Here is a 230,686-nt window from a genome sequence, read left to right as displayed (position 1 = left end):
CCTGCAAACGAGAATGAAGCGCCGCCATCCGTCTTGAGATTATATCTAGCCACTACATCAGGCACGACACCATTACCACTGGTGATGCGTGCACCACCTTGGTTCGGTGTTACCGTTGTTTCAGGGTTTTCTATCGCAAATTGGAAATTACCATGGGTATAACGCAGTAACGATTGGCGCACAAAGGGTGTACCATCTGCGGCACCCACAAAGTCGAGGTTTTCAGGCAAGGCAGCAGGGTTTTGGAATGTGGTCCAGGTTTGACCTACGGTCCAATTATCATAGGACACATAGGCATGGCGGATACGTGGTGAATAGCTGTTAGACACCCGTTCATTGCCATCTGTGTGGGTCATAAAATCCAGCTCAATAAAGCCCGATAGGCTATGACCATCAAGATCCGTTGCCGCCTTAAAATTGAATCGCGTCTCACGGGCTTGGAAATCCACCACTTGGTTACCATTGCCTTCTTTGCCGTAGATGGTACCTGGTACATAAAACTGACGGGATAAATCCCCTGAATCAGGCGCCCCATTGCCATAATCGCTGAACATTACGTCAGCCTTGATATAGCCACCAAATTCAACGTCAGTATTTTTTAAAGAAGCCGCATTGGCAGAGCCCATAAATGCCAATAAGGTTGCAGAGTAAAGCAAGCTAAGTTTTGCTTGTTTCATTTTATGTTTCCCCAGTTGTTATTATTTGTCCGCAGCCAATATGGACAATTTAACAAGCGAGCAACATTGGCAATAAGTCTATGAGACAAAAGTAGAAAATGCTAAAAATAAAGCGAAAATGCTTTGTGATTACAAGCTGAGGAAGAGTTTACTAGGGAATTTAAGAGTGGTGGGTCGTGAAGGATTCGAACCTTCGACCAATTGGTTAAAAGCCAACTGCTCTACCGACTGAGCTAACGACCCATTTAAGGACTCTGAATTTTACACTTCCAGAAAAGTGGTGGGTCGTGAAGGATTCGAACCTTCGACCAATTGGTTAAAAGCCAACTGCTCTACCGACTGAGCTAACGACCCATCTAAGGACTCTGAATTTTACACTTTCAGAAAAGTGGCGAATCGTTAAGGATTTAAACCATTCGACTGATTGGTTAAAAGCCAACTGCCCTAGCTTTATAAAAAAAGCGACTGAGCTAACGACCCATCTATTTGGGCACTGATTTATTCACTTTCAGTAAAGTGGTGGGTCGTGAAGGATTCGAACCTTCGACCAATTGGTTAAAAGCCAACTGCTCTACCGACTGAGCTAACGACCCATATGTTTTGCACTGATTTATACACTTTCAGTAAAGTGGTGAATCGTTAAGGATTGAAACCATTCGACTGATTGGTTAAAAGCCAACTGCCCTAGCTTTATAAAATAAGCGACTGAGCTAACGACTCATCTATTTAACTCTGAGTTTTACACTTTCAGAAAAGTGGTGGGTCGTGAAGGATTCGAACCTTCGACCAATTGGTTAAAAGCCAACTGCTCTACCGACTGAGCTAACGACCCATCTAAGGACTCTGAATTTTACACTTCCAGAAAAGTGGTGGGTCGTGAAGGATTCGAACCTTCGACCAATTGGTTAAAAGCCAACTGCTCTACCGACTGAGCTAACGACCCATCTATTGGACTCTGAGTTTTACACTTCCAGAAAAGTGGTGGGTCGTGAAGGATTCGAACCTTCGACCAATTGGTTAAAAGCCAACTGCTCTACCGACTGAGCTAACGACCCATCTTATTTACAACACTTTAAATACCGCTAACTTATTCTATTTACTAGAGTAAGTGGTGGGTCGTGAAGGATTCGAACCTTCGACCAATTGGTTAAAAGCCAACTGCTCTACCGACTGAGCTAACGACCCATTTACTGGTATTTTGCGCCCCGAACGACCTCGCCGTTCCGAGGGCGCCTATAATACCTTTTTCATTTTCCCATGCAAGCGTAAATTCCCAATTTTTTGTCGTTTGCATGAAAAACAGACTAAGAGTATGTTTTTTAGTTAATTATGCTTTAATTGCAGCCAATTGTTGTTGAGCAATGCGTGCTGCAGCGCTGTTGGCGTAGTCTTTTACTACTTGTTGGTAGTATTGAGTCGCACCGGCTTTATCACCGGTTTTCTCTGCGATCATGCCAAGCTTCACTAGACTGTCACCACGTTTGTTGGAATCACTAAAACGGGTCACGACGGTATTGAAGGCTTGTTTGGCTTCAGCAAATTCACTCTTGTTAAACAGTAACTGTCCTAACCAATAGTTGGCATTGGCAGCATAAACTGAATCCGGATACTGTTTAATGAAGGCGCGAAACGCTGGGATAGCATCGTCATACTTGCGCTCTTTCAGCACTAAGTTCACCGCACCTTCGTAGCTGGCCGTTTCACTTAAGCTACTGGCGGCGGCATTGGCACTTGCTGCGGCAGCAGCGGGCGTTGCAGGAGTAGAAGCTGCTGGCGCGGCAGCGGCTTTGGAGGATAAATTGGCAATTTCATCGTAAAGCTGACGCTGACGTTGTTGCATCTGCTCTATTTGATAATTCTGTTGTTCGGTCAAACCACGTAAGTCGAGAACTTCTTGCTGCAAAGTATCCAGACGGCGCTGCATATCAATTTCGCTTTGTTGTCTCGATTTTACAATGCGCTCTAAACGAGCAAGTCTGTCATCACCTGAACCACCAGCAATATCTTCAACAGGAGCAGGAGCTGCCACTGCAGCTCCTGCTCCGAAGAACATTGCCGTAATTAAGACGGCACGTTTCATCTAGTTACTCTCCGTAATTCAATCTTAGTAAACTAAAACTGCACGACGGTTTTTAGCAAAACCTTCATCGGTACGAGTGAAGTCAAGTGGCTTCTCTTCGCCATAGCTTACGATGCTCATTTGGCTAGGTTGTACACCCATGCCTTGTAAGTATTTAGCAACAGCTTTAGCACGACGCTCACCCAGTGCGATGTTGTATTCTGGTGTGCCACGCTCGTCGGCATGACCTTCAATCAATACGCGTACGCTTGGGTGCTCAACTAAATAAGTACCGTGTGCTTCGAGTACAGCGGCATATTCAGTTTGAACTTCACTGCGGTCGAAGTCGAAGTAAATGATGTGTTCTTTTCTCAACTGCTCGAGTTGCTGACGTTGTTGCTCTTCAGGTGACAACATTCCACCAATACCGCCAGTTTGAACGCCACCACCATTCAGTTCGCTACCAGAACCGTTTGTAGAGCCCATTGCATCAGTTTCTGATTCAGAAGTTGAGCTACACGCACTAATAGCCATAATTGGAAGTGCTACCAACATAGCTTTTAACAACTTGTTCAGATCCATTATCTGTTCCTTATAAAATTAAATGTGAATAAATCTAGCTAATACATTAGAGAAACGGAGACCAAGAAGGTGATTTCACCTCGCCCTGACCTACCGGTAATCTCGCTTTAAAGCGTCCGTCCGTAGAAACAGCTGCTAAAACTTGCTTGCCTTGATACGTAGTGCCATAAATCACCATAGTACCATTAGGGGCCACACTTGGAGATTCGTCCAAACGTGTCGATGTCAGCACCTGCATAAAGCGCGTACTTAAATCCATACGTGCAATATTAAATTTACCGTTTGTGCGATTCACAAAAATCATGCTGCGACCATCAGGGGTAATTGAACCACCTAAATTCCATTCACCTTCAAAGGTTTCACGGGTCACTTTGCCTGAATTTAAATCTACACGATATAACTGTGGTCTACCACCGCGCTCGGAGGTAAACAACAATGACTTGCCATCGGGATACCAAGATGGCTCAGTATCGATGGAATAGTGGTTGGTAATACGTTTTGCTGCTTTAGTGGCGATATCGATAACGTAAATCTCAGGTTGACCATCCTTTGAGAGGGTCACTGCTAAGGATTTACCATCGGGCGAGAATGTCGGTGCACCGTTAATGCCAGGGAAGCTACTCACCTTAGTACGTACTTGGGTGTAAAGATCCTGAACAAAAATCTCAGCCTTTTTGTTTTCAAAGCTCACATAAGCTAAACGACGGCCATCGGGTGACCAAGAAGGAGACATCAGCGGCTCTGGAGAGCGCAGTAACATCTGCTCGTTGTAACCGTCATAGTCGGCGATCATCAGTGAATAAGCCGCTTTCTGGGTATGGTTAACCACCACGTAGGAAATACGGGTTAAGAAAGCACCACGAATACCTGTCAGTTTCTCATAGACGATATCGCTGATACGGTGGCCATATTGACGGAACTGCGCCGCAGAAATCACCGTTTGGCGACTATCCATCAAAAATTCTGTCGCACTGGTAGGCCCTTTTAGCGCTTGGTTTTGCGCCTTAACCAAATCGATAAGGTCAAAGCTCACCAAAAACTGATCTGTGCCATAGGGTTTTACCGAACCCACAACAACGGCTTCAGCACCCACATTGGCCCACGCACTCGCGTCAAACTGGGCTAAAGCACCGATACCACGTTGTGGTAACCCTAATTCATCTAATGGTTTGAAGGTACCGCTACGTATTAAATCAGACATCACCACATCGGCGATCGCCTGAGGTGGCGCACCCGCTCCTTGCCATTGGAATGGCATCACTGCGATTGGACGCGCCGCATCCACACCCTCAGTGATCACAATATCCAGCGCCGCTTTTGCCGGCATAGTGCAAAGCAGAACCGCCAATGCTAACCATTTTGCCAAAATTTTCATGGGACTCCTTTAATTAAACGTTGGTTCAACGATTAAGTTAATTTCTTTCATCAAGTTATAAACCGCAGGGTCCGGAGACACTGGTAACTTGCCCGCTTTTAAAATCGCCGCTTTTGCTGCACGACACACGTTAGGATCGCCACCCTGTGTCTGACTACTGATCACAAAACCATCATTGGCTAAACGCACAGAAACAGTACAGGTTTTACCACGCATCGACTCGTCAACCACCAGGTTGCGTTGAATCGTCGATTTAATCATCGCGGTGTATTTACCCACTTCCGTCTGCATTTGCTTATTCATGGTTTGCGATAATGCAGCCTGTTCGGCGGCTAACGCATCGGCCATTTCCTGCTCTTGCTGGGCGCGCGCTTTAGCTTCTGCATCCGCTTTTGCCTTAGCTTCGGCTTTTGCTTTCGCTTCAGCATCGGCCTTGGCTTTTGCCTCCGCTTTGGCCTTAGCGTCTGCCTCTGCTTTCGCCTTGGCTTCGGCTTCCTTCTGCTTACGGTCTGCCTCGGCTTTCGCGGCTGCGGCCTCTTCTACTTTGCGTTTTTCCGCCGCTTTTTGAGCTGCATCTTCAGCAAGTTTACGTTCTTGCTCCTTCTGCTTGCGGTCGGCTTCAGCTTTCTGCGCTTTTTCCTTTTCCTGTTGCTGCTTCACCTGCGCGGCTTTCGCGGCATCATTGGCCTTTTGGGTCTCAATTTCTTGCTGCTTACGTTCTTCCGCCAGTTTCTTCAACTGTGCTTGTTCACGCTCACGGGCTTGCTTTGCTTCCTGTGCTTTGCGTTCAAGTTCGGCTTGGCGCTCACGTTCGCGGCGCTCAGCATCGCGCTTTTCCTGCTTAAGCTTTTCAACTTGATTAGCCACTTTTTGCTGATCAACCATAACAGCTTTTACTGCAGGGGCGCTAACTTGTTGCACAGGTTCAGGTTTATGGGTGAAATCTATGCCAATGGCCAGAATAATTATCACGCCAATATGAATACCTGCTGAAATTGACAGAGGTAATGCAACATTTGAATTATCCGCCACCTATTTCTCCTTGGGTGAATCCGTCATCAAACCGACTGAGGGAACGCCTGCCTGCTGCAGGGTCACCATCAATTGGATCACGTTATCGTAAGGAATATTTCTATCGGCTTTCACCACCACTGGGCGTTCAGGCTCTGTCACCATGATCGCCGCGACGGCGGTGGCTAACTCATCCAATTCCATCTCTTCGTTATTAGAACCGCCCTGATTGAGGAAATAAGCCCCGTCGGCATCGATAGACGCGACCACTGGCGGCTTACTGTCCGCTGGCAGAACTTCGGCCGCCCCTTGAGGCAGCTCCACTTTCACCCCTTGGGTCACAATCGGCGCTGTTACCATGAAAATAATCAGCAGCACGAGCATGACGTCGATATAAGGCACCACGTTGATTTCGGCAACGGGGCGACGACGTTTACGCTGATAACCGACTTGCATTATACGCCTTCCTTCTCACTGTATGCTTGGCGATGCAGGATGCTAGAAAACTCTTCCATAAAGTTAGCGTAACCGATTTCCAGCTTTTCAACTTGAGTCGCAAAACGGTTATAAGCGATAACTGCTGGAATGGCCGCAAACAGACCCATTGCGGTTGCGATCAGTGCTTCTGCAATACCTGGCGCCACCATGGCAAGCGTCGCGTTTTCCATTGAGCCGATAGCGATAAATGAATTCATAATACCCCATACCGTACCAAACAAACCGATATAAGGGCTAGTCGAACCAATAGTTGCCAATAAAGGTAAGTTGGCTTCTAACTTTTCTAATTCACGGGATAAGGTGACGCGCATGGCACGTGAAGTCCCATCCATCACTGCATCGGGCACTTTGTTATTTAATTTATTTAGACGTGAATATTCTTTAAAACCCGTCACAAATAATGACTCTAAGCCAGTATTATCTGGACGAGCCGATAATTCTTTATACAGACGATTTAAATCAACGCCTGACCAAAATTTATCTTCAAATTTTGCCGATTTACTTTTTGCAGATGTCAATAAGCTACGGCGTTGTAAAATCACCGTCCAAGACATTACAGACAAGCAAAGTAAAGTGAACATCACAAATTTCACTAATAAACTGGCTTGTAAAAATAACCCAACAATCGACATATCAGCTTGCACTGTCAAACTCCTGCACAATATTTAAGGGAATAGCTCGGGGACGCATTCGTGATAAGGCAACACAGGCCACTAGCACTGTACCTTCACAATAACAGTCTCCCTGATGATCAACCAAACGTTGATGAAATACCAACGAGGCCTTTTTCAACTCTATGACCTTAGTTTCTACAATAAGGTTCTGTTCAAAACGCGCGGCTTTTTTAAAATCTAATTCCGCCCGCTTAACCACAAACGCCGTATCATCGGCTAACAGTGCAGTCTGGCTTACGCCTAAGGCTCTTAACCACTCGGTTCGCGCCCGCTCAAAAAAATTGAGATAGTTCGAATGATAGACAACGCCGCCTGCGTCGGTGTCTTCGTAATAGACTGAAATGGGCCAATTAAACGTCATTTGAAATCAGCAAATTTTGGTTGAAAAATTGACGCTTACTATACCTAGGGAAACAAGACTTGTGAATGACCCGACGAAGATATAGATAGGGATAGCGCGGGTTTCAGCGCAATTGAGGGATTTGTAAATAACAATGGGGTCAAACGACCCCATTTCATTAACATAGTTCGCTATTTTGCGAGGGTTTGCGGCAATGTCAGCCCGAAGCTTTGCCACAGGAAGCTGTAAATGTCGGCAAACTCGTCAATCTTCATTGCCGTCGGTTTGCCCGCACCGTGCCCGGCATTGGACTCAATGCGCATAATGACGGGTTTATCGCCCTGCTGCTTCTCTTGCATCATGGCGGCAAACTTAAAGCTGTGTAGCGGAACCACGCGATCATCATGGTCAGCCGTCATCACCATAGTTGCAGGATAGGCCTGCGCTTTAACGTTGTGGTATGGCGAGTAAGCCAATAACGCAGGGAATTGCTCGGCGTTGTCAGCACTGCCGTATTCACTGGTCCAAGCCCAACCAATAGTGAACTTGTGGAAACGCAGCATATCTAGCACCCCCACGGCCGGTAACACTGCGGCGAACAGTTCCGGACGTTGAGTAACCGCAGCGCCCATCAACAAACCACCGTTACTGCGACCATAAGCACCTAACTTAGTGCTGTTGGTGTATTTTTGGTTGATTAGGTATTCGGCCGCCGCAAAATAGTCATCAAACACATTTTGCTTTTTATCGAACATCCCTGCTTGATGCCAGCTTTCACCGTAATCCGCACCGCCACGTAGGCTTGGTACGGCGTAAATACCGCCCATATCTAACCAAGCGATGTTGGCAGGACTAAAACGCGGTGTCATTGAAATCGCAAAGCCGCCATAGGCATACAAAAGCGTTGGGCTTTGACCATTCTTCACCAGCCCTTTCTTGTAGGACACCATCATAGGGACGCGAGTACCGTCCTTACTTGTGTAGAACACTTGCTCAGACACATAGTCATCGGGATTGAACGACACCTTCGGCTTAGCGACCACTGTGGACTCTGCCGTTTTAAAATCGAACTTATAGGTGGTTTCGGGTTGAATATAGCTGTTAAAGACATAGTAGAAATAGTCTTTGCTCGCCTTACCGAAAGGCCCGGCGACATTACCTTTACCAGGTAAAGTGACATCCTGACGCTTTTGTCCGCCCATGCTGAAAATCGATAACTGTCCCAATACATCGTGCAAATAACTCACGACTAAATGGTCATTAATAATGGCCACTTTATTAATAGGATCTTTCGATTCTGGAATAATGGTTTGCCACTGGGATTTATCACTATTACGGGTATCGATGGCAATCACTTTACCGTTTGGCGCATCTAAATCGGTCTTGAAATAAAATACGGCGCCATCATTCCCTAAAAACTCATATTCCGCTTCGAGGTTAAGGATTAATTCAACCACCTGCGCTTTAGGTTCAAACAGTGATTTATAGAAGAAACGATTACGTTTGTCTGTGCCTTGCGAAATTGACAACAGTAAATATTCGCCCTGCTCAGACACATCGATGCCAAAACCCCAATCTTTATTTTGTGGGCGTTCGTAAATCAATAAATCTTGGCGCTGATCTGTGCCTAATTTGTGGTAATACACTTTTTGATTAAAATTGACATCGGCCAGTAAATCACCGCCCGCTGGCGCATCGTAACGGGCATAGAAAACACCTTGGTTTTCCTTATCCCACACTGCGCTGGAGAATTTAATCCAGTTGAGTTCATCTTTCAGCTTTTTACCCGTGGCAATATCGATAAACTGCCACTGCTGCCAGTCAGAGCCTGACTTAGACACACCGTAAGCTAAAATCTTGCCGTCATTACTGACGGAAACGCCAGAAAGTGCCACAGTTCCATCGGCTGAAAAACCATTTGGATCCAGTACAGGTTTCTCAACGCCATCTTTGCCTTTTACATACAGCACCGATTGCGCTTGTAAACCATCGTTACGGTAATAAAACTGGTTATCGCCATTCTCGAAGGGAGCAGAGATTTTCTCGTAGTTCCACAGCTCTGTGATACGGTCAACAACGGCTTGTTTGTTGGGGATCTTCGCCAAGTAAGCTTGACCAAAGGCCTGTTGTTCTTTTACCCAGCTTTCAGTTTCTGGCGTGTTTTCTTCAAGGTGACGGTAAGGGTCCGCCACTGCAACACCGTGAATAGTTTCGACTAAGTTGTCTTTTCGGGTTTCTGGGTAAACCAATTTGTTTGCGCTGACCTGCTGTGCGGCCTCTTCTGGCGTATTGCCACTCTGGCAGGCGGCCAACGCCATGCCCAATGTGGCCACTAATAAACCTTGCTGGGCAAGGCGAAATCTTAATGCCATCTTTTATCGTCCTTTTGGTGATGTCCGGCTTAACGCTCTTTTGCAGCAAGTACTATACAAGCAAAATTTTTCATGGCAATGCCGCAACAAAAGATGAGCTTTTCTAGCGAAGAGGCAAGATTTAACAAAGTGGTAGCAATGATGAGTTTATTGAAGTGTATTTTTATGCATTAATTCTGACTGACAAGCTGTTAATCAAGCTAAATAGTGACTTAAGTGAGCCAGATCACTTAATTAATCATTAGTTTTGCTAATGTGTCAGGGCAATTTTTCTCGTTTGCTTGAGCCCTTGGGACACACTAGAATGTGCTTGTTTTCAGGAGATATCCGCTAGCGGATATGGAAAACAAAGAACTTTTAAACTGGTGTCTTTTTAAGACGTCAGTTCATCCCTGGTTCTTATGCTTGACTTCCTTCCTTCAATTTGTTGATTGCAAATGCATTTTTTGCGGCCCGCTTAGTTTAAGCGGGCTTTTTTTATCTCGATTCAAACACACCGCGAAAATCTTGCGATTTTCAGTCGTCTTTTGTTACATAAAAATCTTATTCCTCTTCCCTAAAAACGCAGCAATGACCTCATGCCTTAGCGTCACTCTTAGCATTGCCGCACTTTTAATACCAATCACACTAAATATCTAATCAGTTCAGAGCCTCACAGGCATTTCAATCCAAGGCGCATTGACGAAGAAATGGTTATTCCCTTTTAAGTCAATGTAACACGGGAGTGAGATGCCTGTGAGGCTCCCGAAGGGCGGGGTTGAACGGGCTTTATACTGCGTTTAAGGCTTTCGACATAGCACCACTATGCCTTCAAGCCTTCGCCTTGTCTAAAGCCCGTTTAACTCCCGCTGAATGAACAGATATTTAATACGATTGGTATAAGATAAAGTCTCCCATCACGGGAGAGTCAAGGGTGTTTTTGTGGCAAGTATCACACTTGTCTGCACGAGTCTTTAGAACAGATAAGAACCGAGGTCAGTATGAAAATTGGTGAAGTCGCGAAGCACACAGGGTTAAGCGTCAAAAGCATACGCTATTACCACGATATCGGCCTTGTCTGCGGTGAGCGTAACGAGGCGGGATACAGGGTGTATCGCCATCGGGATATCGAATCGTTGAAATTTGTCCACCAGTGCCGCGACTTAGGTTTTAGTCTCGAGGATTGCAAACTCCTGCTTGGCCTTCGCAATAACGACAGCCGCAATGCCGAAGAGGTGAAGCAACTCACCCGCAACCATTTGGCCTATGTTGAGGAGCAAATTGGTAAATTGCAGAATCTTCGAAGCCAGTTACAGCAAATGGTCAGCGAGTGCCAAGGTGGCGACCAGCCCCACTGCGCGATTATTGATAGCCTTAACCACCAGCACTAAATGCTTAATCATCTGCATTAACCCAGCCATAAAAAAGCCTGCTTGGATGCAGGCTTTTTTATGGGGTTGTCGCTAAGGCTTAAGCGCCAAGGCGTGAGTGCTTTTGTTTTAGTGCGTTAGCTTTAGTACTTTAGCGCGGCCACATTATCCAGCTGCAAGGCTGGCAACTTACCCGCAGGGGTAAAGTGAAATACTTGGCCATAAAAGGCTAACTCGGTTTCTAAGCCTGCGGCTTTATGCTCAGGCGTTCGCCCCTCATCGGAATCATCACCATAGTCGATATAGGCCGTCGGCACGCCTTTAGCTTTCAGTGCCTCATAAATTTGTCGCGACTGCGCCGTCGGTACAATCTTGTTTCTCAAGCCTTGGAAAATCAGCAAGGGTTCGTTCAAGCCATCTAAGTGATTGAGTGGCGATAACTCACGATAGCGTTGCTTATTCTCGGGATAGGGGCCGATAAGCTGATCTAAATAGCCAGATTCAAACTTATGTGTGCCCTTAGCGAGCTTCTCAAAATCGCTGATGCCCTCGTAGCTCACACCCGCTTGAAACACATCATAAAACGCCAATGAAGACATGACGGTTAAGCCACCAGCGCTGATCCCGCGAATCGCCAACTTATTTGCATCGACCCAGCCCTTAGCCACTAAATACTTGGCCGCATTGACCGCATCTTCCACATCGCTTTCACCCCATTTGCCATACAGGCTCTGACGATAGGCGCGGCCAAAGCCACTGCTGCCACGGAAGTTTAAATCCAACACGGCAAAGCCGCGGCTGGTCCAGAATTGGATCTCACTGCGATAGGCAAGTGATGCGCGCGCCGTCGGCCCGCCATGTAACATCACGATAAGCGGCGGCCTTGTATCATGGGGCGCAATGTAATTGGGATTCACCGGACCATAAAAATAACCATAGGCCTGCTGATTTTTACCCGTCGCGAAGGCAATATTTTTCGCCCGCGACACATAATTAGGGTCAAGATTCGGCAGCGCAGGGGCATAGACTAACTCTGTGCCACGGCCGACAACTCGATATATGCCCTTCTCTGGCGTCGCCTTAGCGCCGACAAAATAAACCCCATCTTCGCCCTTCACCACCTGAGTAATCTCAGCAAAATCAACGGCAAGGGATTCAGTTAATCCCGAATCTAAGTGCATTCGCAGCAATGCCGCTCGATTGCCTTCGACATAGCTGGCAATCAAGGTCGAGGCATTTTCGAAGGCGTAGTTATGATTGCCTAAACGCCAATCGGGCACTGCAAACTCGGCATTTTTACTCAGCACTGGCGCTAAAGTTTGTTGTGGCGTCACGCGGTAAATGTTCCACCAGTTACTGAGATCGGACACCACATATAAGTTACCATCGGGGCCAAATAAGGGCTGAGTCACCGAAGAATCCTTGGGCGTATTCACCTTACGAATATTTTTTAACTGGCCTTTACGGTCAAGATCCCCAAGCCAGAGCACGCTGTTATCCCAAGGCATATAGGGATGTTCCCAAGTAATCCACGCCAATTGCGTGTTGTCGGGGGAAATCGTGGGGGAAGAAATAAAGTCATGGCCAGTGACAAAGGTATCGCCTTCACCGGCAAAGTTAAGATTGATGGTCACTAGGCTGGCTTTAGGTTCGCCGCCCTGACGGTGATCTTCACGCACACAAATAATCCGCGAGCCCTTAGGGTACGCCACGCAATCGGCATGGCGGGTGCCATTGGGGGTTAATGGCAATGGCGGTTGATTCGGGGCGAAACGATAAAACAGCTGATCCTGCAATTTAGTGGCAAACAAGCTCTGGCCTATGCCTAAGAATGCCGCGCCGCCATACTCATGCACGGTAGATCTGACATTAAAATCAGGGGGAACCACTTCGGTCACTTTGCCAAGGTCATCGAGGCGTTTAATGCCAACTTTGCCCTGTGCGCTGCCGCTGGATTCGGCAAAATAAATCGCGTCGCCCACGCTTTGCAGCTCTGCAATATCATCGGCCTGCTCAAACACCGAGGCCGCAGACAAGGGCGATTGCCAACTGCCATAGGGTGCAACTTTAATATCGCCATTTTCCTTGGCGGGTAAATCCTGTGTATCCGTACGCTCACACCCGCCCAGCAGCAAAACTGCACTCAGCAGATATGGTAAATAGCGTCCTAACCCCATTGTATTCCCCAAGTTTGCCAACTGAACAAACCGAAATATGCTACAGCCCTTTTGGGCTTATTTTTTAACTTTTCTGATAAACCACTTGATGACATTGGCCTGCTGCACTTGCGTGAGACCAAAGTAAATACAAATCCAAGGTGACAGCAGAAAAAACCACGGGATCACCGCGACCGAACGACCTGTGAAAAGAAGAAAGAAGAAGCCGCCGTAGATCACTATCACACCCAAGACACCGACTATCAGCATCATCCGCTTAGTGATTTTTTCAAGCCAAAGGGCCTTATCCTGCCATGACATTCAGATAATCAACTCCATCACTATAATGTCAACCCTATTTGTAAAGTTATGTAAAAAAAGTGGAGTGCGATTGTTGAAGGATAGCCAGTAAATGTCAACTCCGATCCACCGTTGTGCGGCGCGAAAATCGTCTGCCACACACAAATCTTTACCCAATAAAAAACCGAGCAAATGCTCGGTTTTGTTTAATATCAATAAGATAGCATATTACAGACGGATACCGCCATCCACTTCAAAGACACGACCATTTACATAATCGTTTTCAATGATAAAGCGTACGGTAGAGGCTATCTCCTCCGCTTGGCCTAAACGGCCAACGGGCACAAGCTTCTCTAATCGCTCAAGCGCTTCTGGCTTCATCGCCGCGGTCATTTCAGTGGCAATCACCCCAGGGGCTACCGCTGCGCTACGAATATTGTAACGGGCTAACTCTTTTGCCCAGCCCACAGACATGGCCGCCACACCCGCTTTAGAGGCCGCGTAGTTAGATTGGCCTACGTTACCCGCTTTGGCGAGGCTAGAAATGTTGACAATCACCCCAGCTTGACCCGATTCGATCATCGCCGCAGCCGCCTCACGGCCACAGAGGAAGGTGCCAGTAAGGTTAACATTGATCACCGATTGGAATTGGTCGAATGACATACGGTCAGTCACTTTGCCGTCTTTAGCTTTAACTAACATGCCATCGCGCAGGATGCCGGCGTTATTCACTAATACGTTGATTTTGCCGAAATCTTCCAATATGTAAGCAAAACCTGCGACCACATCTTCTTCGTCGGTAATATCTAACGCATAACCTTGGACTTCGGTGGCTGAGCCTAAATCGGCACAGGCGCGCTCGAGTTTTTCTTGATCAACATCGATCAGCGCCAACTTAGCGCCCGCCTGCGCAAAATTGTGCGCCATTGCTAAGCCTAAACCACCCGCGCCGCCAGTGATGACGACAACCTTATCTTTTAAATCCATCTGGTTATCCCTTGTTTATCTATTTTTTAAGTGGTGCAAATTGTTCAAAAATACTGGAGAAGTCTCGGCGACCATTGCCTTGTCTTGCATGATTCACATACAAGCTGCGCGCGAGTGAGCCCATGGGTGTACTCGAATTGCTCAATAATGCCGCTTCTTGAGAGAGGCCGAGATCTTTAACCATCAAATCTACCATAAAGCCGCCCTGATAGCCCTTAGAAGAAGGCACATTCTCCATTACGCCCGGGCAAGGATTGTACTTCTCTAAGGTCCAGTTACCGCCGCTGCTGACCTTCATAATGTCCGACAGCACTTTAGGGTCGAGACCATGGTCAATCCCCATTTGTAGCGCCTCAGAAGTGCCGACCATCAACACAGATAACAGCATGTTGTTGCAGATTTTAGCAACCTGACCCGCACCAGCGCCGCCCGCATGGAAGATATTCTTGCCCATAGCGTTAAGTACAGGTTGCGCACGTTCGAAGGCGATGTCCGAGCCTCCACAGATAAAGGTCAAGGTGCCTGCCGCCGCGCCCGCCGTACCACCCGATACTGGCGCATCGATAAATTCGATACCACTCTTAGCCGCTTCGGCCGCCACCAATTGGGCGCTTTGGGCATCAATGGTCGAGCAATCAATCAACAGGGTATCGCCAGCGACTACGTCGAGTAGCCCCTTCTCGCTACCATTGCCTAAGTACAAGTTTCGAACATGCTTACCCGCAGGCAGCATAGTGATCACCACATTGGCTCCCGCCGCTGCGCCGCATGCCGTGCTCGACACTAAAGCGCCTTGGTCGGCCAAGGCTTGCATGGCGGCTGGCACTAAGTCGAAGACACGTACCGTCATGCCCGCTTTTAATAGATTGGCCGCCATTGGGCCGCCCATATTACCTAAACCGATAAATGCTACTGTACTCATGCCATCACTCCTGTGTTCTGGTGTCTTTATTATTCCAGATAGTTGTTATTCCAGACAAAAATGGCAGGCAAAGCGCTCGCTCTGCCTGCCATCGATTGGCTTAGCTTAATTGGCTTAAGGGATGTTCTTCTCCCCAAGGTGAGATCAAAATGTCCTCGATAACGCTGTTTGGCACGGATTGCACATCGGCAAATTGCCATTTGGGCTGTCTGTCTTTATCGATCAGCAGTGCCCGTACGCCTTCACAGAAATCGCCCTTAGCGCAGGTGTTAACACTGACGGTTAATTCCCATTTAAAACATTGTGCTAGGCTGAGTTTGGTGCCGAGTTGCGTTTGGATATACGCCAAATGCCAACTGATAGGACTGCCCGCCAACATGGTCGCACAGGCTTTATTTAACCAAGCTTCTTCGGTGCTTAAGGTTGACATACGGCTGACGATATCCGTCAAGCTGCCCGCCATCAGTCGGTCGATCATCTCTTGGCTCTCGGCCAGTAAACTATCACCCTTAGGGATGTCCACTTGGTTAGACAGTTCGTTGATCATCGAGTCGAGTCTTTGATGGTTCAGCGCTGGCGTATCGCTCCAATCGAGGGTCGCCATGGCATCGAACATCAGCTCTTTATCGTCACGATTCAGATAATGATCGGCAAGGCCAACGTAACAGGCATCGGCGGCGTTCATTTGATAGGCCGTTAGCCCTAAAAACAGCCCCATTTTGCCCGGCATACGGTTGAGGAAATAGCTGCCGCCCACATCGGGATAAAGCCCAATGGTGACTTCGGGCATGGCGATACGGGAGGTTTCAGTCACGACTCTATGACTTGCGCCCGCCATCAGGCCGAGACCGCCGCCCATCACTATGCCATCACCCCATACCAGCACAGGTTTGCCATAGGTATGCAGTAGATAATCGAGACGATATTCTTCTTCGAAGAATACTTTAGCGACCTCAGTCACTTGTCCCTTAGCAGCAACAGACGCGTGGTATAACGCGCGCACATCGCCACCCGCACAGAACGCCTTTTCTCCGCTGCCATCGAGTACCACACAGGCGATTAACGGATCTTTTTTCCACAAATTGAGCTGCACCGTCATGGCCCGAACCATATCGAGATCCAAGGCGTTGAGGGCTTTTTCAACATTGAGCGTCACCACCCCAACTAATTTACCTGAGGCGGTGGCTAAGGTTTGAAAAACCACATTTTGTGTGGTGGACGTGTGTGCAGCCTTATCTACTAAATGTGTCATTAGCGGTTCTTCCAATCAGCTTTACGTTTTTCCAAAAACGCGTTCACGCCTTCGGTCTGATCTTCAGTATCGAACAATCCGACAAACAGTTCACGCTCTATCGGTAAGGCTTGGCTGCGCGGCATTTGACGCCCAGCTTGGATAAGTGTCTTACAGGCAGTTACGCTGCTTGGGCTCTGATTCGCCACTTTGGCGGCCAGTGCAATCGCCGCATTTAAGGCTTCACCCGTTTCAACCACTTCCTCGACTAAACGCAAATTCAGCGCTTGGGTGGCATTCACCCGCTCACCGCAGAGGATCATCCGTTTCGCCCAACCTTCGCCCACTAAAGCGGTCAGGTTTTGGGTACCGCCTGCACAGGGCAACAGGCCAACAGTGGCCTCAGGCAGCGCCATCACGGCTTGGGTTTCGGCGATACGAATATCACAGGCCAGCGCGACTTCTAAGCCGCCGCCCATGGCATAACCGTTAATGGCGGCAATCGACACGCCGCGGAACTGGCTTAAGGTTTCAAATGCTTCGCCAAAGTGTTTTGCCATGCTCGCCGCATTGCCCTTATCACCATCGCTAAACAGTTTTAAATCGGCACCCGCGGAGAAAAACTTGTTGCCCTCGCCAGTTAACACCAGCGCGTAAATGTCCTTGTTGGCATTAAGCTCCAGCACTTTGGCCTTGAGCGCCTGCAAACTCTGGGCGGTCCAAGTGTTGGCCGGCGGATTATTCATCGTCAGAATCGCCGTGTGGCCTTCGATACGCTCAACTAAATATTCCATCTGTTTCGGCTCCCTTATATTTCCAATCGGTTATCGCCAAATCCTACAGTCCCATCTGGGCAGCTTAGAGGATTTGTCCGGCATTTTCGTCGAGTAAACGACGGGCGATAATGAGGCGCATAATCTCGTTAGTGCCCTCTAAAATCTGGTGTACGCGAACATCACGGAAGTGACGCTCTAAGGGGTACTCCCTGATATAGCCATATCCGCCATGAATTTGCAGCGCGGCATCACAAACTTGGAAACCCACATCGGTGGCAAAACGCTTCGCCATCGCGCAATAGGCGGTAGCTTCTGGGTCGCCACTGTCGAGTTTAAAGGCGGCCAGACGCACCATTTGACGCGCAGCCACTAATTCGGTCGCCATATCGGCAAGCTTAAATTGCAATGCTTGGAAGGCTGCCAGCGGTTTACCAAATTGCTGACGCTCATTCATGTACTGAGTTGCACGCTCTAAAGCCGCCTGCGCCGTACCGACAGAGCAAGTAGCGATATTGATACGGCCACCGTCTAAGCCTTTCATCGCAAAGGTAAAGCCTTGGCCTTCTTCACCGAGTAGGTTTGCAACCGGCACACGCACATTATCGAAGGTAACTAAGCGCGTCGGCTGCGCGTTCCAGCCCATCTTATCTTCGGCCTTGCCATAGATAATGCCTTCACTGTCGGCAGGAATGGCAATCGCCGAAATCCCCTTTGGCCCCGCTTGCCCAGTGCGGCACATCACCACCAGCAATTCAGTTGAACCTGCACCCGAGATAAACATCTTAGAGCCAGAGACCACGTATTCATCACCCTCACGCACCGCTTTGGTTTGCAGTGATGCCGCATCCGAGCCCGCACCGGGTTCAGTTAAGCAGTAAGACGCCAGCATTTGGCCTGTGGTCAAAGGCTCTGACCAAGCTTGACGCAGCGTCTCTGTGCCCCAAGTGGTAACCATCCAAGTGGCCATATTGTGAATGGTCAGCATAGCCGTTGTGGCAGTACAGCCTTTCGATAGCTCTTCGAAAATAATCGAGGCATCTAAACGCGACAGACCCATACCGCCTTCCGACTCGGGGGAATAGAGGGAGCAGAAACCCAGCTCACCGGCTTTTTGGATCACATCCTTAGGGAAATGATGTTCTTCGTCCCATTTGGCGGCAAAGGGGGCGAGTTCATCCGCCGCGAACTGGCGGGCCAGATCGGCAAATTGGCGTTGGTCTTCGTTGAAATTAAAATCCATTTGGCTCTCCTATGACTCTTTGGCCATTTCTTTTCGTCAATATCTTTTGCGTAATACACAGTGAATTTATCGGCAGGCTTATCATCAATGGGCACTAACTGGCGCCACGTTTAGACTGAAAAACCTGCCGTTTCACAATGCGTTGAAACTGTTCTTAAAACCGCTTAGCGCAAGTTAATGCTCATATTTGGACCTGCGGCCACGGCAATGTCCGACTCGAACCAGCGGGAAGTAATGGTCTTAGTTTCAGTGTAGAAACGTACCGCTTGCTTACCGTAGGCGTGTTGGTCGCCATAGAAGCTGCCCTTCCAACCCGTGAACGAGAAGAAAGGTAATGGCACTGGGATAGGCACGTTAATACCGACTTGGCCAACTTCGATTTCGTGTTGATATTTACGGGCGGCGGCGCCGCTTGCGGTAAAGATAGAGGTACCATTGCCGTAAGGGCTGGCGTTAACCAGTTCGATGGCATCTTCTAATGAATCGGACTCCATACAGCAAAGCACAGGGCCAAAGATTTCTTCTTTGTAGATGCTCATATCGGTCGTGACCTTAGTGAACATGGTCGGCCCTACCCAGTTGCCTGACTCGAAACCTACCACGCTAAAGTCGCTGCCATCGAGTAAACACTCTGCCCCTTCTGCCTTACCTTGGGCGATAAGTTTGAGCACGCGCGCTTTAGCGGCTGGGCTGATCAGCGGGCCGTAACCGGCTTCTTTATCGTCCCATAAACCTGGGCGAACCTTAGCTAAGGCTTCTTTAAGCTCAGGGATCCACTCTTTAGCCGCGCCGACAAATACCGCGACCGAAATCGCCATACAGCGTTGACCCGCAGCGCCAACCGATGCCCCAACTAGGTTGTTGATCACTTGCTGCTTATTCGCATCAGGCATGATCACGCAGTGGTTTTTTGCCCCAGCAAAGGCTTGCACGCGTTTTAAGTTATCGGTACCGGTTTTGTAGATGTATTGACCTACAGCCACAGAACCGACGAAGGAAATGGCTTTCACCGTAGGGTCTGCCAGCAGGATATCGACCGCCGTTTTATCGCCATGCACCAGTTGTAATACGCCCTTTGGCGCGCCCGCTTCAACAAACAGCTCAACTAAGCGCTGCGGCGTCATTGGGTCTTGCTCGGATGGCTTAAGGATAAAAGTGTTACCGCAGGCAATCGCAAGTGGGAACATCCACAGCGGGATCATCGCAGGGAAGTTAAACGGCGTGATGCCCGCACACACACCCAGAGGCTGAGTGTAGCTGTAGGTATCGATAGAGCGCGCGACGTTCTCAACGGTTTCGCCCATCAATAATGAAGCAATGTTGCAGGCATGTTCTGCCACTTCAATTCCGCGCCACACATCGCCCTTGGCATCTTCAAAGGTTTTGCCCGTTTCTTTGGCAAGGATTGTCGCTAGTTCGTCGTGGTGTTCTTTTAACAAGTGTTGGTAGCGCAACATGACACGGGCACGCTCAGACACTGGCACTTCTTTCCACGTCTTAAAAGCCGCCTTGGCACTGGCAATGGCCGCGTGCACTTCATCGGCCGTAGCGCTGTTGATAAGGGCAATTGGCTCGTTATTAGCGGGATTGGTCACCACGATTTGTGATGTACCAGTGCCTGTGGTGAATTCGCCATCGATATAATGCTTAACTTGTGTGGTCATGTTGCAATCCTTTTCCTTGTTTAGGGTCGAGCTGGCGGTGCGATATTATGTTTATCCTCAGCGGGATGTTTGCCCTTGCCAGCTCAGTCTTGGTCTTGTTGATTGTTTTGCCGTTATTCGCGATTAAGCCTTTGATTAGACCTCAATAGCCATAGCGGTCGCTTCACCGCCACCGATACAGAGTGAGGCTACGCCGCGCTTAAGCCCACGGGCTTTAAGTGCATGAATTAAAGTCACCAGTAAACGTGCGCCCGAGCAGCCGATAGGATGACCTAAGGCGCAGGCGCCGCCATTCACGTTCACTTTTGCCATGTCTAAACCTAATTCAGAAACCGCCAGCATGGTCACCATGGCAAAGGCTTCGTTGATTTCGAATAGGTCAACCTCATCCTTAGACCAGCCCACATTGCTCAGCAGTTTTGCCATAGCGCCAACAGGCGCAGTGGTAAAGAGTGATGGCTCCTGAGCATGGGTTGTGTGGCCCTTAATAGTGGCAAGCACAGTTAAGCCTAACTGCTCGGCATTGACGCGGGTGGTTAGCATCAGCGCCGCCGCACCATCGGAAATTGAGCTTGAGTTTGCCGCAGTAATAGTGCCGTCTTTAGCAAAGGCTGGACGCAGGGTTGGGATTTTTTCAGGACGAGCATTACCTGGCTGCTCATCGGTATCGATAGTCACATCACCACGGCGATCGCTTACTGTGACGGGCACAATCTCCGCCTTAAAGGCGCCAGATTGAATGGCCGCGTTGGCTTTTTCCAGTGAGCTTAGGGCAAAGGCATCCATTTGCTCGCGAGTTAAGCCGTATTCATCGGCGGTTTTCTGGGCGAATGTGCCCATGGCGCCGCCAGTGTAGGCATCTTCTAAACCGTCGAGGAACATATGATCTAATACTTTGCCATGGCCCATACGCATGCCTGAGCGCGCTTTATCTAGCAAGTAAGGAGCTTGGCTCATGCTTTCCATACCGCCAGCAACCACCAACTTAGCACTGCCCGCTTTGAGTAAATCGTGGGCAAGCATTACGGTTTTCATCCCAGAGCCACAAACTTTGTTTACGGTCGTAGCACCCACAGACAGAGGTAAACCAGCCCCTAAGGTCGCCTGACGCGCTGGCGCTTGACCCAGACCCGCTGGCAATACGCAGCCCATTAACACTTCATCGACCTTGTCACCCGCTACTTGGGTGTCAGCTAACAGGGCTTTGATGACGGTGGCCGCTAAGCTCGGAGACGTTACGCCAGACAAACTGCCTTGAAAGCCACCCATTGGGGTGCGCTTAGCGGCAACAATAACGATCTCTTGGTTAAATTGTTCAGTACTCATGGGGACTCCAAGCTAAATGTGCCTTGGCGGTAACACTCGCCAGCGGCGGATAAATAATGACAATGAAACCACTCTGACGTTTACGCGAACGTAAAGCAAGTATTCCTTGGTCTAATGTGTCGAGAAAATCCCACAAAAATTGTCAGTCAGGATTTACAGTCAAGGGAGTGAAAAGCAGCGTTAATGCGGTGAGGCTGAAGTTGCCAAGCCCGAAATCAATTTAGACCGAGTTAAAAGAGGCGGGATAAGAGGGGTTTACAAAACGATATGGCGAACACAGCGTGATAAGCAGAGTGGCCTTAGTTAGCCAAAGCCACTCGATTTAAGAGAGCAATAAAATAAACGCCAAAACAAACACTAAAACAGTGTGACGCCGAAAGTTAAGAGGGAATTATTGCGATTCCCACGGCGTGACGGCCGACATATCGCTTAAGTCATAGGGCGTTAATTGGTAAACGTAATAGTTGAGCCAGTTGCTGACGAGCAAGCTGCCATGACTATGCCAACGGGCAATGGCATCGGCCTTAGGATCGTCATTACGATAATAGTTTTGCGGCACATTGGGATTTAATCCCTGCGCCAAATCCCGATGATATTCATCGTTTAAGGTAGATTTTTGGTATTCGGGATGACCCATGACAAACAGGTTGCGATTGTTACGACTGAGAACTAAGTAAGCCCCTGCCTCATCGGATTCCGCCAACACCTGCAGCTCAGGGTGCAGTTTAAGTTCCTCGACATCCATCTCGGCAAAGCGGGAATGCGGCGCAAAGAACTCATCATCGAACCCGCGCAGTAACGGGAAATGTTGGCAGGTGCGGCGATGCACAAACACCCCTGAACGCTTTTGCTGCAGGATTTTCCGATTTAAACCATAGAGATGGTAAAGCCCCGCATGAGCCGCCCAGCAGAGGAAGAGCACTGAGGTAACATGCTGCTGTGACCAATCGATAATCTCGCGGATATGGTCCCAGTAAGTGACTTCTTCGAAATCGATTTGCCCAAGGGGCGCGCCCGTGATGATCAGGCCGTCATAGTTTTTATGACGCACGTCCTCAAAGTCACGGTAGAAGGTGTTCATATGATCGATTGAGGTGTGCTTCGACTCTTTATCGTGAATACGCAGTAAATCCACATCCACCTGCAATGGCGTGTTACCTAATAGGCGTAGAAGCTGGGTTTCTGTCTCGATTTTATTGGGCATCAGATTCAGGATCAGCACCTTCATCGGTCTGATATCCTGATTGGCAGCCCGGGTCTCGGACATGACGAAAATATTTTCAGATTCTAAAATCCCTGCTGCAGGCAGATGATCTGGAATTTTAACTGGCATACCGCGCCTCTTCTATTCAACAATCAAAGGTTCCGGCGCGCGTATGCCACTCATCAAAGAGCAAACAAATTAGCGACCGACTTTCTCAAGCAGTATCGTCATAGGCTCTGTCGAATTGAGGTCGACATGATAGGCTTGAGTATTAATAAACAATAACTTATCACCGAGCATTATCCTTGCCCCAATGGCATAGGTATGCCCCGCTTGAAACTGATCACGCCCCATCGAAAAACTAAACGGCGTTGGGGTTTTCGCCCCTTGGGAAACGCGCTCTGCCATGACTACGGCGGGCACATCCATCTTAGAGACATCAAGCAACTGCACTATCAACTTGGCATCGGCGGGCAATGCGATACGTTCGCGGTACATGGCCTCACCTTTAATCTCAACAATCGCATTAGGTGTGGCACAACCTGAAATCACCGTGGTGACGGCTAGTAACACCATAGCCGCTAATTTTTGCCATGCAGATGTCAGTCCGCTAATCCTTAACCCTTGTCTCATTTCATTTCTCCTAATCATACATAAAGACTTCTGGATGTCTATACGCCCAAGCTATAAATCTTGTCATGCTGGGCATATCTTCCTATGATAAGCCACCATTTCGTTGCCGAAAAATTTATGACCCAAGCAACTGCGATAATTGTGGGCGCTAGCTCACATTTAAGCCGCGAACTTGCCAAACAATTGGCCGATCAGCAGGTTGAATTAGCCCTTTTTGCCCAAGATGTCGAATCACTCCGCGAATTTGCCTCGACCCTGCCCACTAAAGTTCAGGTCTTTTCACTGCAAATTGAGCAGCCAAGTGCCATCATCAAGCAACTCGAAAGCGTCTGGCACGACTTAGGTGGCGCCCACTTAGTCTTAGTGAATACCGGACTCAATAGCTATGATCCTGAGCTGCCATGGCTACATGAGCAGGACATTATCGATGTCAATGTGCGGGGCTTTGCCGCTATCTGCAATACGGCATTTAGATTATTTCGCGAGCAGGGTTATGGCCAGCTTGCCGCCATCAACTCGATTGCCGGTCTGCGCGGCGGCCCAAGTGTGGCTTACCATGCCTCTAAAGCCTTTGCGCAAAACTATTTGGAAGGCTTAAGCATGCATGCCCAGCGGCTTAAGCTGCCCATTACCATTACCGATATCCAACTCGGTTTACTGGATAAGGCCGCCATGCAGCAAAGTACGCTATGGCTTGCCCCACTCCCGCAAGTGGCGGCGCAAATCATTAAGGCCATGCAGCAGGGTAAACGCCGCGTGTATGTGACCAAGCGTTGGCGCTTAGTGGCTTGGCTAACGAAATTGTTGCCGGAGTTTATCTACAACACTCGCCACTGGAAGCCGAAAAAGGCTAAAAAGTAGTGTTATGCCACGTTTAGCTTTATAAACTGCGAAAAACAAAAAAGGAGCCTCAGGCTCCTTTTTTGTTACTTTAAAATCAGATAATTAGAAAGTGTAACCCACGCTAACCATATAAACCCATGGGTTAATATCGGTATCGATAACCACTGTATCACCCGCTAATTTAAACTTCACATCGCTGCTAATTTGCGCGTACCACACAGAGGCGTTTACTAACCAGTTTTTATTCACTTGGTAGTCTAAACCCACTTGCGCCGCTAAACCCCAAGAGGTGCTCATGCTTAAGTCAGTTAAGGCACCATTTAAATCGTTGGTGAATTCATTGTCGAAGAAGTTAGTGTAGTTCACACCAACGCCCACATATGGACGTAATTTAGATTGAGCATCACCGAAATAATACTGTGCAACTAAGGTTGGTGGTAAGTGCTTAGTTTCTGCAATTTTACCAACGCCTTTTAAAGACACATCGTGGCTAAATGGAGTCGCTGCTAATAACTCTACGCCGAAGTTATCGGTCAACATGTAGCCAAAGTTCAAGCCCAGTTGGGTGTTATTACTGATTTGAAACTCACCATTGCCCGCGACATCATCACTTGATTCATTGGGTGCGACAACCACTGCACCGGCACGAACTATGATATCGCCCGCTTGATGGGCAGAAACAGAAGCAGAGAAACCAGCGGCTAACAGGGTGGCAGCGATCAGTGTAGAAACAGTAGTTTTATTCATCATCATACTCCATATGTACAACATAGGTTTTTGTTTTACATTACATCCTTAACAATTGACGCCTACACTGCCAGATAAATTCGTTTACCTTATTGATCCAAATCAAGATTAAGTGGCGATACTTATTTTGAGGTATGAGTCATGGGATCCGCATCACGCTATCTAAACATTTATTGATAATGCCAGTTCATTTTTTGTGACTTGTCGCGTTCATTAGCCACAACTAAATACCTCCACAAGGAGTAATTGCGTCATCGCGCCGCTTACAAAATGTTTACATCGGTTTTAAGAAAACTCAGCCTATTGAGGTACAAGCGGGCATAAAAATAGGGAGGAATAAACTCGACACAGACTTCAATCAAGCCAGGAGTCATCACACTCAAACTCGTTAATCTGGTGAGCTTGATATGGGCTTGAGTCACTAACGGGTGAAAGAGTCTAACGTTAACGATTGATGCTCTTACTCGGCCAAGGTCAGGTGCGGATATTGCGAAAGCCAACCCTTTGCGGCAAGGCGCTGCTCAAACACCGCCAACGCACGCTTGGGATTATGGGTTAACTGCAAGGCAAATAATGAGGTTAAACCGAAGGGAGCGATAAGCTGTAAGCTATCGATGACGGAAGTGGGTGGGTTAGGTATTTGCGCAAGAAAAACGGCGACGGCAGTTTCCTGTTCTGGCCAATAACACATCGCATCCTGTGTCGATTGATAGGGGGTGTCGTGATTCTTAAGGTGCATGCGCGCCTGATTTTTTACCGACCAAGGTAACTCTGGCGCCAGAGTTTGCAGGTATGCTTCTATCGCCCTATCCCGCTCGGGACGAGTATCCAAGGGGCAATAGTAAATCAGATCGATATCGTTTAACGGACGCTGCTGAATATCATGCAATTTGTCCCACACCAAATTGCGGACAAACCCAGCCGCCAAGCACCACTGCGGCAAACTATGCACTTGGGCGCACTGCTGCGCCAATTCAAGCGCTCTCATCCGATGCTTATCTTGGCTTAGCCATGTGCGTAATACTGCAGCTAATTCCGTTTCAGTCATGCCTAAAATCCGCGGTTATCTTGGCTAGCACATAAGAATGGACAATCACTGGGCGTCGATTTATGCCATTTGTCATCGTTATTGAAATCGCTATTAGAGATCGTTATTAGCAATACTGCACTTAACCACTTGATGACAAAAAAGCCAATAACCTATTAATTTAGTGAAAATCATCTTCCAATAACCACCATATCAACGCCATCGCTATGATAAGACTCATAAAATGAGTCTTATCATCCAGGTTAGTATGGCGATAAGCTTAACCTTATCTTGGACAAACGATACTCACCACAAAATGGCCTAAACCGCGTCGGCTTGACGCTCTGGCGCCGCATCCGCAAAAGCTGGCAACAGATTACACTCAGCCCATACCCGCATGATATTGGGGTACGGTGTTAAATCCACATTAAAACGCTGCGCGTTGTAAACCTGCGGTACTAAGCACAGATCCGCCAGCGTCACTTTGTCACCAAAGCAATAACGACCACTATGGCGCGCAAGTTGAGTTTCGAGCGCCGCAAATCCACTCGCCACCCAATGGTGATACCACGCGGTTTTGGCTTCTTCGTCGACGCTCAGCTTCTGAGTTAAATACTGCAATACCCTCAGGTTATTGAGTGGATGAATTTCACAGGCGATGGTTAACGCCATGGCGCGCACATGGGCACGTTCAAGCGCCGATGCCGGCAGTAGCGGCGTCTTTGGATAAAGCTCATCCAGATACTCGATAATGGCGAGGGATTGGGATAAGGCATCACCATCCTGCTCATCATCGACCACTAAGGTCGGCACCAACTCCTGCGGATTTAGGGCGATATAATCCGCCTTATGCTGCTCGCCACCATCACGCACTAAATGCACCGACAGCTGCTCGGCGCTCACGCCTTTAAGATTGAGGGCAATACGCACACGATAGGCGGCGCTAGAGCGCCAATAACCGTATAGTTTCATCTCACTCTGTCCTTATGTCATCCTGAAAAAAACGGGGCTAAAAGCCCCGTCAATATTATCTGTCACTGTGTAAACACAAAAGCCTTACGCCTTGTACTCAACCACTTTTTGATCGATAGAGCCAAAAATAGAGGCGCCGTTATCATCGAGCATTTCGATGCGCACTGTGTCGCCAAAACGCATAAACGGCGTGCTTGCTTTGCCGTCGGCGATCACTTCGAGCATACGTTTCTCGGCCAAACAGCTTGAGCCGGCACTGCGATCATAGTTAGAAATCGTACCAGAACCGATAATCGCGCCAGCGCCTAATGGACGGGTTTTAGCAACATGAGATACTAACTGACTGAAGTTAAAGGTCATATCCACACCCGCATTAGGGCGACCGAATAGTTCGCCATTCAAATGGGTGATAAGCGGTAAATGCACCTTTGAATCTTCCCAGCGGTGGCCTAATTCATCTGGCGTGATGGCGACAGGAGAGAAGCTGCTCGAGGGTTTGGATTGGAAGAAACCAAAACCTTTGGCCAGCTCTGCGGGGATCAGGTTACGCAGTGAGACATCGTTCACTAACATCAACAGCTTAATATGCGCGGTAGCATTTTCAACGCTCACCCCCATAGGCACATCATCGGTGATCACGGCGATTTCCGATTCGAAATCGATGCCCCAGTCTTCGCTCGCCAGTGGGATATCCGCCTTTGGCGCGATAAAGCTGTCAGAGCCGCCTTGGTAAAACAGCGGATCGGTCCAGAAGGTTTCAGGCATTTCAGCGCCACGCGCCTTACGGACTAATTCCACATGGTTGACATAGGCACTACCATCGGCCCACTGGTACGCACGTGGCAAAGGTGATAAACATTTGGCTTCATCGAAGGCTTGCGCGTTCGGTAATTTGCCTTCGTTCAGCGCATCATACAGTTCTTGCAATTGTGGCTTGAGCAGATCCCAACCATCGAGTAATTGTTGCATCGTGTGGGCAATCGCGGGTACGGCAACCGTTTGAGTAAGATCGCGGCTCACTAACATCAGCTGGCCATCACGGCGACCATTGTTATAACTGGCAAGTTTCATATCTGCTCCTGTGCTTCTACGGCTCGGCGTACTGCGCTTTTTATCTATTTATGGTTAGCCGATACGCTCAGCTAACGGGAATGGGTGACAACGAGTGCGGGCAATCTAGCCTTTTTTGACTCGGCGTTAGGGTTTGCTGCGCGTAGAAATACCCGAAGCGACGGCGGATTCCTATAGCGTGAGCAAAATCACATTTCACCCTATTATTTCACATTTTGTAAACTAATCATTACGTTTCATACCCTGCTGCCGCTTGTCACTATTTCGCAGAACGATATGGTGAAAAAGTCGGCAACAAAGTGGAACGATACTGTTACATCCTAAGCTTAAAGCAAAATTACTTTGGCTTGGCTATCTTGTATTCCCTGAGTTTGTTGGCGATGGCCGTGTGGGACACCCCTAATTTTTTCGCCAATTGGCGAGTACTGGGGTAAGCCGGATATAAGCGGCGCAGCAAGCTGGCCTCAAATTGCTTCATCGCATCATCGAGATTGCCTTCGAAGGCATTATCGAAATAGCCAAAACCTTCGGCGTAGGATGGCAACTTGAGCTGCTCAACAGTCAACTCGCCCGAACCGTCCCACATAGATACCGCCCTAAAGACCGCATTTTTAAGCTGACGCACGTTACCCGGCCAAGCGTAGGTTAAGAGATGATCGCGGCATTGGGCCGAAATTCGTCTCACTGGACTAGAGAGTTGCTGACTGTAGTGCTCGAGGAACATCTCCGTCAGCGGAATGATATCGACTTTGCGCTCACGCAGTGATGGAATATGGTAGCTAAGCACATGGATGCGATAGTACAAATCTTCTCTAAACTCACCAGTTTGGCACAACTCAGCTAAGTTTTTCTGGGTCGAGCAGATGATCCGCACATCGGCGCGAACTTCTTCGTCGCCACCAATGCGTCTAAAGGTGCCATCCTGTAATAACCGCAGCAGTTTAACCTGCGCCGCCTTGGACATTTCGGCCACTTCATCGAGGAACACTGTGCCGCCCTTCGCTTCTTCAAAAAAGCCGCGCTTAATCACTTTGCCCTGGCTGACGTAGCCAAAGAGTTCCTCTTCGGCGGCGCTATCGGGCAGTGCCGCACAGTTAATGGCGATAAAAGGTTTTTCGCGGCGCATGCTGGCATCATGGCTGGCTCGAGCCATTAATTCTTTGCCAGTACCAGTCTCGCCGGTGATTAATAGCGGCGCGTCGAGCTGCGCCATACGGCGAGCTTGTTTCAGCACTTCTTTCATCTTGTCGCTGCTGGCTAATACATTTTCAAAGCCCGCGGTTTGATTTTGCAGTGCATTGAATTGTTTACCGACCCGCGCCGGCGATTTAAGCGATACGACTGCGCCCACGAGGATAGTCTTATCATCCTCATCGGGTAAGTAAATCGGTAACATTTCGGCCAGATATTCGTTTTGGCCGATATTGACCCGCGCCGCCTGCGGCAACACTTGGCTCTCACTGAGCCAGCGGCTGAAGTTAAACCCTTGCACCCAATGGTTTAAGGATTCATCGAGCACTTCGTGCTCCCCCATGCCCATATTGAGTAGCGCCGACTCGTTGACGATACGAATGCGCGCCTTCACGTCGATGGAGAACACTGAGTCAGGGAGGGTTTTAAGTAGGGTTTTTAAGGCGTAGTGTTCCTGCTCCGAAGGCATAAACGACACAGTTCGCACATCGTGAACACTCTCCACTTTGCGGATCTGCGGCATCAAGGCACTTAAGGTATCAAAACTGACCTCGGCAAATTGCAGGTAGAGAAAGCCTTGGTTACTGGCATCGATGGCGATGAGATTAATGCCATAACGTTCTAACACGACTAAGATGTCTTTCGCTAAACCCACGCGATCTTGACAGCTAACTTCCAAGCGCATAATGACTGATATTCCCTATTTTGATTCGAATTCTGGGATAAACCGTGCAGAGCTATTATCTCGAGGGTGTTGCCCTTAGGCTTGGCCTCGTAAGACATTCGTTTGATGACGCCTCTATAGTTTACGCAAACGTAAAAGGCAGGATAAATAGCTGGGTGTGTATACGTTAGAAGGTTACGCTCAAAGTGGCAAGTCTAGTTTACAGCGTATTTGTAACAGGAAGAAAAAATCAGCGCCAAAATACAATTAAAGCGCTGATTTTAAAATTGAATTTTTTAATCTAACAACTGGTCGGTCTTGGCTGCCATGATGAAGTCATTCTTATGCAGCCCCTTGATTGAGTGTGACCACCAAGTCACAGTGACTTTGCCCCACTCTGTTAAAATGCCTGGGTGGTGGAATTCTTCTTCGGCCAGATCCGCTAACTTATTGGTAAACGCCATCGCTAACTTAAAGTTTTTAAACTTGTAAACCCGTTCCAGTTGCATGATGCCATCACGCACTTGCACGCCCCAATCGGGGATCATACGGATAAGTTCGGCCAATTCTGCATCGGTCACTTTCGGCGCATCGGCTTGGCAAGCTTCACATTTCATTTGGGTTAACGCTGTCATACATACTCCTCTTGGCAACATTAGGGGATCAATTCGTTGCTCTTATTACGCTTTATTCAATTAGTTTTTTAATGGTCAGCCATTAGCTGGCTTTCTTGGTCTTGGGCGGATACTTAGGAGCAAATAAACCTAACTGACGTGCCTTAGCCACATAGGCCATGATGTCCATCTTGGCAATTTCATCCAACATATCAATATGTTCAATCACATAATAAATCGGCTGCATAATATCGATACGATAAGGCGTACGCAGCACATCTAAGAGATCGAAGGGCTTACGTTCCGGCACTTGGCTTTCCATGGCATACAAGGTTTCGCCGGGAGAGCTTAAAATACCGCCGCCGTAGATACACAATTCGCCGTCTTGAGGTTTGAGTAAGCCAAACTCGACGGTAAACCAATACAGGCGCGCTAAAAAGACGCGGTCTTCCTTGCTGGCATTTAAGCCCAATTGACCATAGATATAGGAGAAATGGGCGAAAGAAGGATTGGTCAGCAAGGGGCAATGGCCAAAGATCTCATGGAAAATATCTGGCTCTTGCAGGTAATCAAACTCTTCCTTGCGACGGATAAAGGTCGCAACCGGAAATTCCTTGTTGGCCAATAGCTCAAAGAAGCGGCCAAAGGAAATCAAGGCCGGCACGGCCGCAGTTTTCCATCCAGTCGTGGCCTGCAATACTTTGTCAATCTCAGCCAATTGTGGAATGCGGTCCTTCGGCATCGCCAAGGCATCGAGCCCTTGGAGATATTCCTTACAAGCACGCCCCGGTAGGTTCACCGCTTGGCGAGCATACAATTGGCTCCAAATATCATGTTCTTCCTGCGGGTAATGGATAAACCCAGAATCATCTGCACTTCGCGCAACATAGGGCGCAGTGTGCGCTATCTCTTTAGTCATAAAATTCACTTCATGGCTGACGCTAATGCCTCCATAGTGATCTAAGCCTCGATTTTTGTTAACTCCCTCACAGTTTATTGTTTACGCGATAATGTGACGCAAACGTAAAGCAAATATTACAAGGCGATTAAATCCTTGGTCATTCCAAACCAGATCTCAGTTAGACCGGTAGCAAACCTTGACACTACCGCTCAAAAATGACGACGATAGACTGATAATATGCAGAAAAACCGACAAATTTCGGTGTTTGCAAATGGCTTTTCTGCGTGGGTCATTTACAATATTGCCCAATAACCGCCTCTCCTTAATCTGAAGGTTCGCAATGAAACAACATCAAATTCGTAAAGCCGTTATTCCCGTCGCTGGACTTGGCACTCGTATGCTTCCTGCGACCAAAGCAATTCCTAAGGAAATGCTACCCGTTGTTGATAAACCATTGATCCAATATGTGGTTAGTGAAGCCATTGATGCGGGAATCAAAGAAATTGTGCTCGTGACCCACGCCAGTAAAAACTCTATCGAAAACCATTTCGACACCAGTTTTGAATTAGAAGCGCAATTAGAGCGCCGCGTGAAGCGTCAATTACTCGAAGCGGTACAATCCATTTGCCCGAAAGACGTGACTGTGATCAGCGTGCGTCAATCCCAAGCTAAAGGCTTAGGTCATGCGATTTTATGTGCGAAATCCGTCGTCGGTGATGCGCCTTTCGCCGTGTTACTGCCGGATGTGATTATCGATGATGCCAGCTGCAACCTGAAAACAGACAACTTGGCCGCCATGGTGAGCCTGTTTGATGAAACCCAAGTGGGCCAAATCATGGTGGAAGGCGTGCCACATCATCTAGTGAACCAATACGGTATTGCGGATGTGAATGGCCACGATCTACAGCCTGGTGAATCAGAGCCATTGGTCGAACTCGTTGAAAAACCACCGGTTGACGAAGCACCGTCTAACTTAGCCGTAGTAGGTCGTTACGTGTTACCCGCTGCCATTTGGCCACTGCTGGCTAAAACCCCTGCTGGCGCGGGTGATGAAATCCAATTAACTGACGCCATTGCAATGTTAATGAAGCAAGAAACCGTAAACGCTTACTACATGCAAGGTAAGAGTCATGATTGCGGTAACAAGCAAGGCTATATGCGCGCTAACGTAGAATACGCCCTGCGCCACAGCGAAATCGGTGAAGATTTTGCTCAATATTTAAAAACAGCAGTAAAAGGAATTAAATAATGACGATTTTAGTGACCGGAGGCGCCGGTTATATAGGCACTCATACCGTAGTGGAATTACTCAATGCGGGGAGCGAAGTGATTGTTTTAGACAACCTGTCTAATTCAAGCATCGAAGCCCTTAACCGTGTCGAGCGCATTACCGGTAAATCGGTCACCTTTTACCAAGGCGATATTCTCAATAAGGCCTTACTTCAGAAAGTCTTTAGCGACCATAACATCGATGCCGTTATCCATTTTGCTGGATTAAAAGCCGTTGGCGAGTCAGTTGCTAAACCACTGAAATACTACGAGAATAACGTGACTGGCACCTTAATTCTTTGCCAAGTGATGGCTGAGTTTAAGGTGAAAAATCTCGTATTTAGTTCTTCTGCTACTGTGTATGGCGACCCTGCCAGCCTACCGATTACCGAAGATTTTCCAACGGGTGCCACTAACCCATACGGTCAGTCTAAGTTGATGGTGGAGCATATACTGGCGGATTTACACCATAGCGATCCGAGTTGGAATATCGCCCGTTTACGTTACTTCAACCCTGTTGGCGCCCATGCTAGTGGCTTGATTGGCGAAGATCCAAACGATATTCCAAATAACTTGATGCCATTTATCGCGCAGGTGGCAGTCGGTAAACGCGAAACGTTAAGTGTGTTTGGTAATGATTACCCAACCCACGATGGTACTGGCGTTCGCGACTATATCCATGTGGTGGATTTAGCCCTTGGGCACCTCAAAGCCCTTGAAAAGCTAGCCACCAAACCAGGACTTGTCACCTATAACCTAGGCACAGGCCAAGGCTACAGTGTGCTCGATATGGTCAAGGCCTTTGAAAAAGCCTGTGGTAAATCGATTGCCTATCAAATTGCGCCGCGCCGTCCGGGTGACATTGCCGCCTGTTATGCGAACCCAGATCATGCTAAAACCGATCTGGGCTGGCAGGCGACTCACAGCCTAGAGGATATGGCGAACAGCAGTTGGCATTGGCAATCAACCAATCCAAATGGTTATAAAGGCTAATCATCTAAATGGCTTGCGGTAACTCCCAAGCCATTTTTATTATCCCTTATCACAATTAAACTCAGTAATACCTATGACAGAAAGCATCAATCACAGCCGCCGTAATCTCTTTAGCCGCCGGAAATCCTCGGCAATTCGACCGCCTTGGGTGCGTGAAGGCATTGAGTTTACTGACATCTGTACTCGATGCTCAGCCTGTATCAACGCCTGCGAAACTAAGATTATCTACAAGGGAGATGGCGGCTTTCCCGAAGTCTCCTTTAAGGACAATGAGTGCACTTTTTGTCGCCAATGTGCCACCGTCTGTCCGGAAGAAAAGCTCTTTGATCTCAACCAAGCCCCATGGCAACACAAAGCCGTAGTACAAGATAACTGCTTAACATATCAAGGCATTTGGTGCCAAAGCTGTAAAGATACATGTGAGCCTCGCGCCATTAGTTTTACCTTAAGCGTGGGTAATGCCCCGATGCCGAAGATTGATACAGCACTCTGCACGGGCTGTGGAGCCTGTTTCGCCCCCTGCCCGAGCCAAGCCATCGGTATTAAGCCTGCAGAATAACCTTAAGCCGTGAGTGTTACTGGGCTTCACGGCGTATTTAGGTTACTATCTCGCGGTCTAATCCTTCTCCAATTACCTAGGTTTCCTATCACCATGTTTGGCAAAAAATTTACCTTTACCCGAAGCACTTCCCCAGCACTGAGTTTTATCGCCGAAGGGACTAAGCTTACGGGCAATATCGAATTTGCCGGAGATGTATTGATAGGCGGCGACGTACAAGGGCAAATTTTGTCACAGGCCAATGTCATTGTTGAGCGCACAGGAAACCTCCACTGCGAGGTCAAATGCCGCGAACTGATTATCGATGGCTATTTTAAAGGTCGCCTGATTTGCGAGCGTTTAGTCATCCAAGCCCATGGTATTGTCGATGGTGATGTGGCTTGCACCTCGATGCAGATCAGTGAAGGGGGTCAGTTTATTGGATTAAGGATTAAAGAAGACCATCAGACTATCCATGCCCATAGCCTGCCGTCTGCATCCTCAAGCAGCACGCTAATCACACCTGTGCCGACATTGTCGCCCGAGCAGGAATAACGCTCGCCTTCGCTAATGAGTGCTCACAGCCAATCTAGATGATGACCCTTTAACCAAGTAAAGACTTTTACTGGCAAGTCAGCACGGTCAGCACCGCCATCATTGTCCACTTGAGCAAACAATCGTTAAGTAATTGTTAATTTAACGAGTAAGATCACAGTTACGCCGTACGGCAACTGCTAACCTAGCTTATCAGCGATGCATTTCGTGCATGATTTCTGCCGCTTAACAAAGTGTCCCCATGTGTCTTGCAAATAAGATCACTGGGCCATTGCAGACTAAGACTCATACAAGGCGAGACCAAATGAGCAACCCATTACTAAAACAAATCTGCGAACTGGATGTCTTCACCTTATTGGTATTTAAAAGCATTTTTGATAACGGACACGCAAATAGTGCCGCCAAAGCGCTCAATGTGTCGGCGCCTAAAATTAGCCGCTGCCTGAATGCGCTTCGCTTAACCTTTAATGATGAGCTGTTTTATCGCCGTCAACAGGGCTTGAAACCGACGCCCCTCGCCGAAAGTTTGTATGTCGCCATTTGCCAATTTACTGATTCGGTGTACTACCTAGAGCAATCGGCACTGCAAATTCAAAATGCGGCTAACCATGTTGAGCGGCCGCTCCATATCGCCGCGAGTAATGGATTATTAAGCTTTTTAGCGCCGCAGCTCAGTACACCCGAGGCGATAAGTGAACTAGGCCAAGTTAGGTTACATAAATGGCAGGAAAACAGTCCTGAGTTAATCCACGCAGGAGAATTAGACTTTGGCATCACCATAGAGCAGACCGACACCAAGGAGCTCTGTGTCTCCCGCTTAGGGTGTATTTCCAATGTCTATGTTGTGGCCTCAAAGCAGCATCCCCTTTGGGAAAGCCAGCGAGAAATCAGCTTAGAGCAAATCTGTCGTCATTCCTTTTTGTGCCTCGAGCTAAAAGGCTTTAATAGCCGTATTGATCCGCTAGAACTATTTTGCCAACGCCAAGGGCTGCTGCTGCCATCGATTGAAAGGGTGATCGATCGGGAAGAATGGTATGCCCACTTGCTGACCATGCAGAGCGTCGCCTTCTGCTCGAGTATCGATATGCATACGGTCAAGCATATGCCGGGGCTAAAATTGGCGCCGCTTCCGGTATCGGAGCAACACCGTCTTCATGAGACTATTATGCCACCGCAGTATTTTCTCGTTGAAAAGCCACGAAGCCACAGGCGCTATAGTCAAAATCAATGTGAATTAGTGGTCAGTTCATTATTAACCGCACTGACAGCACAGACGCCTCAAACAGCCAACCTACACGCTGCTCAGTAGCGCTTACAAACTAGCAATTCAGATAAAACTCAACACCCTAAAGCATGGACGCTTTTGACTGTTAACCATTCGATGTTAACCAAATGCATCGACTGTTAACTAACGGCATTTCGAGCCGGATTTTACCCCACATGCCCTAATCGCCCAGCTCGAAAAATGCGGTGTTCTTGACTCTTTTGTACCTCTTACCGAGAGCCATAAAAAGCCATACAAACAAGTTTCAACAGTTTCCTCCGTGAAAATTAATCGAAAATTAATCCGATTAAATCACTCAAAATAAAAACAAAATTTTGCTGCGCAGCTCATGTTTTTAGCATCGAATTCTAAATTGAGAAATATTCAATTTCACAATCTAGAATTACCGTTTTGCTGTGTTAAATCATCGTTCACATATCAGATACAAACTTATAAATACCACTTTATAAGTAAGTGAATAGACCTATAGTAGAGTCACTGCACACGCAGTCTTATAGAAAGAAAAAGGGACGCGATGATGAAAAACTACAATAAATCTCTACTGGCACTAGCACTCACTAGTGCCTTGTGTTTAACCGCCTGCGGGGACGGCAAAGACGGGCAAGATGGTGCACCCGGTACACCAGGAACTCCTGGAACGCCAGGTACACCTGGCACACCTGGTTTACCCGCTGGCTCGTTTGCTAAAACCGCTGAATCTATAACCGATCTGAAATTTACCCTCAGCCCTGCAGACATTAAAGTCACTAGCAGCGAAGGCTTTAGTGTCAAATTCACCTTAACCGGAAAAAGCTCTGGCAAAGATGTGCCCTTTATGGGACTCGACAAAATTGCCCTTTATTCATTAACGGCGAATGAAAACACCTCTGGCACGGGCGCTCCCATTCAGTGGCAAAACAATGCCATGGCAAACAATGCGGGCAGCTCATTAACTTGTACACTCAATGGCCTAAACGGCACTAAGAATGCGTGTACATTAACTGAAGATACTGAAAATCCAGGTAGTTACACCGCAACTTGGACCTATGATAGCGCTGCGCCCATCATCAATCCAAACGATAATCCAAATGCGGTGCACAGAGTCTTCGTTCGCGCTTACAACATTGTCAACGCTGCTGGCGTAGCCTTGTCAGATAAAGTGCTCTCAGTACCTGTTGATTTTATCCCTGCCACCGATGAGCTCGCCGCATCAGGCAAAGACACAGTATCGAGCGCTGCATGTAAAAACTGTCACGGTGAAGTGGATGGCCATATCGCTAAGATTGAAGCCCACCATAACTACCAAGACGTTAAAAACTGCGTAACCTGCCATAACCCAGACCAAGTCCCAAGCGATGCGCAACTCGCAGAAGGTTGGGTATTCGATTTCGCGCCGATGATCCACCGTATCCATGCCGGTGAACACAATGCAGACTACCTGTCTGGCGAAGCGAAAGAATACTTCGGTGAAATTGGTTTCCCATCAGACTTGAAAGAATGTAAATCCTGTCACGATGGTGCACCAAGCTATAACACCAATATCTACGCTCAGGCTTGCGTGGGTTGCCATATCAATGTCAACTTCGCAACCGGTGAAAACCACTCAGAATTTGGTTTAGCTCAAGCAGATGACACTCAATGTAAATCCTGCCATGGCAGCGGTAGCTTAACGCCAGAAGCGGTTCACAGTGTCGGTAAACGTGCTGAATACGGCCCATTAATGACGGTCGACTTTACCAGTGCAACGCTGGGCACTTCAGCAACATTAGGTATGCAAACTCTGACATTGAAAGCCAATGTCACACTCAATGGCGCACCTATTGCCGATGGTACTAGCCTAAAAACCTACAATGCCACCAGCAACCCAACAGGTATGTTTGCGGCAAACGGTCTGCTACTGGGTAATGTCGCTACAGATGGTACTGTATACTCATGGCGCGATGTTAAGCCTACAGCCATCAGTCTGAAACTGGAAAACGGTACCCTATCAGGTGGTGTATTAACCTTCGTGAAAGATATTCCAGATGCACAAGCAACTGGCACTATCTACGTTGGTTCTGAAGCCAACTTCTGTGCGAAAGCAGGTAAAGCCGTGAGCTGTAATACCGACGGACTTGAATATGGCCCAACTAGCCCTGTAGGTAACATTTCTGCGGTTAAATTCTTCAACTTAAGCGGTGGCACTCCAGCCGTAGCTCGTATGAAGGATCCAGCGCGGATTACCGTTGAAGAAGCAAAATGTAACGCTTGTCATGGCAGCTTGGACTATGCGAAAGGCTACAGACACGGGGTTTACACCTTCGATCAATGTATGAACTGTCACAACGATACCACTGGCGCTTCTGGCCATGGTGCAACAGGCTACAAAGGCGAAGATGGCAAGTTAGTCGTTAATCCTGATGTAACTTTCAACAACAAAGATCTGTTCACCGTGGCTCACCGTTTCCACAGTGGTAACTTTGGTGTTGTCGAAGGCATCTTCCGCAATGCAGCTGGTGAACTAGAAGGTTATCCATCACCTGAAACCGCATGTTCTGCCTGTCACAAAGATGGTGCAACGCTGTTCGCAGCTGATGGCGGCTTAACTTCTGGCAAACGTTCTATCAAAGTGGGCAGCAACTACATTAGCCCAGTGGCTGAATCATGCCGCACCTGTCACGCTCACTCAGATGCAGCAGCAGTAGCTCACTTTAGAAGTAATGGTGCGATTGTTGAAGCGGATGCAGTAACTGATCCTAACCTACCAGTAGAATCATGCGCGACCTGCCATGCTGAAGGTAAAACCTATGGCATAGATAAGGTACACGCAGAGGTAGCACACTAGTACTAGTACCTCCGGGTTGCCCCCTGCACAACCCGAACTTCCTCTCTGCAACTTATTGGGGCTCCTTCGGAGCCCCTTTTTTATCCATACTTTTAATGAGTTGTGGCATCAATTTGAGTCGCACTTTGTGCGATACGTTGCCTTAAGAGCTTAATAAATTCTCTCGGGTCACGGTCTAAACTGTCGTGGGGAATATAGAGATGGTAGCCAAGGTGAGTATTAAGCATCACGCAGCGATGACCAAACATCGCCAACACGCCGCGGTAACGGTCTCCCTCGATGACGAGCGGGCTAAATTCGGCGCCAAGATAGGTTTCTAAGGTCGCCAAATCTTCCTGCTGTGAAGCTGCAGTCACCAATAACGGCCGCTGCTCAGTCAATAAACCCGCCGCAAGGCGCAATGAAATATTATCGAGGATCGGATTTAGCTGCTTGAGCCTAATGCCAATATAGGAAAGCTCAATAGTATCAACACCCTGAGTGACTCGAGGAATATCTACCCGTTGAATGTTGCTCCAGTTTATTGCGACTTTGCCGCGGCGATGAAAATAGGTCAGTCCCTGTTCATCCATGCTCAAGGTGGTCTCAGGTTCATAGACCTTCGCCAAGCCCAATATCAACGCAATCGCACCTAAGCTGAAAAACACTAAGCCCACGGCAAATAGCTCAGGAAGTAGTACAAATAGGCCAAAGCCTAAGACAAAGGCACTGGCGCCCACAATCGTTAAGGTTACACCATTACGTTTTGAGAGCGGGCGAACCGAGACAACATCGGACTCTAGTGTCATATTTTTATTCCTGCTTAATCCAGAGCCATAAACGGCCTATGTATTCATGTATCGCCCGTTGCGAAGCGAGCAAGTTATCCGCAGTCAAGCGCCAGTAGAAACCGTCTCTAGCCCTAAAATCCGTCGGTGCGGCGCTCGCCGTTAATCCTTGACCGCTAAAAATCGCCATCGACCTTGGCATATGGGAAGCCGAGGTAACTAATCGTACAGCTTGATTACCTAAGTGTTCTTTAAAATAGTGCGCTTCTTCAATCGTGTCGCGCGGCAGGGGCAATTGAACGATACGTGATGCATCGACACCGAGTTCAACCGCAGCCTTGGCCATCACTTCGGCATGGGGATGCTGCGTTAGTTCGCCCTCCCAACCACTGACCACTAAAGTGCAGTCTTGACCTAATTGGAGTTGCCTTAGCCCTTCCGTTAGCCGCGCTAAGGCGACCGTCGATAAAGATTGTACCGCCGTTGCACCTTGGATATCGGCATGCCCAGAGCCCAACACCATAACCACACAGGTACCAGCAATAGGCGTGGAATTAATGGGATATTGAGTCTCGAGCGGTTTAACGAGATAGTCGACACTCAATTGACTGCTGAGTACTAAGAGCAGCGAAAACGCACCGCCAATGGCCAATTTTGCTAACCTAGGTTTGCGCCAAACCAAAAAAGATAGCAGTAATAACAATAGGATAAATGGAATAGGCATGATTGCCTGAGAGACAACTTTCTTAACCCAAAACATGCGTTAGTGCCCAATTATTCAAAGGAGCGCAATCATAACATCAAAAGAAAGCAAAACGCATCGCCAAGGCGATGCGTTGTCACGAGGGAAAACCTAACGTTACTGGGTTATTTTTCCCATAACCAAGCGGCGCCGCGCACACCTGAAGAGCAGCCATAAAGGTTCTGTACGACAGGCGTTCGACACTCTCTTCCCACAACATAACGAGTTAATAATGCAGGTAATCTTGGATAAATCGCCTCAATATTAGACATGCCACCACCGAGGACAATCGCATCCGGGTCGAGCATATTAATCACATGGGCGAGTGAGCGCGCGAGTCTATCCATGTAACGATCAAAGGCCGCGATGGCCATTTCATCCCCCGCATCGACTAAGGCCATGATCTCAGTGCCTGATTTAGCGGGCGCAGCTTGGGCATTCACCGCACGGCTTAGGGCCTCGTTGTAATCGCGAACAAAGCCAGTGCCCGAAATAAAGGTCTCGATACAATCAGGATTACCGCAGAAACAACGGGTAGTATTAAACTCCTCCTTGGTCATCCAAGGCAGCGGATTATGGCCCCACTCACCGCCAATGCCATTACCACCCGCGTGGACTTTACCGTTAATGGCTACACCCGCACCGCAGCCCGTGCCAATGATCACCCCAAACACCACAGATTTTCCCGCAGCAGCGCCATCGACGGCCTCGGATACCGCAAAACAGTTGGCATCGTTAGCAACCCGCACTTCACGGCCGAGCAGCTCCCCTAAATTCACATCGAGGGGATGACCGTTGATCCAGGTCGAGTTGGCATTTTTGACTAATCCTGAATAGGGAGAGATGACTCCTGGGATCCCCACGCCAACCGTGCCCTTTTCACCTAAGGTCGCTTCGGCCTCATTCACTAAATCGACGATGGCATTCAGGGTGCCCTGATAATCCCGAGGGGTATTGATACGCTTACGAAAAAGTTCATTACCTTCCTCACTTAAGGCGACGAGTTCTATTTTTGTGCCACCTAAATCGATGCCCATGCGTATCATGAATGACTTACTCCACTGTTATTCGACCAAGGCGCCAGTACAGACGCCCTTGGCATTGTTCGTTATTCTGCCCAGCCTGGCGCCGTGGCAATAAAATAAGGGTTTAATATGTCAGGTTTTTGATTGTAGGTTAAGGGTAAACCTGAGTCATAACACACAACTTTGCCGCCTGCGCTTTCCAGCACAGCCTGCGCGGCTGCCGTATCCCATTCGCTCGTAGGCCCTAATCTGGGATAGAGATCGGCCTTGCCCTCTGCCAACATACAAAACTTCAGCGAGCTTCCCACGCTTAACATCTCGTGTTGACCGAAATCCTTTAAATATTCCGCCACATCAGGGCTTAGATGCGAACGACTGCCGACAACAATTGGCACTTCTCTTGGCAGGTTACAGCCCTGTAGCTCTCGCTCTTGTTGCCCATCCTGTCGCCAAGCGCCTAAGTGTCTGGCGCCAAAATAGACAGTATTGAGCACGGGCGCATAAACCACACCCGCAATAGCAACCCCTTGATGGATAAGCGCAATATTGACGGTAAACTCACCATTTTGCTTAATAAATTCCTTAGTGCCATCCAAAGGGTCAATCAGCCAATAGGTCTGCCAGTGTTGACGTTCATCCCAGCCAATATCTGCCGCTTCTTCCGACATCACGGGAATGCCCGCAAATTGCTCGGTAAGCTGGGCTAAAATAACGTTGTGAGCCGCCAAATCGGCCGCCGTCACAGGGCTCTCATCACGCTTTTGCGTAACGGCAAAATCCTCTTGGGCATAAATTGCCATGATGGCGTCGCCTGCCGCATGGGCAATCTTCACCACCCGCAGTAAATCGGCCTTCGAAAAATGCGCTGCCATCGCTGTATTATCTGTCACTTAGCCACCTGTATTCGATTTGCTTTTCGGCATTATGCCACTGGCAGCAATTGATAATTAAGAACAAATTCATCATATATCGAGCAAAATCGACTAAGGCACTGACAAATTCACTCAGGCGCAAGGCTTACGCCACGGGCATAAACGCTAAATAAGTCGAGTCTAAGCCAAGCTGAATACGCTGAAAAGAGTCATTGTCTAGGCTGCATTCGTATTCACAGCCTTGAAAACACTGCAAAGATGAGAAAGAAAACGACGGAGTAAGATGAGGCCACTTGAAGCTAACACTTGTCTTAGACCAAGACTAAGGGCTTTATCTGCAACCATTTATTATGAGAGATAACGCTTAATGAACTTGCGCGGCATAATCCTCAAGCATGGCCTTAAGCTGCCACCGCCAGTCACGCCACAGCTCGGAGCTATGGGGTAATGCAATATTTTGTCCAGTTAAGCACTGGCGTACTCTACCGCTATTTAGCCCGCTGTAACTGGGTCTTGGTGCCAGTTTATTGCCTTTCTCAAGCGCTTTTGCCGCATAACTTAGGCTATCTATGGCGCTAATTGGCACGGCTTTATCTAATAACTTCAGTGCCAAGGCTTGGCGCTGGATTTCGAGGGCAAATTCATACCAACTGCATTGCCCCTGCCCGGCATAATGGAATAATCCAGATCCGCAACCGACGTTTAACGGACTCGCTATCAACAGCCAAATAAGATGCGCAAGTGCATCTACCCATGTTGGCGAACCTATTTGGTCGTTTATCACTGTAAGTGGCTGAGCATCTGACGCAGTGGCCATCAACCTCAGCATGGTTTTCACAAAATTATGCCCATCGACACCGTAGAGCCATGCGGTGCGAATAACCACCGCGCGCTCAGCCAAGATGCGCAGTACCGCTTGCTCTCCCGCGAGTTTACTCTGACCATAGACGGACAAGGGCGCAGGCGTGGCGTTTTCGGTTAATCCGCGTTCAATTAAGCCGCTTTCAGTTAAGCCACAATTGGTTATCCCGCACTGATTTAATGCCTGTGCAGCAGCCTCCACTGGCTCGCCACTAAAGACATAATCGCTGGAGAGATGCACCAAACGCGCGCCCGAGAGCGCACATTCGCTTGCCAATAACTCAGGCCCTAGGCTATTGACACGATAAGCCTCATCGGCCGCAGTTTCCGCCCTATCGACCGCATTATAGGCGGCGCAGTTGATCACCCACTCAGGTTTAAAACGGGCAAAGGCAGCTTCAACGCTCTGTCTATCTGCGATATCTAACTGGGCATGGCTTAGCGCGTGCACACGAAAGACGCGACCATCGAATCTATATGCTGCCTTGGAAAGCGTACGTAATAGAGCCTTAGCGAGTTGGCTATCTGCGCCAGTTAACAATACTGTTACTGTCGATTCTGGCTCACCATTAGGCGCATTCATCGCCTTGATATTCTTTTGCATTCTTAACGTCGGCGCCTCAAGCGATATCCTCGTTAAACAGCGGCATTAAATCGGCAACGCTTTTATGTCCCCGCTGAGTTAAAAAGTTAAGCAGCGCCATCGGCGAGCGGTTGAGTAGCTTATCCTTTGGATAATCAACCGCTTCAATAATACTTAAGGCACGATCAAACCCGCCGAGACTAAAAGCTACATGGGAATCCGAGCCCATCACTAAGGTGGCCCCCAATTCTTTTGCCGCTTTGGCAATCGCGGTGCAGTTAGCTTCGCTGCCCTTGCGAGAGACTTCAAAGGAGGAATTATTGATTTCAAGCGCTACACCATATTCGGCGGCAGCTGTGACTACAGCTTCAATATCAATGGGATAAGCAGGATTACCCGGATGGGTAATAATATCGACCTTGCCGCTTTTAATGGCGTTAATCATCGCCTCGGTATGGGCGGCCTTATCCGAGGGCGGAAATACTGGTTCATGGAACCCTGCCAACACAATATCGAGCTGCGACAGATAATCGCCAAAGTAATCGATTTCACCTTCGCGGTTTTTAATATTGGCTTCGATGCCGCGTAAAATCCCCACGCCATCAACCATACGCGGAAGCACACGTAAATTCACAAAATGCCAAAAATGCGGTGCATCCGCCATCGCCGGGCCATGGTCGGTAGTGGCAAACAGCCGGATCCCCTTTTGCTTCGCCACCGCCAAATAATCGTGGATAGTGCTATAGGCGTGGGTTGATGCCACGGTATGAGTATGGGTATCGACTGGGTACTGCATGGGTCACCTCTGTCTTGTACTATTGCGTTCTGACTATTGTGATCTGTATGCGTTAACCATTAGTCGGTTAACGTTCCTTAACTCAGCTAGTGGAATAGCGAGAGCAATTCATCGGCACTGCCTTGCCACGCGCCTTTGCCTTTTCCTTCGAGAATACTATCTGCTAAACCTTGCTTATGCTGCTGCATTTCTTGGATTTTCTCTTCGACCGTGCCTTCGGCAATCAGCTTGTAGACGAACACTGGATTTTCTTGGCCAATCCGGTGCGCCCTGTCTGTCGCTTGCTTTTCTGCCGCCGGATTCCACCAAGGATCGTAATGGATAACCGTATCCGCCGCGGTGAGATTAAGCCCTGTGCCCCCCGCCTTTAAGCTGATTAAAAATACTGGCGTATCGCCTTCTTGGAACTTATCAATTTGCCCCTGACGCAACCGTGTTTGCCCCGTCAGTTTGCTATAGTCGATGTCGAGGGATTGCAGCAATTCCTCAATTAACAGCAACATACTGGTAAATTGGCTGAAGATTAAAATCTTGCGACCTTCCTGCACCATTTCCGGCAGGTTTTGGCTCAGCCAGTTTAGCTTGGCATTATTCTTAACCTTTTGCGCCTGTTCGAGTTTGACTAATCGCGGATCGCAGCAGGCTTGGCGCAATTTGAGTAAGGCATCTAAAAACTCGATATGGCTGCCCGCCACGCCTTGGCTTGCAAATAATTCTCGAATTTTTTTCTCCATACTCAGGCGAATACTTTCGTATAGATTACGCTGATCTTTTTCAAGCTCGAGGGTTTGGTAGATCTCGGTTTTAGGCGGCAGCTCAGTCACCACCTCGGCCTTGGTTCGCCTTAACACAAAGGGGGCGATACGTTGACTCAACACCTTCGCTTGCTCGCCATCGCCATAACGCTCAATCCGATAACGAAACGCCTTATTGAAATAGGCCGTTGTTCCCAAGAGTCCCGGTAAACAAAAATCCATCAATGACTTGAGTTCACCTAAATGATTCTCAAGGGGGGTGCCGGTAAGGCAGAGTCTAAACGGCGCTTGCAACGCCTTAATTTGCTGGCTCACTTTGGCTTGGGCGTTTTTAATCTGCTGCGCCTCATCGAGCACGATATGCTCAAACGGCTGAGTCTGGTAATAATCGTAATCCCGCACCATAAGGGGATAAGTTGTGACGACGACATCAAACTCGCTTAATCGCGATAACAGCGGCCCACGCTGGGCGCCATGGATCACCGCCAAACTTAACGACGGCGCAAACTTGGCCGCCTCCTTCGCCCAGTTCCCCACTAAACTGGTTGGGCAAATAATCAGGCTCGGCAGTCTTGGTTGCCCTGCTAATTTAGCCTCCTGCTGCTTTAACAGAAATGCCAAGGTTTGAATGGTTTTCCCAAGCCCCATGTCGTCGGCTAAGATGCCACCGAGTTGGTATTCCTTTAAAAAACAAAGCCAATTTAGGCCCTGCTGCTGATAAGCCCGCAGCTGTGCATTCAGTCCTGTCGGCGCGCTGACCGCAACCACACCATAAAATTCGGCTAACTTTGTCGCGAGTTGACGCACCCTTTCACCATTGAGCAGGCTTATCTCACTTTCGGCTAATTCATTGAGTAAATGCGCACGGTACTTAGGTAAGGCGATACTGTGGCCGCGATGCTGCTCAAACAACTCTTGAATAATGCTCATTAATGGCTTGATAACACTGGCTTTAATTTTAAGCCATTCGCCAGAGGGGCTAGGTAGCAATAACTCGGCATCATCGGCCGGCTCACCATGTTGTTTTAACCAAGTGGCCACCAGCGGCAACATAGGCAAGCGTTGACCATTGATATCGGCATGCAACGACAGGGAGAACCAGCCCTCTTGGCTGTCATCCAGCTCAACCGTTAACGGCGTATCAACCACCTTAAGGCTAAATTCTGGGACAAATCGCACCTCGATGCCTTGAGTTTGTAATTTTGGGACTTCTTCATCGATAAACGCTAGCCATTCGTGAATCGCATCGGGCAAGTGACCTAAGCTCCAGAGGGAAGCCCCATTTACAGCGCCCTCCAAGGAAAAGCGGCTAAAGCCTAGGGTTTGCAACTTTGATACGGCTTGCAGCTCTTCTTCAAGCGCGCGGTTAATTTGATAGGTAGTGCCGCCTTGAGTCACTAGGGTTAATGCTTCTTTGGCAGCATTGCCACTTAAGACGAGATCCCCGTAGACAAACTCCAGCGCCAGATAAGGCTGGGCGATGCGAGTCTCCGTTGCTGCTGACAGAGTACTGCCAGGTGGCATTGTGGCTGCGGGGACGACCTTAAGCGTCAAACGAAGCTGTAACTCATCTCTTAGCTCGACAAAATCAATCGCACTTGGCGGCGGCACAGTACGCGCCGAAAAATGCTTGATCAGTCGATGGCTCACCAATTCAACCTGAGTGCTCGGCACGGGCGGCATTTGGCTAAGTAGCCGCAGCTTATCGACGCTAATGTCGGTATCGATAGCGCCAATATGAAAATAATCCAGCTCGATATAGTAAGGCGGCTCTGTCGGCACGAGTTCCCAGTTATCCCGCTCGGGTAATACGAGGCGCATTTGCTTGTGTTCGCTGTCGATATCTTGCCAGAGAAATTGCGGTGTAATGGCCTCACCTGCAGTTAATGCGAGGCGGCTCTCCTCCCAGAAACAGCGCTCGGTGGCGAGCATTTTCTCAATCGCTACCGCCCCTAGCTGCGCCTTAAGATACAGGCGCGATGCGCCGTGGCGTCTGGTCGACATGATAAGATTTAAGATCAGCACATCCTCGGCGCCAATCCAAGCGGGCATATAATATTGCACGTCCGAGAGCGCAATCTTAGTGCCCTTGTTGTAACCACCCTTCTTGCCAAGCTTGCCACGCCTAAGCTCGATAAACACCCCGTTATCGTCCTTTGAAAGGATATACAGCACCCTGTCATCGTAGAGGGATTCGACATCATTCACATTGGGGTCATCGGCTTCATCGAGCAGGTGTAACCACTGGGCAATACGTTGGTCCTCAACGGTCTTATCCGTAAGCAGACTGTAGAGCACCGCGGCCATATGCTTGCAGTTACCGCTAGCAGGGCAGGAACAAAAGCCATTCATCACTAGCTTATGATTGACACTGACCAGACGAATATCCTGACGATAGGGCGTGGTTTCCGTGCCCGTGACTGTGCCTTCGATATGGCGAAAATCGGCATTGGCTTTCGCGCTTAACACCCTCCCCTGCATCACATAATCACGGGCGCGCATCAGTGTCGGCGGCGTGAATAAGGACTCAATAGCCGTTTGAGTCAATTGGATTGGCTCTTGGGGGGACAAGCGATTCATCTGCAAAACCTTGAAACTCAAAAATACCTCGACGGACAATAAACCATGATTGTCTAAGGCATTTATCAACGTGTAAGGGAGAATTGTATTGAAACCGAATGGGGAAAGCCAGAATAGGACTCACATACGAGAGCCGGATAACATACCCGCAGGCTCAGCTGCGGGTCGTTAGCTTACGCAAGCTTAGGCTTGGCTGCGTTTTTCGGCGATATAACGGTCCACTAATTTTTCTAGAATATCTAAGGGAACGGCACCATTTTTCAGCACTACATCGTGAAAATCCCGTAAATCGAATTTATCACCTAGGGCTTGTTTGGCTTTTTCCCGCAGCTCGAGAATTTTCATCATGCCCACCTTATAGGCCGTCGCTTGGCCGGGCATAACGATATAACGCTCGATTTCTGCAGTCACGTCGCGGTCGGACATACCAGTGTTTTGTTTCATATAGTCAATGGCTTGCTCACGGGTCCAGCGGCTATGGTGAATTCCCGTATCGACAACCAGGCGCACGGCCCGAAACAGCTCCGCCTGTAAGCGACCGATATTGTCGAAGGGATCTTGCTGAAAACCGAGTTCCCAGGCTAAACGTTCAGAATAGAGTGCCCAACCTTCGATATAGGCCGTAAACGGCGCCATCTTGCGGATCAGCGGTTGTCCTTCTAACTCCATCGCCACCGCGATTTGGAAGTGATGCCCAGGGATGCCCTCATGGTAAGCCAAGGTGCGCATGCCGTATTTAGGGGTCGCTTTGATGTCGAACAGGTTGGCGTAGAAACGTCCCGGACGACTACCGTCAATCGCCGGCTGCTGATAATAAGCGCCCGGTGCAGTTTTCTCTTTAAATTCAGGAATGCGCACCACTTCCATTCCCGCTTTAGGGCGAATACGGAAGGCATTGTCTAAGCCCGCATTCACTTCATCGAGGATTTTTTGGTAATCCACTAAGATCTGCGCTCGGCCTGCATCTGAATCTTCATAATAGAACTTTGGATCGGCGGCCAGCGCTTCGATTGCCACCGAGAATCCTTGGCTGGTGTCGTATCCCTGCGCGGCCAAAATCGTCATGATTTCGTCCTGAATACGGCTCACCTCGGCTAATCCCTTAGCATGGATTTCATCGGCGCTGTAATTTGTGGTGGTAAAAAACTTCAACAACTGCTCGTAGGCCACATCACCATTCGGCAAGGCCCAATAACCATCGTCCGTGCCTGCTTTGGCCTGTAACGCCGTGAAGTAATCGATAAAGAGTCGATATGCCGGTTTAACGTCGGACTCGATATTGGCTTTTGCCTGCGCGAGCAAACGCGCCTGTTCATCGGCACTGATTTGCGTGTCGGCGAGCTTAGTCTTAAAGGAGCTATAGAGAATATTGTCTTCGACGGGCGCGTTGATGAAGTCATTCATCTCGGTTAGCACCCGCTCAATCACAAACTTAGGCGGAATAATGCCCTTAGCCTCTCGAAGCTTCAGTCCTTCTAGGGTTTGGCCAAATTTAGTCTTCATCGCAATTAAGCGTGATAGGTAGTTTTCAGCATCTTCAACCGAGTGAACTTGGTGCTGCGCCTGCATAAAGCTTGGATAACCATTTTGCACACCAAACAACTGATTTACTGGATAATTGTGATAACGATAGGGTTCAGATGCCAAGGCAAAATCCGCCAGATACAGTGCGATGTCCTTCGAAATGCGCTGATTATCATCCAGATCGGTATCTTGGTAGCTGAGTAAGGTATCCCTTAAGGCACGGACTTGGGTAAAGGTTTTATCCATGGCCGCAGGGCTATCATCGTCGAGCAAGGCATTGTGACCAGTGATGCCAACGGATTCTAAAAATCCCAAGGAGGTTAAGGTCTCTGGGCTTTCGAATGCCATTTTGACCATGCTTCTATCTAAAAACGCACGGAAGAAAAAAGGCTTTTTCGCAAACCATTCATGGGCGGCGAGCGCCCCGAGCAACAGCACGATGGCGAGTGTGCCAAGTCCAATTCGTTTTAATACCGTTTTCAATATTCACGCTCCACTGGTCGTTATTATCAGCATCAATGGGACAATATCCCGAGCGAAAACAATACCACTACCAAAAATCAACAACAATTTAATAAAGTAACGAAAGATGACAACAAACCCATTCTCCGCGAGAAGATTAAAAGCGATTTTATTGCCACAATGAGTCTGGCTAATAAATTATTTTCACTTAGGACTTATGGATGCCGAAAACTGCTATCCTCATGAATACGTAAAGTAAAAATATTTATTTTTTCAATAACTTTTCATAAAAACTCAAATATGAAAGCCCTTATTAAAAATAAAGCTATACAAAAAGTCAGCGTATGTTATTCTGCGTCTTGGCCTGTGAGTCAGACCTATTTATAAGCAATATTATGTTTTTGAAAACCTTCGCTGTATCCTGCAATTTGTTTGCTGTCATGAAGCTTTCCACTCATAACTTATCATCGATGTAAATAATTCTATTTCTGGCTAAAGTCCCGCATTGTTGCGAATTATTTTTGATAAAAATTTGGAGACATTCATGTCTAAAACTACTGGTATAGTAAAATGGTTTAACGAAGACAAAGGTTTTGGTTTTATTTCCCCTGATAACGGTGGCGCTGACGCATTCGTTCACTTCCGCGCAATCGTATCTGAAGGCTTTAAAACTTTAGCCGAAGGCCAAAAGGTTTCTTACGAAGTCGAACAAGGTCAAAAAGGTCCTCAAGCTGCGAACGTTGTTGTTCTGTAATTAAACTCCCGTAAGGGATTAATTAACAACAAGTTTACAGACAAAAATGCCGACTCAGTGTCGGCATTTTTTATTGGTGTCTTTTGGGAATTCTCGTTTTTTTACCTAGTCGTAAACTCTACTAGGGCGTGTTGACGTTTCGAGATTAAATTTTGTTCGTTCTGGCAAGCTCGTGCTCGCGAAACGAGGAATGATGTGTAGTTATTCTACTCAAATGACGAGTGACAAAGAGCAAGGGCTTGCCAGACGAACCCTTCGGGCAGCATTTGGCTGGCTTTTTTGCTGCGTTATCGTCCGTTTATGTAGAATAACTACACTGCACGGACTTTGCCTTGCATAAAAGCCAGCCACATTGCTGCAAAAATAACCCTGAAACGTCAACACGCCCTAGCCATGTAATAATTTCGCTTCCGCTTTTTCTAATCTTCTAGGTTTACCCACAATCAGTAAAATATCACCTGCGCGAAATACCCAATCCTGCTCAGGATGTTCAACTTCGGCGCCGCTGCGGCGGATGGCTCTTAACTCTACCCGAAGCAATTCCCAATCGATATCGGCAACTTGCTTGCCCACGGCATCCGCGCCGCGGTGTAACAACACGGCATGCAGCGACTCTAAGGTAAAATCCGTTTCGGTACCCGAAAAGAAACCGTGTAAAAATTGATAATGATTGCGCCGCTCCGACTCCAGTCGCTTGAGGATCCGTGCCAGCGGCACACCACATTGATGCAGCACCTGCGAGACCAACATCAAACTGCCCTCGAGGGATTCGGGGATCACCTGATTCGCCCCCGCCTTTTGCAGCATATCTAATTCACTGTCATCGCGGGTTCTGACCAGTATTTTGGCGTCGGGCGCCAACTGCTTACACAGGGGTAAGGCTTCTTCTAAACTGCGGGTCTCACAGAAGGTGATCACGATCATTTTGGCGTGTTTAATCCCCACTTGCTTAAGGATCGCCCGCTTGCACACATCGCCAAAATAAATCGGCTCCCCCGCACGGCGCGCCTCAGACACCCGAGTGGGATCAAGATCGAGCACTAAATAAGGCACGGCTTCTGTCTTTAAAAACCGGGCTATGGTTTGACCAACCCGGCCGTAACCTAAAATCAGCACCAGATCGTGATCCTCGGTAATAATAGGCACCACTTCATCCACATGCCCAGACTGGCGGATCCCCAACAGCCACTTGGCAATATCCACGCTATGGCGCACCAACCAAGGGGCAATGCTCATAGACAATACCGCGACCATTACCAACATAGTGCTGGTCTCGTTACTCAATAGCCCATAACTTACCGCAAGGGCTAACACTACAAAACTGAATTCACCGACCTGTGCCAGACTCAAGGCCGTGCTGATGGCAATCCGAAAAGGCTCTCCGACCAGTCGCAATAAGCCATGGATAATCAGCGCCTTGCCAACGACTACCGCCAGCAGAATAAGTAAAATCTGCCACCAAAATTGAATAACGAGTGCGAAATCGAGCATCATACCGATGGAGATAAAAAACAGCCCCATGAGTAAATCGCGAAACGGCCGAATATCCGCCTCAAGCTGGCGGCGGTACTGACTCTCGCCAAGTAGCATTCCCGCCATAAATGCCCCTAGTGCCATAGACAAGCCTAACCACTGGGTAAAAGCCCCCGTGACTAAGGCCACTACCAACGTCGAGAGTACAAAGAGTTCATTGGAGCGGGATCTTGCCACCTCATCAAACAGTCGAGGTAAGGCCCATTTGCCTAAGGCCATCAGCAAGAAGAAAGCAAGAATCCCCTTCAGCAGCGCCAAGGCGATTGCCGCTAACATCAAGGGCTCATCATTCTGCCCGAGCAATGGCAGCAAAATAAGCAGAGGAACGACGGCTAAATCCTGAAATAACAACACACTGACCGACAGCTCACCATGGCGACGCCTTAGCCAGCCCTGCTCGTTAAGTAGCTTGAGTACAATCGCGGTGGAAGAAAGTGCAATCGCTGCGCCGATGACCAGAGATTCTACGCCATTCAAGCCGCAAGCTAACGCAATCAACATAGTCAACACTGTGGTCACCACCACCTGCGCGCTACCTAATCCAAATACGGTTCTGCGCATGGCCCACAGCCGAGGGACCGAAAACTCGAGTCCCAGTGTAAACATCAAGAGCACGACCCCAAGCTCGGCGACGGACTGCATTTGCTGCTGGGTAAACCAATGGAACCCACTGGGCCCACTCACCACACCGGTTAATAAATACGCCAAAATCGCCGGCAAGCCGATACGCCGCAGCAAGGCAATCGCAACGATCGCAATCACTAGCATCAGCAGTATCTGGATTAAGAAACCATGCTCCATAGGCGAGATAACTCCTGTCAAATAACTGGCGTGTCAAAAATATGGGAGTGCGCTTTAAGCTTAACTGAGTGACATACAAAGACAAATTTTATTAGCAAACAACACGGCACACATATTGCTTAACCAAGGTAACAGTTTTTATCGCCATTTCATTTGCTGGGGTAATCATAATGGACTTTGGCTTAGCGACAACCTTATATCCTGATGAATATAACTATCAAACAGAGGCATACAGTCCTGCATCTACGCCACTGGATTTAGTGCAAGTGATCCAGCAGCTGCACGCGAGCTTAGATCCGCGGACAGTCTTTGCCTGCTACGGCAAAGTGCTAGGACAACATCTGCCCGTCCAAGGTGTTCGCCTGCAAGCAGAACAACAAAAATTAAGTTGGGGTAAGCGTTATGGGATCAGTCTTAAACGACAGATCATCTGTGGCGGCACCCCACTGACACTGCAGTATCAACTGCTGACGCCGCTCACGCCTTCGCAAACCATTATCCTGCAAGAGATTGAGCCCTTGCTGCTGCAACCATTATTAAATGCCATGCAGTATCAAGAGATGTCGATGCAGGCGATGTTCGATTCCCTAACAGGCCTTGGCAATCGTCATTATTACACTCAAAGTTTAAAAAATGCGGTGGCCAGAGCCCACAGAAAGCAGGGCGCGGTGTCACTTATCGTATTGGATTTGGATAATTTTAAGCAACTTAACGATAGATATGGTCACAAATGCGGTGATTATATTTTGAAAGAGTTTGGAGACATTATCCGCAGCAGTATCCGCAGTACCGATCAGGCTTTCCGTATTGGGGGCGACGAGTTTGTGGTGATAGTGCAAGGTAATATTCATGCAGCGGGCTTACTGTGCGAACGTATTGTCACGGCGACCAATGCCCATGCAAGCTTCCATCAATTTGGCGTGAGCAGTAGCCTCGGGGCGGCTGAGGCGAGCGACACCATGGAAGCTGAACAACTCTATGAGCAAGCGGATAAAACCTTATATCAAGCCAAAGCTTCGGGCCGTAATTGCTACAAGTTAAGCCCAACCCAACTGTCTTAATCGAGCATGGATGCTGCTCACTGGCGATAAAGCATGGCAAATAGACTTTGCTATCCGATAGCCTGCCCATCAAACTTAAGCCCGACGTCATCCCCTTGGGCACAAAATGCCTTTTCGACCCAGAGTCCCAGCGCCATCACTAAACGCTCGTTATAGAACAAGAACCCCACCTCAGCACGTAACCATGGCGGCACAGCGCATTCTTGCCAGAGTTTTTTTAGCTCGCGCCCTTTATCGCGAAAATGCGGCTGACAGCGAAATTGTCCCGGCAGCTGATAACGCAAGCTCACCACCTCATCCGCATTGGGTAATCGCAGCCGAGGCCCCATGGTCGCTAAGGTAAATGGCGCCATTTTATCTTCAACCATTGTTGATGCTTGAGTCAGTAAAGCCAGAATATCTTGATGCAGTTCGCGCGCTGTGATTCGCGGCGCGGTGGATGCGGTGCTTAGCGTATCCAGATAAAGCGTGCCAGCAAAGCGGCGCAGCAGACAGTCACCAATCTGAAGCTGCACTTTGGCATCCTCTTTTGCCCCCATTAACTGCTGCAGAATTTGCTGTAGCTGTACATAGGAAGGCAAAGCAAAACCTTGGGATTCGATAAAGCCCCGCAGCAGTAATCCTTGCCATTCGCTGGTTTGCGTAGAGAGCGCATCAAGCTTAAGCACGGTTTGCTGGGTAAAGGGCGCCTCGGTTAACAGCTTAGGTAAACGCTCACTCACCTCGGCATCCACTATGGCCTGCTGCTCGGCGCAAAGCTGGGCGCTGCGACTTGCGGTGGTGGCGATACTGGGCCAACGTGCTTTTAGGCGTGGGATAATCTCGAGGCGTAAAAAGTTACGATCGTATTTATCGTCTTGATTACTTTCATCTTCGATATGCACTAACTGCTGCGTTTGGGCAAAAGCTTCAATCTGCTCACGGCTAATATCGAGTAAGGGACGCGCTTGCAGGCAAGCCCCCTTCTCGCCGAGTGAGAGCATTTGGATTTGCCCCATGGCGGCTAATCCTTTGGGGCCCTGACCGCGTTTGAGGGCGAGTAGAATCGTCTCGAGTTGGTCATCTTCATGGTGGGCGGTCAGCAGCACATCCTGAGGCTTAAGGTGCTGCAATATCGCCTGATAACGCATTTTTCGTGCCTCGGCTTCAACACTCACTCTCGGCCCTAGGGTCAGTTGCACCCGCTCGACCGTGATTGGCAAACCATAGCTGGCGGCGCGAGTTTGGCAGTGCTCGGCCCAAGCATCGGCATTAGGGCTCAAACCATGGTGCACATAAATCAGTTGATAATATAACTCGGGGTGATGTTTGGCGAATTCGCTCAAACCGTAGGCGAGCACTTCGGAATCGACGCCGCCGCTGTAAGCAAGGACTAACTTGCTCCCCGCTTGCTGCGGTAAGCTCGCTAAAAATCGCGCTATATGGGCACTCAGTTCCATCGCCGCCATTGCACTCACCCTATAAAATCCATCACTCGCTGATGCTCAATTATCCACTACCAACCCCAAGTCTTTGTCAGCTTATCAATTAGGGGAACAAAATCCGCACCTTATTTGGCCCAAGCAGGCTCTCAAGGGCAAACACCAATTCATCGCTGGGGTTCACTCGCCAATGTTCCGCCAACCTAAATTGGCCCTTGGCCTGCGCTTGACTGTAGTTAATCACCACGGGTACGGCACCATTGCGCCACGGGCTTATCGATTGCTCGATACTTTCGAGCACGCTAGGCGTTAGCTGCGAAGCGTCTAGATCGATTTCTAAAGCGCTGGCAAAGTGGCTACGTGCCTCGCTGATATCGATAATGTTGCGCGCCGTCATACGGTTGCCACCGGCAAAATCATCGAAGCTGACTTCGCCTTCGCAGATCAGGATCCTGTCCTTCTCGAGCAGATGGTTAAACTTCTCAAAGGCTTCGGTAAAGAGCATCACTTCGAGGCGCGCACTCTTGTCATCTAGCGTCAGCAGGCCCATTTTTGAACCACGCTTAGTGAGCATCACCCGGGTTGCAACCACAAGGCCTGCCGCCTTCACAGTTTTACCGCGATCGGTTGGATGCACATCCTTTAAGCGCCCAGAAGTGTAATGCTTGAGCTCTTTAAGGTATTGATTAATCGGGTGACCAGTTAAATATAGACCTAAGGTCTCGCGCTCCCCTTCGAGCCAAATTTTATCCGGCCACGGAGTGCATTCGACAAACTGCTGCTTGCTGTCCTCAGGGTCGCTATTGAGCAGACCAAACATATCATGCTGGCCGATGGCCTCGGCCTTCGCATGCTGATCGGCGGCGCTTATCGCCTCAGGCAAGGTGGCCATCATAGAGGCGCGGTGCGGCCCAAGCGCATCTAAGGCACCCGCGCAGATAAGCTTTTCAATCACCCGCTTGTTAAGTTTTTTAAGATCGATACGGGCGCAAAAGTCGAATAAATCTTTAAAGGGGCCGTCCTTACGCGCCTCAAGAATGGACTCAACCGGCCCCTCACCCACACCTTTGATGGCGCCGATGCCGTAGACGATACGCAGATCGTCATCGACGGTAAACTTAAACAGACCTTTGTTCACATCCGGCGGAATAATAGTGAGTCCCATGCGCTCACATTCATCCACTAGGGTGACGATTTTGTCTGTGTTGTCCATATCGGCAGACATTACCGCCGCCATAAACTGCGACGGGAAGTGAGTCTTGAGCCACAGGGTTTGATAGGACACGAGCGCGTACGCAGCGGAGTGGGATTTGTTAAAGCCGTAGCCCGCAAACTTTTCCACTAAGTCGAAGATTTTCATCGCCAACTCGCCGTCGACGCCGTTCTTAATCGCCCCTTCTTTAAAGGTACCGCGCTGTTTGGCCATCTCCTCGGGCTTTTTCTTACCCATAGCACGGCGCAGCATGTCCGCGCCGCCTAAGGTATAACCCGATAGCACCTGCGCAATCTGCATTACCTGCTCTTGGTACAAAATAATGCCGTAGGTGGGCGACAACAGCTCCTTCAAGGATTCATGCTGGTATTGAGAATCAGGGTAAGACACCTCTTCACGACCATGCTTACGCTCGATAAAGTTATCCACCATTCCCGATTGCAGAGGCCCCGGGCGGAACAGTGCCACGAGTGCGATCATATCTTCGAAGCAGTCGGGTTGCAGACGCTTAATCAAATCCTTCATACCACGGGATTCGAGCTGGAATACCGCAGTGGTTTCATAGCGTTGCAACAAGCGGAATGAAGCGGGATCGTCTAGGGGAATCGCCTCAATCCGCACCGGTGGACGGCCGTTTTTAACCTCCACCTTGTTGATCATCTCCAGCGCCCAGTCGACGATGGTGAGGGTTCTTAACCCTAAGAAGTCGAATTTGACTAAGCCAGCGGTTTCCACGTCGTTCTTATCGAACTGGGTAACCGGGTTTTTACCTTCGGCGTCGCAGTAGAGCGGCGAGAAGTCGGTGATCTTGGTGGGCGCAATAACCACGCCCCCCGCGTGCTTACCGGCGTTACGGGTAACACCCTCGAGTTTACGGCACATGTCGATAAGATCTTTCACATCCTCATCGGCATCGTAGGACTCCTGCAGCGCAGGCTCCACCTCAAAGGCCTTGGCAAGTGTCATGCCTGGCTCTGGCGGAATAAGCTTAGAAATGCGGTCCACAAAGCCATAGGGATGGCCGAGCACACGACCCACGTCGCGAATAACCGCCTTGGCCGCCATGGTACCAAAGGTAATAATCTGCGATACCGCCTCACGGCCGTAGAGTTCGGCCACGTGGTCAATCACCTCATCGCGTCTATCCATACAGAAGTCGACGTCGAAGTCGGGCATAGATACCCGCTCTGGGTTCAAGAAACGTTCGAACAGCAGGTCGAATTCGAGGGGGTCTAAGTCGGTAATCTTAAGGGCATAGGCCACAAGCGAGCCCGCGCCCGAACCACGACCAGGCCCCACAGGAATGCCGTTATCCTTACCCCACTGGATAAACTCCATTACGATAAGGAAGTAACCGGGGAAGCCCATCTGGTTGATAACCTTAAGCTCCACATCGAGACGCTCGTCATATTCACCGCGGCGCTCGGCGCGCACTTGTGGATCGGGGAATAAGAACTCTAAACGCTCTTCGAGCCCCTTCTTAGAGCAATCAACTAGAAAATCCTCAATCGACATATCGCCGGTGGGGAAATTCGGTAAGAAGTATTCGTATAAGCGAATGGTAACGTTGCAACGCTTGGCGATTTCAACGGTATTTTCGAGCGCGGCAGGAATGTCAGCAAACAGCTCGCACATTTCCTCTTCACTGCGAAGGTACTGCTGCTCGCTGTATTTTTTAGGCCGGCGGGGATCGGCAAGCGTAAAACCATCGTGGATCGCAACGCGGATCTCATGGGATTCAAAGTCTTCGGGTTTTAAAAACACCACCTGATTGGTGGCGACCACGGGAATGCCCTTTTCCTGCGCCAGTCCCACCGCCATGTGCAAGTAACGCTCTTCATCGGGGCGCCCCGTGCGCAACAATTCGAGGTAATAGCGCCCTTCAAAATGCTGTTGATAAAACTCGCATAAGGACTCAACTTGGGTATTGTTGCCCTTAAGTAGTGCCTTACCTACGTCTCCTTCCCGACCGCCAGATAGCAGTAAAATGCCTTCGTTGTAGGTGACAAGCCATTCTTGGTCAATCACCACACGCCCTTGAACATGGCCACGCAAATAGGCTTGGCTGATGATTTGGGTGAGATTTTGATAGCCATCATTATTCATCGCAATAATGGTTAAGGCACAAAACTCGCCATCAAAACCCGGCACTTGCATCCAAAAGTCCGCGCCGATAATCGGCTTGATCCCCGCCCCATGGCAGCCACCATAAAACTTGACCAGACCACAGAGGTTGTTTTGATCCGTTAAGGCCACTGCAGCCATGCCCTTCGCCTCAACTTGGGCGAGGATGGGTTTGACCTTAGCCACACCGTCGGACATAGAGAAGTCACTGTGGACACGAAGATGCACAAAACGAGGATCGGACATAATTAGAATTATCTTTGGATAGCAGGTTAACAATCACTAAAAAAGCAGACTAACAAAGTCACAGCCCTTGGGCTAGTGACTTCGCTCTCAAGCTGAAGTGAAAACACCCAATCGGTGTTATCGCTCCAGTAATGCCTTGACGGGTTTGAAACTTTTACGATATTGGTCGAACACACCGTGCTCGGCAATGGCGTCAAAATGCGCCTTAGTCGGATAGCCCTTATGCTTGGCAAATCCATACTGGGGATAAGCGGCATCGAGGGCATCCATCTCCCGATCGCGGGTGACTTTGGCAATAATCGACGCCGCACTGATACTCGCAATCAGGCCATCACCTTTGACTATGCTATGACTAGTCAGAGACAGCCCTTGGTGCGTAAACGCCGGACTGCGATTACCATCGACTAAAACTAACTCGGGCGCACGAGCAAGCCCTGCAACCGCGCGCTGCATCGCCAGCATAGTGGCATGCAGGATATTCAGCTCATCGATTTCCGAAGGTGTTGCCCGCCCCACATGATAGCTTAAGGCTTTTTCACAAATCTCATCGAACAAGGCCTCGCGGCGCTTCTCGGTGAGCTTTTTGGAGTCATTTAAACCAACAATGGGGCGATTGGGATCGAGGATCACCGCAGCGGTGACTACATCGCCAACCAGAGGGCCACGGCCGACTTCATCCACGCCCGCCACTAAACCTGTTGAGAAGATGGCCATATCGGCGTCGGTTAACGTCTTAAATACCGCCATTAGTTCACATCCTAGCATCGACCAGTGCTAACACCGCCTCAGCCGCTTTTTGACTGGCATCGCAGCGCAGCATTTGGTGCAAACGCTCAAACTCGGCTTTGATTGGTGCAAAATCGCGGTTCAGCTCAATACCAACCGCTTCGGCAATCTTCTCCGGCGTGCAATCGTGCTGGATAAGCTCTGGCACTACATCTCGCCCCGCTAATAAATTCGGCAAAGAGAAACGATTCACTTGCATCATGGTTTTCGCTATCTGATAGGTCAGCGGACTCACGCGATAGGCGACGACCATAGGACGTTTGATCAGCATGGCCTCAAGCGTTGCCGTGCCCGACGCCAGTAAAATACCATCGGCAGCGGCCATCACCTCACGGGACTTACCTTCTACCATGTGGATTTCCAGATCCGGCGCATGCGCTGTTAACGCTTGCTCAAACTGCTCACGGCGCTTTTGATTCACTAAAGGCGTCACAAAGCGAATATCGGGAAATTGCTGCTTGATAAGTAGCGCTGCCTTCACGAAGGGCTCGGCTAATTGCTTTAATTCGCCGCCACGTGAGCCGGGTAAAATCGCGAGGTATTCGGCCTCAGGATCGAGTTCAAGCAACTGACGGGCGCTCGCCTTATCACTCTCTAACGGAATATCGTCCGCCAAGGTATGGCCGACAAAGGTACAAGGCACCTGATGCTTGTCGTAAAAAGCTTTCTCAAAGGGTAATAACGACAGCACCATATTGGTGGCCTTAGCGATTTTAAAAATACGCTTAGGCCGCCATGCCCATACCGAAGGGCTCACGTAGTGAACAGTTTTAATCCCCTGCGCCTTTAACTTAAGTTCAAGACCGATATTAAAATCCGGTGCATCGATACCGATAAAACAATCGGGCTTAAGTTCGGTGATGGACTTAATCAGGGATGAGCGCACATGGAGTAAGCGTGGCAAGCGTGATAGCACTTCGACTATCCCCATCACGGCTAACTCTTCCATTGCGAACAGGGATTCGAAGCCTAGGGCTTCCATACGAGGTCCACCAATACCGACAAAACGGGCGTTGGGGTGTGTTTTTTGCAGTGCGGCCATTAAACCTGCACCTAAAATATCGCCGGAGAGTTCTCCGGCGACCATTGCAAACACTAATTGAGATTTTTTGCTCATAAACCAATCATATCTGACAAGTAAATGGCACCGCAGCGCATCTCTGCCATGGCATTGTCTAAAGCAGAATATTACGAGCAGTGCCTATGAATGGCATAGTGTAGAGTCTAAGACTCTTAACGAATAATGCCGCGACCCGATGATTTAACAAACTCAATGAACGACTTAACTTGCTCATCGTTCTGCGCATCTTCGGCAAGCGCTTCAATCGCTTCATCAGCAGTTAAACTGCTGCGATATAAGGTTTTATAGGCTCGGCGCACCGCTAATTGGCTCTCCTTAGAGAATCCACGGCGCTTCATACCTTCGCTGTTTAAGCCACGAGGAATGGCAGGTTGTCCCGCCGCCATCACAAAGGGGGGCACATCCTGTAGCAATAACGAGCAACCTGCGGTAAAGGCGTGGGCACCGATATGCACAAACTGGTGAACGCCAGTCATACCTCCGAGAATCGCCCAGTCCCCCACATGCACATGGCCTGCGATAGACGCATTGTTGGCCATAATCACGTTATTACCGACCACACAGTCATGGGCGATATGCACGTAGTTCATAAACAGGTTGTTAGAGCCGATACGGGTTTCGCTATTATCTTGAACCGTACCACGGTGAATGGTCACATGCTCACGGATAATATTGTTATCGCCAATAATGAGTCGAGTTGGCTCGCCTGCGTATTTCTTATCTTGGCATTCTTCACCCACGGAGGCGAATTGGAAAATACGGTTGCCTTTACCGATAATGGTTGGGCCCTTCACCACTACGTGGGAGCTTAACCAACAATCGTCGCCAATCTCGACACCCGCACCCACATAACTCCATGGGCCAATGGTGACGTTTTTACCAATTTTTGCATCGGGATGCACAAACGCTAATGTATCTATCACTGATTAATCTCTCTGCGGGCACACATGATTTCAGCGGAACAAACCACTTCACCATCCACTTTGGCCTCACCATAGAAAACGCCAATCCCGCGGCGCTCTTTAATCATTTTGACTTCAAAATGGATTTGATCGCCGGGCTCAACCACACGTCTAAAACGGGCGTTATCGATACCAGCAAAATAGTACAACACACCAGGAGGCGGTACATCGTCACTCATGGTCTTAAACGCGAGCAGACCAGTAGCCTGTGCCATGGCTTCTAAAATCAGCACGCCGGGCATCACAGGCTGAACAGGGAAATGTCCCTGGAAAAAGGGTTCATTAATCGTCACGTTTTTAATCGCATGGAGACTCTCACCTGGGGTGTAATCCAAAACGCGATCGATTAATAAAAATGGATATCTATGGGGTAGATACTTAAGGATCTCCGTAATATCCATAGTGTTCATTTGATTAGACACGAACCTAGTTCCTCAAAATTGCCTTGGGGCAATTACTCTGGTGTATTTGAATTCTTTTCCAACGTCTTCACGCGTTGGAACAGTTCATCCAATTGACGGAAGCGAACTGTATTTTTACGCCACACTTTGTTTTCCATTGCCACTGTCGCAGAAGAATACAAACCAGGCTCACGCATGTTACCTGTAACGTTTGTCGCGCCAGAAAGATGGACACCATCCGCAATGGTCAAGTGGCCTGCAATCGCGCAGTTACCACCAATAATACAATGTTTACCTATTGTCACACTGCCAGCAATGGTCGTGCTGCCAGCGATCGCGGTATTTTCACCAATAATATCGTTGTGGGCAACCTGTACTTGGTTGTCGATGATCACACCGTTGTGGATCTCGGTATGACCTAAGGCGCCACGGTCAATGGTTGAGTTCGCGCCGATTTCGACGCGATCGCCAATGCGTACACCACCGGTTTGGGGAATTTTAATCCATTGTCCACGCTCGTTGGCGTAACCGAAACCGTCGGAGCCAATAATTGCGCCGGAATGAATAATACAATCTTGGCCTAAATGGACATTATGATAGAGGGTCACATTGGCCCACAGACGAGTGTTAGAGCCTACGATGGAGTCTTGACCAATCACAGAGCCCGCACCAATCTGCACGTTTTCGCCGAGGATCACATTCGCGCCAATCACCACATTGGCACCAATTGCTACGCCTTCGCCTAACTGGGCAGAAGAGTCGATTTGTGCCGATGGATGGATACCTACGGCCGCCTTGGGCGTAGTATCTAAAAACTGAGCCACACGGGCAAACCCCACATAGGGGTCTTTAACGACTAACGCAGTGCCTGAATAGTCCTGCGCGTCTTTAGCCGACAATAACACCGCACTCGCTTGAGTTGACTCAAGCTGAGCACGGTATTTGCTGTTGGCTAAAAAAGAGATTTGACCCGATTGGGCATGTTCAAGTGTCGCAACGCTGTTGATCACTAACGTTTCATCGCCTTGGACAACGCCATCTAATAACAGGCTTAGCTCTTTTAAAGTCACACTTTTCATTAATTACTTGCCTTTGCTTAAGGCTTCAACCACTTTGCCACTGATGTCAGCATTTGGCTTAACATAAATGACGGCACCGCGCTGTAAAACTAAATCGTATTTTTCTTTTTCAGCGATAGTATTAATGGCTTTTTGAACCTTAACTAACAGTTTGTTTTGCTCTTCACCTTGGCGACGACGTAAGTCTTCATCCAAAGCTTTTCCTTTTAGCTGATATTCAGATTTTAACGCTTCCATTTTACGAACCAGCTCAGTTTTTTGCGTGTCATTCATTAACGCGCCGTCACGTTGCTGCTTCTCCATCAGAGAGCGCATTTCTTCTTGCATTTTCTGAACTTCAGCCATGCGATCACCAAACTCTGATTTCAGAGATTGGGAGATTTGCTCACGTTGAGGTAACTGTTCAAACACAGCGCCCATATCAACAACCGCAATATTTTCTGCCTGCGCCGCTAAAGGTGCACCTAATAAAGCCAACGTCACCAGGGCACGGTTTACCATCTTGTTCAAAATAGACTCCTTGTTACCTTTGTTATATTCAGCAAAACCTGCCGAGTGTATGCCTTTTAAAAAGTTTTGCCAATATTGAACGAGAAGATCTCTGTTTGATCGCCTTCGTATTCTTTAATCGGCCATGCCAAGCTGAATACCATTGGGCCCATAGGAGACAGCCACTGTAAGCTTAACCCCCAAGACGCTCTGATACGGCCAGGATCACTGTAGTCCTGTAACTTATCAAATTCTTCCGCTGGCAGCGTTTGATACTTAGCGAAATCGAACTCAGTATCCCATACGTTACCCGCATCGACGAAGAAGCTGGTACGAACAGAGTTAGTGTAGGCCTCATCTAAGAATGGCGTTGGTACAATCAACTCCATACTGGCGGTTGCAATCGCGTTACCACCGATAGAACGACCTGAACTGACCTGAATACTGTTTGGATCACCCGGTAAACTACAACCGTCACCCGATGGATCCGGCGCACAAGGCTCGCTACCACGGAAGAGGTAGAATGAACGTGGGCCGACCGAGTTAGACTTAAAGCCACGCAGTGAGGTACTACCGCCCGAGTAATAGTTTTCCCAGAAAGGCAGGATTTGATCATTATCATTAAATTGACCATAACCGTTGCCATAACCTAAACGACCACGCGCCAAAAGCACAAAACTGTGGCTGCGGTTGATGGGGAAATAATAGTTAGTATCGAAGTCAGTCTTAAAGTACTGCAGATCCGAGCCTGGTACTGTCATCTTACCGCTTAAACGCTGTGACGAACCGTCCGTTGGGAAGGTGCCACGGTTTAAGGTACTGCGGTACCAGCCTAAGCTCAGCTCGAAGTTATCGAAGCTTAGATCGGCATTTGGATCATCGTCACGGTAGATATTGTAGAAACGCAGCGCCTGCTCGTAGGCGGAGATTTCTGAAATCGTGTTATGACGATAGCCAATACCACCATTAATACGGTTGTATTCGTTAATCGGGAAGCCTGAGTTTAATGCCACGCCATAGGAGCTGTTTTTATAACGCTCAAGGTTAGCCTCATTCGCATCGAACTCGTTCCAGTAAACGCTGCCACCTAAGCTCACGCCATCTTTGGTCCAATAAGGATCGGTGTAAGATAAGTTAACGTTCTTAGAATACTTGTTGGTGCTCAAACTCACGCCCGCTTGGTTACCCGTACCGAGGAAGTTATTTTGCTGCACACCAAACTGCAGACTTAAGCCCGATTCAGTACCATAACCGACACCAGCGTTAAATGATCCCGATGGCTGCTCTTTGACCTTCACGGCCACATCGACTAAATCGTCGGTACCTGGCACTTGAATGGTTTCGGTATCAACAGTCTCGAAGAAGCCTAAACGGTTTAGACGGGCTTTAGATTGCTCAACCTGCGCCGAGTTTAACCAAGCCCCTTCCATCTGACGCAGTTCGCGGCGCATCACTTCATCTTTAGTGACAGTGTTACCAGTGAAGTTAACCGAACGCACATACACACGTTTACCCGGTTTGATATTGATGTTTAAAGTCACTTCCTTGGTTTTATCATCAATTTCAGGGTAGGTTTTCACTTCAGGGTAAGCGTAACCGAAACGACCTAAGTATTTGCTGTACATCTCTTCGGTGAAGGTCACATCACCGCCGTTGTACATATCGCCCGCCTTAATTGGCAGAATCGATTTCATTAACTCTTCACGGCCCATTAAGTCGCCGGTGAGGTTAACGTCTTTAACCTTGTACTTCTCACCTTCGTTGACGTTGATGGTGATATACAAACCTTTACGGTCAGGCGTCATCGCCACTTGAGTCGAGGTGACTTCAAAGCGGATATAACCCTTGTTGTGGTAATAGGTTTTAATGGTTTCAAGGTCGGCTTGCAGCTTTTGCTTCTGATAGCGACGCTCACCGAACAGATCCCACCAAGCCACGTAGTCTTTGAGTTCTAACATGCCAATAAGCTCAGCATCGGTAAACTCTTTGTTGCCAACCACGTTAATTTGGCGAATTTCAGCCGCTAAACCTTCGGTGAACTTGAATTTTAGTTCGACACGGTTACGGGGCAAGTTAATCACCTGCGCTTCGACTTTCGCACCGTATTTACCCACACCGTAGTAGAAGTCTTGTAATCCCTTCTCGATGCCCGTCAGCATAGTACGGTCTAAGGACTCACCGACTTTCACGCCTGAGCCGTCCAGACTTTCCTGTAACTGCTCATCTTTAATGTCTTTGTTGCCTTCAAAGGTCACGGCGCTGATCGTTGGTCGCTCAGTGACTTTGACAATCAACACACCGCCATCATGACTGACTGAGATGTTCTCAAAGTTAGTCGATGCATACAGGCTTTTAATGGCTTGTTGAATTTTTAACTGGTCAACAGTGTCACCCACTTTCACTGGTAAGCTTAACAAGGCAGCACCCAGTGCGACTCGCTGCAAACCTTCAACTTGGATGTCGGTCACTTCAAAGGGTTGGAAAGTATCCGCCAACACAGTCCCTGAAAACGACGCACCGACGAATAACATCGAGGCAAAAAGTTTATTCAATCTCATAGAGCACTTCTAATTATTAGTCTGTCCTTGCTCAGAGTCGGGCAAAGTCATTGAAGAGCGCGATGCTCATCAACATCAGCAGCAATGCTGCCCCAAATCTGAATCCTATTTCCTGTACCTTTTCAGACACAGGTTTACCAGTGATTACCTCAACGAAGTAATACAGCAGGTGTCCCCCATCGAGCACAGGCAATGGCAGCAGGTTAATGATGCCTAAATTGACACTGATAAGCGCGAGGAAACCGAGAAAGTAAACCAAGCCATAGTTTGCACTATTGCCCGCACCCTGTGCGATTGAGATAGGTCCACTTAAGTTTTTCACTGACACATCGCCAGTAAATAATTTGCCAATCATCTTAAAGCTCACAGCAACAAGTTGCCATGTTTTATCCACTGCTATAGCGAAAGAATCGATTGGGCCATATTCGAGTTGTAGGCGCATATTCTCTGGCCATTGCGCCTGAGCAGGGCTCACCCCAAGCACGCCTATATCTTTGTCATCGCTATTTTTAACACTCGCAGGTGTCACAGAGATGGCAAACTGCTCGCCATTACGGCGCACAGTTAACTCCACAGGCACATTGGCAGAATGTTGAATAATGTCAACAAAAGCTTGCCAATCGGTGTAATTTTGCCCATTGATGGCAACCAAAGTATCGCCGACTTTCAGATCACTCTTAGCCGCCGCACTGCCTTCGCTGATGAGCGCTATTTGTGGCTCAATCGCAGGGCGATACACTCCCAGACCCAACGCCGTAATCGGCGACTCCTTTTCTGGGTCGAAACGCCACTCGCGGGTATCAAGGGTATAAGTGCGAGCCGTGGTATCTAAACCCTGCAAACCATTTAGCGGCGCGAGGGAGACGGTTAAGCTGTCATCGCCAATATGGCCCACTAGCGCTAAATTGACTTCTTCCCAATTGCGTACAGGCTGGCCTGAAATCGCCGTCACTTGCATCGGCTCATTCACTTGGATTTGCGCCGCCGCAGTGCCAGGTGTGGTTGAGGTAATCACAGGCTTGAGCGATGGCACGCCAATTAAATACATTAAATACAGTGCGATAATTGCAAAGATAAAGTTTGCAATCGGACCTGCGGCCACAATCGCAATCCGTTGCCATACACTTTTACGGTTAAAGGCTTGGTCCTTTAAATCATCGGGTACGTCTTCTACTCGTTCATCGAGCATTTTGACATAGCCGCCTAACGGGATCATGGCGATGACGTACTCAGTGCCATCTTGACCTACTTTGCGCCAAATCGCCTTACCAAAACCAATCGAAAAACGTTCAACCTTCACGCCACAGCGGCGTGCAACATAGAAATGGCCGTATTCGTGGGCGGTGATAAGCAGCCCAAGCGCAACGATAAACGAACCTAAGTTCCACAAAAAATCTAACATTCCACTCCTTATGTCATCGTCAAATTGGCTTATTCCTCATCAAATGAGGATTAAGCCAATTTCGCTAACTGTTCGCGGGCATATATCCGCGTTTGCGCATCGAGGGCGATAATATCATCGATGCTGGTCATCGTCCGTTTAGGCACTGATGATAAACAAGCTTCATTCACCTTAGCGATATGGGTAAAACCAATCTGCCCCTGTAAAAATGCCTCCACGGCGATTTCATTGGCGGCATTGAGTACCGTAGTCGCTTCTTGGCCTTGGGCACAAGCGGCGATCGCTAACGCCAAACAAGGAAAGCGATTAAAGTCCGGCTCACAAAAGCTTAACTGTCCGACTTTGAAAAAATCCAAAGGTTCAACGCCAGAGCTAATTCTTTGTGGATAGGACATACAATGTGCAATCGGTGTACGCATATCCGGGTTACCCATTTGCGCAATGACGCTACCATCGCGGTATTGCACCATCGAATGGATAACGCTCTGTGGATGGATAACCACCTTTAATTGGTCTTTCTGGGTATTAAACAACCAGCGCGCTTCAATAAACTCCAAGCCCTTATTCATCATAGTGGCGGAGTCGACTGAAATTTTCGGCCCCATCGACCAGTTTGGATGTTTACAGGCCTGCGCTGGCGTCATTGACGCAAGGCTGGCAAGCTCAGCGGTCAAGAAGGGGCCGCCCGAGCCGGTCAGCAAAATATGGGAAATTCCCGATGCGGCTAAATCACAGCGGCCTAAATTGGCCTGCACCTCTTCGGGTAAACATTGGAAAATCGCATTGTGCTCACTATCAACTGGCAATAGAGTCGCGCCAGAGGCTTTGGTGGCCTCAATAAAGAGTTCACCTGACATCACCAAGGCTTCTTTATTGGCAAGCAATACCCGCTTACCCGCCTTGACGGCGGCTAAGGTGGGCACAAGCCCCGCTGCGCCGACGATAGCGGCCATCACAGTATCCACTTCAGCGGCTGTGACTAAGGCGATGAGTTCATCCTCACCGCTACTGACTTGGATATTAAGCTCAGGGGGAAGCTTGGCTTGTAGTGCTAATGCGGCCTGACTATCGACCATATGGGCGACTTGGGGGCTATGGGTTACACACAGGGCAAGCATCTTATCGACACTCGCATTCGCCACTAAAGCGTAAACACGATAGGCATCGGGATTAGCCGAAATCACACTTAAAGTGCTGGCACCAATCGACCCAGTTGCGCCCAAAATCACCATATTTTGCATAGCGTTACATCCAAAATGCAATGTAGATTAAGGTAAACACCGGCAAGGCCGCAGTGAGGCTGTCGATGCGATCGAGTACACCACCATGCCCAGGCAGAATCGTGCCAGAGTCTTTGATGCAGGCGGCACGCTTAAACATACTCTCGGATAAATCGCCAAGCGCCGAAATCAGTGCCACGAAAATGGTGACCGCAACCACTAACCCTAATTCCTGCTCAGGCGAAATATACATCACGCCAGCGACAACAATCAGTGTTGTCATCAGGCCGCCCAATAAACCCTCTAGAGTTTTAGCTGGGCTCACCGCCGGCATCAGCTTGGTCTTGCCGACCGCTTTACCGACAAAATACGCGCCCGAATCGGCCGCCCAAACAATCAGCATCACCAGTAACACCAATGATGCGCCGTAGTAAGGCGATATTTGCGAACTAATGGATTTGAGTGCAATCAGCGCCACAAAACACGGCACTAGGGTGAGTTGTCCAAACATGGACTTTAGCATCGGGTTCTTTTGCCAGAGTTTGGCGCTTTTAGGGTAAGTCACCACCAACAGCAGTGACACTATCCACCAGAATGCACCGATGGCAATCACGGCAAGATAGATAGGATGAATTTGTCCCCTAAGCCAAATGGTGTCGGCGGGAACAATTAAATTCAACGCGATAAGTAAAATACCGACGGTGCAAGTAAAACTCCATTGAGTCACATCACATTGACTATCGATGATCCTGCCCCACTCCTTAGCGGCGATCAGAAACACGGCCACTAAGGCCCAAGCAAAGTACTCTACGGGGAGTAAAAAGATCGCTCCCAAAACTAATGGAATTAACCAAATTGCTGTTATTATACGTTGTTTTAGCAAAAAAAATCCCTCATGACGTTTTACAATGCGCGCATCTCATCAATTTGACTTCCGGTCAAACCAAAACGGCGCTGGCGACTGGCAAAAGTAGCAATCGCTTCATGAAAAGCCTGTTCATCGAAATCAGGCCAAAGGGTGTCCATAAACACCAATTCAGCATAGGCAGCCTGCCAGAGCACAAAATTGCTGATCCGGTAATCCCCGCCCGTACGGATCATTAAATCAACTTCACTCTGATTTTGCATGCACAAATGTTCACTCAGGGCTTCTTCGGTGAACTGACTGCTGGTCATTTCGCCATTTTCCACCTTTTCAGCTAACTTTTGCGCAGCTTGCAGTATGTCCCAACGGCCACCGTAATTGGCCGCTACATTCAATATCAATCCACTGTTGCCTGCGGTTTTTTCTTCTGCGGCACGAATTTGTTTTTGTAAACGCGCAGAAAAACGGCTGATATCGCCGATGATATTCAATCGAACTTGGTTTTTATCGAGTAACTTAATTTCCCGTTGTAACACGGTAAAAAACAATTCCATCAGCAAGCTGACTTCCTTATCGGGTCTGCGCCAATTCTCGCTGGAAAACGCAAATAGCGTCAGCGATTGTATCCCTAACTGACTGGCCGCACTCACCGCACGTCTCACCGCCTTTACGCCGGCTTTATGCCCCATCACTCGTGGTTTGCCCTGGGTTTGGGCCCAACGTCCATTACCATCCATAATAATCGCAACATGTTTAGGTAATGACTGTTTAACGAGTTCGGGTAATACCTCCGGTAAGCTTGTCTGAGCACAAGCATCCTGCTCAGTTGACCTAGATTGCGGATCAAATTCCACTGTGGATGACATCTATTACAACCCTTTAAAATAGACAAACGCCGTGTAGTATACCCCTACACGGCGTAGCAACTCTAGCTTATAGCGCCTGAGATTAGACTTCCATCAACTCAATTTCTTTGGCCGCTAAAATCTCATCGACCTTCTTAATGTGAGCATCGGTGAACTTTTGCACTTCGTCTTCAAAGCGGCGAACATCGTCTTCAGTACATTCTTTGGCTTTTTCGAGCTTCTTCACTTCAGAAATCGCGTCACGACGTACGTTACGAATCGCCACACGGCCGCCTTCGGCTTCTGCACGAACCACTTTGATGAAGTCTTTACGACGTTCTTCAGTCAGTGCTGGTAATGGAATACGTAAGGTTGCACCCGCTGACATTGGGTTTAAGCCAAGGTCTGAGCTCATAATCGCTTTCTCAACCGCTTGGATTGCACTACGGTCGAACACAGTCACAGACAGAGTACGCGCATCTTCAATACCCACGTTCGCCACTTGGTTCAGCGGGGTCATAGTGCCGTAGTAAGACACTTGGATAGAGTCCAGTAAGCTTGGGTGTGCACGACCAGTACGTACTTTCGCCATTTGGTTCTTAGTCGCTTCTACGCATTTACCCATGCGCTCTTGAGCATCTTTTTTAATATCTGCAATCACGTTAAATGTCCTTCTTGGTCATTAAATAACTTATTTCGCTCTGATCATTGTGCCTTCTTCTTCACCCATGACCACGCGGCGCAGTGCACCTGGTTTGTTCATGTTGAATACTAGGATTGGCATGTCATGATCACGCGCCATCGTAAAGGCTGCTAAGTCCATTACTTTTAATTCTTTGTCCAGTACTTCAGTGTACGTTAAATCATCGTACTTGACTGCTTCTGGATTTTTCATCGGGTCGTCAGAATAAACGCCGTCAACTTTAGTGCCTTTTAGCACGACTTCTGCTTCGATTTCAATGCCGCGTAAGCAAGCAGCAGAATCGGTAGTGCAGAATGGGTTACCAGTACCCGCAGCAAAAATCACTACACGGCCTGATTTTAATAAGCTGATAGCCTCAGCCCAATTGTAGTCGTCGCATACCCCTTTTAACGGGATTGCCGACATCAGACGAGCATTAACATAGGCACGGTGCAGGGCATCACGCATGGCCAAGCCGTTCATAACCGTTGCCAGCATACCCATGTGATCGCCCACCACACGATTCATGCCCGCTTTTGCTAGGCCTTCACCGCGAAATAGATTACCACCACCAATGACCACCCCCACCTGAATGCCTAACTCTACCAGCTCTTTCACTTCTTGAGCCATGCGATCTAACACTTTAGGGTCGATGCCGAAGCCTTCGTCGCCCATCAGTGCCTCGCCACTTAATTTTAGAAGAATGCGTCTAAATGCAGGTTTTGGATTGGTGCTCATATTTTTTTGTCCTGGTCATAACAAGACCGCAGCCATTGCTGCGGTCTTGGGGGTATTTAGCGTTGGCGATTAAGCCTTTTTAGAAGCAGCGATTTGAGCAGCAACTTCAGCTGCGAAATCTTCTTCTTTCTTCTCAATACCTTCACCCACTTCTAAACGAATGAAGTTAGTGACTTTAGCGCCTTTCTCTTTCAAGAATTCGCCAACAGTTTTCTTTGGTTCCATGATGTAAGCTTGACCAGTCAGAGAGATCTCACCGGTGAACTTCTTCATACGACCAACAACCATTTTCTCTGCGATTTCAGCAGGCTTGCCTTCATTCATAGAGATTTCGATTTGCAGAGCTTGTTCACGAGCAACTACGTCTGCTGGAACGTCTTCTGGGTTAACGTATTCTGGCTTAGAAGCAGCAACGTGCATTGCTAAGTGCTTCAGAGTTTCCTCATCCGCTTCACCAGTGACTACAACACCAATACGCTCACCGTGACGGTAAGAAGCTAATTGAGTGCCGTCGATGTACTCAACGCGACGAACGTTGATGTTTTCACCGATTTTAGCAACCAGAGCAACACGGGCTTCTTCGAATTGGGCTTTTAAGTCTTCTAAAGACACTTTAGACGCTGCAGCAACGTCTAAAACAGCGTTAGCAAAACCTAAGAAGTTCGCATCTTTAGCAACGAAGTCAGTTTGGCAGTTTACTTCTAACAGTACTGCGAAACCTTCACCGTTTTTGATCAGGATAGTACCGTCAGCAGCGATGTTACCTGCTTTCTTAGCAGCTTTAGCAGCACCAGACTTACGCATGTTGTCAATTGCTAACTCCATGTCGCCGTTGGTTTCTTCTAACGCTTTTTTACAATCCATCATGCCTGCGCCAGTACGCTCGCGCAGTTCTTTAACTTGGGCAGCAGAAATTGCCATTGTTAAATCCTCTCTAAAAATTCGACTAATTTGCAGATATAAAACAGGGGCCGAATGGCCCCTGTTAACCAATCAAAATCTTGGTTAATAAGGGTGATGAAACTCATCCCGCCTTATTATTATTCGGCTTCTACGAAACCGTCTTGCTCAGCTTGAACAGCTAAATCTTGACCACGGCCAGCGTTAGCAGCTGCAGCAACAGAAGTAGTGTACAGGCGAATAGCGCGCATTGCGTCGTCGTTACCAGGAACGATGTAGTTAACACCGTCTGGAGCAGAGTTAGTATCAACAACTGCAACAACAGGGATACCCAGGTTGTTAGCTTCTTTAATAGCGATATGCTCGTGGTCAGCGCCGATAACGAATAATACGTCTGGCAGGCCGCCCATGTTCTTAATACCGCCTAAAGATTTTTCCAGCTTTTCAAGCTCACGAGTACGCATCAGCGCTTCTTTCTTGGTCAGCTTGTCGAAAGTACCGTCTACTGATTGGCTTTCCAGTTCTTTCAGACGCTTGATTGACTGACGAACGGTTTTCCAGTTAGTCAGCATACCGCCTAACCAGCGGTGATCAACGTAGTACTGATCGCAAGAAATAGCAGCTTCTTTGATCGCTTCGCCAGCAGCACGTTTAGTACCAACGAATAATACTTTACCTTTCTTTGAAGCAACGTTGCTGATGAAAGCCAGTGCTTCATTGAACATTGGCACAGTATGCTCTAGGTTGATGATGTGAACGCCGTTGCGAGCACCGAAAATGAATGGCTTCATTTTTGGGTTCCAGTAACGGGTTTGGTGACCGAAGTGGACACCGGCCTGGAGCATATCGCGCATTGAAACTGTAGTCATTTCTATTACCTTAAAATTTAGGGGGTTAGACCTCCACGTATCCCATGTCTTCGACCCCGCAGTTAACAGCTGAGGGCACCCCGAAGAATGTGTCGACACGTGTGTGATTTAGTATTTAGATAAATTGCCATGTATAATGGCCGCCATCTTTAGTCTTGCCTTGGGTTAAGATAAGCAAAAGCTGACCTTATACATCCTGCAAGACTTAAACATAACGGCGCGCTTTATACCATAAATAGCCCTAAAGCACAAATTTTTGCATTGGGTAGATGCCGCCAATAGACATCGAAGACACAAGAGAAAACGCAATGAGTATAGTCATTAAGACAGCAGAAGAAATCGAGAAAATGCGCGCAGCGGGTAAGCTGGCCGCACAAGTATTAGAAATGATCGCCCCTTATGTTAAGGCTGGCGTGAGCACTAATGAACTAAACGATATCTGCGCCAAATATACCGAAGAGCAAGGCGCGATTTCTGCCCCGCTCAACTACCATGGTTTTCCTAAGTCGATTTGTACTTCGTTAAACAACGTTATTTGCCATGGTATTCCCAGTGACCGCGTTCTCAAGGATGGCGATATTCTCAATATCGATATCACAGTAATCAAAGACGGTTACCACGGTGACACCTCTAAAATGTTCTTAATCGGTGAAGTCAGCCCTAAGGACAAACGCCTGTGCCGTATCGCGCAAGAGAGTCTATACCTCGCCATTCGTAAGGTTCGCCCTGGGTTAAAACTGGGAGAAATCGGCAATACTATCGAAAAATTCATCAAAGCCAGCAAAACAGGTCTTGAGAAATATTCCATCGTGCAAGATTATTGTGGTCACGGTATTGGTGCCGGTTTCCATGAAGAGCCGCAAGTCATGCACTACCGTAATGGCGATAACACCATTTTACGCCCTGGCATGTGTTTTACCATTGAGCCGATGATCAACGCTGGTCGCCACACCACAGTGTTAGACCGTGACGATAAGTGGACTGTCACCACCTCCGATGGTAAAAACTCTGCCCAATGGGAACACACATTATTAGTGACCGAAACCGGTGTAGAAGTCCTGACTCTGCGTGATGAGGAAGACTTCCCGCGTATCATTAATCACTAAGCGACATACTTAGTACGTTAGGACTCAGAGGATTACTGAACACCTAACTCATCCAAACAAGGGACTCGATGAATACAGCTCTGCTAGCTAAACAATCATTAATCGAACAGAATCAAACGCTTTTAGCAAGATTCAAGGCCAAAACCCCGATTGAAGAGCTAGTGACGCAGCGCTGTCAGTTCGTCGATTTCCTCGTCAAACAGGCCTGGCAACAGCACGGTCTGGACCAACATCCTATCGCCCTGATCGCCGTTGGCGGCTATGGTCGCGGCGAGTTACATCCGCACTCGGATGTCGATTTATTATTCCTGTTCGAAGGTGAGTTATCGCAGGCGGCTGAAACCGCACTGAGCGAATTTATCGCCTTTTTATGGGACGCCAGCCTTGAAATTGGCCACAGTGTTCGCACCCTCAGCGATACCTTAAATCTAGGTCGAGAAGACATTACCATCGCCACTAACCTGCTCGAGGCTCGGCTACTCTCAGGCCCAGAATCCCTGTTTGATCAACTCTATGACGCCATCCGCCAGAGCGACTTTTGGACGTCGAGCCAGTTCTTTATCGCCAAACGTGATGAACAAACGGCCCGCCATGCCAAGGCAAGCGCCTTCGATCTTGAGCCCAACATCAAAAGTTGCCCCGGCGGCCTACGGGACATTCAAACCATCGCCTGGGTTGCTATGCGCCACTTTGGCGCCTCACGCTTAGAGGAACTGGTTCAATACGAATTTTTAGAACCCGCCGAATTAGAAGAGCTGCTCGAGTGTCAGCATTTTCTGTGGAAGCTGCGCTTTGCCCTGCACATGGCGGTCGGGCGCGATGAAAATCGCCTGCTGTTCGATGTCCAGCGCCAAGTGGCCGAACTAATGGGCTATGAAGACGCCACTCAACTCGCCGTTGAGCAGATGATGAAACGCTACTATCGCACGGTACGCCGGGTGATGGAGCTGAACGAAATGCTGCTGCAACTGTTTAAGCGGGCGACACTGGGCCAAACCAAGGCCTTAGAAATTCAAGCGATTGACAATAACTATCAACGACGCGGAGCCTTTATCGAGGCCCTAAGGGACGATTTATTCGATAGCGGCAAAGAAATTGTACGCCTCTTTGTCCATGTCGCTAAAAACTCCAATATTAAAGGCATTTATGCGCCGACGCTGAGATCGCTAAGGCGCGCACGCCGAGCACAGCTGCAACCCTTGCAGGAAAATCCTCAGTGCCGCCAAGCCTTTATGGAAATCTTAAAGCATCCTCGTGGCATCGCGGCCTTATCGCTGATGCATAAACACGGGGTGCTGTCGGCCTATTTACCCGCATGGCGCAATATCGAAGGTCAAATGCAATTTGACCTGTTCCATGCCTATACGGTGGATGAACACACCCACAGATTGCTGCTCAATATCGAGCGCTTCTCACAGCCGGAGCAGAAGGAAGAGTTTCCTTTAGGCTCAGTGCTTATCAATCAGTTACCGAAAAAAGGTTTGTTGGTACTTGGCGCAATTTTCCATGATATCGCCAAGGGACGCGGTGGCGATCACAGCAAGCTTGGCTCAAGCGATGCCCTCGCCTTCTGTAAGCTCCATGGCTTGAACGACCACGATGGCCGCTTAGTCGCTTGGCTGGTCGAAAATCACTTAGTGATGTCGGTAACCGCTCAGCGCCGCGATATTTCCGATCCCGATGTGGTGGCCGACTTTGCCAGCAAGGTGCGCGATGCGGTGCATTTAAGTTATTTATATTGCTTAACCGTCGCCGATATCTGCGCCACCAACGAGAAGACCTGGAACAACTGGAAAGGCTCACTACTGCGTGACTTGTATTTCTCCACCCAAAGGGTGCTAGCACGGGGGAAAGAAAAACCCGTCGATATCCGTGCGCGGGTGCGCGAATACCAAGCCAAGGCCAAGAAAGACCTGCTTCGCCGTGGCGTGAAAGAAAAAGATTTAGATACCCTCTGGCAACGCTTTAAGGCCGACTATTTTTTGCGCCACCAGCCAAATCAGGTTGCTTGGCATGCCGAAGCTATCCTTAAGCATAAACAGTTGGATGAGCCGCTGGTGCTGGTGTCCAAACACACGACACGCGGCGGCACTGAACTTTTTGTCTACTGTCAGGACAGGCCTAAGCTGTTCGCCACCGTGATGGCGGTGCTCGATAATAAAAACATCAACGTCCACGACGCTAATATTATGACGTCGAAGGATAATTACGCTCTCGACACCTTCGTTATCCTCGAGCAAGACGGCGCCCCCGTGAGCCAACTCTCACGCATTCAGAGTATCCGTAAGGCCCTTGAAAAGGCGCTTGCAAGCGATAACCCTAAGCTGCCGCGCTTTAGAAAGCTGTCACGCAAGATGAAACCTTTTAATGTTCCCACTCAGGTGAGTTTCCTTGAGAGTAACCGTCATGGTACAAGTATGATGGAACTTATCGCCTTGGATACGCCGGGATTATTAGCTAAAGTGGGCGATATTTTTTATCGCTGCAACACGACCTTGCTAGCCGCCAAGATCACCACCATTGGCGAGCGAGCCGAAGACTTTTTTATTTTGCAAACCAATGATGGCTTGCAACTCAATGAAACCCAAGAGAACACGCTCAAGGAAGCCTTGATTAGCGCGCTGAGCGCCATCAACACAGAGTCAACCAATTAACCAAAACGGGAGAAGTAAATGGAGGCTTTACGCCAACGTATTGAGGCCGCATTTGAAGCGCGTGCCGACATCACACCAAGCACTGTTGACGCAAGCGTGCGTAACGATGTGCAAAATGTCATCAATATGCTCGATAAAGGTGAACTGCGCGTCGCCGAGAAAATCGATGGCCAATGGCATGTACATCAATGGTTGAAGAAGGCGGTATTACTGTCATTCCGTATTTTCGATAACGCGGTTATCGATGGTGCCGAAACCAAATATTTCGATAAAGTACCGTTAAAGTTCGCCGAGTATGACGAAGCCCGCTTTAAAGCCGAAGCCATCCGTGTGGTGCCATCGGCAACCGTACGTAAAGGCTCTTTTATCGGTAAAAACACTGTGTTAATGCCTTCTTATGTGAACCTTGGCGCCTACGTTGACGAAGGCACTATGGTTGACACTTGGGCAACCGTTGGCTCATGTGCGCAAATCGGTAAGAACGTGCACTTATCTGGCGGTGTTGGCATCGGTGGCGTACTCGAGCCGCTGCAAGCGGGTCCGACCATTATTGAAGACAACTGCTTTATCGGCGCACGCTCTGAGATTGTCGAAGGCGTTGTCGTTGAAGAAGGCTCTGTGATTTCAATGGGCGTTTATATCGGCCAAAGCACCCGTATCTATGACCGTGAAACGGGCGAAATCCACTATGGCCGCGTACCAGCTGGCTCTGTCGTAGTATCGGGTAACCTGCCATCGGCTTGCGGTAAATACAGCCTATACGCTGCGATTATCGTTAAAAAAGTGGATGCGAAAACCCGCGGTAAAGTGGGTATCAACGAACTGTTACGTATCGTCGATTAAGCCATATTCATGCTGTACACCATGCCAAAATGCCAAGCTAATGCTTGGCATTTTTTATGGTAAAAACACACTCCAAAGGCCTCAAAGACACATCAAGTTACACCGAGACACACTCTGTTCCCAACCCCACATTTAGATACACTTCTGCGGCCAAATCCCTCTGCAAGGCTGGTAAAAACAGACTTTACTCAAAGGGTCTACTCACCCGTCAAGGAGCTAAAGATGAAAGCAAGATTGGTAAAATTGGGCGGTGCCGCCCTACTCTACACTATAGGAATAGGCTCAAACGCTTTTGCCGCCATGGATCCACAGTTAGAAAATACTTTAGTGGCGGTTTGTAAGGCTGGGGCCAGTAATAATCTGATCTCATTTAGCAACACTATGCAGGAATACCGCATCAACCAAGCTCGGATATTCCCTCGTTTGGTCTGTAACGGCGAAAGCTTCCATCAGTTCGCCCTCAACCAAGGCGCCGACAAAACCGCCAAACGTATTGGCCGTTACGTACAAGGTACTGTCACCATCAAAGATATCGCCCAAAATTCAATGGATGAGGTGTATGCCGTTAATTTTTAATTTGAACGTCACGGTAAGATTAGGCGTCAATTTGACGCCTTTTTATTGCTATCGATTTAAGGGATGAACGATTAATGACGATTTGGAGTACATGCGGCAGACACCTTGGGTTCAGTTCATGTAGCCAACACAGATAAATCCAAACAAAGTTGTTAAATCAACCGCTCCGCCTCTTGGCGATCTTTATTTGCCATGGCGATGGTTCGCCAGCCAATCACACCTATCGCATGCTGAGCTTTATTCACCACGACCAAAAACTCAGTATCCATTTGGTTAAGCAGCTGCAAGGCATCTTCAGAGGTGGCGACATCGCTAATCAAAGGTACTGAGTGCTCCATAATTTGATGGGCTTTTTTTCGCAGGAATGCCCTGTCGTGTTCCCGCTCCGCCGCTGTGCCAATCAAGGGGCTAAGCCAATAATCCACTAGGCGCTGAGTGATCACACCGATGATTTTATGGCTCTCATCGAGCACCACCGCCACCTTGGCATGGGCCGCAGTTAATAAACGTTTGATATCGGCAAGCTCATGGTCGAGTGTCACAGACACCACAGGATCCAATACCGCAGCGCCGACATGATCACTAATACTCAGTTCGCGATTGATTAAAATCTCTAAGCAAGTATCGACAATTTTCGCGTCAAACAAGCTACCTCGACCCGCTTTTAATACCTCAGTCATTTTAGCCAACCCCATAGAGGGGCGATAAGGGCGATGGGACAAGATAGAGTCGGCCACATCGGCCACGGCAATGATCTTGGCCTCATAAAGGATCGCTTTATCCTTCAAGCCTAAGGGATAACCCGAGCCATCGAGCCGCTCGTGGTGCTGCAAAATCATCTGCTTAATCGGCCAAGGGAATTCCACATCGGCAACAATTTCGGCTCCATGCAACGGATGGGTTTGAATTAATGCGTACTCTTCTTTGGATAATTTAGAGGGTTTAGTCAAAATCTGCGACGGGATCGCAAGCTTACCAATATCGTGTACCAGCGCACCGATTTTAAGCCCTTCTAATCGCTGCGGTTCAAGCCCGAGTTTTTCGCCAATCAAATAGCTTAACTGGGCAACCGATTTTTGGTGTCCTGCGGTATAGGCATCCTTTAATTCAAGCGCCTCCGAAATCGCGCTGATTAGCTGGGTCAAGGATTGGGATAACTGCTCTTTTTGCGCCTTGATGATTTTTGATTGGCGCGACACCGCCCGCAGACTGCGGGGAAGCTCAATCGAATGCCATAAAATACTCGCGAAGGTCAGGAGCGAACGGGCATCATTGCGGCTATAGGGCTCGTCTCGCCCCACGACACACACTATCCCGGCTAAACGGTGATGGAACACCATAGGCACAGCAAGGTAGCGCTCCCCCAGCAGTAAGCGGTCAAACAACAAATTATCCGGCCGATTATCCGCTAACGTATTCTCAATAATGGGTTTGTAATCTTTAACACACTCCTGCCATAACTGACTTTCCAGCTCTGAGGCTTGGGTATTTTCTTCGACAAATTCGGCCTGGTTGACCTTAGGCGCGGGATAGTCCGAACGGGCCGCGAGGGTGAGTGACTTAGATTTATCGTTATGCAGCAAAATGAAGCCGTAGCGGCTGTTCATCAACGCAATCGCCTTTGCGACGGCGACCTTAAACACTTGTTCCTGTGGAGATTGGATCACATCATCAATATGTTGCAGCCAAGCATCGCTCGCTTGAATCGCTTGGCGATAATCGGCATGCAGCCCTTTGAGTGGCCACTCTTCGAAATTGATTTCAGAGAGGATGAGTTGCCAGCCCTGCTCAGGAATAGCGTACAGGGCAAAATGCACCCGCATGCCCTGATTATCCCGCAGCACCAGCCCGATGTAGTTATCGGTACGTTGAAGAATATCACGGCAAAGTTCGGCATTAAATTCAGTAAATAACTGACAAATCGGCTGATTGATGATCTGTGCCGCCGAGCGATGGCAACGCTGATAAAACGCCCGGCTCATGCACTGCACCCGAAACTGACTATCTAGCCGTGCCCAAGACAAAGGTAAATCCTCGGGCAGGTCTTTTATTCCTATAATGAGGCTACGGCTCATAGACATCAAACACCCCTTCCATGATGGATGCACTGGCCGAACAACAATCCCAAATCAAGTGCTTGAGGTTCGGCTCAAGGTGCAGCAACTCGGTGATAACGTCTTAAATATTGCAAGTAACCTTACTGATAGCAAGCCCAAAGCCGCCTGTTAATCCTAAAGTCTTAATCGGCAAGTCCGCAGCTATATTTCAAGTTAGTACAAGCAAGTTAGCCTTAAAAAACAATGGTTTTATTACCGTAAACCACCACTTGCTCATTCAGCACAAGCTGTAACGCTTTACTGAGGACGCTTTTTTCGACATCGCGCCCCGCTTTGGCCATTTCAAGCGCGCTGTAACTGTGATCGACGGGGATCACGTCCTGCTTAATGATTGGTCCTTCATCGAGGCAATTATTCACAAAATGCGCAGTCGCGCCGATGATCTTTACCCCTCGCTCCCAGGCTTGGCGGTAAGGGGCGGCCCCAATAAAGGCAGGTAAGAAAGAGTGATGGATATTGATGATACGGTTTGGGTATTCGGCGACAAAATCCGGCGTCAGCACCCGCATATATTTAGCGAGCACCAGATAATCAGGCGCGTATTGCGACACGGCGGCCAATAACGCCTGCTCATGCTGAATTCTGTCGAGCCCTTCGTGGCTTACTAGATGAAAAGGAATATCAAATTTTTCAACCAATTCCCTTAACACATCATGGTTGCCCACCACGGCTGCTATCTCAACATTCAAGCCGCCATAGTAGGCCTTCATCAGTAGATCGCCCAAACAATGGGCCTCTTTGGTGACTAATACGACGATGCGCTTCTTGCCTGCGCTGACTAAGGTCATATGGTTTTGGGCGGGTAACACCTCACGCAGATCCTGCAGTAATTGCTCGCTGTTAAAGTGCCCCTCAAGCTCAGTACGCATAAAAAATCGCCCCTGAGCATTATCCACAAACTCACTGTTTTTAATGATGTTAAGCTGATGATTAAAACAAACACTGGTAATTTTGGCGATAAGCCCTTGGGCATCGGCGCAATCTGTCATCAGAATTTTACGTGCTAAGGCGGGTTGCGCGTTCGATACTACTTCATGCTGTGACTGCAAAATCTGCTCTCCTCTATGGTCCCTCATTCGAGTGTGCCATAGCCAATCCGCTCATACAGCATGAAAAGCTAACTTTTTGTGATAAAAAGTGAATTTATTGTGAGTTAACTTTATTAAACACAATAAATCAGCGATTAATTTCAATAAGATGTAATATCAACGTCGGGTATCTAAATAGCGCTGTAAGACTTTGCGTAGGGTTTCGGCCTTAGTGCCATACACCACTTGCACACCTTTGCCCATCACAATCACGCCCTTAGCACCGAGCTGGCTGAGCCGCACTTTATTGACAAGTTCTGGGCTGTGCACACTCAAGCGTAACCGGGTGAGACAAGCATTGAGCTCAACAATATTCTCGCGACCGCCCAATGCCGCAATGATGGCCCTTAAACTCTCTTTGGCACCATGGGGTTCATCGGGTTCGAGTCGTCCAGGCGTCTTTAAATTAAATGCCAGAATACTGCCCCTAAACAGCAGATAATAAATCACCGCCGTCAGCGGCCCTAAAAATGCAAACCAGCCCGTATTGCGCGAGAGGGAAAACAGCAGCGTGAAATCCACCAGCCCATGGGAAAACACAATACTGTGGTGAATATCGAGCATGATGCAGACAAAATATGCCAGCCCAGATAGCAACACATGGATAAGAAACAGGATAGGTGCCACAAACATAAAGGCGAACTCAATCGGCTCTGTGACTCCGGTCAACCAACTGGCCGCAGCAGCGGAAAGCATAATACCCGCGACCCGATTACGCTCCGAGGGATCGGCGCAGCGCCAAATGGCCAGCGCCGCCGCGGGGAGTCCCCACATTTTAATCAAATAACCGCCCGCTAAATTCCCTGCCTGCGGATCGCCGGCTAAATAGCGCGCCACTTCACCCCGAACCACTTCAGAGTTCTGTAACTGGTATTGGCCAACTTCTAAATAGAAAGGCGCATTCCAGATATGATGCAAACCGAGGGGAATGAGTAAACGTTCGAGCGCTCCATAGACCCCAAAGGCGATGGCTGGTTTTTGGTAAACCGCCCAGTCGGACACACGCTCGATGAGCAGAGACAACGGCGGCCACACATGGGCAAGGATATAACCTAAGCCCATCGCCAACGGAATGATCAATAAAGAGGCGCTACGTCTCCCCTCAAAAAAGGAGAAAATCGCGGGCAGGCGAATATATTGGCTCCAGCGCACGGCAAAGCAAGTCACGCCACCAATCAACATGCCGCCGGCAATGCCTGTGTCTAAGGTTTCCATGCCGAGTAGCAATTGGGTCGGCAGTTGGTAAAGATCCGCTAGTGCAGCTAAGGTGGCCGTCATCACCCCATAACCAAATACAGCAGTAAAAGCGGCGATGCCTTGATCGCGGCAAAACCCTATTGCCACCGCCACCGCGAACAAAATGGGCATGATGGCGAAAATCAGCTTGCCAACCGCCAGCATTAATACGGTTAGCACCTCGGGCATAAAAGGGATTGGGCTCACAGTTAAGCCCAGCATCACACCCGCTGCGGGCAAAATCGCAATAGGAATTAACAGCGCCTGACTTAAGCGCTGGGCAAATTTAAACCACTGCTGAGTAACGAAATGACCTAAGCGGCGCGTTCGGATTTGACGATTTGATTCCAGCTTTCCAGCCATTTTATCGCTTCGACCTCGGGTTCCATGGTTTCACAGGCATCAATTTCAAGACGCGCCACAACGGGCTTAGCGCCTAGCTCGCTGAGCAATTCATCTACCGATTTACCCGCACCGCAAAAGGTATCGTAACTCGAATCGCCAAGAGCTATCACACTGTATTTCAGCTCAGGCAGATAAGGCGCTGTCTCCTTAAGATGATAGTACCAAGGCTGGATATCGTCGGGTAAATCCCCTTGCCCAGTGGTCGAAGTCACTACGACTAACAACTCATCCTGTGGCGGCGTAAATTGGCTAATTTCATTCGGTTGCCACAATTTGGCGTCATAACCGAGTTCTGTCAGCGCTTTTTCTAAGGTTTCGGCGGTAAATTGTGCGCTACCATACACAGTGCCAAACACCAGATTAACTTTTTTCATGATATACTCCGTGCCACATGCGTAAACGCAACTTAGCTGAAGTTACTTTATTGTGAGGCTTTAGGGCAAGCAACAAGGTAAAAATTTTATAAATCAAGTTATTGAGCATGGGGAAGCGAACTGATGCGACAGAGCAATAGGCAAAAACACCTCAAGCACCAACATAAAACCACCCAAATTAGACGCAAACATTACTTTCACGCCGCCCAGCAAAATCTGCAATTCCCGCTAACCGTTCCGGCGGAGTACTCAACCTTAGCCAGCTTGATATCCAGTCTCAAACCAACCAGTAGTTAAGACCGCAGAAAGTTGCAACGAATTACATGCAACTAAGCAGATAGCCAAGATGCAAGCTTAAGTGAGCACTCGCCTTAGACTAGGAGTCGCCTCAATCGAACACTCGCCTTAAACGCCCAAACAAGTATTGTCTTAAACGGTCGTCGTTTGCTCCGCAATCAACACACTTGGCTCGCAACAAAGCGTGGCATCGTCCCAGCCCAGTCCTGCAAACACGGTTTCCCATTCTGGCTCAAGCTCGGTTTCAATACTTAAGCGCTCAAGTGTCACCGGGTGAGTGAAGGTTAACTTCTTCGCAATCAGCCACAATCTATTGATATCGAAATGCGCGCGGAAAAACGCATTTTGTTTCCCATCGCCGTGAGTGGTATCGCCAATAATCGGATGACGTAAATGCGCCATATGGCGTCTAAGTTGGTGCTTACGCCCCGTTTTGGGACTCAGTTTCACTAACGCGAAGCGGCTAGTTGCATAACGCCCAGACGGATAAGGAATTTCGGTATTTAATAGCGGCTCATATTGAGTCACAGCATCCTGCGCAGCCTTATCTTGATTGGCAAACTTGTCAGCCACCTCATCCAATTCGACTTTAAGCGCATAATCCAAGATGCCACTCTCGTGCATATTGCCACGCGCCAGTGCCAAATATTGTTTTTCAATACTGTGGTTAGCAAATTGCTCGCAAAGGGCGTTAGCCACCTCACTGCTTTTGGCAAATAACAACACACCTGAGGTGGGCCTATCTAAACGGTGAACCGGAAACACATGGCAACCAACCAAGTCACGAGTCAGCTGCATCGCAAAAAAGCGCTCACGCCGCGCTAAGTAGCTGCGATGAACCAATAACCCCGCGGGTTTGTGGATAGCCACTAAGTGCTCGTCTTGATACAAAACACACAGTTCAGGCGCAGGCTCTGACTGTTCGTCGCTCTCGCTTGGGTTGTATTTATCCTCTGGCATATCCAGCCAATCATCTTCTAGGTTCATTTAACAACATATCCAATTCATTCAAGACACCGATTAAAGGCGCTAACGCCGCTTGTTCGGACCACACATGTTCCGCCATCGGGGCTATTGCAATTTTGCTTGGCAAAGGTTGCCCCGCATCGATAAGGGCTTGCATGCGCGGAATAAAGATAAACTGCAACCATTGCTCTAACGACATCAGATCGCAGGCAAAAGGCGCCGTACTGGCCATGGCTTCATCACTGGGCGCACGAGTAGACCAAAGCCCGGCACTTTGTAGCTCGTGGGCAATTTGGGCTAGTTTGGTTTGAGTTTGGCTGTAAAGCATCGATATAAGGTCCATTAAGCTACAGTCATTCGACAATTTAGCGCTGCGACTGAGGCGATAAAACTGTGGCAATCATACCATCGCGGACAACTTCCCCCTATAATGTCGCCAATTTATTGAGCCTTTTTGATTGATATGGCAGCCAAATGACTGAAATTACCACGCTTAGCCAATTTTTAACGACAGCCAAAACCCAATTCCAAGTCTATGAATTAGGACGAAGAGTGCAGCACATCGATATGCTGGCCTTCCATCAAATCGAATCATTAGTCACGCCCTACCCTTACCCCATACAAGGGCATGCCCAATTTGCCATCGTGTTTTGGAATGAGAGCCAACAGCACTTTATTTGGTTCCTAAAGCTACCGTTAGACGAACAAGGACTGCTCTCGCCTGCGCCGCGCTCACAGTTTATTGAAATGGTATTAACGGCACTGGGGCAAGATCCGACTCAGCCATTAACCGATGAACAGCAGGATCGCCTCGCTAACAATCCGTTTAGCTTTAAGCCCAGCCAAGAAAAACTGGCGGTATTTAACGCCTTAGTGCGTAAACAGTTAGGTTTAAGCGCTTCTATTCAATATGAATTTGCAGTGCAATATCTCTCGGGACAAATTGCAACGAGTGAATGGCAGCATATTGGCCTGCAAGGTTTGAGCGATGTGTGTGTTCGCCTTGGCGAGTTAGATCACGAGCAGCAACTCCTTGCCAGTTTTGACAATAGTGCGATTGAAGTACAAATTGCCCTGTGCCAATGTCTCGAACACCTGCATTTAACAGAAGCGCTCGCCAATAAGCTTTACGCTAAGTTTGTGGCGGCTCCTCCCGAGTACCAAGCCTATTACTTGCGCGCACTCGCCTCTCATACCGAATTGAGTCAGCAAGCCCTCGCCCATCTTCAACAAACCGAGCGCTTAGAGGCCAATGAACTCATCAGCATCGCGGGCCGAAACTGGACCGTATTAAAGCAAGAGCTGAGTCGCAGTATTTACCTGGAAGCACTGGCACGACAACCCCAAGCCTTTTTTAATCAGATCTTTGCTGATATTGTGGCGATTCCCAGTTTGCGTAACCACTTATTGGGTGAGTTAAGAAACCCCAATCGGAGTGTTCAACTATCACAGGCCATTGGTGGCTTGTTTAAGGCTACAAGTAAATGATGTCAGATCTGCTGTTAATTATTGCGCTAGTTGTGGTTGCGGCCTTCTTTTGGCAATTACGTCAAATGGCAGAATTGAGCCGTATTTTTGCTGAAAAAGAATGTTGCCGACAAAAAGTACAGCTCTTAGCCATCGCAATGGAAACGGCTCGCCCAAGCCTTGGCGGCACGACAGGGATCTGTTGGAAAGCAAAATATCTATTCGAATTCAGCACCGATGGCATCAATCAATACCGCGGTCATATTTGGATGCTCGGGAAAAAAGTGCAAAAGATTGAATGGCCTATTTTCCCAGAGCCAGAATGGCAAGAAGCACCAATGGCCAAAGGCAAGTTTGGTGGTTGCGGCAGCCAAAGTAGCTGTAGCTCGGGCAAATGCCATTAAGCCACTACAGTGAACCTTTAGATAACGCTGGACTGAATAAATAACGCCGAGCTGTATGGATAACACTAAGCCATAGCTCGGCTCTACATCCGCACTGAATCAGCTTTATCTGTGTGAAAATAAAAAAGAAAGGGCGTGGTCATAAGACCACGCCCTTCTGTTCTCTGTTAAGCTATCCCGCTATTTTCGTGCTCCCTGCACCATCCATGCGTCAACTTGCGTCCTGCATCATCCCTGTTCAATCCGTGATATTTCCCTGTACTCAACGTACTTCCCTATCTCTTGGCGTTCCTTTTACCAAGCTTGCTCTTTCCTGAGCGGTTCCAGCATCATCCGTGAAATAGGTTCAGTAGCATCCTTTCTATTGCACTCCATGTGCCATTGCAATCCTGTGCAATTAGGCTATCTATCCCTGATAGTCTTTCCTTCCGTGGTTCGCATCGCTTTCATCCTGAAAGTCTCTCCTTACCACTCCATCAGTGTTTATTCCTTAAACACTGTCCAGTCATCCTGACTGCTAACTTCCTGTTCGCTGTAGTTCCGTCTACAAATGAATTCTACGACAGCCATGGCAGGGCGGCTTTCGCAAAAGATAAAAATGTAAGCCGCCATATTAAGTTCATAATAGAAAAAATTTCTTAACATATTGATTAGATGTGACTTACCTAAAACTAGGTAGTCATTGTCAGTCAAAAAACTTACAAATCACTTACAGCCTTGTGAGATATATCTCACAAGAAGTCGGGCAATTTATGCCATTGGAAGGCACAAACATTGATTTATCCCGAGACGCTTAAACACTGCAAAGGAAATAGCGACTGCATAAAAGAGTAAAAATCGTCCGCTATATTTTATTTTCTGATATACCGCACGTAAAAGTGGACATTATGACGTGCCGTAAAAAAGACGTAGGAGAATAGAAAAAAGAAAGGGGCGCACTATGTGCACCCCATTTATCCTCTGCAAGCCATCCTGCTTGATTGTGCTCCCTGCACCTTCCTTGCGACCGTTTGCTCCCTGCAAGCGTCCTTCAATCCCTTTATTTCCCTGTGCAGTGAAGTCTCCACCACACTCAATCCTTTGACCCGAATATCCTATTTCGGCTCCTGTCACATCCAGTGACTCATCCCAATCGCGTCCTGCTGAATCCTTTCCTCACCTTAGTACAAGCTGTTCACCCTTATACTTATCCTTTTACTCGATACTTCCTGCATCCAGTAACGCTTAATCCTTAAGCTTGTCCTTTTCATCCTGAAACCTGCTATCCCAGCAGATACAACGTCCTCTATCATCCATGAGAAAGCAGCCTTGCTTTTCCTTAGCCTATCCTAGGCAGATGACCGTTTTCCTACTGTCAGTGGTTCAAATCCAAGAACCTGAATTCGTCGCTTCTTGCGTCCCTCTCGCCTGTATTGCAATCCCTGCTGTCCATTTGCTTTGGCGATGAGTTAATTCTACGTGGTTCTCGCTATTTTTGTTTCGGTTAAAGAACACGCACTAGCGCACTTTTCATACAATCAAGCTTTATTAAAACATAACACAATGATTTTAAATACACTTTAAAAGCTGTGATTACAAAACAGTCAGTAAGAAAACATTTTATCCTACAGGCTTTGTAAGCGATCTCTCACACGGGTGTCAGCTTCTCACTGGTCAGGGACATTTAGCACTTCAACTTACCAGTGAGAATTTGTGCAAACATCACCCAATCACCCATCAAACTGTACAAGGGATATTGGAATGTCGCGGGGCGATTATGCTCAAACACAAAGTGTCCCACCCAAGCAAAACCATATCCCACTAGGGGGATAAACAGTAAAAGCCAACCATTTGCGAAAACCAGCGCAGCGACGAATAACAGGAGTACCAAAAAACTGCCAATAAAGTGCAATCGCCTGCAGCTTAAGTCTTGGTGCTGTGAGAGGTAAAAAGGGTAAAACTCAGCGAAGGAGCGGTAAGGTTCATTCATCTTGTAGGCCCGTGTAAAAAAGTAATTGTCCGGCCACATTGCCTATGCTCAATTCTCCGAAGGAGACAAAATCATGTTGCATAAATAACTGGCTATGGGCTTCTTGAGTAGTAAAGACCCCAATCCCCTCAAGTTCGGGCTGCTCATCGCACCAACTTACTACGGCTTGCACGAGTTGATGGCCTAATCCCTTTCCCTGCTCATTGGGCGCAAGGGCAATAAATTGTAGGATCCCGCAGTGTTCGCTCGGTAGCAGCTCGACGATGCTCGATTCTTTCTTCATCATCGCCTGAGTCGATTGCCAACCCGTACCAAGCAACATCTTGAGTCGCCAGTGCCAATAGCGGCCCTCCCCGAGGGGTACTTCCTGAGTGACCACACAGGCAACACCGACTAAGCGTGTTTGATCAAACAGCCCGATTAAGGCTTGCTTTTCCTGCCAGAGCGCATTCAACTCTTCACGGATTGCGGCACGTAATTTTTGTTCGTAGGCGAATTTGTCTGAAGTGGATAAAGCATCCACAAAGAAAGGGTCGTCATGATAGGCGTTGTAGAGAATCGAAGCGGCGAGGCGTAAATCTTCGGCGGTGAGATAAACTGCACGGCACTCATCCAAGGTATTATTGTCCATTATTAGAATTCCTTGATTTAGATCACACTCTTAGGAGTAATTATCACTGTATCAAGGAAACTAAAAAGTGCAAATTTTAATCATAGATTGCATTTTTCAGTGAGTTGCATACCCTAAATAAAGGCACACAGAGAGGATGCGAGCATGGATACAACGCCAGTCGATTTGAGTCATCTATTTGAACAGTTGGGATTAGCCAATCAAGCTCAAGCCATAGGGCAGTTTATTGCAGCCCATCAACTTCCCCCAGAGACACACTTAACCGAAGCGCCATTTTGGACGCAGGCGCAAAAGAATTTTCTGACCGAAGCATTAGAGGCCGATGCCCAGTGGACCGAACTTATCGAGCAGCTCGATGTGCAGTTAAGAAAGCCCTAATGGCTTAGGGCTAACACTGAATCACTTCATGGCGAGTTGCGTTGAGTCGTTAAATTTTGCTGTAGGCGGTGTCGCCCCAACCGACTAACACACTATTACTTAAGACGATTGGCGTGCATTCATCCTTAGTGGTTTTACCGTCACTGTGGGTATGCTGGGTGCGATAAAAGAGTACCAACACTTCTTTATCGGCTTGGCCGTCTTTCTGCTGCAGATAAGATTCGCTAAAGTCCGAGGCGCCCATCAGGGTCATCACTTGGTCTTTGCTCATACCAAGGCTGAGCTTAGTCAGATTATTGCGGTTTTTGTCCTGTGTTTTTTCCCAAGATTCGTTGCTATCCCACTTAGATTCACTGTCACCGACATTGACCACACAACCGCTAAGACCTAAGCTTGCTAACCCTAAAAACGTGACCGCGATGAGTTTGCGATTAATATTTGCGTTCATATTATGACTTCCTGTGTACTTGTTATAAAAATGCTTAAAAAGCAAAATCAATGCCAAACGGCAATACATTGATTTATAAGAACTAAAATAACCACATCACAGTAAGTTAGTGAAAAACACGATATAGATTAAGGAATTTCACTTATTATGAGTCCGATTGACCAAGTGTTAGCAGCAGCGTGCGCACTCGAAGCCAGCGGTAAAACCCCAAGCCTTGCCTTGATAAAAAGCCGCGTCGGTAACAAAATCCCCATGCCGCTGTTAATCCAAGGATTACAGCAGTTTAAATCGATACCCAAAGCCGAGCGTGAGCGTTTAGCGGCCCAATCACAGCCCGTGGTTGAAGAGACTCATACCGCCGAAGCTTCGCCACTCACAGTCGCCACACTGGCGCAACAGTTAGCCCAGTTACAACAGGGCATTGAGCAAGCTCTCGCGTTAAAAAACAACGAGATCATGCAACTCAAAAATGAACTTATCGAGCTGAAACAACGTGTCACTCAACTCGAATCCCAAGGAAAATCCGCTTAATGTTTGTCACCGAATTGCGCTTTGAATGCTTTGCCGATACCACCATCAGTGCGGCAGAACGTGCCATCAATCAATTACTCGAAGCTTACCGCGCTAATGGCCAAATCCTTGGCCGCGAATTTGCCGTGGCCTTTAATGAGGGCGAATTTCGAGTACGCCTACTCACGCCAGAAAAAAACAGTTTGAATCATCGCTATCACAGCCCTTGGGTGAAAAAAGCGCTGGCGGAATTAACCGAGGCTAAGCTACTGGCGCCACGCGAAAAATTCATCGGTCAGGATATTAATTCTGAGGTGAGTAATACTGAGCCACCCAGCTGGCAGCTGCTCTACACTAGCTATGTGCATATGTGCTCGCCCCTGCGAAGTGGCGATAACCTATTGCCCATTCCGCTGTACCAAATCCCCGCCACCTTTAATGGCGATCATAAACGGGTTATCCGCTGGCAAACCGAGTGGCAAGCCTGTGATGAGTTACAAATGGCGGCTGCCACTAAGGCAGAATTTGCTGCGCTAGAAGAATTATCCAGCCCTAACAGTGATTTATTTAGGAGGGGTTGGGATTTACGCGGCCGAATCGAATACCTGACCAAAATCCCCACTTACTATTATTTGTATCGCGTCGGGGGACAGGATCTGCAATCCGAGTTAGCTCGCCCCTGCCCACGCTGTGGCAGTCACGACTGGAAACTCGACGAGCCACTATTAGATATGTTCCACTTTCGCTGCGAACCTTGCCGCATAGTGTCTAATTTGTCTTGGGACCATCAATAACATCCCGTACTGAAGCGCAAACTCTGCAGGCAAAATAGCCGAGTTTGCGAAACAGGTTTGCAAGAGGCTTTTTCAAGAGACCTTTGCAACATTTCCCCGCGCTTAACGCTTACCTATCAGGTTGTGCCACATACGTTTAAAGCTGGCAAAAATACCCGGATGTTCGAGCGCCGGCATAGGCAATTCTTCATGTTTCACAGGCGGCGCGATACGTGGCGATAAGGCCTCAATAAATTCAGCTACACTCGGCGCCAATTGGGCAGAAGGTAGCTCGCCAGGGATTTCAACCCACACACTACCATCGGCATTATCAACGGTTAGCATCTTATCGCCCTCATCCAGCAAACCAATAAACCAAGTTGCCGGTTGCTTGAGCTTTTGCTTCATCATTAAGTGGCCGATGATATTTTGTTGCAGGGCATCAAAATCCGCCTCATTCCATACCTGCAACAATTCGCCCGTGCCCCATGGTGAATCAAACAACACGGGCGCTGCAAAATATTCCCCATAAAAGTGATTGATATCCGGCCACAATGTTAGCTCAAGCGCATGTTCAACATTCGCAAAACTACCTAGCTGTTCACGCTTAACGGGGAGCCAAGACACCGCCTCATCGGATGATTCATCAAACTCACCTTGAATACACAAAGATGGCTCGCCCTGCGGGTAATATCGCGGTAATTCGCCTAAAGTTGATAGGTAAGACTGATGATAGTTTTGCAAAAATTTATCGAGAGCAGGCAGACAAGACACTTAAGCACAATCCAATTTCGGGTATAATGTGCGCCTATTTTGACATGGAAACAGTATTGATGACACACAATCACGATCCCTATAGTGATGCAAAAGAGCTTGCCGGCCTAACCTTAGGTAAAGCCACGGATTACCAAGCCGAGTATGATGCGTCGCTGCTGCAAGGGGTTCCTCGCTCACTTAACCGTAACGCTATCAACCTCACGGCGGAAAGTTTGCCTTTCCACGGAGCCGATATCTGGACGGCCTATGAGTTGTCATGGCTAAACGCCAAGGGCAAACCTATGGTGGCTATTGCCGACATTCAGCTAAGCCATGAAAGCCAAAATCTGATCGAGTCAAAATCCTTCAAACTGTATTTAAACAGTTTTAACCAAACCAAGTTCGACAATATCGAAGCGGTGCAAAAAACCTTAGTGCAGGATCTGAGTGAATGCGCCCAAGGCCAAGTTACAGTGAAGATTATTGAGCCTAAGAGTTTTGGTATTCAACGCGTCGTCGAGCTGCCTGGCACTTGCATTGACGATCTGGATATCGAAGTCAGCGACTATGACTTTAACCCGGATTATCTTGAAAACAGCACAGATGACAAACAGATTGTTGCCGAGACACTCAATTCTAATCTGTTGAAATCAAACTGCTTAATCACCTCTCAGCCGGACTGGGGCAGTGTGATGATCCGTTATCAAGGGCCTAAAATCGATCGCGAAAAATTACTGCGCTATTTGATTTCGTTCCGCCAGCATAACGAGTTCCACGAGCAGTGTGTCGAGCGGATTTTTGTCGATTTAAAACATTACTGCCACTGCACTAAGTTAACCGTTTATGCCCGCTATACCCGTCGCGGCGGCCTAGACATTAACCCTTACCGCAGTGATTTTGAGCACCCAGGCGAGAGCCACCGCTTAGCAAGACAGTAATCAACTTGCAGCAAAAAGCCCTGAGTAATCAGGGCTTTTTTATTGTCTGTTGTAAGCTATTCAACCAAGCTCACAACTTAAACTGTACCTGCACTTAGCCCAAATTCGCCCTAAAAATCTCTTGCACTTGGCTCAACGTGGCATTGTTTGGCAGGCTGAAATACAAGTAACCATCGCCACGGAATGCGCGGTCAAGCTCAAGCAATACATGGGTTTGCTCGGCATCGCACACCAGAGAAACCTCAATCTCACGCAAACGATTAAAGCCCATATTGCGTGGCTTAAACTCTAGCTCTTGGTAACAACCCGAAGTGGAACGAAAGGCACGCGTATTGAGGAAACCTTGCTCCACATCGGCTTTCACCAACACAAAACCAAGGGCATCCATCGCCTTTAACACATGCTCGGCAATCGCCGTTGGCATAATGACCAGCGCATCGATATCGCTAGGGTCGAGCGCGGTATCTATGTCCACTCCCGTTTGTAACCATACCTGGGATTGATTATTGCGCACTGGGAGCTGAGTAAAAGGGGTTTCGGGGTGCAATTTACCTGAAAACGGGATCTCGCGAATTTCACCCGCTTGAATTTCAAAAGACTGAGTTAAGCGCCAGCTCGCCAAACGATGGTTCTTAAAATAGTCGCCGTTATCGCTACTCACTTTCACCTTAGTCATTAGGGCTAAGTCGAGGCCAGAGATCTGCTGCGGCACATTACCGCCTTTAACGACGATAGTGGCATTAAAGATTTGTCCTGGCAGCAGTCGATTATCAATTAATTGGGTATCGACCGTCGCACCACCGATACCGACAGAGGCCAGCAATTTTTTAAACATGGTATTTCCTTATGTTGCTAAGGCTGACCGGATAAGCAGCCTTAATACAGCGGTTATTCAATTAATGAGCAGATTTGCACTCGAGCAATAATTGCTGGAAATGCGCGCCTAAATCCTGCTGAGCAAATTGTTCACTGGCGAGTGCCATTTGCTTAAGGCTTTGCATGGCTTGCTCGACGCCCTGCTGTTCAACCAAACTTTTGGCATAGGCCGCCGCATCCGCGCCCTTTTGTAACAGGCTTGCGACTTGATCAAAACTGACCTCTTGTTCCATCACCTGCTGTAAATCGCCGAGTAATTCGGCCACCTTTGCCGACTCTACTAGGGCACCTTCGACACTCACTAATTTACCGAGGGGATCTTGGCTAAGTTTTTCGGCCACACAGGCAGACACAGTGCCCGCCGCCGCACTTTGGGCGACCACATCGAGCCCGCGGCTGCGGATTTGCTCAACCACTTGTTGTAGTTGGGGATCTTGAGCAAGCCATGCCTGCTCTAATTGCTGTTTTTCATCGCCACCAAAGTAGCCACAGCCACCGAGCAGTAGCAAAGTGGTGGTCGATAAAAGGCATTTGAATTTCATGATTAACAACCTTGTCAGTGAGTTCTCTGGCGTGACTATAGCGAGCTAGGTTTAATCCAAAATGAAATATGAACGGAGGAATAACAAAGTCAGTGAAGGGACAAGAAACTGAATTAAAAGCAGTAATTCAAAGATTTAATTCCAAGTACTCATTGAAAGTGCTTTGAAAGGTTTGCGTAAAGCAGTTATTCAAGAACGAAGGCGACCTAAGCCTTCGTGCGAAGGCCGCACTAGATGGCAGAGCATGCCGCCAGTAATGCAGTGATACTGGTCAGCTGCATCGAAATAGTCACCTTCGCCAACCTGTCATCCTGCACTAAGCTGTCACCATCAACCAAGCTGAGTCCAAAACGATATTCCTCATTAAGTCGGCCAAAATAACTCCGCCAATGATGTACATGGGAGCTTGTGGCATCCTGTGCAGTTTCAGGTTCAATCCGCAGCTTAATATTGGAATATAGTGGAATACGCGTTGGGAGTTGAAGATAAGAACAGGGCTTAGCTTGGCTTGGTGAAGCAAAGATCTCTTGTAGCTTAAGCTCAACCCAGTTAGGGGAGTCGACAGCTTGCAGCGCGCCACCATCAACCGCCAGCAAACTGTTTGGGGCTAAGTCAAAACCAAAAGATTTCAGCGACTGCGCTAGGCCCAAACCCGTTGCCTTGATGTAGGATTCCTTGAGTGCCCAAAGATCAAAAAAGCGCTGCCGCTGCGCATCCTCGCCCTCAAGGGCTAATAAGCCTTCGGTTTCAATCGCGGAAAAATAATGATTAAGGATCGGGTAAATATGAGTACTGGCGCGGGCACGCTCGATATCTACACCCAAGCCTAAACGGGGTTGCGCTGTGTTAGCGTTTTCTCCCTTGTCATCATCTTGCGCTAAGGCAATCAATAACCAGTCGCCACTGTGGCTCAAGTTAAACTCAATGCCAGTACTCAGAAACTGCTCATGGTTAAGACTGGGTTTGCCCTTTGCCCCATACTCAAAACACCAATCTTGGGGGGCAATCTGTCGTTGGGAGGAGCAAGGTGAGGTTCCACCGCAAGATTGCAGTCCTTGAGACAAGACGCAGCGCAGCGCCGCTCGCACCAATAAGCCGTTCATTTGCGCCTTGGGCGCCCGGTAACGTGCCACTTTGGCGCGCTCATCCTCACTCAAGAGCGCCATACACGCATTCGTACTGGCCGTATTCATTTCGGTTAATGGTATAAAAAAAAGCTCAATATTCATTAACTTATCCCAACAACACTTAAGTTTAACGGCTGCCCTATTCTACTCAGTTCTACTCGCCTGACGAACAGTATCTTAATTTTTTTCTAATTTTATGAATTTAAATGATTATTTAAACATAAACCCAGTACTAAACAGGAGTTGGGCTCCTTTGAACAGAGTCATTTGAACATTAAAAAATCATTTCAAGTCCCATATGATTGTATCGAGCCGAAACCTCAGGTAATCTGCATCACCATTGTGCGTAACAAAACACATAGCTCACGGGTTTTAAGCCTAGATTAAGCATGAGTCTACACTCCGCTTTGGCAGGCAAGTTTAAGCAGTCCCGATAGATTATGTTGGATGAAAATAATAAAGATGGGACAGCACTAATAACATGAGTTCTCGAAAAGTGGGTACTCAAGCCGCGGATCATGCTCAGGCTGATAAGCCAAGCCCGGAGCACAAGTCCGCCCCCAAAACGGCAAGGCACCGCAATGCCACGACCACGCCGGAGATGCGACACTTTATTCAGCAATCTGAATTGAGTGTGAGTCAGCTCGCCAAAATTTTAAATATTACCGAAGCCACGGTGCGTAAATGGCGCAAGCGCGAGTCAGTGAACGACAGCCCGAATACGCCGCATCACCTCAATACCACCCTGACTCCGATGGAAGAATACGTTGTGGTGGGACTGAGATATCAGCTCAAACTGCCGTTAGACAGACTGCTCAAGGCCACTCAAACCTTTATCAACCCCAATGTGTCCCGCTCGGGGTTGGCCCGCTGCCTTAAGCGTTATGGGGTTTCGCGCCTCGATGAGTTTGATCAAGAGCTTGTGCCTAAACAGTATTTTAATCAATTGCCTATCAGCCAAGGCAGCGATGTTCAGACCTACACGGTCAACTCCGAAACCTTGGCCAAGGCGCTTGCCCTGCCAAGCACAGATGGCGATACCGTAGTACAAGTGGTGTCTCTCACCCTGCCGCCGCAATTGACCGAGGCCGAGCCTAAATCGGTACTCCTTGGCATAGATAGCAAGGCGGATTGGATTTATATCGATATTTATCAAGACAGTAACACCCAAGCGGCCAATCGCTACATCGCCTATGTGCTGAAGGATGGGCCGTTTCATCTGCGTAAATTACTGGTACGCAACTACCACACTTTTTTAGCCCGCTTTCCTGGCGTACAAACCCCAAAAGCCATCGCTAAATCCCTTAATAAGGCAACGGCCAAACGCTTTGCCAGTGGAGACTCGTTATGAGCCATACCCCATCACAGCCTCAATTATCAACCGATGAAAAAGCCGATAAGAGACTGAATAAACGCTTAAAAGATATGCCGATTGCCATCGTTGGCATGGCGAGTATCTTTGCTAACTCCCGCTATTTGAATAAATTTTGGGATTTAATTTGCGACAAAATTGATGCAATCACCGACGTGCCCGAATCCCACTGGTCGATTGATGACTATTACGATGCGGATAAGTCCAAGGCCGATAAGAGCTACTGCAAACGCGGTGGTTTTATGCCAGAGGTCGACTTCAATCCGATGGAGTTTGGTCTGCCACCCAATATTTTGGAACTCACCGACAGCTCGCAGTTACTCTCACTGGTCGTCGCCAAGGAAGTCCTGCAAGATGCCAATCTGCCAGACGACTACGACCGTGACCGCATCGGCATCACCCTCGGGATTGGCGGAGGCCAAAAGTTAAGCCATAGCCTCAATGCGCGCCTGCAATACCCAGTGCTGAAAAAAGTATTTAAAAGCAGTGGGCTGAGTGATGAAGATAGCGAGCTGCTGATCAAAAAATTCCAAGATCAATATGTCCACTGGGAAGAAAACTCTTTCCCTGGCTCCCTTGGCAACGTGATTGCCGGACGCATCGCCAACCGTTTCGATTTAGGCGGGATGAACTGCGTCGTCGATGCTGCCTGCGCAGGTTCGCTTGCCGCCATGCGTATGGCGCTGACCGAACTGACCGAGGGTCGCAGCGACATGATGATTACCGGCGGTGTCTGTACCGACAACTCGCCCTACATGTATATGAGTTTCTCAAAAACGCCAGCCTTTACCACCAACGAACAGATTCAACCCTTCGATATCGACTCTAAGGGCATGATGATTGGCGAAGGGATTGGCATGGTCGCCTTAAAACGCCTCGACGATGCCGAGCGCGATGGCGACCGTATCTATGCGGTAATCAAAGGCGTAGGCGCATCATCGGACGGTAAATTTAAGAGCATTTATGCACCGCGCCCCGAAGGCCAAGCCAAAGCATTAGAGCGCGCCTATGATGACGCAGGCTTTGCGCCGCACACCGTTGGCTTGATTGAAGCCCACGGCACAGGCACAGCAGCAGGCGATGTGGCCGAATTTAATGGCTTAACCTCAGTATTCTCGAAGGATAATGATCAGTTACAGCATATCGCCCTAGGCTCAGTCAAATCTCAGGTGGGTCATACTAAATCCACCGCGGGCACGGCGGGTGTGATTAAAGCAGCATTGGCGCTGCACCATAAAGTCTTGCCGCCAACGATTAACGTCAGTCAGCCCAACCCTAAATTAAACATTGCCCGCTCGCCCTTTTATCTCAATACCGAGGCGCGCCCTTGGATCCAACGCAGTGACGATACACCGCGCCGCGCAGGGATCAGCTCCTTCGGTTTTGGGGGCACTAACTTCCATTTAGTGCTCGAAGAATATCACCCCGAACACGCGCGCGATGACGCCTATCGCCAGCGCAGCGTAGCGCAAAGCTGGTTGTTTGCCGCCGCCGACAAAACCGCGCTGCTGGGCGAGTTAAAAACCGCGCTGCAGCAAGCAACTGCGGCCAAAGCAGAGCTTTCTCAGGCGCATTTTGTTGCCTTTGCAAAAGCCTATGCCCTGCGTGAACTAGAGCCAAAATCGGCCCGTCTTGGCTTTATTGCCAAGGACTATGCCCAGTTACAGACTCTGTTAACCCAAGCGATAGCACAGCTAGAATCCAATAGCGCCGAGAGCTGGCAGTTACCTTCTGGGATCAGCTACCGCGCCAAGGCCTTAGTCAATGAGCAAACCAAGATCGCCGCGCTATTTGCAGGCCAAGGCTCGCAATACCTGAATATGGGACTGGAAATTGCCAACAACTTCCCCGAGCTTCGTCGCCATATCCACACCAGCGATAAAGTGTTTAGCGACCGTGGTGAGGCTTCGCTTTCAAGCGTGCTGTACCCGATCCCCGCCTTCGATGACGAATCGAGAAAAGCGCAGGAAAGTGCATTAACCAATACCCTTTATGCCCAAAGCGCCATCGGCGCGATCTCTATGGCGCAGTACACCCTGTTGACTCAAGCGGGTTTCGCCCCAGATATGCTCGCAGGTCATAGCTTTGGTGAGCTTTCGGCCCTGTGCGCCGCAGGCGTTATCTCAATGGATGACTACATCAAGCTGGCCTTTGAGCGTGGTCATGCAATGGCGCAGTCACCTCAGGATGCCGACTCCAGTCGTGATGCTGGCGTCATGTATGCTGTTATTCTTAAGCAAAAACAAGATATTGAGGCAGTCAACGATTGCCTGGCGCAGTTTGACGACGTCAAGATTGCCAACTACAACTCACCGACTCAGCTGGTGATTGCAGGCGCTACCACAGCGACACAACAGGCCGCTAAGGCCATTGGCGAGTTAGGCTTTAAGGCGATAGCCCTGCCCGTTTCTGGCGCCTTCCACACGCCATTGGTTGCCCATGCGCAAAAGCCCTTTAGCGAAGCCATCGATAAGGCTCAGTTCAACGCGCCAAAGATTGCCCTATATGCCAATGGCACAGGCAAGCTACATCCCTCCGATGCCAATGCCATCAAAGCGGCCTTTAAAGATCATATGCTGCAATCGGTGCACTTTAGCGAGCAGCTAGAGGCCATGTATGCCGCTGGCGCACGGGTGTTTGTCGAGTTCGGCCCGAAAAACATTCTGCAGAAGTTGACAGAAAATACTCTCGCCGCGCAGTTAAACGAGCTTTGCCTTATCAGCATTAACCCGAATCCTAAAGCCGACTCCGATAGCCAACTGCGCAGCGCTGCGGTGCAACTGGCGGTCGCTGGGGTAAAACTGGGTGAGATTGACCCTTATCAAGCCGAATTGATTGCACCTGCAATGCCTTCGGCGATGAATATCAAGCTCAATGCGACTAACTACATCAGCCCAGCGACCCGCAACAAAATGGTCGATTCACTGCAATCGGGCAAAATTACCAGCCAAGTGCAGTATGTGGATCGCCTCGTTGAGAAAGTCGTTGAAAAACCAGTGATTGTCGAAAAATTTCTAGAAAAGGTTGTCGAAGTGGAAAAGTCAGTGGCACAAAATAGCAATAATATTCAACAACAAACGTCTGCGCAGCCAACCAGCGTTACCACTGGACAGGCGAATCAAGATGCCCTGAGCGCCTTTTTTGCAGCCCAAACCCAGGCAGCGCAATTACATCAACAATTTTTAGCGATACCGCAGCAATACGGCGATACCGTCAGTGCCCTGATGGCTGAGCAAGCCAAAATGGCAAGCCTTGGCATTGCCATTCCGGAGAGCCTGCAACGCTCTATGGAGCTGTTCCACCAGCATCAGGCACAAACCCTAAAGAGCCATGCTGAATTTATGCAATTGCAGACCAGCAGCAGCCAAGCTGCTTTAGCCCTACTCGGCCAAATGCCTGCGCCTCAGGTTCAAGCCCCCACTCAAGCGGCACCTGTGACGGTTGCACCAGTGGCAGTTACAGCGGCACAACCTGTCGCTCCAGCTCAGTCGTCCGTGGTTCAAGCGTTAGTTACAGAGCCAAAAGCGACTGTTGCGCCTGCGAGTGAGCCCCAAGTTCAGCAACCCCAAGCTCAGCAACCCCAAGCTCAGCAACCCCAAGTAACACAACCACAAGTCGCACAACCACAAATGCAAACTGTGGCGACAGCAACTCGCGCGCTTTCCGATAAGTCAGTCGTGCAACAAATTGAGACCGCCATGCTGGCAGTGGTTGCCGATAAAACGGGTTATCCCGTGGAAATGCTGGAACTCAGTATGGATATGGAAGCCGACCTTGGTATCGATTCTATTAAGCGCGTGGAAATTCTAGGCACAGTACAGGACGAATTACCCAACCTGCCAGAACTGAGCCCTGAGGATTTAGCCGAGTGTCGCACTCTTGGGGAAATTGTGGCGCTATTTAGCCAAGCGACTCCTGTAACAGCTGCAGCCACAGTTAGCCAGGCGACACAAAATGCAGTACTCGCAAGTGCAGTAGCAGCAAGTGCGGTGGTTTCTAATGATGAAATTGAGCGCACTATGATGGCGGTCGTGGCCGACAAGACAGGCTATCCCGTGGAAATGCTGGAACTCAGTATGGATATGGAAGCTGACCTTGGTATCGATTCCATCAAGCGCGTGGAAATTCTAGGCACAGTGCAGGACGAATTACCGAACCTGCCAGAACTCAGCCCTGAGGATTTAGCCGAGTGCCGCACCCTAGGGGAAATTGTGGCGCTGTTTAGCCAAGCGACTCCTGTAACAGCTACTGCCTCAGTTAGCCATGCGACACAAAATGCAGTACTCGCAAGTGCAGTAGCCACAAACGCAGCGGTTTCTAATGATGAAATTGAACGCACTATGATGGCGGTCGTGGCCGACAAGACTGGCTATCCCGTGGAAATGCTGGAACTTAGCATGGATATGGAAGCCGACCTTGGTATCGATTCTATCAAGCGCGTAGAAATTCTAGGTACAGTACAGGACGAATTACCGAACCTGCCAGAACTGAGCCCTGAGGATTTAGCCGAGTGCCGCACTCTAGGGGAAATTGTCGCGCTCTTTAGCCAAGCGGCTCCTGTAACAGCTGCTGCCACAGTGAGCCATGCGACACAAAATGCAGTAGTCGCAAGTGCAGTAGCCACCAGCGCGGCGGTTTCTAATGATGAAATTGAACGCACTATGATGGCGGTCGTGGCAGACAAGACTGGTTATCCCGTGGAAATGCTGGAACTGAGCATGGATATGGAAGCCGACCTTGGTATCGATTCCATCAAGCGCGTGGAAATTCTAGGCACAGTGCAGGACGAGTTACCGAACCTGCCAGAACTGAGCCCAGAAGATCTCGCCGAGTGTCGCACCCTTGGGGAAATTGTCGCGCTCTTTTGCCAAGCGGCTCCTGTAACAGCTGCAGCCTCAGTTAGCCATGCGACACAAAATGCAGCACTCGCAAGTGCAGTAGCAGCAAGTGCAGCGGTTTCTAATGGCGAGATTGAACGCACTATGATGGCGGTCGTGGCCGTCAAGACAGGCTATCCCGTGGAAATGCTGGAACTGAGTATGGATATGGAAGCCGACCTTGGTATCGATTCCATCAAGCGCGTGGAAATTTTAGGCACAGTACAAGATCAACTGCCAAACCTGCCAGAACTCAGCCCTGAAGATTTAGCCGAGTGTCGCACCTTGGGTGAAATTGTCGCCCTCTATGCGGGTTCGCAAGCATCAAGTGAGGCGCCACAGCAAAACCATGCTGCGACAATTCAAGAGATTCAAGAGGCAACTGCAGAAACCGTCGAGGAAACCATCGACCTGCCGCCCCATAGTGAGGTGATGCTAAAAAAGTTGCCAGCGGCGGCTGAGTTAGCGCGCATCATAGCAACTAGCGATGTTCAACTGACGGCAAACAGTTACGTCGTTATCGGCGACGATGGCCACAACGCGGGGGTGATTGCCGAAAAGCTTCACGCCCAAGGCGTTAAGGTCGCGGTTGTACGCTCACCGAAAACGGTTGTAACCAGCGCATCACCACTCGATAGCCATATTGCCAGCTTCACGCTGGAGGCGATTGATGATGAAAGCATTTGTGAGGTCATCAATCAGATTGAAGCGCTTGGCCAAATCGCTGGTTTTATTCATCTGCAGCCACAACATAAGTCCGATGTGGATAAAGGTGCTGGCTTAGTGCTGGCAGACGACGCCAAAGCCTCGGTCGAGCAAGCCTTCTTGTTCGCCAAACACTTACAACCGCTGTTAACTGAGCGCGACCACTGCCGCTTTGTCACCGTCAGCCGTATCGACGGCGGCTTTGGCTATATAGGCATGGACGAGTCGGCTGGCGCTGTTATTAGCCTAAGTGAACTCAACCAAGCGGCGCTCTCTGGGCTCACTAAAACCTTAAATCACGAGTGGCCGGGAGTGGTCTGCCGCGCGCTGGATATCGCGCCAAACTTGGACGCTAAGACGGTCGCTAATGCGGTAGTGCAGGAATACTATCTCCAAGATGCGCCAGTCGAAGTCGGTATTGATAGCGAGCTTGAGCGCACCACCTTAGTCGCGGGCAATGCCGTGCTTCGCCGCAGTGGCGCGTCTCTCTCGTCAGCGGACAAAATCCTCGTCACAGGCGGCGCTAAGGGCGTTACCTTCGAGTGCGCCTTAAGTTTAGCGAAACGCTGCAAGGCCCATTTTATCCTCGCGGGACGCAGCGCCCATCAGGGGATCCCCGCTTGGGCTCAGGGTAAAAATCGCAACGAGCTGAAAGCCGCTGCCATTGCACATCTGCAAAGTATGGGTGATAAACCCACACCAAAACAAGTGGATGCCTTAGTTTGGCCAGTACAAAGCAGCCTTGAAATCAGCCATGCCTTACAGGCCTTTGAAGCCGTGGGCGCCAGCGCCGAATACTTAAGCCTGGATGTTAACGAGCCTACCGCCATTGCCAGCACGATTGCGCCTATCAACGCCCTATCGCCCATCACGGGGATTATCCACGGCGCGGGCGTACTTGCCGACAAACATATTCAAGACAAAACTTTAAGTGAACTTGAACGCGTTTATGGCACTAAGGTGACCGGACTTAACAATCTGCTGTCGGCACTGGATCTTAGCCAGTTAACGCTCATCGCCATGTTCTCTTCGGCGGCGGGTTTTTACGGCAATACCGGCCAGAGCGACTACGCCATGTCTAACGACATTCTCAATAAGGCCGCGCTGCAACTCGCGCAGCAATTGCCTCACGCCAAGGTGATGAGCTTTGACTGGGGTCCTTGGGATGGCGGCATGGTCAATCCTGCGCTGAAAAAGATGTTTATCGACCGTGGGGTCTATGTCATTCCACTCAAAGCCGGTGCCGAGTTATTTGCCAACCAATTATTAAGTGATACGGGAGCGCAGCTGTTGGTCGGAACCGATATGCAGGGCAATACCGCCAATACTGTTGAAGCTGCATCAGCAAAAAAGCCTGAAGCGGATCTAACCACGGCGTTAGATCCGCAGCCTATGGCCCAAACGGTGCCGCAAAGTATTCGCGTCATGCGCAGCCTCGACCCTAAACGCATGAGCTTTATTGAGGATCATTGCATCAACGGTCATGCGGTGTTGCCAACGGTATGCGCCATCGATTGGATGCGTGAGGCCGCCAAGGCCCATTTAGGTAAGGCGGTGAGTGTCAGCGATTATCGACTACTCAAGGGAATTATCTTCGATGAGGCGCTACTTGCCCGCGATGCGCCGATTGAGCTCGAACTAATGCTCACGCCGCTTGCCGACGCTACACAGCAATCGACTGAGGCCTTAACCGCGCTGATAAGCTTTGAAGGTCGCCCGCAGTATCAGGCAGTGTTAGTGGCGCAGACGGATGATATGCCAGACGAACAGCGTTTCGAGGTTGGTGAGTTACATTCTCTGATGCAGGAGATGGCACAGCAACCCGCTATCGCGAACCGTGAGTCGCTCTACAGCGATGGCACACTGTTCCATGGCCCAAGACTGCAAGGCATAAGCGAAGTGCTCGCCTTTGATGATCAGCAGCTTATCGCTAAGGTAGCACTGCCAACGGTGGCATTAGATGACTGCGGCGAGTTTGCGCCAAATCTTGAGGATAAAGGCACACAACCCTTTGCCGAAGATCTGTTATTGCAGGCCATGCTCGTGTGGGCGCGCCTTAAATATCAAGCGGCAAGCTTACCCAGTGCCATTGGCGAGTTTGTGTCCTATTCGCCCTTAGATTTTGGCGAGAAGGCGGTATTAGTGCTGGATGTGCTCAAGCATTCGTCCCGTTCACTTGAAGCCAATATTGCGCTTTATCATCAAGATGGCCGATTAAGCTGCGAGATGAAACGGGCCAAGGTTACTGTCAGTAAGACGCTCAACCAAGCGTTTTTGGCCAATAAACCTCAGCAACAAACGCAAGAGCAGGCAGTCGCCCAAAGCTCGGCCGAGGTAAGTGTTAAGTGACACTCGACCCAAGCGCGCATGCCGCATTAAGCAATGCGGCATTAAACAGTCCGCATCCCAATGCCAAGCCACTGCGAATAGCCGTATGGATTGGTGATGGGTGGATGCAGAGTGTGCTTAACCATGCACCAACCGATGTAAGTAAGCTGCAGCAGTTGATGGCTTGTCGAATTCAGCTCAATGTTGAAGATAAGCCACTGATTAATGAGCCAGCTGATGAGCCTACACTGGTCGCCTTGATCACTGAACAACTCGCCCATATTGCGCAAAAACAACTTGTTGAAATTCGCTTTGAATATCAGCAGCAAGTCCGCAGCCTGTATCTGCTCGATGGGCTGATGGCAGCGCAGTTACACCTGCATGCCGAGGCTTATATTTCAGCATTAGCGCAAATCCAAGCTGAAACAGTCGAAGAAACAAATGCTATCAATACAAATACCGTCGAGCGCTGCTTAAGCAGCGCTTTTAGCTTGGCAAAACGCGATTGTGCTCAAGCGGTTAATGGCTACGCGCAGGCAGGCAATCTTGCCAGTCAGTTGAATGTATTATCTCAAGCGGTTGAGGCGTTAAGTCATCGCAGCCTCAAAGGCATTGAACCAATGCTTGAGGCGACTGATGCAGCGCAACTTGCTGAACAATACGCTGAACAGCGCGCTGAAAAGCCCGTAAAAAACGCGCAGAACGGCTATTGGTTTACCAAGCCCCATCAGGCAAGAGTGTTAAGCCTAAATCTCTTGGGTAATCTCTTGGATAAAGCCCCTCAAGATCAGACAGCCCAGAGCCTTATCTTGACCCAAGGCACTCGACTTATCGCTCAGCCATTACTCAATGCCAACAGGCTGTTTATTCCCATCAGTGGCAACACGCTTGAGTCTTTAACGGTACAGTTATCACAACTGATTGATTCATTAGATTTATCGGCGTGCCTACCTGATACGAACTGGCTCAGCAGCCAAGGCAATGATTGGTTTGAGCGCTATCAAGCAAAGGATAAATTAGCCTTAGTGCTGATAGCTGGCTCAGTTGAAGAGCTAATGCAAGAAGCCAAGGCGATGCGCGCTTATATTGAAAAGACGCAACAGACTCCTGCGCCAGCTCCAGCCCAAACGCCAGCGTCAACGCCATTGGCCAATCTAGCCTTTAAGACCCCAGCGGGCAGTTATTTTACGCCAACACCCCTCGGCGATACGGGCTTAACCTTTGTCTACCCCGGCGTCGGCACGGTTTACCCGAATATGTTCAGCGACTTACACGGCTATTTCCCTGAACTTTATCGCGAGCTTGAACGCGAAGGAGATTTAGCCGCCATGCTGCAGGCCGAGGTGATTTACCAAGGCACAAATAATACGAAAAGCGCAGAAAAAGACGCGGCAGAGATGAGCTTAAGCCAGCTTGCGATTAGCGGTGTTGGCGCCAGTTACCTATTTAGTCGGCTGTTGACTCGAGTCTTTAATATCCGACCGCAACTCGCTCTGGGCTATTCCATGGGTGAAGCGGCCATGTGGGCAAGTTTAGATATCTGGCAAACGCCACATGCCCTGATTCACGCGACTCAAAACAGCGCCATCTTCAATCAGGAGATTTCAGGCCCACTGCTTGCGGTGCGCCGCGATTGGCAGTTGAATGAAGATGCACCGCTAGTATGGAATAGCTTTTTAGTGCGAGCCTCTCGCGCCGAAATTAATGCCCTGCTGAATGATTTTCCACGGGTTTATCTAGCCATCGAACAGGGCGATACCTGTATTCTCGCGGGCTGCGAAGCAAGCTGCTTACAACTCCTTAAAAGGCTGAATAAGCGTGGTATTGCCAGCAATAAAGTCACCGCCATGCATACCCCGCCCTCGCAGTCACAGCACAACGCTATCCAAAGGTTTTATTCCTTGGGCTTAAAGGCGAATGCCTGCGAGACTCAGGTGCGTTTTATTAGCGCAGCGCAGCAAAGCGCCGTCAGTATCGATAGCCAAAGCATTGCCAAGACTATTGCCGACACCTTTTGTGCGCCGCTGAATTTTACCGCGCTGATTAACACCGCGTATCAACAAGGTGCGCGCTTATTTGTCGAGGTGGGCGCCGATCGTCAAACCAGCACACTTATCGATAAAATCGGCCGCCAACTAGAGTTGGGCGCCGATGGCGTTCAAACACAGGAACAACCGATATTAGCCATGGCATGCAATGCCAAGGGCAGCGATACGATCACCAGTTTACTCAAGTGCTTAGCTCAACTTATCAGCCATAGAGTGCCACTCTCCCTTGCGCCGCTTATGCCGCAATCGGCAGCTCAGTCAGCCACTCCTGTTGCAGATAAGATTGCAGATAAGACTGCAGCGAAAACGATAGCACCACATTCAGCCAGCGCATTAGGCCATTATTCAAACGTATTCCAAGAAGGAGAACCCCTTTGAGTTCTCAAATGCATACTCACCCGACTCTGCAAGACAGCGCCGCTGTGCCAAACGACCAGCGCCAAAGCTCAAAGGCGATGCCAAAGATTGCCATCGTCGGCCTTGCCGTTCAGTATCCCGATGCCGACACACCGGAGCAGTTTTGGCAAAATCTGCTGGATAAAAAAGATTCCCGCAGCCAAATCGATGCGGCCAAACTCAATGCCAATCCAGCAGATTACCAAGGCGTTCAAGGCCAAGCCGACCGTTTTTATTGCGACAAGGGCGGCTATATCCGCAACTTTCGTTTTGACCCACAGGGTTATCAGTTGCCGCCGACGGCCTTTGACGGACTCGATGAAAGCTTTTTATGGGCATTAGATTGCAGTAAAAAAGCCCTGCTGGATGCGGGCGTGGATTTAACGGCACCATTACTTGAGCGCACAGGGATTGTAATGGGCACCCTGTCGTTCCCGATCGCAAGCTCTAATGAACTGTTTTTACCGATTTACCATCAAGCGGTTGAAAAGGCATTAAAAACCAAGCTTAATCAACCCGAATTTGCTCTCGCGCCCTTCGCCAATGCGTCGATGGCGGGCACGCAACAGGCCGCCAATGGCGCCATCGCCCACACGGCGTCTAAATTGTTAAGTGATGCCCTCGGCCTTGGCGGCGCGCAGCTCAGCCTCGATGCCGCCTGCGCCAGCTCTGTCTATGCCCTCAAATTGGCCTGCGATTATTTAACCACGGGCAAGGCAGATATGATGCTCGCGGGCGCCGTATCGGGCGCCGATCCCTTCTTTATCAATATGGGATTCTCGATTTTCCACGCCTATCCAGACCATGGGATTTCGGCGCCTTTTGATAGCAATAGCAAAGGCTTATTCGCGGGCGAAGGCGCTGGCGTATTAGTGCTTAAGCGTTTAGAGGATGCCGAGCGCGATGGCGATAATATTTATGCCGTGGTCAGTGGTATTGGCTTATCCAACGATGGCAAAGGCCAATTTGTCTTAAGCCCCAACAGTAAGGGCCAAGTGCAAGCCTTCGAGCGCGCCTATGCCGCCGCCAACACCCACCCGAGCAATATCGAAGTGATTGAATGCCATGCCACCGGCACACCGCTGGGGGATAAGGTTGAACTCACTTCGATGGAGCGTTTTTTCGAAAATAAACTCGGCGGCACTAAAGCGCCGCTGATAGGTTCGGCTAAATCCAACCTTGGGCATTTGCTCACCGCCGCCGGCATGCCTGGGATCATGAAAATGATCTTCGCTATGCGCTCAGGCCAGCTACCGGCGAGTATCAACCTCAAGACGCCGATTTCATCACCTAAGGGATTGTTTAGCGGTGATAATATCCCCACTCAACTGCAGTCTTGGCCCGATAAAACAAGCAACGATCGTCGCCATGCGGGGGTATCTGTATTTGGTTTTGGTGGCTGTAATGCCCATCTGTTGTTGGAATCCTATCAACCAACAACTCACAGCGCCGAGAAGCAAGCCAACAAACCTATTTATCAGCAGCAAGCATTAACCGTTATCGGTATGGCGTCGCACTTTGGGCCTTTGGCCTCGATCAATGCACTGGATAAAGCGCTATTAAACCAAAAAGATGCCTTTATCCCGCTGCCACCTAACCGCTGGAAAGGCTTAGATAAACACCCCGATATCCTTAAGCATTTTGGCCTAAATCGCGCGCCTAAAGGCGCCTATATTGAGCAGTTTGATTTTGACTTTTTACGCTTTAAAGTGCCGCCTAATGAGGATGACAGGCTCATATCCCAGCAATTGTTGCTGATCAAAGTCGCCGACGAAGCGATTCGCGATGCCAAGTTAACCGCGGGCAGCAAGGTCGCGGTGTTAGTGGCGATGGAAACCGAGCTTGAGCTGCACCAATTCCGTGGCCGGGTGAATTTGCACACCCAACTTGCAGATAGCTTAAAGCAGCAAGGCGTTCACCTCTCCAATGATGAATACCTTGCCCTCGAAGCCATCGCCATGGACAGCGTGCTCGATGCCGCCAAGCTCAATCAATACACCAGCTTTATTGGCAATATTATGGCGTCGCGCATCGCCTCGCTGTGGGACTTTAATGGCCCAGCGTTTACCATTTCAGCCGCCGAGCAATCGGTCGCTCGCTGTATCGATGTAGCGCAAAACCTACTGTCCCAAGAGGCCCTCGATGGCATCGTGATTGCCGCCGTGGATTTAAGCGGCAGTGTTGAACAGGTTATATTGAAAAACGCTCAAATCGCCGTTGATCTCGATGCCGACAGCTCGAATCCACAGTGGAAGGTGGGTGAAGGTGCGGGCGCTATCGTGCTGACAAACCAGCAAGCGAGCAACAGTCAACAAGCGAGTAACAGTTCTCAAAAGGGCTACGGCCAAATTCGTGCTCAAGCATTTGGCACACATCATCAGCTGCCCAAGCTGCTTGATTCGCTGATAACCGAAACGGCTATCGCCAATCCTTCAGTGCCCGCTGCCATCCATATGGTTGAGCAATGTATTGCCCCAGAAGAGCAACTGCCAGCGGAGCGGCTATTAACTCAGCTTAATCTTATGGGGACGCCATGCAATCGAGTCGCCAATACCCTTGGGCATAACTTTGCCGCGGCGGGTATGGCCAGTCTTTTGAGTGCCCTGTTAAGCCTAAAAAACGGGTCTGAGGGTTCGGATAAAAACGCCGATAAACAGGCATTAGTGTTTACCCAAAGCCAAGGAGTGAGCTCACTGCTGCTGTTAAGCCAAACGGTAACGCAGGCGGAACAACTAGAACTGCGCCTTGAGCAGGACTTAACCTTAAGTGAGCAAAAACATTTAATCAAACCAGTCACGCTCGGTGGCCGCGATATCTATCAACATATTGTGGATACGCCATTGCCCGCACTTGCCGCCATCCAAGGCAAAATGCGCCAGTTGCAGCCTGTCGCACCACAGGCGACACAAACTGTAGCCACAGTGCGCGCTGCACTTGATACCACGGCTGAAAACGCCACCCCATTTGCCACACCAATAGCAGTAGAGAGCGGTATGTCATCTAACGCACCACACCAATATTCGGCGGCGCCCTTGGCGCAGGATAGGGCGTCGCAGGATAGCGCGGCACTGTTACAAAACCAGCAATTGGCCCGCGAGGCGCACTTAGCCTTTTTACAGAGCCGTGAGCAAGGGCTCAAACTGGCCGATACGCTGTTAAAAGCGCAATTGTCCCAGACGACACAAATGGGGTCTGTTGCCACCAGCGCCAATGCCGCTCCCATTGCGGCGCAGCAAGCTGTATCAGTCCCAGAATTAAAACGAGAGTTAAAACCAGATCACGCGAATGTCGCACCCTATACGCCACCCATTCCTGCGGCTAAGCCCTGCATTTGGAACTATCAAGATCTAGTGGAATATGCCGAGGGCGACATTGCCAAGGTCTTTGGCGCCGATTACGCCATTATCGATAGCTACGCCCGCCGCGTGCGCCTGCCAACCTCGGATTATCTGCTGGTCTCGCGGGTGACTAAGCTCAACGCGCAAATGAACCGCTATCAGCCGAGCACTATGACCACAGAGTACGACATTCCCGTGGATGCGCCCTTCTTGGTCGATGGCCAAATTCCGTGGGCGGTGGCGGTCGAATCGGGTCAGTGCGATTTAATGCTCATCAGCTACTTAGGTATCGATTTTGAAAACAAAGGCGAGCGCGTCTATCGCTTGCTCGACTGCACCCTCACCTTCCTTGGGGATCTGCCCCGCGGCGGTGACACCCTACGCTACGATATCTCCATCAACCACTTTGCCCGTAATGGCGATACCCTGTTGTTTTTCTTCTCCTACGAATGCTTCGTGGGCGATAAGCTGATCCTAAAAATGGACGGCGGCTGCGCGGGATTCTTTACCGATAAAGAACTGGCTGATGGCAAAGGGGTGATCCGCACCGAGGCCGAAATTAAGCTGCGCGAGCAAGCACAAATTGCACTGGCCAATGAATATGCCCGAAACGGCAATAAGCCACGCTTCACGCCGCTACTTAACTGCGCGCAAACGGCCTTTAGCTACGGGCAAATCCACCGTCTACTGAGCGCCGACATTGGTGGCTGTTTCGGCGGCGAACATGCAGCCCATCAAGCAAAGTTTGGTCTCCAGCCTTCACTGTGCTTCGCCTCGGAAAAATTCCTGATGATCGAGCAAGTCAGCAGGCTCGACGTGCATGGCGGCGCATGGGGCTTAGGCTTGATAGAAGGTCACAAACAATTAGCCCCCGACCATTGGTATTTCCCTTGCCATTTCAAGGGCGACCAAGTGATGGCAGGCTCCCTCATGGCCGAAGGGTGTGGTCAGTTACTGCAATTCTTTATGCTTCATATTGGTATGCACCTTGGGGTGACTAACGGTCGTTTCCAACCCCTTGAAAACGCATCGCAAAAAGTGCGCTGCCGCGGTCAAGTATTGCCACAATCTGGCACGCTCACCTATCGCATGGAAGTCACCGAAATTGGCTTGAGCCCTCGCCTCTATGCCAAGGCGAATATCGATATCCTGCTCAATGGCAAAGTGGTGGTGGATTTCCAAAACCTCGGGGTGATGATTAAAGAAGAAGCGGATTGCACTCGCTATTCGCACAGCGGTTTTTCGCAGAGTCATTCTTCACAAGGCAATGATTCGCAAGCTGCAAATATCTACAATCAAGCGGAACAAGCGCCACTGATGGCGCAAATCCCAGATGTTTCAGCTCCCGTGAATAAAGGCGTTGTGCCGCTTAAGCATGTAAGCGCGCCGATTGCGCCAGCAGGCTCTAAGTACGCCAATCGCGTGCCCGACACCCTGCCGTTTACGCCTTATCATTTGTTTGAGTTTGCCACCGGCGATATTGAAAACTGCTTCGGCCCCGATTTTAGTATTTACCGTGGCTTAATCCCGCCGCGCACGCCCTGCGGCGATCTGCAACTCACCACCCGCGTAGTAGCCATTGAGGGCAAACGTGGCGAACTGAAAAAGCCATCCTCCTGTATTGCCGAGTATGAAGTGCCCAGCAACGCGTGGTATTACGCTAAAAACAGCCATCCGAGTGTGATGCCTTACTCTGTGCTGATGGAAATCTCATTGCAGCCCAATGGCTTTATCTCAGGTTATATGGGCACTACCTTAGGCTTCCCGGGGCAGGAATTATTCTTCCGCAACCTCGACGGCAGTGGCAAGTTACTGCGCGAAGTGGATTTACGCGGTAAAACCATAGTCAATGATTCGCGCCTGCTGTCCACTGTGATTGCTGGCAGCAATATCATTCAAAACTTTAGTTTCGAACTGAGCTGCGATGGCGAGCCCTTCTACCGCGGTAATGCGGTTTTCGGTTACTTTAAGGCCGATGTGCTTAAAAACCAGTTGGGTATCGACAACGGTAAAATCACCCAAGCCTGGCACCTTGAACGCGGTATTAAAGCCGACAGCCAAATCAATCTGTTAGATAAAAACGGCCGCAGTTTCGTGGCGCCGCAGGGCAAACCACACTACCGCCTCGCGGGTGGGCAGCTGAACTTTATCGACAAGGCCGAAATTGTAAAAACTGGCGGTAAGAAGGGACTGGGATACTTGTACGCCGAGCGCACTATTGACCCAAGCGATTGGTTCTTCCAGTTCCATTTCCATCAGGATCCTGTGATGCCAGGCTCACTCGGCGTCGAGGCGATTATCGAATTACTGCAAACCTATGCCATAGACCAAGACCTAGGCGCAGGCTTCAATAATCCGAAATTTGGCCAAATTCTGTCAGAAATTAAATGGAAGTATCGCGGTCAAATTAATCCATTAAACAAACAGATGTCGCTGGATGTGCATATCACCAGCATTGAAGATAAAAACGGAAAACGCATCATCAAAGGCGATGCAAACCTGAGTAAGGATGGCCTGCGCATTTATGAGGTAACCGATATCGCAATCTGCATCGAAGAGGCATAGCGCTAGCGCCTAACTTGCGGCATTAGCCAAAGTTAGCTTAAACAGTACACAACAGCCGCAGTGCAAGGGAATAACCCCACTGCGGCAAACAAATTCAGGCCCCAAACACCTAAAAGTGAATAGCCCAAATGACGAATACCACACTCGATAATAATAAGCTCAGTCCTTGGCCATGGCAGGTTGATGAAGCCGCCATCAGTTTCGATATCGATTCCCTTGGCAAAAAACTTAAAGATCTCAATCAAGCCTGTTACTTAGTCAATCATGCCGAAAAAGGCCTAGGCATAGCCCAAAGCGCCGAGGTGGTGGGTCTTGCTGAAGCTCAACCTAGCAATGGCTTACACAAAAGCAATGGTTTGCATCCTGTGAGCGCCTTCGCCCCCGCCCTTGGCATCCAAAGCTTGGGTGACAGTAATTTTCGCCGTGTGCATGGGGTGAAATACGCCTACTACGCGGGCGCCATGGCCAACGGCATCGCCTCGGAAGAGTTAGTTATCGCTCTTGGTCAAGCGGGCATTCTGTGTTCCTTTGGCGCGGCAGGATTAATTCCGTCGCGCGTTGAAGCCGCGATTAAACGCATTCAAACGGCATTGCCCAATGGCCCCTACGCCTTTAACCTCATTCACAGCCCGAGCGAGCCAGCGCTTGAGCGTGGCAGTGTCGAACTCTTCCTCAAGCATCAAGTGCGTACGGTTGAGGCCTCGGCCTTCTTGGGCTTAACGCCGCAAATCGTTTATTACCGCGCCGCAGGCCTGAGCCGTGATGCCAACGGCGAGATTGTGATTAGCAACAAAGTGATTGCTAAAATCAGCCGTACCGAGGTGGCGACCAAGTTTATGGAGCCCGCCCCCGTTAAGATGCTGCAGCAATTAGTGAACGAAGGGCTTATCAGCGAAGATCAAATGCTGATGGCGCAATCTGTCCCAATGGCCGATGACATTACCGCCGAAGCCGACTCAGGCGGCCACACCGACAATCGCCCTCTGGTCACGTTATTACCGACCATTTTGGCGCTAAAAGATACCATTCAAGCCAAGTACCAGTACAAAACGCCGATCCGTGTGGGCGCAGGTGGTGGGATCGGCACGCCCGATGCGGCGCTGGCGACCTTTAATATGGGCGCAGCCTTTATTGTCACTGGCTCAATCAACCAAGCCTGTGTTGAGGCGGGAGCGAGCGAACATACCCGTAAGTTACTCGCCACCACTGAAATGGCCGATGTAACTATGGCGCCCGCCGCCGATATGTTCGAAATGGGCGTTAAGTTACAAGTGGTTAAGCGCGGCACCCTATTCCCGATGCGCGCCAATAAACTCTACGAAATTTACACCCGCTACGACTCGATTGAGGCGATTCCAGCAGAGGAAAGACAAAAGCTGGAAGAGCAAGTGTTTCGCGCCTCATTAGATGAGATTTGGGCAGGCACTGTGGCGCACTTTAATGAGCGCGATCCTAAGCAAATTGAACGCGCGCTGGATAATCCAAAACGTAAAATGGCACTGATTTTCCGCTGGTATTTGGGTCTTTCGAGCCGCTGGTCAAACACAGGTGAAGTTGGCCGCGAAATGGATTACCAAATCTGGGCTGGCCCCGCCCTCGGCGCCTTTAATGCTTGGGCCAAAGGCAGTTATTTAGATGATTATCGCGAGCGCAATGCAGTGGATTTGGCAAAACATTTAATGCAGGGCGCAGCCTACCAAGCACGGATTAACCTGTTGTTATCCCAAGGGGTAAGTATTCCAGTCAGCCTACAACGCTGGAAACCACTGCAACGCTGCTAATTCGCTTTGGGAAACCTTATCGAGCGGGTTAAGTGAACACTTAACCCGCTTTTTTTTGGGGGGTAAATTGGGGGTTTCATTTTTGGCTCTATTACGGGTTTAGTTCCGCTCGGCATTGTCGCTTTCAATCAATCGAATAAATAATGCCAAAAGCCGATTGGAGTTCTGTTTCCGCTCCGCATTGTCACTTCAGTGGCACGCCGTAAACCCATCCTTGGGGGCTCAACGGAAAAATCCATTTTTCCAATGGCCCACTCTTGTCACAGAACGTAGCGCGACAATGCTCGCCTGCAACACTGATCTACAATCAATCCAATACATGAGGCAAGATTTAAAATTGGGTGGGAGACGTTGATAAATGCAATCGTCCCAAAACTTTATATAAAGCATGGTTTGTTAATAAGGATTTTTATCATTCAAAAGTATCGTTTTGCACATTATTTCAAATAATCCTTATTATCGAGCCTTAATATTCAATACATTACAAACAATTCGTTATACAAAACCCGAAGAACTGAACCGATGCACCGGCTCTGATAGAAATGAATCACAACTAAAAATAAACACTAAAATCATAATCTTGAGCTTTACCACTTCAAATTATTGAAGGTGAGATTTGCCGCAATCCATTAGAGTTGAATATCTATGAGCATAGAAGATCAAGATTCAATTGACGCCATTGGAATAGATAATGAAGGTGTCGTCGTGCTAACCATCTCAGATCATTTGGAATGGGATGATAAGCATCTCTTGCTCCTTCAATATCTACTTGGCTTTTCTCGAGTCTGGCGAGGTATTTGAAAGCTATCCAGATTCACGTGGGAGAGGGTTTAAAATTAATATTATGTGCAAGTATGAGCCAACAACATTAGCAACGCGGTTCCTATCACAATGCACAGACATCATTAATCAATTAGGATTTCAGTTTGATTATAAGGTTTTCACTTAGCCAAACAGTATCACCTTAGCCTAGCGCAGAAAACCGCATGTTTTCCCGCTGTTGGCGGCGTAAAACGGCTTGGCGGGTTACTGTCGTAACTTTGACGTAAGGTTGTCATAACTAAAATCATGGGTTCTATATGATGATTCGCCTACTGCAATCATTATTAGGAACTAGAAAATGGAACAAATGATAAACAAAGAATTAGTGAAAAAGCTTCGAAGCGAACGTTCTTGGTCCCAAGATCAACTCGCCACAATCTCAGGACTGAGCATTCGTACTATTCAGAGAGTAGAGAGTGAAGGCTCTGGCTCCTTAGAATCCAAAAGAGCGCTAGCGGCAGCTTTTGATATTAACGTTAGTAATCTGGATATTAATAGCACCGCAGACAGCACCTTAGCATCCAGTCATCGAGGTTGTAAGTTTGGGCTAGCTGGTGCAACTGTGGGGATTTTGAGCGCCTATATTGGAATATCTATGTCTTTTGTATCTGGGAATATTACGTCCGCTGAAGCAGGAATTCATTATGGAAGTCTTAGTGCGCTCTATGGTATTTCCTGTGCAGTTATTATCGTAATGTCTAACAGATATCATTCAAACGCGACTTGATAGGACACATCACAGCTGCATTGCGACTGTTGGCGTTAGCGCAGATGCAAGAGCTAAGAACTTTCCGCAAGGTACTGTCAGTCGTATTCTCAATTTTGCAATCGATACCTTAATCTAAGCCGATACTCAAAAGGTATCGGCTTTTTTATGCTGTTCTCGCAAATATCACACTGCAACTCTTACCGAATCGCAGGTAAAAATTGCCTATCTCGCTTATATCAGCCAATACTCCCGCCAATACAGCATTTAATAATTACGCTAAAAATCAGTAGATTAGCTAAAAATATCAAAGTTGGCATTAAGCTCGCAATATCCCCTTTGTGAGTTTATTGCGGGATTGAGTGATAACGGGATGTAAGAAGTAATCTAGCTAATTCAACTCACCCAGCAACTAGCTCGCTCGACGTAAACATGCAGAGTGAAAGAAGACAGAAAAACCGAAATAAGACAAAGGAGGTGGCTATGTTAGGTTGGACCTTAATGTTTCTGGTTGTGGCCATTATCGCCGGACTGTTTGGATTTACGGGGATCGCTGGCGCCGCAGCGGGGATCGCAAAGATTATTTTCTTCCTATTTATTGTATTACTTGTGATTTCCCTGCTGGTCAACGCCCTTAAGGGCAAGGCACCACGCGCTTAAATTGGATAAAAGGAGAATCGATATGAAACCTATGACCATGATTACCACTGCATTTTTAGCCTTATTATTAACCTTTGGACTGTCAGCCTGTAGCGACAACCACGCCGAGGACGCAGGCGAAAAAATCGATGAAGCCATCACTGATACCGGCAATGCGATTGAAGATGCCTGTGAAGAACTGAAAGAAGGCGTTAAAGCGAAAGATACCCGCTGCTAGAACGGATGACGGCAAGTAGTGAGTCCCGCATACGAGCCCATCAGGGGAACCACAGTTCAATTGAGTACCACCGAACCACTTTATCGTGACAGCTATTGGTCACGATAAAGTGGGTTTCCCTGAGGCTCGCCGCTTATCAATGGAGGAGATGCCAATGCTGAGTAGGATCCACATTAAGTATTTCTACCTGTTCGGAGCGCTGTTATTTGGCTATTTCGCCGTAACGGGGCACTCCCCTATTCTCACCTTTATTTGGGCATGGAGCAGCCTATCCCTCGCCCTTGTCGGCTCGGCCTATTGGTTTAATCTCGCCAGTATTTTTAGAAAACGTCAGGATGGATCCATCCCTTGGTATATCCGTTGGGGCTTTATTCCATTTTTATTAGGATGCCGACTCTATAATCTCTGGGCGCGGCGCCGCGATAGCGTGCCTTCAATGCAAGCCATTGATAAATATCTGTACTTGGGTAGCCGCTTAAGCGCTGCCGATTTACCTAAACTGAATCGTTATGGCATTACCGCTATTTTAGATGTCACCGCCGAATTCGACGGCCTCGATGTGTCCCTGTATGAGGATCATATCGACTATCTGAATATCCCTATTCTTGACCACAGCGTGCCAACTAGCGCCCAATTAAATCAGGCGATTAACTGGTTACACCGTCAAGTACGCGCCCAAAAGCGGGTATTAATCCACTGTGCGCTCGGCCGCGGGCGCTCCGTAATGGTGCTGGCCGCTTATCTTGTATGCCGCCGTCCCGAACTCAGTTTTGCGGAGGTGCTGCAACAGATTAAAAGCATTCGTAAAACCGCTAGGTTAAATCGCTGGCAACTTAAAGCGCTGGAGCAGATGTACACTCAAGGGGAAATCAAACTGCATAAGCGAGCCTGGATTATCGCCAATCCCGTCTCTGGCGCGGGAAAATGGCAGAGCCATGGCGAACAAATTTGCACTGAACTGAAACGCTATTTTGAAGTGCAGTTAGCGCTCACCACGCCAGAGATTAGCGCCCAAACCCAAGCGAAAAAAGCACGGCTTCAGGGCGCCGATATCATCATCGCTTGCGGTGGCGATGGCACAGTCACAGAGGTCGCGGCGGAGATTATCGACACCGATATCACCTTAGGCATTATCCCGTTAGGCACCACCAATGCCCTGTCACACGCCCTCTTTGGTTTAAGCAGTAAGCTCAATGCTGTCTCCCAAGCCCTTGATAATATTATCCAAGGTCAGACTCAGACCATAGACACGGCGCGTTGCAATGAGCGGCTGGTGTTGCTGCTGGTCGGCATTGGGTTTGAGCAGCAAATGATTGAGTCGGCGAGCCGCGAGCGTAAAAATGCTCTCGGCCAACTCGCCTACCTCGATGGTTTGTGGCGCGCAGTGAATACTGACACCAACCTCGAGTTGCAGCTGACTTTAGATGACCAAGCCCCAATGACAGTGCAAACCCACAGCCTAGTGGTTGCCAATGCCGCACCTTTTACCAGCTTACTCGCCCAAGGTAAGGGCGAACCCAATATGACCGACGGCTTGTTGGATATCACTTGGTTAGATTCAAATAATGAGCCGAATGAACAGCTTATCAGTCTGGCTGAACTGGCTTTTACCGGCTGGATTAAAGAGGCCGCCAATAGCGACTCTGCGCCCTCGGCCAACACGGGTAAAGTGAAACATGCCCACGCGAAAAAGGTGAAGATCAGCAGTCAGCCCCCATGCAAGTATGTGATTGATGGCGAGATTTGTGAGCCGGAGCAACTCAATATCGATATCCTGCCCGCCTCTTTGAAGGTGTTTGTGCCCTATCAAGCGCAAAATGCTGAACAGCAATCAGAGCCCAAAATAAGCTAACACTTTTAGAATCAACTCTGAATCAAAAGCTGAATCAATGCATTAGCTTATTTTCGGGCATTTAAAGGTAGATGGCTACTTGGCGACGCTATTGCTAGCGGAATCTTCACTAAGGGTATCAGCAACAACGGTTTGAGCGTCTGACTCCTGCTCATATTTACTGAGCTTGTTATAGAGGGTTTTAACGCTGATCCCAAGCTGCTCGGCGGTGTCGGTCTTATTGCCCTGACTCGTTTCAAGCGCTTGGTAAATGGCGATTTTTTCCAGCTCCTCAAGGCGCATACCTTGGGGGATCACGACATTTTCCTCTGCAGTCGCCTCCTTATCCAAACTGGGCGTAAGCTGTAAATGCTCAGGGGTAATCTCATGGTCCGCCAGAATATAAGCGCGCTCGATAGCATGCTTTAACTCGCGCACATTCCCCGGCCAAGCGTGGGCCGCAATCGCCTCTAAACTTGAGGGCGAGAACACTTTACTCTGTTTTTCCGCCGCATTGCGATAGGCCAGAAAATGCTTCGCAAGTCCGACAATATCTTCCCCACGCTCCCGCAATGGCGGCACTTGAATGGGGAAATGCGCTAAGCGAAAGTACAAATCTTCCCGCAGTTGTCCTTGCTCAATCGCCACTAAAGGATCGCGGTTTGTCGCCGCCACAATACGCACATTGGCCTTGAGCACCTTAGGGCTGCCGACGGGGCGATATTCATTATTTTCCAGCACTCTTAACAGCTTAACTTGATGCTCTAGGGGCATTTCGGTGACTTCATCGAGGAATAAGGTGCCGCCTTCGGCCTGCTCAAATACCCCTTGATGATCACGATTCGCGCCGGTAAAAGAACCTTTTACATGGCCGAAGAGTTCACTATCAACTAATTCTGGGCTCAAGGCGCCGCAGTTAATCGCAATATAGGGCTTATTCACCCGCGGGCTAGCTAAGTGAATGGTATTGGCGACCAGCTCTTTACCCGCGCCACTCTCGCCGATAATCAACACATTGCTCTCGGCGGCCGACACCCGGCGGATAGTGCGATACAAGCGGTGCATAGGTAACGAGGAGCCCACCAGCAGACCATATTGGTCTAATTCGCTGGCAAAGGGGCGAATACGCGTCGAAGTATTCGCAACCAGATGCTGGGCAAAATCCGCTAAGGTTTCGCACAGCAACGACATGTCGATGGGCTTACGGAAATGGTAGCCCGCGTATTTAGACAAGAGTTTATCGAGGTGAGGATTCGGTAGGCCATCGGAGAGGAAAATAAACTCCACATCCGCAATGGCGCTGGACTCGAGTAAGGCTAAGTAATCCTCACGGCTTAGACGGGGCAGCTCAATGATCGCCACATCGATACGATTGGCCTCCAGCTGACTAATCCAAGATAAATCATCGGTACTGCGTAGCTTGTTGTAGGTCTGCGCGCCCTCGAGCTGCACTAATGCCTGCTCGGTCTCGAAGTCCTGTAGATGATAGAAAAGCGTTGGTCGGATCATCTTGTGCCACTCCCTGTGAATGAAGCACCACTGTATGCCAGCCGTGAAATTTTAACAATCTCAACGGTAAGAGTTGCCGATAATAAGCGAGGCACTGGCGACAATGGATAAATATTATCAGTTAAATCAAGTTATTAAATTATCATTAAAAAGTGAACGAAATATGCATAGAAGCTGAATGAAACTGAAATTTCCATAAAATGTTGGGCAATCCGTGTCGGCGGAGCAGCCCAAACTACCACAGGAGGTCTTTATGACGTCTAATGTTGCGCAACATCAGACCGAGTTGAGCGCCGATATTAAGCTGGTTAATGAGTTAATCGAGCTGACCCAAACTGGCGTGGATTTTTATACTCGGGCCAATACCACTGTCGATGACTACAGCCTAAAACGCATTTTTATTGCCCAAATCAAGACGTATCAAGGGATGCTGGCGCGATTTAGGCAACTGCTCGCCCAAACATTACAACAAATGGGCCCGCACATAGGCCCGCACTCAGTGCCGTCGTCGCAGACTCGGCCCTATGCCGATGTCGATGCTTTACTTATTAAACAACAACTCGCCGATGCCCTCGCCGTGCTCTGCGAGCTTGAGCGTCAGCGCCTTAATCACCTCAAACAGTTAATTAAAAAGGCCTATCACCCAAGGTTAATCAGCCAATTGGCCGAGGATATTGCCTGGCTACAAATCCATTTAGATACCCTACACCTGCGTAGCCAAGCCCTGTAAGGCAGCAATGCCAGCCAATAACGCGGCCAACTGAGCCGCGTTTTTGTTGCCTGCGATCTATTTGAGCTTAACGCCTATCCCACTTAAGCCAAACCGCTTAATCACCCTCGGTAATATTTACATTTTGTCGGTAAAAAGCGCCGAGCTTGCTTTTGGATTTAACAGCCGAAACGAGCCAAAAATAAATATAATCAGTTTAAAATCAATCATATAAAAACATTGGCACGATTCGCGCTTTAGTTACTTCGAGATAACAACGGAGGATATCATTATGAAAAACACGACAACTTTAGCTTTAACCACCTTACTTGTCGGTTCTATCAGTTTAAATGTGGCCGCCGCACAGGATTGGAAAGACGATGCCAAAGATGCTTGGCTAGATGGCAAGGCCGAAACGACTTTGTTGCTCAATACTAACCTCAACTCCTTTGACATTATGACCGACGTGAAAAACGGCCATGTCACCTTAACCGGTCAAGTGGAGAGCAGTGTCGATAAGGCGCTCGCCGCTGAGCTCATCAAAAGCTTAGATGGGGTAAAAGGGGTCGATAACAAGTTAACCGTGATGAAACAAGACGAAGGCACCAATGAGGTGGTGAAGACCTTAACCGACTCTAAGGTCGCAACGGTCGTAAAAACCCGTCTGTTGTTCTCGACCGACGTATCGGGCACCCAAATTAACGTCGACGTTGCCGATGGCGTAGTGACCTTACAGGGTGAAGTGGCTAGCGATGCCGAGCGTCAATTAGCCCTGACCATTGCTAAAAATACCGATGATGTGAAAAAGGTCGTCGATAAAATCAAAGTCAAAACCTCATAATGGTCCTGACATTCAGCCCTTGCTAATTCAGCTCTTGATAACTCAGCTGTTGGTAACTCAGCTGTTGGTATTAGTCACTCGGGCAAAAACCACAAAACCAGCTTCGGCTGGTTTTGTTTTATCGGCGCGATGTTATGTTCATCATGCCTTAGGCTTCGGCTTCCTGTTCGAGGCAGAAGCTAAATTCATAAAAATGTTGGCCATTTTCGATGCTTATCGCCATAGTGCCATATAACCCAACGAGTTCACCCGCGCCAGAATGGGGGACAACCTCAAGGTGTAAACGGTTTTGCCCATCGGTCATAATGCCAAAATGTTGCAGCACAAAACTGCCCTGTCTGCCGCACAGCTTACCCACGACTTGCTCTATCGCCACGTAACCTGCCGAGCCTTTTACTGCCGTCATGGCACTGAGCATTTCACCTTGGCTGCGGGCTTCTAGCTCACCATAAAAGCTTTTATCTAAGGTCATTCTGCCCAAGTTCACGCCACCCACACCTGTGGCATAGGCACTCTCGGGATTGAGCTTAACATCAAATTTGCCCGTGACTTTGGTCATTTCCATGACTCGCTCCTTGTTTTAATTTTATGCTTTATGCCAAAACCTAAGCTTTCCCAGCCGCTAGGTGAAATAAATACCTCAGCCGTAGCTGAGGTAAAATTAACTTAGCATAAGCCCAGATATAAACCTAATGCAGTGCTTTGATTTCCGACTCACTTACACCGACTTCAAGGGTGTTCGCCACGTTAGGCTCCTCTGCCATAGGTTGGCCCGCCGCCCTGTCGCGGTAGGTAATGGCGACTTTATATGGCGCCTCAAAGGGATACACAGGCTCGATATTATCGACTTCGATGCGATCGCCAATAAATACACTGCCTAAGTGCACTAATCGATTTTGAGCATAATCTAAGCTAAACAAGCCAAGGTACCAAAATACCCCCGAACCTTGATTCGTGACGATATAAGGTGCCACAAAGGGCATGGTTTGCTGCTTAGGATCGTCCTGTAATGGCGCATCACTTTGGGTATCAGGCTCTAATGCTGGGTCAAAATTAAGCGGCGTAATCCGCATATAATCCAGCAATACCCTGCCCTTTTCATCACCTTGTTGATAATCCCCCAGCGCAAATTCCGTTTGTTTGATTTTAATAAAGTGCGTCAAGACCACTGGCAGTTGGCTATCGGGCAGCTTTACTTCAAAGGGATTGGCCGTATTCAAACTAAAGAGTTTCAGCATCACCTCGGAGGCATTCGCCACCGGTTTGACCTCACTTGGCACCACAGATTCGATGGCATCTTCGCTGGAAGATAATGCCGCCTCTTTGGCTTTTGCCTTCGCATCGGCCTGTGCCATGGCCTCATCGTATTGCAGCACTTGACCATCTTCCATGACCATGTAGATATCATCATTGGTCATGTTAAAACGATAAATGCCCGCGGCAAGAATACTGAGCACAAGGACAGTCGCCGCTATCGTTAATTTAACAAACATACTCATCCGCTCCCCCAATGCGCTTTAAACGCGCTTTTTACCTAACTCAAGCTCTGTGAATGTCGGAGCAGTATTACAGATACTGAGTCAAAGCGGAGCGGGAAAAGTGTAAAAAAATAACACTATTTGGCAATTTGTCAGGTTAAGTTCAGCTAATCTTGCCCGCTCCACTCATAGGCACTGAATTTTGGTCACCTTGCCATCTTCAAGCTTAAAAAAGGCGTCCTGCGGCATCTCCTGCGACCACAGCGCCTGATAATCCAGATTAGCGTAAATCCCGCGGAACACTGCGCCAGACAAGGCATGGGATACGATGATCACTCGCTCGGGCACGGTCGGATCCTGCAACCAATCTTGAATGCGCTCACTGATACTGGCGAACGTCTCCGCATTCGGCGCATAGGTATACCAATCGGCCAGCGCATTTAACTCAGGCTGGTTTTGTTTGATTTGGGGCACGCGCTGCTGCTCCCAATCCCCGAGACCAAGCTCCTTTAAACGCTCATCTTTTTGTAGACGTTCAACGGGAAAGCCGATTTGTTGGCAAATGATTTCGGCGGTTTGCACCGCTCGTCCTAAGGGGCTCACATAAAATGCCCAGTCCTGCGGCTCTTGAACATACTCACTCAATACATAACCCACAGTTTTCGCCTGTAACTCACCGAGTTCGGTGAGCGGCGAATTGCAATGTCCCTGCAAACGTAGCTCTGCATTAAACTGTGTTTGCCCATGGCGTAATAAATAAATCGTTTTACTAGTCAATGTAATAACCTAAAAATCAGATAAATGATGTCAATGCGTATTTTGCCAATGCCGAATGTTACCAATGCCTTAGGCAACACTTTGGCATTGATAGTGGGAGATATCGTTATTGAGGATCAAATGGCATCCCTTGGCATCGGAATGTAAGATGCTCAAACTGGCTGGACGGATGGAATTCCACTTAGTTTCAACGTTTTGCTCGCTTAAGAAATGGTTCGTTAATAACTTCACCATCAGGGGTTCCATCACAATAAGCACATTGCCTTTGTATAAGGCACCGATATTTTCGACAATCTCTAACAGGCGTTTTTCGACTATTTTCAATTGCGCATGGATGGAAGAACAAAAGCCGCGGGATTGCGCCATCATAGTATAAATACACAGGGATAAATCAAAGCATTCGCCGTTAATGTCAAAGTCGGACTTAAAATCGGCTAGGGCTAATCGTTTGATTACAGAGATAGCGCGCTTTCTATTTCTGTTTAAGATTTCAGCCGTCTCCATCGATAAGGGTGAAGAACAGGCATACACCATCTCAAAACGTGTGTCCCTTAAGGAGTGGGCCAGCATATTCACATGCACCTCCCCGAGACTGGACAAGGTTGCCTGAGAAGGTACTGACGGTTGGAATGCTTCTACTGCTGCGTCTCCCTGACTAATTAAATATAGATTGGCCAATTTAATCACCTCTACTGCGCCATTAAGTTGGAAAGTGAGCCGAGTGCCTATTTGCTAACACACTCGGCTTGAGTTGAAACGCTTAAAAAACGTAACGAACACCGACTGTGAAGACCTTATCGTCGCCAATGTCTTGGGTAATGCCAGACATTTGATACTCACCCTCATACATAGCGTAATGGGTGTATACACGGGTCGATTTGGTCAATTTTTTCTCTGCGCCAAGGGTAAATTGGCTAATGTCCACATCTGTTATCTGCTCATTTGGGCCAACGAGTTTAGAAAAATAACCGCCCAAACCCGCGTTGTCTTGGCCAAACTCGGCCTTTAATGTGGTGCCCCAGAGGTCGTAGGTGGCGTTAATGAAATAGGAGTTACCCTCCATATTGGAAAATTTTAAGCTTTCGGTATGTTGAAAAATCCCGCCCAGTTTCATGTCGCCAAGCTTAACTTGGGTCACAAACCGATAGGCATCGATATTGGCGATCCCTTTATTGATGGCGGCGGCAACATAATAAGGCGCCTTTTTAAGATCTTTATCCCCAAGCGTGGTACTTAGGGCATACAGCTCATTATCGGCGCCATAGTTATCCTGTAATAAATAAGTTGCGTTGATATCCATCAGGCCGAATAACTTAGGCGAGTAATACCAAATACCATCGGCGCTACGCGTCTGCCCTGAGACCAATTGATTAATATCCGCATTGGTCGTTCCAAAAATATCGACTTTGCCTTCGGCGGTTTTGAAAACCGTATCATTGCGCCCGACAAGCAAGGTGCCGTAGGCCGTTTCAACGCCAAGGTAAGTATTTCTCGCCGAGAATACCTTGCTGGAATCGTTCGCCCGATTAGAGGTGTTGTTAACGCCAAACTCCATCTTGTAGATGACATTAATGCCATCACTGAGTGCCGATTTGCCCTTAACGCCAATATTGGAAGAATTGTTTTCAAGATAGGTGCCGCTTTCCCCCACATCAACGCCACTGGTACCGCTATAAACGGTTGAACCTAATTCGGAATGGGTCACGGATAAATCCAGACGACCATAGACTGCAGGAGACTCATCGGCCATCACAGGTAATGAAGACACTGCAAGCACTGAAGCGGTTAATATGACTTTTTTCATCGTGTTTCTCTTACTTAGTTTGAGATTAATGATTGAGAAGAAACGCTTTTAAAGAGGTCATGGTGATTAGCCATGACCTCGTCAGGCTAATCAATCAACGACAGTGACTTTTTTCGCGCGCCATACCGAAGCGGCCAGCACAATCGAGAGCACGGAAGTACCAATCCAGAAATATTGCGCATTACCGAAGTCATAATGCTTAACACCAGCCACTTCAGTAACCAGGATTAATTTAGAAGAAACAATCTCTTGTATAGAGGCTGCGAGATAAGAGAACAGTCCGATAAAGCCTTTAACCGCACCAACAGCGTTTTTAGGCATTAAGTCACAGGCCGTTAAACCCGCGAGGAACACCACCAGACCACCGATAGAGAAGCCGATTAAACCTAGGCCGAAGGCATCCATCATGCGGCTATCAGAACCCCAGAATAACAAGCTCATACCTATGATATTGGCTAGACCGTATAAGAAGGTCGGAATGTGACGGTTAGCGTTGAAGATTTTGTCTGAAATCACCCCAGATAGGATGGCACCGAAGAATCCCGCGATGGGGTAAGAAGACATAGCCACACCCGCGTCGATCAGGGAATAGTGCTTCTCTGACTGCAGGTACAACACGGCCCATGAACTCATGGCATAACGTGATGAGTACATCGCCGCACAGGCTAAGGCGATAATCCAAACCACAGGTTGTCTTAATACAAAGAATTGCGCCTTACGAATAGCGACTGGATCATGGCCTTTTACTGATTCGGGTTCTTCGCCATATGCCGTTGCTGGATCGGGTAAACCGTAGGTACGTGGGCGGTCTTTTAACAGGACTAACATACAGGCTGCGGCGGCAAATGCGGCAATACCCGCGCCGACAAAACCTATCTTCCAACCGAAGAAACTGACTAATGATGCCGTTAAAATCCAGCTGATGGCTTCACCAATGTTACGTGAACCGCCCCAAATGGAGTACACACTGCCCCGCTGTTTGGGCGAATACCATTGGAAAATCGATACACATGAGGGCGCAGAGCCCACGGATTGAAACCAGCCGTTCATCCCCCACAGGATCACGAAGAATAAACCGGCAACGCCCATCCCCATGGCCATACAGGTAATGGAGGAGAGCATGAGCGACACAGACATAAAGCGGCCAATGTTGGCATAGTCCGCTAAGAAACCGTTGGAAAACTTACCTATGGCATAGGTAAAGAAGAATGCAGAGCCCATTAAGCCCAATTCTTCAATGGTCACTATACCCGAGTCGAGCATAGGTTTTTTCACCACACTCAACGCCATACGCACTACATAAAACATGGCATAGCCGAACACTAAGCCAATAAAAACTTGCCACTGGTATTTTTTATAAATCGAACGAATTTTTTCGGGCGTTTCGTCCATAATTGGTCGGTCGGCACCGGTTTGGAAGAATTTTTTTATCATAGCTTGCTCCAAAAGTTGGAAGTCTAGTTAGCCAAAAAATAACGATGCACATACCAAAACCCGATGTAACATCATTTTCACAGACACACTAATACCCAGTCAGACTTGCAACAAATTGGTAAAAACGGGTTAGTTTTGACACAAACTCGTCCTTAGAAAGCTAATTCCTATGTGTTAGTACAAAGCGAAATCGATAAAGATGACTTAAGCTATTTCAAACCCCAAAAAATCGAGTCAAATTTGACTCAACCATCGCAAAGTAAGAATTTAAAAATTTAAAAAATATGCGAGTTGAGTCACCAATTAAGGTGTGAAAGGTATGAGTGACATTAAAGTGGCGACAAAAAATCCACGACAGAAAATAAAAATTAACATCTCAAGGTCACTATTATTGCTGTGCGCTAGCCTCTGCTTAAGCGTATTTGTTCATTCCGTCAGAGCGGCCGAACCTATAGTGGTATTAACCACATTTTCTGAAGAACCTATGGGAGCATTGTTTGAAGAATTCAAACAGTTAAATCCCGATATTCCCATTCAAGTGGTATACCGCCGCACCGGCCCTGCCCTAAAGTGGGTACAGCAATCATCAATCAATCCGGTTGATATGATCATTTCCTCCAGTCCAACCTTCTTCCATGACTTAGATAATGAGGGACTGATTGTCGCCCCCTCAGAGCAGTACGAGATGCCAGCTTGGTTAACTGTGCATGATTTAACAAAGAGCAATAAAACCATTGCGTTAGGTTACTCAGGCATCACCATCATGTATAACCAGCGCTACCTGGAGAAAAACAACTTACCCATACCCCACACCTGGAAAGACCTGGCGGCAGCACAATTCTCTGGGCATATCATGATGAGCACCCCTAACAATTCGGGCACCACACACATGATGGTCGAAGGGGTATTGCAGCAAAAAGGTTGGCAACAGGGCTGGGCCTTACTACGTGAAGTGGGCGGCAATTTGGCCTCAGTCTCGGCCAGAAGCTTTGGGGTGAGTGAATCTATCTCCCGCGGACTCGTGGGGGCTGGGGTGGTGATTGATAGCTATGCGATTGATGCTAAAAATAAATTTCCCTTCACCGATTTTAACTATTTACCCAATACGGTGATTTTACCGACCTATATTTCAGTCACTCCCCGCGGCCGAAATAAAGCCAATGTTACGAAGCTAATTCAATATTTTCTCTCTAACAATGGTCAAACCCTGATCAGCTCCAGCGCCATTGCTAAACACTCACTCACGGATGCTAGCCTAGCGCAAAGCTCCCACCCCGTGATTAATGAAGACCTATTATTTAATCGGGCAACCATTATTAATGCCTTATTTGATCAAGTCATTACCTATCAATTACCTAAACTGCAGCTCGCCTGGAAATTGATCCATCAGGCAGAAGCCACAAATAATATTTCGCCAGATGAGCAAAATATCATCAAGCAAGCGCGGCAATTAGCCAGCGCGGTGCCAATTAATGAAGCGGAATCATTACAGTTACAACATCAATTTATTCGGCAGGCGAATGAATATAAACACGCCACCGAAATAGAACAAATAATGTACCAATGGCGTAAAGAAAGTGAATCACAATTAGACCAAGCCATTAGTTTAATGAATAGCCTAGCGTCCCAAAAACGATGAAAACGAATTACTTTAAAATACCCACATCCCTAGGCGGCAAATTAATGCTCGCCTTTGCGAGCATGACGTTCTTAAATCTATTTATTGGTATTACGACAGTGCTCATTTGGGAAGAACTGAGTAATAAAATCAATCATATTGTCGAGCACAGTCTGCCACCGTTAAATGGCGCTTATATGCTCGAACGCTCTAGTGGAAACCTGCAAAGCATTATCTCGAACAGTTATAAAATTAATGATGAACTCGGCTATCAAAATTTTGAGAACGATTTAAAAAATGAAATCGACACGATTAAGCAAGCCTATATCAGCAGCAACCCCGACCGCCAATTACTCCCAGAGCAAAGGCTGGCACTCGAGCACTTTTCCCGTTTAATCGAACAACAGGACACATTGTTAAAGCAAAAAATAGCCTATAGCCAAGAGCTTGATAACCTTCAAAAACGTATCACTTGGTTGCATCAGGATTTGAATGATGAGATGACACCTTTGATGCAGGAAGTCGAGTGGCACGTCACTCGGTTACTCTCGCACCCTGTCGATAACCTATCGCCGAATGCCCTAATGAATGAGTTCTTTATTCTGCAGGAGTTATCGACCAAGGAGACTGAGCTATTTACCCTAGTGAATGAGATTATTGACCAGAGATACACCCGGGAATTAACTAGTGCCTTCTCATATCTGGATCAAAAAATCGCTGAAATCGAAACCTTAGTGGAGAAACTCACTAGCTTCCCTTCGACAATCAGCCATAGACAGATCATGAAGAATCTCATCACCCTGATTAGCTCTAATGGTGAATTGATCCGACTACTTAAATTGGATACCCAGGCGCAATTGGCCTTATCCCAATTAGCCGACCCCTTAACCCAAGTGTTAACCCAATTTCACCTCAAAAACATTGCGACACTCGAACAATCGAGCCAAGCGTTTAACTCCCTCAACACCAACACTAAGTCGATGATCATCAATGGCAAATTGATAATTGTGCTTATCTCTATCATCTCTATTGTGATCAGTGTGTTAGTGCTGACAGTGCTTATCCGCCAACGGGTATTAAAGCGCCTCAATACCCTCGAAATTGACCTGAAAAATGTAGCCGACGGCCATTTAGATTGGCCTATCACCACCCAAGGAAAAGATGAAATTGGCCATATGGGAGACTGTTTACGGCAGTTCTGTGTCGATATGCAGGCCATGGTCAAAAGCAATGCGCTAACGCTGATCAATAACGCGCAAGCCAGCTTGATCACCTGTCATCCCAATGGCGAAATCGAATCTGCTAACCCCCATGCATTGCAATTATTGAGTCTGAACACACTCTCGCCGCAATTGACCCTGTGGCAGGCGTTTCCTGCCGCTTGCCAACCACAATTATTGGCGCAATTCGCCGCCGATAGCGAATTGAGCCGGACAGGACAAAGTGAATGCATCCTTAATTTAGTGAAACATAACGCGCCGCAGTACTTACATTTTCACCTACAGGCTTTCGAACACGCTCGCCAAGCCAAGTATATGGTGACGATTACCGACATCACTAAACAGGAGCTAAACACCCGCGAACTCGAACGCTTAGTGGCGGACAGAACCTTAAACCTCACGGTGAAAAACCAAGAGTTAACCGCAGAAATTGAGCAACGCAAACTGGCGGAAGCGCATTTACATCAAGCGCAGGCAGACCTTATCCAAGCGGCCAAAATGGCGGCGGTCGGCCAAACCATGACCAGCCTTGCCCATGAGTTAAACCAGCCGCTGTCGGCCGTCAGCACCTATTTATACAGTTGCCGCTTGGCGCTTGAGACCAATCAACTCGAGTTACTCACCGAGATGCTCGGTAAGACGGAAAAGATGAACCTTAGGATGGCAAAAATTATTTCGGCTATCCGTAACTTTGCGCGCAAGTCCCCCACGCAGGTGGAGAGCGTCAGTATCGATATCAATCAACTGGTGAATAACGCGCTGGTACTGGTCGAAACCCGCGCGCACAACGAAAACATCATTGTTCACAATGGGTTAACTAAAGAATATCTTATCCAAGTGGATGCGGTTCAAGTCGAGCAAGTGCTGCTCAACATCCTGATTAATGCCATGGATGCCACCGCAAGCCAGACCGATAAACATATCTATGTGACTGTGCTTGAACAAAGCGCAGCCAAACTGACGCTGGCCATTTACGACAATGGCCCGGGATTTGCGCCAAGTATTTTACCGCAAATTTTCACCCCCTTTACCACCACCAAGGCCGTTGGTCTAGGCTTAGGATTGAGCATCTGCCGCTCGATTCTCGAACGTTTTAACGCTGACATTTATCTGGCATCACACTTAGATGGCGGCGCTATGATTATTTTGGAGTTCCGCAATGCCGATTGAAAATTCGACGCCCTTTAGCGTGCTACTCGTCGATGATGATGAGGATGTACTGACGGCATACCGTCATTTGTTGCAGCTTTCGGGCTACAGCGCTAAGGGAACCCACTCGCCGACTAAGGCCCTTGCCCTACTCAATGAACATTGGAATGGGGTTGTCGTCTCAGACATTTATATGCCGGCGATGAATGGCATGGATTTACTCAATGAAGTGAAAAAAATCGATCCCGAAATCCCCGTCATCATGATCACTGGTCATGGTGATATTCCTCTGGCCGTCGAGGCGGTTAAACGGGGGGCATTCGATTTTCTCGAAAAACCCCTCGATTCGGCGCAATTTTTACAGCTGCTCAAGCGCGCACAACAGATCCGCCAAGGGATCATTGAACAGCGGGAAGCGATTTCGAGCACCTTTAAGGAGCACCTCTTTGGCACCAGCGAGCAAATCAACCAGATCCGCCAGCAACTGAGCCAGATTGCCAGAATCGATAAAGATGTGATGATTGAGGGGCAAATCGGCACGGGTCGCCATTTAGTCGCTTCCGTGCTTCATAGCTTAAGTCAGCATAAAAACAACAGCTTAATCATCCATGACTGTAAAGAGTCCCCCAGCTTAACCGAGTTAGAGGCCAGCATTGCCAAAGTCCAAAACGGCACCTTAGTGCTGCGTTCATTAACTCAACTGAGCCACGAGCATCAACGCTGGCTATGCACTCGCCTGCTGGATCAAGAGAGACTCAACACCAAAAGCCATAGAACCATTTGTATCTTCGATACTAATCCCGACGATGAGGTCAAAACCGGCGCTTTGTTGCCCGAACTCTATTACTACTTCTCACAGGCTCGGATCCAATTGCCCACCTTGGCCGAGCGTAAGAGCGATATTATTCCCTTGTTCCGTAACTTCCTGAGCCAAAGCTGTAAGCGCTTTGACATCCCTATCCCTAAAATTGACTTAAATTACATAGAGATCCTCAAGCGCCACCATTGGCCAGGAAACATCCGCGAGCTGCGAAACCTCGCCGAGCTCTATGCGGTTGGCATTATCAAACTCCCCGGCGAAGAAACCCTTAAATTAGTGCAAGCCCCCGAGGCACCGCTCGATGAACTCGTCGACGCCTATGAGAAGCAAGTGATTGAGAACATTCTGTATTTGTGTTCAGGCAGGGTAACAGATGCCGCTAATTACTTAGGGATCCCACGTAAGAAGCTGTACCTAAGAATGAAAAAACTGAACTTGGAGAAAGATAAGTTTAAGCCTAAGTCATAAATCGATGCCCTCGGCTTGCTCATCGCTCAGATGAGTAAGCCGATTTGCGCTTTTCCATCCAGCACCAACTCAGGCTATAATCCCCACTCTGGTGGATAGGCAAGTCCTTGCGTAGCCCCACAGTGAATCGTTAACCCCTGTTGAATCCTTAAGGATCTGATTGCCTATGACCAATGCATCGACTAGCCCTTTTGCCGTGTTAAACCAAAGCACTGCAAACTCGTTTAATGAACAGAAAAACCTGATTAAACGGGTCTTTAAAGGCAAGCCAGTGCAATGTCCAAGCTGCAATCAAACCCTTAAAGTTATCTTGCCGGAGACGGCTAAAGCCGACCAAGCCGCTGGTATTTTCTGCCCAAAGGGCTGTACCGATATCGAGCTAGATATGGAAGCCGTGGCAGGTATCTAAGCCTTCCTTTAGGATGAGCGTAATTGTCCTCGAAAATAGTGGCGGTAATATCCCACGAGATTACTGCCTATAAACAGCAGCTCCATCAATACCGCCACGGGCGAGCCGACTAAAATATTGTGGCACAACCAAAAACTGGTGCCGACTATCATCAATAAGCGCAGATTTTTATCCGTCTGACAAAAAGCGGCGCGGGTTTGAAACAGTGTACCAATACAACTTACCACGCTCACAAGCCCGCTGTAGGTCAAGCCGCTCATTAGCACCGCCGCCCCGCTAAAACCCCACATGGCCTTTTTAGACGTCGTAAAAATGCTGGTGAGGTAACGCACACTGGCAATCCCCATTAGCCCTGCGGCCGTCCATTGTGCCAATAAACAAAAATGGATGGAGATTAAGATGCCCGAGACGAATAAGCAGGCGACGATGCGCTCACGCGCCTTAAATTGAAACGAGATCAAATCGAAAACGATGGCAATCGCCACCAAAAGTTGCGACAGGGTAAAAGCACTCAAGATAGGCTCCTCTAAGGTTCGATATCGGCCTATAACATAAGCCGATACATTCCGCTGTGACTCAGACTGGTAGCCGAAGAGCATGCTGGGGATGACCAAAAAGCGCATTAACTTAAGTTAATTGGATGGCTGTTTATACTGAATCTTGCAAACGTCTACGGATCCGCGACAGGCTAATCGCGGTAATGCCAATATAATTAGCCAGTTGGGCATGGGTTAACCGTTCAACCCAGAGGGGAAAATGCTCGAGTAAATGTAAGTAACGTTGCTCTGGTGTGTTAAGCAGCAAAAAGGCTTCTTTTTGTTCTTTATACAATAATTGCTGTTTGAGTAGCGCAAATTGTACTCGCTGCATCGATGGCTCGTTTAACACGGCAAGTGGCATTTGTACTAGCCTACAAGCACTGACGGTTTCTAGCTGATAGGGCGCAAGATCCTGCTTTAACCAACTGCGATATAAGAAACAAAGCTCACCTTCGAAGTAAAACTCCTTGCAGCGCTCACTGCCCTCTTGGGTATAGTGGCAAGCGCGCACTATGCCTTCCACCACAAAATAGGCAAAGGGCTGAAGCTCGCCTTGGGGTAACAAGCACTCACCAGGCAAACATACGAGCGCCCTTGCTTGAGTGAGTAGCGGCGCTAAGTGCTCAGGCTCGGCCCCTAAGGCGAGCAAATATTGCCAAAGGGGTTGGATTGCCTGCTCAGTTGCCGCCTGATGAGCCGATGCAGAGTGCGCCGTCATTGCATTACTGGCTTTGCCATTCACATTCGACCAAGGGCGTTGGGTGTGACGCATCCTTCAGGCCTAAGGCCACCTTAAATACCCGATTCGGTGGAATGATGCCAACCCCTTTTGGGGTGCCTGTCATCACAATATCGCCATCTTCTAAGGTGGTAAAACTTTGTAATTCTTCTAGAATCGTCTGCGGATTATAGATCATTAACTCAATATGGCCCGCTTGGGTTAACGCCCCGTCAATCGTTAAGCTAAATTCAAATGCCGCGCTGGCATCATCGATAGCAACAAAGGGACTAAAGAGCGCCGCGCCATCGAAGGCTTTCGCTTTTTCCCAGGGTAATCCCTTGGCTTTCAGTTTGCTTTGCAGCTCTCGCTTAGTGAGATCCAGCCCGACCCCAACATGGCTAAAACGCCCCTGCTGATAGATAAAACACAGCTCAGTTTCATAGTGCAGCGCTTCGCCTAAATGCTCAGCATGCAGTACTGTGCTAATCGCCGAGTTGGGCTTGAAAAACACCACCATGTCTTCGGGAATGTCATTACCCAGTTCGTGGATATGGTCGACATAATTACGCCCAATACAAAGAATTTTACTCGGGCAAATCTGTTTATCACCGACGTTAACAGTCTTCATTTGACTCCTCATTGGGCTATTGGCTGTAAAGCTAAGGCACAGTTAATATCAGGCGTATTCCATTAAAAATTCATCGAGTTGTTCGTTGGCGATTTCAATTTCATCCCCCTCGAACTGCGCAATGTGGAACATGCCCTCACCTTCGTTGGTCACAGGTATATTGCTGATCCCTATGATAATGCCATCGGTGGGCGCGCGAATGGCTACGCTATCGCCCCCATGCGGACTCACAATATGGGCGATGATATACCCCTTATTGACCCGCTGCCCGAGTTTAAGCTTCATATTCACTAAACCATCGGACTCACTGCGGACCCAATAACTGCGTATTGCGCTGACACTGGCAACCTTGTTACTGACTCGCCCTTTGAGCATACCTAGGCTGCGCATCACATTGAGTACGCCCTTAAGACCCGACTTAATTGCAAGCTCACTAAAGCGCAGCGCCTCGCCCGCCTCATACAAAATACAGGGAATGCCCTGCTGGTTCGCATAGCCACGCATCGACACGCTGCGCGCCTTGGAGTGCATGATAAGTGGCGCGCCGAAGGCATTGGCCATGGCTAACATGGTTGCATCACCGGTATCGCAGCGGATCTGCGGCAAGTTATCCCTATGAATAGCGCCCGTATGTAAATCAATCACATGGGTTGCATGCACCAGTAATTGGGTGGCAAAAAGGTTGGCTAAACGGCTCGCGAGCGCACCTTTGCTCGAGCCGGGGAAACAACGATTAAGATCGCGTCTATCGGGGAGATAACGGGATTGTTGAATAAAACCAAACACATTGACTATGGGCACCACAATCAGGGTGCCGGCCAAATTCTTAGGATTGACGCGCCCAAGCAAGCGCCGGCAGATCTCTATGCCATTGAGCTCATCACCATGAATGGCGGCGCAGACTAATAGTGTCGGGCCAGGTTTGAGGCCATGGAACACTTCAACATGAATATCGAGTTGGGTATCGGTATAGAGTTTAGCGGCGGGAAGTTTTATCCCCATTTGCGTGCCCGCAACTACTCGCTTGCCTTCAATTTCAAACGCTTCGCGTTTTTTTACCATAGTCACTCCCTGATGCTATCCCTAAGACGCCATACAACACTTTGTCTCTCGTCCCCAAAAACTGGGTCGATTACCGTTCAAAGTGAGCAAGCCACGTCTTTAAAATCTGCTGCAATGTTTCGCGCTCAGCGCTCGGCACCCCTGCCAATAACGCGCTCTGGCATTGAATATGTTTGGGCAGCGCCGCATCAATCAACGCCTTGCCTTCTGCGGTGAGCGACACATGCACGGCGCGGCGGTCTTCCTTACTGTGCTCACGGGCAATCAGCCCTTTATTTTCAAGCCGGTCTAAGCGACTGGTCATGGCGCCCGAGCTTAACATCATGCTCTGATACAGCTGCGAAGGCGATAGCATATAAGGCTCGCCCGAACGTCTGAGGGTCGCGAGCACATCAAACTCCCCCTGACCTAAGCCAAATTCGCCATGACAAAAGGCGATGGCGTTTTCCATATATTTGGTCAGGCGCGCAATGCGCCCTAACACCGCCATTGGCACTAGATCCTCTGTCACCCCCTGAGCCTGCCACTGCCCAAGGATGTTATCTAATCCATCTTTAGCGGAAGTCGACTGTTGCTTTGCGTCGGGTGATTGCGAGTCGTTTACCATAGCTTTATCTCTATATAAAGATTCTTCACATGCCACACATTTTATCGCCTAATTAAACGATTTGTATATGCGCAGGCTTTTCGTGGGCAGATAAGATTGCATTCAGCATAAAAAAACCGCCCAATTAATACAAATTGGGCGGTTCAGTGTTCAAACAAGCTTTAGTGGTAGTGACTTACGACTTTTTCACAAAGCAGGTCAGGATCACGATGCGAGTGCCATTCACACGGCCTTCGATATGCTCTGGATTATTGGTCAACGAGATATTGCGAACCGCGGTGCCGCGTTTTGCCACAAAGCTGGTGCCTTTAACGTTGAGATCTTTAATGATAACAACGGTATCGCCAGCGTTCAGTACCGCACCGTTGCTGTCTAAGGTTGGTGGTGTATCATCGCTCGCGGCAGCCGCTTCGGCATCGCCCCAAGCGCGTAAATCCTCTTCCAGATACAGCATATCCAGTAAATCCTGCGCCCAGCTTTCACTGCTTAGGCGTTTCAGCATGCGATATGACATCACTTGAACCGCCGGGACTTGGCTCCACATGCTGTCGTTCAGACAACGCCAGTGGTTCATGTCCATGGTATCCGGCGCTGCGATTTGGCTGCTGCAATTTTCACAAATCATGATCTCGTTTTCATGACCATCGGAAGCCGGTAAGTCATAAATAGAGAGTTCGACGTCACTTGCGCAGAGTTCACATTTGCCGCCACAGCGAGTTAGCAATTCATTTTCAGTCATTTTTTCTGTCTACATGCGTAATAAAACGCGGATTATGCCATAAATTGGCTTTTCACGGCAGGGGGGAAGGCAAGATAACCCTATTTTTTATATGAGTTATCTGTTTGTCCATCCTTGGAATTGCCATTTAATCCTTAAAATTCATAAGCTAAACTGAGTCTGATATCTCGCCCCGGCGCGGGGATACCATCCGACAGAAACGGCGTCACTTGCTGGTTCGTCAGATTTTTTGCCATTAAGCGCACGCTTAGCCCTTTGAGTGTTTCTTGAGGCTCGTAGGCTAAATATATATTTTGTAAGAAGTAATTCTCACTTGGGGACTCAGCGTTAAAGATATCCCCCTGAGGCACATTATCCTGCGCATCGTACCAAGTACCTTGCCAAGCGACTGAAATGTCATCGGTAATGTACATGCCCACACGCAGGCGAATATCCAGCGGCGCAATATTAGCAAGGTATTCATCCTCGCCTTGGCTGTCTCTGAGCGATCCCCGATGCTCGCCCTGTAACCAAGAAATGGCTAAGTCACTGAATAAATCCTGATAACGGTATTGGGACTCGAGATCGGCGCCGTAGATCTCATAGCCGTCAAGATTGGTGTAACCACTTTGAATCGCTTGATTGGGGTCGGACTTTGCCCCGCGGCGCTGGGCAATATCATCTCGCCCCAAGTTAGCAAAGAGGGTCACTTGGGTTGAAAGCGTATCTTGGGCGGCAAAAAGATGGCTTTGCTGCGTCATCAAGCCCAGTTTAAAGGCGTGCAGACGCTCAACATCGATATCTCGACTCGTGCCGGTAATGCTCGCCTTGGCGTATTGCACCGCATAGATTTCATCGACCACTGGCGCCTGTAAGCTGTAGGCGTAATCGAAATTCACTCGGGTATTAGTTGTTAACTGGTAGTCGATACCCAATCGCGGTGAAAAGCCCGAATGGTGAGTCGAACTGTAGTCGTGCCCTGCCTCGATATCGTTGTAATCGGGGGCAATGTTGGGGCGACCAATGCTATAGATAAAGTCATACCGTAGTGAAGGAGTGATGGTGAGCTCATCCGTCACACTAATCGCATCGCGTAGATACACTGCATAGGTATCCTGACGCCCTTCGGGCTGATAATAAGGCGTGTACCAACCGTAGTTTTTCTCAGGATTTTTATCATAACTTTTATTAAAGACCATTGAATCCCTATCGAGGCTGCGGAACTGCAACCCTGCGGTGATCTCATGCTCCCCAACAATACTTAAGTTGTTGATGTCAATGTAGTCACGCTTGTAATCCAGCCAAGATTCATGGCCGAAGTTACCGACGGAGACAGTCATTTTCTCCCACGCGATTGGCGGCCTGATCCAATGGCGCGCATTCGCCGAATGGGAAATCACAATCTGGGTATCAATTAAAGGATTACTCGGTGAATAGCGATAATTCGCCGACCAAGTATTGTCTTCATAGGTGTTATAAGCCGTGGTGGCATAGAGCGCCTGCTCATAGGAGCCATATTTACGGATGTTGTAGTCAGAAATCGCGGGCATAGGACCACGGCGATTGGCCCAAGGCTTTCGCCCTTCGTCGAGGTAATGGGTCAGGCTCAACATAAATTGATGATCGCCCTGCTCATAATCCAGTTTGCCGAGGTAATTATTTTGCTCATAACCTGAGTATTCAAATTCATCACCATTAGCGAGCGTCACATCCCCCGCATCACGACGAGTGATATGCAACAAGCCTGAAAGTTGTCGATTCGCTCGGCCATAAAGGGTTCCGGTGTAGCTTTGGGCGTCGTTATTGCTGGCGTAACTGGTTTTAACTCTTGCTCCAACACTTTGATTGTAATTTAAAAAATCATCTGCAGATTTTGTGACTACATACATGGAGCCACCAAAACCGCCGTTACCTGAGCGGACATCGTGGGCCCCTTTAATCACTTCGACTCGCTTGATTAAATCGGGATCTAAGAAGAACGAACCATAGCGATACTGCTCAAATCCCACGGGGGCGTTATCGACATAAATGTTAAAATCTTCGGTTTCGCCAAATCCCCATACGTTAATGCGCTCGCCACCACTGCGAGTCCCACCATCAACATGGGCACCGGCCATATCATCGATGACTTCGGCAAATGTGGTCGCTTGCATCTCTTCAATTTGCTCCATCGAGATGATCGCCTCGCCCGGCTTAGTCATAGTGGTCGCTCGGCGATATTGCTGGCCATGTACTTGTAATATCTCGATTGGCTCGACCTTAGGCGCTCCCAATACCTCCTTGGCATTGAGTGGCAACGCAGGCAATATCGTCAAACCCGCACAACCCATCATTATTTTCGCTATCCTGCTCTTAGGTTGATATCCCATCTCCCCATCCCCTGTTACCTAGTGTAAAAAATAGGGCGGCATTATAGGCATCAAAGTTTAAGATGAGAATAATTCTCACCTAGCTTTACATGTAAATCGCAACCTGATAGTCACTACAGAGAAATGCTCGAAGAATTTGCAATATCCACGCGCATTTGTTCAACTCGCACTAGCCTGTTTTGATTAACGATCGGAATTCCAGTCTCAAGTACCTCAAAGGTTTTATGCACATGACTAAGCTAACCGCACAACCCCAAACCGAGTTGGCATTTACGGCCGCCAGCTTAGATTTTCTTAAGCAGCTGGCGCTCAATAACTCCCGCGACTGGTTTAAAGCCCATCAGGAAGAATATGAAAATAAGGTCAGAACCCCCGCACTGCGTTTTATCGAGCAAATTCAGCCTGATATCCTTGCTATTTCCCCAAGATTAACGGCGGTTGCCAAAAAAGTTGGCGGCAGCTTAATGCGTCCACAGCGCGATAGCCGTTTTAGCAATGATAAGACACCCTACAAGACCAATGTGGGGATCCAGTTTCGGCATTTTCAGGGTAAAGATGTGCATGCACCAGGGCTGTATTTACATATTGCCGAGGATGGATGTTTTATTGCCGCTGGTATTTGGCATCCCGAATCCAAGGTACTGAATGCGATTCGGACTTGTATCGATGAAAACCCCAACGGCTATAAAAAGGCGCTGCACACCTTAACCAATCAAGGATTTGTGATGGATGGTGATAGTTTGACGCGCCCGCCAAAGGGATTCGATAAACATCACCCAATGCTGGACGAGCTCAAACGTAAGGACTTTATCGCGCTAAAGCCAATTCCCTTTGAACGACTTTGCCAAGCCGATGCCGCCCGCTACTGCGCCGAACAATTCACCCACTGTAGCCAATTGATGGCCTACTTGTGCTTTGCCCTCGAATTGGACTTTTAGTTTTTGCATAACTTTTTACATTAGTTTTGCATTAGTTTTTACATTGGTTTTGCGGCTAACGAGACCAAGCATTGACTTGGTCTTATGCTTATCGGTTTAGCCTACATCCTATTTCACATCGACGGGCTTTAGGGGCGTCAACGCGAGACTCTTAAGGTATTCACTTAATACCTCAAATGCGTTATCCAACAGTGCGTATTCCTTCGCCTTGCCTAACACTCTAATCCCTTGTAATTGAAGCACTAAAAATGCCGCGAGCGACTCAGGTTGAACCGATTGAGACAACTCTCCCTGTCGCTGGCTGTAGCCTAATACATCGGCGAAATTACTCTGTAACTGGGCAAATAAGCGCTGGCACTCCTGCTGTACGCAGTCATCGTCGAGGCATTTTTCCATCACCGCATTCTGCATAAAGCAGCCATACTCTTGCTCACGCTGCAAGGCCACAAATCGTGCTAAATAGGTCAAGATTTCACTCAGCCCTGCCTGTGCGTGCAGGATTTGCTCCTTCGCGCCAAAGGAATAATGGTCGAGATAAAAGCGCAGGGATTCGCGATACAAACTCTGCTTATCACCAAAACTGTTATACAAGCTGAAGCGATTAATCCCTAAGTGTTCGACCAGATCAGCAATCGAGGTCTCGGCAAATCCCTTTCGCCAAAACAGCTCCATCGCCTGAACGAGCTTTTCTTGTCTATCAAAATTACAACTGCGTGCCATGATCCAAACCTACATTGATGCCTGCATTAAACGGAATATCATAGGGCAAAAACATTCTTGACTGACCGTTTAGATATGGCGTAAATTCTATCCTAACCGATCGTTCCGTTAAAGCCCTATTTAGGCAAACTTACAGATTAACAGAAGGAAAGAGCATGAAGCTTTATGAATTAGCACCAACGCCAAGCGCAAGACGCGTGAGTATTTTCCTCGCAGAAAAAGGCATCGACATTCCACGTGTGAGTGTGGACATTCGCGGCGGTGAAAACCTTAACCCTGAATTCAAAGCCAAAAGTGTCAACGGCCGCATTCCCCTGCTCGAACTCGATGATGGCAACCATATCTGTGAATCCGTCGCTATTTGCCGTTATCTCGACGAGATCTATCCGAGTGACACTTCCTTATTTGGCAACACGCCGCTAGAGCGCGCTAAAGTGGAAATGTGGCAACGTATTATTGAGTTACAAGGTTTTACAGCAGGTTTTCAAGCCTTTAGAAATCTAACGGGTATCTACAAAGACAGGGAAAATTGTGTCGAAGCCTGGGGCGCAGAATCACGCCAACGGGTCATTGACTTCCTACCGACCTTAGACCAACAATTAGCCAAATCAAGTTATGTTGCGGGCGATAACTTTACGATTGCCGACATTTCTGCATACGTTTTTATTAGCTTTATTAAAAACTTAGATATTCTGGTGGATGACACTCTGCCCCATATTCAGGCTTGGTTTGCGACAGTGGCCCAGCGGCCTGCGATAGTGTCGCTTACCCCGAAAAACTGACAGCGATGCCCTGTTGGGCAGCCAAGTTAAGCACTAACCAGTTAAGACTTAAGGGATAACTATGATTGATTTATATACCGCCGCGACCCCGAACGGTTTTAAAATTTCCATCGCGCTCGAAGAAATGGGTCTCGACTATCGAGTGCATAAATTAGATTTCAACACTAACGAACAGAAACAGCCTGAGTTTCTGGCCATTAACCCTAATGGCCGTATTCCAGCCATTATCGACCGAGATAACGATGACTTTGTGGTGTTCGAGTCCGGTGCGATTCTTCTGTATCTGGCTGAAAAAACGGGTAAGTTTTTGCCTGCCGATCCAAAAAAACGCTCACAGGTCATTCAATGGCTGATGTTCCAAATGAGCGGTGTTGGCCCAATGATGGGTCAAGCTAACGTGTTTTACCGTTACTTCCCCGAAAAAATCCCTGCGGCTATTGAACGTTACCAAAAAGAAGGTCGACGTTTGTTTGAGGTAATGAACACCCAGTTAGCCAAGCATCAGTATCTAGCCGGTGATGAGTACACCATTGCCGATATCGCGACTTGGCCTTGGGTGCGCATCCATGAATGGAGCGGCATCAACATGGAAGGACTCACTCACTTACAACGTTGGTTAGATGAGTTAGCCCTAAGACCCGCTTGCCAAAAAGGCATAGTCACACCGCCGCCTTCGGTCTTGAGTGACGAAGAGCGTGCTAAACAAATCCAGAAGATGGTGACTAAGTAGGTCATCCTATCCTCTCGCGCATTCGTTTTCCCCATCAAGCCCCAACTCAGCATTGGGGCTTTTTTACTGCTAGCGATACGTAAAACTGCTACACTCTGCGCCACTTATTGATTTGCTTGGCCATATTCATCCCATCGGATGCACATCACTCGGCCGAGCCCCTTTTCAGGCTAACTTTATGGGCAATCCAAACGGCTTATCATCAGCAATCATGGCATCTACAGTGAATATCGAACCGCAAACCCTCGCGCAAAAACGCGGATTAAGTTATGCCAATACCATTAAGTTATTGTTCGATGAGATTTTAAATACCAAGCAACCCGCCGACCGAGTTCTCGCGAACTACTTTAGGGAACATAAAAAGCACGGTTCTAAGGATCGCAAAGTGATCCGCGAATCCTTATTTAGCCTGTTCCGTTGGTGGGGCTGGTTTAAAGCCACAGGCGATCATCAACAGGCGCCACAATTTTTTGCCATGCTCAGCGCGAGTGCCTTAATCGAAGCCCATCCATGGCAGGATATCGCCAGTGCCTGGCATGAGCTCGCCCAATCGCCGGTTGATTATCAACAACTTCAGTCCCTTAGCGTTAGCAGCTTAACGGATAAATTGGCACTGGTACGGCAGCAATTTCCAGAAGCGTCCTTTGAACTCACAGATTTATTACCCGAATGGTTTTGGCAGGTATGCCCAATTGCCCCAGAGCTGCGTCCAAATCTCATCGAAGCCATGTCTAGCCGCCCACCAATTTGGGGACGCACGCAGGGAATCAACAGCCAAACAGCAGTCAAACAACTGCAAGCACTTGAGATAGATGCAAGCGTCAGCCTCTATTTTGAAGATGCTATCAACCTTGGCACTAAGAGCATGAATCTCAATGAAATATCACTCTATAAAGAAGGCAAAATCGAGATCCAGGATTTAGCCTCGCAAGTGATAGGTCAAATATGCGCACCAGAGCCTTGGCAACACTGGTGGGATACCTGCAGTGGCGCAGGCGGAAAAACCCTGCAATTGCGATCACTGATGCAAACGGCCACGGCTAAGCACAATCCATTCGTGGGCAGCATAGTCTCATCGGATATTCGCGCCCACGCCTTAGAAGAACTCAGCAAACGTGCCCAACGAGCAAAGTTTGATGGTATCAGCATTGCGCGCTGGCGCAGTGATGCACTGCCGGTCGACGCCAACCATTTTGATGGGGTATTAGTCGACGCCCCCTGTAGCTGCACGGGCACATGGCGCCGCAATCCCGATATGCGCTGGCTCGATAGCCTCGATGCCGTCACTGATAAAGCAGCACTCCAACTGGATATTTTAAGCCGCAGCAGCAAGGCGGTAAAACTGGGCGGAAGCTTAGTCTATGCCACTTGCTCATTATCACCCGTTGAAAATGAGCAAGTAGTTTCCGCCTTTTTACAACAACATCCCGAGTTCAGCTTAGTGCCGATCCGCCACCCCTTTACTGGCGAACAAACAGAAATGTTGACCGTGTGGCCCTTCGAAGCCAATACAGATGGAATGTTTGTGGCGCGCATGCAGCGCAATCACTAGCACTAACTCCTTATTTTTTATCAAAACTTGGCACTCATATCCTGAGTGCCATTCTTTTTGCCTTCGCACAATCTCAATGCGCTTTTTATCTTATTCATTTAATAATCATCAAGATAACCCCTAGGATGCGGGGTAAAATCGCCAACCCAATTCCATTGAGACGTATCCCCCCTTCTTGGACAAAACTTTTCACCATCAGTGATGAAATATTTCGCTTTAGCTTAATCTCGCCTTTGGGTAAAAAGATCGAGTGCTGAGAATGGCACAGGTATTTTTGGAATTTTGACCATGTCACACTCCTATGAATTTGACGACGATGATGCGCCATGGGGCGATAACGTCAAAGGTAAGCAAAAAAACAAACGCGTAAAACAACGTCGCAGGGACACTAAGCGCCGTTATTCAGATGATGCAGAGGTGGATTTCTATCAGCATAAATCGAAGTAACCGATAAACTACCCGTTTGCCTTAGCAAATTCGCGCTTTAATAAGCCAGTCAAATCCGAGCAAGTTGGATAACCTCCAACTTGCTAGTTAGTCCAAGCGTTTCCCCTCTTCTCTGTTTTGATTCAATTGTAAAATCAATAGGCTAATGAGCTGATTTACCCTATGCTCTTTAGGGTTTATTTACGCCCTTTATTGACCAAACCACCTGACACATCTTAACGGGTTTAAAGGATGATCCCATGGAAAAACAACGCCCCGATTTTATCTATCCCCCTGGCAGTATGTTGATGCACTCGCCCTTAGTGTTGAATAAAGCCGATATGTACGGCTTTTTTCTCAAGGGAAAACTCGCCAATCTGCAGCGCTCCATTGATAAAACGCTCAATCAAGTCGCCGGAAGCGCCATGTACTTTAAAGTGCTGTCGCCCTATGTACTGACAACCTTTACCCAAATCGAGAAAGCCTATTCAGAGGACCCGACCGACAGAGCCAAAGGTTGGATCCAAGAAACCGACATCATCACTTGGGTCATGGTCGGTCGCCAAGACAATAGCAACAGCGCATCCATCAGCCATGTGTATTTTCAGCCGCTGCACATTTGGGTAAATGATGCGATGGCCCTGATCAATGGCCGCGAGTTGTTCGGTTATCCCAAGTATTTGTGTGAATACACTATGCCCGCGGTCGGTGAGCCATTAACCCGCCTCTCCTTGACAACAAAGAGCTTTTTACACTTTAGTCCTGACACTGAACTTGCCATGCACCCGCTGATTGAAGTGAATTGCAATGCCAAGCCCGAGGCGCAGCTCACCACGTTAGAAGCCATAGCCCAAACCTGGCAACTCTTTAAAGAACAAACGGATTTTATTCCAGAGCTGGATAAACTAGGTGAGGAGCAACTGTTTCACTTGCTGTTTAAGCCCGCTATCGACCAAGTGTTTTTAAAGCAGTTTCCAGATGCGTCAGGCAAAAAAGCAGTTTATCAGGCGATTACGGCGGCGCCCGCACAGGTCAATAAAGTACACAGTGTTGCCCTGTTGGAAAATGACTTTGTCGCCACCATTTTTGATAACGCCAGCTTCCCACTCAAAGAGACCCTAGGCGTCGAGGTTGGCGAGCAACATGTATTACTGCCCTACCATGTGAACTTTGATTTTGAAGTACCGCCTGGCGAAGTGCTGGTCGATAACTCTGAAATCAAAAAACAAAAAATTGCCATTCTCGGCGGAGGTGTCGCCGCCATGACCGCTGCCTGTTATCTCACCGACAGGCCCGGCTGGCAGAATCAATATGAGATTGATGTCTATCAATTAGGCTGGCGAATCGGCGGCAAGGGCGCAAGTGGCCGTAATGCCGCTATGGGACAACGGATTGAAGAGCACGGCCTGCATATCTGGTTTGGTTTTTATCAAAATGCCTGCGCCTTGATGCGTAAAGCCTATGAAGAATTAGACCGCCCGCCCGAAGCGCCGCTAGCGACCTTCTTCGATGCCTTTAAACCCCATAATTTTATTGTGCTGCAGGAAGAAATTAATGGTCGCTCCGTTAGCTGGCCAATCACCTTCCCCACACTCCCAGGGATCCCTGGAGATGGCACCGAAACATTAACCTTCTGGAAGGTAGTTAAGGCCGCCTTTGCTTGGATAAAAGAATGGTTAAAGGACATGGACTCCCTGCTGGAAGCCGATGAAAAAGCCATGGCGACGCCGAAAAACTGGCTCGATATCAGCTGGTTTGAACGGCTGAAGGATAAGTTAGAGGATTCGGTCGATGATGCGATGGAATCCCTAGACGCCCTAGGTGACAAGCTCGAATGCCATTTTAATCAAATGATTGGCCGCGAATGCGATGAGCATGTCCACAGCGAGAGTGACGATGGTTTGGTCGAATCCGCCGTCGATGCCCTGCACCAAAGGTTGGTTAAACGCTTTAGCAACCATTTAGACACTAACGACGAGTTACGCCATCTGTATATCGCCGTCGACTTAGGCTTAACCATCTTAAAAGGGATGTTTGCCGATGATGTGTTTGAAAAGGGTTTCGACGCCATCAACGACTATGATTACCGCGAATGGTTAACCAAACACGGCGCCAGCCAAAAATACACGGTCGACAGTGCGCCAGTACGCGGTTTTTATGATCTGGTGTTTGCCTACGAAAAAGGCAACTTCGATAAACCTAATGTCGAAGCGGGGACTATTATTCGCTCCATGCTGCGTATCGCCCTGTGTTATCAAGGCGGAGTCATGTGGAAAATGCAGGCGGGTATGGGCGATGTGGTCTTTACCCCCTACTATGAAGTGCTGAAACGGCGCGGGGTTAACTTCCACTTCTTCAATCGGGTTGATAATTTAGAATGTCGCGACAACAGCATTCAAGCGATTGAAATCACTGAGCAAGTCGCACTGGCACCGTCGGTTAAAGACTACAATCCACTCGTGGATGTCAAAGGCTTAGCCTGCTGGCCCAGCACGCCCAATTACGACCAGCTAGAGCCTGATCAAGCCGCATTGCTAAAAGCCCATGATATTAATCTTGAGCACTTCTGGAGCGATTGGGACAATCTGTACGAGGCGCAATTTGGTCAGGCACTACCGAAAAAACGTCTGCAAAAAGGCGTGGACTTCGACAAAGTGATTTTTGGTCTGTCATTAGGATCGGTCCCCCATGTAGCGAGTGAGGTCGTTGCGCAGAGTCCGGCGCTCAAAACCTGTGTCGATAAAGTGCAGACAGTCACGACCCAAGCCTATCAACTGTGGATGAATCAAGATCTTAATGGTATAGGTTGGCCCAATTATTCAGAGGATGGCGAGCAGCCCGTCTTATCCGGCTTTACCGAGCCCTTCGATACGTGGGCATCGATGGACCAATTGCTCGATAAAGAAGACTGGCGCGGCCTAGAGCCTAAAAATGCCAGTTATTTCTGCTCGGCGTTGCCAGTGGATGCTTATCCTCCGCGTACGGATATCGGTTTTCAACAGCGCAAAACCGCCGAAGCCAAGGCTGGCGCCATCAATCAACTCAATACGGAAATTCATAAGCTGTGGCAGCAGGTTGGCGATACCTTCCCTTGGGAATGGTTGCACGATGAACAGCAGCGCCAAGGCGAGGCGCGATTCGATAGCCAATATTGGCGCGCCAATGTGGATCCTTCTGAGCGTTATGTTCTGTCAGTGAAAAGCAGCTCTCAATATCGGATCACCACGGATGGTACGGGCATCGACAATCTGTATATGACGGGAGATTGGATTAAAACCGGGCTCAACGCCAGTTGTGTGGAGGCAGCAACGATGGCGGGAATGCATACTGCCAAAGCCATCTGCGGCCATCCGGCCATTATCAAAGGCGAAAAAGACTTCGCCTAAATACCAAGGGGCTGCATTATGCAGCCCCTTTTTATCCAACTATTTGTATGTGTTCAAATTTAAAGAGGCGCTCGATTAAATGGAGGCTCTTTTAAATAGAGACTCTAAATCGAGACAATCTCGCCCGCGCGGGTATCGGCGTATTCCTGACGGCGCTTTTCCATCCGCGACTGATACAAACTGCTATCGGCGCTGCGAAGCCACTCGTGGGGCTCGGCCACATCGGTATTAATGGCGAAACCAAAACTAAACTGGCAATCCTTTAAGCCCTCAGCGGCAAATTGCGTCGTTAACCCCCTCAAGCAGGTCGTTAAGGTTGCCATACCATTTGCGGGCAGGATCAGCACAAACTCATCGCCACTGATCCGATAAATTTTAAGGTGAGCAATATTAGTCGCCTGCAAAACCTGTACTAAGCGTTGCAGTAAACGGTCGCCCTCTTGATGGCCTAAGGTATCGTTCACCATTTTAAGGCTGTCGACATTGAGTAACACCAAAGCCATTGGCTGAACCACTTTATTGCCAAAAGCCAATTGTGAATTCATAAACTCATCAAAGGCATAGCGATTACCCACTCGGGTTAAACCATCGAGCCTGGCCTTTTCCCAAGCGATTCCTAACTCTTCGATATGCGCCTTACGTTCCTCGGATAGCAGTTTAAGCTTGTTCGCTAAGGCGAGGGATAACAACAGAGCATCCACTGTGCCGCCCAGCAGCGTGGCAAACTCGGCATGTTCGATAAAATCGGGGGTGATCCCCATATTGCCCGGAAGAATAATTAACGCTGGCAGCAATAAACAGCTAAAAGCCATAATAAAATAACGGGCAGGCGCAAAACCTTTCATTAAACAGACATTGCCGCAAGTAATGGCCAGTGCAATCCACAGCATGATTAATACCGAAGCAATAATCGCGGTATAGGACAATAACAACACACTGGTTGGCAGGGCTAAAATGCAGGCGATTAACAGGTACTTGCTAAGGCGCCATAATCGCGGCGAATAGCTGGGAAGCTGTAAGAAGTGTTTGTAGAACAGAATGTTAAATATCGGCAAACTGATAAAAAACAGATGATGCAACTCAAGCTGATGAAAGTTGAATAGGTGCGCCGGTAAATGGAAGGTCAAGGCCCAACCACCAAAATAGGTCAACACATACAGGCCGTAATATAGAAAGGCTTTATCAAAAATAGAGATATAAATCAGCAAATTGTACAGCGCAATAAAAAACAATCCACCTAAACAAATCATTATGGCCAAGGCCATGCGGTCCGTGGTCAGTTGGTGTACTTCTTCCGACTCAATAGCCAGCTCAGGGGCTGATGAGAAATATCGGCTGCTCAGCCGAGTCACTAACCAATAATCCGTCCCCATATTGAGCTTAACTTTACGGCCATAATCGAATAAAAACTCATAGGGCGCATAGTAACCACTCTGGGCAAACTGCACTGAACCATCGCTGCCGAGCAACCAATAATCGACCGATTCGACAATGGAATTACTGGCATCCACCACCCAATGGTTTTGGCGACTGTTGACCATCACGGGAGACACCATCCAATAATCGCCCCCCGCAAGGCTCACCGAACTGGCCTCTTCGAGCTGGCTCATCCATTGAGTCACTTGATTAAAATCAGCCGGTGGCTGTTGTTTATTATCGGCGTGGAATAAATAGGGGGAATCCAACGCAATTTCAGCGCTCAAGGCAAACGGACTAAATGTCCAAAGAAGCAGCAAAAAGCACCAGAAATTGTGTAAGTTAGTTTTGCTCATAGGTATCTTGGTTTATATACCAGCGTCTAGTTCCAGGCAGAAAATCATTTTAGAGTGTTAACTTTATGACTACATTTTATTTTTTACAATTGATTAGACTAAATTAGTCGGCAATCGGGTACCTTATGATGATATTTTAGTCGTTCACTTAGTGCGTAAAAGCTTAGCCACCATTTCAGCCGTTAACTTGGATACCTATGGCACCCTTATTGATGATTCTAGCTGCCCAGTTGTTGATTGCCAGCGGTAACCTATTGGTTAAATTGCTTGAAACGAATGCGCCAGTGTTTCAACTGGTGCTGTATCGCCAATTATTCGCCACGCTCTTAGTATTACCCTTTGTTTGGCGACTACAGGGAAACCTTAAGTTAAGCCCCTTTTACAAGGTGCACTTGAGCCGAGCACTGTTAATAGGCTTAGGCAATGCCATCTTTATGCTAGCGGTGCTGCACTTACCGCTGGCGACTGTGACTGCGGTCATTTATACCTCCCCATTGTTACTGTTGCTGATGTCCGCCTTCTTTTTAAACGAACGCATAGGTTATCGCCGCACCGTCGCGGGGATTATTGGTTTTACGGGCATTTTGCTGATAAGTCAGCCGACGGAATTTAACCTCTATATCGGTCTAGCCTTTTTTGGTGCTATGACCTCGGCAACCAACAGCCTCATTTTGAAGGCATATTCAACCCATGAGCATCCCTTTTCAACACTCTTTTGGTCTAATGCCTTTGCCATGGTTTTTCTGATACCGGCAACCTGGTACGAAGGCGCCGACTTTAGCCTGCCAGTCGCCCAAGTTGGTTTGACCTTAGGCCTGTTTTATATCGGCATGACCTACCTCATCATCCACGCCTATCGGCGTGCCGATGCCAGCCAAATGGCGCCCGTGGAATACACAGGCCTTATTTTTGCCGCATTGTTTGGTTGGTGGTTTTTGGATGAGCACTTAAGCATTGTGGTGTGTATTGGCATAGGACTGGTGATCTTCTCCTCCATCCTGCCAAGCTACAGCGAACTGAAAGCCAAATGGAAAAGCCGGCGAAGTTAACCTTGGCCGGCTTTGACATCGAAGTGGCCTCTGTAAAGGCCACTCAAAGGTGAGATTAGAAGCGGAACTTACCGCCGATGTAAACGCCATCTTCGAAGGTAAAATCACGGGCGTGATCATATTCGAAGGCAATCTTACGGTAACCGACATAGAACGCCATATTAGGATTCACACGGTACTGTACCTTTGAATCCAATTCGTATTGACCATCGACATTACCGAAAGACAATACCGATGGCGCATAGTAAGCAGCGGCATGCAAAGAGATGTTTGGCCCTAACGCCAAGGCATAACGACCACCCACTGACACTGTGCTGCCATTTGGCGCATCATCTGCCCATAACTGGCTTAACTTAGCGCCAACTTCAAAATGATGCACACCCGCATCATGGGTCATGTGCATTGCGCCTTGGGCAATATGACCGCTATCGTCTGAATAAATATATCCTAATACTGCATTGACATCTTTATTCACTTGCAGCTCTAACTCGGTAGAAACCACATCGTTGTTTAACCCAAGATTAAATTCTGACGCATTCACCTGCAGCGCGGCTGCACTCAATAATAAGACACTTGCTACTCTGAACTTAGCCATAAAAACACCTCAATAATGACTGTGGGTAATGGCGCGAATCATACCGAATAAAAAAAGAAAATCTGCATATTTAGCAGAGAGTCGCAAAGATTTTTGAATTTGAAACCAAACGAAAACCGGTAAAAAACACAAACAAAACCCCAAACAAACAATTTAGAAACATTTAACTTACTGGAACCCGATCTCCAACGAGGGATTGCATTATGCCATCGATATCCAGCTTATCTTCGAGGGCTAAGTAATACCAACCGACGGTATTCCCCGTTCCTCTAATACTTAAATAATTCCGCCAAAAGTGAAATCCGGCCTTGAGTAAATTCACTCGGCTGGCGTTGTTTTCATCTCTAATGGTGGCAAATAACAGGGTTATCCCCTGCGCTTTAGCCACTTCAATCCGCTTAAGGGTAAGCCCTTGGGCTATCCCACGGCGGCGGTACAAAGGCGAGACCACCAGATAGCCTAGCTCCCCTACGGGGCCAGACCCCGCCTTAATCGCCGCGCAGCCAACCATCTCACCCTCGAGGGTTTTCGCCAATATTACAGCGCGGGACAGAGCAAAGGCCTGATGGTCGAGGGGATGCGCGTTGTCATCCCGTTGATCAATTAATGCCGCCGCAGCCGCTAATTCGGCTGCGTTTTGGCAAAGGACAAATTGAATATCGTTTTGATTCATACAATTGAGTTAAACAACCAACATCCACTTAGAGATACAGTATCGTCGCCATGCCGAGGAAAGTGAAAAAACCCACCACATCGGTCACTGTGGTTAAAATCACTGAGCCAGAGAGCGCCGCATCTTGGTTAAAACGCTGCAAGACCATAGGGACAAACACCCCGGCCAGTGCCGCGACCGCCATATTGATCAAAATTGCGCAACCTATCACTATGCCTATGGTGCTGTCGGCAAACCACCATCCCGCCACGAGTCCAATCACAATTGCCCACAGGGTACCATTGACTAAACCAATACCTAACTCGTTCTTCATTAACGAGAATAAGTTACCCGCAGAGATCTGCCCCATCGCCATACCGCGGATCATCAAGGTGAGCGACTGACTCCCCGCAATCCCGCCCATGGACGCCACTATCGGCATCAACACAGCAAGTGCCACCACTTGAGATAAGACGTTCTCAAATAAGCCAATGGTTGCCGAGGCCAAAAATGCGGTAAGTAAGTTAATCCCTAACCACACTGCGCGGCGCTGCGCACCTTTGATGATCGGGGCGAATAAGTCGTCGGACTCATCCATACCTGCGGTCGCCATTAATTGCGCTTCGTAATGCTCACGCACTAAGGCTGTTGCAGCTCTTAGGGTGACACGGCCAATCAACTCCCCAGCCTCATCGATAACGGGTAACTCAATTTCGCGGCTATGTTCTATCGCCTCGGCAGCATCGAGTAGCGTTGTATCCGCAGCTAAAGCGCGACTGTCTTCCGATAACAGTGAAATCAGCAACTCAGAGGGATCATGCTTGAAAATATCATAACGTCTGACCGTACCTAGGTATTTATCCGCCTCATCGACGATAAATAAGTTGTCGTTACAGTCGAGTTCGATTCGCCTGAAAAACCGCTGCGCTTGGGCCACAGTCGCCTTATCGCTGAGCACTAACATTTGATGATCGGTATAACGACCAATCTCATTTTCAGAGTATTGGTCGTACAACTCGAAGCGCTGCCGCTGGCGTTCACCCATTTGTGCCAAGGCGCGGTCGGTAAAACTTTCAGGGAGATAATCACTCCACTCAATCAAATCCTCAGGACTGAGCTGCGCGAACAGCAGATCCACCTCATTGTCGGGCATCTGCTTTAGGATCCCCATACGCGGATCGGCGCGCATTAAACTCAGCACTGTCACACGGTCACTAAACTCAACCTGTTGCCAACGCTCGTAACGCTCGTCTAGGGGTAAAGACTCTAGCACTAAGGCAACCGTGCCAGGCTCAGCTTCATTTAAGATTTCACTGAACACTTCAGCTTGTTCTTCACCTTCAACTTCAGTGAGTTGCTGAACAACCTGCCCGACATCGGCCTGTGTGTTTGTTTCGTATTCGGCTTCATGTTCAGTCACATAAACGCCCTTCTGCTGAGATAAAAATTAGCGTAACTATATTGATATTGAAGAAGATTAGCAAATCCACAAAATAAATTGCACACAAATCAATTGATAACAATCAAACTATTATTTATGCTAATCACCACACCTAAGGAGGTAATGATGACATCGACTATCTATAGCCACAGCGCAAACGACATTCAAGGTAATCCAACGGCACTGGCGCAATATCAAGGCAAAGTGATCTTAATTGTGAATACCGCCAGTGAGTGCGGTTTTACACCACAGTACAAGGGCTTAGAAGCGCTCTATCAAAAATATAAAGCGCAGGGATTGGTGGTTTTAGGCTTCCCATGCAATCAGTTTGGCGCCCAAGAAAAAGCCGACGAGAAAGGCATTCAAAGTTTTTGTGAACTCAACTTTGGCGTGAGCTTTCCGCTGTTTTCGAAAATCGAGGTAAACGGTGAGCACACTCACCCTTTATACCAGTACCTCAAAAAAGCAGCACCGGGCGTATTAGGCACGGAACGCATTAAGTGGAATTTCACTAAATTCTTAATTAATCGTCAGGGCGAAGTGGTCGCTCGTTTCGCGCCAACCACAAAACCAGAGGCAATTAGTGACAAGATAGAAGCGCTTTTAAAATAATCCGCACGCTATCCCATTGAAATTTTATTATTAAATAAAAAATTTAAGTTATTTTTTATTTTCGATGGAACTTTAATTCTATAAGCCCCTCAAACATATTGAACAGCGAATGTCTTTTTCATGTTCATCATTCTCCCTGGGGCTTCTAGCGCAGCCCCCTTGACCTAGGAATAGGTCACTAGGCAACCAATTGGTTGCCTTTTTTTATGTCTATGTTTTATATGTAAAATAAATGTAGCCACTCACCAACGGCTCAATTTGCTGATGTCAGCAAGCCCAAAAATAAATTTAAAATTTTTTAGCCGCCAACTGAACTTTATCAAAAGGTCTTAGTCTGACTATATGTAAGGATTAACAAATCCGCTTTGATGCAGAATTGATTGCTAAATGAAAAGTTTAGCAAAGGATTAAATGGATAAAACCCGCCGTTTAATTCAATGAAACAGTTTCAAGTTATTGCATAGAGTCGAATTGGTTGGTCGTTCATCATCATCTCCCTTTTGGGAAACAATCGAATACACGCTAGCGCAATGCATTCCTTTGTCTCCTACTTTGATTCTTTTATGGCAACCTTAGGTTGCCATTTTTTTATCTGAATTTTATCCCTTCAGCATTCTATCCAGTTGCACTTGAATCGAAGGATGGTATCCCGCCCGCGCACAAGCATAGATTTGTTGTAACTCCGCGTGGTATCCCGCAACCTGCAATTCAGCATAAAGTGGACGGACAAACTTACCGCGGCCAATGCGCTGTAAATACGCACTTAAAGCGGGCAGCACTGGATCATAATGATTGCGGATAGCGACCCTAAACCAATCACAGGCAATTTCAGCGTTAGTAGACTCGGTGAACTTAAAGGTATCGTCCAAATCCATCAGTTGTACCTGCGACACCACTTCGGGCAATTGGGTCAAAAAGTATTGCCAATGGTGGACTCGCCAGCCCTTAACCTTAAGCTCGCTGGCCGCTTTGCCCTGTAAGAAGTCATCCAAGGCGCTATCGACCTTATCTAAACTTCGTGATGTGGGCCCTACATAACCTTGCGGTAACCCTTCGCCATAAATCCATTCCAGCAGCTCGGCTTCACTAATTTTATCGGGATAGGCTTCGACTAAAGCGACTTTCGCATATTCGACAAACACTTCTGTGGTGATCGCCTTAAAGGCAAAGTGCTGCACATAGGCAAACAGAAACTTATCGAACTCGACGCGACCGAGGCGATGCTCTAGCTCGTGGACGAACATCGATGCCTTATCGTAGGTAAAACGGTTAAAGGCCAAATTAGGATCGGCCTGTTGCACATTCGCGGGCAGCGTTTGCCTGTGGCGCGGTAACATGGCCATTTCTTCGGTTAATCGGCCAAATTCAATGACCCATTCCAGCTCGGCCTGCTCCTTACCATAAACCGCTTCGACAATTCGATTGGTGAAATAGGTTGTAAAGCCTTCATTCAACCAGAGATCGCGCCATGTGGCATTGCTCACCAAATTGCCCGTCCACGAGTGTGCCAACTCATGGGCGACCGTCGACACTAAGCTTTTATCCCCCGCAATCAGGGTTGGGGTTAAAAAGGCTAGACGCGGGTTTTCCATGCCACCAAAGGGAAAGCTCGGTGGCAAGATGATCATGTCATAACGCCCCCAGGCATAAGGGCCTAAGAGCGATTGCGCCACATCCAGCATATGCTCGGTATCAGCAAACTCAGTTGCCGCGGCCTCGAGCATGCAAGGTTCGGTATACACGCCGCTGCGCGGACCTATGGCTTGAAAGGCTAAATCGCCCACCGCTAAAGCCAGCAAATGGGTGGGAATGGGCTTTTCCATCTCGAATTGGAATTGCCCCTCGAGCGGTGTTTCTGGGGCGTTCATCGCACTCATCACGGCACGCATCCCCTTTGGCACCTCAACGTGTGCATCGAAGGTTATTCGCACCTTTGGCGTATCTTGCAGAGGGATCCAACTGCGGGCATTAATCGGCTGAGACTGACTAAAGAGATAAGGTAATGCTTTGCCCGCCGTTTGTTCAGGTGTAAGCCACTGCAGCCCTTCAGCCTCCGGCGAGGTGTGGTAGCGAATGCAAACTTGCTCACACTGATCTTGGGGTAACTGGATGACTAATTTCTGCCCGAGAATCTCATCAGCCGCTTCAAGATGAAATGCCAGCGCCATTTCATCCTCAGTCGTGACCGATAAAATGTGTAAGTCGCGACTATCGAGCCATAGCTCGCCAACCTGTGACTCAAGATAGCGCAGCGACAGCGTTGCATTCCCCTGCAAACGACGAGTCACAAAATCGACTTTAAGCGAGAGGGATAAGTGCGCGACCTGTACTTGGTCGCTATTAGCAAAGGAATGGTAATCTCGGTTGTGATCCCAGGTTTGGGGTTCAATAGGGACTGGTTGGTTTTCTGGCAGCATCTGTTAAGCGACCTGTTATCGGTAAATGAGCTAATCCTATTATCGGTCGCTGATTTGCTCCTGCGCAATCGAATAAACCTTTACCGCATCCGGATTTTGTAACATTGCTTGAGTCGATAACGTGCCAGAATCGACTTTAGTTAAGCTGCAAAAATAAAATTTACATATTTTTCAATACATAAAGGTTCTAAGAAAAAATATTTTCAAAAATTTTCTATTTTTGCTGAACTAATTTCGCGCCCTTGAGTCAGATATTATGAACCGAATCTTTGCAATGAGTTTCTTCGTTCATCATCATTCTCCTTTAGATGGTTTCTAGCGCGACCGTCCCCGGATTCCGAATTGGAATTTACAGCAACCTTATTAGGTTGCTTTTTTTATGTCCATTTATCAGTCGTCAGCGCCAGTCAGCAATCACCCCAAAATGATAACCCCCTACTCAAGTTGTTGATTTATGCCCCAAAACAAAAAGGGCCTCCGAAGAGACCCTTAATGGTTTAGCGATTTAGCATTAGAGGCGGATGCCTAACTGTTCTAAATCTTTAGCAACTACGCTCTTAGGCAGAGTCACATAACCGTCTTTTTCTACCACTTGCTGACCTTGCTTAGACAGCACGTAACGGATGAATTCTTTTTCCATTGGTGCTAAGTCTTTGTTTGGTTGCTTGTTCACGTAAACATATAAGTAACGTGATAATGGGTAAGTACCGTTAGCAGCGTTTTCTGCAGTCGCTTCGATAAACTCGTTACCTTTCTTCGCGATGGCAACGGCTTTCACGCCAGCAGTTTTGTAACCGATACCAGAGTAACCAATAGCGTTCAGTGATTGAGACACTGACTGAACCACAGAAGCAGAACCTGGTTGCTCGTTTACGTTGGCCTTGAAGTCACCTTTACACAGAGCGTGCTCTTTGAAGTAACCGTAAGTACCAGATACTGAGTTACGACCGTACAGTTGTACGTCTTTTGCTGACCAGTTACCGTCAAGACCTAACTCGCCCCAACGTTGGATATCGCTGCTACCACACTTGTGAGTAGAAGAGAAAATGCCGTCAACTTGTTCAACAGTTAACCCTTTGATTGGGTTATCTTTGTGTACGAATACCGCTAAAGCGTCAATCGCAACACGAACTGCTGTTGGCTTATAACCGTAGTGCTTTTCGAAGGCTTCTTCTTCGTTAGGCTTCATCTTGCGGCTCATTGGACCGAATTGTGAAGTACCTTCGGTTAACGCTGGTGGCGCAGTAGAAGAACCAGCAGCTTGAATTTGGATGTTGACGTTAGGATACATCTGTTTAAATTCTTCAGCCCACAGAGTCATCATGTTGGCTAAAGTATCTGAACCTACAGACGAAAGGTTGCCTGATACACCACTTGCTTTCTCGTAAGTTGGCAGAGATTGATCAACAGATGCCATTGCAGTGGCAGAGAATACACCAGCGGCTGTGAGGGTCATCGCGCCGACAAGCTTTTTCAGTTTCATTATGTGCTCCAGTAATAAGCTAACTAATTTCTAACTTAAGTTTCTTCAGACGCAGCCAGTATCAATCGCTACAATGACAATTCTATGTCCAAGATGTGACACTTAGATGACAAAACACATTTTTCGTATTTTTTTGTAAAAAAGGTCATTACCCAGTACTGATAAAAACAAAACAGGCCCTAATGGCCTGTTTTAAATATAAAAATAAATTAAGTCTGCGCAGCCGTTATTTTTTACGGACGATTAAATGGTGTGGGATAACAAAGCTAAAGGTGCTGCCTTTACCCAATTCACTACTGATATTGAGCTCGCTGTGGTGGTGACTCAGGGCATGTTTCACAATAGCTAAACCAAGGCCACTGCCACCAGTTTGCCTTGAGCGCGCACTGTCGACGCGATAAAAGCGCTCGGTTAAGCGACTAATATGCTGTGGCGCAATTCCCTCGCCCGTATCCGTCACACTAAAGAGGCCTCCAGTTGCCACACTGCGCCATTGCACGGTAATTTTGCCGCCGGGTTCTGTGTAGCGAATCGCATTCGAAATCAAATTAGAACAAGCACTTCTAAGCTGTAACTCATTGCCATGGGAGTTGAGTCCCGCCTCGCAATGGAAACTCAGTTCGTACTTGTCCTGCGCCAGTGCCTTGGCCTCTTCCTTCAAGACCTCCATCAACTGCGCCATATTCACCGTATTCTCAAGGTTAATATCGACCGCATCTTCGATACGCGATAACACCAACAGCTGCTCCACCATCGACTGCATTCGCCGTGTCTGTTGCTGCATTAAGGCTAAGGGTTTGGCGTTCATCGAATCGGGTTCGGCCATGCTTTGCATCATCTCTAAATAACCCTGCAATACAGTAAGTGGGGTTTTCAGTTCGTGTGACACATTGGCGACAAATTCTTTACGCATGCCTTCGAGTTGTCTTATCCGCGTAATATCACGGGCGATCAACAGTAGCTGCCTATCACCATAGGACATGATACGAATTTCGAGCAGTCGCCTATCCGAGACGGGTGAGGCCAACTCTAATGGATCTTTATATTTCCCCGCCTTAAGGTAAGCGGAAAAATCTGGGTGACGGATCAAGTTATCAATCCGTTGACCATTATCCTGTGGCCAGACAAAGCCTAAAATCAGCTGCGCTAACTTGTTACACCATAAGATATTGTGCTCTGAGTCAAGCACGACTGCCGCATCGGGCAAGGCCTCGGCGCCTTGGCGAAAACGTCCGAGCAAGGCGGCCAATTGGCCGACTCGACGACGATTTTTACCCTGCAAACGGTATATGCCGTTGAACACCCCTTCCCAACTGCCACTGCCCTGGGGAGGTGTTAATTTTCTATCACGCCATAACCAAAAATTGAGACGAGCTAACTGACGGTAATGCCAGAACACCAGTCCTAGCAATCCAATGATAAGTATCCAGAGGGGTTTCCCTACCAATAAACCAATTAGCAAACAAAGCAGTAAGAACACCGCTAAGCGCGAAAACAACCGGTACCCTGAATAAGAGTCGAACATAAGTAAACCCAGACATCAGGCTAAATAAGAGGAGCACAAGATAGCTTAAAAGCTAACCTGTGCCTATCTCTTATTTGGCACTAAATGCGTGTAGAGAAACGATAACCAGCCCCACGAACCGTTTGAATGAGACGGTCATGACCCGACTCTTCGACCGCTTTACGCAGGCGACGGATGTGCACATCGACGGTTCTGTCTTCTACATACACATTGGTTCCCCAGACGTTATCGAGCAGCTGTTCGCGGCTGTAAACACGTTCAGGGTGTGTCATAAAGAAGTGTAATAAACGGAATTCCGTTGGCCCCATGTCGAGCACGGTATCGCCAACACTCACCCTGTGGCTCACGGGGTCGAGTAACAATCCTTGTACATCGATGGTTTCTTCGAGGCGGGTCGGTGCGCTACGGCGCAACACAGCCTTGATACGCGCCACCAGCTCCTTGGGTGAGAAAGGTTTAGTGATATAGTCATCGGCGCCCACTTCGAGGCCCTTAACCTTATCTTCCTCTTCACCGCGAGCGGTTAACATAATAATGGGGATCTGACGGGTAAACTCATCCTGCTTGAGGCGTTTGGCCAATTGAATACCACTTCCACCAGGAAACATCCAATCCAACAAAATCAGATCGGGGTAAGGCTCCTTTAGCAGCGCAATGGCCGAATCAAAATCTTCCGCCGCAGAGGTTGTAAACCCATGCTGTTCCATTACAAAAGTCAGCATCTCACGGATGGCCAACTCGTCTTCTACTATCAATATCCTTGCAGTCATAAGTGATTTTCTGTCAGTGAATGTCAACACGGCTATTATTAGTCATTTTTATTACAGATTTATGAATTAGCGTGCTACTTAAGCGATATAGTCGCGATAATTGTCATATTAAGTTTATATAACTGTTTGTTTATCGCAATAAAAAAGGAGGCCTAAGCCTCCTTAATTCAACCTTAATGCTGAGATTAGAACTTGTGTTCTAAGCCAACACCGATGTATTTGTCATCGTCGTTAGACGCTTCCATAGAGCGGTTAGTATAGAAAGCAAACACTTTCGTTGGCTTACCTAAGCTGTAGTCCGCACCCACTGACCATGAATCACCTAAGTCTTCCATGTCTTGGTATTGGGCTTTTAATGTCACAGCGTTGATATCATAAGCTGCGCTTAACAGGTAACCGTTCACGCTGTCAGTGTTAACAGGTAAAGCGTTTTTGTAGGTTTGTTCCTGTTGTTGGTACATACCACCTAAGGTTAAATCAGCGATTTTACCTTGTACCGATGCACGCAGGATTTCGTAACCTTTTACGTCAGAATCGTAAGCGATAGCAGCGTAGAAAGGTGATTTTTTCAGTTTAGCGTCACCGTACATAGCGGCTAAGCTGAAACCGTCTTGAGCTTGTTGGTCAGCATCGCCTTCAGCAGCATAAGTTGCACCGAATACGAAACCACCGATAGAAGGTGACAGGTAAGTTGCAGTTTGGCCTAAACGGTTTTCACCTTTGAACAGGCTCTTTAAGTCACCTGATAAATCGTTGAACTGGTCAACGTTACCTTGAGAGATCTTTAACAGAGTGTCGTTACGACCAACAGAGAAAGAACCAAATGCACCTTTTAAACCAACGAATTGGTTACGGGCTTTGAAGTTGTCGCTTGTTGCAGCGCCAGTATCAACTTCGTACTCAACTGTGTAGAACGCTTCCAGCGAGCTAGACAGTTCGAAATCACCCTTCACACCAAAACGAGAAGCATTACTTTGAATAGTTGTTGTAGAATCACCTTTCTCATCATTTGATTGAGCGGTAACGTTCAACTTACCATAAACAGTCAGTGGCTCAGCGGCATAAGCAGAAGCCAGAGTTGCAGAAGCTAGCGCAGAAGCAAGTAGAGTTTTACAAAAAACGTTCATCATTTAATCCTTTCGACGTTATGTTCGTCTTGGTTATTGGTTTGGAACGACCGAAAGTTTGCAATGAATCTGTTTCAGTTTTATTTCAATTGTGACAACTTGGGTCAGCCACCACGAAACCGCACCCCCTTCCAAAGATAAAACCGAGACATACCAAGGGTTACAGGCAGATTTTTTTCAATGTTACATTTTGATGAATTCTGCAACCGGGGCAAAATTTAACGATTTAAGGTAGGTTTACCCCGCTGCAACTATGCCGTAAACTGCGACTTTATTTTTCCAATGAGCGCATCTTATGTGGTTTAAAAATCTTACTCTTTACCGTTTCAATAAACCTTTTTCCATCGAGACAGAAGCACTTGAAACCGCACTCGCCGATTTCACATTTTCCCCGTGCGGCAGCCAAGACGTCAGCAAATTTGGTTTTTCCAATGCCTTAGGTAAACAAGGCAGCACCTTAGTGCACAGCGCCAACAATCGTCACCTTATCTGTGTCACTAAAGAAGAAAAAATTCTGCCAGGCCAAGTGATTAAAGAATCATTAGAAGAAAAAGTGGCGCTAATTGAAGACGAAGAAAATCGTAAGCTCGCCAAAAAAGAAAAAGATGCACTGAAAGATGAAATCATCACTAGCCTATTACCACGCGCCTTTTCACGTCGCAGCCAAACTCGCGCGCTGATTTTACCTGAGCTGGAAATGATCCTCGTTGATAGCTCTAGCGCCACTAAGGCCGAAGAATTATTAGCCTTATTACGTAAGGCCTTAGGCAGCTTGCCTGTGATCCCATTAAGCTTTAAAGCGCCAGTTGAATCGAACCTCACTCAATGGTTAAAAGATGGCAGCGCACCATTACCCTTTGAAATGCAAGATGAAGCCGAGTTGAAATCGGCCGCCGATGAAGGCGGTATCGTGCGCTTTAAGCAGCAAGATCTGAAAGAAGATGAAGTACTTGCCCACCTCGAAACCGGCAAAGAAGTGCATAAGCTCGCCCTGCACTTTGGCCAATCAATTGCGCTACTGCTGCAATCCGATGCCAGCGTAAAACGCTTAAAATTCTCCGAAGAATTTAGAGCGGGTAATGATGAGCTAGGGAATGAAGATCCAATGGCGCGTCTCGATGCCGACTTTGCCTTAATGGGCAGTGAGTTAGTGGCGCTGATGCACGCACTGGTTTCGGTATTAGGTGGCCTTGAAGAGACTCAAGCTTAACGCTTAAGCAAGCTGATAAAACACCGCCATATTTAGCGAAAGCGCCAACCGAGCTTAAGCTAAATCAAACGAAATTAACTAAAAAGGCGCCGCAGTTGAACTTAGTTCACTGCGGCGCCTTTTAGTCTCTATGACTGAAGTAATACATTAGGAGCGATTCGAGGGAGCGATTCAAGTAAGCCAACCTTAATTGCCGCCACTCACTCAAATCGCAAACGAACTAGCTTTTCGTCAGCAGCTCACCCTTATTATCGAACGGCCAATCAATGCCAAGCCAGGCTTTAAAGAAGGCTTTTTGCTGCTTAGTCGCCTTCGCATCGCCTTTTAGCACTAGCTTACCGCTTTGTTTCTCACCTAAGCTTAACGCCACTTGCTTGATTTTGTCGTTGTTAAATAAGGTGATTTCGACTTTATCACCCACTTTAAAGTCTTTGATGCGTTTATCAAAACCTTGTGCCGTGACCTTTAAGCCATTAATCGCGAGGATCTCATCCCCTGCCACGATACCGGCCTGCCACGCGGGGCCATTACGCAAGACTTGAGAAAGTACTAAAGAGCCATGTTCGCTGCTTAAAGTCATGCCCGTAAAAGGTTCAGCTTTAGAGTCTTTACCATAAGACATCACTAAACCTGCCTGAGACAACAGGCCTGAAAACTCAAGACTCAGCGGACTATTCACATGGCTCTGCCACCAGGGACCATAATCCTTACCCGATAAGTCCTTCAGTATTTGCTGCACATCGGCCACAGTGTAACCCTTAGGCACGCGGTAATCCTGATAGAGTTTACGGTGTACATCGCGGTACGAGTGGGCAAGATTCGAGTCCGTCAGCAGGGAGAAATCCAGCGCCAGCGAGGCTAAATAACCTTCAGAGTAAATATTCACACTGTGGTTAATAGCATAATCACCACCCGTGCTGCTCCACTCCCCTAAACTGGCCTCGGCCACAGATTGAATTTCGCGTCCGGGTGTCAGCTCACTCTTCTCAATGCGTTTAGCAAGATCTTCTAAAAACTCCTTAGGCGTCATCACTCCTGCACGCAGCAGTAACTGACCTTGGAAATAACTGGTCGAGCCCTCGGCAATCCACAAAAGTTCGGTCATGTTTTCATGCTGATAATCGTAAGGGACCAAACCTGCTGGGCGATAGGCTTTAACGTTCCAAGTATGAATAAACTCATGGGAGGCGGTGCTGATAAAGCGTAGGTAGTCCTTACGCTCGCGAAAACTAAACCGAGGTAGTTGGATGACCGTCGAGTTCAAATGTTCGGTTGCGCCACTCGCACCGCTAGTGGCGTGCACCATATACACATAACGCTCAAAGGGATAACCATCCCAAATCGCCTTGGCTTGATCACTCAGCGCGGTTAAATCTTTCACCACCTTGTCGGCATCGTAGTTGCCTTCGCCCCACAGTACTAACTCATAGTCTTTACCATTAGTACTGAAGGTTTTGTGGGTGCTCACGCCGGTTTCGATGGGCGAATCAATCAACACATCATAATTAGGCGCCACAAAGGAATGCGCCGCGTTGCCTGACGACATACCCGAATAACTTTGCCAGTTCTCGGGAACCGTTAATTGTACCGCGACAGCATCGGCTCGAAATTGCGGGCTATACATAAATACGCCACTGGCATCTAAATAGGCGTGGGTTGCATCGATATGACGCACACGTTGACCTAATTCATTGGCATAGAGCTGATAATTCACTGTCACGCTGGTGGGCTTATCGAGAGCAATTTGCCATTCTCCGCTGGCGGTGCGCTTCCATGGCAGCGCGTTGCCTCGTGCGTCGGTCGCGCTAAATAAACGCACACCGTCAGATAAAGGTAACACTTGGTATTTGCCCGTACGCCACACGGGAAGATTGACATTGAACTCACCCGCTTTAGCCTCGGGGAAGGTCACACTCACCTTCGCAAGGTGATGTTCTGGTTGGCTTAAATCAATTTTGTAATCCACATCGGCAAATACGTTAGCCGACCCTAATACACTTAATAGCAAAATAGATAATCTACTGGGTTTCACTCTGACTTCCTTCCGTCTTCTGTTATTATGCTTCTTATATTTTTTCCAAGTATAACAAGTCGATGTAGCATCCTCATTAGGCGCTAACAAAAGCTAACAAAATAAGTTCCTTGACTTAGGGAATATAGGGCCACCTACACATGCATAAACTCATTGTTATTTTCGTGACCTTGTTGATGTCTATTTCTTTTCAAACCTTGGCTGCCGATCTTGAGGCCGAAGAAATAGAATTGCGTGAAACGCCGCAGAAGATGTATGACAGACTTAACCAGTCCATCTCTTTTCCTATTGCCTTTAAGAATCGTGAACAATTTGAACGTGCCGCCCAAGAGCAGGGTTACAGCAGTGATGAATTCGAGCATATTCTGCAACTGCTTGCGCGGTTAAATCTCGAGCCAAATGTGAAATCCAAGGTTGGCTTTCAAGACGCCAATAGCCTGATTGAATTACTGGCAAGCATAGCGCAGAGTCCCTTCGAACAAGCCACAGTCGCTATGCTCAAGGGGCGTTATATCGGCCGTACTGAACAAAAATACCAAGAGGCCATCGCATTTTATAATGAGGCGCTAACACGGATTAACGACAGTTATGATGTGGAATCCATGCTGCTAAAGCACACCATTCATGAACATTTAGGCGGTTTGCACCTCGTCATCCGCCAAGATGTGCCCGCATTAATGCATTTTCATACCTACCGTGATATCGCCTACAAGCTTAGAAACGACTACCTTATCGCGGCGGCCGAATCGAAACTTGGGCATTATTACAATAAAAATCAACAACTCACTAAATCATTGCAACACTATAGCGAAGCGATTCGCCTGTCTAATCGCTCCAATTATCCCTCGATGAAAACCCACCTGCAGCTGCAACTGGCGAAGGTGTATCGGGATTTAAAACAATGGGATGAAGCCTTAAAGAATGCCCATGAGGCTGCCGCAGGTTTTAAAAAGCTGGGCAACGACACTTATTTATCAAGCTGTATGACGGTCATCGCCATGGTGTATGGCGAACAAGGTGATTGGAACCGCGCCATCGATTACTACCTAAATGCCCAGCAGCTCGATGCCAAACGCGGTAACTACATCGCGCAAGGGCTAAATTTTCACAATCTCGGCCAAGCCTATTCACACCTACATGATGAGGTAAACGCCCTCAAATACTTATTGATGGCGAATCAGATATTTCAAGAAAAACAAAGCCATCACTATTTAGTCTATAACGAACTGCTTATCGGTGAGATTGCCCAATCGAAGGAAGATTGGCCGCTGATGATGAGCCATGCCGAGAATGCTTTGACTCTCGCCAGTGATTTAAAATTGCAAGATGAGCAAAAATCGGCGCTGACACAAATCGCCCTGTCTGCGGAAAAGCTCAACGACCAAGCTAAAGTGATTAGCACACAAAAGCGCATTATCGAATTGAGCAAAACGCTTGAAAGCACAGCTAAAGATCCATCGGTTTCCGCCTCCGTGCTGGCCGAGCAGCAACTCAAGCTCGAGCTCAGCATGTTGCAAGGCAAGCTGAACGATGCGGTTGAAACCACTAAAAATACTAACAAATTGCTCGCCTTTAGTGGCCTGATTGCGACGGTACTCTTAGTGGGGATCATCATACTGCTCAATCAGCGCCTTAAGCACAAACGCCAAAACGCCATGTTGCAGCAGTTAAGCCTCGAAGAGCCTTTTACTCACCATCAGGGATATGCCGCGCTGTTAAAGGATCTCGCCCAAAGCACAGCGAATGCGCCCACAACCGCCCTCGCCTTAATTGAATTTCGCGAGCATGTCAGTACCGATCTGAATCACGGCCAATATTTTGCCAATGCCATTACACGCCAATTAACTGGCCATATCACTAATGCATTGTCGATGCCCGTGTATGTGATCCGTCAGGGCTTGTTTGCCGTAAGATTTACCGAGGCAGAAGAACCACAGCGGGCGTTACAAACACTGCGGGCACAGCTGGATACCAAAGGCATGGGCTATCATTTTAATTTAGGCTGGATAAGCTTACCGCTGTTAACTAAAGCAGAAATCAAAATAGCCCCTAAATTACTGTTTGAAACCCTGCAAATGGCACTCGCAGGCGCGCGCAGTTTACCAAATGACACTAGCCATTATGTGAGCCTTAGAGCCTTAGATTTTGTGCCACCGACACTCTTTGCCGATCCACTATTTTTACATCTCGAAAAAGGGATTGAACGCGGCCTGATAAGGGTCGACACCAGCGCAACCAAAGACGACATCATTTGGCCCTGCTGGGAAAATAACCAAGATCGACATTTATTAGAAAATATTTGATCAATATCGACAATTAATCATCGTGGCATGGGGAAAGCAATTTGCACTCTACCGCCATTGTTATAACATTAGAAGCATATGAGTTTACCGCTAATCTGGACAGAGGACGTCATGCTTGTTAGCCCTACAGAGTTAGGAAAATACTCCGGATGAAGGATTCCAACGCGACAGTGACACAGCTGGCATTGCTTCAGCAAAAACTTCACTCGGCAAAATTGGCCCTCGATGAAGTAAACGAAGACAGGAATGCTAAGTTACAAACACTACTCCAATTTATTGGCCATTTAAGTCTTGCCTGCAAAGGGCAGAATTTAGAACTGGATAATAAACTTGCCAAACTTCGCCACAATCTAAATACCTTTGAGCGAGTCGATGAAGCATTACCGGAGTTGGTTGATGTTGAACGGCTGTTAAAGGGTCAGTACAACCACGTGATGGTGCAACTGGAAGAGAGTCGCACAGGGCTTGCTCAAGTCATTCGCCAAATCCAACGGGTTAACTCGGCGCCAGAAAAACTCAAAAAAGAAGTTAACTACTTCAAGCAAGATCTCTCTAAACCGTTCCACACTGTGTGGGAATATATTCCTAAAGTTAAACAAATCATTGGTTTCTACGATACCATCCTGCAGCAGCAGTTCAACGAGACTGAAAAGCTCGATGTCTTGCCTAAGCACAGGCAACTCGCCCACGAACTGGCGCAGATGATTTCGGAAATCGAGTTTCGTAAAGATCAACGCGACCAAGTGCTGGTGATTAAAGAGCTGCTGGCATCGGAAGTCGAAATCGATACCTTGCTCGAAGCCTATCAAACCATTTTATCTCTGCTGCTCGATAACATCGCCCGCGAAAAATCGGCCTCGCAAGAGTTTTTATACGCCCTAAACGATGCCTTAGCCGCGGTACGTGAAGTGGTGAGTGAATCCTATAATCACAACCAGCGCAGTTTTCAGCTAAAAACCCAGCTCAACCGTGAAATCAATTCGCGCGTCGATAATGTGGGTGAAGCCATTATCGACACCGACGATATCGTCGATCTTAAAGCCCAGTTGACCGAGCAGCTTAGCTCGATTCGCTCCGCCCTCGCCCGCAAAGAAGCCTTAGAGCAGCGTGAACAAGCCTTGCTGCGCAAGTCGATGGAAACCATGCGCAAAGAGCTTAACGAGCTGAGCAACGAGGCGAACACCTATAAAGAGCGACTCTTCGAGCAACAAAAACTCAATCTATTGGACAGCTTAACCCAGCTCCCCAACCGTGCTGCCCTCGAAGAGCGCATGGAACTTGAGTATCGCAATTATCAGCGCCATAAAAGCCCACTGTGGATTGCGGTGGCCGATATCGACCACTTTAAGAGTATCAATGACAGCTTTGGCCACAGTACAGGCGATAAAACCCTGCAGGTCATCGCCATGGCATTAAAGAACTCCCTACGGGATACCGAGTTTGTCGCCCGCTACGGCGGTGAAGAGTTTGTGCTCATCCTGCCCGATATTGACGGTGGAGATATTGCTCAACTTTTAAACAGAGTCCGTGAGAAAGTAAAAAATATTCCATTTAAATTTAAAAATCAGCGAATTACAGTTACAGTATCTATAGGGGCTGCGCAGGTTATGGGGAACGAGCTCATACATGAAACCTTCGAGCGCGCCGATGCAGCACTCTACAAAGCAAAACATGAAAGCAGAGACAGGGTTGTGATTGACGTATAACAAAGTCCGCCTATACGTCGCCTCTTATCACTCCTGTCGAGACGAAGGAGTGATAAATGATAGTAAAAGTCAGCCCTAAGGGCAGCATGGATCAGCTTTCACAACTCGAAGTTGATCGCCTCAAAAATAGTGCCAAGAGCGCCCTATATCAACTGTATCGTAACTGCTCACTCGCCGTCCTCGCCGCCGGCCTCAAGACCGACAACTCTAAAGCGCTTTTCGAGCAATACCAGAGCTTCGATATCAATGTGTTACAACGTGAACGAGGGGTTAAGCTAGAGCTTATCAATCCCCCCGAGCAAGCCTTTGTCGACGGCCAAATTATCACAGGGATCCAAGAACACTTGTTTTCGGTGCTACGGGATATCCTTTATATCAGCGACAAGTACGACACCCTTAAACATATCAATCTCACCAACGCCAGCCACATTACTAACGTAGTGTTCGATATTTTGCGTAACGCCCGCGCCATCGCACCGATGAAAGACCCCAATGTGGTCGTCTGTTGGGGTGGTCACAGTATTAATGCCGTCGAATACCAATACACCCGCGAGGTGGGCTATCAGCTTGGCCTAAGAGAACTCGATATTTGCACTGGCTGTGGCCCTGGGGCGATGGAAGGCCCGATGAAGGGCGCGGCAATTGGTCATGCGAAACAGCGGATTAAGAATGCGCGTTATATTGGTCTCACTGAGCCCAGCATTATTGCCGCCGAGCCACCTAACCAAATTGTTAACGAGCTGGTGATTTTACCCGATATAGAAAAACGCCTCGAAGCCTTTGTGCGTCTAGGCCACGGCATTATTATCTTCCCCGGCGGTGCGGGTACCGCCGAAGAGCTACTGTATATTTTGGGTATTTTGCTCAATAAAGAAAATCAGGATACCCCCTTCCCACTGGTGCTCACGGGGCCCAGTGAGAGCGCGGATTATTTTATTAAAATTGATGAGTTTATCGCCGCTACCTTAGGGCCACAGGCGCAGCAAAAATATCAAATCATCATTGACAATCCTGCCGAAGTCGCGCGGGTGATGAAGCAAGGCATGGAGCAAGTGAAAACCCATCGCCGCGCTACCGGCGATGCCTATCAATATCAATGGGGACTTAAGATAGAACCCGAGTTCCAATTGCCGTTTATCCCTAGCCATGAGGTGATGGCCAACTTGAATTTACATTATCAGGCCAATAAAGCCGAGCTGGCCGCCAATTTGCGTAAAGCGTTTTCGGGTATCGTGGCGGGTAATGTAAAATCAGACACCATCAAGCAGATTGAACAACTAGGCCCCTTCCACATTAAAGGGGATCCACATTTAATGGAGCTGATGGACAATTTGCTGGGCGCTTTTGTCGCCCAACATAGGATGAAACTGCCGGGAAGCGCGTATGTTCCCTGCTACCAAATAGTGAAGTAAAACAATAACCGCCAATGAATAAGTTTTTAATTATCGATGGTCTCAACTTAGTTCGCCGGATTTATGCGGCGATCCCAGATGAGAACGATATGGACAGTTTAACGGAGCGTGTGAGTGTCGCCTGCACTAAACTGCTGCGCATTCACCACCCGACCCATGTCGCCATCGTCTGGGATGGTGATGAGATCTCCTGGCGTAAACAGCTTTACCCCGATTATAAAAAGGGCCGTAAACCTATGCCCGAGCCTCTGGCTGCGGGCTTACCGGCACTGCAGGAACACCTAAAAAGCTTACCAATCCAATCGATTTATGCCGCAGCCGAGGCCGATGATGTTATCGCTACCCTTGCGATGAAAACCGCCAAAGCTCAAGGTGAGGCCGTTATCGTGTCAACCGATAAAGGCTTTAGCCAACTCAATCACCCTCGTATCAGTCAATGGGATCATTTTAATCAGCAGTACCTCAACATCGCTGAGCTTGAACAAAAATTGGGTGTCGATCGTAGCCAATTTCTTGATTTAATGGCATTGGCTGGTGATAGCGGCAATAAAATCCCCGGCATCGCAGGCATAGGCCCAAAATCGGCGGCAGAATTACTGCGAACCTTCAGGACCCTAGCGGCGTTGTTTTCTTCGCTGCCCAATCTTGGCGCAAAACAAGCCAAGAAACTCGCCGAAGGACGAGACATGGCTCGCCTCAGTTATAAATTAGCCCAGTTACAAATCGATTTACCCTTAAACATCAACCTCAAGGATTTTAGGGTTAACGGCCCCACCAATACGCCGCAGGTCGATTAGCACCTATTGTTAACACTAAGTTGCAATAAAGCCGTTTACCTTAGGCCATCAAAGGCGTATTTTATTGACTTGCCAGATAGTACATTGGATATGCAAAGGAATTAGATTCAATGAAATCAAAAACTTCGGTCATTATTGGTAGTATATTTGCCGCGTATGTCGCCTTCGTCGCTGTTGTGGTGCTGGTATATGAGCCCACCCCGGATGAAATGGATTGGGAAGACAGGCAAGTTTATAACAACCAGAAATTAAACGAGTTAACCCTAGGGCAGGATATTTCCGCCGTCAAAAACCTATTTGGCAAAGCCGACTTTTCAGAGGCGAAATCCATTAAGGATGGCCAGCTACAAGTGCTCTTTTATCGTACTCACCATGAAAAATCCGATGGCGTGACCACCAAAGAAGAATGCACCCCACTGATTTTTAAAGACGATAAACTGGTGGCCTGGGGGGATGATACCTATAAACAGTATCTCGACGCTGGCACCGATATCGTTAACCGCACCGCCAAAGAAGCTGAAAGCTCAAGCAAAAATTGATTTGGCTCTGATATCGCCATCATCTCTAAGCTAAATATCCAAAGCTTATTAAGCTATCTCCCAAAATGGCGATGCAATATTAATTCATTGCCTTTGATGTTCTATAACTGCTTGAAAGCAATATGACTTTATCGTCAGGAGTGTAGGATGCATTGTCATTTTCCCCTGTGAGACCTCTTGTTATTTCACAAGAAGCATTCATGAAGGCCCTACTAAAACCTAGATGTTTTAGAAAGTCACAGTTGCAACAATGACAATCTTTACAACCATTGAACTGTTCATCTGGCTAAAAACTTTTTTGCCCCAAAGCGAGAAAAGTTTGTCGTCAGGTGTGTAGGATGAATTGCCATTGTTTCCCCTGCGACACGCCATAAACTCATCCCTGAGGGCTCGACGGCGGCATCCATGCCGCCAACGGTCACAGTTGCAACAATGACAATCTTTACGACCATTCGACTGTTCATCTGGCTAAAAGCTTTTGCCCCAAAGCGAGATAAGTTCGTCGTCAGGTGTGTAGGATTAATTGTCATAGTTTCCCCAGTGACACGCCGTGAATATGTCCCTATAGGCTCGACGGCGGCATCCATGCCGCCAACGGTCACTGTTGCAACAATGCCAATCTTAACGACCATCGAACTGTTCATTTGGCTAAAAAGCTAATGCCCCTTTTCTTATCAATAATTTCATTCCTCGCAATTTAATTAATTGTTATTTAACCTAGCTTTACTTATTTATGTAATGTGTAGAAAATGAAAAACTGCAATCATCATCAAGGTTAATAATTTGAAAGAACTACATTTTTACATTATGAATGGTCATGTACTTGTAACTCACAGAATCAAGATGAGTGATAATGAGTACAGCGAACTAAGCAATGCTAGGAAGGTTCTATCAAGGATACTCAATCATGAAGAATTATATGATCAGGTTATAGAATCCTACGTTGATGCTAAATCTGTAATGTATGAGATGAGTGTCAGAGTAATTTCTAACAGCGTTACGTGCGATTACGTTAAGAATCATGATTGTCGAAGTAAACTAAATCGACTTTTTTTTAACAGTTTAAATTTGAGTAAGCGATACCTTGACGACCACTATCGCGAGCACAAAAATATAGATGGCAATATTGTAAAAATCACTTGTTTCGTGAATAAAATTACTGATTCAGAAAATGATAAAGAGGAAATAAAATCGCATCGAGACAAGATATACCATGAAAACTCTGAATACGTAGTAGGATGTGAGCTGCGCAATTATGTCCAACATGCTTCGCTTCCTGTCAGAACTTTCACTTCAGGCTTCCGCACTCGACCTGAAGACAATCAAAATTTTGCAGTGTTTCACGTTCCGCTTGATAAGCAGGCACTAATAGATGGTGGTGTTAATAAAAATAAGTTATCAAACTATGGTGATAAAATTGATCTGCACGAAATTATGGATGGCTACATCTATGCAATTTCAGAAATGCATCTGAAAAGCAGAAGCTTAGTAAAAAATAAGATGGATGAAAGCATAGAAGTCATTAATGCAAAGAGACGTCAAGTTGAGCTAGAGTATGACTGTTTACTGAATGACATCGATGTTGTTGATACCGAGAAGGGGGAACGATTGTTCTCGCTGAACTTGGAATGGTTTAGCGTAGTTAAGCATTTACAAAGCAAGAACTCACATCTGTTAAATTTCAAACGCTTTACTCACAGACCGTATCAACAGATATAATACAACATTTGGAAAGGCATTCCTTTTAAAGAACATGTTTTCGCCATAGCTTTTCTAATAAAAAGCTTCCACGTTAGATAAAAAATCTAACTCATTTTTGTCCCAAAGCGTGCTTCGTATTTCTTTAAAACTTACAGACCACGCTAATGCTAAACAGGTGAGCCATGGTGATTAGCGAGACGACCGTCCGCCCCATGGACGGGGCGGTCGAGCATCCAAGGAAGGACTTGCTGCGTGTCGTTGAGCAAATACCATGGTTCGCCCTTAAATATGGTCTGCATTCAATAACCAAGCAATGATATTCGTCTTCCAATATTTAACGCTCTTCTTGTCCCAAAGCATGCTTTGTATTTCTTTAAAACTTACAGACTACGCTAATGCTAAACAGGTGAGCCATGGTAATTCCAAGAGTACAAAAGGACTATTTCAATGAGCTAGCTCGCGCCCTTATTGTCATAAAAAAACGCCACCTTTCGGTGGCGTTTTTATAGATAAACCTAAAACAGAAGATTACTCATCATCGGCTTTATATTCGACATAGGCTTCGCCTTGGCTTAACCAAGTTGGCGCGGGTTTACCTTTAAGATAATGGTCGAAGTATTCCATCATGCGAATGCTGTAATCGAGCTTATTAGGGTATTTCTTCAGATGATGGGGTTCATCTTCATATTGTAAAAACACCACATCCTTACCCGCACGGCGCATCGCTAAGTACATTTCAACACCTTGCTCCCAAGGCACCGCATCGTCTTTATCACCAAACATGATCATCAACGGCGTTTGAATGCGATCGGCATAGAAGACCGGCGAGTTCTCAATATACTTTTGCGGCGCAGCAAAGAGGCTTTCACCTATGCGGCTTTGGCCGGTTTCGTATTGGAATTGGCGCGCAAGCCCTGTGCCATGGCGAATACCGCTGTAGGCGCTGGTCATGTTGGCCACTGGTGCACCCGCCACCGCAGCTTTAAACATCTTGGTTTGAGTGATGGCAAATGCCGTTTGATAACCGCTCCAAGAGTGTCCTTGTAAACCAATGGCGTTAGCATCGGCAACGCCCATATCGATAAGCTTTTGCACGCCCGAGGTCAGGGCTTGAACCGAACTGGCACCGGGATAACCGATATCGAAACGAATATCCGGCAAGAATACCGCATAACCATTATTCACATACCAAGCAAAGTTTGGTCTGTGGTTGACCTTCATTTGCGGGAAGGCATGCAGTCTGTCGGTCATAAAGCGATAGTAGTAAACCAGCACAGGATAACGCTCGCCCGCTTGATAGTTCGTCGGCTTAATCAACACGCCATCGAGCGGCTTGCCATCACCATTGGTCCAATGCACTAATTCGGCTTGGCTCCAATGAAAGGCTTGGCGCTGCTTATCTAAATCGGTTTGCTTCACGGCATTTTGCGGGGCCTGATAACTTGCGGTATACAAGTCAGGGAACAGATCGAAGCGCTCCTTAGAAAACACTAAGGTATCCGCATCTTTACTGCGACCAAGCACAGTTAATTTATACTCGCCTTCCATCAAAGTCTTAACGCCCGCTTCGCCTAAGGTCGCTTGATAAAAACCATCGGCCTTAGTCTTGTCGCTGTAACCATGCAGCAGCACAGTGGCATTGTAGGCCAGTGTGGTTGGCTCATCGGGATTATCGACTAAACCTTCAACACGATATTGGATTTTTTGGGCGCGGCCCTGCCCTGCGGTTAAGGCAAATCCGCTTTTCGATGCGGTATTAAACTGCCACACATCGTATTTGTCGTAGACGAGGAAACCTGCATCGTCCTTAAGCCAAGGGCCAAAACCATAACCCGGCGCATTGGAGGGATAATCATGGTCTTCATCGGCAAAACTCACTTTTAAAGACTTGGTCAGATTAGTACGGCGCCCTTCGGCAATATCGTATAAGTACACATTACCTTGCTGATAATAAGCCACATATTTACCGTCGCCCGATAAGCTCGGTTCAGCATCGCTGGGTTGTTGGGTTAACAGCGGCAATTTGCGACCCGTGTTGATATCCACCAAGTAATAATCTTGATAAAACCCCGCCCAAGTGATCATCTTGCGATAGGGTAAGTCAGAGCTTGCCAGCATATAACGCTTATGCTGCGACAGAGTCACATCCGGCACCGTTTTATCGCCAAGCTGCACCACATTGTTTGAACCTAAATGCAGCACTGCTAAGTAAGTGCGCTTTTGCTCTTTATCATATTGTTTGATTTCATGGGGTTTAATCCGTGGATCGTCCCCATGCCAAACTTTAAGCCCGCGCTGCCCTGTAACTATCTCTTTGTCGTAAAGATCTTTTTCTTCAGCAATTTTCTTCAGGCTGAGCTGCTGGCTCACTTCAGGCACGCGGCCAAAGAAGAGTCGCTCATTGTCTAGCGAGAAGTTTAAACTGGCGTAACGGTTTAACGTCCACTCTTTGGTGTTTGGCACGGGGCGAATTTTGCCCGAAGCGATATCGACTAGGCTTAACTGATAGCTGCGGCCATAGGGTAATTCACTCGCATCCCCTTGAGTAAAGGCCAGCCAGCGACCATTTTTCGACAGTGAAACCGCACCGATTTGCTGAGTTTGAGATTCAAATGCCGTTGATTTTTTGTAGTCTTTCAAATCAATCAGTTGCAGTTGATGTTGTTTCGCCTCGATATCATTGACAGCGATAGCCAAGCGGCGACTGTCTTTATCAAACTGATAGGCGGTCACATGCTCCAGATCCACCCGCTGCGATGGCGAAGACAAATTCACTAAACTCAAACGACGGCCTTGGTCGAACTTATCGACCTTCACCTTCTCGGCTTTGGGCTTATCATCAATGCCTTCGGTTTTCTCTTTGGCGTCTTTCTTGGCCTCTTCGTCGGCTTCAAACCAAATGGCTAAATGTGCGCCATCGTCGCTAAAGACAAATTCTTTTACCCGTTCAAATTTGGTTTGCGTACCCGTTTCAGTGTCGAGCAGCACCATATCGGCCTTAAGCTTTTTCTTCGCTTTAGCATCGCTGGTTTCAACGGTGAGTAAACTGGGTTTAACCGCCATCGCTACGTAACGGCCTGTGTGACTCACGATAGGATCCGAGCCACCTTCAATCTGAAACGCGTTACCTGTTTGTAGATTCTTAATCAAACCATGGCTATCGCCACGATCTGGCGCCACCTCCACCGCGAGCACTTGACCATTGTCAGCGATAACGGGTTTTTCGAGGGACTCAAAATGCATAATGTCGGTCAGGGTAAGCGGTTTAGTGCTGGTTTCTGCATGGGCATTGGGCAGTATTCCGAGGGATAAAAGCACTAGCGATGTGATAGGTAATAACTTCAATGTCTTCCTCTTTTATGTAGTTGTTAGACTAAAGTAGACTTTTTTAACCATTGGCTCTCCATCATCGTTATAACCCAGTATTTTTACAAGTTTTACCCAATAAAAAATCGTGATATTGCTCACTATTTCCTGTGAAGTTTGACCAAAGACGGTTAAAATAATGGGGAGAAAAAACACCAAATTCATAGTCATGTTACCCGGCTAATCCCGGGTCGGACAATTGCAGTAACGACGAACCGTGGAAGGACTTCTCCATGTCAAAAAGAACGATAACCGTAATTCCAGGTGATGGAATTGGCCCAAGTATTATTGATTCAGCCTTAAAAATTCTTGATAAAGCAGGTTGTGATTTTGAATATGAATTTGCCGATGCCGGCTTAACTGCTCTCGAGAAGCAGGGCGAACTACTTCCGCAGCGTACTTTAGAACTGATCGAAAAAAACCGTATCACCCTGAAAGGCCCGCTGACGACACCAGTAGGCGAAGGCTTCACCTCTATCAACGTGACATTACGTAAGAAATTCGGCCTGTACGCTAACGTGCGTCCAGTGTTGTCTTTCAAAGGCACTCAAGCCCGTTATGAAAACATTGATATCATCACAGTGCGTGAAAACACCGAAGGCATGTACTCAGGCCACGGTCAAAAAGTGTCTGAAGACGGCACCACCGCAGAAGCGACCAGTATCGTCACTCGCCAAGGTGCTGAGCAAATCGCGACATTCGCCTACGAACTGGCTCGCAAAGAAAACCGTAAGAAAGTCACTATCGTGCACAAAGCAAACATCATGAAGTCAACTTCAGGTCTGTTCCTGAAAGTGGCCCGTGAAGTGAGCCAACGCTACCCAGACATCAAAACCGAAGAAATGATCGTCGATGCGACTTGCATGAAGTTAGTGATGAACCCAGAAAACTTCGACGTTATCGTGACCACCAACCTGTTCGGTGACATTCTGTCAGATCTGTGTGCTGGTTTAGTCGGTGGTTTAGGTATGGCACCCGGCGCCAACATTGGCCGTGATGCAGCGATTTTTGAAGCGGTTCACGGCAGTGCGCCAGATATCGCAGGTAAAAACCTCGCGAACCCAACATCAGTGATCTTAGCCTCTATCCAAATGCTGGAATACTTAGGCATGGCTGATAAAGCCGATTTGATCCGTAAAGCCGTATCGGCAGTGATTGAAGAAGGGGACCGTACGACTCGCGATTTAGGCGGCACCCACGGCACGACAGACTTCACTCAAGCGGTGCTTGACCGTCTGTCATAATCGCTTTGCGCGAAACAAAAAACGCACCTTGGGTGCGTTTTTTTATGGCCGCTATATAGTGGGACAGCCAAACAAAAAGCCCCAAACATCACTTGGGGCTTCAGTCACGAAAAGAACGGTGAAAAACCGCAGATTAGTTCCAAGCCTGGCTCGGTCTAATCCACAGGTGAACAGTCACTTCATCACGGTCATGGTATAAGTGCTTACACTGCAACTGGAACTCGTTGATGCCGTTTTCCTTGAGGATTTCCTGCATGGTATTCAAAATCGCCATCACTTCTTTATAACGACTCTTCATCGGCAGCTTGAGGTTGAAAATCGCTTCTTTAAACCAGCCATTGATGGCCCAAGCTTCAATCAACTCAGCCACGCGCGCAGGTTTTTCAACCATGTCACACACTAACCAATAAATGTTTTTACGCTGTGGCTCGAAGCGGAAACCATCCTCACGGAAATGTTTCACTTGTCCGGTCTCCATCAGCTTTTCGTTCATTGGGCCATTATCGACCGCGGAGACCATCATGCCACGACGCACTAACTGATAGGTCCAGCCGCCAGGGCAAGCGCCTAAGTCCACCGCATTCATGCCGCTGCGAACCCGTTCTTCCTGTTCTTCTTTAGGCACAAACTGCGCGAACGCTTCATCGAGTTTCAAGCTTGAGCGACTTGGCGCATCGGCAGCCATTTTCAGGCGCGGGATCCCCATAAAATAGGGTGAGCTGTTGTTGCTGAAGGAATAACCTGCGTAGGCGCGACCTGGGCCGATAAAACAGACGTGAATAATCGGACGCTTAGGATTCTCTTGCGCCAGTAAACTGCCGGATTTTTTCAAATGCTGGCGCAAAGGCACGGTAAACTTACGGCAAAATGCAGACAGTTCTTTCGCTTCGTTGGTGTCAGGGGTTTCAACCCTCAGCTCACCCGCTTTACTCACGTCACTGAGCGCCGCCACAATCGGGCTGACACGATCAGACTCGGGTAAATCCGCCAACAACTCGCTTGCGGCAAACATCTGACGGGCAAAAATCAGTGAATCCAACGGCAGTTGCTTCACTAAGGTATCGCCGCCGTCTTCTTCAAAACATTGATATACCACGTAGGCATCGTTGTTGTTGGCCTTAACAAAGCCACCCACATTGAGCTCGGCGGCTCGCTGTTGGATTTCTGCTGCGCATTCTTTCTCATAGCCTGCACGGCAAAATAAAAATAGGTTTTTCATGGAGATCCTTAAGAAATCCAAGCCATAAACATGGCCGACTATCGATTTGGGCGCCAGTATAGCAATTTCAATACACAAAAGCCCGATTTGCTATCGGGCTTTTGTGTGATTGGCTGGATGCCCCCATGGCGCAGTGGCTACGCCATACGAGCATTATGACTCGTTACCATCCACCACTTTATGGCGCCATACGGCTGCGGCCAGCAATAACCAACCTAAGAGGAAACAGCCACCGCCCATCGGGGTGATAGGGCCAAACCATTTGCTACCGACCAGCGCCAAACCGTAAAGCGAGCCAGAAAACAGCACTATGCCCGCCATAAACAGGTACGCCGCCCAGTCCAGCAAACGCGAGGTTAACCACTGTCCGGCAAAGGCCACGGCAATCAGCGCAAAGGTATGGTAGAAGTGATATTGCACCCCCAGATTAAACACCTCAATCAGCTCAGGCGGCGCGACAGCCTTGAGTCCATGGGCGCCAAAGGCGCCTAGCGCGACCGCAAAAAATCCGCTTACTGCGGCGAGTAACAACAATCCTTTACGCATTTTTACCTCCAAAAACCAATAGGCTTTACGACAGACGACGCTCTAGCAGTCATGCCTGAACGCTTTAGGTCACATTAAGAATAAGCACTAACCAATAAATTTTTCTGATAAATCAACAGCCAATGCAAGGTTAGCCGCTTCGGTCGTGCCTGACGACTTTCTTGGGACAAAACTATGATCCCCATCGGCTAAGTATTCAATTTGAATATCACTGTTAAGTGGCCAGCTAGGGATTTGCATCTTACCGCCAAACTTATCCCGCTCCCCTTGGAGCACTAACACCGGCACTTGACAGTCGTTTAGGGATTCTAACCTAGGTTCACCGCCCTTAAGCGGAATAAAGGGATAACCTAAACAAATGACGCTGTCGATACGGCTCGCTTGCACACTATCGCAGGCCAATAAAGCCGCCATGCGTCCGCCCATGGATTTGCCCATCAAGACCACACGCTTAACCTTAGGTTGAGCGTGCGCCACATCGAGCATCTCGCTAAAACAGGCAAGCAACTTTGGCGCTCTATCTGGGGGGCGCTTTTTACCATCCACGGCATTGGCCTGCATATAGGGAAAGTTAAAACGCATCACTTGAAAACCCTTGGCGACAAGACCTGCGGCCATTTGGCACATAAAGTCGGAGTCTCGATTCGCTCCTGCGCCGTGGGCAAATAAAATCAAGGTTTCTGATGGCTCGCCTGCTAACACATAGGCGCTTGAAGCAACATCCTCGTTGGTCAAGGGATTATCCGGGCAACAACTCACTGCGTGACTCCTCGGCAAACATATCTAACATCCACTCACGAAACGCGACCACTTTCCCCAGCTCGGCATGATTCTGTTGGCAGACGAGGTAATAAGCATCTTTACTCACTAACACCTCTTGGAATGGGCACACCAGTCGCCCCGCCTTGATATCGGGGCGAGCCAACACGCTATAACCTAAGGCCACACCTTGGCCGTGGGCCGCCGCCTGTAAGACGAGGGAAGAATGACTGAAAATCGGCCCTTGGTTGACGTTGATATCACTTATCCCACATTGTCTAAACCAAGCCTGCCAATCGTGGCGGCTCATATCGTGCAGCAGGGTGTGGTATTTTAAATCTTCCGGCTTTGATAACGGCTTAGGGCCATTTAACAGCATGGGCGAACATACGGGGATCAACACTTCATTGCGGAGTTTATCGGCGCGCAGTCCCGGCCAATTGCCTAAACCATAATAAATGGCGACGTCGACATCGTCGGTTAAGGAGCTGGCCTCTGTGTCTACCGCTTTAATTCGTACGTCAATGTCGGGATTTTTTTCACTAAACTTCGACAGGCGCGGCACCAGCCACTGAATCGCAAAACTGGGCGACATACTCACGGTCAACGAACCAATGGCGCTACGTGCGAGCAGCCTGTCGGTCGCATCCGCCAGTTGAGTGAAGATATCTTTAATATCGAGAAAATAGCTCTGACCTTCTTCGGTCAGCAGCAGCGAACGATTCTTTCGGCGAAATAATTTTAATCCGAGAAAATCTTCCAGCGCCTTAATTTGGTGACTCACCGCAGCCTGAGTCACAAACAATTCTTCAGCAGCTCGAGTAAAGCTCAAATGCCGTGCGGCGGCCTCAAATGCTTTAACCGCATTCAGTGGTGGTAAGCGTCTTGACATAGTGATCTCTATCTCAATTTTTAATTAGTTTTTCTAATCCGTATTGTTACATTTAATCGTTTGTAAAGGCCAGCGTTTTTGATTAAATTTTGCGCCAACGAAACACATGAGTTGGACAATCTCGAACGGGTGATGGGAATGTCTGACAGCAATACTTTGTCAGCCCGGAGGCGACTATGTTCAATTTAAAATCTGCTTTTGCGTTAGTGTTAGTCAGCGCACTCAGTGCCAATGTCAGCGCAAATGTTATCGATGCAGAAATTATCATCGACACCAGTGATTTACAGGCAAGCATCAATGCCGAACTGACTGCGATGATGGAAGAAATGCATCAAGAAGCGCTGCAGGATCCTACCTTATTGCTTGCCGATGAAGTGTTACCGGCCCAGCAAGTGGTGAAGACCGAATAAATTGCACTGCTGAACAGTAAAACAAAAGCCGCATTCCAATGCGGCTTTTTTGTATTCGTTTACCTGCTTATTGGCGCATTAAGGCCCCAATTCATGCGCATTAAGGCCAAAATTGACGTTTGGCCTTCGCACGTGCATTACTGCTTATCGCTTAAGGGCGGTAAACCTTAACATTGTGATAACCTTGCTCAATCAGGTATAGCGCCTGTAATTTACTCATCACACCACGCTCACAGTACAACAGGTAAGTCTTCTGCTTATCGAGATCGGCAAACTGAGTCGCTAATTTGAAGAAAGGAATGCGCTTGATTTCCACGCCTTCAATCTCCAGCGGCTTGTTCTCTTCTTCCTCTGGGGCGCGAATATCAATCACCACTTCATTGGTGTCGATAGCAACAACGGTTTCAGTTTCAGTGATACGCGTATTCATTTGTTCTGCTATCTCCCTGATATCAATGGCCACGGCCTGCTCAACGATACGGTCAATCAAGTCCTCAGAGAATTTAGTCTCCTCGGCCTCAACCTTGGCCAGTACCGCCTTAACGGTTGGCTTTTGCGAAATCACGCCGCAATATTCAGGCATAGATTTAGCAAAATCTTCGGTGCCAATACGGCGACATTCGTTGATGATGTCCTGCTTGTCCATGGCGATCAGCGGGCGCAGTATCAGCATATCGGTGCAGCGGTCAATCACGTTTAAGTTGGTTAAGGTTTGGCTCGATACTTGGCCTAAACTCTCGCCTGTCACAATCGCCTGAATACCCATACGCTCGGCAATACGCGCCGCGGTGCGCATCATCATACGCTTGAGCACCACGCCCATTTGACCGTTGTCGATTTTCTCTAAAATCTCGGCCACTACAGGCTCGAACGGCACAGACACAAACTTCACCTTGTGGGATTCACCATAGGTTTTCCACAAATGGTAAGCGACTTGTTTCACGCCAATTTCATGCTGCGCGCCACCGAGGTTGAAGAAACAGTAATGGGTACGTGCGCCCTTCTTAATAAATTGGTAGCTCGACACGCCTGAGTCAAAACCGCCCGAAATCAAGGACAACACATCTTCCTGTGTCGCCATTGGGAAGCCGCCTAAGCCTTCGATACGCTTGGTCACCATATACAGTTTATCGCCCTCGATTTCGAGGTTAACTGTCACTTCTGGGTTCTTCAAACGCACGCCAATCGCATCGGTAAACTGGTTTAAACCACCACCGACATAACGCTCGACTTCGATAGAGTTAAAATCGTGGGAGCCAGTACGTTTGACGCGCACACAGAAGGTTTTACCGGCAATTTGGTCGCGATATACGGGTAAGACTTGTTGGTAGATATCGTCAACAGAGGTAAAACTGTATTCATCCACTTGCACCACATGGGCGATCCCAGGAATACAGGCTAAACGCTCACCAAAGGCCAGAGCTAATTCAGGTTTATCATTTGGCACCTTTACCCAAATACGGTCCCATTGACGTTGCACTTTAGCATCTTCATCAACTTTTTTGAGCACGTTACGGATGTTGGTTTCGAGCATTTTGGTGAAGCGCATGCGCACGGGCTTGCTCTTCATCATGATTTCTGGGTACAGCTTTACAATAAACTTCATGGGATTTCCGCGGGCAATTTTGTAAACAGCAAAATTGGTTAAAAGAATAATCGCCGGATTATAACAAACTCACGGCGATTGACGCACCTGTTTCCACACTCGGGCTGCTCGTGGCGTGCGCTTATGCACAGTTGAACTTATAGTCAAAAAATCACAAATAAAAAAGCCGTGAGCAAGTCACGGCGTTTTTATCGAATCACAGGTTTGGATTAAAAGCTATTTACCTACTTGAATTTCTTCGGATTCTTTGGCTTTACCCTGTTCAATGGCAATCTCAACACGACGATTTCGTGCACGGTTTTCAGGTGAGTCATTGGGCACGATTGGATTATTCGACGCCATACCGACCACTTTCATCCGCTTAGGATCGAAGCCCTTCACTTGCAGCAGCACATCGGCCACTGCCACAGCGCGTTTACTGGAGAGATCCCAGTTCGAGCTATAGAGCTCATCACTTATCTGCATATCATCGGTGTAACCCGATACCGTGATGATCCCCGGCACATCTTTTAGCAATTCGCCGACCGAGCGCACCACGGGTTTAAATCGCGGCTGCAGGAAGCCAGATCCTGAGGCAAATGAGCCCTTCTCACGGATACGGATAATGATTTGCTGCCCAAGTGACTCAATTTCGATCGCCCCATCGGTGATCTCATTATTGAGTTCCTGTGCCATTTTCTTCACTTGCTGATTGATTTTATCCTGCGCCGCCGCGGCTTCGGCCTTCACCGCATCCGCCGTTTCTTGGGCCGTCGCCGAGGCTTCACCGCCCCGCTGCGAACCATTTTGCTGCTGCACACCTCCCGCGCTATCGTCTTCGCCCGCTTGATAATCCAATACGGGTTCGGTCATTTCGTTGGTTTGTTGGTTAATGATTTCAATCGGCGTGGGATCGGGACGACCAGGACGAAACTCCAATGCAATCACAGACGTCCCCTTAGGAATGTCTTTGACTTCGACCTTGTTTTGCACCCCGAAGGCATACTTCATCGAGCCTGCGATCTGCTTAAACTTCATCACGTCCATTTCGGAGAATGACAGCAGCAGCACGAAGAAACACATCAAGAGGGACATCAAATCGGCAAATGTTGCCAACCAGAGCGGTGCTCCGGGCGGTGGACAGTTGCACTTAGCCATGGGCTACTCTCCGTCCGTTGTATCGATTTTCCGCTGTTTTTCAGCAAGATAATTCTTCAAGAAACCTTCAATCACCCGTGGGTTTTGGCCATCTTGAATGGCTAATACCGCATCCATAATCAGGTTGCGGTTAAGCATTTCTTCACCCATGCGTAGGGTGAGTTTATCGGCAATGGGAATACACACCATGTTGGCGACCACGGCGCCGTACAGCGTCGTTAACAAGGCCACCGCCATCGATGGACCAATCGATTTGGGATCCGACATGTTGGATAACATGGCCACCAAGCCCACTAAGGTACCAATCATCCCCATCGCGGGGCCAACGTCACCAAAGGCCCTAAAAATCGCAATGCCGTTGCGATGGCGCTCTTCTGTAAGGGCAATGTCTTTTTCAAGTGCGGCGCGCACCACTTCACCATCGTGACCATCGACCAACATATCGACGGCTTTTTGCATAAAACTGTTGGAAATTTGCGCTTCTTCGAGGGCAAGGAATCCGCCTTTACGGGCGGCGTCCGCCATAGTCACGGATTGCTCGATAAGATCTTCAGGCTTATCAATCTTAAACATAAAGGCTTTGACGGCGATTTTTACCGCCCCCAAAAACTGTTTGAGATTGAATTTCATCATTACGACGAAGAATGAACCACCGAACACGATAAACACTGAGGGGACGTCGATAAAGATTGCCAGGCCGCCGCTGGTCATCATAGCCCAAAGGATAAAACCAAAGCCCCCGACTAGTCCTATAACTGTAGCTAAATCCACAACGGCTCCTCAATATTCGGTATAAACGACATGATACTGACTCTATTCGCAAAATAATACAAAATGTCATCCGCATAGGGATTACACTTTGGTTTTAACCTGAGCCTTACTCTATGATGTCAAAGGATGATTATAAGCATAATGCTATTATTGTCATTTATCGGACAAGCACTAAGCAAGTTTAGCGACAATTTCAATTTTCTGAAAAAAATTCAGCAACAAAGCGTGCTATTGAGCAAATATCCGTCGACTGAATTTGACCCTTGAGTCGCCCTGATATACCTTGTGTCCGCTCTTTCAAAGGAATTATTAACGTGGCGAAGAAACCCGAAAATCTCAGTTTTGAAGAATCCCTTGGTGAACTCGAGCGCATCGTTGCCGAATTAGAACAGGGCGATGTCTCTCTGGATGATGCGTTAAAACAATTTGAACGTGGCATCAATCTGGTGCGTAACAGCCAAGCAAAACTCGAGCAAGCTCAGCAAAAAGTGGCCATTTTACTCAAGCAGGATGAAAATGCGCCCCTCTCTCCCTATGCCGTTGAGGGCGAATAAGCGTGTTAGTCAATGCAATAAAAGAATATCAACTACGGGTTGATGACCAATTAAAACAACGTTTCAGCACTCTCGAAGACACTGCGCCACAATTAAAGGCCGCCATGACCCACGGCGCGCTATTAGGCGGTAAGCGTATTCGTCCCTTCTTGGTTTACAGTGTGGGGCAAATGTTTGGCGTGTCGCTTGAAAAGCTCGACGCCTGCGCCGCCGCCATTGAGTGTATTCATGCTTATTCGTTAATCCATGACGATTTACCCGCCATGGACGATGACGACCTTCGTCGTGGTCAACCCACAGTGCATATCGCCTTCGATGAGGCGACCGCCATCCTTGCTGGGGATGCTCTGCAAACCTTAGCCTTTGAAATTGTTACCGAAGCAGTACCAGGGATCAGCAGCGAGCAACATATCGCCATGGTGAGAGCGCTGGCGAAAGCCTCGGGCTACCGTGGTATGTGTGGCGGCCAAGCGATTGACTTAGCCTCAACCGATAAGCTCATCAACCTTAAGGCCCTAACTCAACTCCACAATATGAAAACGGGCGCCCTTATCAGCTGCGCCGTTGAGTTAGCCTTGATTGCCGCTAATGCGCCAAAAGATGAATATCAGACTATGATGGAATTTGCCCATGCGGTAGGACTTGCCTTCCAAGTGCAAGACGATATTCTGGACATCATTGCCACCACGGAAGAACTCGGCAAACCCCAAGGCTCAGACGCCGAGTCCAATAAGAGTACTTTTCCGCAACTACTTGGACTGCAAGGCGCCAAAGATACCGCCGCGCAACTGATCCAAGAGGCACTATCAGCGCTGGCTAAATTGCCATACAATAGCCAGTTAATCGCAGACTTCGCCCGCTATATCATTGAGCGAAGAATATAATAAGAGACGAAGTATCTCGCTATGAGTTTGGACATTTCACAGTTTCCCGTGTTGGCTCAGGCCAACACTCCTAATGAACTCCGCCAGCTTCCTCAGGCCCTGTTACCTCAATTGGCCGATGAGTTGCGGGAGTTTCTTCTTAAGTCCGTTGGCATGTCCAGCGGACATTTTGCCTCAGGACTCGGCACAGTCGAACTGACTGTTGCCCTGCATTATGTCTATAACACCCCGTTTGATCGTTTGATTTGGGACGTTGGCCACCAAGCCTATCCCCATAAAATCCTCACCGGCCGCCGCGACAGAATGCACACCATTAGGCAGAAGAACGGTTTACACCCTTTCCCTTGGCGGGAAGAAAGTGAATACGACACCTTCAGCGTCGGACACTCCGGCACATCCGTCAGTGCCGCATTAGCCATGGCCGTTGCCGCCGAAAAAGAACAGGCAGGCCGTAAAGTGGTCGCCGTTATTGGCGATGGTGCCATGACGGGCGGTATGGTGTTCGAGGCCATGAATCACGCGGGTGATTTGCACAACGATATGCTGATGGTGCTGAACGATAACGAAATGTCGATTTCAGAAAACGTCGGCGCGCTCAACAATCACTTAGCGCAATTGATGTCGGGCCGCCTCTACACCACGATTCGAGAAAGCAGCAAGAAAGTGCTCAAGGGCATGCCGGTCATCAAAGAGATGGCCAAGCGCACCGAAGAACACCTTAAGGGTATGGTCGTACCTGGCACTCTGTTTGAAGAGTTAGGCTTTAACTATATCGGCCCAATTGATGGCCACGATGTCGACGCCCTAGTGGAAACCCTGCGCAATATGCGCTCTCTAAAGGGGCCACAAGTGCTGCACATCATGACCAAAAAAGGTCGTGGTTATGAACCGGCCGAGAAAGATCCTATCGGTTGGCACGCGGTACCTAAATTTGATCCTTCACAGTTTAAGAAGCCAGCCACTAAGCCGGGACTGCCGACCTTCTCCCAAGTGTTTGGCAAATGGTTATGTGATATTGCCGAGCAGGACGAAAAAGTCTTAGGCATTACCCCTGCCATGCGTGAAGGTTCGGGCATGGTGGAATTTTCACAGCGCTTCCCGAAACAATATTTCGATGCCGCTATTGCCGAGCAACATGCGGTGACTTTAGGTGCCGGATTTGCCTGTGAAGGCTTTAAGCCTGTGGTCGCCATTTACTCGACCTTCCTGCAACGGGGTTATGATCAACTGATCCACGATGTGGCACTGCAGCGCTTGCCTGTATTGTTCGCCATTGACCGTGGCGGTATCGTCGGTGCCGACGGCCCAACCCACCAAGGGGCATTCGATTTAAGCTTTATGCGCTGCATCCCGAATATGGTGATCATGGCGCCATCGGATGAAAATGAATGTCGCCAAATGCTCTATACCGGTTATTGCTATGATGCTGGCCCGAGTGCGGTACGTTATCCAAGGGGCAGCGCCACCGGCGCGACTCAGGTAGAAGCCATGACAGCATTGCCAATAGGTAAAGGCGTGATTAAGCGTTTAGGCAAACGTATCGCCATGCTGAACTTTGGCACCACCTTAGCCGCCGCCTTAACCGCCGCAGAAAGCTTAGACGCCACCGTCGTCGATATGCGTTTTGTGAAGCCACTCGATGTGGATTTGGTTAAAGAGATGGCGCAAACCCACGATGTGCTTGTCACAGTGGAAGAAAACGCCATTATGGGCGGCGCAGGCTCTGGCGTTTTAGAGCTGCTGCAAAAGCTTAAAATGCCCAAACCTGTGCTGCAAATCGGCCTACCCGATGAGTTTATTAAACATGGCTCTCCAGAAGAAGTGACCCATGATTTACAACTCGATGCCGAAGGTATGTTAGCGCAAATTAATGCCTTTCTTGCCGATTGAATATTGATGGGAGCTTAGCCCCATCAATCGTGGTGAATCACGATTAACGGCAAATAAAAAGTAACAGACAAATAAAAAGGACTGCATCGGCAGTCCTTTTTATTAGTTAACGCTAAGCGTTAGCTTAGGCTTCAATGTTGATTTCTTGGCTTGGGCCGCCCTGTGACACCATCACCATGGCTGGACGCAGTAAACGGCTGTTTAGCTCATAACCCTTTTGCATCACTAACATCACAGTATTGGCTGGATACTCAGCACTTGGCTGCATACCAATGGCTTGATGTTGGTCAGGATTGAAAGCTTGACCCTGTGGATCGATAGGTTTTACCCCAAACTTAGCCACGGCAGTTAAGAAGCTCTTTTGCGTGAGCTCAACACCTTCGAACAATGCTTTGGTAGTTTCATCCTGTGGATTAGTACCTTGCAGTGCACGTTCCATATTGTCTAACACTGGCAGTAATTCGTTGGCGAATTTTTCCAATGCAAATTTGTTAGCCTTTTCCACATCCATCGCCGCGCGGCGACGAATGTTATCTACTTCGGCAGCAGCACGGATAACTGAATCTTTTTGCTCTTCAACTTTCGCCAAAGCGTCAGCGAGTAACTGTTCCAGCTCTTCAATACGGAAATTGGCTTGGGTAAGCTCGTCAATCAGACTCGCTTCTTCGGTAGAAACTTCAGACTCTACACCCTCTTGGATCAGATCCTGTTCTGCTTTAATCGACTCGTTGCTCATTTTCACTCCAGCTAAAAATGCTTTGTTTCTAAATACTCTGGGCATATTATGGGGATCAATTTTGACGTTTCAAGGCCTAAGGCCAGATCTAGCATAAATATGACCACAAAGTTCCACACCATTGGCCTGATTGGCAAGCCACACCACCCAGGGACAAATCAAACCCTCAAACGTCTGCACCACTGGCTGACGGTGCAAGGGTATGAAGTCCTCGTGGAAGAGCGTGTTGCCAGCGAGTTAGGGACAAATATCGTCGCGGTCGATTTATTAGAGATTGGCGCACGCTGCGATTTAGCCATAGTCGTGGGTGGTGATGGCAATATGCTCGGTGCCGCCAGAGTACTGGCGCGCTTCGATGTAGGTGTGATTGGTGTTAACCGTGGCAATTTGGGCTTTTTAACGGATTTACCGCCCGATGCCTTTGAAGAAGCCCTCGCCAAAGTGCTCGATGGGGAATTTGATACCGAGCACCGCTTTTTACTCGAGGCCGAGGTCTATCGCCATGGCATGTTAAAAGCGAGCAATACCGCCGTTAATGAAGCGGTACTCCATCCGGGTAAAATCGCCCATATGATTGAATTTGAAGTCTATATAGACAACCAATTCATGTACAGCCAACGCGCCGATGGCATGATAGTCTCAACCCCGACGGGATCTACCGCCTATGCCCTGTCTGCAGGAGGCGCCATTCTGACCCCTAATTTACAGGCATTAATCTTAGTGCCTATGTTTCCACATACACTGTCGTGTCGCCCCATAGTAGTCGATGCCTGCAGCACCATTAAGATGGTCGTCTCCCCTGAAAATGGCGAAAATCTTGAAGTAAGTTGTGATGGCCACGTGCATTTAGCCGTCTTACCAGGCGATGAAATCATAGTGCGCCGAAGCTCTGAGCAGCTCAGGCTTATCCACCCTAAAGGCCATAATTACTTCCATGTGTTACGCAGTAAGCTCGGCTGGGGCAGTAAGCTGTTTTAAGCCCACATTAGGCGAGGCATAATGGCCGCAACGGCTCGCCATCATTAGTCACTCAGGTAAATCTCCACACCAATTGTTAACAGAATGGTGTGTTGCGGCTGCGCGGCTGTAAACAGCTTTATTAACCGTTATTAAATTTCAGATTAAAACAAAATTCATTGAGTGATATTCATCACGCGAAATTTAGTCATCACTAAAATTTGATCTTGCTCTCACTATTCCATGCGGTGCAACACTCAATAAATACCTATTTATTCAACAGCTTACCAAACTCAATTTAGCGGAGTGATTTTTACTGCTACATAAAAACGAGACATGAGTCACGCCTTAATATTGTCTTAAAAATCCATTAAGTACTCATTAATGAAATAAATGGATCAGTTAATTGCAATACTGATAGCTAATTTAGCGGATATCTCGATTTTTATAACCTTAAGGAATAGAAATTAATGAAAAATCCCATTATCGAAATATAAAAAACCACCTTCGAGTGACATGGATCACAGTTAGGAAAATCCTATGAGAGAAGCCTCCCGCAGCACTGTAAATTAGCATTTTATACAGCAGCCAAAATGATCTAGATCATATTAGTTAAGCCCCGAATAGCGTCTAGTACACACCACAGAATGTTGTGACTCTTGGCATTGGCAGTTGAAACTGCTGATTTATCCGCCGAGGGTTAAACAGGAAAACACTAGCAAGATCCAAATATAAATAATAAGACAGACCACTTTATGTAGAGGCAAGCATGACAATACTTCAACTCCTCGCCAGCTTGACGCCAGTGATCAGTGTAATGATCTTTCTCGTATTACTCAGAATGCCAGCGTCCAAAGCTATGCCCATCTCCATGATAGTTACGGCGCTTGCCGCCGTGTTTATTTGGCAAATGGATACCACACTGTTAGCCGCATCGGTTCTCGAAGGACTGCTGTCAGCCATCACCCCCTTAACCATCATCTTCGGCGCGGTATTCCTGCTTAACACCCTGAAATACTCTGGGGCCATGGATACCATTCGCGCGGGTTTCACTAACATCAGTGCCGATGCCCGTGTGCAAGTGATTATTATCTGTTGGTTATTCGGTGCCTTTATCGAAGGGAGCGCGGGCTTTGGTACACCTGCCGCGATTGGTGCGCCGCTGCTGGTATTGCTGGGGGTTCCGCCCGTTGCCGCCGCCGTTGTGGCGCTGATTGCCGACTCGGCCTGCGTATCCTTCGGTGCGATTGGTTTACCCGTGCTGTTTGGTATGGAACAAGGCTTAACCCAAGGTGGTGTGAGCATGGCTGCGGCGCAAATTGCCGAGCACGGTGGCACTTATCCTGACTTTGCCCAGTTCATTGCAATGCATATGATCACTATCGACTTAATTACAGGTACCTTAATTCCACTGGTGATGGTGTCGATTCTGACGGGCTTCTTCGGCCGTAATAAGTCATTTAAAGAAGGCTTAGCCATTTGGAAGTTTGCGATTTTCGCGGGTCTTGCCTTTACCGTTCCCGCTTGGATCATCAACTATATTGCGGGCCCTGAGTTCCCATCCGTGATTGGTTCTCTCATCGGTATGGCGATGGTTATCCCAGTTGCACGTAAGGGTTACTTATTGCCAAAAACGCCTTGGAATGATTTTGCCGAAAATGATAACCAAGAAGAAAGCGCCAAAATTGAGACCACCACTAAGTTCTCACAAATCGCTGCTTGGACACCTTATATCATCATGGCAGCGCTATTAGTGCTATCACGTACTGTTGCACCACTCAAAGCCTGGTTATCAGGTTTCAACATCAGCTGGACTGGTTTATTGGGGACTGAACTTAAAGCCAGCTTTGCGACCCTGTACGCACCAGGCGCCTTCTTCGTGGCTGTGTGTATCTTAGGTTTCTTCCTGTTCAAGATGAAAAGCCCTGCGATTAAGCAATCCATCGGCGTGTCATGCAAGTCGATGTTACCGACTATCATCTCATTAGGCGCATCCGTGCCTATGGTGAAAATCTTCTTAAACTCTGGTGCTAACGGTGCGGGCCTCGCGTCTATGCCTGTTGCCTTAGCCGACATGCTGGCCCATTCGATGGGCGCTGTGTGGGCATGGATGGCACCGATTGTGGGGATCTTCGGCGCCTTCCTTTCAGGCTCGGCCACTTTCTCCAACATGATGTTCTCCGGTCTGCAATACAGTGTGGCCGACAACATTGGCATGAACCACGCGCTAGTATTAGCACTACAAGGTATCGGTGCGAACGCTGGTAACATGATGTGTGTGATGAACGTAGTAGCCGCCGCGACCGTTGTAGGTATGGCGGGTAGAGAATCAGAAATTATTCGTAAAACTATGCCTGTGGCGATTGGTTATGCGCTACTTGCAGGCACCATCGCAACTCTTTGGGGTGGCTTCTAAGCCAATCGAAACCTAAGGCCGCTTGGCGGCCTTAGTCATTTTTAGCGTTGAGAGAGTAACTTATGTCTATTAATTATGACGCTGTTTATAAAGAGCTTATTCAACAACTCGGCGAGTCAGCCGTCTCAAATGACCCTGTGCGCCGCTTTGCGTGGTCAACCGACGCCAGTTATTTCCGTATCGTGCCTGAAATTGTGGTCCACGCGGATAACCTCGAACAGGCCAAGCAGACCTTAGCCATCGCCCGTGCCCATAAAGTGCCAGTAACCTTCCGTGCGGCGGGTACCAGTTTATCGGGCCAAGCCATTGGCGAAGGGATTTTATTGATCTTGGGCCACGACGGTTTTAGAACCATTGAAATCAGTTCCGACAGCAATAAGATCACCTTAGGCGCGGCGGTGATTGGTGCCGATGCCAACGCGGCGCTCAAGCCTCTCAATAAGAAAATCGGTCCCGATCCGGCGACCCTTGCCTCGGCCATGGTCGGCGGTATTGTGTCTAACAACGCCTCGGGCATGTGCTGTGGTACGGCGCAAAACAGTTACCAAACCATCGCCTCGGCTAAACTGCTGTTTGCCGATGGTACCGAGCTCAACACAGGTTGCGATAAGTCTAAAGCCGCCTTCACCCAAAGCCACGGCGAGCTGCTCGACTCACTGGCCTCACTGGCTAAATTGACCCGCAGTAATGACGTGCTCGCGCAGCGTATTCGCAAAAAATACTCCATCAAAAACACTACGGGTTATAGCATCAACGCCCTAGTGGATTTTGAAGACCCGTTCGATTTGATTAACCACTTGATCGTCGGCGCCGAAGGCACCTTAGCCTTTGTCGAAGAAGTCACTTACCACACGGTCGATGAAGCCAAATTTAAAGCCTCGGCCATGGCGGTATTTTTCAACATGGTGGATGCGGCAAGTGCCATTCCACCGATTATTGGCGATAGCGTTGCCGCCGCCGAATTACTCGACTGGGCATCCATCAAGGCCGTCACAGGCAAAAAAGGCATGCCAGACTGGCTCAATGAACTGCCTGAAGGCGCGGCTATTCTATTGATTGAGTCCCGCGCTAACGATGCCCAAACCTTAGAAAGCTATACCCAAGATGTGATTGCTAAACTCGCGCACATCAAAACCGAGCGTCCGATTAGCTTTAGTAGCGACGCCAACGTGTACAGCAAATACTGGGCAATGCGCTCTGGCCTGTTCCCGATTATTGGTGGCGAGCGACCAAAGGGCAGCTCAGTCATCATCGAAGACGTGGCCTTTAACGTCGAACATTTAGCCGCGGCCGCCGCCGATTTAACCGAGCTATTCCATAAGCACGGCTATCCCGAAGGCGTGATTTACGGCCATGCGCTGGCGGGTAACTTCCACTTTATTATCACCCCGACCTTCGCCTCCCAAGCCGACATCGAGCGCTTCCAAGGCTTTATGCAGGATGTGGCCGAGATGGTGATCCATAAATACGATGGTTCGATGAAGGCCGAGCACGGCACAGGCCGCGCCGTTGCACCTTTCGTTGAAATGGAATGGGGCGCCGATGCTTACACCCTCATGAAACGCATCAAGCATATCTTCGACCCAGAAGGCCTGCTCAACCCTGGCGTTATCTTAAACGACGACAGCACAGTGCACGTGAAAAACATCAAGCCTTGCCCTGTAGTCGATGATTTTGTCGATAAATGTATCGAATGTGGTTTCTGCGAAAAGACCTGCCCGACTTCGGCGCTGAACTTCTCGCCACGTCAGCGGATCGCCACCCTACGTGAAATCGAGCGCTTAGAGCAATCAGGCGATAAAGCCGCCGCCGATAAAATGCGTGCCGATGCCAAGTATGATGTGATTGATACCTGCGCGGCTTGTCAGCTCTGTACAATTGCCTGCCCCGTCGATAACAGCATGGGTCAGTTAGTCCGTAAGCTGCGCACGCCCTATATCAGCACCACTGAGCAAAAAGTGTTGGATTTCCAAGCCAAACACTTTGGCGCCGTCAACCAAGTGATCAGCACTGGCTTTGACGTGTTGGGAGTCATCCATAAAATCACCGGCGATGGTATCACCAACGCGCTGATGAAAACTGGCCGCTTACTCTCCAAAGAAGTGCCCTATTGGAATCCAGACTTCCCTAAAGGTGGCAAACTGCCTAAACCGTCCCCAGCCAAAGCGGGCCAAGAAACCGTGGTTTACTTCCCAGCCTGCGGCGGCCGTACCTTTGGTCCAACACCTAAGGATCCCGATAATCGCACCTTGCCAGAGGTGGTTGTAACTCTGCTCGAGCGTGCGGGCTATAACGTTATTACCCCAGAGAAAACCCGCGATTTATGCTGCGGCCAGATGTGGGAATCTAAGGGCGACTTTAAAAACGCCGACGCCAAACGCCAAGAGCTTATCGATGTGGTCAGCAAGATGAGTAATGGCGGAAAAATCCCAGTATTAGTCGATGCCCTGTCTTGTACCTATCGTACCCTCACGGGTAACCCTCAGGTGCAAATCACCGACTTAGTTGAGTTTATGCACGACAAGCTGCTGGATAAGCTGAGCATCAACAAAAAGGTCAATGTGGCTCTGCACTTAGGTTGTAGCGCTCGTAAGATGAAGTTAGAGCCTAAGATGCAAGCCATTGCCGATGCTTGTTCGAGCCAAGTGCTCAAACCTGCGGGCATTGACTGCTGTGGTTACGCCGGCGAAAAAGGCCTGTATAAGCCAGAAATCAACGCCAGCGCCCTGCGTAATATCAAAAAGCTCATTCCCGTCGAGATTAAGGAAGGCTATTACGCCAACCGTATGTGTGAGGTCGGCTTAACGCAGCACAGTGGCATTTCCTACCGCCACTTAGCGTATCTGCTCGAAGAGTGCAGCCGCTAAAAAGTACTCAACGGGGCTAGAAATGGCCCCGTTTTTTTATCAGAAGAAAACTATTCTCATTTATCGTTAAACACTATTGAGAGGAGAGGTAAATCACAAAACAAAAATCATATTTAACAGATTAAAATCAACACATTAAAATATTCTCATTTTTGCAAAAATCAACAAGATCATTTACTAAATTAGCGCTACTTATTTACTTAAGATAAGCCTATATTTGATCAACTACCTTAGCATTTGTGTGGACTTTGGGGTCACAGTGCAAGGCAATGTCGTTCACTAACAAGAAAGAGAAAAACACAATGAAAATCGCTCTTTTCATCCCGTGTCTCGTTAACCAAATGATGCCAGACGTGGCGATTGCCACCCTGGAATTACTGGAAAAACTCGGACACCAAGTGATTCTACCCGCAGGCCAAACATGCTGTGGCCAACCTATGACCAACTCGGGTTGCTTCGATGCAGCACGCAGTACTACCTTGAAATTACTCAATGCTTTCAAGGGTGTGGAATGTGATGCCATTGTTTGCCCTGCCGCGTCTTGTTTAGTGGCCGCCAAAGAAAACTTCCACGAGTTTGACAGCAGCCCAGAAGCCCAAGCCGTTATCGACAAACTCTATGAGCTGACCGAGTTCCTCCACGATGTCGCCCCAATCCCAGCGTTCAACAAGCCTTTTGCCCATAAGATCAGCCTGCAGTTGAGCTGCCACGGCATTCGTATGTTGAGCCTTGCCACGCCAAGCGAGCAAATGGGCCCACGATTCAACAAAGTTGAAGCCGTGCTCGCCAATATCGCCGGAATCGACATTGTCTATCCAGACCGTCGCGATGAATGCTGTGGCTTTGGTGGTACTTTTGCCGTTGATGAAGGCGCTGTATCGGCCAAGATGGGTAAAGACAAGGCCCAAGCCCACGCGGCAACGGGCGCGCAATATGTGGTTGGCTTCGACCCTTCATGCCTATTACACCTCGATGGCATGATCCGCAGACAACAATTGCCAATTGAAATTCGCCACATAGCGCAAGTACTTAACGCCGCGCTCTAGGAGACCCACTATGGCATATCAACATAATCACGAGGCAACGGGTTCACAGGTTCACGCCCACAAGGCCGATATTTTCTGCCGTGATGAAACCCGTGTTGACTGGCACTCTAAGGCCCTTTGGGTACTGCGGGAAAAACGTGACCGCGCCGCAGGCAGCTTACCCGAGTGGGAACAACTGCGTCAGTTAGGCTCCGAAATCAAACTGCATACCTTAACCAACCTTGCACAATACCTTGAAACCTTTGAGCAAAATTGCCTAGCAAACGGTATCAAAGTCCACTGGGCAAAAGATGGTGCCGAGCACAACCGTATTGTTCACGACATCTTATCTAGCCATAAAGTGAAGAAGTTAGTTAAGTCTAAATCCATGCTCACCGAGGAATGTCACCTCAATCCTTACTTAGAGCAACGTGGGATTGAAGTTATCGACACCGACTTGGGCGAGCGTATTATTCAGCTCGCGAAAATGCCGCCTTCGCACATTGTGGTGCCCGCTATCCACATGAAAAAAGAAGAAGTCGGTGACCTCTTCCATGAGAAACTCGGCACTAAAGCGGGGGCAGCAGATCCCTTGTATTTAACCCGTGCAGCCCGTGCTCACCTGCGTGAGCAGTTCCTCAGCGCCGATGCCGCGATGACAGGGGTAAACATGGCGATTGCCGATAAGGGCGCCGTGGTCGTTTGTACCAACGAAGGTAACGCCGATATGGGTGCTAACCTGCCCAAGTTGCAGTTGCATTCAATGGGTATCGACAAAATTGTCCCCGATATCGACAGCGCCGCCGTGTTACTACGCACCCTAGCGCGTAACGCAACCGGCCAACCCGTTACCACCTATAGCGCTTTCTACCGTGGACCACAGGTCGATGGTGAGATGCACGTGATCATCGTCGATAACGGCCGCACTGAGATGCTCAAGGATAAAATCCTTGCCGAATCATTGAAATGTATTCGCTGCGGCGGTTGTCTAAACACTTGCCCTGTGTATCGCCGCTCCGGTGGTTACAGCTACAACTACACCATCCCAGGCCCGATTGGGATTGCCGTGGGTGCCAAGAGCGATGACACTAACTCCATCGCTTGGGCTTGTACCCTGTGTGGTAGCTGTACCTATGTCTGCCCGACTAAGGTGCCGCTCGATAAGATTATTTTCCACCACAGACGCCTTAAGGCCGAAGCCGGAAAACTCCCTTACGGCAAAAACAGTTATATGCCATTAGTGGGTAAATTTATGGCAAGCCCTACTATGCTCAATTGCTCAATGGGCGCGGCTCGTACCGCACTGCGCATTCTGCCGGGCAGTCTGCTCAAGCCATTTAGCGGCGCTTGGGGTAAATACCGTGAACTACCCGTTGCCCCCAACTCCAGCTTCGAAGCTTGGTTTAAGAAACACAGGAGCCTATAAGATGTCTAGTAAGCACGAAATTCTCAATGCGCTCAAACTGTCGGCTTTAACAAACCATCCTATGCCAAGCATCGATGTCGCCCCGCGGGTGGAAGATCTGGTTGGCCAGTTTGAAACCAATCTTAAAACCGTGGCGGGCACACTGCACCGCGAAGGCGGCCTCGCGGCACTGCAAGCCAAAGTAGATGAGCTTCTCGCCCAAGGCTTACAGGTTATCTCACTGGTTGAGGGCGTCACAGCAAACCGTGATGTGCCAGCAACGGCTCACGAGCTCAGGGATATCGATTATGCGGTCATTCCTGGGGATGTTGGCGTTGCCGAAAATGGTGCCATTTGGGTCAACAACAAAAACCTCGGCCACAGGGTAACGCCTTTTATCTGTGAAAACCTCATCTTAGCGCTACCTAGCACTAAGATTGTGCCGAACATGCATCAAGCAGCAAAAGAAATCACGCTAGCCTCAGGTGAGTTTGGTGTATTTATCGCGGGCCCTTCAAAAACCGCCGATATCGAGCAAGCCTTAGTCGTCGGTGCCCACGGTGCCTGTAGCTTGAACGTGTATTTGCTGTAATGCCTCAAGATTTAATGTAACCAAGAAAACGCAAAGGTTACGGGTCAATCGAAAAAAGAAAGCCGACCTTCATTGGCGGCTTTCTTATTAAAATTTAGCATATCGATATTTTAGATATTTGATTTATAAGGGTTAATAGCCTACAGGTACAGGCTTACCATGGCATTCGCTCGCCGACTAGGTGAATAGAGCAATCTAGGATTTCTAAGCTTATGAACGAGAGCCATGGTCGTTATCACGTATCCCTGCATTGTACGACATTCAGGCGTCCTGCTCTTTGATAAGTGCCGCAGCCAAAGCAATAGCTAGTGATAAGTAAGGGATCTTTATCAAGTCGCTTTAACCAAGTGCGATAGCGCAATACTGAGGATGCCTTGCGAGTAACCTCTACGCGGCTGGTCGTATTCTCGACTATATCTATTAGGCATTTATAGTAAAGGTGAGTAAATGAACGAGGTATTACTACAAATAAAGGCGCTCACCAATAGTGATCCTTTGTTGACGGCTGTCATTGTTGGAGTATTAACATTTACGTTAATTGGACTCATAGGCTACATACTAAAAGATGTTCCCGCGAAACTGTTAAGTTGGCTCAGTAGCCTGCTATTTGTGCGGCTCACTATAGACGATAGCCATCAGGCACGCACAGAGATATTCAATAAGCTGTCCTTTTTGATCAGTAATACTACCATTCCGTTTTTTTCACGCTCTATCTCTGAGGCTGTGTACTTTGACTATGGTGTGAATTACGACGGGCGTGTCAGTGTTAAATCTATCGGCTACGGTACGCACCTGTTTAAATACGATAATTGTTTTATGTTGGCAACCCGCACTAAGGTCGATAGTACGATGGCATACGATTCTATTACTGTAAGAGCACCATGGTGGGCAAAAGATAAACTACATAGTTTTTTAGAAGACACTCGTGGAGACATCTCTACTGAGCCGAAAGTGAATATTTTCGAAGAAACCGAATGGTGTCGCTATGGCACATTAAAATCATCGGGGTTTAGTGACTTAGTGCTAGATGAAGGGTTTAAGCAGGAGTTGATGAGGGAAGTTGATAACTTCGCAAGTCGGGGAAAATCGGTTGTCAGTAAGCTAACCATTCTGCTACATGGAAAAACGGGCACGGGTAAGACGGGTATCGCGAGGGCCTTAGCGGTTGAGTATCATCGCGATCTGTACATATTAAATCTATCGACTGTCAATGATGCCACTATTCATAAGGCGATTAGAAAGGTAGCGCCCGGAGCTATGTTGTTAATAGAGGACTGTGATTGTGTAAAGGCAACGGTATCACGTGCAGCGGAAAGCAATGTAGACAACCCACCACTCACTTTAGGTGGCGTACTAAACGCGTTAGACGGGATCATTCCTCTTGATGACTGCCTAGTCATAATGACCACAAATCATCTTGATCATCTTGACCCAGCGTTGATACGTAAAGGTCGTGTAGATGTCAGTATGGAAGTACCACTGATCAGTACAAAGCAAGTTAATGAGGACTACTTTGAGCGTTTTGGCGCAGTGCTGAATAGAACTGAGCCATTGTTAGGTTGTGAAGTCTATGAACTCCATCGCAGAGCGAAGTTAAGATATGGCCGTGTTCATCATTCTATGTGATTTCAGTAAAAATCTGGCCATCCATTTTAGATCAACAACATATGCACTTTGGGTTTGTCTACACTTGTACGCGTTAAATGAGAGTAATCAAAAGTTAAAGGGCCGAGAATAAATCCGGCCACCCATTTTAGATCAACAACATAATGCACTTTCCGTTTACCTACAACTTGTAAAAGTTAATATTGTTTACACAAGAACCATCAAAGTCACAGGGACAGTATCTGAGGCAATAAATTACGCTAATTCCTTCAAAAATGGGGTATTTCAGACGAGGTAAGTCATCCATTAAAGCTTGGGATGTGTTCTGGATGGGGCTTTTGAAGTGATATAAGCAGTTGCTAGTTACTGTTAAAGTGCTGACAGCTTGACGCAAAATGCCGTCGTCACTTTTCGAGATGTTCGCAGTAATCGGTCAGTGCTTGCAATGTGCCTACAGGGCCATGAAATAGCTTGCCAAAATCTGTAGTCAGCTTGAGCCAATTTTCATGGGGGATATTTAATTTTGTCAGCATCTTGGCGCTATTTTCGCTGATGCATCCACGTTTATCATTACGAATAATTCGACCAGTATCATCCACCAATAGAAGGTAATCAGTTAATGAAAACGCAATGCCATTGGGTTGGTCGTTGCACTCGTTACCGATAAAAGGTAGGAGATTGCTTGGCTGCTCACCTTTTAATGCGGCCCGAATACGTAGTTGAATACTGGTATGGTCGGATTGTTCTGGTGTATCAGCGAGTTGCGCTCTAATGGGACTTTCTTTTAATAAAGAGTAATCAACGTAAGCCATACAGGCTAATACCGCAGCTTCATCGAGTAGGGCTTGATTCTCTATAAAATAAATGGGTAAACCGACCTTCCCAGAACCTGCCAGTGCAGTTATCCTCTTGATTTGCTTGCCTTGCTATTGGTTCATTCAAACAGCGCATAAACCATGAAATATCACACAAACGACTGCGATAAATGGCAATTGAATGCTTTAATCTGCTGACCTCATAGGCTTCAACTAACTCACCTTTAGCGAATTTGTGCGTTAATTCATCGCCTTTAAACAACTTATGTCATTGCTCAAGCACTTCGCGGTCAGTCCAACGATTTGCCGTCTCGATGTCCACCCGCAGCACCACATGCAGATGATTCGACATCACAGCAAAGGCTGCCACATCAATAGCAAAAACCGCTTCAAGTGCAAACAGTAGCGATTCTACCCAAGCGCGGCGATGGTCATAGTTTTTACCCGAATAAGCATCATCGCCACATAAAAATGCCCGCCGAACAACGCGGCTACAGCAATGGTAATAGGGCGTGTCTTCAAGACTTATCTGGGTTCGGCGAGGGCGCGGCATACAAACCTCCTTGTTCAATGCTTAACCAAAGCATAGTCGAAGGTTAACTACCGCACGATTAAAGCTGGGTGTCCATGTTTTCTTATTTTGTTATGCATTTGCTGGCACCCACGTTAAACCAACCTCATATTCACTAGTTGAACAGCAAAAAAGCAAAGCCTTGCCATGCGAACTTTTACTTTGTATTTGCGAAGAACAACTCTCTATAGAATTCACCAATGACAAATAAAAGTCATCACCAGTATATTCCCCTTCTATATCGAACTCGGCAATATTTACGAATTTGAAATCACCGAGACTCAGACTTCGACCAATATTTGCCTGCCAAAGCTTCGCTTGCTTTATATCACCATCAGAAATGTATTTGCGAAAATATTTCATACTATATTCATTTAACTTAGCCAAACTGATATTCGAACTTTCAATTGTATCGATGCATACAGTAACCAATTCTGATTCGTGATCATGATAAAGCGCAAATGTGTATATATCAGCATCACCAATTTTTGAAAGCGCTTCTTTAATCAAGCCATTAAACGTACCCATATAATTTCCTAATGCATAACATTTTATTCGTGCGCATGCGCGTTTACCTCATTGGACCAGTGTAAACGCGCACGGTTAACTATCTGTATGCAAAGAACTTATCAGCTTTCTGTCAAATACACCATCTGGAAAAACGCGCATGCGCGTTTTCCAAACCTATTAACTAAAATTTAGTTACTATATTCATCTGATTTTATAGGGTTTTATTTATTGCGAATGGAATTAGAGCGCACTGCTATTGTCTGAAAATCATTCAAAAGTACCTAAATTTAAATACGACTGTATACCCATACATTCTTAGCCGATTTCTGGTAAGGCCAAACATTGGCAAATAGATAAGAATAAGTATCGCAGCAGGTATGGAAATTTTCGATTGAGCTAACGAACCGAAACACGGAATTGGGCAAAAGCTTTTTAGTTGCACGAACAGTTATAGGGATACTTAGAATTGGCAATGTTGTACCAGTGACCTTCTACAACAAGGATGTTTTAGTAGAGCCTCAGGGACGGTTTTTATTAAATTAAAGGATGGTGTGTCACTGGGGAAACAATGACAATTCATCCTACACTCTTGACGACTAGTAAATTGAGCCACTCATGTTAAATCAAGTAGATAATACACTTTCGGTTTGCATAAAACACAGTCAGATTAACATGGCTGATTAAACGATCACTTCAGTAAATTACGCATATAAAAATGGCAGAGAAAAATTCTTTCTCCGCCATTTATATGAAAAAGCTCAATCTATGTCTCTACAACAAGCCGCTACATAAAGGCTTTCGTAAAGGCTTCTTTCGATTGGCGAATATAGTTGCGTGCACTTTGGGCATGTTGTTCCCATACCGCCCTATCGCTGGGGTCGGTGAAGGGGTTTTGCTCGGCGGCAATCGAGCGCTCGAAGCGATCGTAGAAGGTTAACATCGCCGAAGTAATTTGATTGAAACGCTCTTTAAACTCCTGAAACTCATCCATTTTTTCAGTAGTTTTAATCATGTACTGCACCAGCTCGGCATTGCTATTAGCGGCTAATAAGGCATCGGCCTTGGCGCTGATATTGGCATTCACGTCGGCCATAATCTGCGCCCGCGTTTGCTCATCTTTACTCATCACCTTACTGTAATTTTCGGGTGTTCGGGCAATGCTGGCATGTTGCAGGTAGCTACGCAGATGCTTATCTAAATCCTTACGGAACGTATCTAAGTTCTTCTGCATATTGACTAAATCGTTATCGAGCGCCGTAACCTGTTGTAGCTCTTTCTCGATTTCAGCCATAAAACGCTCGGCCTGCTGATAAATCTTAAGGCCATTTTCCTCGGCAAACTTTTTATCACTGCGGCTTAAGTCGCTGTTGTCATAGTTTGAGCGGTCAAAGGTGGCCGCGAGGAAGGATTTAAAGGGTTCGGCAAATGCCGAATAAGCGCCCGCACTCACCACATTTAAAGTGGCGGTGGCTAAGTCACCAAAGGGTTTGACCATAGAGCCTAAACGCGCCTGTTGGATCGGCGATGCCACCCGCTTAGCATCGGTTAAGACCGACCTAAAGGTGTTATAACCCAATGGGTTAGACATTTTATTACGTTCAGAGGTCGCTAACACAAAGGTGATACTCGAGTAAATCGCATTGGAATATTCGAGGTACTGTCTTTGGCTTTCGAGCTGGGCGGCGTAGTTTTTACCTAGGGTTCTAAAGGATTCAGCCTGAACCTCGTAGTTTTTGTCTTCTTTAAGCTTATCTAAAATACCACCAATGATTTTTTGCTCGTTCTTTTGCAGCGCAATATCGAGGCGAATTTTATCTAGGGTTAAGTCATCCAAACTAATGGGGCCATTAATGGCTTCGATATCGAGGCGAATGTATTGGCGGCTCGGATCGTCAATCGACACCCTGTGGGCCAAATATTCGGTAGTTGCTGGGGTGATATCAATCAGCGCCACATGCTGCCATTGGGCATCCAGCTTTAATACCGGCGATGTGAGTACATTAATCCGATATTGGGTTTGGATATTTTGGGTCTTGACCCAGAACTCCAATAGGCCCGCTTCGGAGACAGGGAATTTACTGACGATACTGCTATTGCCTTCGGCACATAACAATGCGCTCTCACCACTGTGGGGCTCTGCGCCCTCAAATTGGCAGCCCATGATCCAAGACCAAGGTTGGGATAAGCGGTTACCCTCAAAATCGCTAGCAAACACTAGCTCATTATCCTTGGCACTGGCATTAACACTGGTTAACACGCCAAACAACAGCATAGAGATGACTGCAGCGGTGCGCATAAGAGCCTCATAAAACATAAATAACAAACGACGAGCCTGAAAAAAGGCCCAGAATTCTATCTTATCCGCACGCTTTTACCGTCAGTCGGCAGCCGTATTTTAGTATAAAAAACATACTAAAAACTGCGCTAAATTTAAGCTGGGATTAAACCAGCGAAATGTAACAGAGCGCATGCCGACACGCCAGTACTAAGTCGGTTTCAAAGGTAAAGATAATGCGTAACCAACATCAGACTTTAGCGTTTACTTGAAGCCGCCCCATTGCGATAAACATCCAAATCACCAGCATAGTGCTACAGGTCGCGAGCGACACCCACACGCCAATCACGCCAAAGGCCCAAGCAAAACAATAGATAATGGCGGTGATAAGCAGCAGTTTCGCCCCTGTGAGTATCGATGCCTGCTTAGAACAATTTATCGCTTGGAAGAAACTGGCGCCCACAAGAATCAAGCCTTCCATAGGTAAGCCCCAGAAATACCAACGCATTCCTTCAATAGCGACCGGCGTTAAGCTTGGGTTGTCACCGGCAAACAGGTACACCAACCATTCGGGGCGGGAATAAATCAACACTAAGCCGAGTGCGGCGGTGAGTAGGGTCATGCCAAAGGCGATATTGCGAGCCTGTTTAACCCTATCGAAGCGCCCTGCCCCCGCATTAAAGCTATAAATCGGTTGAGTACCGAGGGCAATGCCTTCAAAAATCAGATAGAAAAACGCTTCGGTGTAACTCACAACCCCGTATGCCGCCACATGCAGAGGACCACCGACCCATAAAAATGCGGTGTTATGCAGGGTCAATACAATCGACAAATACAGGTTCATCAAAAAGCTTGGCAGGCCAACACGGGCAATATTGAGGCAGTTGTCGAGCTTTAGCTTCATCTGCTCAAGATTGATTTTAAGCTGTGTGCGCGCCCCAAAGAAATGCTGCAGGCAGAGTAAACCAGTCACGGCCTGGGACAACATGGTAGCAATCGCCGCCCCAGCCAAGCCGAAGGGAAACACCACAATAAACAGCCAATCTAAAAAGGTGTTCAGCACACCACCTAAAATCAGCACAAAGGTCACCATAGATGGGCGACCGTCGTTACGCAGCAAGGTGGTGAATGCCATTGAAATAATAGGGAAATGACATAAGGCAAAATACCAGAACAGGTATTCGTTAGCGTTTTCGAGTATCTCCCCCTCGGCGCCGAGGGCAATTAAAATATCCCGAGAAAAGATCCCGCCCACTAAGGCAAAAAATGCCCCTGCCAGTAAACACAAGCTAAAGGCATTGCCGAGCAACTTGCGCGCCTTGGCAATATTACCTTGCCCTAAGTTAATCGAGACTAACGCCGCGCTACCCATGCCTATCATGGCGCCAACTGCATAGAGAATCGCGCCCACGGGATAGGCCAACATCATGCCCGCTAATCCGGTTTCACCGAGATAATGACCGACGAAGATACCATCAATGGTGACATACACCCCAGTCACCAGCATGGAGGCGATCGTTGGAATGGTATAGCGCCAGAAAAGCTTAGCAATCGGCTCTTGCAGCAGGCGTTGGTCCGTTTCGGCAGCGGAAATAGCAGTCATAACCTAATCTCACAAAATAAAGGCAGAGTGCGCACTCAGATTGTTCTGGCGGTATTCACTTAGATAAATAGAACGATGAACAAAAATGCGGCAGTGGATTGTACCTAAATTTTACCTTAATACCAATCGCGTTTAACGGGATAAACTTGTAACAAAAACTAATAAGCACAATACCTTACCGCTAGCACATATTTACTCCGCGATTGCAACAAGCAAGCATCACTTAATAACAGATGTGGTGAAAGTCATCATTTTTCACTACTTTTTTGGTATTTAACCCTTAATTAGGTAAAGTGTAGGCTTAAATTGCCCGAAATCGGTTAATTATTACGGCGTTATTTGCCCAAGCAATTGCGTTAACCATTTAATTAATAATGAATTAGTGGAATTAAATTCAATAACAATAATAAAGGGAAGGACATGAGTCACAGCAGTCCAAATGCAGAGAATGATCTGCGCGAAGTCAAGCAGTTAGGCATGTGGGCCTCGATCACTAGCCTAAGTTATATTTTTTGGTTAGTGGGCGGGATGGAGCTGGTCGAGCGTATCGCCTATTACGGTGTCAAAGCCAGTGCGGGCTTATACGCCAAAGCCCCCGAGTCGGCGGGCGGTCTGGGGATCAGCCTCAGCGACTATGGCATCATTATCTCGCTCTGGGCCATTATGCAAACCTTTGTGCCCGTATTTACTGGCGGGATTTCAGATAGGGTTGGTTACAAGGAAACAATTTTCGGCTCAACCGTGATTAAAATCATGGGCTACCTGACCATGGCGTTTTTCCCCACCTTTTGGGGCTTCTTATCGGGGGCGCTGTTACTCGCCATCGGCACTGGGATATTTAAACCCGGTATTCAAGGCACCTTAGTGCTCTCCACCAATCGCAATAACACCTCCATGGCCTGGGGGATATTTTATCAAGTCGTGAATATCGGTGGTTTCTTAGGGCCATTGGTTGCCGTGCATATGCGCCAGCTTTCTTGGGACAATGTGTTTTATGCCTGCGCCGCGATTATCTCGCTAAACTTCTTATTCTTATTGACGTATACCGAGCCGGGTAAGGCCGAGCGCATTGCGCGCAATCAGCAAATTAAATCCGGCGAAATTAAGCAAGAAGCGCTCTGGCGCGACGCTTGGCATGAGCTTAAAAAGCCTATCGTGATTTATTACATGCTAGTTTTTGCAGGTTTTTGGTTCCTCTTTAACGCCCTGTTCGACGTACTGCCGATCCACATCTCCGAGTGGGTCGATACCAGCGTGATTGTCACCAGCCTGTTTGGTAGCGAAGGCACCAGCAACGGCATTTTACAGTTCTGGCTCGGGTTAAATAACGAAGGCACTAAGGTGATGCCAGAAGGTATGCTGAACCTCAACGCCGGCCTGATTATGACCAGCTGCTTTTTAATTGCCGCACTGACCGCCAAATACCGCATCACCACGGCGATGCTGATTGGCTGTTTACTCAGTATCTTAGCTTTTGTGTTTATCGGCGCCTTCCATGCCGCTTGGTTTATTGTGCTCGCGATTGCCATGTTCTCTATCGGCGAGATGATGATAAGCCCAAAGAAGAACGAGTTTATGGGTAACATTGCCCCCGAAGGTAAAAAAGCCATGTACCTTGGCTTTGTGATGCTACCGCAAGGGATTGGTTGGGGCTTAGAAGGTTATTTTGGCCCTAAACTCTATGAGATTTTTGCCTCTAAAGAGTTGTTCTCACGCGAGTTATTACTCGATCGCGGCATGAGTTCAACGGATGTGAATGCCATCCCGCAAGGGGAAGCCTTTACCACCTTAGTCAGCTTTACTGGCGAAAACGCCCATGATCTGACTCAGCTGCTCTACCACAGCCACAATATCGGTATGGCTTGGTATATTATCGCCGCGATCGGCACCATTTCGGCTGTAGGGATTTATATCTATGGTAAGTGGTTACTGTCGCTACAACGGGCGCAGCAAGCGGCGCACTAATGGATTGAGGTCTTTAGGGGCGCATGTTCTGCCCCCAATAGACTTATATAAAAAGTAAGTTCTAAAAAGTAAGTTCTAAAAAAGTGAGTGTGTAGGCACTCACTTTTTTATTGGATGTGACAATGCTTGGCACAAACTCCACTAAAAGCCCGCTAACAGCGCTACTTCAAATTGCTCGGCCGACAGGGTTAATCCCAGGTTGTTGCACTGCTCTTGCAGTTGATTTAATTCTTTATCGACGCTGGATAAGGTCAAGGTATTATCATCGAGCAGATAGACTTGGCGTAAACTGGTGAAGTAGAACAGCAATGTAATCAACGCATTTACATCATTAGTCGCCGCCACTGCTCGGATCTTATTCAACTTACGATAAATGCGATTTTGCAGCTGCTTTAACTGCCACACGTAATAGATTTCTTTAAAAAAGGGCTGAGTCTTAAGCTGATACACTATCGCGCTACAGAGCAACACCGCCAGAATCACCCCGAGTAGATTCCAATGGAAATTCCCCGTCGGCTCACCGGGCAGAGCCTCGACACCAAAAAGCGCAATCAATCCCGCCCCAAAACTTAAGGATAAAACAATCAGCCCCAGCACTAAGGCCACCATAAACAGGTTCATATTGCTGCGGTAAATCGTTTTATCGACTTGCTGTAACTTCATCGGCTCACTTCTTATCGAAAAATACCCATTGGCGGCGCAGCATACCTCAGATTGCTTGAATCTGCCTGAATATCCGCGCCTTTCATCTATAGCCAACTCAGTGCGATACAAATTGAAACAGGTATAACCAGATAAGCAAAATAAGTAAAATAAGTAAAATACCAATTAATTTATCCGCTTATCTTCCATTTAAAGAAACACTCTTATCCCGTATAGTCATTTTGCAAACTGCGAGTAAGCATAAAAATCGGTGTACAATTTGCCAATATTGAGGAAAAAGAACATTTACCTAATAACTACCTCAAAATTGAACTAAATTCCTATAGTCGTCATAAAGGAACCGTCAATGGCATGTAAAAGAGTGCTTATCGCTTGCAGCCTTTTTATTCTCTCGAGCCTGTGCCCACCCGCACTGGCGGAGGAGCTGCTTGCCGTAGGTACCTCGTTTAGCCAGATTTTTGAACAAAATGCCAAGGGCGAATACAACGGCTTAGCTGTAGATATTCTGAATCGCTTTGCCGAACGCCAAAAAGTGACGATTCACTATCAACTTGCGCCCTGGCGCCGCGCCCAAGCTATGGTAGAGCGAGGGCAAGCGGATATCCTAATTGGCCCCTACATTTCAGAAGCTCGTCAGAAAGTCTTAGCCTTTTCGTCCCTCGCCTTTTACCGTGACGACATCGTCTTTTACGCCAGAACCCATCATCCCACGCCTTGGGATGGCAATTACGCCAGTATCCGTGGCCTAAGAATTGGTAAAATGCAGGGTTGGAGTTACGGCTATCTGTTTAATGAGCGCACTAAGTCGCTCACCATCAATGAATTTGCCGATCTTAAGAGTGGTATAGAGCGCTTATCCCGTGGCGATCTCGACCTACTTGCGAGCAATGTCCGTAATACTGAGTCGCTACTGGCGCAAATCAAGATCCCACAGGCCATCATGCCACTTTCGCCCACGATTGATACTCAAGATGGCTTTATGGCTTTCCCGAAATATGCTCAATTTCAACCGCTTCTGGAGAGTTTCGATCTGTTTCTGCAGGACATGGTACAAAGTGGTGAATTAGCAAACCTCGCTAAGGCGAGGGGCGTGTCTATCCCAGATACTATGCTGACCGAGTAGCACGACGCCCCACTGCAGATAAAATGGCGCACTTAGCCTAGCGCGCTAAACAGCCCAACAAACCTTGCTCAATCTCATCCCAATTGAGCGCTTGGGTCGCGATCATTTCTAAGCGTGAATCTAGGCTATCGTCCAGCTCAGTCACCGCCATATCGCCATCACTCCAATTGATCCCGGCAATGCCATCGCTGGTGATCATCACAGCTTTTAGCCGTAAAAGTGCAGAATGGCCTTGAGTCTGCGCCGAGATAAACTGCATGAGTTTATCAAAATCAAACTCTTGCATTGGCTCAACGACCCAGCCGCAGCTAAAGCAGCCTTCACCCTGATTGTGCTTACGCACTAGGCCGCGCGCATCGAATTGAAAGGTTTGCTCGCTAACGTCTTCGGCAAAAACACCCTGCAACCCTAAGCTGTCGCGAGTATTTCGCAAGAGACTTGCGGATGTTGTAACTGCTGTAAAAGCTGAGGATTTGCCATTCGAGGCTTTTTGACGCCGTGGCTGTATAAGGCCGTCGAGCAAGGCTTCGGATAATCCCTTTGTCGCACAGTGTTCAATCACACAGGTATCACTCAGCTTTAACTCATTCAGATATTGGCTTAAGTCGTCCGCCAAGTGCCCGCCCTCTGCCGCTTCAAACTCGGGGTATAAATCGGTTTTCGTGGTGACTATCATATCGGCGACGTGCAACTGCTGGATAAAATTGTCGTGCCCACGGTAGCGTTCATCCCGTAATTTGCGGGCATCGATAAGGCATAAAGTGCTCTGCAAACTGATGACATTTTGATAATGGGGCGCGCTAAGCACTTTGATAATCTCGTTGGGATGCCCAAGCCCCGTCGGCTCAATCAGCAATCTGTCGGGCTTAGCACGGGCGATCAGTTGATTAATGGCGACTTGAGTCGGTACCCCTGCGGCGCAGCACATGCAGCCACCCGCCACCTCACGTATTTGTACGCCGCTGTCGCTGGCATCCATCAACCCAGCATCAATCCCGACTTCACCAAATTCATTCACTAATACCGCCCAGGTTTCGCCTTCGGGTTTGGTCTTAAGGAGCTGTTTAATAAGGCTAGTTTTACCTACACCTAAAAAGCCTGTGATGATATTGGTGGGAATGGCTTTGACTATCATGGACGACACTCTCATGGCAACGAACAGAATTGAGGGCACTCGAGTGTAGGGATTATCCCTTTAAAGCTCAACAAAAAGCGCGCCAATGGCGCGCTGATAAATGGATAAACCGATACAGAGGGATTATTTACCCTTTTGAGTATTCGGCTTATTTTTGGCGTATTTACCTTCACGGGCAGGCGATTTACGCGCCCGTGCTTGGCTTTCGCTCGATTGACCAAATCCGGCGTTGCCGCCAAAGCCGCCCTTGCCCCGCGCACCATTAGCTTTAGTGCCATTGCCGCCTGCGCCTTTGGCCCCCGTATTGCGACTGCTCTTGTAATTCCACTTAGCGGTCTTAGTGGTTGCCGTCGGCGCCTCACGGTAACGCGCAGGCAACGGTGTGCCTTCCTCGTAACCGGGCTGTACCGTCACAGGTAAGGTTTGGCCAATCAGGGCCTCAATCTCAGCTAGCATCTCATCATCTGCTGGAGACACAAATGATATCGCGCGGCCCGAGAACCCCGCACGGCCAGTGCGACCAATACGGTGAACATAGTCTTCCGCAAGGAATGGCAATTCGAGGTTAATCACTAAGGGCAGCGCCTGAATATCTAAGCCGCGCGCCGCCACATCGGTCGCCACCAGCACCCGCAGTTTGCCCGCTTTGAAATCATCGAGCACACGATTACGCGCGCCTTGGGTTTTATCGCCGTGGAATACGCCCGCGCTGATCCCATCGAGGGTGAGTTCCTGCAATAAATGTTCGGCGCATTCCTTAGTGCTGGCAAACACCAACACCTGACGCCAATTGTTGCGCCCGACAAGCTCTGATAATAACTCGGCCTTGCGGCGTTTATCGACTCGATAGATCAGCTGCTCAACCGTGGATGCCGTGGTATTTTCGGCCACATTGACCCACTCGGGTTGATTGAGCATCTTATGGGAAAGCTGCTTGACCGCATCGCTGTAGGTGGCTGAAAACAACATGGTTTGATGCTCAGTCGCGATAAGGCGTTTTACCTTTTCAATGTCACGCACAAAGCCTAAATCGAGCATGCGATCCGCTTCGTCGATCACTAAGGTGGTCACACTCGAGAGATCTAAATGGAACTGGCCAATAATGTCGAAGAGTCGCCCCGGCGTCGCCACCAGAATATCCACGCCCTGCTCCACCCCTTTACGCTGGGGATTCATGTTCGCGCCGCCATAAACGGCTAAGGTTTTCAGGGGTAAAAACTGACTGTATTTCTGAATGTTAGCGCAAACTTGAATCGCCAATTCCCGGGTCGGCGTCATCACCAACGCCCTAAGTAAAGGCTTATCATTTGGCTGCTTTGACAGTTGCTCAAGCACGGGTAAGGCAAAGGATGCGGTTTTGCCCGTGCCCGTTTGGGCGCAGGCCATAATGTCTTTTCCTTCGAGCGCGAGGGGGATCACCTGCTGCTGCACTTGCGTGAGCTGCTGATAGCCACACTCAGCTATCGCATTCAAAATAGGGGAAGATAAGCCGAGTGTGTCAAATTTCATAAAAGCTCTTTTTGTGAGTGCGAAGTGTTAATGCAAAACCGATAAATGCTGCTTGGTTCCATAAAGTGCGACGTCGTTAGCGGCTTTATCAACTGCTATTCGAATCAGACGCTATATGCCCTTTACGGGGCCGCGGAGTCTAGCAAAATTTGCGGCGCATTTATAGGCAAAAGATAGGCATCAACTCAAGGCAGCGTTCACGCTATGCTCGCCTATGCCTCTTTCACCAAATGCTGACGCGCAAATTCGGTAGCACTCACAGGCTTAGAAAATAAATAGCCTTGGCCATAGTCGCAGCCCGCATTGAGCAGCACTTGGCGCTGCGCCTCGGTTTCGACCCCTTCGGCGATCACTTTCATCCCGAGTTTATGGGCCATAACGATAATCGCCTCGCACAGGGTTTGGTCGCTTTCATCCGTGTCGATATTGCGGGTAAAAGATTGATCGATTTTTAAATAATCGATATCGAACTTCTTCAAATACGCCAAGGAGGAATAGCCCGTACCAAAGTCGTCCAAGGAGACTTGTACACCCGCGTCCCGATAGGCCAAGAGTTTTTCGGTCACGCCCATACTGGCATCGAGGAGTAACCCTTCGGTGATCTCGACGCACACCCCTGTACCTGTCACATCCAATTCCTGCAGTAACTCGAGCCAATTGTGCAGCAGCGTGCCTTCATCGCGGAACTGGATGGGTGATTTGTTGACACTGATTTGAATTTCAACCCCAAGGTTTTTACGCCACTGAGCGCTTTGACGCGCCGCCTGCTCAAAGACCCAGTTGCCAATCTCGACAATCAGCCCGGTATCTTCAGCGACGGGAATAAATTCCGCAGGGGATACATAACCCCGCTCAGGGTGAAACCAACGCAATAGCGCTTCGGCCTTAAGCACCTCGCCCGTGGTCATGGTCACTATCGGCTGGTAGTGCAGTTCAAATTCTTTATTCAACACGGCTTGGCGCAAATCTTGGATTAAGCGCATCCGATATTTGGCATATTCCTGCATCGAAGGGGTGAAGTAATTGAAACGATTGCGGCCCTGATCTTTCGCCGCATACATGGCCTGATCCGCATGTTTGAGCAAACCTTCTATGCTAGTCGCATCATCGGGATAAAGGGTGATCCCAATACTGGCGCTGATATAGGCGGTTTCCTCACCCAGCACATAGGGATCGGCAATACGGCGTAAAATGTGTTCGGCGACCCGCTCAATGCCCTTGTGATCCTCCATGCCGCTGAGTACCACAGTAAACTCATCCCCTCCGAGGCGAGCCACCACATCGGTATCCCGCACGCAGGATTTTAAGCGACTGGCGGTTTCAATCAGCAATAGATCCCCCATGGCATGGCCAAGGGTGTCGTTCACTTCTTTAAAGTAATCCAGATCGAGGAACATCAAGGCAAAGTGATTGCGATTGCGATCGGCACTCTTGATTTCGGCGCCCAAATATTCGAGCAACATGCGCCGATTCGGCAAGCCCGTGAGCGTGTCGTAGTTAGCCTGTTTCCAGATCAAATGCTCGCTCTGTTTTTTATCTGTGATATCGGAAAACAGCGCCACACGGCGATAGGGTTGACCATCTTTATCGTTAATGGTGTTGATGGTCAGCCAAATAACGTACTCTTCATTGTTCTTACGTCGTTGGCGCATTTCCCCCTGCCACTCGCCTTTTTCGCGAATTTCATTATTCATCTCGGTATAAAAACCATGGCCGTTGAGATCGCAATAAAGCATGCGAATATGCTGGCCGCGAATTTCCGATTCACTATAGCCAGTGATCTCGGTAAAGGCGGCGTTGACTGTGATAATAACGCCCGTTTCATCAAGCACACTCATGGCTTCAGAACTGTTGTCATAGACCAATGCTGAGAGCTTTAAAGATTCTTCAATAAGCTTGGCCTCGGTGATGTCCGTATAGGTACCACACATTCTTAAGGCATTGTTATTGGCATCGCGGCTCACCACTTTGCCCGTATCCAAAATCCAGCGAATATCGCGGTTGAGGGTTTTCAAGCGATATTCCATCTTATGCTGCGGCGTTTCTCCGCGAATATGGGCCTCGATGGAGTGCAGCACCTTGGGCCTGTCTTCGGCGACAATCGAGTCCATCCATTGGCGGCTATTGGCATTGAGCATGTCGATATCGCAACCTAGGATATCGGCGCTGCGGGCGTTACGCTCGATATGGTCATTACGGATATCCCAGTCCCAAACGCCCAAATCGCTACTGCTTAACACCAATTCAAGTTGCTCACGACTGGCGAGCACTTCCCTATCGGCTAGAGTCTGTGCGGTGACATCTAAGTAGCCCGCAATCACCAATAACACCTGATGGTTCGCGCGCTTACAGGCGACCGTCATATGGGTATACACAATCGAATTATCTTTGGCGATAAAGCGTTTATCCATCTCATAGTTATCAATCTTGCCCGCGAGCATGAGTTCAAACTTGACGATATCAGCCTCGACATCATCGGGATGGGTGAGCTGTTTCCAGGTCATATGCAGCAGCTCATCCTCTGAGTATTTCAGCATCTGGCACAGCCTTGGATTCACCTTGATCCACTTTTGGTCAACGCCGGTAATAGCAATCCCTATGTTGCCGACGTTAAATTGGCTGCGGAATAAAAAATCATCCTGCAAACGGATCTGCTCGTCACGTTCCAGCTCAAAACGGCGGGACAGCAAACGGCTCAGTAGCCAAGTCGCGAGGGGATAAATGGTTAGCACAGGCAGCATGATTTTTTGCAGCACGGGAATGGCAACCTTGTCCGGCAGCAAAAAGAACCACAACAACATAACGATGTGGACAACAAAGGCAAAACTGAAGATTTCTCTGCCCGAAATATTGGCAAGATAGGACTTACGGTATTGGCGCCATATCACCCCAATCAAGCCCGAGGACATAATCACACCTAACCCCACCCACATGGCGGCGCCGCCAATACTGTAACGATAAATTCCGGTGATAATCACCGCCACCACAGTAGGCAAACCACCAAAAAAGAGGCCGGTAACACATAAGAGTACTGAGCGAGTATCGAAGATAATGCCGGGTTCGTACATCCATGGGGTACTCATAATCGTGACGCCTATGCCACCTATGAGTAATCCGATCCCCAGACGCCACAGCAGAAAATACTGCCGCTGATGCTTTTTAGGAATCGCATCGTACAAAAATACCAAGGCGAGCAGTAACGCCGCATTTTGTACTAAGGGTAAGAAAATGCTTTTATCCATGGATGTGGAAGCAACTCCAAAATGAGGGAACGGATTATCTTACGAAAACTCTCCCTCACAAGTGTAGCAGAATTGCTTACAAATCATGATCTAATTACAGGGGCTTGCCGACAAAATCTTGCCTTGGTACGCGGCCAAAATACCGTGCTGGCAAGTTTAAGCGTAGAGCCGAGTCTGGTATTCGAGGGCAATGCCGTGCCAGTCGAAGCGTCGTGCTTTCGCCTGACGTTTGAGTTGCATCCAATCATTACCGCCAAATGTCTCCAGCGCGTCGCCAAGCTTTGCTAGCAAAGCCTCCCCCTGTGCCTTGATATCATCGCCATAAAACACAAAGCCATCGACATTATCCTCGACCGTATCCCGCAATCCGCCAACCCCATGCACTAAACAAGGCTGACCGCTACGCATGGCGAGCATTTGGCTAATACCACAGGGTTCGAAGGAGCTTGGCATCAAGAACAAATCACCCACTTGATAAAGACACTGGGAGAGCTCCTCATGGTATCCCTGCAGAAATACAAAATGGGCATACTTAGCCGCAAGAATTTGAAAAAATTGCCCTATCTCAGGGTCTCCACTGCCTAATAGTACAAACAGAGTCTTAGGCTGCGTTTGCTGCAACTGTTGCAGCAATGTCTCTAATACCGATAAGCCAGAAGGCAAAATATGGCGCAGGATCAGCACTTTTTGATCGGTAAGTCGACCAACCGAGGTCAACAGAAAGTCCGGAAACTCCCCCGCAGAGGCCAGACGCCACAAGGCTTGCAGCCGCGTAAAGGCAATCATATCGACGCCACTGACCAGACTTCGCCCGCCCTGCCACTGTACTAAGGCCGACTCGATGCAACTCAGTAAGGCCCTAAACTCAGTTAATCCCATACGTTCTAGGGAGGTTTGCGCTAAAGCCTCTGGGTATTCACAACCGTTTAAAATGCCAAGTACTCGCCCCTGCTCGGCTTTACGTTGTAAATCCGCCTCCAAGCCTTCACCACCGAAGAACCCCAACTCGGGGCGAGAAGGAAGCAACACCTCCTTGGCGTAGGTGGGTGAGACGAGATGTACCTTATCCGCCAGCGTAATCCCCATCCGCATCGGATTGATGCAATGGGGATAACGGGGGTCAATAATCTGGTCGCGTTGGCCCTCATCCAACTGGGCGAATAAGTGAGGGAACCAAGCCGCAAAGCTTGAGGTATCATGGCTCAGCGGCCTAATCCCCTGCAGCGCAAGATTATGAATCGAAAACACACATTCTATGCTTTGCAATGCTTGATACTCGGGCGCCAGCGCCCGCAGCATGGCTAAACATCCCGTGTGCCAGTCGTGTAAATGTAAAAGCTGAGGCATAGGCACAAGCCCCGCCACTAAGGCTTTGGCTACGCTTGCACACAACAGCGCAAACTTAGTCGCATCATCGGCGAAGGGGCGGTCACTCGTGCCTTGGCTATAAATCTGCCCGGGGCTGGATTGCCACAGCCCATGCTCGAGCAAGTAAATATTGGCGCCCTGCACCTTGGGGTGCGCCAGCCAATACAACTTAATCGGCTCCTGTCGCCCGGCAAAACTCACCTCAAACTCATGGATAAGTTTGGCCCCAAGGCCCGTTAAAAATCCGTAGCTTGGCATAATTACATCGGCTTGGATCTCAACACCCGCGAGGGCTTGGGGCAAGTCACGGATCACATCCGCCATCCCGCCCACTTTCGCCCCTTTCAGCGCCCCATTTTCCGCCGCGACCATTAATATGCGTTTCACCTAACTTCATACTCCAACAGGGTTAATATTCAAGAAAATTAATGGCTTGGCCTTACTCATAGCCCACGGGCAGCCCTAACATATCGCGGGTGACTAAGGTGATGCCTTTCTCGGACACCCTAAAGCCCTTTGCCCTGTCATGGTCGTGGTTGTAACCAATCACTGTACCTTCGGGGATGATGCAGCCCCTGTCGATGATGGCATTTTTAATCTTACAGTGGCGCAGCACTACCACATCGGGCAGCACGACTGAATCCTCAACCACTGAGTAGGAACAAACCCGTACCTCGTTAAACAACACGCTGCGGCGCACGGTCGCCCCCGAGATAATACAGCCGCCGGATATAATCGAATCCACCGCCATGCCGCGTCTATCGTCATCGTCGAACACAAACTTGGCGGGAGGCAATTGCTCCTGATAGGTCCAAATCGGCCATTTGGCATCGTAGAGGTTTAAGGCGGGCGTGGGCGATAACAATTCCATATTAGCCTGCCAGAAGGAATCCAAGGTGCCCACATCGCGCCAGTAGGCTTGCTCGTTGGGGAAGGCACTCTTAAAGGGATAGGCAAACACTTTATGTTTTTCGATGATCGAGGGAATAATGTCTTTGCCAAAATCCCGATCGGAATTGGCATTTTGCGCGTCTTTCTTTAACTGTTCGAACAAAAACTCAGTGTTAAACACATAGTTGCCCATCGAGGCGAGGCACTTCTCAGGATTGCCTGGGGAGTGTTTAGGATGCTTAGGTTTTTCTTCAAATCCTAAAATACGCATCTCGTCATCGACTTCCATCACCCCAAATGCGCCCGCCGCTTCAGCCACGGGCACCTCGAGGCAGGAGACTGTCATATCTGCGCCGGATTCGGCATGGGCGGCCAGTAAGCCAGCGTAATCCATGCGATACACATGGTCACCCGAGAGCACCATCACATACTTGGGCAGCTCATGGCGGATGATATCGATATTTTGGAATACCGCGTCGGCTGTGCCCTGATACCAATTCTCCGAGTAACGTTGTGAGGCAGGCAGAATTTCCACCGACTCACCTAATTCCTTTTTAAAGTGGCCCCAACCACGCATCACGTGGCGAATTAACGAGTGCGACTTATATTGGGTCACTACCCCAACGCGGCGGATCCCCGAGTTGATGCAATTCGACAGCGGAAAATCGATAATCCTAAACTTACCCCCGAAATACAGCGCGGGTTTAGCGCGCCAGTCGGTGAGTTCATGTAAACGCGAGCCTCGGCCACCAGCCAGAATCAATGCATAGGTTTCACGAGTTAAATTACTGATATAACGTACATTAGACATAGGCTCTACTCCCCAAATAGCACATCAGTGCCGATTGCTTCACAACGACTCTTCCCTGCCGCCCTAAGCCGCAGGATTGCATACAACAGCGCATTCCTTTGCTCATCAACCTCTCCGTTACAGTTTCCAAATATCATCTCGATAGCCAGCAATCGTCACATCACTGGAAAAGCGACCACTGGCCGCCGTGTTGCGAATACTCATTTGTGTCCACTTTTTCGGATCTTTATAGGCCTTAGCCACAGTCTCTTGGGCGAGGCGATAACTGTCGAAATCTGCCGCCGTCATCCACTGATCATCCGGGCTTTCAATCGAGGCGATAATGGGGTCGAAAATCCCCGGTTCCAGCAGGTTGAAATGGCCGCTCTTGAGTAAGGCCATAACTTCGGATAAGGCGTGGGACTCGGCGATAATCCGCTGCGGTTGGTAATCACAGCGCATTTGGACCACTTGCTCGGCGTTGAGGCCAAAGAGGAAAAAGTTATCCTCGCCCACCTCTTCGAGCATCTCGATATTGGCGCCATCCAAGGTACCTATGGTGAGTGCGCCGTTCATCATGAACTTCATATTGCCCGTGCCAGAGGCCTCCTTACCCGCGGTGGAGATTTGTTCGGAGACGTCGGTGCCGGGGCAGATTTTTTCCATGGCACTGACGTTGTAATTGGGCAGAAACGCAAAGCGCAGATAAGGCGCCACCACAGGATCGCAGTTGACCATATGGGCAACATTGCTGGCGAGTTTGATGATGAGCTTCGCCATAAAGTAACCGGGCGCCGCCTTACCACCGATCAGCACGCAGCGTGGCACTAGGTGCTCTGTGTGTCCCTGCTGGATTTGATGGTAAAGATGGATCACATGCAGAATATTGAGTAGCTGACGCTTGTACTCGTGGATCCGTTTGACCTGCACATCAAACAACATTGCAGGGTCAAACTCGACGGCACATTCCTTGGCGATCATCTTAGCGAGTTGCACCTTGTTGGCTTGTTTCACCTCACGCCACTTTTGAATAAAGCTGGCGTCTTGGGTTAAGGCATTGAGCGCCGTCAGCTGGCTTAAGTCCGTCACCCAGCCCTTGCCTAAATGGCTGGTTAACAGTTTGGCGAGCGCGGGATTGCAGTGGGCTAACCAACGTCTTGGCGTCACGCCATTGGTGCGATTGTTAAACTTCTCCGGCCACAGGCTATAAAAATCCTTAAACAGGCCCGACTTTAATAACTGGGTATGTAGCGCTGCCACACCGTTTACCGAAAAGCTCGCCACTATGGCTAGGTACGCCATGCGCACATGGGGATCGGGGCCATCTTGAATGATCGACATGCTGGCCAGTTTGGCGCCATCTCCCGGCCAGTGGTGGGCAACTAAATCGAGGTATCTGGCGTTGATTTCATAGATGATTTCTAAAATTCGCGGCAACATCAGCGCCATCATACGCACGGGCCAGCGCTCTAACGCCTCGGGCAACAATGTGTGATTGGTATAGGCCATAGTCTGGCTGGTAATCGCCCACGCGGCGTCCCATTCGAGGCCATATTCATCCACCAGCAGCCGCATTAATTCGGGGACGGCAATACTGGGGTGAGTGTCATTCAGTTGGATCACATTTTTCGCGGCAAAATCGCTGAAATCATGGCCGTGGTGATGCACCCAACGCTTCAAAATCGCCTGCAGGCTGGCGGAGGACAAAAAGTACTGCTGACGCAACCGCAGCTCTTTACCGTTTTCACTGGCATCGTTGGGGTACAACACCATAGTGATTTGTTCAGCGAGGTTCTTGCACGCCACCGCCTCTGTGTAATCCCCTTGGTTAAACTCTGCTAAATCAAAGTCATCCGTCGCTTCTGCCTTCCAGAGTCTGAGGCTATTCACCCGACCATTGCGATAACCGGGCACGGGCATGTCATAGGCCACGGCGAGCACATCTTGAGTATCGACCCAAATCATGTGCCTGCGCCCTTGTTTATCCACATAGGATTCGGTGTGACCGAAGAACTTTACCGTCACATTATGGTGCGGAACGCGCACCTCCCACGGGTTGCCCTCACGCAACCAGCGATCTGGGCGCTCGACTTGATAACCATCGACTATCTTCTGGGCGAACATGCCGTATTCGTAACGAATGCCATAACCCGTGACGGATAAATCCATGCTGGCGCAGCTATCGAGAAAACACGCGGCGAGTCGCCCAAGGCCACCATTGCCTAAACCTGCGTCGTGTTCGGCCTCTTCAAGCTCCTCAAGAGACACGGAATATTGGCTAAGCGCCTCGCGGCTGTCTTGCTCTAAATCTAGATTTAACAAGGCATTACCTAATGCCCTGCCCATGAGAAACTCCAGCGATAAGTAGGCTACTTGCTTGTTGTCATAGCAGCTATCTTTTATCCGCGTCTCACGCCACTCATCCAACATTTGCTCTTTAACGCTGAGTGCCAGAGATTGAAATAACTCACCGTGAGCCACTTCGCCGCGGCTTAAACCGTAACGCACATGGCGATTAAAGGTCGCGGGCAAGGCATCACAGGGCTCGCAGGGTTCGAGTGTCGCTTTTGGCTTACTCGGCGCGGCCTTAGTGGCACGTTTTTTTGGAGTAACGCCGCTGGTATTTGGGCTCAGCTCACTGTTATGACTCATAGTTAATTCCTTATAAAATCAGCATGAAACAGCATAAGACTGCGATCCTGTAACAAGTACCGCGTCGGTGAGGACTGAGCATCCAGCGGCTCAGTGGGAGTTAAAAATTGTGGGTCTGTTTGGGTATGCAGCAGGCATTGCCACGGCCCTAAACCGTCAAAAACTGGCAGAGTAAAGGCCAAGGGATGCTCATCGGCATTCACCATCAACAGCAGCGCTTGAAGGCTGTCACCCTGAGCCTGCGGCTGAGTGGCGGTTAAATTACCCGATAACACCACGCAGAGGCTGCGGCCCATGGACTCGCTCCACAGGCTTTTGCTCATCGGCTCACCTTGGCGGCTAAACCAATCCAGCCTCGCCCCCGATGGGGTTGAGACAGAGCTTACAGCATGGCTTGAAGATGACTCGGACGACCAATCGAAGGCATTGGCCACTAGTTGCTCATGGATAAAACGTTTGGAACACAAGAGCGGGAAGCGTTTGCGTAAGGCAATCAACTGCGAGGTGAAACTCAGCAATGAGCTATCCATGCCATCCGATGACCAATCAAACCAATTCAAGGGGTTATCTTGGCAATAGGCGTTATTATTCCCGCCTTGGGTGCGGCCCGTCTCATCGCCGCTGAGTAACATGGGCACCCCTTGGGATAAGAATAATGTGGTCAATAGATTGCGTTGCTGGCGGGCGCGCAGCGCGAGAATGGTGGCGTCATCAGTGTCGCCCTCGACCCCATAGTGATGACTGAAGTTCTCATGGTGGCCGTCGCGGTTTTCTTCACCGTTGGCCCAATTGTGCCGCTCGCAATAACTCACTAAATCTTTGAGGGTAAAACCATCGTGACTGGTTAAAAAGTTGATACTGGCGGCGGGAGGCCGGCCGCTATGCTCAAAGAAATCCCCCGAGCCATGAAATCGCCGCGCAAACTCGGGCAACATGCCGTGATCACCGCGCCAGAAACGCCGCATGGTGTCGCGGTATCTGTCATTCCACTCACTAAAAGCCACCGGGAAATTACCCAACTGATACCCACCCGGGCCAATATCCCAAGGCTCGGCAATCAGCTTCACCCGGCACAACACAGGGTCTTGCAGCAGCGCATCAAAAAAACCACTTCCGGGGTCAAATCCATAGGCTTCACGGCCAAGACAGGCGGCTAAATCGAAACGAAAGCCATCGACGCCCATCACTTCGACCCAATAACGCAGCGAATCTAGCACTAACTGCAACATGCGTGGATGATTGAGGTTTAAGGTATTACCGCAGCCGGTATCGTTGATATAAAAGCGTTTATCGTTTGGATGCAGGCGGTAATAGCTCAGATTGTCGATACCGCGAAAGCTAAAGGTCGGCCCGAGGCGACTGCCCTCGGCGCTGTGGTTATAGACCACATCGAGAATGACTTCGATACCCGCGCCGTGTAGCGCATCCACCATGTTACGAAACTCGCCAATATCCTCACTCGAGAGATAACTCGGCTCAGGCGCAAAAAAGCCTATGCTGTTATAACCCCAATAGTTAGAGAGCTGTTTTTCAAGCAGAAAGGGCTCGGAAAAGAATGCCTGTACCGGCAGTAACTCGACGCAATTCACGCCGAGTTTGACTAAGTAATCTATCGCGGCATTCGATGCCAGCCCGGCAAAGGTACCACGCAGCGGCGCATCTATCTCAGGGTGCAGCGCGGTAAATCCCTTTAAGTGCATCTCATAGATAATGCACTGCTCAAGTGGCAATGGCTCACGCTTGCTTGAGAGCGGCCGAATAGCATGCGCCTTAGCAGCATCAAAAAGGGGCCGAGTATCGACCACTTTGCACTTAGGTACAAAATCCGCGTTATCTAAGGTGCTGAAAGATAAGTCCTCGTTGGGGTTATCAATCTCATAACCAAAATTGGCGATATGGTGGTGATAACGCCCCACGAGCTGGCGCGCGTAGGGGTCTAATAGCAACTTATACGGATTAAATCTGTGGCCTAATTGCGGCTCGTAGGGACCATAGACACGGTAGCCATAAAGCTGGCCGGCACTGAGCCCATGCACATACAAATGCCAGATTTGCTGGGTCTGCTCCGTCAAGGCGATGCGCTGAATTTCCACCTCTCCTTGAGCATCAAACAGACATAACTCCACCCCAGTGGCATGGGCCGAAAACAGGGCGAAATTCACCCCGCCATCATCGACCGTCGCCCCCAAGGGAAAGGGCTGTCCCGCACTCAGATTATAGGCGGTTGAGCCACCAGCATTTACAGGCACAGGATTCGTCATAGGCTGGTATCTCTTGGCGCATCCGTCGCAGGCCCGAGGATTAAGCAACCTAGGGGCGGCACAGTGATCAACGCGCTCGATGCCATGCCCTGCCAAGGTAAATCTTCGGCAATTACCTTGCCCGCATTCCCCTGATTGCTGCCACCATAGAGATGGCTGTCGCTATTGAGGTACTCACAGAAATCCCCGCCTTGGGGCAAGCCGATACGAAATCCTTGGTGCAGGGTTGGCGTCATGTTCACCACAAACACTAAAGGCACATCACAGCCCTCGCCATAGCGAACAAAGCTAAAAATACTGTCGCGACCATTGTCACAATCGAGCCAACGAAAACCCTGTGACTCATAGTCGAGCACGGATAAGGCGGGGAATTGGCGATATAGCTGATTCAGATCGCGAAGCCAGCGCTGCACGCCTTGGTGAGGCTCGAAGGCGAGCAAATGCCAATCGAGGCTATGGTTATGGTTCCATTCGTCACGCTGGGCGAACTCGCTGCCCATAAACAGTAGTTTTTTGCCCGGATGTCCCCACATAAAGCCGTAATAGGCCCTGAGGGTGGCGAATTTTTGCCAGTCATCGCCGGGAATTTTATGCAGCAAAGAGCCCTTGCCGTGCACCACTTCATCGTGGCTTATCGACAGCATAAATTGCTCCGAATAGGCATACATCAAACTAAAGGTCAGCTGGTTATGGTGATACTGGCGATAGATGGGATCGCGGCCGAGGTAACTTAGGCTGTCGTTCATCCAGCCCATATTCCATTTAAAACCAAACCCCAGCCCGCCGCAATCCGTCGGCTTAGTCACCCCCGCAAAGGCGGTTGACTCTTCGGCTATCATGCAAATGCCGGGGAAAGCTTGATACAAACGTTGATTCAACATTTGCAGAAAATGAATCGCCTCTAAATTCTCCCGTCCGCCATAGGCATTGGGCAGCCATTGCCCGGGTTCGCGGCTGTAGTCGAGGTACAACATGGATGACACCGCATCGAGCCTGAGCCCATCGAGGTGAAATTCCCGCAGCCAATAACAGGCATTGCTGAGCAGAAAGCTGCGCACCTCACCGCGGTCGTAGTTATAGATCAGCGTATCCCAATCGGGGTGCGTGCCTTTGCGCGGGTCTTCATGTTCGTAGAGACAAGTGCCATCGAAACGCACAAGGCCGTGGGGATCCTTAGGGAAATGCGCTGCGACCCAATCGAGTAACACGCCAATCTCGGCCTGATGGCAGGCATCGATAAAGGCCTTTAAACCATTGGCATCGCCAAAACGATGGGTTGGCGCATACAAGCCAACGGGTTGATACCCCCAAGAGCCGTCGAAGGGATACTCGCTGACTGGCATCAACTCGATATGGGTAAAACCTTGATCCTTCACATAGGGGATCAACTGCTCGATTAAGTCTTGATAATCAAAGTATTGCTCACCAAACTCACCTTTTCGGCGCCAAGAACCTAGCTGCACTTCGTAGATAGACATCGCGGCGCGATGCCAAGCCGTGGTCGCCCGTTTGTCCATCCATTGTGTATCTGCCCACGGGTGTTGGTGTTTTTTCGGCACTATGGAGGCATTGTGCGGTGCACATTCCATTTGGGTCGCCATGGGGTCAGATTTGGCGTGGCGCTCGCCATTTTGATAAACCAAATCAAACTTATAGTGCGCGCCTTCGGCAACATCAGGCAGGAAAATCTCCCATAAGCCGTTGGCCATATGCTGGCGCATCACATGGCGAGTATCGTCCCAGTGATTAAAATCCCCCACCACAGAAACCCGCTTAGCATTGGGTGCCCATACGCAAAAATGCACGCCTTCGACGCTATCTACGTGGCGCCAATTCGCACCTAAAAAGCGATAGGCCTGCTCAGAGCTTCCTTCGCCGAAGAGGTATAAGTCTTGACTATCGAGGAGGGAGCCAAACTGATAAGGATCGATAATATCCAACTCACAGAGGGGATAAGTCACCCGTAGCGCATACAAAAAAGGCTTAACCCGTCTGCCAAGCGTGCCCGCAAATAGTCCCGCCTCATTGACGCGCTCAAGGCTCGCCACCTTACGGCCATCCTTAAGACTTATCACATCAACTTTTTGGGCGTTGCGTAAAAAACAGCGCACCACCAAGGCCTTCCCCTCGTTGATGCTGTGCATACCGAGCAGGGAAAACACATCCGTATATTGACCGTTTAACAGCGCGACATCGCTACCGTCATAGAAGTAAGTCTGGGCTTGAGTCATCATTTGGCTTCCATTTTTAGTCAAAGGGTATCTGTATGCGCAGCCGTTTCTGGCAAATGTCTTGCCGCAGCAATGCGTTGCAAACGCTCAGCCAGCGCAGGCCTAGCTGCAGCTTCGCTTAGGCTGATGGGCAATCGGCGCTGCCAATTGGGGTACTCGAGCCAAGTGCCGGGGATATTCACCGCATGGCGGTCCCCGAGCAGATCGCACCATTGCACGCTGTAAAGTGCGCTGTTGCCCGAGGCGCCAAAGGGCATCCACGCCGTTAATAAATCTTCAATATCAATCTGTTGAATATCCGTCTCCGGCAATAAGCCCTGGGAGATTAAGCACTGCGCGAGCTGGTGTTTTTCCTGCTCACGTCCGGCTAAGGCCTCACCTAATTGTTCATCGGTATTGAACAGTTCGAGTTGTCGCCTCAGGTGCAAATCGCTGCCCGTCCACCAGGCGACTAAGGTCGGCACATCGTGGTTTGCCAGCATCATCAAACTCTGGAACTTATACTGGCTCGGCGACTTAAAGCCTTGATGGTCTTTGCAGAAGTAGAACAACTCGTTGGAGTAAACCCCCGCCTGATACAGGCGATGAATAATATCGGGCGGCACTAGGCCTAAATCCTCACCAATCACCACACAGCGGGCACGTTGACTCTCAAGGCAGAGAATCGCCAACAGGGTTTCGACCGGGTAATACACATAGGCGCCATGGCCGAGGCGCTTATCCAGAGGCCACCACCAGAGTCGCAGCAGCCCCATCACATGGTCGATTCGCAGTGCCCCGCAGTGGGTCATGTTGGCGCGAGTCAGCTCAATAAAATGGCGATATTGATGCTGTTTTAGCTTGACAGGATCGAGGGGCGTAAGTCCCCAGTTTTGCCCCTGCGGCGCAAAGGGATCCGGCGGCGCGCCTATGCTGGCGTTTAAGCAGAACTGCTGCGAATTAGCTTGAACCTCAACGCCTTGCAACGCAGCGCCTACGGCCAAATCACGAATAAGCCCAATGCCCATTCCCGCTTCTTTGGCTTTGAGCTGGCACAATTGCAGTTGATCTTCGGCCACAAACTGTAGGTACAAATAAAAGCCTTCATCCTGCGCTATGGCCCGTGGGCTGCGGAGCGATTCGGCTTGGGCAAATTCCCTAAGCGACGCGCCCTGCTGTGCTACAAAATCCTCAAATCGCTGCGCCCTGGGTGTGTTTGGCTGTAAATGGTGTTCGCAAAAGACAGTGTATAAACGTGCAAAGGCGCGGTACTTAAGCTCGCTCACTTTGGGGTAATCGAGCCAGTTCTCTGCGTTGAGTAGGGCAATGGCTTCTTGCCACTCCTTCGCCGCAAACTCCGTTTTTAATGGCTCAAATTCAGGCACGCTAGGTAAATGAATATACAGCGGATTGAGCCTTCTACGATCGCAGGGACTATAAGGACTCGGATGTTCCGGCGCGGCAATATTTAAGGCATGCAATGGATTAAGCTGAATAAAATCGGCGCCATATTCGGCCACTAAACCGATAAGTTGCTCTAAATCGCCAAAGTCGCCCATGCCCCATTGGCTTTCGCTGCGCAGACTATAGAGCTGAAGACTCACACCCCAAGGTTTATGGCGCTTTCCTTGCCCCACAGCGCTCATCACCCCTTGATAGGCGGTTCTCGGTGCCACCATAAAAGTGCCATGGAACTCAGTCGCCTTACTTGCTGCCGAAATGCTTGCTGATGAGTTGCTTGCCGATGCAAGGCCTTGCTGATCATCTGCCAGCCCAAGCAAACTGACGCTTAGAGTGTGGTACCCCAATCCCAAGCAAGATAAATCACTTAAGTTGTCTTTATTGTTAGATGTGTTTAGCGCGGCGCTGACATTTTCCCATGAACGGCGCGGCTCAGCCTTACTATCTTGCTCAGCGGCATCGCCCGCATCACGGCAATGAAACTCATGACCTAAGAGGTCGAGGCGGTATTGCAGGAACTGACACTCATTGGCAAAGGGGCTATTGCCAAACTGTGCCAACTCCTGCGCCTGAATACGGTAATCCCCAATCGGTTTTAGCGCCGAAAACGGCACCTCGAGGATAACCCTCTCCCCTTGCTCACAGGTAAAGGTGAGCAGCAGATCGCCACGGTAAGATAGAGGTAAATACAGACAGACCCAAGGTTCGTCGATATAGCACCAATGAAACGCTGGCAACACTTGTGTCCAATGCTGTGCATCGAGTTGATACACCTGAGCGTCAAGCTCATCGCCACTGGGTAAACTCGTTAATGGTTCATCCTTTGCCTCGCAGGCCTGAGTATTTTTCTCCTGCAACATACAGGTCAAAATCCCTTGCCTGTCAGCCTCGGGAATGCGGATGTACTGGCCGAAGCAGTCGGTAAAGTCTGCTCCTACGCCCCGCAAATACAGCAACTTCTCCAGCCCCATATTTGTCGCCCCCGCGACTGCTCATCCATAGCCTTAGATAGGCAGTAACCATGCCAGCGCAAAATAACAGCATGAAGACAGATTTATGTCAGCCAAGTGACAACAAAGAAAACTTATAAATCAGCATCTTGAATAAAATGCGTGTCTTTATCGCCCAAGCCTTGGCCCACGGGGCCATCTCGTAAACGCACTAGTTTGAAGCAGGGAGTGATTAAAAAAGGTGCAACGCGCTTAAATGGCGCAAGCAAAACAGCGTCTTATCTTGGAGCAGTATTTCAAGAAGCATCGCAGCGGTTGAATCCCCCGCACAAACCACAAATCCCGTATCAACAACTAGCTGCAACACTTTGTATCAATTGCATTTTTCATCTTGAACTCCTGTTCATCGCTCTGTCACTATGCGCGTTCAAAACAAAAACAACACCTAATCGAAACATTTACCTACAGCTGCTTACATCATTCAAAGTGGCAGGAATAAATGGCGAACGATGCAAAATAAGGAAATTGATATGAAAAGAATCACGGGACTTTTACTCGCCAGCAGTTTGAGTTTGGCCCTTGGCGCCTGCGGCGGCAGTGGCGACGATGAATTAACACCAACGCTCCCGACTCCCGATCCAACCCCACCGAGCTTAAGCGACGATGTCTGTTATTTAATGAGCACCACAAAGGGGGATTTGACCTTAGCTATCGACCTCACCCATATGCCGATCACGGGTAAGAACTTTAAACAATATGTCGATAAGTCATTCTATAACGGCACTTTATTCCACAGAACCATCAATAACTTTGTGATCCAAGGCGGTGGTTTCACCACGGGATTACAAAGCAAGCCGACCAGCGCGCCGATTAAAAACGAGGCCGCCGTCGGCATCAGTAACAAACGTGGCACTATCGCGATGGCACGTACCACAGTGCCAGACTCAGCAACATCACAGTTCTTTATCAATGTGTTAGACAATCCGCAGCTCGATGCTTCGGCGAGCAGCTATGGTTATGCCGTGTTTGGTAAAGTCGTTGAAGGGATGGATGTGGTCGATCAGATAAGCATTGTGCCGACCAAAACCAGCAATGGTTTTAGCGACACACCAGTGAATGAAATTTTGATCAATAGCGTGACGGAAACGAACTGCCCCGCCGCCTAGCAAAAGTAAAGAATCCGCCTTCTTAGAAGGCGGCTTTGATTTGCCCCTGGAAGGGGCTATTTCCTTACACCTACTTCATCTGTTGCGACAATTGAGCATCATGCTCTAGATCTTG

At 48.4% G+C, this 230,686-nt stretch carries 180 protein-coding genes, 9 tRNA genes and 2 pseudogenes (1 of these 191 cut by a window edge); 66 read left to right on the top strand and 125 right to left on the bottom strand.

Annotation, left to right across the window (positions count from 1 at the left end; translation table 11 throughout):
* The 18 genes from L2713_RS03220 to L2713_RS03135 form a co-directional block, all read right to left on the bottom strand.
* Positions 1 to 677, bottom strand: the 5' portion of a protein-coding gene (locus tag L2713_RS03220; RefSeq protein ID WP_248966908.1) for a DcaP family trimeric outer membrane transporter. 487 nt of this gene lie to the left of the window's left edge; the window shows 677 of its 1,164 coding nt (coding positions 1–677); its start codon is at positions 675 to 677; its stop codon lies off the left edge, out of view.
* A 167-nt stretch (positions 678 to 844) separates the two neighbouring features.
* Positions 845 to 920: transfer RNA gene (locus L2713_RS03215), tRNA-Lys, on the bottom strand.
* 35 nt (positions 921 to 955) lie between these two features.
* Positions 956 to 1,031 (bottom strand) — tRNA-Lys (locus L2713_RS03210).
* A gap of 35 nt (positions 1,032 to 1,066) precedes the next feature.
* Positions 1,067 to 1,157 (bottom strand) — tRNA-Lys (locus tag L2713_RS03205).
* A 37-nt stretch (positions 1,158 to 1,194) separates the two neighbouring features.
* Positions 1,195 to 1,270 (bottom strand) — tRNA-Lys (locus L2713_RS03200).
* Between the two features lie 36 nt (positions 1,271 to 1,306).
* Positions 1,307 to 1,397, bottom strand: a tRNA-Lys gene (locus tag L2713_RS03195).
* Between the two features lie 36 nt (positions 1,398 to 1,433).
* Positions 1,434 to 1,509, bottom strand: a tRNA-Lys gene (locus L2713_RS03190).
* Positions 1,510 to 1,544: 35 nt separating this feature from the next.
* Positions 1,545 to 1,620: transfer RNA gene (locus L2713_RS03185), tRNA-Lys, on the bottom strand.
* 36 nt (positions 1,621 to 1,656) lie between these two features.
* Positions 1,657 to 1,732 (bottom strand) — tRNA-Lys (locus L2713_RS03180).
* Positions 1,733 to 1,786: 54 nt separating this feature from the next.
* Positions 1,787 to 1,862 (bottom strand) — tRNA-Lys (locus L2713_RS03175).
* 142 nt (positions 1,863 to 2,004) lie between these two features.
* Positions 2,005 to 2,757: a tol-pal system protein YbgF gene (gene ybgF, locus L2713_RS03170; protein ID WP_089067564.1), complete on the bottom strand. Its 753-nt coding sequence runs from the start codon at positions 2,755 to 2,757 to the stop codon at positions 2,005 to 2,007.
* A 24-nt stretch (positions 2,758 to 2,781) separates the two neighbouring features.
* Positions 2,782 to 3,318, bottom strand: coding sequence for a peptidoglycan-associated lipoprotein Pal (gene pal / locus L2713_RS03165; protein ID WP_055648392.1), 537 nt, complete (start codon positions 3,316 to 3,318; stop codon positions 2,782 to 2,784).
* Positions 3,319 to 3,364: 46 nt separating this feature from the next.
* Complete coding sequence (gene tolB / locus L2713_RS03160; protein WP_011717444.1) at positions 3,365 to 4,693, bottom strand: Tol-Pal system beta propeller repeat protein TolB; 1,329 nt, start codon at positions 4,691 to 4,693, stop codon at positions 3,365 to 3,367.
* A gap of 9 nt (positions 4,694 to 4,702) precedes the next feature.
* Positions 4,703 to 5,725, bottom strand: a complete 1,023-nt coding sequence (tolA, locus tag L2713_RS03155; RefSeq protein ID WP_011717445.1) for a cell envelope integrity protein TolA — start codon at positions 5,723 to 5,725, stop codon at positions 4,703 to 4,705.
* Positions 5,726 to 6,160: a protein TolR gene (gene tolR, locus L2713_RS03150; RefSeq protein ID WP_011623130.1), complete on the bottom strand. Its 435-nt coding sequence runs from the start codon at positions 6,158 to 6,160 to the stop codon at positions 5,726 to 5,728.
* Positions 6,160 to 6,846 carry a protein TolQ gene (gene tolQ, locus L2713_RS03145; protein ID WP_011623131.1) on the bottom strand — a complete coding sequence of 229 codons (687 nt, stop codon included), beginning with the start codon at positions 6,844 to 6,846 and terminating at the stop codon, positions 6,160 to 6,162. Before tolQ ends, tolR begins: the two co-directional genes overlap by 1 nt.
* Positions 6,836 to 7,237 carry a tol-pal system-associated acyl-CoA thioesterase gene (gene ybgC, locus L2713_RS03140; protein WP_011626519.1) on the bottom strand — a complete coding sequence of 134 codons (402 nt, stop codon included), beginning with the start codon at positions 7,235 to 7,237 and terminating at the stop codon, positions 6,836 to 6,838. The genes tolQ and ybgC overlap by 11 nt, the downstream gene beginning before the upstream one ends.
* Before the next feature lie 170 nt (positions 7,238 to 7,407).
* A complete protein-coding gene (locus L2713_RS03135; protein ID WP_248966907.1) occupies positions 7,408 to 9,588 on the bottom strand; it encodes a prolyl oligopeptidase family serine peptidase in 2,181 nt (726 codons plus the stop codon).
* 980 nt (positions 9,589 to 10,568) lie between these two features.
* Here L2713_RS03135 and L2713_RS03130 point away from each other — a divergent pair.
* Positions 10,569 to 10,958, top strand: a complete 390-nt coding sequence (locus L2713_RS03130) for a Cu(I)-responsive transcriptional regulator (RefSeq protein ID WP_086902409.1) — start codon at positions 10,569 to 10,571, stop codon at positions 10,956 to 10,958.
* Between the two features lie 122 nt (positions 10,959 to 11,080).
* Here L2713_RS03130 and L2713_RS03125 read toward each other — a convergent pair whose 3' ends face one another.
* From L2713_RS03125 to L2713_RS03075, 11 genes are all read right to left on the bottom strand, one after another.
* A complete protein-coding gene (locus tag L2713_RS03125; protein WP_248966906.1) occupies positions 11,081 to 13,114 on the bottom strand; it encodes a S9 family peptidase in 2,034 nt (677 codons plus the stop codon).
* Between the two features lie 57 nt (positions 13,115 to 13,171).
* Entirely contained in the window at positions 13,172 to 13,414 is a 243-nt protein-coding gene (locus L2713_RS03120) for a hypothetical protein (RefSeq protein ID WP_086902407.1), read from the bottom strand.
* Positions 13,415 to 13,621: 207 nt separating this feature from the next.
* Positions 13,622 to 14,380, bottom strand: a complete 759-nt coding sequence (locus L2713_RS03115; RefSeq protein ID WP_011717645.1) for an SDR family oxidoreductase — start codon at positions 14,378 to 14,380, stop codon at positions 13,622 to 13,624.
* Positions 14,381 to 14,399: 19 nt separating this feature from the next.
* A complete protein-coding gene (gene mmsB, locus L2713_RS03110) occupies positions 14,400 to 15,302 on the bottom strand; it encodes a 3-hydroxyisobutyrate dehydrogenase (protein WP_047539148.1) in 903 nt (300 codons plus the stop codon).
* A gap of 100 nt (positions 15,303 to 15,402) precedes the next feature.
* Entirely contained in the window at positions 15,403 to 16,554 is a 1,152-nt protein-coding gene (locus tag L2713_RS03105; protein ID WP_248966905.1) for an enoyl-CoA hydratase/isomerase family protein, read from the bottom strand.
* On the bottom strand, positions 16,554 to 17,327 hold the full coding sequence (locus L2713_RS03100; RefSeq protein WP_248966904.1) for an enoyl-CoA hydratase: 774 nt from the start codon (positions 17,325 to 17,327) through the stop codon (positions 16,554 to 16,556). The genes L2713_RS03105 and L2713_RS03100 overlap by 1 nt, the downstream gene beginning before the upstream one ends.
* A 64-nt stretch (positions 17,328 to 17,391) precedes the next feature.
* Positions 17,392 to 18,549 carry an acyl-CoA dehydrogenase family protein gene (locus L2713_RS03095; RefSeq protein WP_086902403.1) on the bottom strand — a complete coding sequence of 386 codons (1,158 nt, stop codon included), beginning with the start codon at positions 18,547 to 18,549 and terminating at the stop codon, positions 17,392 to 17,394.
* Between the two features lie 164 nt (positions 18,550 to 18,713).
* On the bottom strand, positions 18,714 to 20,213 hold the full coding sequence (locus tag L2713_RS03090; protein ID WP_248966903.1) for a CoA-acylating methylmalonate-semialdehyde dehydrogenase: 1,500 nt from the start codon (positions 20,211 to 20,213) through the stop codon (positions 18,714 to 18,716).
* 135 nt (positions 20,214 to 20,348) lie between these two features.
* On the bottom strand, positions 20,349 to 21,539 hold the full coding sequence (locus L2713_RS03085) for a thiolase family protein (protein ID WP_248966902.1): 1,191 nt from the start codon (positions 21,537 to 21,539) through the stop codon (positions 20,349 to 20,351).
* A gap of 391 nt (positions 21,540 to 21,930) precedes the next feature.
* Positions 21,931 to 22,872, bottom strand: a complete 942-nt coding sequence (gene metA, locus L2713_RS03080; protein WP_248966901.1) for a homoserine O-acetyltransferase MetA — start codon at positions 22,870 to 22,872, stop codon at positions 21,931 to 21,933.
* A gap of 69 nt (positions 22,873 to 22,941) precedes the next feature.
* Complete coding sequence (locus L2713_RS03075) at positions 22,942 to 23,376, bottom strand: YbaY family lipoprotein (protein WP_248966900.1); 435 nt, start codon at positions 23,374 to 23,376, stop codon at positions 22,942 to 22,944.
* Between the two features lie 117 nt (positions 23,377 to 23,493).
* Between L2713_RS03075 and L2713_RS03070 the strand changes: the two genes are divergently transcribed.
* Positions 23,494 to 24,237 carry an SDR family NAD(P)-dependent oxidoreductase gene (locus L2713_RS03070; RefSeq protein WP_248966994.1) on the top strand — a complete coding sequence of 248 codons (744 nt, stop codon included), beginning with the start codon at positions 23,494 to 23,496 and terminating at the stop codon, positions 24,235 to 24,237.
* An 84-nt stretch (positions 24,238 to 24,321) separates the two neighbouring features.
* Here the strand turns inward: L2713_RS03070 and ompW are convergent, their stop codons facing one another.
* The 7 genes from ompW to phhA form a co-directional block, all read right to left on the bottom strand.
* The gene (ompW, locus tag L2713_RS03065) at positions 24,322 to 24,969 is read right to left on the bottom strand and encodes an outer membrane protein OmpW (RefSeq protein WP_181382114.1); all 648 of its coding nucleotides are present in this window, start codon (positions 24,967 to 24,969) and stop codon (positions 24,322 to 24,324) included.
* Positions 24,970 to 25,426: 457 nt separating this feature from the next.
* A complete protein-coding gene (locus L2713_RS03060; protein ID WP_248966899.1) occupies positions 25,427 to 26,014 on the bottom strand; it encodes a nucleotidyltransferase family protein in 588 nt (195 codons plus the stop codon).
* Positions 26,015 to 26,314: 300 nt separating this feature from the next.
* Positions 26,315 to 26,965 carry a maleylacetoacetate isomerase gene (gene maiA / locus L2713_RS03055; RefSeq protein ID WP_248966898.1) on the bottom strand — a complete coding sequence of 217 codons (651 nt, stop codon included), beginning with the start codon at positions 26,963 to 26,965 and terminating at the stop codon, positions 26,315 to 26,317.
* Between the two features lie 84 nt (positions 26,966 to 27,049).
* The gene (locus tag L2713_RS03050; protein WP_011717657.1) at positions 27,050 to 28,036 is read right to left on the bottom strand and encodes a fumarylacetoacetate hydrolase family protein; all 987 of its coding nucleotides are present in this window, start codon (positions 28,034 to 28,036) and stop codon (positions 27,050 to 27,052) included.
* Between the two features lie 337 nt (positions 28,037 to 28,373).
* The gene (tyrR, locus tag L2713_RS03045; protein ID WP_011717658.1) at positions 28,374 to 29,912 is read right to left on the bottom strand and encodes a transcriptional regulator TyrR; all 1,539 of its coding nucleotides are present in this window, start codon (positions 29,910 to 29,912) and stop codon (positions 28,374 to 28,376) included.
* Between the two features lie 275 nt (positions 29,913 to 30,187).
* The gene (locus tag L2713_RS03040; protein ID WP_069454624.1) at positions 30,188 to 30,526 is read right to left on the bottom strand and encodes a 4a-hydroxytetrahydrobiopterin dehydratase; all 339 of its coding nucleotides are present in this window, start codon (positions 30,524 to 30,526) and stop codon (positions 30,188 to 30,190) included.
* An 82-nt stretch (positions 30,527 to 30,608) separates the two neighbouring features.
* Positions 30,609 to 31,424 (bottom strand): phenylalanine 4-monooxygenase, encoded by an 816-nt coding sequence (gene phhA / locus L2713_RS03035; RefSeq protein ID WP_248966897.1) that lies wholly within the window; start codon positions 31,422 to 31,424, stop codon positions 30,609 to 30,611.
* Between the two features lie 322 nt (positions 31,425 to 31,746).
* On the opposite strand from phhA, the gene galU reads away from it, so the two are divergent.
* The 6 genes from galU to L2713_RS03005 all read left to right on the top strand — a co-directional run bounded on the left by galU (position 31,747) and on the right by L2713_RS03005 (position 38,849).
* The gene (galU, locus tag L2713_RS03030; RefSeq protein WP_248966896.1) at positions 31,747 to 32,655 is read left to right on the top strand and encodes a UTP--glucose-1-phosphate uridylyltransferase GalU; all 909 of its coding nucleotides are present in this window, start codon (positions 31,747 to 31,749) and stop codon (positions 32,653 to 32,655) included.
* The gene (galE, locus tag L2713_RS03025) at positions 32,655 to 33,668 is read left to right on the top strand and encodes a UDP-glucose 4-epimerase GalE (RefSeq protein WP_248966895.1); all 1,014 of its coding nucleotides are present in this window, start codon (positions 32,655 to 32,657) and stop codon (positions 33,666 to 33,668) included. The genes galU and galE overlap by 1 nt, the downstream gene beginning before the upstream one ends.
* Positions 33,669 to 33,741: 73 nt before the next feature.
* A complete protein-coding gene (gene napF, locus L2713_RS03020; protein WP_248966894.1) occupies positions 33,742 to 34,227 on the top strand; it encodes a ferredoxin-type protein NapF in 486 nt (161 codons plus the stop codon).
* A 93-nt stretch (positions 34,228 to 34,320) separates the two neighbouring features.
* Entirely contained in the window at positions 34,321 to 34,761 is a 441-nt protein-coding gene (locus L2713_RS03015; protein WP_248966893.1) for a bactofilin family protein, read from the top strand.
* A gap of 304 nt (positions 34,762 to 35,065) precedes the next feature.
* Positions 35,066 to 36,070, top strand: coding sequence for a LysR family transcriptional regulator (locus tag L2713_RS03010; RefSeq protein ID WP_248966892.1), 1,005 nt, complete (start codon positions 35,066 to 35,068; stop codon positions 36,068 to 36,070).
* A 490-nt stretch (positions 36,071 to 36,560) separates the two neighbouring features.
* Complete coding sequence (locus L2713_RS03005) at positions 36,561 to 38,849, top strand: OmcA/MtrC family decaheme c-type cytochrome (RefSeq protein ID WP_248966891.1); 2,289 nt, start codon at positions 36,561 to 36,563, stop codon at positions 38,847 to 38,849.
* Between the two features lie 92 nt (positions 38,850 to 38,941).
* Here L2713_RS03005 and L2713_RS03000 read toward each other — a convergent pair whose 3' ends face one another.
* The 8 genes from L2713_RS03000 to L2713_RS02965 form a co-directional block, all read right to left on the bottom strand.
* Complete coding sequence (locus L2713_RS03000) at positions 38,942 to 39,637, bottom strand: DUF2982 domain-containing protein (RefSeq protein WP_248966890.1); 696 nt, start codon at positions 39,635 to 39,637, stop codon at positions 38,942 to 38,944.
* Positions 39,638 to 39,641: 4 nt separating this feature from the next.
* On the bottom strand, positions 39,642 to 40,340 hold the full coding sequence (locus tag L2713_RS02995) for a YdcF family protein (RefSeq protein ID WP_248966889.1): 699 nt from the start codon (positions 40,338 to 40,340) through the stop codon (positions 39,642 to 39,644).
* A gap of 143 nt (positions 40,341 to 40,483) precedes the next feature.
* Entirely contained in the window at positions 40,484 to 41,404 is a 921-nt protein-coding gene (gene mak / locus L2713_RS02990; RefSeq protein WP_248966888.1) for a fructokinase, read from the bottom strand.
* A 62-nt stretch (positions 41,405 to 41,466) separates the two neighbouring features.
* Positions 41,467 to 42,273 (bottom strand): 3'(2'),5'-bisphosphate nucleotidase CysQ, encoded by an 807-nt coding sequence (gene cysQ, locus L2713_RS02985; RefSeq protein WP_248966887.1) that lies wholly within the window; start codon positions 42,271 to 42,273, stop codon positions 41,467 to 41,469.
* Between the two features lie 346 nt (positions 42,274 to 42,619).
* Positions 42,620 to 43,699 carry an SDR family oxidoreductase gene (locus tag L2713_RS02980; RefSeq protein WP_380823541.1) on the bottom strand — a complete coding sequence of 360 codons (1,080 nt, stop codon included), beginning with the start codon at positions 43,697 to 43,699 and terminating at the stop codon, positions 42,620 to 42,622.
* Between the two features lie 37 nt (positions 43,700 to 43,736).
* Positions 43,737 to 44,495, bottom strand: coding sequence for a phosphatase (locus L2713_RS02975; RefSeq protein WP_248966882.1), 759 nt, complete (start codon positions 44,493 to 44,495; stop codon positions 43,737 to 43,739).
* Between the two features lie 86 nt (positions 44,496 to 44,581).
* Entirely contained in the window at positions 44,582 to 47,830 is a 3,249-nt protein-coding gene (locus tag L2713_RS02970; RefSeq protein WP_248966880.1) for a DEAD/DEAH box helicase, read from the bottom strand.
* 183 nt (positions 47,831 to 48,013) lie between these two features.
* A complete protein-coding gene (locus L2713_RS02965) occupies positions 48,014 to 49,837 on the bottom strand; it encodes a DUF885 domain-containing protein (protein WP_248966878.1) in 1,824 nt (607 codons plus the stop codon).
* A 523-nt stretch (positions 49,838 to 50,360) separates the two neighbouring features.
* Between L2713_RS02965 and cspE the strand changes: the two genes are divergently transcribed.
* A complete protein-coding gene (gene cspE / locus L2713_RS02960; RefSeq protein WP_011623374.1) occupies positions 50,361 to 50,570 on the top strand; it encodes a transcription antiterminator/RNA stability regulator CspE in 210 nt (69 codons plus the stop codon).
* Between the two features lie 387 nt (positions 50,571 to 50,957).
* Here the strand turns inward: cspE and L2713_RS02955 are convergent, their stop codons facing one another.
* Positions 50,958 to 52,904, bottom strand: a complete 1,947-nt coding sequence (locus tag L2713_RS02955) for a monovalent cation:proton antiporter family protein (RefSeq protein ID WP_248966876.1) — start codon at positions 52,902 to 52,904, stop codon at positions 50,958 to 50,960.
* Between the two features lie 170 nt (positions 52,905 to 53,074).
* Between L2713_RS02955 and dgcS the strand changes: the two genes are divergently transcribed.
* Positions 53,075 to 53,965, top strand: a complete 891-nt coding sequence (dgcS, locus tag L2713_RS02950; protein ID WP_086902381.1) for a diguanylate cyclase DgcS — start codon at positions 53,075 to 53,077, stop codon at positions 53,963 to 53,965.
* 50 nt (positions 53,966 to 54,015) lie between these two features.
* Here the strand turns inward: dgcS and tilS are convergent, their stop codons facing one another.
* The 17 genes from tilS to rpsB all read right to left on the bottom strand — a co-directional run bounded on the left by tilS (position 54,016) and on the right by rpsB (position 73,846).
* A complete protein-coding gene (tilS, locus tag L2713_RS02945; RefSeq protein ID WP_248966874.1) occupies positions 54,016 to 55,413 on the bottom strand; it encodes a tRNA lysidine(34) synthetase TilS in 1,398 nt (465 codons plus the stop codon).
* Positions 55,414 to 55,492: 79 nt separating this feature from the next.
* Complete coding sequence (gene dnaE, locus L2713_RS02940; protein WP_248966872.1) at positions 55,493 to 58,969, bottom strand: DNA polymerase III subunit alpha; 3,477 nt, start codon at positions 58,967 to 58,969, stop codon at positions 55,493 to 55,495.
* Positions 58,970 to 59,086: 117 nt separating this feature from the next.
* Positions 59,087 to 59,716 (bottom strand): ribonuclease HII, encoded by a 630-nt coding sequence (rnhB, locus tag L2713_RS02935; RefSeq protein ID WP_248966870.1) that lies wholly within the window; start codon positions 59,714 to 59,716, stop codon positions 59,087 to 59,089.
* A 4-nt stretch (positions 59,717 to 59,720) separates the two neighbouring features.
* Positions 59,721 to 60,872, bottom strand: coding sequence for a lipid-A-disaccharide synthase (gene lpxB / locus L2713_RS02930; protein WP_248966868.1), 1,152 nt, complete (start codon positions 60,870 to 60,872; stop codon positions 59,721 to 59,723).
* A 116-nt stretch (positions 60,873 to 60,988) separates the two neighbouring features.
* The gene (lpxA, locus tag L2713_RS02925; RefSeq protein WP_248966866.1) at positions 60,989 to 61,759 is read right to left on the bottom strand and encodes an acyl-ACP--UDP-N-acetylglucosamine O-acyltransferase; all 771 of its coding nucleotides are present in this window, start codon (positions 61,757 to 61,759) and stop codon (positions 60,989 to 60,991) included.
* On the bottom strand, positions 61,756 to 62,220 hold the full coding sequence (gene fabZ / locus L2713_RS02920; RefSeq protein WP_041412686.1) for a 3-hydroxyacyl-ACP dehydratase FabZ: 465 nt from the start codon (positions 62,218 to 62,220) through the stop codon (positions 61,756 to 61,758). Before fabZ ends, lpxA begins: the two co-directional genes overlap by 4 nt.
* 32 nt (positions 62,221 to 62,252) lie before the next feature.
* A complete protein-coding gene (lpxD, locus tag L2713_RS02915; protein WP_109285350.1) occupies positions 62,253 to 63,278 on the bottom strand; it encodes a UDP-3-O-(3-hydroxymyristoyl)glucosamine N-acyltransferase in 1,026 nt (341 codons plus the stop codon).
* Positions 63,279 to 63,281: 3 nt separating this feature from the next.
* Positions 63,282 to 63,779: an OmpH family outer membrane protein gene (locus L2713_RS02910; protein ID WP_011623384.1), complete on the bottom strand. Its 498-nt coding sequence runs from the start codon at positions 63,777 to 63,779 to the stop codon at positions 63,282 to 63,284.
* Positions 63,780 to 63,844: 65 nt separating this feature from the next.
* Positions 63,845 to 66,325, bottom strand: coding sequence for an outer membrane protein assembly factor BamA (gene bamA, locus L2713_RS02905; protein WP_086902375.1), 2,481 nt, complete (start codon positions 66,323 to 66,325; stop codon positions 63,845 to 63,847).
* A 31-nt stretch (positions 66,326 to 66,356) separates the two neighbouring features.
* Positions 66,357 to 67,727 carry a sigma E protease regulator RseP gene (gene rseP, locus L2713_RS02900; protein ID WP_248966864.1) on the bottom strand — a complete coding sequence of 457 codons (1,371 nt, stop codon included), beginning with the start codon at positions 67,725 to 67,727 and terminating at the stop codon, positions 66,357 to 66,359.
* 50 nt (positions 67,728 to 67,777) lie between these two features.
* The gene (gene ispC, locus L2713_RS02895) at positions 67,778 to 68,968 is read right to left on the bottom strand and encodes a 1-deoxy-D-xylulose-5-phosphate reductoisomerase (RefSeq protein WP_248966862.1); all 1,191 of its coding nucleotides are present in this window, start codon (positions 68,966 to 68,968) and stop codon (positions 67,778 to 67,780) included.
* A 4-nt stretch (positions 68,969 to 68,972) separates the two neighbouring features.
* Complete coding sequence (locus L2713_RS02890; protein ID WP_011623388.1) at positions 68,973 to 69,830, bottom strand: phosphatidate cytidylyltransferase; 858 nt, start codon at positions 69,828 to 69,830, stop codon at positions 68,973 to 68,975.
* A gap of 20 nt (positions 69,831 to 69,850) precedes the next feature.
* On the bottom strand, positions 69,851 to 70,678 hold the full coding sequence (gene uppS / locus L2713_RS02885) for a polyprenyl diphosphate synthase (protein WP_011623389.1): 828 nt from the start codon (positions 70,676 to 70,678) through the stop codon (positions 69,851 to 69,853).
* An 82-nt stretch (positions 70,679 to 70,760) separates the two neighbouring features.
* The gene (gene frr, locus L2713_RS02880; protein WP_011717689.1) at positions 70,761 to 71,318 is read right to left on the bottom strand and encodes a ribosome recycling factor; all 558 of its coding nucleotides are present in this window, start codon (positions 71,316 to 71,318) and stop codon (positions 70,761 to 70,763) included.
* Between the two features lie 30 nt (positions 71,319 to 71,348).
* Positions 71,349 to 72,077 carry a UMP kinase gene (gene pyrH, locus L2713_RS02875; RefSeq protein WP_248966860.1) on the bottom strand — a complete coding sequence of 243 codons (729 nt, stop codon included), beginning with the start codon at positions 72,075 to 72,077 and terminating at the stop codon, positions 71,349 to 71,351.
* Positions 72,078 to 72,146: 69 nt separating this feature from the next.
* Positions 72,147 to 72,998, bottom strand: coding sequence for a translation elongation factor Ts (gene tsf, locus L2713_RS02870; protein WP_011623392.1), 852 nt, complete (start codon positions 72,996 to 72,998; stop codon positions 72,147 to 72,149).
* A 119-nt stretch (positions 72,999 to 73,117) separates the two neighbouring features.
* Positions 73,118 to 73,846 carry a 30S ribosomal protein S2 gene (rpsB, locus tag L2713_RS02865; protein ID WP_011071784.1) on the bottom strand — a complete coding sequence of 243 codons (729 nt, stop codon included), beginning with the start codon at positions 73,844 to 73,846 and terminating at the stop codon, positions 73,118 to 73,120.
* A gap of 308 nt (positions 73,847 to 74,154) precedes the next feature.
* Between rpsB and map the strand changes: the two genes are divergently transcribed.
* The 4 genes from map (at position 74,155) to L2713_RS02845 (ending at position 79,025) form a co-directional block, all read left to right on the top strand.
* Entirely contained in the window at positions 74,155 to 74,952 is a 798-nt protein-coding gene (map, locus tag L2713_RS02860) for a type I methionyl aminopeptidase (RefSeq protein ID WP_041408815.1), read from the top strand.
* Between the two features lie 68 nt (positions 74,953 to 75,020).
* Positions 75,021 to 77,606, top strand: coding sequence for a bifunctional uridylyltransferase/uridylyl-removing protein GlnD (gene glnD / locus L2713_RS02855; RefSeq protein ID WP_248966858.1), 2,586 nt, complete (start codon positions 75,021 to 75,023; stop codon positions 77,604 to 77,606).
* Between the two features lie 18 nt (positions 77,607 to 77,624).
* The gene (dapD, locus tag L2713_RS02850) at positions 77,625 to 78,449 is read left to right on the top strand and encodes a 2,3,4,5-tetrahydropyridine-2,6-dicarboxylate N-succinyltransferase (RefSeq protein ID WP_011623395.1); all 825 of its coding nucleotides are present in this window, start codon (positions 77,625 to 77,627) and stop codon (positions 78,447 to 78,449) included.
* Positions 78,450 to 78,671: 222 nt separating this feature from the next.
* Entirely contained in the window at positions 78,672 to 79,025 is a 354-nt protein-coding gene (locus tag L2713_RS02845) for a DUF3718 domain-containing protein (RefSeq protein ID WP_248966856.1), read from the top strand.
* 152 nt (positions 79,026 to 79,177) lie between these two features.
* Here L2713_RS02845 and L2713_RS02840 read toward each other — a convergent pair whose 3' ends face one another.
* The 6 genes from L2713_RS02840 to L2713_RS02815 form a co-directional block, all read right to left on the bottom strand.
* Positions 79,178 to 81,106, bottom strand: a complete 1,929-nt coding sequence (locus L2713_RS02840; protein WP_248966855.1) for an HD domain-containing phosphohydrolase — start codon at positions 81,104 to 81,106, stop codon at positions 79,178 to 79,180.
* A 209-nt stretch (positions 81,107 to 81,315) separates the two neighbouring features.
* On the bottom strand, positions 81,316 to 82,131 hold the full coding sequence (gene purU / locus L2713_RS02835) for a formyltetrahydrofolate deformylase (protein WP_023267379.1): 816 nt from the start codon (positions 82,129 to 82,131) through the stop codon (positions 81,316 to 81,318).
* Between the two features lie 216 nt (positions 82,132 to 82,347).
* A complete protein-coding gene (locus tag L2713_RS02830; protein ID WP_248966853.1) occupies positions 82,348 to 83,829 on the bottom strand; it encodes a PTS transporter subunit EIIC in 1,482 nt (493 codons plus the stop codon).
* A complete protein-coding gene (locus tag L2713_RS02825) occupies positions 83,781 to 84,245 on the bottom strand; it encodes a flavodoxin (protein WP_011623400.1) in 465 nt (154 codons plus the stop codon). Before L2713_RS02825 ends, L2713_RS02830 begins: the two co-directional genes overlap by 49 nt.
* A 429-nt stretch (positions 84,246 to 84,674) precedes the next feature.
* A complete protein-coding gene (truC, locus tag L2713_RS02820; protein ID WP_248966851.1) occupies positions 84,675 to 85,529 on the bottom strand; it encodes a tRNA pseudouridine(65) synthase TruC in 855 nt (284 codons plus the stop codon).
* Positions 85,513 to 85,836 (bottom strand): YqcC family protein, encoded by a 324-nt coding sequence (locus L2713_RS02815; RefSeq protein WP_248966850.1) that lies wholly within the window; start codon positions 85,834 to 85,836, stop codon positions 85,513 to 85,515. Before L2713_RS02815 ends, truC begins: the two co-directional genes overlap by 17 nt.
* 146 nt (positions 85,837 to 85,982) lie before the next feature.
* Here L2713_RS02815 and L2713_RS02810 point away from each other — a divergent pair, with 146 nt between their 5' ends.
* Positions 85,983 to 86,996: a DUF3549 family protein gene (locus tag L2713_RS02810; RefSeq protein WP_109285363.1), complete on the top strand. Its 1,014-nt coding sequence runs from the start codon at positions 85,983 to 85,985 to the stop codon at positions 86,994 to 86,996.
* A complete protein-coding gene (locus L2713_RS02805) occupies positions 86,993 to 87,379 on the top strand; it encodes a DUF3301 domain-containing protein (RefSeq protein WP_011623404.1) in 387 nt (128 codons plus the stop codon). Before L2713_RS02810 ends, L2713_RS02805 begins: the two co-directional genes overlap by 4 nt.
* A gap of 1,663 nt (positions 87,380 to 89,042) precedes the next feature.
* On the opposite strand, the gene L2713_RS02800 is transcribed toward L2713_RS02805, so the two are convergent.
* Positions 89,043 to 89,348, bottom strand: a complete 306-nt coding sequence (locus L2713_RS02800) for an Mpo1-like protein (RefSeq protein WP_248966848.1) — start codon at positions 89,346 to 89,348, stop codon at positions 89,043 to 89,045.
* Positions 89,341 to 89,979 (bottom strand): GNAT family N-acetyltransferase, encoded by a 639-nt coding sequence (locus L2713_RS02795; RefSeq protein WP_248966846.1) that lies wholly within the window; start codon positions 89,977 to 89,979, stop codon positions 89,341 to 89,343. Before L2713_RS02795 ends, L2713_RS02800 begins: the two co-directional genes overlap by 8 nt.
* A gap of 144 nt (positions 89,980 to 90,123) precedes the next feature.
* Between L2713_RS02795 and L2713_RS02790 the strand changes: the two genes are divergently transcribed.
* Positions 90,124 to 90,357 (top strand): DUF2789 domain-containing protein, encoded by a 234-nt coding sequence (locus tag L2713_RS02790; RefSeq protein ID WP_248966845.1) that lies wholly within the window; start codon positions 90,124 to 90,126, stop codon positions 90,355 to 90,357.
* A gap of 49 nt (positions 90,358 to 90,406) precedes the next feature.
* Here the strand turns inward: L2713_RS02790 and L2713_RS02785 are convergent, their stop codons facing one another.
* Positions 90,407 to 90,805, bottom strand: a complete 399-nt coding sequence (locus L2713_RS02785) for a DUF3192 domain-containing protein (protein WP_011623408.1) — start codon at positions 90,803 to 90,805, stop codon at positions 90,407 to 90,409.
* Positions 90,806 to 90,952: 147 nt separating this feature from the next.
* Here L2713_RS02785 and L2713_RS02780 point away from each other — a divergent pair, with 147 nt between their 5' ends.
* A complete protein-coding gene (locus L2713_RS02780) occupies positions 90,953 to 91,336 on the top strand; it encodes a hypothetical protein (protein WP_086902362.1) in 384 nt (127 codons plus the stop codon).
* The gene (locus L2713_RS02775; protein WP_011623410.1) at positions 91,336 to 92,109 is read left to right on the top strand and encodes a Zn-ribbon-containing protein; all 774 of its coding nucleotides are present in this window, start codon (positions 91,336 to 91,338) and stop codon (positions 92,107 to 92,109) included. Before L2713_RS02780 ends, L2713_RS02775 begins: the two co-directional genes overlap by 1 nt.
* Positions 92,110 to 92,211: 102 nt before the next feature.
* Here L2713_RS02775 and syd read toward each other — a convergent pair whose 3' ends face one another.
* Positions 92,212 to 92,862, bottom strand: coding sequence for a SecY-interacting protein (gene syd / locus L2713_RS02770; protein ID WP_248966843.1), 651 nt, complete (start codon positions 92,860 to 92,862; stop codon positions 92,212 to 92,214).
* Between the two features lie 59 nt (positions 92,863 to 92,921).
* Here syd and queF point away from each other — a divergent pair, with 59 nt between their 5' ends.
* On the top strand, positions 92,922 to 93,782 hold the full coding sequence (gene queF / locus L2713_RS02765) for an NADPH-dependent 7-cyano-7-deazaguanine reductase QueF (RefSeq protein WP_089067394.1): 861 nt from the start codon (positions 92,922 to 92,924) through the stop codon (positions 93,780 to 93,782).
* A gap of 94 nt (positions 93,783 to 93,876) precedes the next feature.
* Here the strand turns inward: queF and L2713_RS02760 are convergent, their stop codons facing one another.
* The 3 genes from L2713_RS02760 to L2713_RS02750 all read right to left on the bottom strand — a co-directional run bounded on the left by L2713_RS02760 (position 93,877) and on the right by L2713_RS02750 (position 96,429).
* Complete coding sequence (locus tag L2713_RS02760) at positions 93,877 to 94,617, bottom strand: sporulation protein (protein ID WP_248966842.1); 741 nt, start codon at positions 94,615 to 94,617, stop codon at positions 93,877 to 93,879.
* A 61-nt stretch (positions 94,618 to 94,678) separates the two neighbouring features.
* Positions 94,679 to 95,200 (bottom strand): hypothetical protein, encoded by a 522-nt coding sequence (locus L2713_RS02755; protein ID WP_248966840.1) that lies wholly within the window; start codon positions 95,198 to 95,200, stop codon positions 94,679 to 94,681.
* A 230-nt stretch (positions 95,201 to 95,430) separates the two neighbouring features.
* Positions 95,431 to 96,429, bottom strand: a complete 999-nt coding sequence (locus L2713_RS02750; RefSeq protein ID WP_248966839.1) for a 4'-phosphopantetheinyl transferase family protein — start codon at positions 96,427 to 96,429, stop codon at positions 95,431 to 95,433.
* A gap of 379 nt (positions 96,430 to 96,808) precedes the next feature.
* Between L2713_RS02750 and L2713_RS02745 the strand changes: the two genes are divergently transcribed.
* From L2713_RS02745 to L2713_RS02705, 10 genes and pseudogenes are all read left to right on the top strand, one after another.
* Positions 96,809 to 97,678: a transcriptional regulator gene (locus tag L2713_RS02745; RefSeq protein ID WP_133180750.1), complete on the top strand. Its 870-nt coding sequence runs from the start codon at positions 96,809 to 96,811 to the stop codon at positions 97,676 to 97,678.
* Positions 97,675 to 105,630 (top strand): type I polyketide synthase, encoded by a 7,956-nt coding sequence (locus L2713_RS02740; RefSeq protein WP_248966838.1) that lies wholly within the window; start codon positions 97,675 to 97,677, stop codon positions 105,628 to 105,630. The genes L2713_RS02745 and L2713_RS02740 overlap by 4 nt, the downstream gene beginning before the upstream one ends.
* Before the next feature lie 104 nt (positions 105,631 to 105,734).
* On the top strand, positions 105,735 to 108,035 hold the full coding sequence (locus L2713_RS02735) for a PfaB family protein (RefSeq protein WP_283105194.1): 2,301 nt from the start codon (positions 105,735 to 105,737) through the stop codon (positions 108,033 to 108,035).
* 8 nt (positions 108,036 to 108,043) lie between these two features.
* Positions 108,044 to 113,956, top strand: coding sequence for a hotdog fold thioesterase (locus L2713_RS02730; RefSeq protein ID WP_248966993.1), 5,913 nt, complete (start codon positions 108,044 to 108,046; stop codon positions 113,954 to 113,956).
* Positions 113,957 to 114,084: 128 nt separating this feature from the next.
* The gene (gene pfaD / locus L2713_RS02725; RefSeq protein WP_248966836.1) at positions 114,085 to 115,737 is read left to right on the top strand and encodes an eicosapentaenoate synthase subunit PfaD; all 1,653 of its coding nucleotides are present in this window, start codon (positions 114,085 to 114,087) and stop codon (positions 115,735 to 115,737) included.
* Between the two features lie 645 nt (positions 115,738 to 116,382).
* Positions 116,383 to 116,686, top strand: a pseudogene (locus L2713_RS20570) (DUF6572 domain-containing protein).
* A gap of 171 nt (positions 116,687 to 116,857) precedes the next feature.
* Positions 116,858 to 117,286, top strand: a complete 429-nt coding sequence (locus L2713_RS02720) for a helix-turn-helix transcriptional regulator (RefSeq protein WP_248966835.1) — start codon at positions 116,858 to 116,860, stop codon at positions 117,284 to 117,286.
* A gap of 462 nt (positions 117,287 to 117,748) precedes the next feature.
* Complete coding sequence (locus L2713_RS02715; protein ID WP_011626732.1) at positions 117,749 to 117,925, top strand: DUF1328 domain-containing protein; 177 nt, start codon at positions 117,749 to 117,751, stop codon at positions 117,923 to 117,925.
* A 22-nt stretch (positions 117,926 to 117,947) separates the two neighbouring features.
* Complete coding sequence (locus L2713_RS02710) at positions 117,948 to 118,142, top strand: hypothetical protein (protein WP_011623423.1); 195 nt, start codon at positions 117,948 to 117,950, stop codon at positions 118,140 to 118,142.
* A gap of 154 nt (positions 118,143 to 118,296) precedes the next feature.
* Complete coding sequence (locus L2713_RS02705) at positions 118,297 to 119,994, top strand: diacylglycerol kinase family protein (RefSeq protein ID WP_248966834.1); 1,698 nt, start codon at positions 118,297 to 118,299, stop codon at positions 119,992 to 119,994.
* 75 nt (positions 119,995 to 120,069) lie between these two features.
* Here the strand turns inward: L2713_RS02705 and L2713_RS02700 are convergent, their stop codons facing one another.
* The gene (locus L2713_RS02700; RefSeq protein WP_248966833.1) at positions 120,070 to 121,482 is read right to left on the bottom strand and encodes a sigma-54 interaction domain-containing protein; all 1,413 of its coding nucleotides are present in this window, start codon (positions 121,480 to 121,482) and stop codon (positions 120,070 to 120,072) included.
* A gap of 253 nt (positions 121,483 to 121,735) precedes the next feature.
* On the opposite strand from L2713_RS02700, the gene L2713_RS02695 reads away from it, so the two are divergent.
* Both L2713_RS02695 and L2713_RS02690 read left to right on the top strand, forming a co-directional pair.
* Positions 121,736 to 122,212 carry a PA2169 family four-helix-bundle protein gene (locus L2713_RS02695; protein ID WP_248966831.1) on the top strand — a complete coding sequence of 159 codons (477 nt, stop codon included), beginning with the start codon at positions 121,736 to 121,738 and terminating at the stop codon, positions 122,210 to 122,212.
* A 271-nt stretch (positions 122,213 to 122,483) separates the two neighbouring features.
* On the top strand, positions 122,484 to 123,032 hold the full coding sequence (locus tag L2713_RS02690; protein WP_248966829.1) for a BON domain-containing protein: 549 nt from the start codon (positions 122,484 to 122,486) through the stop codon (positions 123,030 to 123,032).
* Between the two features lie 148 nt (positions 123,033 to 123,180).
* Here the strand turns inward: L2713_RS02690 and L2713_RS02685 are convergent, their stop codons facing one another.
* The 6 genes from L2713_RS02685 to L2713_RS02660 form a co-directional block, all read right to left on the bottom strand.
* Positions 123,181 to 123,597, bottom strand: a complete 417-nt coding sequence (locus L2713_RS02685) for a DUF3224 domain-containing protein (RefSeq protein WP_086902346.1) — start codon at positions 123,595 to 123,597, stop codon at positions 123,181 to 123,183.
* A 124-nt stretch (positions 123,598 to 123,721) separates the two neighbouring features.
* Positions 123,722 to 124,531: a hypothetical protein gene (locus L2713_RS02680; protein ID WP_248966827.1), complete on the bottom strand. Its 810-nt coding sequence runs from the start codon at positions 124,529 to 124,531 to the stop codon at positions 123,722 to 123,724.
* Between the two features lie 165 nt (positions 124,532 to 124,696).
* A complete protein-coding gene (locus L2713_RS02675; protein ID WP_248966826.1) occupies positions 124,697 to 125,287 on the bottom strand; it encodes a histidine phosphatase family protein in 591 nt (196 codons plus the stop codon).
* 69 nt (positions 125,288 to 125,356) lie between these two features.
* The gene (locus L2713_RS02670; RefSeq protein WP_232015306.1) at positions 125,357 to 125,965 is read right to left on the bottom strand and encodes a histidine phosphatase family protein; all 609 of its coding nucleotides are present in this window, start codon (positions 125,963 to 125,965) and stop codon (positions 125,357 to 125,359) included.
* Between the two features lie 82 nt (positions 125,966 to 126,047).
* The gene (locus tag L2713_RS02665) at positions 126,048 to 127,091 is read right to left on the bottom strand and encodes a porin (RefSeq protein WP_248966824.1); all 1,044 of its coding nucleotides are present in this window, start codon (positions 127,089 to 127,091) and stop codon (positions 126,048 to 126,050) included.
* Between the two features lie 90 nt (positions 127,092 to 127,181).
* Entirely contained in the window at positions 127,182 to 128,525 is a 1,344-nt protein-coding gene (locus L2713_RS02660; RefSeq protein WP_248966823.1) for an MFS transporter, read from the bottom strand.
* Between the two features lie 484 nt (positions 128,526 to 129,009).
* Between L2713_RS02660 and L2713_RS02655 the strand changes: the two genes are divergently transcribed.
* From L2713_RS02655 to L2713_RS02640, 4 genes are all read left to right on the top strand, one after another.
* Positions 129,010 to 130,164, top strand: a complete 1,155-nt coding sequence (locus L2713_RS02655) for an ABC transporter substrate-binding protein (protein ID WP_248966821.1) — start codon at positions 129,010 to 129,012, stop codon at positions 130,162 to 130,164.
* A gap of 44 nt (positions 130,165 to 130,208) precedes the next feature.
* On the top strand, positions 130,209 to 132,533 hold the full coding sequence (locus L2713_RS02650; protein WP_248966820.1) for a sensor histidine kinase: 2,325 nt from the start codon (positions 130,209 to 130,211) through the stop codon (positions 132,531 to 132,533).
* Positions 132,523 to 133,800, top strand: coding sequence for a sigma-54-dependent transcriptional regulator (locus tag L2713_RS02645; protein WP_248966819.1), 1,278 nt, complete (start codon positions 132,523 to 132,525; stop codon positions 133,798 to 133,800). Before L2713_RS02650 ends, L2713_RS02645 begins: the two co-directional genes overlap by 11 nt.
* A gap of 166 nt (positions 133,801 to 133,966) precedes the next feature.
* Positions 133,967 to 134,209, top strand: coding sequence for a hypothetical protein (locus tag L2713_RS02640; protein WP_011626746.1), 243 nt, complete (start codon positions 133,967 to 133,969; stop codon positions 134,207 to 134,209).
* An 8-nt stretch (positions 134,210 to 134,217) separates the two neighbouring features.
* Here L2713_RS02640 and L2713_RS02635 read toward each other — a convergent pair whose 3' ends face one another.
* The 7 genes from L2713_RS02635 to L2713_RS02605 form a co-directional block, all read right to left on the bottom strand.
* On the bottom strand, positions 134,218 to 134,724 hold the full coding sequence (locus L2713_RS02635) for a YgjV family protein (protein ID WP_248966818.1): 507 nt from the start codon (positions 134,722 to 134,724) through the stop codon (positions 134,218 to 134,220).
* Between the two features lie 133 nt (positions 134,725 to 134,857).
* Positions 134,858 to 135,466 (bottom strand): Crp/Fnr family transcriptional regulator, encoded by a 609-nt coding sequence (locus L2713_RS02630; RefSeq protein WP_248966992.1) that lies wholly within the window; start codon positions 135,464 to 135,466, stop codon positions 134,858 to 134,860.
* A 4-nt stretch (positions 135,467 to 135,470) separates the two neighbouring features.
* Positions 135,471 to 136,097 (bottom strand): fumarylacetoacetate hydrolase family protein, encoded by a 627-nt coding sequence (locus tag L2713_RS02625; RefSeq protein WP_248966817.1) that lies wholly within the window; start codon positions 136,095 to 136,097, stop codon positions 135,471 to 135,473.
* A gap of 48 nt (positions 136,098 to 136,145) precedes the next feature.
* The gene (locus L2713_RS02620) at positions 136,146 to 137,159 is read right to left on the bottom strand and encodes a succinylglutamate desuccinylase/aspartoacylase family protein (protein WP_208659481.1); all 1,014 of its coding nucleotides are present in this window, start codon (positions 137,157 to 137,159) and stop codon (positions 136,146 to 136,148) included.
* A 70-nt stretch (positions 137,160 to 137,229) separates the two neighbouring features.
* A complete protein-coding gene (locus tag L2713_RS02615; protein ID WP_248966815.1) occupies positions 137,230 to 137,766 on the bottom strand; it encodes a MarR family winged helix-turn-helix transcriptional regulator in 537 nt (178 codons plus the stop codon).
* Between the two features lie 175 nt (positions 137,767 to 137,941).
* Complete coding sequence (locus tag L2713_RS02610) at positions 137,942 to 138,505, bottom strand: PhnA domain-containing protein (RefSeq protein WP_011626751.1); 564 nt, start codon at positions 138,503 to 138,505, stop codon at positions 137,942 to 137,944.
* Between the two features lie 134 nt (positions 138,506 to 138,639).
* The gene (locus L2713_RS02605; RefSeq protein WP_346347592.1) at positions 138,640 to 140,853 is read right to left on the bottom strand and encodes a TonB-dependent receptor domain-containing protein; all 2,214 of its coding nucleotides are present in this window, start codon (positions 140,851 to 140,853) and stop codon (positions 138,640 to 138,642) included.
* A gap of 230 nt (positions 140,854 to 141,083) precedes the next feature.
* Between L2713_RS02605 and L2713_RS02600 the strand changes: the two genes are divergently transcribed.
* Positions 141,084 to 141,791 (top strand): DUF2461 domain-containing protein, encoded by a 708-nt coding sequence (locus tag L2713_RS02600; protein WP_248966811.1) that lies wholly within the window; start codon positions 141,084 to 141,086, stop codon positions 141,789 to 141,791.
* Positions 141,792 to 141,899: 108 nt separating this feature from the next.
* Here L2713_RS02600 and L2713_RS02595 read toward each other — a convergent pair whose 3' ends face one another.
* The gene (locus tag L2713_RS02595) at positions 141,900 to 142,511 is read right to left on the bottom strand and encodes a TetR/AcrR family transcriptional regulator (protein ID WP_089067368.1); all 612 of its coding nucleotides are present in this window, start codon (positions 142,509 to 142,511) and stop codon (positions 141,900 to 141,902) included.
* 155 nt (positions 142,512 to 142,666) lie between these two features.
* On the opposite strand from L2713_RS02595, the gene L2713_RS02590 reads away from it, so the two are divergent.
* The 5 genes from L2713_RS02590 (at position 142,667) to L2713_RS02570 (ending at position 149,387) form a co-directional block, all read left to right on the top strand.
* The gene (locus L2713_RS02590; protein WP_011623446.1) at positions 142,667 to 143,293 is read left to right on the top strand and encodes a glutathione S-transferase; all 627 of its coding nucleotides are present in this window, start codon (positions 142,667 to 142,669) and stop codon (positions 143,291 to 143,293) included.
* Positions 143,294 to 143,354: 61 nt separating this feature from the next.
* Positions 143,355 to 144,023, top strand: coding sequence for a glutathione S-transferase family protein (locus tag L2713_RS02585; protein WP_248966809.1), 669 nt, complete (start codon positions 143,355 to 143,357; stop codon positions 144,021 to 144,023).
* A 178-nt stretch (positions 144,024 to 144,201) separates the two neighbouring features.
* Positions 144,202 to 145,575: an RsmB/NOP family class I SAM-dependent RNA methyltransferase gene (locus L2713_RS02580; protein ID WP_248966807.1), complete on the top strand. Its 1,374-nt coding sequence runs from the start codon at positions 144,202 to 144,204 to the stop codon at positions 145,573 to 145,575.
* Between the two features lie 288 nt (positions 145,576 to 145,863).
* Positions 145,864 to 146,022, top strand: a complete 159-nt coding sequence (locus L2713_RS02575) for a hypothetical protein (RefSeq protein ID WP_011626757.1) — start codon at positions 145,864 to 145,866, stop codon at positions 146,020 to 146,022.
* A 239-nt stretch (positions 146,023 to 146,261) separates the two neighbouring features.
* Positions 146,262 to 149,387: an NAD(P)-binding protein gene (locus L2713_RS02570; protein ID WP_248966805.1), complete on the top strand. Its 3,126-nt coding sequence runs from the start codon at positions 146,262 to 146,264 to the stop codon at positions 149,385 to 149,387.
* 104 nt (positions 149,388 to 149,491) lie between these two features.
* On the opposite strand, the gene L2713_RS02565 is transcribed toward L2713_RS02570, so the two are convergent.
* Complete coding sequence (locus tag L2713_RS02565) at positions 149,492 to 151,159, bottom strand: diguanylate cyclase (RefSeq protein ID WP_248966803.1); 1,668 nt, start codon at positions 151,157 to 151,159, stop codon at positions 149,492 to 149,494.
* Positions 151,160 to 151,356: 197 nt separating this feature from the next.
* On the opposite strand from L2713_RS02565, the gene L2713_RS02560 reads away from it, so the two are divergent.
* A complete protein-coding gene (locus tag L2713_RS02560; RefSeq protein WP_011717739.1) occupies positions 151,357 to 152,208 on the top strand; it encodes a DMT family transporter in 852 nt (283 codons plus the stop codon).
* A gap of 55 nt (positions 152,209 to 152,263) precedes the next feature.
* Here the strand turns inward: L2713_RS02560 and L2713_RS02555 are convergent, their stop codons facing one another.
* The 3 genes from L2713_RS02555 to L2713_RS02545 form a co-directional block, all read right to left on the bottom strand.
* Complete coding sequence (locus tag L2713_RS02555; RefSeq protein ID WP_011626761.1) at positions 152,264 to 152,803, bottom strand: YfaZ family protein; 540 nt, start codon at positions 152,801 to 152,803, stop codon at positions 152,264 to 152,266.
* Positions 152,804 to 152,966: 163 nt separating this feature from the next.
* Positions 152,967 to 153,476 (bottom strand): GNAT family N-acetyltransferase, encoded by a 510-nt coding sequence (locus L2713_RS02550; RefSeq protein ID WP_248966802.1) that lies wholly within the window; start codon positions 153,474 to 153,476, stop codon positions 152,967 to 152,969.
* 28 nt (positions 153,477 to 153,504) lie between these two features.
* The gene (locus tag L2713_RS02545; RefSeq protein WP_089067358.1) at positions 153,505 to 154,875 is read right to left on the bottom strand and encodes a magnesium transporter; all 1,371 of its coding nucleotides are present in this window, start codon (positions 154,873 to 154,875) and stop codon (positions 153,505 to 153,507) included.
* A 147-nt stretch (positions 154,876 to 155,022) separates the two neighbouring features.
* Between L2713_RS02545 and L2713_RS02540 the strand changes: the two genes are divergently transcribed.
* Complete coding sequence (locus L2713_RS02540) at positions 155,023 to 155,508, top strand: glutathione peroxidase (RefSeq protein ID WP_011626764.1); 486 nt, start codon at positions 155,023 to 155,025, stop codon at positions 155,506 to 155,508.
* A 599-nt stretch (positions 155,509 to 156,107) separates the two neighbouring features.
* On the opposite strand, the gene L2713_RS02535 is transcribed toward L2713_RS02540, so the two are convergent.
* The 5 genes from L2713_RS02535 to L2713_RS02515 all read right to left on the bottom strand — a co-directional run bounded on the left by L2713_RS02535 (position 156,108) and on the right by L2713_RS02515 (position 162,833).
* Positions 156,108 to 157,925, bottom strand: a complete 1,818-nt coding sequence (locus tag L2713_RS02535; RefSeq protein ID WP_248966800.1) for a M1 family metallopeptidase — start codon at positions 157,923 to 157,925, stop codon at positions 156,108 to 156,110.
* A 511-nt stretch (positions 157,926 to 158,436) separates the two neighbouring features.
* Positions 158,437 to 159,408 (bottom strand): PstS family phosphate ABC transporter substrate-binding protein, encoded by a 972-nt coding sequence (locus L2713_RS02530; protein ID WP_011626766.1) that lies wholly within the window; start codon positions 159,406 to 159,408, stop codon positions 158,437 to 158,439.
* A 226-nt stretch (positions 159,409 to 159,634) separates the two neighbouring features.
* The gene (gene phoR, locus L2713_RS02525) at positions 159,635 to 160,933 is read right to left on the bottom strand and encodes a phosphate regulon sensor histidine kinase PhoR (protein ID WP_089067354.1); all 1,299 of its coding nucleotides are present in this window, start codon (positions 160,931 to 160,933) and stop codon (positions 159,635 to 159,637) included.
* Positions 160,934 to 161,013: 80 nt separating this feature from the next.
* Complete coding sequence (gene phoB, locus L2713_RS02520) at positions 161,014 to 161,703, bottom strand: phosphate regulon transcriptional regulator PhoB (RefSeq protein ID WP_011623460.1); 690 nt, start codon at positions 161,701 to 161,703, stop codon at positions 161,014 to 161,016.
* 185 nt (positions 161,704 to 161,888) lie between these two features.
* A complete protein-coding gene (locus tag L2713_RS02515) occupies positions 161,889 to 162,833 on the bottom strand; it encodes a porin (protein WP_164717875.1) in 945 nt (314 codons plus the stop codon).
* A 292-nt stretch (positions 162,834 to 163,125) separates the two neighbouring features.
* Here L2713_RS02515 and rdgC point away from each other — a divergent pair, with 292 nt between their 5' ends.
* Complete coding sequence (rdgC, locus tag L2713_RS02510) at positions 163,126 to 164,040, top strand: recombination-associated protein RdgC (RefSeq protein WP_248966799.1); 915 nt, start codon at positions 163,126 to 163,128, stop codon at positions 164,038 to 164,040.
* Positions 164,041 to 164,260: 220 nt separating this feature from the next.
* Here rdgC and L2713_RS02505 read toward each other — a convergent pair whose 3' ends face one another.
* Complete coding sequence (locus L2713_RS02505) at positions 164,261 to 166,072, bottom strand: M61 family metallopeptidase (protein WP_248966798.1); 1,812 nt, start codon at positions 166,070 to 166,072, stop codon at positions 164,261 to 164,263.
* 140 nt (positions 166,073 to 166,212) lie between these two features.
* Between L2713_RS02505 and L2713_RS02500 the strand changes: the two genes are divergently transcribed.
* From L2713_RS02500 to L2713_RS02480, 5 genes are all read left to right on the top strand, one after another.
* Complete coding sequence (locus L2713_RS02500) at positions 166,213 to 168,375, top strand: tetratricopeptide repeat protein (protein WP_248966797.1); 2,163 nt, start codon at positions 166,213 to 166,215, stop codon at positions 168,373 to 168,375.
* Between the two features lie 149 nt (positions 168,376 to 168,524).
* Positions 168,525 to 170,081, top strand: coding sequence for a GGDEF domain-containing protein (locus L2713_RS02495; protein WP_086902319.1), 1,557 nt, complete (start codon positions 168,525 to 168,527; stop codon positions 170,079 to 170,081).
* A 56-nt stretch (positions 170,082 to 170,137) separates the two neighbouring features.
* On the top strand, positions 170,138 to 171,493 hold the full coding sequence (gene ppnN, locus L2713_RS02490) for a nucleotide 5'-monophosphate nucleosidase PpnN (RefSeq protein WP_248966796.1): 1,356 nt from the start codon (positions 170,138 to 170,140) through the stop codon (positions 171,491 to 171,493).
* Positions 171,494 to 171,507: 14 nt separating this feature from the next.
* A complete protein-coding gene (xni, locus tag L2713_RS02485; RefSeq protein WP_248966795.1) occupies positions 171,508 to 172,290 on the top strand; it encodes a flap endonuclease Xni in 783 nt (260 codons plus the stop codon).
* Between the two features lie 110 nt (positions 172,291 to 172,400).
* Positions 172,401 to 172,829, top strand: coding sequence for a DUF3192 domain-containing protein (locus tag L2713_RS02480; RefSeq protein ID WP_248966794.1), 429 nt, complete (start codon positions 172,401 to 172,403; stop codon positions 172,827 to 172,829).
* 278 nt (positions 172,830 to 173,107) lie between these two features.
* Here the strand turns inward: L2713_RS02480 and L2713_RS02475 are convergent, their stop codons facing one another.
* Positions 173,108 to 173,461, bottom strand: a complete 354-nt coding sequence (locus L2713_RS02475; protein ID WP_248966792.1) for a hypothetical protein — start codon at positions 173,459 to 173,461, stop codon at positions 173,108 to 173,110.
* Positions 173,462 to 173,612: 151 nt separating this feature from the next.
* On the opposite strand from L2713_RS02475, the gene L2713_RS02470 reads away from it, so the two are divergent.
* Positions 173,613 to 174,548, top strand: a complete 936-nt coding sequence (locus L2713_RS02470) for a hypothetical protein (protein WP_248966791.1) — start codon at positions 173,613 to 173,615, stop codon at positions 174,546 to 174,548.
* Positions 174,549 to 174,697: 149 nt separating this feature from the next.
* On the opposite strand, the gene L2713_RS20515 is transcribed toward L2713_RS02470, so the two are convergent.
* Together L2713_RS20515 and L2713_RS02465 are read right to left on the bottom strand one after the other, a co-directional pair.
* Positions 174,698 to 174,829: a hypothetical protein gene (locus L2713_RS20515; RefSeq protein WP_262251835.1), complete on the bottom strand. Its 132-nt coding sequence runs from the start codon at positions 174,827 to 174,829 to the stop codon at positions 174,698 to 174,700.
* 229 nt (positions 174,830 to 175,058) lie between these two features.
* A complete protein-coding gene (locus tag L2713_RS02465) occupies positions 175,059 to 177,875 on the bottom strand; it encodes a S9 family peptidase (RefSeq protein ID WP_248966790.1) in 2,817 nt (938 codons plus the stop codon).
* Between the two features lie 254 nt (positions 177,876 to 178,129).
* Here L2713_RS02465 and L2713_RS02460 point away from each other — a divergent pair, with 254 nt between their 5' ends.
* Positions 178,130 to 179,140: an isocitrate dehydrogenase gene (locus L2713_RS02460; RefSeq protein WP_011717756.1), complete on the top strand. Its 1,011-nt coding sequence runs from the start codon at positions 178,130 to 178,132 to the stop codon at positions 179,138 to 179,140.
* A 133-nt stretch (positions 179,141 to 179,273) separates the two neighbouring features.
* Here L2713_RS02460 and rlmM read toward each other — a convergent pair whose 3' ends face one another.
* From rlmM to L2713_RS02440, 4 genes are all read right to left on the bottom strand, one after another.
* Positions 179,274 to 180,359, bottom strand: coding sequence for a 23S rRNA (cytidine(2498)-2'-O)-methyltransferase RlmM (gene rlmM / locus L2713_RS02455; protein WP_011623472.1), 1,086 nt, complete (start codon positions 180,357 to 180,359; stop codon positions 179,274 to 179,276).
* 153 nt (positions 180,360 to 180,512) lie between these two features.
* Positions 180,513 to 180,905, bottom strand: coding sequence for a DUF423 domain-containing protein (locus L2713_RS02450; RefSeq protein WP_011623473.1), 393 nt, complete (start codon positions 180,903 to 180,905; stop codon positions 180,513 to 180,515).
* Between the two features lie 87 nt (positions 180,906 to 180,992).
* Positions 180,993 to 181,664, bottom strand: a complete 672-nt coding sequence (locus L2713_RS02445; protein WP_248966789.1) for an alpha/beta fold hydrolase — start codon at positions 181,662 to 181,664, stop codon at positions 180,993 to 180,995.
* The gene (locus tag L2713_RS02440) at positions 181,645 to 182,556 is read right to left on the bottom strand and encodes a transcriptional regulator GcvA (protein ID WP_011626781.1); all 912 of its coding nucleotides are present in this window, start codon (positions 182,554 to 182,556) and stop codon (positions 181,645 to 181,647) included. Before L2713_RS02440 ends, L2713_RS02445 begins: the two co-directional genes overlap by 20 nt.
* A 176-nt stretch (positions 182,557 to 182,732) precedes the next feature.
* Here L2713_RS02440 and L2713_RS02435 point away from each other — a divergent pair, with 176 nt between their 5' ends.
* Positions 182,733 to 182,966 carry a hypothetical protein gene (locus tag L2713_RS02435; RefSeq protein WP_248966788.1) on the top strand — a complete coding sequence of 78 codons (234 nt, stop codon included), beginning with the start codon at positions 182,733 to 182,735 and terminating at the stop codon, positions 182,964 to 182,966.
* A gap of 151 nt (positions 182,967 to 183,117) precedes the next feature.
* Here L2713_RS02435 and thiI read toward each other — a convergent pair whose 3' ends face one another.
* The 3 genes from thiI to pomA all read right to left on the bottom strand — a co-directional run bounded on the left by thiI (position 183,118) and on the right by pomA (position 186,480).
* The gene (gene thiI / locus L2713_RS02430; RefSeq protein ID WP_248966787.1) at positions 183,118 to 184,572 is read right to left on the bottom strand and encodes a tRNA uracil 4-sulfurtransferase ThiI; all 1,455 of its coding nucleotides are present in this window, start codon (positions 184,570 to 184,572) and stop codon (positions 183,118 to 183,120) included.
* Positions 184,573 to 184,788: 216 nt separating this feature from the next.
* Positions 184,789 to 185,709 carry a flagellar motor protein MotB gene (locus tag L2713_RS02425; protein WP_011623478.1) on the bottom strand — a complete coding sequence of 307 codons (921 nt, stop codon included), beginning with the start codon at positions 185,707 to 185,709 and terminating at the stop codon, positions 184,789 to 184,791.
* Positions 185,710 to 185,712: 3 nt separating this feature from the next.
* Positions 185,713 to 186,480 (bottom strand): flagellar motor protein PomA, encoded by a 768-nt coding sequence (pomA, locus tag L2713_RS02420; protein WP_011717762.1) that lies wholly within the window; start codon positions 186,478 to 186,480, stop codon positions 185,713 to 185,715.
* A 314-nt stretch (positions 186,481 to 186,794) separates the two neighbouring features.
* Between pomA and xseB the strand changes: the two genes are divergently transcribed.
* From xseB to dxs, 3 genes are read left to right on the top strand one after another with little or no spacing between them, the layout of a single operon-like run.
* Entirely contained in the window at positions 186,795 to 187,034 is a 240-nt protein-coding gene (gene xseB, locus L2713_RS02415) for an exodeoxyribonuclease VII small subunit (protein ID WP_011623480.1), read from the top strand.
* 2 nt (positions 187,035 to 187,036) lie between these two features.
* Positions 187,037 to 187,918, top strand: a complete 882-nt coding sequence (gene ispA / locus L2713_RS02410) for a (2E,6E)-farnesyl diphosphate synthase (RefSeq protein WP_248966786.1) — start codon at positions 187,037 to 187,039, stop codon at positions 187,916 to 187,918.
* A 21-nt stretch (positions 187,919 to 187,939) separates the two neighbouring features.
* On the top strand, positions 187,940 to 189,808 hold the full coding sequence (dxs, locus tag L2713_RS02405; protein WP_248966785.1) for a 1-deoxy-D-xylulose-5-phosphate synthase: 1,869 nt from the start codon (positions 187,940 to 187,942) through the stop codon (positions 189,806 to 189,808).
* Between the two features lie 124 nt (positions 189,809 to 189,932).
* Here the strand turns inward: dxs and grpE are convergent, their stop codons facing one another.
* Positions 189,933 to 190,544, bottom strand: a complete 612-nt coding sequence (gene grpE, locus L2713_RS02400; RefSeq protein WP_086902308.1) for a nucleotide exchange factor GrpE — start codon at positions 190,542 to 190,544, stop codon at positions 189,933 to 189,935.
* Positions 190,545 to 190,643: 99 nt separating this feature from the next.
* On the opposite strand from grpE, the gene nadK reads away from it, so the two are divergent.
* From nadK to L2713_RS02365, 7 genes are all read left to right on the top strand, one after another.
* A complete protein-coding gene (gene nadK / locus L2713_RS02395; protein WP_084789193.1) occupies positions 190,644 to 191,522 on the top strand; it encodes an NAD(+) kinase in 879 nt (292 codons plus the stop codon).
* Positions 191,523 to 192,270: 748 nt separating this feature from the next.
* The gene (locus L2713_RS02390) at positions 192,271 to 193,917 is read left to right on the top strand and encodes an L-lactate permease (protein WP_086902307.1); all 1,647 of its coding nucleotides are present in this window, start codon (positions 192,271 to 192,273) and stop codon (positions 193,915 to 193,917) included.
* A gap of 62 nt (positions 193,918 to 193,979) precedes the next feature.
* Positions 193,980 to 196,784 carry an FAD-binding and (Fe-S)-binding domain-containing protein gene (locus L2713_RS02385; RefSeq protein WP_089067340.1) on the top strand — a complete coding sequence of 935 codons (2,805 nt, stop codon included), beginning with the start codon at positions 193,980 to 193,982 and terminating at the stop codon, positions 196,782 to 196,784.
* Positions 196,785 to 197,086: 302 nt separating this feature from the next.
* Complete coding sequence (locus L2713_RS02380) at positions 197,087 to 197,830, top strand: (Fe-S)-binding protein (RefSeq protein ID WP_011623487.1); 744 nt, start codon at positions 197,087 to 197,089, stop codon at positions 197,828 to 197,830.
* Between the two features lie 10 nt (positions 197,831 to 197,840).
* A complete protein-coding gene (locus L2713_RS02375; RefSeq protein ID WP_248966783.1) occupies positions 197,841 to 199,235 on the top strand; it encodes a lactate utilization protein B in 1,395 nt (464 codons plus the stop codon).
* Between the two features lies 1 nt (position 199,236).
* A complete protein-coding gene (locus L2713_RS02370; protein ID WP_248966782.1) occupies positions 199,237 to 199,806 on the top strand; it encodes a LutC/YkgG family protein in 570 nt (189 codons plus the stop codon).
* A 447-nt stretch (positions 199,807 to 200,253) separates the two neighbouring features.
* Positions 200,254 to 201,432 (top strand): AAA family ATPase, encoded by a 1,179-nt coding sequence (locus L2713_RS02365; protein ID WP_248966781.1) that lies wholly within the window; start codon positions 200,254 to 200,256, stop codon positions 201,430 to 201,432.
* 383 nt (positions 201,433 to 201,815) lie between these two features.
* On the opposite strand, the pseudogene L2713_RS02360 reads toward L2713_RS02365, so the two are convergent.
* From L2713_RS02360 to L2713_RS02345, 4 genes and pseudogenes are all read right to left on the bottom strand, one after another.
* A pseudogene (locus L2713_RS02360) lies at positions 201,816 to 202,779 on the bottom strand (transposase).
* A 90-nt stretch (positions 202,780 to 202,869) separates the two neighbouring features.
* Positions 202,870 to 203,325, bottom strand: a complete 456-nt coding sequence (locus tag L2713_RS02355; protein ID WP_248966780.1) for a hypothetical protein — start codon at positions 203,323 to 203,325, stop codon at positions 202,870 to 202,872.
* 766 nt (positions 203,326 to 204,091) lie between these two features.
* Positions 204,092 to 205,603, bottom strand: coding sequence for a BAR domain-like protein A BdpA (gene bdpA, locus L2713_RS02350; RefSeq protein WP_011717784.1), 1,512 nt, complete (start codon positions 205,601 to 205,603; stop codon positions 204,092 to 204,094).
* Between the two features lie 229 nt (positions 205,604 to 205,832).
* On the bottom strand, positions 205,833 to 207,185 hold the full coding sequence (locus L2713_RS02345) for an MATE family efflux transporter (RefSeq protein ID WP_248966778.1): 1,353 nt from the start codon (positions 207,183 to 207,185) through the stop codon (positions 205,833 to 205,835).
* A gap of 420 nt (positions 207,186 to 207,605) precedes the next feature.
* Here L2713_RS02345 and L2713_RS02340 point away from each other — a divergent pair, with 420 nt between their 5' ends.
* On the top strand, positions 207,606 to 209,150 hold the full coding sequence (locus L2713_RS02340) for an MFS transporter (RefSeq protein WP_248966777.1): 1,545 nt from the start codon (positions 207,606 to 207,608) through the stop codon (positions 209,148 to 209,150).
* Positions 209,151 to 209,291: 141 nt separating this feature from the next.
* Here L2713_RS02340 and L2713_RS02335 read toward each other — a convergent pair whose 3' ends face one another.
* Positions 209,292 to 209,813, bottom strand: a complete 522-nt coding sequence (locus L2713_RS02335) for a DUF3087 domain-containing protein (protein WP_248966775.1) — start codon at positions 209,811 to 209,813, stop codon at positions 209,292 to 209,294.
* 346 nt (positions 209,814 to 210,159) lie between these two features.
* Here L2713_RS02335 and L2713_RS02330 point away from each other — a divergent pair, with 346 nt between their 5' ends.
* On the top strand, positions 210,160 to 210,936 hold the full coding sequence (locus L2713_RS02330; RefSeq protein WP_248966774.1) for a substrate-binding periplasmic protein: 777 nt from the start codon (positions 210,160 to 210,162) through the stop codon (positions 210,934 to 210,936).
* 37 nt (positions 210,937 to 210,973) lie between these two features.
* Here the strand turns inward: L2713_RS02330 and L2713_RS02325 are convergent, their stop codons facing one another.
* The 9 genes from L2713_RS02325 to malQ form a co-directional block, all read right to left on the bottom strand.
* Positions 210,974 to 212,071 carry a CobW family GTP-binding protein gene (locus tag L2713_RS02325; protein ID WP_248966773.1) on the bottom strand — a complete coding sequence of 366 codons (1,098 nt, stop codon included), beginning with the start codon at positions 212,069 to 212,071 and terminating at the stop codon, positions 210,974 to 210,976.
* 123 nt (positions 212,072 to 212,194) lie between these two features.
* On the bottom strand, positions 212,195 to 213,580 hold the full coding sequence (locus L2713_RS02320) for a DEAD/DEAH box helicase (RefSeq protein WP_248966772.1): 1,386 nt from the start codon (positions 213,578 to 213,580) through the stop codon (positions 212,195 to 212,197).
* A gap of 212 nt (positions 213,581 to 213,792) precedes the next feature.
* Positions 213,793 to 216,822: an EAL domain-containing protein gene (locus L2713_RS02315; RefSeq protein WP_248966771.1), complete on the bottom strand. Its 3,030-nt coding sequence runs from the start codon at positions 216,820 to 216,822 to the stop codon at positions 213,793 to 213,795.
* Positions 216,823 to 216,978: 156 nt separating this feature from the next.
* A complete protein-coding gene (locus L2713_RS02310; RefSeq protein ID WP_248966990.1) occupies positions 216,979 to 218,562 on the bottom strand; it encodes a glycogen synthase in 1,584 nt (527 codons plus the stop codon).
* Between the two features lie 67 nt (positions 218,563 to 218,629).
* A complete protein-coding gene (gene glgC / locus L2713_RS02305) occupies positions 218,630 to 219,892 on the bottom strand; it encodes a glucose-1-phosphate adenylyltransferase (protein WP_011717793.1) in 1,263 nt (420 codons plus the stop codon).
* Between the two features lie 117 nt (positions 219,893 to 220,009).
* Positions 220,010 to 222,523: a glycogen/starch/alpha-glucan phosphorylase gene (locus L2713_RS02300; protein WP_248966770.1), complete on the bottom strand. Its 2,514-nt coding sequence runs from the start codon at positions 222,521 to 222,523 to the stop codon at positions 220,010 to 220,012.
* Positions 222,524 to 222,525: 2 nt separating this feature from the next.
* Positions 222,526 to 224,784 (bottom strand): glycogen debranching protein GlgX, encoded by a 2,259-nt coding sequence (glgX, locus tag L2713_RS02295; RefSeq protein ID WP_248966768.1) that lies wholly within the window; start codon positions 224,782 to 224,784, stop codon positions 222,526 to 222,528.
* On the bottom strand, positions 224,781 to 227,018 hold the full coding sequence (gene glgB, locus L2713_RS02290; RefSeq protein ID WP_248966767.1) for a 1,4-alpha-glucan branching protein GlgB: 2,238 nt from the start codon (positions 227,016 to 227,018) through the stop codon (positions 224,781 to 224,783). Before glgB ends, glgX begins: the two co-directional genes overlap by 4 nt.
* A 17-nt stretch (positions 227,019 to 227,035) precedes the next feature.
* Positions 227,036 to 229,426, bottom strand: coding sequence for a 4-alpha-glucanotransferase (gene malQ, locus L2713_RS02285; RefSeq protein WP_248966766.1), 2,391 nt, complete (start codon positions 229,424 to 229,426; stop codon positions 227,036 to 227,038).
* A gap of 509 nt (positions 229,427 to 229,935) precedes the next feature.
* On the opposite strand from malQ, the gene L2713_RS02280 reads away from it, so the two are divergent.
* Positions 229,936 to 230,571, top strand: coding sequence for a peptidylprolyl isomerase (locus L2713_RS02280; RefSeq protein WP_248966765.1), 636 nt, complete (start codon positions 229,936 to 229,938; stop codon positions 230,569 to 230,571).
* The last annotated feature ends 115 nt before the right edge of the window (positions 230,572 to 230,686 follow it).

Source organism: Shewanella seohaensis (assembly GCF_023283775.1).
Taxonomy (GTDB): Bacteria; Pseudomonadota; Gammaproteobacteria; order Enterobacterales; family Shewanellaceae; genus Shewanella; species Shewanella seohaensis.
Note: the sequence above shows the minus strand (reverse complement) of the source record. Positions and strands in the feature narration are given on the sequence as shown.

Bases quoted from the DNA above. Each gene is read 5' to 3' on its own strand.
- L2713_RS02955 (WP_248966876.1), bottom strand. From the start codon at position 52,904: ATGGAGCATGGTTTCTTAATCCAGATACTGCTGATGCTAGTGATTGCG.
- dapD (WP_011623395.1), top strand. From the start codon at position 77,625: ATGGAGGCTTTACGCCAACGTATTGAGGCCGCATTTGAAGCGCGTGCC.
- L2713_RS02495 (WP_086902319.1), top strand. From the start codon at position 168,525: ATGAAGGATTCCAACGCGACAGTGACACAGCTGGCATTGCTTCAGCAA.
- L2713_RS02755 (WP_248966840.1), bottom strand. From the start codon at position 95,200: ATGAAATTCAAATGCCTTTTATCGACCACCACTTTGCTACTGCTCGGT.
- L2713_RS03090 (WP_248966903.1), bottom strand. From the start codon at position 20,213: ATGACCACACAAGTTAAGCATTATATCGATGGCGAATTCACCACAGGC.
- glnD (WP_248966858.1), top strand. From the start codon at position 75,021: ATGAATACAGCTCTGCTAGCTAAACAATCATTAATCGAACAGAATCAA.
- L2713_RS02595 (WP_089067368.1), bottom strand. From the start codon at position 142,511: ATGGCACGCAGTTGTAATTTTGATAGACAAGAAAAGCTCGTTCAGGCG.
- ybgF (WP_089067564.1), bottom strand. From the start codon at position 2,757: ATGAAACGTGCCGTCTTAATTACGGCAATGTTCTTCGGAGCAGGAGCT.
- L2713_RS02630 (WP_248966992.1), bottom strand. From the start codon at position 135,466: ATGACGGCGCACTCTGCATCGGCTCATCAGGCGGCAACTGAGCAGGCA.
- L2713_RS02790 (WP_248966845.1), top strand. From the start codon at position 90,124: ATGGATACAACGCCAGTCGATTTGAGTCATCTATTTGAACAGTTGGGA.
- L2713_RS02710 (WP_011623423.1), top strand. From the start codon at position 117,948: ATGAAACCTATGACCATGATTACCACTGCATTTTTAGCCTTATTATTA.
- tilS (WP_248966874.1), bottom strand. From the start codon at position 55,413: ATGGCGGCGATGGAACTGAGTGCCCATATAGCGCGATTTTTAGCGAGC.
- mak (WP_248966888.1), bottom strand. From the start codon at position 41,404: ATGATACGCATGGGCATCGATTTAGGTGGCACAAAAATAGAACTCGTC.
- rpsB (WP_011071784.1), bottom strand. From the start codon at position 73,846: ATGACTACAGTTTCAATGCGCGATATGCTCCAGGCCGGTGTCCACTTC.
- L2713_RS02560 (WP_011717739.1), top strand. From the start codon at position 151,357: ATGGCACCCTTATTGATGATTCTAGCTGCCCAGTTGTTGATTGCCAGC.
- L2713_RS02550 (WP_248966802.1), bottom strand. From the start codon at position 153,476: ATGAATCAAAACGATATTCAATTTGTCCTTTGCCAAAACGCAGCCGAA.
- bdpA (WP_011717784.1), bottom strand. From the start codon at position 205,603: ATGCGCACCGCTGCAGTCATCTCTATGCTGTTGTTTGGCGTGTTAACC.
- L2713_RS02565 (WP_248966803.1), bottom strand. From the start codon at position 151,159: ATGAGCAAAACTAACTTACACAATTTCTGGTGCTTTTTGCTGCTTCTT.
- L2713_RS02460 (WP_011717756.1), top strand. From the start codon at position 178,130: ATGTCAAAAAGAACGATAACCGTAATTCCAGGTGATGGAATTGGCCCA.
- L2713_RS02715 (WP_011626732.1), top strand. From the start codon at position 117,749: ATGTTAGGTTGGACCTTAATGTTTCTGGTTGTGGCCATTATCGCCGGA.
- L2713_RS02435 (WP_248966788.1), top strand. From the start codon at position 182,733: ATGTTCAATTTAAAATCTGCTTTTGCGTTAGTGTTAGTCAGCGCACTC.
- L2713_RS02780 (WP_086902362.1), top strand. From the start codon at position 90,953: ATGAGTCCGATTGACCAAGTGTTAGCAGCAGCGTGCGCACTCGAAGCC.
- L2713_RS02845 (WP_248966856.1), top strand. From the start codon at position 78,672: ATGAAAGCAAGATTGGTAAAATTGGGCGGTGCCGCCCTACTCTACACT.
- L2713_RS02700 (WP_248966833.1), bottom strand. From the start codon at position 121,482: ATGATCCGACCAACGCTTTTCTATCATCTACAGGACTTCGAGACCGAG.
- L2713_RS02665 (WP_248966824.1), bottom strand. From the start codon at position 127,091: ATGAAAAAAGTCATATTAACCGCTTCAGTGCTTGCAGTGTCTTCATTA.
- L2713_RS02830 (WP_248966853.1), bottom strand. From the start codon at position 83,829: ATGGCTGGAAAGCTGGAATCAAATCGTCAAATCCGAACGCGCCGCTTA.
- L2713_RS02450 (WP_011623473.1), bottom strand. From the start codon at position 180,905: ATGCGTAAAGGATTGTTGTTACTCGCCGCAGTAAGCGGATTTTTTGCG.
- L2713_RS03085 (WP_248966902.1), bottom strand. From the start codon at position 21,539: ATGAGTACTGAACAATTTAACCAAGAGATCGTTATTGTTGCCGCTAAG.
- L2713_RS02310 (WP_248966990.1), bottom strand. From the start codon at position 218,562: ATGGTCGCGGCGGAAAATGGGGCGCTGAAAGGGGCGAAAGTGGGCGGG.
- L2713_RS02740 (WP_248966838.1), top strand. From the start codon at position 97,675: ATGAGCCATACCCCATCACAGCCTCAATTATCAACCGATGAAAAAGCC.
- L2713_RS02975 (WP_248966882.1), bottom strand. From the start codon at position 44,495: ATGCAGTACCCAGTCGATACCCATACTCATACCGTGGCATCAACCCAC.
- purU (WP_023267379.1), bottom strand. From the start codon at position 82,131: ATGACAGATTGCGCCGATGCCCAAGGGCTTATCGCCAAAATTACCAGT.
- L2713_RS02750 (WP_248966839.1), bottom strand. From the start codon at position 96,429: ATGAATATTGAGCTTTTTTTTATACCATTAACCGAAATGAATACGGCC.
- L2713_RS02625 (WP_248966817.1), bottom strand. From the start codon at position 136,097: ATGAAGACTGTTAACGTCGGTGATAAACAGATTTGCCCGAGTAAAATT.
- L2713_RS02720 (WP_248966835.1), top strand. From the start codon at position 116,858: ATGGAACAAATGATAAACAAAGAATTAGTGAAAAAGCTTCGAAGCGAA.
- ppnN (WP_248966796.1), top strand. From the start codon at position 170,138: ATGATAGTAAAAGTCAGCCCTAAGGGCAGCATGGATCAGCTTTCACAA.
- dgcS (WP_086902381.1), top strand. From the start codon at position 53,075: ATGGACTTTGGCTTAGCGACAACCTTATATCCTGATGAATATAACTAT.
- phoR (WP_089067354.1), bottom strand. From the start codon at position 160,933: ATGTTCGACTCTTATTCAGGGTACCGGTTGTTTTCGCGCTTAGCGGTG.
- dxs (WP_248966785.1), top strand. From the start codon at position 187,940: ATGAGTTTGGACATTTCACAGTTTCCCGTGTTGGCTCAGGCCAACACT.
- L2713_RS02390 (WP_086902307.1), top strand. From the start codon at position 192,271: ATGACAATACTTCAACTCCTCGCCAGCTTGACGCCAGTGATCAGTGTA.
- L2713_RS02795 (WP_248966846.1), bottom strand. From the start codon at position 89,979: ATGGACAATAATACCTTGGATGAGTGCCGTGCAGTTTATCTCACCGCC.
- L2713_RS02680 (WP_248966827.1), bottom strand. From the start codon at position 124,531: ATGAGTATGTTTGTTAAATTAACGATAGCGGCGACTGTCCTTGTGCTC.
- L2713_RS03015 (WP_248966893.1), top strand. From the start codon at position 34,321: ATGTTTGGCAAAAAATTTACCTTTACCCGAAGCACTTCCCCAGCACTG.
- L2713_RS02475 (WP_248966792.1), bottom strand. From the start codon at position 173,461: ATGGTCGTTAAGATTGGCATTGTTGCAACAGTGACCGTTGGCGGCATG.
- L2713_RS02815 (WP_248966850.1), bottom strand. From the start codon at position 85,836: ATGCTTTACAGCCAAACTCAAACCAAACTAGCCCAAATTGCCCACGAG.
- malQ (WP_248966766.1), bottom strand. From the start codon at position 229,426: ATGGGGCTGGAGAAGTTGCTGTATTTGCGGGGCGTAGGAGCAGACTTT.
- L2713_RS02325 (WP_248966773.1), bottom strand. From the start codon at position 212,071: ATGATAGTCAAAGCCATTCCCACCAATATCATCACAGGCTTTTTAGGT.
- L2713_RS02605 (WP_346347592.1), bottom strand. From the start codon at position 140,853: ATGGGATATCAACCTAAGAGCAGGATAGCGAAAATAATGATGGGTTGT.
- L2713_RS03060 (WP_248966899.1), bottom strand. From the start codon at position 26,014: ATGACTGAAACGGAATTAGCTGCAGTATTACGCACATGGCTAAGCCAA.
- L2713_RS02585 (WP_248966809.1), top strand. From the start codon at position 143,355: ATGATTGATTTATATACCGCCGCGACCCCGAACGGTTTTAAAATTTCC.
- L2713_RS02640 (WP_011626746.1), top strand. From the start codon at position 133,967: ATGACCAATGCATCGACTAGCCCTTTTGCCGTGTTAAACCAAAGCACT.
- L2713_RS03000 (WP_248966890.1), bottom strand. From the start codon at position 39,637: ATGACACTAGAGTCCGATGTTGTCTCGGTTCGCCCGCTCTCAAAACGT.
- maiA (WP_248966898.1), bottom strand. From the start codon at position 26,965: ATGAAACTATACGGTTATTGGCGCTCTAGCGCCGCCTATCGTGTGCGT.
- L2713_RS02280 (WP_248966765.1), top strand. From the start codon at position 229,936: ATGAAAAGAATCACGGGACTTTTACTCGCCAGCAGTTTGAGTTTGGCC.
- tolB (WP_011717444.1), bottom strand. From the start codon at position 4,693: ATGAAAATTTTGGCAAAATGGTTAGCATTGGCGGTTCTGCTTTGCACT.
- L2713_RS02735 (WP_283105194.1), top strand. From the start codon at position 105,735: ATGCAGAGTGTGCTTAACCATGCACCAACCGATGTAAGTAAGCTGCAG.
- L2713_RS02695 (WP_248966831.1), top strand. From the start codon at position 121,736: ATGACGTCTAATGTTGCGCAACATCAGACCGAGTTGAGCGCCGATATT.
- L2713_RS02365 (WP_248966781.1), top strand. From the start codon at position 200,254: ATGAACGAGGTATTACTACAAATAAAGGCGCTCACCAATAGTGATCCT.
- thiI (WP_248966787.1), bottom strand. From the start codon at position 184,572: ATGAAGTTTATTGTAAAGCTGTACCCAGAAATCATGATGAAGAGCAAG.
- L2713_RS02580 (WP_248966807.1), top strand. From the start codon at position 144,202: ATGGGCAATCCAAACGGCTTATCATCAGCAATCATGGCATCTACAGTG.
- L2713_RS03105 (WP_248966905.1), bottom strand. From the start codon at position 16,554: ATGACACATTTAGTAGATAAGGCTGCACACACGTCCACCACACAAAAT.
- L2713_RS03040 (WP_069454624.1), bottom strand. From the start codon at position 30,526: ATGACAGCGTTAACCCAAATGAAATGTGAAGCTTGCCAAGCCGATGCG.
- L2713_RS02645 (WP_248966819.1), top strand. From the start codon at position 132,523: ATGCCGATTGAAAATTCGACGCCCTTTAGCGTGCTACTCGTCGATGAT.
- L2713_RS02370 (WP_248966782.1), top strand. From the start codon at position 199,237: ATGTCTAGTAAGCACGAAATTCTCAATGCGCTCAAACTGTCGGCTTTA.
- L2713_RS02320 (WP_248966772.1), bottom strand. From the start codon at position 213,580: ATGAAATTTGACACACTCGGCTTATCTTCCCCTATTTTGAATGCGATA.
- L2713_RS03075 (WP_248966900.1), bottom strand. From the start codon at position 23,376: ATGAGACAAGGGTTAAGGATTAGCGGACTGACATCTGCATGGCAAAAA.
- L2713_RS02810 (WP_109285363.1), top strand. From the start codon at position 85,983: ATGACTGAAATTACCACGCTTAGCCAATTTTTAACGACAGCCAAAACC.
- L2713_RS02910 (WP_011623384.1), bottom strand. From the start codon at position 63,779: ATGGTAAACCGTGCCCTGGTGACGTTGGCTTTATTAGGTGCACCTTTA.
- napF (WP_248966894.1), top strand. From the start codon at position 33,742: ATGACAGAAAGCATCAATCACAGCCGCCGTAATCTCTTTAGCCGCCGG.
- L2713_RS02330 (WP_248966774.1), top strand. From the start codon at position 210,160: ATGGCATGTAAAAGAGTGCTTATCGCTTGCAGCCTTTTTATTCTCTCG.
- L2713_RS02610 (WP_011626751.1), bottom strand. From the start codon at position 138,505: ATGACTGAAAATGAATTGCTAACTCGCTGTGGCGGCAAATGTGAACTC.
- L2713_RS02785 (WP_011623408.1), bottom strand. From the start codon at position 90,805: ATGAACGCAAATATTAATCGCAAACTCATCGCGGTCACGTTTTTAGGG.
- L2713_RS20515 (WP_262251835.1), bottom strand. From the start codon at position 174,829: ATGCAGACCATATTTAAGGGCGAACCATGGTATTTGCTCAACGACACG.
- lpxD (WP_109285350.1), bottom strand. From the start codon at position 63,278: ATGAAAAGTGTGACTTTAAAAGAGCTAAGCCTGTTATTAGATGGCGTT.
- L2713_RS02760 (WP_248966842.1), bottom strand. From the start codon at position 94,617: ATGTTTAAAAAATTGCTGGCCTCTGTCGGTATCGGTGGTGCGACGGTC.
- L2713_RS02840 (WP_248966855.1), bottom strand. From the start codon at position 81,106: ATGTCTATGAGCCGTAGCCTCATTATAGGAATAAAAGACCTGCCCGAG.
- L2713_RS02385 (WP_089067340.1), top strand. From the start codon at position 193,980: ATGTCTATTAATTATGACGCTGTTTATAAAGAGCTTATTCAACAACTC.
- L2713_RS02315 (WP_248966771.1), bottom strand. From the start codon at position 216,822: ATGGATAAAAGCATTTTCTTACCCTTAGTACAAAATGCGGCGTTACTG.
- L2713_RS02705 (WP_248966834.1), top strand. From the start codon at position 118,297: ATGCTGAGTAGGATCCACATTAAGTATTTCTACCTGTTCGGAGCGCTG.
- L2713_RS03115 (WP_011717645.1), bottom strand. From the start codon at position 14,380: ATGGATTTAAAAGATAAGGTTGTCGTCATCACTGGCGGCGCGGGTGGT.
- rnhB (WP_248966870.1), bottom strand. From the start codon at position 59,716: ATGGCGGTATTTAAGACGTTAACCGACGCCGATATGGCCATCTTCTCA.
- glgC (WP_011717793.1), bottom strand. From the start codon at position 219,892: ATGTCTAATGTACGTTATATCAGTAATTTAACTCGTGAAACCTATGCA.
- L2713_RS02515 (WP_164717875.1), bottom strand. From the start codon at position 162,833: ATGATGAACGTTTTTTGTAAAACTCTACTTGCTTCTGCGCTAGCTTCT.
- metA (WP_248966901.1), bottom strand. From the start codon at position 22,872: ATGCCAGTTAAAATTCCAGATCATCTGCCTGCAGCAGGGATTTTAGAA.
- pal (WP_055648392.1), bottom strand. From the start codon at position 3,318: ATGGATCTGAACAAGTTGTTAAAAGCTATGTTGGTAGCACTTCCAATT.
- L2713_RS02335 (WP_248966775.1), bottom strand. From the start codon at position 209,813: ATGAAGTTACAGCAAGTCGATAAAACGATTTACCGCAGCAATATGAAC.
- L2713_RS03135 (WP_248966907.1), bottom strand. From the start codon at position 9,588: ATGGCATTAAGATTTCGCCTTGCCCAGCAAGGTTTATTAGTGGCCACA.
- L2713_RS03130 (WP_086902409.1), top strand. From the start codon at position 10,569: ATGAAAATTGGTGAAGTCGCGAAGCACACAGGGTTAAGCGTCAAAAGC.
- L2713_RS02615 (WP_248966815.1), bottom strand. From the start codon at position 137,766: ATGGTAAACGACTCGCAATCACCCGACGCAAAGCAACAGTCGACTTCC.
- queF (WP_089067394.1), top strand. From the start codon at position 92,922: ATGACACACAATCACGATCCCTATAGTGATGCAAAAGAGCTTGCCGGC.
- L2713_RS02300 (WP_248966770.1), bottom strand. From the start codon at position 222,523: ATGAGTCATAACAGTGAGCTGAGCCCAAATACCAGCGGCGTTACTCCA.
- galU (WP_248966896.1), top strand. From the start codon at position 31,747: ATGAAACAACATCAAATTCGTAAAGCCGTTATTCCCGTCGCTGGACTT.
- glgB (WP_248966767.1), bottom strand. From the start codon at position 227,018: ATGATGACTCAAGCCCAGACTTACTTCTATGACGGTAGCGATGTCGCG.
- L2713_RS03005 (WP_248966891.1), top strand. From the start codon at position 36,561: ATGATGAAAAACTACAATAAATCTCTACTGGCACTAGCACTCACTAGT.
- L2713_RS03100 (WP_248966904.1), bottom strand. From the start codon at position 17,327: ATGGAATATTTAGTTGAGCGTATCGAAGGCCACACGGCGATTCTGACG.
- rlmM (WP_011623472.1), bottom strand. From the start codon at position 180,359: ATGAAAAACCTATTTTTATTTTGCCGTGCAGGCTATGAGAAAGAATGC.
- grpE (WP_086902308.1), bottom strand. From the start codon at position 190,544: ATGAGCAACGAGTCGATTAAAGCAGAACAGGATCTGATCCAAGAGGGT.
- L2713_RS02600 (WP_248966811.1), top strand. From the start codon at position 141,084: ATGACTAAGCTAACCGCACAACCCCAAACCGAGTTGGCATTTACGGCC.
- L2713_RS02575 (WP_011626757.1), top strand. From the start codon at position 145,864: ATGTCACACTCCTATGAATTTGACGACGATGATGCGCCATGGGGCGAT.
- L2713_RS02620 (WP_208659481.1), bottom strand. From the start codon at position 137,159: ATGGTAAAAAAACGCGAAGCGTTTGAAATTGAAGGCAAGCGAGTAGTT.
- nadK (WP_084789193.1), top strand. From the start codon at position 190,644: ATGACCACAAAGTTCCACACCATTGGCCTGATTGGCAAGCCACACCAC.
- L2713_RS02730 (WP_248966993.1), top strand. From the start codon at position 108,044: ATGCATACTCACCCGACTCTGCAAGACAGCGCCGCTGTGCCAAACGAC.
- L2713_RS02690 (WP_248966829.1), top strand. From the start codon at position 122,484: ATGAAAAACACGACAACTTTAGCTTTAACCACCTTACTTGTCGGTTCT.
- L2713_RS02660 (WP_248966823.1), bottom strand. From the start codon at position 128,525: ATGATAAAAAAATTCTTCCAAACCGGTGCCGACCGACCAATTATGGAC.
- L2713_RS02995 (WP_248966889.1), bottom strand. From the start codon at position 40,340: ATGCCTATTCCATTTATCCTATTGTTATTACTGCTATCTTTTTTGGTT.
- rseP (WP_248966864.1), bottom strand. From the start codon at position 67,727: ATGTTAGATTTTTTGTGGAACTTAGGTTCGTTTATCGTTGCGCTTGGG.
- phoB (WP_011623460.1), bottom strand. From the start codon at position 161,703: ATGACTGCAAGGATATTGATAGTAGAAGACGAGTTGGCCATCCGTGAG.
- L2713_RS02800 (WP_248966848.1), bottom strand. From the start codon at position 89,348: ATGAATGAACCTTACCGCTCCTTCGCTGAGTTTTACCCTTTTTACCTC.
- L2713_RS02805 (WP_011623404.1), top strand. From the start codon at position 86,993: ATGATGTCAGATCTGCTGTTAATTATTGCGCTAGTTGTGGTTGCGGCC.
- cspE (WP_011623374.1), top strand. From the start codon at position 50,361: ATGTCTAAAACTACTGGTATAGTAAAATGGTTTAACGAAGACAAAGGT.
- xni (WP_248966795.1), top strand. From the start codon at position 171,508: ATGAATAAGTTTTTAATTATCGATGGTCTCAACTTAGTTCGCCGGATT.
- L2713_RS03050 (WP_011717657.1), bottom strand. From the start codon at position 28,036: ATGAAACTTGCCAGTTATAACAATGGTCGCCGTGATGGCCAGCTGATG.
- ompW (WP_181382114.1), bottom strand. From the start codon at position 24,969: ATGATGAATAAAACTACTGTTTCTACACTGATCGCTGCCACCCTGTTA.
- L2713_RS02535 (WP_248966800.1), bottom strand. From the start codon at position 157,925: ATGCTGCCAGAAAACCAACCAGTCCCTATTGAACCCCAAACCTGGGAT.
- tsf (WP_011623392.1), bottom strand. From the start codon at position 72,998: ATGGCAATTTCTGCTGCCCAAGTTAAAGAACTGCGCGAGCGTACTGGC.
- phhA (WP_248966897.1), bottom strand. From the start codon at position 31,424: ATGACTAAAGAGATAGCGCACACTGCGCCCTATGTTGCGCGAAGTGCA.
- L2713_RS02425 (WP_011623478.1), bottom strand. From the start codon at position 185,709: ATGGCTAAGTGCAACTGTCCACCGCCCGGAGCACCGCTCTGGTTGGCA.
- L2713_RS02650 (WP_248966820.1), top strand. From the start codon at position 130,209: ATGCTCGCCTTTGCGAGCATGACGTTCTTAAATCTATTTATTGGTATT.
- L2713_RS02655 (WP_248966821.1), top strand. From the start codon at position 129,010: ATGGGAGCATTGTTTGAAGAATTCAAACAGTTAAATCCCGATATTCCC.
- L2713_RS02745 (WP_133180750.1), top strand. From the start codon at position 96,809: ATGAGTTCTCGAAAAGTGGGTACTCAAGCCGCGGATCATGCTCAGGCT.
- L2713_RS03120 (WP_086902407.1), bottom strand. From the start codon at position 13,414: ATGTCATGGCAGGATAAGGCCCTTTGGCTTGAAAAAATCACTAAGCGG.
- pfaD (WP_248966836.1), top strand. From the start codon at position 114,085: ATGACGAATACCACACTCGATAATAATAAGCTCAGTCCTTGGCCATGG.
- ybgC (WP_011626519.1), bottom strand. From the start codon at position 7,237: ATGACGTTTAATTGGCCCATTTCAGTCTATTACGAAGACACCGACGCA.
- map (WP_041408815.1), top strand. From the start codon at position 74,155: ATGAGTATAGTCATTAAGACAGCAGAAGAAATCGAGAAAATGCGCGCA.
- L2713_RS02345 (WP_248966778.1), bottom strand. From the start codon at position 207,185: ATGACTGCTATTTCCGCTGCCGAAACGGACCAACGCCTGCTGCAAGAG.
- bamA (WP_086902375.1), bottom strand. From the start codon at position 66,325: ATGAGATTGAATAAACTTTTTGCCTCGATGTTATTCGTCGGTGCGTCG.
- L2713_RS02340 (WP_248966777.1), top strand. From the start codon at position 207,606: ATGAGTCACAGCAGTCCAAATGCAGAGAATGATCTGCGCGAAGTCAAG.
- L2713_RS02380 (WP_011623487.1), top strand. From the start codon at position 197,087: ATGAAAATCGCTCTTTTCATCCCGTGTCTCGTTAACCAAATGATGCCA.
- L2713_RS02980 (WP_380823541.1), bottom strand. From the start codon at position 43,699: ATGAATGCGCCTAATGGTGAGCCAGAATCGACAGTAACAGTATTGTTA.
- L2713_RS02825 (WP_011623400.1), bottom strand. From the start codon at position 84,245: ATGAAAAAAGTTAATCTGGTGTTTGGCACTGTGTATGGTAGCGCACAA.
- L2713_RS02570 (WP_248966805.1), top strand. From the start codon at position 146,262: ATGGAAAAACAACGCCCCGATTTTATCTATCCCCCTGGCAGTATGTTG.
- tyrR (WP_011717658.1), bottom strand. From the start codon at position 29,912: ATGCGCTTGGAAGTTAGCTGTCAAGATCGCGTGGGTTTAGCGAAAGAC.
- L2713_RS03095 (WP_086902403.1), bottom strand. From the start codon at position 18,549: ATGGATTTTAATTTCAACGAAGACCAACGCCAATTTGCCGATCTGGCC.
- L2713_RS02970 (WP_248966880.1), bottom strand. From the start codon at position 47,830: ATGAATCGCTTGTCCCCCCAAGAGCCAATCCAATTGACTCAAACGGCT.
- L2713_RS02775 (WP_011623410.1), top strand. From the start codon at position 91,336: ATGTTTGTCACCGAATTGCGCTTTGAATGCTTTGCCGATACCACCATC.
- L2713_RS03070 (WP_248966994.1), top strand. From the start codon at position 23,494: ATGACCCAAGCAACTGCGATAATTGTGGGCGCTAGCTCACATTTAAGC.
- L2713_RS02540 (WP_011626764.1), top strand. From the start codon at position 155,023: ATGACATCGACTATCTATAGCCACAGCGCAAACGACATTCAAGGTAAT.
- rdgC (WP_248966799.1), top strand. From the start codon at position 163,126: ATGTGGTTTAAAAATCTTACTCTTTACCGTTTCAATAAACCTTTTTCC.
- L2713_RS02555 (WP_011626761.1), bottom strand. From the start codon at position 152,803: ATGGCTAAGTTCAGAGTAGCAAGTGTCTTATTATTGAGTGCAGCCGCG.
- tolR (WP_011623130.1), bottom strand. From the start codon at position 6,160: ATGCAAGTCGGTTATCAGCGTAAACGTCGTCGCCCCGTTGCCGAAATC.
- truC (WP_248966851.1), bottom strand. From the start codon at position 85,529: ATGAACCTAGAAGATGATTGGCTGGATATGCCAGAGGATAAATACAAC.
- lpxB (WP_248966868.1), bottom strand. From the start codon at position 60,872: ATGAGCAAAAAATCTCAATTAGTGTTTGCAATGGTCGCCGGAGAACTC.
- L2713_RS02500 (WP_248966797.1), top strand. From the start codon at position 166,213: ATGCATAAACTCATTGTTATTTTCGTGACCTTGTTGATGTCTATTTCT.
- glgX (WP_248966768.1), bottom strand. From the start codon at position 224,784: ATGACGAATCCTGTGCCTGTAAATGCTGGTGGCTCAACCGCCTATAAT.
- L2713_RS02440 (WP_011626781.1), bottom strand. From the start codon at position 182,556: ATGTCAAGACGCTTACCACCACTGAATGCGGTTAAAGCATTTGAGGCC.
- L2713_RS02375 (WP_248966783.1), top strand. From the start codon at position 197,841: ATGGCATATCAACATAATCACGAGGCAACGGGTTCACAGGTTCACGCC.
- dnaE (WP_248966872.1), bottom strand. From the start codon at position 58,969: ATGTCCGATCCTCGTTTTGTGCATCTTCGTGTCCACAGTGACTTCTCT.
- L2713_RS02590 (WP_011623446.1), top strand. From the start codon at position 142,667: ATGAAGCTTTATGAATTAGCACCAACGCCAAGCGCAAGACGCGTGAGT.
- L2713_RS02685 (WP_086902346.1), bottom strand. From the start codon at position 123,597: ATGGAAATGACCAAAGTCACGGGCAAATTTGATGTTAAGCTCAATCCC.
- L2713_RS03010 (WP_248966892.1), top strand. From the start codon at position 35,066: ATGAGCAACCCATTACTAAAACAAATCTGCGAACTGGATGTCTTCACC.
- L2713_RS03125 (WP_248966906.1), bottom strand. From the start codon at position 13,114: ATGGGGTTAGGACGCTATTTACCATATCTGCTGAGTGCAGTTTTGCTG.
- mmsB (WP_047539148.1), bottom strand. From the start codon at position 15,302: ATGAGTACAGTAGCATTTATCGGTTTAGGTAATATGGGCGGCCCAATG.
- L2713_RS02530 (WP_011626766.1), bottom strand. From the start codon at position 159,408: ATGAAACTGAAAAAGCTTGTCGGCGCGATGACCCTCACAGCCGCTGGT.
- L2713_RS02355 (WP_248966780.1), bottom strand. From the start codon at position 203,325: ATGGGTACGTTTAATGGCTTGATTAAAGAAGCGCTTTCAAAAATTGGT.
- pyrH (WP_248966860.1), bottom strand. From the start codon at position 72,077: ATGAGCACCAATCCAAAACCTGCATTTAGACGCATTCTTCTAAAATTA.
- ispC (WP_248966862.1), bottom strand. From the start codon at position 68,968: ATGCAAAATATGGTGATTTTGGGCGCAACTGGGTCGATTGGTGCCAGC.
- uppS (WP_011623389.1), bottom strand. From the start codon at position 70,678: ATGTCATCCACAGTGGAATTTGATCCGCAATCTAGGTCAACTGAGCAG.
- galE (WP_248966895.1), top strand. From the start codon at position 32,655: ATGACGATTTTAGTGACCGGAGGCGCCGGTTATATAGGCACTCATACC.
- L2713_RS02480 (WP_248966794.1), top strand. From the start codon at position 172,401: ATGAAATCAAAAACTTCGGTCATTATTGGTAGTATATTTGCCGCGTAT.